Here is a 182008-nt window from a genome sequence, read left to right as displayed (position 1 = left end):
CCTCTTCTTTTTCGGCGTATTCCCCTTGATAGCCGTAGCGGTAGTTGCCTTCGATATTTCTATTGGGCATCGCCATCCCAAATGGATAGTAATCTGTTTTAGCTGTAATTGCCATTGCATTGGTTCCCTGCTTTGCAATTACAGCACGAACATTACCTAAATGGTCTGTAAGCTGATAGAGGTCTGTACCCGTTTCTCTATTATGTATCCCTATACGGGAAGCTCCATATATAGGTTGCTCTTTTAAAATCATTAAGCCATTAATAACTGGACTAGAAATTCTTTGATATATCCCCATAGGATTACCTGCTACATCCCTAACGTAGTAGGTAGTTGTAGTTGTAATATTTCCATTACTTTCTTGGTAAGTCTCTTTTTTTATGCGCTTACCCTTATCGTCGTAGAAAAAAGCAACTTTAGTTTCTGTAGTTGCCTGTAGATGGAGATTATCTAGATAAAGCTGAACATTGTTGGTACTGTTACTTAGTGGTGTAATTTCTAGGTACACTTTGTCATCATAGCGTCCTGTAACAAAATCCATAACTATATATTCATCATAGAAGTATGAACAACCACCAGCATTACCAGTATCTGGGTCATTAATCCAGCTTAAAGTTGGATTTACAGTTTCAATTGCTAGCTGTGCTCCAGATTTTGACAGGATGCGTATCCTATACCCAACTGGTATTTGGTCTGGATTACCAGAACCAAATGGAGATATTATACCGTTGCTTTGTAAAGCAATCATGTCTAGCTCTAATCTGTGATTTACATCTGGAATTGTTTGTAAGTATCTTTTAGCCTGAGAATTTGGCACAGCATTAATATTTAAAGACTTTCCGTAAGTGTCATTTAAATACGAACAGATATAGTTTAAATCTTGGGTTACTGAATAACGAGATTCTATGCTAGCACTAGAACCTCTAGCATTAAATTCCCAAAGCGCTACTTCTTCTTGTCCTGCATCTTCATAATCATGCAACATAAGTGTAGCATATTCTCCTGTATTCTCATTGGTGAAACCACTTATTTTTGTTGTTAATCCAGACGCGTTATAATTGTAAGTGATTTGGTCTTTAATATTAGTTGTTAATTGGCCTATACTGTTGTATACATAATTAACCATACCAGATTGAACGTCTGCTTGGGTCAATTGATTTTTTAAATCGTTATACCTATTAGAGTCTGAATTATCATTGGTATCACTTATACTATTTAATTGATTATTAATACCATTATAATTATAGATAAAATTGTCCATGTTATTATTACCTCCTCCCGTATAGCCATTTCTTTTCAAGGTTTCAATATTTCCGTTAGCGTCATAAGTGATATTATCTACCTTATAATCTGAATTTGAGTTAGGAGTAAAACTACCATTAGAAGCAGTACTCCCGCTAAGATATTCTCCATATGTTGCAGAAGATAACCAATTATTTTTATTATAAGTATAGTTATATGTGCTTTGTTTAGGTAAAGGCAGAGTACCGCTTGTATTCCATCGCATACTTTTTATATTTCCATTAAACTGGTCTACACCATTTTGCGAAGTGCTAATATTAACACGCTGGCTTCTTGCATAATCTGTGCTGTAATAGTCTAGCTGCATCCCAAATAAATCATTACTATCACCACCAGGATCCTTACTTGCTACAAGTTCAGGATGATTTATAGATTTTAACTGTCCATTAAGATTGTAAACATAATCTATACCTTGAAGACCATTTGCCAAATCCGTTCTTTTTAATGCGCCACTTTCATAATATGAGTAGTCTGCTTGCGTTATGTAATTACTTCCATTATCTGAAGTTTCTACTTTGGTAAGCTGTCCAGCCTCGTTGTAGGTGTATCTATGAATAAATAATTCTGAAGGCTCATATTGTTGATATATCACGTGAGTGACTTGTCCTGTAGCATAATCATATTCATAATCAATTGTTTTAGTCCCTAATCCCTCAATATTTTGGACAATCCATCTTACTCTTCCGTAGATGTCATAGCTATACCAAGTCGTATTAGTATCAGGATTTTTTGTGTAAGTTTTACTCACATTTCCTGCTAAAAAAGTGTGAGTGTATCTGCCAGGTGAAGCACTTCCTGAATTAAAAGTTGCATTGAACCCAGTAATATCTGGGACATCGTACTCAGTAAATTGCTGTTCTTTTCTAACTCCTGCTGGAAGGGTATTGTTATCTGGATCTAAAGTATCGAATGATGAGTTTTCTATAATGCCACTTTCTACAGGTCTACCTAAGTCGTCATAATTTGTATAGGAAAATTCGCCGGCTAACTCTTGCTTGCTATTCTGAGAAAACCTTATTTGTCCATCTTTTCTATATTTAAATTTTGCAGTTCCCTCGTCAGGACTAGAGGTTTCTAGAAGTTGACCAAGGCTATTATATTCAAAATCACTCTTTAGAAGGTTTCCATTTGGCTGAGTACTTGATAATAAACGTCCTGCTTTGTCAAAAACATTATTCGAAAAATCGTAATAATTATTTTGATGCTGTACTGTTATTTGTTGTGATGGATTATAAATAAAACTTGAAGCATTCACTACAGCTACTCTATAATATCCACTAGGTAAATTAGACCATTGAGAAGGAGGCACAATAGACTCCGTAATCAAATCATATACTTCAATAGTATTACCAGTCGTTGGGTTATTTACCGTTATACCATTACAACCTTTGGATATATGTATGTCTACAAAACCATTTTCTTTTATAGTACTAGTGACCGTATTTATTGGTTGAGCTTCTTCTTCATTACCGCTTCTTGCAGCTTTTATTGTGTTGCCTTCTGCATCTGTAAAAATAACAACTTCAATACCATGTACATCTCTGCTAACTGTTTTAGTGACCCCGCTAGCTTGTCCAGGAGCTGGCATAGTAAAACTATAAGTTTGTAACCATTGGTTGTTAATTTTATTTCCTCCAACCACTTTTTTTACGTTTCCAGGAAGTAGTTTACTATAAACGGTCCTTGAGTAAGGATAGGAGGTAATATCTTGATAAGGCTCGTTGGTATTTAAAGTACTGTAATAGTGTCCTAAAGTTTCATTCTGATTACCAACGGGTTGCGGATTTTCAGGATTGTTTTCAAAATCTGAGTTTGTATATGTAGTACCATTTGAACGTCTTATGAAGTCCTGTTTGTATCCAAAAGATGTACCAATAGGTGCGCTCAATGTTTGTAATGCTGGTCTTCCATGACTATCATAACGCGTTTCCGAATTCCATACTTTCCCTGTTAAAATATCCCAACTTTGGGATTGTGTACCGTTGCCAGTCTCGTCAAAGAAAGACATATTTTTACTTATAGGATGACCTAAGAAGTTATAGCTTATACCGCTTACCCAGTTAAGATTATCAGAGGTTGATGGCGCTTCTTCTATAAATAAATCATTAATCGCGTCATTGATATTATCAATTTCCTGAAATTTAGCACCATAAAAATACTGACGGACATTAGTATCTACTGCATAGTATAAATAGCTTCGCATTCTTGTTGAAGTATTGTCACTCCTCCATTTAAAATCATTAGCTCCAAGAATTTTATTACCGACAACATCATAAACTCCCCCTATATTACTATGACTACCTACATAGGTATGCGGGTGAATAATACCAACTAATAAATACCAGTTATCTAAAGTAGGTAAATCTCCTGACCAAAAATATGGATTTGTATGCGGTGTTCCATTCAAATTATTGACGTTTACAGTACCATGATAAGTTCTACCATCTTGGGAGCCTGTTCGCTTTACCCAAACAGAATACCGATAAGTTTTCGTGTTATCGATTTCAAAGTAATCAGTATTCCATCCGCCGTCGGCATGGTAATCTGGCTCGTTTCCACAACGCCATAATAATGATGTGTTTCCAAAAGGGTCTTCCCCATAGAGTCTTTCATTCTCTACAGTAGAGCCATTTTGGTTATAAAATTCTGTTCCTCCACTTCCAGGCGTCCAATCGTAAGGAAGTTCGTTAGCTTGTGCATTCAAATTATAACTATGAATACAAATTATAAGCAAGGATGTAAATAGGGTTATGTTATTGCGTAATGTCATAGTTATAAGTTTTTAAAATGTACAGCTACAATTGGCACTTGTAACGCTATTTTTATAATTATACTTGTTTTGAGATACAACTTTAAAACCACCACTGTTAAAACTACCATTACCAGAAACGGTGTCTACCACTTCAGTATATGTTGAGCAAAGTCTTCCTCCAGAATCATAACAGTAGAGTGTTGCTAAATTATTTGCATCTAGGATTGAAATTAACTCATCTGTACTTTGATTATATATATAGCTATTCATACTTGAGTGAATTGGATGCATTCTGAAATCGTCATAGAATAATGATTGAGCATTAGTATTAGCCGTTGTAAAGTATAGGTCAACAGTAGAATTAGAGCTTAAGTCTATATAATAATTCATGAGTATCCAATCCCCGGCTCGAACCACTTCTGTAGAGGTTATTTCATTTCCATTGAACATTAGTTTTAATTCACTATGACTTTTAGTATTTACATCTGCCCAGATAGAGATTTTGTATTTACCAGGTCTAAATGTTTTGGATATATCGCCGTGGTCACTACCAACATCTCCCTGAACCTTAAAAAACTGGGCACCTGGAGAGGTTATACTTAAAGAATAGTCTCCTGTATGTGCATTGCCAAGATGACGGTATTGAGCCCCTTGTACATTGTCAGTTAGAAAGTTACCTGAAGCTTGATATTCTGCTCCTGAAAAATAGAGCTCGCTTAGTCTTGCGTTGCCCGAAGCTTCAACTTTACTGAAGTTATCAGCCATTTTTGATGAAGCAAAATTATTATTGATATCTCGAGTTTCTATTGGACTCGACCAATGTGTATACTTTGTAATCTCAGAAATATTTTGCCATTTATTACTTGTAGGTGCTCCAATACCCCAATTAAAATAGTCATTGGTCGAATTGAGAGAAGTTGAATATACTCCAGTTGTAGGATTTATATCGTCTTTCCAAACAAATGATTTATGCTTTCTCCAAACCCCAGATTCTATATTTGTATTACCCGTGGCGTCTGTATATTCCCATTGGTCATTCCATGTTGTTAAAGAAGCACTTAGAGTACCACCAGCATATTCATTAATAGTCATAGCTTCTTGGGTCAACATGTTTTTGTTATTATGATTAATAATTCTAGACTGCATGTTTGGATATTTTTCATAGGCAGGGATTTTATAACTTTTAGTTACAAGTCCGTTAGGCAATGTTGTAATGCTCTTTTTATAGCTACCTAACCATCCATCTACGTCATCATATTCTACTGATGTTACGCTTCCTAGTGCATAAGTGTTAGTTTTTTTAAGCATATTATTATACTCTGTCCTTGATGATATACTCAGTAAACGCTTAACATTTTCTACTACTGTCCCCTCATTATTCGTTTGAAAAATGGTTTTCATAGAATTAAAGGTCTCTTTTGTATACCCTTTATTCGGTTCTGAATTAGGTCCAGAAATGAGATTATTTCCATTTATATATTCATTTTCAGTACGCATCATGACATGGTCATAACTGTTTAAATTTTCTATTGACTTTAATTGACCTAATAGAGCGGTATTAATATGTATATCAACTTTTTTAGCCTCAATGTTTTTTGAGTTATTACCGTTCATACCAGCGTAGTCTTCTGTTACATTTGCCCAAAATATTTTATCTTCTCCAGTAGCATTCGCATCAAGAGCCTCCATTTCTATTTCTGGATTAAAAATGTTGAAAACTGGCTTTAAGACATGATGTCGATATCGGGTTTTAGAATAATATTCATCATCGTTAGAAGTTTGAGTCATTGTAACATACTCGTACATAACACCAGGGCCTGGGACTTCTGTTTCATATGGTACAAATTTTAAACCATCGACGGGAGCATAAGATGTAATTCCTGAACTTCTATTTTCCGTTGGATGTGAATAGTCATACTTTATTTTGTATGTTTTTGCATCGCTTATTGTTCTTACTTCGCTGACTCTTAATCCACCACCTGTCTCAGATTCAGGAATTTTATTTGCCAAAAGTTTGAAACGGAAATGAGTAGAACCATTGCCAGGAGGATCACATGGGCTTCCTCCCATTGGTGCTATATAACCAACTTCATTGACATCAAGATTACTTGAACAGCAATAGTATGCAGTATAGCTCCAAGGATAACTTCCACAGAAATCACCTGTTCTATCATGATTATTCTGCTCTGTAGGTAGCTGTATCTTTATTTCCGAATTAGAGACACTTACCAAGTCGAATGACCCAGCAAAATCAGCTATACGTCTTCCATGACTTCCTGTGCTGGGGTTTCTATGATATTGAATGTCTAGAAATACATCCGAATTTAGATTAAAATAATTTGTAAAATCTATAACGTCACTAGATGTGCCTTGTTGTTGTCTAAAATAGACATATTTAATACCGTTTTCTTGAGTAAAATTAGCTTCAAGACCATCTTGCCAAAAACGCCTTGAAAAAGCTTCCATCCAATAATCATCCTCTTCATAGTTAATTTCAATTTTAGCCCCAGTTGGCATGGTAATTTCTTTTAAACTCCAAGCTTTAATCTCATTCTCATTAGATTGATAATTAGGATTATCTTGTATAAAACCCCATGAGTCTACTAAAGCTGCCTTAGCCTCAACAAAATCTTTTATTTGAGTTTTATTTGGATACATGCCACCAGCAAGTGACGGAAGCTGAATATTTTGCATATCTTCCATATAATATTCAAATGCAGTAGCAGGCATATATTCCGTACCACCCTTACCCTTAAACATTACAGAATCTAAGGTTAGTCTCCCATTTAGGCTATTATTACTAGTTACTACCTCTGATGAAGAAGGAGAATTTTTAGCCAAATCATAAGAGTGATTAAATTCAACAACTTTTAGAGCGTTATTCTGTATAAAACTTGAAGAAACGTCTCTACTATCCAGAATCTGAGCCTCGTTATGGATATAGTATCCATAGTTGCTACCATATTCTTGAGTAAAATAAGGCGATTCCCATCCAGGAGTACAATAATCATTTGGTATATATGTATTGTTAAAATTCCCAAGTGTTGAAGCTAAATTATTTGTTGTCGTCGAATTAGAATCTTTAGATAAACTTTTCCCAAAATCGCTATCAACCAGAATAATTTTAGAGAGCTTTAAACTATATTCTCTCTTATAACTAATCCCAGATTCTTTTACATACAGAGAAGGATTTGTATAATTCAAACTTTGAGGTACTGATCCATTACCCGTATTACCAATATTGGTTAACCCACCATTATTAGAGTTTGAAAATTTGAAATTAAGCGCTTTACCAAAATTATCTTCTCGAATATCTTTGATAAAAAGTGCCGTTCTATTTTTAGTATTTATTTTGTCTAAATAGTATAGCTGTTTTCTTCCAAAGCTATAACCTCCCTTGTCTTTATCTTCTATGTCTCCTTTAAGATTGGTATTGTAATTGTAAGTTCTGTCTTTATATGGGCTACGCCATACAAATCCGTCACTCCATTTTCCGTATTCAAGCTCAACCCAATACCCATAGTCTTCTTTGTTAAAGGTGTTCAATGTATTAGATAAATTTGGGTCTGGTTGATCTATATAATCGGAGCCTGTTATTGCTGTTAGTAACCAATGCGTTGCATATCTGGTAAATTGTCTTTTTTCATTCACATTTCCTATATCAAAAACACTATTTTCTTGGTTATTAATCTGACTTCTATGGATTTGTTCATAGTGATATACGGGAAGTGAAAAGTGATATGTTTTTCCATCAGGAGAAGTGATTTTATACGCTCCAATACCATCTGGATCGAATTTTGAAATATCACTTCTATCGGAATTAGGAATAGTTGAAGGTGTTATTAATCCTCTTGCTGTAGCATGCCCCGAAGCTATTTGGTTATTCGTGAATACTTCAACATAATTTGGAGATTTAGCTCTACCCTGATAGGCATTATTTGTTGATGTTCCAATATGGACACCTTCATTAATCAATGCATCAAATGTTGTCGCCGTGTCAACTAGACCAGTGAAAAAACCAGCAGAGCTATTTTTTTCGGTTCCAGTAAACTGTCCATTAAAATAAAAATGAAAATCATCTTTGGTGTAATTTCCAACAGTACTTCCATTGATTCGGTCTATTTTCTTATCAACTGCGGTATTCGAGGAACCATGATGCCAAAATGCATGTATAGGTTTACCTGCTTCGTTTTTAGTTACCTGTCCTTTTCCATAAATACTAGAATTCTGGAAAACATTTGGAGTCATACTACCCATTAACCCTTGAGCTGACACATTATAATCATCATATGCCATGTAAGTAAAATTGATGTTTTCTATTGTTTTAGAATAATCTGATATGAATTCTTCTTCTAATTGCGGTAGGCGAGAAGAATAGGTGTCCATGGATTTTGTTCTAACCATGTAATCTGTATAGTGTTCGTTGTAGTTACTTACTGAAGTAATTCTCGGCACTTCTGACGATATGTTAGAGTAATCACTTGAATATAAAACTCCCCATTCTTGGTTTAAATATCCTTTTTTAATATTTATTTTTACTTTTTGCTTTCTAAAACCTAGAGTGATTGGAATCCCCACAAAATGTAGTGGCACAGCAACTCCAGTGTTTTGAACGTCTATGCTTGCATCTCCTTGAGAAAAACTACTTGAGCTCATGCCTACACCACCTGAATTGCCACCTACTTTATCACCTTTAGCCTTATTGTTTCCTGCTCCTCCAATTGAAAATCCTCCACTAGTGGATATGGATGCTCCAACGTAAGCACCGCTCTCACCAATGGAACTGGATATACCACCTGATAGATTCCACTGATTTTTCAAGGAATAAGATAAACCAACACCCGCGCTTAGATTACCTCCCAAATCTATACCTATACCAGCACCAATGGTGGCATCACCGGTGGTAGATATTCCTGCGGAAACACCACCTTGAACCATGCCTCCAGTTCCAGCTCCAATTCCAACTGTAGCATTTACAGACCCAGAAAGCCCTTGTCCTCCGCCCCAATTCATACCTACACCAACACTGACTGCTCCTGGGAAACCAACTTCAACGCTTACACCATATGATGTAGTTTCCTGATAAAATGATGTAAAATTAATCCCAACACCGCTTTTCCAATCATCAGGAGTATTAGTGACAGATCGATTTATAGCACCAGGATTTATATACCAACCTAATCCAGCCCAAGAGGCATCCATGTCAGTTGTAATTCCTGCATGGTATGACAAGGTTACAGGAAAGTCTTCTACGCTCATTAAAGGTAAAACGTAAGATAGATTTCCATTGGTTAGATTTACCATATCTGTAGCATCTACTGGCTCAAATCCAGCAGCTTCAGGTGAACCGGGACCACCATTACTGGCATAAGCAAAATTTGATGGAAAGATTGAAGATAAAAAGCTTACTGTTAAAAAAACAGCAATCACTCTGTGCGAAAATTTAACTTTATTCATTTTAATAAATTAATGTTGGTTCTTTTTTTATAGTTTTCGTTGGTACTTTCAATCTAATCTCACCTGTATAGAGTCCTAAATCTTCAATTGTAAAATTTAGATAATCTTCTTCCAATAAATTTTCATCCCTAGGATATACAAACATTATGGTCGTAGATTTACTCATGCCATACATACGTGGGTATATAAAGTCTGCTAATTCTATAGTGTCTTTACTTTGGGTAAATAGGTGTACTTTTTTATTCATACCAAAAGCCAATTGATTAACCATTGCTCCAAATTCATTTCTGTCTTTTGGTGCTGTACTCAACAGCTCTTGGTTGTTTTTACTCATACTAAGATTAAAGTACAGGTGCTTATTATATTTATCTCTCAATTCCTTTATCCTTTTAGAGTCGGACTTTTCATCATCACTTAATTCTTGATGAACTAGTAAATCCGTTGGTCTGTATAATAAAGAAAAATCATACCCGTTGACTGATTTTTTTTGCACATACCCATTTGCTTCATCAGTGATGTAATCTAAAAGCTCCTTTTCTGTATCAAAGGTTTTAGTGCTACATGAGAGTGACAATGACAAAAGACATCCTAAAAACATGGCACCACACTTCTTAAACCACTTCGAGAACCTTAATGACCAAAAGTTTTTAGTCTCAAAGTGGCCGTTATTACTTTTTGCCTTCAAACTCTGCATTTAGTCCTTCTAAAACAATTTCTGTTAAATCCGAAGCATCACTGGCATACATAATATTACCACTTCCACTAGCGCCAAAAATGATGTCATAACCTTTTTCCTTGCCGTACTCTTGTACATAATCATTAATATCATTAATCACAGTCTGAGTAGCTTTTTTATCCTCGTCTTGAATTTGCTTTTGTATAGCTTGCTGGTAATTATTTATTTGCTGTTGCTTATTAGATAATAACTGTTGCTTGAGCTCTAATTCTTTTTTAGTCATTTTAGAACGCTCTTTTTCATAAGTCTTTAATTCGTTTTGCCAGTCGGTCATTAAACTATCTACATTGGCATTTAAGGTTTTTGCTTTTTCTTCGAAGTCTGCACGCACTACCTTTGTGCGTTTGTAGCCTTCTAGAAGTTTATTAACGTCTACGTATACCTGTTTGCTAGTTGATTGGAAATAAAAAAATGAGCCAATAGCGATTACAAGCGCTAATACAGCAATAGGGAAAGAAAGTTTATTCATTAAAAAAAGTTAAATTAATTTACTTGTTAAAAGTATCTAAAAATGATTTTTAAAGCTTTTCTAGAGCCTTTCTTTTAGTAATGTAAAACATTACTTTTTGTAATATTTTTCCTTTTTATTTTTAATTTTTAAGAAAAATTTTACTTTTAATACATCTAAACTAATATGATCAAACATTAATTTCCCCTAGAAATAATTTTAAACTAGATGCATAATAAGTTAGAGTTATTGATGGTAGACGACCATCACTTTGTCTTAGAAGCCTATAAAAACTATATAGAGCAGTCTGAAACAAACAAAAATTATGAGCTTAATTTTAAATTTGCGAACTCAATCGACGAAGCCTTAGAGCTATCCAAGAGAGCACAAAAACCATTAGATGTATTATTCTTAGACATTAGAATTCCTAAGAGAGCGGGATGTGAAATCGTGTCAGGAGAGACTTTAGGACAAGTATTATTGCAGCGCTTTCCAAAGTTAAAAATTATTGTGATTACGGGACATCACGATGAGCTAATGATTAGTAATATCCTTTATAATCTAAAGCCAGAAGCAATTTTGTTTAAAGGTGATGTAGATTTTTACGCAATCAATACCGCTTTGGAAAATATTTTAAAAGATATCCCATTTTACAGCAGTACTATTCTTAAATTAATACGTAAGAAATTTTCTAGTGACATTATACTAGACAAAACGGATAAGCAATTACTCTATGAGATTTCCAAAGGCGCTAAAACAAAGGATTTGAAAGAGGTTTTACCGCTCTCTGTTGGAGGCATTGAGAAACGAAAACGCTTATTAAAGGAGCTGTTTTCTCCTAAAGAAAACAATGACCAAAGCCTAATAGACTCGGCAGCAAAAAAAGGATACTTATAATTTACTAATAGTAAGGTTAAATCTTACTATTAGTAAGGCGAGTTTTATATATCATAATTTTCAGCTTTGTATATTTCAATTTAATTTTTTAAGATGAAAGTCGGCGGATATAATTTACAAGAAGTTTTAGTGGTTTTAGTAATCATAGGTATTCTGTTACTTTTGGCCTTGCCAAATTTAATGCCATTAATAAGTAAAGCAAAAAGTACAGAAGCCCAACTGCAACTTAAGGCTGTGTATAATGCACAAACTATGCATCGCTATATGTATTCCAAATATGCTTTAGATATTAATGAGATTGACTATGAGGCACCAAAAACTGTAAAAAACAATGGGCAGGCAAATTATATTTATGAGGTGTTAAGCGCTACAAATAATAGCTTTAAGGCAAGAGCCACAGCAATTACCGATTTTGACGGTGATGGGATATTTAACGTTTGGGAAATTGACCAAGATGGCGCACCAAAACAAATTGTAAAAGATTAAAGTGCTATTTCTAAAAGTAATTCTAATACTCACATTCTTGTTTATTTTTTATCAAGATATTAAAGACCGGAAGGTCTTTTGGTTTCTATTCCCGTTGGTTGGTGTATTATCTGGGTATTTAATGTTTAACAATATTTACGACGAGTTTTTATTAATGACTATCGCAATAAATCTATTAGTTGTGGTATTTATGCTTTCAATTGTATTTATGTATTCAAGATATAAGCTCAAGACTTCGTTTAATAAAACGCTTGGTTTAGGAGATGTGCTGCTATTTTTGGCTTTAGCCTTTAGCTTTGCTAGTGTTTCTTTTATCGTTTTGTTTGTTTTTGGATTGGTGTTTTCTTTAATACTACATTTAATTTTGAAACAAAAATCTAAATTACAAACTGTGCCTTTAGCGGGCTATTTAAGCTTGTTTTTTGCTATAAGTTACTTAGCTTATTGGACTGGGTTTTTACCAACACTTTATATTTTATAGACTATTTTGAATCTCGATTATCAAATAGACACCTCCTTAATACAACTCATTACTACTGAGCAAGCTTATCATTATCGTATAATTCCGTCGGCTGTTAATAACGGAACATTTGAATTTAAAACTGACAAAGCCTCAAAAACTTTAGAACAAGAATTACAAATTGTTTTAAATAAAAATATACAACTGGTTGAAGTTTCATCAGAAGACATCCAGAAATACTTAGCGATAAACTTTAGGCAACGGCAAAGTATAGCTTCAGAAGATTTACACTACAGCACCGATTTTTTAGAAAAGTTATTATTTACTGCTAAAGACATCGGTAGTAGCGACATCCATTTTGAACCTTATGAAACTAAATGCCGGGTGAGGTTTCGATTGGATGGAAAATTAAAAGAACAGTATGTCATTTCCCTTCAAGAATACCCCGTTATTGTAAATAAACTTAAAATACAGGCGGGTTTAGATATTTCTGAAAAGCGTCTGCCTCAAGATGGTCGTATTACCATTAAGACCAATAGTGACGAGTTTGATATACGGGTATCATCATTGCCTACACTTCATGGTGAAAAAATGGTGCTCCGTATTTTGAGTAAAGATGCAAACACCATTAATTTGAACGAACTTGGCTTTACTGAGGCAGAACTAAAATCTTATAAGGAAACCGTCAGAAAACCTAATGGTATTATTTTGATTTCTGGGCCAACAGGTTCAGGTAAGACCACAACACTTTATGCCACATTGAAGTTGCTCAATAATGACGATACAAATATTCTCACTATCGAAGACCCTATAGAATACACTTTAGAAGGCGTTAATCAGGTACAACTCAAAGAAAATATAGGCTTAGATTTCGCAAGTACGTTACGAACATTTTTAAGGCAAGATCCAGATGTAATTATGGTTGGAGAAATAAGGGATGCTAAAACTGCTAACATGGCTATTCGTGCTGCGTTAACTGGTCACTTAGTGTTATCAACCATACATACAAATTCGGCTTGGGCAACCATATCCCGATTAATAGATATGGGGATTCCGTCGTTTTTAATTGCCAGTACATTAAATGTTAGCGTGGCACAACGCTTAGTAAGGAAGCTTTGCCCTCACTGTAAAAAAGAAGAAGCGGTTTCAAAAGCAATATTTCCTTCAGGTTTTAGTAATCCCAAAGACATGACAAAACATTTTGTTCCAACAGGATGTCATAAGTGCTATCATACAGGCTATCAAGGTAGAAAAGCTATCTATGAAATTATTCCAATTACGAAAGAGTTGGTAAATCATATTAAACTAAACGATTTGGAAATAGACAATTATTTAAAGCATAATAATATTGCAACATTGAAGTCTAATGCTATAGAACTCGTAAAAGAAGGTGTAACTTCTATCGATGAAGTTTTTGCTCTGCTTTCTGATTAGACTAACTGGCTATGATAAATATTGACTAACTATTGATAAAAAGATTTCCGTTTATTGGAAAATACTATGAAAAAACTACTTTTAACCATACTGCTGGCAGTAAGTCTTTTTGGATTCACGCAAGAGAGTCAAACAGACCGCATAGCAAAACTTAAAACTCAGCTTGAAATATTATCTACTGAGGTAAACGGATTGACTGAAATATTTAAGACTGAAATAAAAGCCAATAACCTTACAATTTCTAATCTGCTCTTGGCAGTTGCAGATGTACACAAACTTAATATCAATCCATCACAAGAGTTAAATTCCATAACCATATCTCCAAGCTTTCCAGAAGTAATCGTTTCAGATTTACTCATTTTTTTGTGTAAAGAATATGATTTAACCATGGATTTTACAGGAACAATAATCTCTGTGAAACGTTATATAGCTGTCCCTGATGAACCAGAAATACGTGTAATACCCGTTGTATATAATCCGATTAACAACACAATATCCATTGATGCTAAAGGTGATAAGCTCTACGACGTCTTTAAACGTATCACAGACGAATCTGGTAAGAATTTAGTTTTTGCCCCTGGATTAAAAGACAAATCTATAACAGCATACATTCAAAAGACCCCTTTTAAAATGGCAATGGATAATCTAGCATTTGCAAATGATTTATTCGTAGACAAATCGAAAGAAGGCTTTTATTATTTTGAAAGTAACGAAACAAATTCAGTGGCTAACACGCAGAATGAAACCAATCTCAGTCAGACTAGACAAAGACCTGTAAGGCGAAGAAACTCAAATTTCTTTTTTGAAATTAAAAATCAGGAGTCGCAACTGCTAGATGTAGATTTTGTAAATACCCCGATTGCTGATATTATAAATGATATAGGAAATGAATTAAATATTGATGTGTTTACAGCTACACCGTTAGAGGAAGCGGGAAGTATAACATTTAAAGCTAAAAATATTTATTTTGATGACTTGTTAACTAAGCTTTTCGAAATACAAGGGGTAACTGCAAATACTCAAAATACATCTCAAAATACAAATAATAGTAATCGTCCTTCTGTGAGTAATACCAAACGTTTCACCTTCAAAAAAGAAAACAATATTTATTTCTTTGGTTTAGAAGGTCAACTAAGTGTTAGAGAAGTTGCAGTAATCACATTACAAAACCGTTCTGTGGAGCTGTTATCTGACCCTTCTGGAGGACAAAATAGGCGCAGTGTAGGCCGAAGTTTTAATTCGGGATTTGGAAATTCTAGAGGATTTAATAATCAGAATTTTAATCAAAACCTAGGCTTTAACAATACAAACCAAAACAGGAACCAGCTTAATACAAACACAACTGGAAATTTCAATTCTTATTCCAATCAAGTAGAAGCATTAGTAAATATTCTTCCAGATGAAGTGAAACAAGATTTAGATATTAAAGTTGATTATGAATTGAATAGTTTTTACGTCAATGGGCCTAGTACAAATGTAGACCGTTTCAGAACATTTATAGAGAAGATTGATAAACCAGTACCTGTTATATTAATTGAAGTAATGATTTTAGAAATTAATAGAAGCTCTACACTTGAAGCAGGAGTAAGCTGGGGTATTGGTGATGAGCCCTCTAAAACTCAAGGCGCTATTTTTCCTGAAGCTGATTTGACCTTAGGGGCAAATACTGTAAATCGAATTATTGGAGGATTGGACGGTTTTGGAGGATTTAACTTTGGTAGAGTCGTGCCCAATTTCTTCGCAAGAATTAAAGCCATGGAAAGTAATGGTGATTTAAAAATTCGCTCTACTCCGAGAATTTCCACCCTAAACGGTCATCGCGCTACATTCTCAAATGGACAGACTTCCTATTATACAATCACTGATCAATCAATAATTGGTTCTGATAATCCTGTTACACAAACGGCCATTAATTTTGTTCCTATAGATGCCGAATTAGGCCTAACGATTAAACCCACAGTATCTGGTAATGGACAAGTTACTTTAGATATTTTTGTAGTGCAGTCTAGTTTTGGAAATCGAATTTCAGATCAAGCACCGCCAGATATAAACTCAAGGGAGTTTAGTTCTTTGATTAGAATGAAAGATCAAGACATCGCCGTCTTAGGTGGACTTGAAGAGCAATCAACAAGTAATTCTGGCTCTGGTGTTCCTTTCTTAGCTAGAGTACCCATAATAAAATGGCTATTTAGCAAGCGCGTCAGAGAAGGACGAAAAGCCAAACTCACAGTTTTAATTAAACCAACTGTTATCTATTAGAATGTTTAATAGATTACTAAAATATCTGACCTATGGTAATACCTTTTGTGGTGTAGAGTATAACCACTTTCAAAGTCAGGATATTATTTATGCAACAGTTTTAAAGCGAAGTAAAAATGAACTTGTTGAGGATGCATTTATCTCATCAAGCTCGCTTAAAGATTTATCATCAAAACTACCGAATCAGAAACATATTTATTTAATTGTTAATTCTGAAAAAATATTAACCAAAACCATCTCAGGCGAAAAGCGTGATGCGCTAAAACTAGTTTACAAAGCCTTTCCAAATATTACTGTAGATGACTTTTATTTTGAAGTTTTATATCAAAATAATATGCACTTTGTGTCTTTATGCCGTAAAGATTATGTGGATGGTATTATTTCTGAATTTTCAGAATATAAGTTTAATATCATCGGTTTTTCTTTAGGACATAGTTCACTCGGTATTTTACAAGAGTATTTAAAGACCAATACCATTTACAGTTCTAATTCTAAAATTACTAGTGATAACAATGGTATATTATCAATTGAACCGAGTAGTGCTAATTCAGAACAATATAATATCAATGGCATAACCTTAGATAATAGTTATCTATTATCTTTTTCGGGAGCGTTGCAAAGTTATTTTGGCATTGAGGATGAGAATGGTAATATAAATTCCAAGATAGAAGAGCTTGTTGATGACTATAAGCAAACGCAATTCTATAATCAGTTTCTAAAGTTTGCGGGGTTATTTATATTGGCGGGTCTACTTATTAACTTTTTATTTTTTAACCATTATTTTAATAAAGCTAATGAGTTAGAACAATTATCTGAGTTAAATGAGGCAACAAAAACCAGAATCTTAAATCTTAATGCATCTGTGTCTAAGAAACAAAAGATGGTTGATGATATTTTAAAAAATAATTCATCCAAATCATCTTATTATACTGATCGCATCATCAAAGAACTTCCCAAAAGTATTTTGCTATTAGAATTTAATTATCAACCTATTCTAAAGCGAATAAGCAAAGAAAAACCTATTGAAATAGACACTGATGTTATCGAAGTCTCAGGTACTTCAAATGATAGTGCAGCTTTTTCTAATTGGATTAGTGAATTGGAAAAGTATGGATGGATTCAATCTGTGGATATCCTCCAATACGGCTCTCAAAGCTCAAGAACGCAAGATTTTGTAATTAAAATCAGTTTGAATAATGACTAAGAAGCAAAAAAATATAGCTCTTGTAGTTGGCTTTTTCTTGGCACTTATCATTTGTTACCAGTTTGCTTTATCAAATACCTTAGAACAGAGGAAGCGATACAATGCGTTACAATTAGAATCTAAAGTTTTTGAAAATAGCCCTAAGCAATTATCTATACTTAATCAAAAGGAAACCTATTACGACTCTCTTTTAGAAGAATACCAATTAGATGATTCGTCTTTGCAAAACAATCTTTTGAAAACCATCAATACCTTTGCAGAGGAAAATCATATTAAAGTCATTAACTTTTTAGAACCTCATATTTCCCAAAAGAATGAGCTCACGATTAAGACGTATCAGTTTGTTCTTGAAGGTGATTATAACTCCATTAATAAGCTCATCTTTAAATTAGAGCTAGACACTAAATTCGGAGAAATTATTAATCTACATTTTGAAAAAAAGAAAAACTTTAAAACGGGTAGATTTTATCTACAGGCTAAGGTTCTCTTAAGGAGTTTTGAATAAGGCTTGATTATTTATTCTTGTAATACTATTGCTTGTTATTCCAATAACAATCCATGAAATTATAATTATACAATAAAACAAATTTCGAAAATTCCTGAAAAATTGTTTATTTTTACGTCAAACTAACGTTTATTATACGATTATGGACACTAAATACTACATTTGTAATTATTGTTATCAAGAATATATTCCCAAAAGAAGGCATCATCAAAAGTATTGTTCGAACAGTTGTCGGTCTAAAGCTTATCATATTCGTCAACGAAATAATAATAATAATAATAATAATGAACCAGCAACAGCTACTGATGCCGGAGATGTAACAAAGGATTTAGTAAAGGCTCAGGAAAATTCAATTACTCAAAAAGACACTAAACCAAACAAAACTGAAGCGATTAGTGCCGCTGGTGTTGGTAATGCGGCTATAGGGGCCTTAACAGCAGATATTTTTAAGGCTATAGTAATCAATAAAGAGGATAGGCCTGTTACCTTAAAAGATATTAAAGCGTTACTTGGTGCTAAAAAACGTTATTACAAAGTCAATAACCTTCCCATGCGATTAGATAATACTCATCCCATATTTGACACTGAAACAGGCGAAGTTTTATACGTATCCTTATTCGAATCTCTTCAATTGTTAAATTCTTAGACAAGGCGTATTTGTTTTTCTAATTTTTGTTAATTAGATTTGTTACATTAAGTACATACTTTATGAATTTTGCGCTTTTTAGTAAACTATATCCCAACCTTCATCTGAATCTTATTCCATTGAAGAAGCTTGGTGTTCCGTCTCGCGTCTTTAATAACTGGCGAGAGAAAGGGCTAATAGACTATGAGCATACGTTTAGTTTACATGATAAGATACACAAGGTTAAGCGTAAAAACATACGACTCAACCTCCATCAGGCTATGTGGGTACTGATGATTAAAGAACTACGTGCACTCAATCTGGACTTAGGTACCATTAAGCAAATTAATAAACAACTATTTGCAACATTAGACCCTCAAGAAATGGTTAATCATTTTAAAGAGCAGGGTTTAAATACTATAAATGAACTATTTCCTGAGGGTGACCGTCACTATTTCAGTGAATTTTTTAATGATGCTTCGCTGTTCGAAAAAGAACTTTTAAGCCAGTTTAAGTTTAATCCGAATGATTTTACGCTCATGGCCTCTACCATTCAACAAATTTTACTTTTTGGTCATTCTCCGTTTTTAATATTGGTAAAAGCTCCAATGTCCGATACATTTATGATTGATATTTATAACCCTTCTTTTGAGTACAGCATTAGCTCTGAACATAAAAGTAATTATGCTGTTGAATTTGTGAAGGGTCTTAGTGAGAATAGTAGTCTTAGTATACCTCTTAGACCTCTTTTTAGTTCGTTTCTTAATGATGGTGAGCTTGATAAATATTCTGAAGATTTTGGGTTATTGACTAAAGAAGAAATTCAGCTTCTAGATATTATTAAAGATGGTGACTTTACAAAAATTATAATTCACAAAAGTCCTAACAACACATTGACTATTGAAAAAAATAATCAAGCAGACTTTAGAGGTCAAAAAGTGAGGGACTTAAAAAAGATGCTCGGTCTTAATGAATACAGTCGTGTAGAGGTTGTGCATCGTAACAATGACCACTTAGTAGTTAACAATAAAACAAAATATAAAATAGACCTAGGCAAACCCTAGCTCTTAACTTTCCAAAAGCCTCGAAACAGGTTGCGTAAATCTCTTTCTGGCACACTTTGGAACTCATGTCAATTCATGAACTAAAACAAATTTTAAATCAAGACAACCAACACCCGTTAAGGGAGACAGAATTAAAAGAACTAATGACAATCTTGGAGCTATTTGCAGAAATTGGCTTCCAATCCCTATTGAACTCAATGCGTAATGAATAATGTTGTATTATATGTAAGAGTGTCTACTGACGAACAAGCCGACAAAGGTTTTTCGCTGAGAGACCAAGAGCAAAAATTACTAAGTTATTGTGACAGTAAAAATCTAAACGTTCTTAAACTATTTAGGGAAGACCATTCTGCTAAATCTTTTAATCGTCCTGAGTTTAAGAAATTAATGAGCTTCTGCTCTACCAAAAGTAATAAAGTAGATGGTTTATTGTTCATCAAATGGGACCGATTCTCGCGCAATACAACTGAATCCTACAACAAGATTTCTCAATTTAATGCCCTTGGTATTACGGTTAATGCGATTGAGCAGCCTTTGGATTTAACCATACCTGAACAGGGACTTATGTTAGCGGTGTACTTATCCATGCCTGAAGTGGAAAATCATAGAAGGTCACTCAATATTAAATCGGGTATGCGTCGTGCCTTTAAAGAGGGTCGCTATGTAGCGTCTCCGCCTCGAGGTTACGATATGGGTCGTGACAGTGCTAAGAAACCTATTCTTGTGCCTAATGAAGATTCTCCTTTCATTAAACTTGCTTTCGAGCTTTTAGCAACTGGTAATTACACTCAAAAAGATGTGATTGATGAATTAAAACGTCGAGGATATAGTATAAGTAAATCTGCTTTAGGACGGGTTATTAGAAACCCGCTTTATCATGGGGAAATTCATCTGGAGGCTTACGGTGAAGAAAAAGCAATTGTTATTAAAGCTATTCATGAACCTTTAGTTGATAGCTACTTATTTCATAAGGTGCAACAGGTACTATTTGGGAATAAAAAGCAACTTGGCGTTAGTCACAAAAAATTGAATGTCAATTTCCCGCTTAAAGGTTTTGTTACTTGTCCTAAGTGCAATACTGCTCTTCTAGCAAGTTCGTCTAAGGGGCGTTCTAAATATTATTCGTATTACCACTGTAAATCCCCTTGTAATACACGATATAAAACAGAAGATGTTCATGCGTGGTTTGATATGTTTCTTGCGAGTATATCGCTTAAACCTCAAATGCAGGAAATAGTTCACCGTCTAATTGAGTCTAAACTCAAGTCTATAGAAAAGTCTAAAAGCTTGTCCCCTAAACATTATGAGAAACGTGAGGCTTTAAAAGCTAAAATCATTAAACTGCAAGATTTATACATTGATGGAAATCTTGATAAATCGGATTACTTACAGGCGAAAAGCAGATATGAATCTCAGCTTTTTGAGCTCAAATTGGTTGAGGAACAAAACAAGAAAAACTCTGAATTATCAAAGCTGTATAAAAATGGACTTAAGAAATTAGAAAGTTTCGATAATCAGTTCAAAAACAGTCCAATTGAGCTAAAAAGACAGCTCCTTGGTTCGATGTTTCCTAAAAAATTTCAATTTGAAGAAAATAGAGTTCGAACCGCTGATATAAATCCGCTTTTGAATACTATTATCAATGTTAACAAGGTGTCCAAAGGGTATAAAAAAAGGGACAAATCAAAAAAACAAGATTTGTCCCAGTTGGTACTCAAGGTGGGAATCGAACCCACACTTCCGAAGAAACTGGATTTTGAATCCAGCGCGTCTACCAATTCCGCCACTTGAGCATCTTTAAGGAATGCAAAAATAGAAAATAATTTCTCTCAATCAATTAAAAATACTATGTTTTATGTTTTCCGCTGGCCAAATATTTTTCTAAATTTGAAAACATTTTACAACGTCTTACAAACTAACACAACACCACCAGAAGATGCCTTACGATACCACAGAAGCTAAAATATTTACGTGTACCCAAAGTAGATATTTAGCAGAGCAAATAGCTAATGCCTATGGCGTAAAATTGGGAAACGTGATTACCTCGAGATATAGTGATGGGGAGTTTCAGCCATCATATGAAGAATCCATCAGGGGAAATCGGATTTTCATCATTGGATCTACACATCCAGGACCAGAAAATTTAATGGAAATGCTCTTAATGATTGATGCCGCCAAACGTGCCTCAGCAAGACATATTACAGCAGTGTTACCATATTTTGGTTGGGCTAGACAAGACAGAAAAGATAAACCAAGAGTACCAATTGCTGCCAAATTAGTTGCTAAAATGTTAGAGGCAGCCGGTGCAACTCGCATTATTACTATGGATCTACATGCGGATCAAATACAAGGTTTTTTTGAAAAACCAGTGGACCACCTGTTTGCTTCAACAATCTTTTTACCATATTTAAAATCATTAAATCTGGATAATCTAACTATTGCTTCGCCGGATATGGGAGGTTCTAAAAGAGCATATGCCTATTCAAAAGCTCTAGAAAGTGATGTAGTAATATGTTACAAACAACGCGCAAAGGCCAACGTTATATCCCACATGGAATTAATAGGAAATGTCACAGGGAAAAATGTAGTTTTAGTTGATGATATGGTAGATACAGCGGGAACTCTGACCAAGGCGGCTGATTTAATGATGGAAAGAGGTGCGTTAAGTGTTAGAGCAATTTGTACACATCCTATTCTATCTGGTGGAGCCTATGAAAAACTTAAAAATTCTAAATTAGAAGAGTTAATTGTAACAGATTCCATACCACTAACTCAAGAATCTCCGAAAATAAGAGTTCTGACTTGTGCTGATTTATTTGCAGAAGTAATGCAAAACGTCCATTACAACAAATCAATAAGTTCTAAGTTTATAATGTAGACTCTATTTAGTTTATTTTTTATCAGCAAAGACGGTAATCTCATAATATATTACTACATTTGCAGCCCTCAAAAAGGGGAAATTAAATAATATTAAACAATAAACTTTTAAAATGAAATCAATTACAATTAATGGACTTCAAAGAGAAAGCGTGGGTAAAACATCAACAAAAGCCTTACGTAATGCTGGTCAAGTTCCTTGCGTAGTATACGGAGGAGACAAGCCATTGCATTTCTCTGCACCAGAATTGGCATTCTCTAAACTTGTATACACACCAGACGCACATACAGTTGTGATTGCCCTAGATAATGGCGAAACTTACAATGCGGTAATGCAGGATATTCAGTTTCACCCAGTAACAGACAGAATCTTACACATTGACTTCTATCAAATTTTTGAAAACAAGGAAATTACGATGGAAATTCCTGTAAAAACTGTCGGTACCTCAAGAGGCGTTTTAAATGGTGGAAACTTAAGAGTTCCTTACAGAAAGTTAAGAGTTAAGGCTATTCCATCTAAATTACCGGAATTTATAGAAATAGATATTACACCTTTAAAAATTGGAAGTAAGTTTTATATTTCTCAATTAAAAAATGATGACTATAAGCTACTTCATCCAGACAACGTTGTTGTTTGTCAAGTAAGACGTAGTAGATTAGCAGTTGTAGATGTAGAAGACGAAGATGAAGAAGTAGATGCAGAAAATACTGAAGAAACAACTACGGATGCAGCAGCAACTGAAGCAAGTCAAGAATAAATAATACTTATATTTATGTCATAAAAAGCATTCTGTTAATCAGGATGCTTTTTTATTTTTGAATAAACAATAAGACTATGCTAAAATGGTTGACGACCCTTTTTAAATCTAAAGAAAAAATTGACCCAATGAAAAAATTCTTAATTGTTGGTTTAGGTAATATTGGTGAAAAGTACGCAAACACTAGGCACAATATTGGTTTTAAAATTGTAGATAATTACATTAATGATAAAGAAATTAGGTTTAAAACTGAAAAGCTAGGCGATGTCACCTATTATAAAATTAAGGGGAGAACATTAGTCTTTTTAAAGCCTAATACTTTTATGAATCTAAGTGGCAAAGCCATAAAATACTGGTTAACTAAAGAAAAAGTGCCAATAGAAAACTTATTAGTTATCACAGATGATTTAAACTTACCATTTGGAACTTTAAGACTAAAAACTAAGGGCAGCGACGGAGGGCATAATGGTCTAAAGGACACACAAGAAAAATTACAAACCACCAACTATAATCGGCTGCGTTTTGGAATTAGTGATGATTTCTCTAAAGGAAGACAAGTCGATTATGTGCTAGGCGATTGGACAGAAGAGGAGAATATTAAACTAAAAGAACGATTAACCATGTGTAATAAAATCATTGAGTCTTTTGTGTTATCAGGCCCAAACATTACAATGAGTACTTACAATGGGAAATAAAAAAAGCCGCTTTAAAAGCGGCTTTTTATTTAAAAATATTAGATAAAATCTTTTTTCCTAAAAGGTGAAGCGTACCATCACTTCATGAGTTCCATCATTCGAGTCATTTAATACCTGTCTAGAGGAACCCTCATAAGCATAGCCCAAATCCATCCAATCTGAAAGATTAAACATCATAGTGCCTGCCCAACCACCGTCTGTTCGATACATTGGAGCTAGTTCGAAACGCTCGTTGTATCTGAAAGCAGCCGTTAAGTCTGCCGACAGAGGAGAACCACTCACGGCTCTTACCATTGTAGAAGGTCTGAACTCCCAGTCGGAAGAGATATCAAAATTGTATCCTCCAGATAGGTAAAAATGAGTTTTTTCATTAACCGTCGTTACTACTCCATCACTGTTCAAATTCACCCTTTCATTCAGTAATATTGAAGGGATGGATAAGGAAATGAAATATTTGTCATGTACTAAATATGCTCCGGCTCCAATAATAGGTCTAAACCCATTATCAATATTTCCTTGAGCTGGATCAGGAGGAAAACCATTTATAGACAAATCACTACTTATAAAATTATAGACACTTCCACCACCCTTAAGGCCTAAGAATACATCTGTAGTTTCATTTAACTGTAACTTATACGAAAAGTCAATTACAAATGAAGTGTTTTCATTAGCAAAAACATCGTCATTTACAATACTTAGTCCTAAACCAACCTTATCATTTAAAGAGGTTTCAAAGAACAAGGTCTGAGTTTCAGGAGCATCTTCTATATTAATCCACTGACTTCTAAAATTAGCCGTTAATCTTGATACACCATCAGCCCCAGCATAGGCTGGGTTGATAGCGTTCATTGTATATCTGTAAAGGGCATAGTTGGGCTGTTGTTGAGCATATATTGCTCCAAAGAACAACAGCACACCGATTTTTATTGAGTTTTTTAGAAAATTCATTGTATTGATTTAATTTTAAAATTATACTTCTTAGAAAATGATAACAAGCCATCCATCGATGATTGTTTCTCCAGTTCCCCCTTGGTCTAGGACATAGTAGTAGGATCCAGCAGGTAGTAGTTTACCTCCAGGTCCAGTTCCAGCCCAGTTGTTACCATAATTATCAGAAGCAAAAACTTCGTTACCCCATCTACTGTAAACTTTGACTTTTGTGCCGGGGAATCTGTTTATCCCTATAATTGTCCAAGTATCGTTTACAGAATCTCCGTTTGGAGATATAATATCATTAGCATAAATGTTATCACAAACATCACCAATACCATTTAAATCGATATCTTCTTGCCCCGAGTTCGCTGTAAACTGGCAGTTATCATCTTCGTCTAATACACCATCATTATCATCATCTGGATCACAAACATCACCTTCTCCATCTCCGTCATTATCAGCTTGATCTGGATTGAATCCGAACTGGCAGTTGTCATTAACATCTAAGACACCGTCATTATCATCATCATCATCACACAGGTCACCTGCTCCATCTCCATCATTATCTGCCTGATCAGGATTATAGATAAGTACACAATTATCAACATCATTTAGTACACCATCTCCATCGTAATCTGTTAAATCTCTTAGGCCGCAAATTTCCATTGAAAAATTATTAATAGAACCACCGTCACCATCAAACATGTCAACTACGACCAAGGTCCATATACCTCTTGAAAAAGTACCATTAAACGTAGACAATGGCTCATCTGGTGCAAAAACACCTGAAAACGGCCCTGTACCAGCACCAATAGGGGTGTCAGAATCATCATCGAAAACAGTTCCTGTATAATTATCAGAAGTACCACCATTCTCAAAAGATAACCAAATAAAATCGGCTCCTGAAGGTTCAATAAGTGCAATTCTTAAATCACTATTCCAAGTATGTGAAATATCAACAGATACATTAATATCTTCAATTATAAAATTATCTTCTATGAATAATTCCGTGAAATATAATTGAGGTTCGTCTTGATCTTCTAATATTGTTATCGGTAAGTCGTCTGCTAATCCAAAATTACATATCTCATCACAAGCTTCTCCTATGCCATTATTATCTAAATCAGCTTGATCAGCATTGGCAGTTTCAGGACAGTTATCATCCGTATTTAAAACACCATCTCCATCGATATCATCATCACATAAATCTCCAATATCGTCACCGTCAATATCTGATTGATCAGTATTTACTATATCTGGACAATTATCAGTATCATCAGGAATACCATCTCCATCTGCGTCTGGTAATGGAACACCACATACTTCAATAGACCAGCTATTTATTGTACCCGTATCTCCAGTAAAATTATCAACAGCTGTTAATATCCATGTTCCTGTTGCAATTTGTCCATTAAGAGTAGACAAATCACCATCCGGAGCAAAAGTGCCAGTGAACGGTGGTGAAGCAGAGTTAATTGAATCAGGTGCATCACTATCAAAAACAGTATTTGTGTAGTCATCTCCAGAACCTCCAATATTATTCGCTAAAATAACATCAGTTCCATCTGGAGCCGTTAATACTAATCTTAAATCTGAAACCCAAGTATGAGAGATATCAACCGTAACGTTTACATCTGTTATAGACGTTGCTGCAATCACAAGCAATTCTGACTCTGCAGGAGGACCATCCGCAGGTCCAAAAAAACCAAAACCATCTGGAATAGCGACAGGTGTATCAGTAGAGTTAAAATTATCACACTGAATGTTTCCTGTTGTAAAGCTTGCTGTTAAGTACGAGCCTGTTCCGCAGTCATTCACAGATCTAACTCTCCAAAAATATTGAGTTGTAGACATTAAAACTGCTTCAAACTCTGGTCTGTCTGGAACACCTGAAGCTACAATATTTGTAAATCCAGCATCAGTAGCGATATCTACCTCATAAGCAGCAGCATTAGCATCTTCGCTCCACTCTAAAGTTGCTGTAGGATTAGCATCGATAGCTCCGTCCGCCGGTGTCACAGCAGTTAACGCTGCAAAATTTGTATCATATACACTTAAAGAAGCTCCAGAAGGAACAACATCATTACCATCAGTCGCTTCGATTAGAATTGAATAGGTATCAACGGTTGCACCGCCTAAATTACTTATTGTCAACGTTACTGCCGTTCCATCAGCTGTTACTGAATTAGGACTAAATGTTGCAGTTGCTCCTGAAGGTAAACCAGAGGCAGAAAATGTAACTGGCGACGTAAATGCTGGATCAACAAGCGTGTAAGTTAAATCAATAGTTGCTGAGTCAGTTGTACACACATCTTGTGCTTGACTACCAGCATCCACACTTACAATAAATGGGAAAGGAGGTTGCTGTAGTGTATCTCTTGGACCACCTGGTTCTAATGTGGCTCTCATTCTGTTTTTCTGACCTTCAGTAAATAATCCCATACAAGCATCGTCACTGTAGTCCATATAATTTTCAACCATATCTACTGAGCCACATGACACTGAACCTGTTTGACATCCACCATTAGATGCATCAGACTCTGGCGTATCATCTACAAAATCGTCTGCTCCACATGGACCATCACCCCAAATATGTCTTAAGTTGAAGAAATGTCCCATTTCATGAGTAGTAGTTCTTCCTTTATCAAAGGGAGCCGATAAAACGAAGCTTCCGTCATCATCATCAGAAGAACCAAAGAAATTATATCCCATTACGATACCATCTGTAGATGGGTCTCCTCCAGGGAATTGAGCAAATCCTAATAACCCTCCAGAAAAGTTCACTGTCCAGAAATTAAAATATAAAGACGTATCCCAAGGGTCTTTTCCACCAGCTGCCGTGCTCTTCATAGTGTCTTCAAAACCAAAAGAGGTAATATCCGTTTGCGTTCTAGTAATACCATTGGTAGGGTTTCCATCTGGATCTATTTGTGCCAAATAAAATTCGATTTCCATATCAGCAGCTTGAGGCCACTGATTTGCCTGAATATCCGCAAACTCAACATTGAGTCCTCTAAAATCCTTGTTTATCACATCTATCTGTGATTGGATTTGAGCATCACTAATGTTTTGTGCATCTGTATTGTAAACGACATGAACAACAACAGGTACATAAAGAATACCGTCCATACGCTGCACGCTAGGGTCGTTATTTGCTCTAAGTCTTGTACGCTCTTCTAGCCTTGCTAAATTCTCTGCGTGACTAGGATTGTTTTGCAACTGCTGTTCTAACAATTCGGCCGATGCACAAATTCTTTCCTGTGCAAACATCGACGTCGTTACTAAGAAAAAAGCAGCTACTAAATAGTAAAGATTTTTTTTCATTTGAAGTGAGTTTAATTAATGTAAAAAAGCCTCTCCGAAAATAAAGTATTTTATTTTCCGAAAGACGAAATCTATTTGGTTAAGTTAAAAAAGAGTTTAAATATGTTAGTTAAGTGGTTTAAATGTAGTTTTTTTGTCATAAGGATTCAATAATGGATTATTAAATTAGCATCAAATTTATACTTTTTTTTTACATTTCCTTAACAAATTCCGAATATTTCTACCAATGTCAATAAATAAGGGTCATTTCGCTAAAACTTTAACAATTGGAACCTTTGACGGTGTGCATATTGGCCATCAAAAAATCTTAAAAAAGGTAACTAAACTATCAAAAAGCAAAAATCTAATACCTAGCGTTTTAACTTTTTTCCCTCATCCTAGAATGGTACTTCACCAAGATAATACTATTAAATTATTGAATACCATTTCTGAACGTCGCTATCTTTTAGAAAAATTTGGGATTGATTTAATTTGTGTAAAAACCTTTACGAAAGAGTTTGCTAATCTTTCCGCAGAAGATTATGTGAAAAACATTTTAGTTGACGAGCTGAATACTAAAGTTGTTGTCATAGGTTACGACCACCATTTTGGTAAAAATCGGAGCGCCAACATAAACGATTTGAAAAAATTTGCCAAAATTTTAGATTTTGAAATTGAAGAAATCTCTGCAGAGGATATATCCCAAGTCACTGTAAGCTCTACCAAAATCAGAAAAGCCTTGCACGATGGCAATGTTTCTCTTGCCAATACGTATTTAGGATATAATTACTTTTTAACAGGAAAAATAGTTAGAGGTCATAGCATTGGTAGAACCATAGATTTTCCTACTGCTAATATTTATATTGAAGAAGACTATAAATTAATCCCAAAGGATGGCGTTTATGTTGTAAAAGCTAAAATTGAAGGAAAACAAGTATTTGGAATGATGAATATTGGATCTAATCCTACTATAAAAAATAAACCGCGCTCCATAGAGGTTCATTTTTTCGATTTTGAGAAAAACATTTACGGACATCAGGTAGTTATAGAAATGCTTACTAGATTAAGAGACGAGCATAAGTTTGAAAGTATAGAGGCGCTTAAATCGCAGCTAAAACAGGATAGAATTGAAGCCTTAAATTATGTCAATGCTTTAAATGACTAGTTTTCTCTTTAGACATATCGACAATTCTATGTTAATCGTATTTAGGATATGTTTCGGGCTACTGTGTTTTTTAGAATCTGTAGGTGCAATTCTTACAGGATGGGTTAAACGCACACTTATCGAACCACAATTTACGTTCAACTTTATAGGTTTTGATTGGTTGCAACCACTCCCTAGTACTTGGATGTATGTCTTCTACATAGTCATGGGTATTTTTGGCTTATTAATTATGATAGGTTACAAATACCGATTTAGCGCTTTACTGTTTGCTTTGATGTGGAGTGCTACCTATTTTATGCAAAAATCCTCCTACAACAACCACTACTATTTGTTGTTTTTACTCAGTTTTATTATGGTAATTCTACCTGCGCACCATTATGCTTCGGTAGATGCAAAGCTAAATCCAAAACTTAAACAAATATCAATGCCTAGTTGGTGTAGATGGGCAATTATATTCCAACTATTTATCGTCTACACGTATGCCTCCGTTGCAAAACTTTATCCCGATTGGCTCAATGCCTCGGTAATAAAGCTTTTAATGCAAGGAAAATCACATTTCCCGATTGTGGGTAGCATTTTACAAAATGAATTTGTTCATTATTTCATTGCCTATTCAGGAATTATATTCGATGGACTAATCATTCCGCTCCTACTGTTTAAGCCAACTCGGAAATATGCGTTTTTCGCCTCGATATTCTTTCATCTATTTAATTCATTTATTTTCCATATTGGTATATTCCCCTATTTATCACTAGCATTCTGTCTTTTCTTTTTCGAACCTAAAACGGTAAGAAATCTGTTCTTAAAGAAAAAAGAACTTTACATTCTTAATGAAATAAAAAAACCAAAGTATTCTAAAACTCTGGTAGCCGTACTCAGCATTTACTTTGTAATTCAAATTGCATTGCCTTTGCGGCACCATTTTATCGAAGACGATGTGCTTTGGACAGAAGAAGGACATAGGTTGTCATGGCGAATGATGCTAAGAGCTAAAAGTGGAAGCATTCACTTTAGAGTTGTTGACCAATCTAACAACACCATCATACCCATTAAGCTTAACGAGTACCTTACCAAAAAGCAGCAACGCAATTTAAAAACCAAGCCCGACTTTATTTGGCAATTTTCGCAACGTTTAAAGAAGAAGTTTGAAAATGAAGGAAAGTCCGTTGCCATATATGTAACGTCGTTTGTAAGCGTTAACGGAAAGTCATCCAAACGATTAATAAATCCAGAAGTTGATATGGCAAAAGCCCAATGGAATTATTTTGGACATAACGATTGGATTTTGCCTTCAAAATAGAGGTGCTTTTGTTTTACCTAGAACAAATTCTTTTTACTTTTGCTGCCTAAAAATTAATGCACTACGCTGTGCTAGAAAATAAGTAATATGCTACAAGTTTCGGATATTAGAGAAAATAGCGAAGACATTATTAAGCGTTTAGCCATTAGAAATATTAACGCTAAACCGATAATTAATGATGTTCTAGATTTTGACGAACAACGCCGCCAAATGCAAACGCAATTGGATGCTACAAAAGCCGAGATGAACGCCTTATCCAAGGAGATTGGAAACTTGTTTAAATCTGGCCAAGCTGATAAAGCTAACGCTCTAAAAGTAAAAACTTCGGAACTTAAAGACACTATTAAATCTGTCGAACAAGCTCTAAATGACAAAGCGTTAGCGCTTCAGGATATGTTGTACAAAATCCCAAACGTTCCTAACGTTCTTGTTCCTGAAGGAAATTCTGATGAAGACAATTTAGAAACGCTTCGTGATGGTGAAATACCTCAACTGCACGATGGGGCTTTACCACATTGGGACTTAGCAAAGAAATACGATATCATCGATTTTGAACTTGGAAACAAAATTGCTGGTGCTGGTTTCCCTGTCTATAAAGGTAAAGGTGCGCGATTACAACGCGCTTTAATTGCTTATTTCTTAGACAAAAACACAGATGCAGGATATACCGAATATCAATTACCGCATGTCGTAAATGAGGCTTCTGGAATTGGCACGGGTCAGTTACCAGATAAAGAAGGCCAAATGTATCATATTACCGCTGACGACTTATATCTAATCCCAACTGCAGAAGTTCCTGGAACAAATATTTTTAGAGATGTTATTTTAAACGAGAGCGATTTGCCCATTGGCATAACAGGCTACACGCCATGTTTTAGACGAGAAGCAGGCAGCTATGGCGCTCATGTTAGAGGTCTAAACCGATTGCACCAATTTGATAAGGTTGAAATCATTCGCGTAGAACATCCTTCAAAATCATATGAGGCTTTAGACGGAATGGTAGCGCATGTTCAAGATATCTTAAAAGAATTAGAGTTACCTTATCGTATTCTGCGCCTTTGTGGTGGTGACCTTACTTTTGCTTCTGCGTTGACCTATGATTTCGAAGTTTTTTCGGCGGCACAAGAACGTTGGTTAGAAGTGTCTTCGGTCTCCAATTTCGAGACGTTTCAATCCAACCGATTAAAACTACGATTTAAAAATGCCGATGGAAAGAACGAATTAGCGCATACGCTTAATGGAAGCTCCTTGGCGCTACCAAGAATTCTAGCTAGTATCCTTGAAAATTATCAGACGGAAGCTGGCATCAGGATTCCTGAAGTATTAAAACCATATACGGGTTTTGATATAATTAACTAATCGCATTACCTACATATAAATTAAAAACGCTTTAGATATCTAAGGCGTTTTTTTATGATAGCATTTACAATATCTATAACCACCATTTGTTATATTTACAACTTATGCTAGTAAAAAAACACATAGTCTCTTTTCTACTAATGGCGCTTTGTTCGTTATCCGTCTTTTCGCAGCGCGAAGACCAAAAACAACTAGAGTTAGGCGACAGTTACTTTGACAAAGGCGAATATAATAAGGCACTACTTACTTATAAAAGGCTTTATGATGCAAAGCCTTACTCTTACAATTACTTGTATAAAATGGTAGAAACCTACCAGCAACTCGAAAAGTATAACGAGGCTAACCTTATTTTACAAAAACGTATCGAACGCACTAGAATTCCTATACTTTTAGTAGAATTAGGCTACAACTATCAGTTAATGGATAGCATAAGTAAAGCTGAAGCCTTTTACAACGAAGCCATTGCTTCTATAGACCAAAAACCGACCTATGTTTATGGTGTTGGTCAACGTTTCGAATCGCATTCCTTGTTACCTCAGGCCATAGAAAGTTACAAAAAAGGGCAAGCGCTATTACCCGATAAAAATTTTAGTATACAACTGGCCCGCATTTATGGAGATATGGGAGATGTAAAGAATATGTTCGAAAACTATATCGATTATATCGCCTACAAACCCAATGTTTTAAACAACATTAAAAGAAATCTAAGCCAGTTTATTTCTGAAAATAAAGACACTCAAAATAACAAGGACCTTAGAATTTTACTACTTAAACGCATTCAAAATAATCCTGATGCGCACTGGTATGAGTTATTAAGTTGGCTCTACGTTCAAGAAAAACAATACAACAAGTCTTTTATTCAAGAAAAAGCACTTTACAGACGCAATCCAGAAAGTTTAGAACGCATCATTGACTTAGCCATAACTGCAAGAGATGATAATGATATTGAAACTGCAAAAGATATCTTTAATTACATCGTTGAGACCGCACAAGACCTAGATGTGTTGCTTCTAGCGCATCAATCCTTGTTAGAAATTGAAGCCGAAAATGCTAGAGACAAGGAACTAGAGTCTATAAATAATAAATACTTAAAACTTTTTGAAACTTTCGGAAAAACAGAACTTACGTTATCGTTGCAATTAGCTTACGGACAGTTTTTAGCTTTTAGCTATAATCAACCAGACCAAGCCTCCGAGTTTTTAAAAGCATCCTATAAATTAGACATTTCACCTTACCAAGAAGCTCTAGTAAAACTTAGGCTAGCAGACATTTTGGTGCTCCAAGAAAAATTTAATGAAGCTTTAATATATTATACCCAGATTAAAGCCAATCTTAAAAATAGTACCATTGCTCAAGAAGCAGCCTACAAAATTGCCAAAACAAGTTATTACAAAGGCGATTTTGACTGGGCAGAATCACAACTAAAAGTTCTTAAAGCATCTACATCGCAACTAATAGCAAACGATGCCTTAGATTTAAAACTTTTAATTTCGGATAATAAATACGATGATACCACGCAAACAGCACTAAAGTATTATGCAAAAGCAGATTTACTAGCATTTCAAAATAACACCTCCGAAGCAATAAAATTACTAGATAAGGTGCTCACAGAACACAAAGGAGAAAGTATAACTGACCAAACACTTTTTACCCAAGCTAAATTGTACGAAAAGCAAAATCAGTTTGAAAAAGCCGAAGTAAACTATCAAAAAATTATAGCAGATTATCGCGAAGATATTTTAATCGACGATGCCTATTATTATCTAGCCGAATTATACAACACCGTTTTAGGCAAACCAGAAGAGGCCAAAGCGCTTTACGAGAAAATTATCTTTAATCATGAAGACAGTATTTATTTCGTAGAAGCACGTAAAAAATTCCGAATGCTTCGTGGTGATACGATTAATTAAAGCGTCAAATCTGAAGCTTCAAATTTCAAAAAAAGTAATTTTGCAGGATTAATATTGACTTCTTATTTCCATTTTTGGAATTTAGCGTTTTGCAATTTTTTTAAATATGATAATATACAACGTTACCGTAAACATAGACGAATCCATACATGATGAATGGTTAATCTGGATAAAAGAACACATTCCGCAGGTTCTCGCCACAGGTAAATTTAAAGAAGCTAAGCTTACAAAAGTTTTAGTAGAAGAAGACATGGACGGCGTTACCTATTCTATTCAGTATAGAGCACATTCCCATGAAGCATTAGAAGACTATTACAAAGAAGACGCGGATAGATTAAGACTCGAAGGCTTAAAACGATTTGCAGATAAAATGCTAGCATTTAGAACTGAACTTGAAGTTATTGATGAATACACCGTAAACTTTACCTAAGAAAGTTTACATTGTACCTTTAACTATATCCTTGGCATCATCACTATGAGCGTAAAAGCAAAAAAACACCTAGGTCAGCACTTTTTAAAAGATGAAAACATTGCTAAAAAAATAGCTGATACGCTTTCTTTAAAAGGCTATGATGATGTTTTAGAGATTGGCCCTGGAATGGGCGTCCTTACAAAATATTTATTAGAAAAGTCGATAACCACACATGTTATTGAAATTGACACCGAATCTGTTGAGTATCTTAAAACCAACTATTTAAATTTAGCACCTAGAATTTACGAACAAGACTTTTTGAATTATGACCTAAACACCGTTTTTAGAGGTAAGTCCTTTGCAATAATTGGTAATTTTCCTTACAACATTTCATCACAAATCGTGTTTAAGACTTTAGAAATGCGTGACCAAATTCCAGAGTTTTCAGGAATGTTTCAAAAAGAAGTTGCACAGCGCATTTGTTCTAAAGAAGGTAACAAAGTCTATGGTATTCTTTCTGTTTTAACACAAGCGTTCTATAATGCAGACTATTTATTTACAGTTCCACCAAGTGTTTTCAATCCGCCTCCAAAAGTCGATTCAGGTGTACTGCTATTAACCCGAAAAGATAATTACACATTACCTTGTGACGAGAAGTTATTCTTCAGAGTGGTAAAAACAAGCTTTCAGCAACGCAGAAAAACACTTCGTAACAGTTTAAAAACCTTTAATCTTTCCGATAATTTAAAAGCAAATGCTATATTTGGGCAACGTCCAGAACAATTAAGTGTTTCTCAATTTATTGAATTGACGACTTTGATTGAAAAAGACGAAAATTAAACTAATTACTTTTAACTTCTCAGTGGAAGACACTCAAGAAAATATTCAATTTCAAGTAACTAACGAGCTTTTAGAGAACGTTCAACATCTTATTGCTAATAATGATGATAAACCGCTAAAAACGCTTCTTAGTGAGTTTCACTATGCAGATATCGCAGAGATTTTAGACGAGCTTAATTTTGAAGACGCCATATATATTATCAAACTTCTTGATAGTGAAACCACTTCAGATATTTTAACTGAGCTTGATGAGGATGTCCGCGAAAAAATTCTAGAAAATCTTTCTGCTAAGGAAATCGCTGAGGAAGTTGAAGAATTAGATTCTGACGACGCCGCAGATATCATTGGAGAACTTTCAGAGGAACGCCAAGAAGCCGTTATCTCACAGATAGAAGATGAAGAGCATAAGGCCGAAATCCAAGAGCTTTTAGCGTACGATGAAGACACGGCTGGTGGATTGATGGCCAAAGAACTCGTAAAAGTTTATGGTACGTGGACAGTGGCAGGATGCATACGCCGTATAAGAGGTCAAGCCAAAGATGTAACAAGAGTACATTCTATTTATGTTGTAAATAAAGAAGAAAAGCTTATTGGCAGATTGTCTTTAAAAGACCTTATCACAGCAAAAAGCGAAGAAAAAATAGCAGACATTGCAAAAGACAATGTAGACTATGTAAATGTTAAGGACGATGCGGAGGATGTGGCTAGAGTCATGGCAAAATACGATTTAGAAGCGATTCCAGTTGTGGATGACGACCTCACGTTACTTGGTAGAATTACTATTGATGATATTGTCGATGTCCTTAAAGAAGAAGCAGATAAAGACTATCAATTAGCAGCAGGTATTACACAAGATGTAGACTCGGATGATAGCATTATAGAATTGACTCGTGCACGCTTACCATGGTTATTTTTAGGATTAATTGGTGGAATTGGGGCATTTATCATCATGGAAGGTTTTCAAGAATCTTTTAATCAATATGCTGTCTTATTCTTTTTCACACCACTCATTGCTGCAATGGCAGGGAATGTAGGTGTACAATCTAGCGCAATTATTGTACAAGGTTTAGCTAATGACGATGTTAAAGGAAGTGTTAATAGCAGACTTATAAAAGAGATGTTACTTGCTGCTCTAAACGGTGTTATTTTGGCTATTTTTCTCTTTGTATTTGTGTGGGCTTATAACGGTGAAATGGATAAAGCCTTAGCAATTTCAGTTTCTCTAGTTGCCGTAATTATTATTGCTGGTCTTATTGGGACGTTTGTTCCTTTATTTTTAAACAAGCGCGGTATTGACCCAGCTATTGCCACTGGTCCATTTATAACCACAAGTAACGACATCTTAGGTATTTTACTCTATTTCTGGATTGCTAAATTAATTCTAGGCATTTAATTCTCTTGGCTTTTGTAACTTTATAGTATGAAAGCAATAAACATTAAAGATAAGCACGCTCTTTTTTCTAAACAATGGCATCCACATCGCATTGCCATGGTAGATAATATGCAGGTTATTTTAGCAAAGATTAAAGGCGAATTTGTTTGGCATAGCCATGAGAATGAAGACGAGTTATTTCAGGTTGTAAAAGGCACATTGTATATGCAATTTCGTGATCGCACAGAAGTCGTAAAAGAAGGCGAAATTATTGTGGTACCAAAAGGGGTAGAACATAATCCTTCGACAAAAAATGACGAAGAAGTGCATTTAGTTTTATTTGAAAAACTAGACACCGCACACACCGGAAATGTAAAACACGAAAAGACCCAAACCGAATATCCTAATATCTAAAAATCTGTCATGTCGAGCGGAGTCGAGACATCTCATGATAGGATTTCTAAACCATCACTTTGTTCCTCATGTAATTATGACAACCTATGAAGATTTTACACATAGACAGCAACCACGAACTCCTTATAAATCAACTCAACAATTTAGGGTTTACGAACCATGAAGATTATTCGTCTTCTAAGACAGAAATTGAAGCCAAAATTTCAGATTATGATGGCATTATCATTCGCAGTCGCTTTAGCATAGACCAACAATTTTTAGATGCTGCTAAAAACTTAAAATTCATTGGTCGTGTTGGAGCAGGATTAGAAAACATCGATTGTGAGTATGCAGAAAGTAAAGGAATTTCGCTTTTTAACGCCCCAGAAGGCAACCGAAATGCAGTTGGTGAGCATAGTTTAGCAATGCTGCTTTCATTATTCAATAAACTCAATAAAGCAGACAAAGAAGTACGACAAGGCAAATGGCTTAGAGAAGCAAATCGTGGCATTGAATTAGATGGAAAAACAGTAGGTTTAATTGGTTACGGAAACATGGGAAAAGCCTTTGCTAAAAAGCTCCGTGGTTTTGATGTAGAGGTGTTATGCTACGACATAAAAACTAACGTTGGCGATGCCAATTGTAGACAAGTTTCTCTTGATGAATTACAACAAAAGGTAGATATTTTGAGTCTTCACACGCCACAAACACCGTTAACAATCAACATGGTTGATTCAGCATTTATCAATGGTTTTGGAAAACCGTTTTGGCTCTTAAATACAGCACGTGGAAAAAGTGTAGTAACTTCAGATTTGGTCGAAGCCTTAAAGTCAGGAAAAATACTCGGCGCAGGTTTAGATGTATTGGAATATGAAAAATCTTCTTTTGAAAATCTATTTACCTCAGAACAAATGCCCGAAGCATTTGAATATTTAATTCAGGCAGAAAATGTAATTTTAAGTCCACATGTTGCAGGCTGGACCAAAGAAAGCAAAGAAAAATTAGCACAAACTATTGTAGATAAAATCAAAGAAAAATTTTGCTAATTTTAGAGAATGAAGAAAACCATTCTTGTTTTTGGAATGCTCATTCTTGCATTGCTTCTACTATTTCAATTTAGTAAGTATGCCATTATTTCTGGTGATTTAAAGGTTGAATTGATTGTTGCCGCAATTGCCATTGTGTTTTTCTTTGTTGGTATCTACATTAATAAAAAAAGTTTATCTAAATCGGATACAACTATTGCCAATATAAATAAGGAAAAAATAAAAGAACTAGATATTAGCAATCGTGAATATGAAGTGCTTCAAAAAATAGCTGAAGGTTTATCTAATAAAGAAATTGCAGAGCAATTATTTTTATCAGAAAGTACTATTAAAACTCACGTATCAAGTCTTTTGGTGAAATTAGATGCCAAGCGTCGTACTCAAGCTATTACAAAGGCAAAATCTTTCGAAATTCTTTGATTTAAGGTAGTTTTAGACTAAAGTATAAGAACTTTGGTACTTTAGTATGAGTTAAAAATCTCTGAACAAATATACTTTTGACATATTAAATCTTTAAATCAATTATTATGAAAAATACTGTATTGAAGTTTGGCTCTTATGGACTCATCACCGGATTCGTTATTTTCACTTTACACCTTACCTTAGGTATAAATAACCTTGATTACTCTACTAATGAAATACTAGGTTATATCTCTATTTTTCTATCGCTTTCTTTTATTTTTTTTGGACTAAAACACTATAGAGATAAAATAAATAATGGTGCATTATCTCTAGGAAAAGCATTAGCTATAGGAATCCTAATTTCTTTGATGGTGGGCTTAGGAATAGCTATTGCAGATTATGCTTATACAAAATTTATAGATCCTGATTTTTTTAGTAATTATGAGCAAATGATGAGAGACCAAGATAAAGCAGATGAGATAATAGAAATGACAAGTGCTACAGCTGCAGTTTTTATGTTGGTTTTGGTTACTATTATTGGCTTTATTATATCTTTAGTATCCGGACTCATCCTCCAACGTAAATAACAACTAAATCAAACATCATGCAATACAAAGCAGACTCACCAGAAGACTATATCAGTCAGCTTCCTGACGACCGAAAAGCTGCAGTTACAAAACTGCATAACCTTATTAAAGACAACATGCCGAAAGGTTTAGAAGCTGGTATAGGCTACGGTATGCTAGCTTATTTTGTCCCAAAGTCAATTTATCCAGCTGGCTATCATTGTAAACCTTTTCCGCCTTTACCGTTTATCAACGTAGCCTCACAGAAAAACTTTATTGCATTATACCACTCTGGGCTTTATGCAAAAAAAGAATTATACGATTGGTTTGTCGCAGAATACCCAAAACATGCTAAGAATAAACTAGACATGGGTAAAAGCTGTGTGCGTTTTAAAAAAGTTGAGGATATTCCATACGATTTAATTAAAGAATTGTTAGGAAAAATGACGGTTGAAGAATGGATAGACATCTATGAAGCTGCAATAAAAAAGTAATAGCAAAATGGTGCAGAAAATTCAAGAAAATAATGCTGATGTCCGGTCATTTTTAAGTGAATTTAAAAACGAAGAACGCTATCAAGACTTATTAGATATCATGGCTATTATGTCTGACGTTTCTGGTGAACCTGCTAAGCTTTGGGGTAAACAAATGATTGGTTTTGGTAGCTATAATTACAAAAACAAAACTACGGAAGGCACTTGGTTTTTAACAGGATTTTCTCCTAGAAAAAAAGACATATCACTTTACATTATTGCAGGTTTTGAAAACAACCCCGAATTATTAGAAAAACTGGGAAAACACAAAACAGGAAAATCGTGTTTGTACATTAATCGCTTATCAGATATCGATGTTGATGTTTTAAAAATCCTTATTTCAAAATCTATAACAACTACAAAACAAAAACACTCATGAAAAAGCGCGTTACAGGTATTGGCGGATTATTCTTTAAATCTAAAGACCCCGAAGCCTCTAAAGACTGGTACAGAACCCATTTAGGATTTAATACAGACGATTATGGCTGTACCTTTTGGTGGAAAGACAAACAAGGAAATGATGCATCAACACAATGGAGTCCTTTTAAAGATGATACCACTTATTTTGAGCCCTCAAAAAAAGACTTTATGTTTAACTATCGTGTTGAAGATTTAGAGGCTCTTATAAAAACTTTAAGAGAAGAAGGTGTAACAATTGTTGGTGATATGCAGACATATGAATACGGAAAGTTTGCTTGGATACTTGACAACGAAAACAATAAGATAGAATTATGGGAGCCTGTCGATAAGGCATTTAAATAATTTTACATTGTTTTTTAGTAACTTTAAGAGCTAACTAGTATTAACCAAAACACTAAGAGTTATGTCTGAAGACAATAAAAATTTAAGCGACGACCTTGATGATATGATAGGCGACGTTAAAGAAGGTGCTAAAAAAGCTGGAAAAAAGATTAGTCAAAAAGCTAGTGAATTGGCAGACGATGCTAAAGAATTAAGTAAAGAAGCTAAAGAAAAAGCCTCTGAGTTTGCAAATGAGGCTAAGGAGAAAGCTTCAGAATTTGCAGACGAAGCTAAAGAGGTATTTAGTGACGGTAAAAACGTTGGAATTATCTCTCACATCTACTGGATTGGTTGGATTATTGCTCTAATAATGAACTCCAATAACAAGAGTGAACTTGGATCCTTTTATTTGAGACAAAATTTAGGTTTATTTTTACTAAGCTTCTTGGCTTGGATACCTTTTTTAGGATGGCTGCTTGGTATTGCTATTTTTGTAGCTTGGATTATAAGTTTAATTGGCGCTTTAAGCGGACAAAAGAAACCTACATTTTTACTTGGTAATCAATTTCAAGAATGGTTTAAAGCCTTATAAAATCGATTAATGAAAATAGTTAAGCTCAAGGTAAATCTTGAGCTTTTTTAGTTCTGGGATAAACCATAATCTAGTGGCAATAAATCACCGATTCGCTGTTTACCCATTGCTCCGCCAAATAACACTTGCGGAATTGGCGCATAATTACCATACTTATCAATAAAGAATTCGAGATTCTCAGCGGTCTGTATAACCGACTCTGCTGTGTCTTTATAAAAAATATCTAGCTTTTGTTTAAGGACAACACGTCTTGTTTCATTTTCTAAAATATCGGATAAAACAAAATACTCGTATGGATTTACTTTTAATCCACGAACGCCAAAAACATAACCATCTTCTTCTAGTCTTTCGTAATAGATAGCTCTTATAAAATGCTGTATTGAACCCTCGTAAGCCTTTTTTCTATTCTTAAGGGTTTTCCGATTTTCTTCTTCATCCAAATTTCTGTAAAAAGACGTACCTGTGTATATGACGGATTGAGCATTCCAATTCCCAAGGATAATTTCAAAATCAATAATATCAAAGCTTATTTCGTACTGTAGGCTTCTATTCTTTACCACTACAGGTGTCTTGGACCAAGCACTTAGTGTTCTTGATGACTTGTCATATCTAAATCTTAAGTCTTTTTCGTTTAAAATTTTACACGATTTACCAAATTCAGAATTGCCCAGAAACTCTTTTCTAAACCATCTAAGCTTTTCGGCTCTAGACATACCATCGTCCGCATTAATCACAACCTCATCTAATTCTTCGGTGCTTTCGGCCAACGCAACAACGATGTTAGTTTTGCTCCTGTAATCGGACAGGTAGAACGTATTATATCCTAAAAAAGAAATGACCAAAGTAGATTGTACAGCATTGGTATAATCAATGGAGAATTTACCGTTTTCGTTTGTTGTAGTACCAATTGTTGTATTATCGAAATACACAGATACCATTTCTAGTGGCTCTTTTGTAACAGCATCAACAACTTGTCCTTTTAAGGTTTGGGCATAGGAAATTAAGCAAGAAAAAAACAGTAAAACAGTTGCAATTTTACGTGTCATTATTATCCATAAATTTACGTTCCAATTCTGCTTGAAACTCCTCCATAACAGGTCTTACAGTACTTTCTGGTAAGTCCGCAATTTTAATATACATTAAGCCATCTACGGCATTATTAAACAATGGATCAACGTTAAACGCTACTAATTTTGCATTCTGCTTAATGTATTTTTTTAGTAAAACTGGAAGTCTTAATGCACCTGGTTCTACCTCATCAATAATTTTATCGAATTTATTTAAATCAGCTTCAGTCGCATCAAAAACAAAATCTTTATCTGCATCCTTTAGCTTCACCTTAAATTCTTTTTTAGGATGAACATATTGTGCCACATATGGGTCGTAATAATGCGATTTCATAAACTCAATCATCAAACTTTTAGAAAAGTTAGAAAACTGATTACTAATACTTACGCCACCAATTAAATATTTATGCTCTGGATAGCGCAAAGTGGTATGAACAATACCTTTCCAGAGTAAAAATAAAGGCATTGGCTTTTGCTGATACTCTTTAATGATAAATGCACGACCCATCTCTATGGATTGACTCATCATTTTGTAAAGCTCTGGCTCAAACCTAAATAAATCTTGAAGATAAAACCCATCAATACCATAACGCTCAAAGATTTGTGAACCTAATCCCATTCTGTAAGCTCCAGCGACTAGTTTGGCATCATTGTCCCACAGAAACATGTGGTGATAATACTTATCAAAATTATCTAAATCTATAGATTCGTTAGTGCCTTCTCCTACTTCTCTAAACGTTATCTCCCGTAATCGTCCTAACTCCCGAAGAATATTAGGCATATTATCTGCTGTTGCCAAGAAAACTTCGTAGTTTTTACTTTGTAATAAACGACAATCTTTTTCTCTTAACGTCTCGACCTCTTCTATCATTAATTGTGAGTCTACTGGAGTAACAATCCTTTTGGCTGGTTTTGCCACTTTTAAAGTAGATTGAATATTGTCTAAAATCTTTGGTTTATCCTCAAAAGCACGTGATAACATATAAGTTTTCTGTCTTAAAAAATCTGAAAAATCTTTTAAGCTTTTATGCTCTTTTTGGTCGTTTACCGAAATGGACTTCCCAACTCTTACCTTTATAACACGCCGCTTTTGCGTCAAAAGTTCTGATGGTAATTTAGCAGTCCTCAACGTGTCACTAATCTTAGAAAGCCTATAAAATAATCGGCTGTTTTTTGCATGAAAATAAATGGGTACCACAGGAACTTCTGCTTTCTGAATTAGCTTCATGGCGGCATCCTCCCAAGGTTTATCCACTACAAGTTTACCATCGCGATAGGTTGAAACTTCTCCAGCAGGAAAAACACCCAAAGGATGCCCTTCTCTTAAATGTAAAATTGCATTTTTAAATCCTGTAATACTGCTAGCTGCATCCTTTCGGTCTTCAAAAGGATTTACAGGCATTATATAGGGTTTTAAGGGCTCTATTCGGTGTAATAAAAAGTTAGCAATGATTTTAAAATCGTTTCGCTGCTCTAGCATTAATTTTAAAAGTAAAATACCATCTATACCACCAAGCGGGTGATTAGAAACAGTAATGTATGGGCCTTCTTTTGGCAATCGCTTTAAATCTTCTTCTGGGATTTCAAATTTTATTTGAAAATCATCCAAGAGGCCATCTAAGAACTCCAGTTGATTGAGATGTTTATTTCGGTTATAAATCTTATTGAGCGAAGATATTTTAAGTACTTTCATCAAAATCCAGCCTGCAAATGTGCCTAAAAAACCATATTTATCTGCATTTATAGCTTTTGCAACTTCTTTGGCAGAGACTAATCCTGTATTTGATGATTTACTCATATTAACAAATGTAATATTATTTATTTAGTAACGATTTGCACAGTCTCTTGAGTTAACTGTTTTAATAAAACCGCTTTATCTTTTTCTAATTCAGTAATCGCGTCTTGTGTATAATGCCTAATAGTGTAAAGATTAACATTGTTGTGACATAAAACTTTGAATTTCGCTTTTAGATGTTGCAGTAATTTCTCTAGATTATTATAGGTATCTTCTAGGCATACTGAAAAACTAATTGCCGAATTTTGAATAACATCCACTTTCATTTTATAAAGATGAAGCAGACTAAAGATTTCGCTAATATTTTCTTCTACGATATAGGAAAAATCTAGTGATGATAACGAAATTAAAACTTGATTCTTTTTAACTATAAAGCAGGAAATCTCTGGTTCTAAATTTTTACCCTTACTAACGCACGTCCCTTTTTCTGTTGGGTTTAAAAACGATTTTACATACAACGGAATTTGCTTGCGTTGCAGAGGTTGAAGCGTTTTCGGGTGAATAACCGAAGCACCGTAAAAAGCCAACTCTATAGCTTCTCTATAAGAAATTTGTTTAAGCAACGTGGCATTTTTAAAATAACGCGGGTCTGCATTTAATACACCAGGCACGTCTTTCCAGATAGTAACATTGGTTGCGTTAAGACAATAGGCAAAAATCGCCGCGGTATAATCACTGCCTTCTCTACCTAGTGTGGTGGTAAAATTATTAGTATCACTCCCCAAAAATCCTTGAGTTATGTTTAAAACATTTTGGTTAAAATCTTTGCTAATCAGATATTGCGTTTTCTCCCAATCGACATTTGCTCTGCGATAGTAATTATCTGTTTTAATAAAATTACGAACGTCTAGCCAGTTGTTTTTTAGTCCAATATCATGAAGATAGAAACTAATTATAGTTGTAGATAGAAGCTCGCCATAGCCAACGACTTGGTCGTATATAAAATTGTAATCTGGAGATTTATTGATTTTAAAGAAACTACTTAACTCTGTAAAACACGCTTTCACAGCTCCGAAGACTGGATGCCTTTCGTTCTCAAATAAGTCTATTAAAATTTCGTTATGAAACTTTTTAACGTCTTGTAGAGCACCTTGAAATTCTGATGGATTTTCGAGATAGTTTTTTACAACAATTTCCATAGCATTTGTTGTTTTTCCCATAGCGGAAACCACAACGAGTGTATTGCTGTAACCTACCTCTTGTAGTACATTCGCCACATTTTTAATACCCTTGGAATCTTTAACCGATGCACCACCAAATTTGAATACTTTCATTAAAGTTTAGCTAAATAGTTATCAATAGCAGTCTCATCCATTTGTACAATATCCCAGTCACGCATCACATTAGCGCCCTTTTGTTCGTAGAATTTAATTGCTGGTTCATTCCAATCCAACACATCCCATGAAATACGTTTTACACCCTTTTGCTTGCCGTATTTCACTACTTCATCTAACAACAAGGTACCTAGACCTTTACCTCTAGAGGCTTGAGATACAATTAAATCTTCAAGGTGAATTACCTCTCCTTTCCAAGACGAATATCGTGGATAAATCATAGCAATCCCTTCAATAGTGCCGTCGATTTCCACTACGAAACATACAAATTTAGGCTGTTGTCCAAAACCATCTCTAACAAGCTGTTCTGTAGTTACGATAACAGCGTCGGGTTCTTTTTCAAAAATTGCCAACTCTTTAATAAGTTCTAAAACTCTTGGCATATCATCTTTGGTAGCGCGTCTTGGTTTATTCATTCTGAATACTTAATAGGTTTTCAAATATAACTTAAAAGCACATATTAGTTTAAATAATTTCAATTACGAAAACGTTATAGTTGTAAAAAAAAACGATATTTGTTTCAAATTATTAAAAATCTGCTTCATGTCCCATCGTAACCAAACTCTTGGTGAATTTATTATTGAAAATCAATCTGCTTTCAAATATACTTCAGGAGAACTGTCTCGGCTAATTAACTCCATAAGACTCGCCGCTAAAGTGGTGAATCACGAGGTAAATAAGGCTGGTTTAGTGGACATTATTGGCACTGTTGGAGATACAAATATACAGGGCGAAGATCAGCAAAAACTAGATGTTTACGCCAACGATACCTTTATAAAAACCTTGACCAAACGAAATATTGTATGTGGCATTGCCAGTGAAGAGGAAGACGATTTTATATCTATTAATAGCCAAGACGAAAATCACCAAAACAAATATGTGGTTTTAATAGATCCACTCGATGGTTCGTCTAACATAGATGTTAACGTCTCTGTTGGGACAATTTTTTCTGTATATCGAAGAGTAACTCCTGTAGGAACACCTGTTACTATTGAGGATTTTTTACAAAAAGGCAATCAGCAAGTGGCTGCTGGTTATGTGGTTTATGGGACCTCTACAATGTTAGTTTATACGACTGGACATGGTGTAAATGGCTTTACGTTAAACCCTGCTATTGGTTCTTTCTATTTATCGCATCCAAACATGCAATTTCCTGAAAACGGCAGAATATATTCTGTTAATGAAGGTAATTATATTCATTTTCCAAAGGGTATAAAAGATTATATAAAGTATTGCCAAATGGAAGAAGGCGACAGACCTTACACCTCAAGATATATTGGTTCTCTCGTTTCAGATTTTCATAGAAATATGATTAAAGGTGGTATTTATTTGTACCCTAAAAGTTCTATGAATGCTAAAGGAAAATTACGGTTATTATACGAATGTAATCCAATGGCATTTTTAGCTGAACAAGCAAACGGAAAAGCTAGTGATGGATTTACACGTATCATGGATATTCAACCTTCCGAACTTCATGAGCGTGTGCCTTTTATTTGTGGAAGTAAAAATATGGTAGAAAAAGCTGAAGAATTTATGCGAAACGCATAAAAAAGCGGTGCTTCAAAAATTTCGGCAACCGCTTATTATATTATAATCCGTACTTTATAATTACTGATTCATATTCTTCATTTTTTCAGTAAACTCGTCTAAGTCTACCTCGTAGTGTACCAAAGTTAAGGCCTTATCTGCAATGTACTTTACATTATCTTGGTTAAAACCTAAACCAATACATAACTTCTCTAATAAAGCAACTTGATTAGGTCCTTCGATATGATCAGCCCAAACCATACGTGCTAAATCGTACAAACGCTCTAATCTCTCGTTGTAGGAATGTGGTGCATTTATTGGATGAGATGCATAATCCTTAAGAATCTCTTTATAATCATGCTCGTTAATATCTAGTCGTGTAGCCAATCTGTCTAAAAATGCTTTTTCTGCATCATTGATAATTCCGTCGCTCATGGCAACTCTTACAATCGCTGCAAAATGGTCTTGGTTACGTTTTTGAAATCCGCTCTCGAATAAATCTGAAAATGACATATATCTTTTGTGTTTTTTTAGTCGTCACAAATATAATTCTATTAAAAGATTTTTAAATATATAAAGACTTAAAAATTTTATATTTGCACACTCAAAATAAGGCCATTGAGTAAAACTACAATTACCCAAACCTATGCACAGACTTTGCAAACGCAAAATCTGCAAACTTCTATTGCCCAAACCGAAGGAAAAACGCACTTAAAAGGTCTTGTTGGCTCATCACTTTCTATAGTGATATCTGAAGTTTTTAAAAGTGCTGACAAACCTTTTTTAATTGTTTTTGACGATAAGGAAGAAGCCGCTTATTACCTTAACGATTTAGAACAATTGATTAACGATAAGGATGTGCTTTTCTATCCTGGAAGCTACCGAAGACCCTATCAAATAGAAGAGACAAACAACGCTAATGTTCTACTTCGTGCTGAAGTGTTAAACCGCATAAACTCAAGAAAAAAACCAGCGATAATTGTTACCTATCCAGATGCACTTTTTGAAAAGGTAGTCACCAAAAAGGAGCTTGAAAAAAACACGCTTAAAATTTCAGTAGGCAACGAACTAAGTCCTGATTTTGTCAACGAAGTTTTGTTTGAATACAAATTTAAGCGTGTAGATTTTGTAACCGAACCAGGCGAATTTTCTGTTAGAGGTGGTATTATTGATGTATTCTCGTTTTCGCATGACGAGCCTTACCGTATCGAGTTTTTTGGTGATGAAGTGGACAGCATTAGAACTTTTGATGTAGAAACGCAACTCTCAACAGAGCGCATCAAAAAAGTGAGCATTATACCAAATGTGGGCAATAAGTTTATTGAGGAAAAACGCGAAAGTTTCTTAAAATATATCTCCTCAAAAACTGTGGTATTTTCTAAGAATCCATCTTTATTATTTTCAAGAATTGACAGTTTTTATGAAAAAGCGGTTGAGGCGTTTCATGAGCTTTCTGATGACATCAAGCATACTTCACCAAATGAGCTATTTTGCAACTCGGAATTATTGAAACGTCAGTTTTTAGAATACAATTTAGTTGAGTTTGGGACTTCTGCCATGCTAAGCAATCAGGGTAGTAATGTCATTGAATTCCACACAAAACCTCAACCTTCGTTTAATAAACAATTCAATTTATTAATTGATGATTTAAATGATAATCATAATGAGGGTATAACCAACTATATTGCCTGCGTTAGCGAGCAACAGGCCAAACGCTTTCATGATATTTTTGATGACTCGGATGAAGCCGTTCACTATAAAACGATAGTGCTTTCACTTTACCAAGGATTTCTTGATACAGAACATAACATTGCGGTCTACACAGACCATCAAATTTTTGACCGTTATCACAAATTTCATCTTAAAAATGGCTACGCTAAAAAGCAAGCTATTACGCTTAAAGAACTCACAAATCTCGAAATTGGAGACTATGTAACGCATATAGATCACGGTATCGGAAAGTTTGGCGGCTTGCAAAAAATAGATGTCGAAGGCAAAAAACAAGAAGCCATTAAACTGGTTTATGGCGAACGCGATGTGTTGTATTTAAGCATTCACTCGCTTCATAAAATCACCAAGTTTAATGGTAAAGATGGCAAGCCTCCAAAAGTCTATAAATTAGGAAGTAAAGCCTGGAAAACGCTTAAACAAAAGACCAAATCTCGTGTAAAGGAAATTGCTTTCAATCTTATAAAACTCTATGCAAAACGAAAACTGAGAAAAGGCTTTCAATATGCGCCAGACAGCCATATGCAGCACGAGCTTGAAGCCTCTTTCATATACGAGGACACACCAGACCAGATGAGCTCTACTGCAGATATTAAAGCCGATATGGAGAGCGAAAGGCCTATGGACCGACTCGTATGTGGTGATGTAGGTTTTGGTAAAACCGAAGTAGCCATCAGAGCTGCTTTTAAAGCGGTAGATAATGGCAAACAAGTCGCTGTTTTAGTCCCAACAACTATTTTAGCCTATCAACATTTTAGAACATTTAAAGAGCGTTTAAAAGACTTTCCTGTAACTGTAGATTATGTTAATCGGTTTAGAACGGCGAAACAAAAACGCGAAACTTTAGAAGGACTAGAAAATGGTGCTGTTGACATTATAATTGGCACACATCAACTTGCTAATAAAAATGTAAAGTTTAAAGATTTAGGCTTGCTTATTGTTGACGAAGAACAAAAATTTGGAGTTGCGGTAAAAGAGAAATTAAAGACCATAAAAGAGAATGTAGATGTGCTAACCTTAACGGCTACACCAATCCCAAGAACACTTCAGTTTAGTTTGATGGCCGCACGCGATTTATCCGTAATTACAACACCGCCACCAAATCGTTATCCGATAGAAAGCCATGTGATTCGGTTTAATGAAGAAACAATTCGAGATGCGGTTAGTTACGAAATACAACGTGGCGGACAAGTGTTTTTTATTCATAATCGTATTGAAAACATTAAGGAAGTTGCTGGGATGCTACAACGATTAGTGCCGGATGCAAAAATTGGAATTGGACACGGACAACTCGATGGCAAAAAACTAGAAGAGTTAATGCTTGCCTTTATGAATGGTGATTTTGATGTTCTTGTGAGTACAACCATTGTAGAAAGTGGTTTAGACGTCCCAAATGCCAATACTATTTTTATTAATAACGCCAATAATTTTGGATTAAGTGATTTGCACCAAATGCGCGGTCGTGTTGGTCGAAGTAACAAAAAAGCGTTCTGCTATTTTATTACACCAGAGTATTCTGCAATGACTACAGATGCTCGAAAACGTATTACAGCTTTAGAACAATTTACAGAGTTAGGCAGTGGATTTAATATTGCCATGAAAGATTTAGAAATCCGTGGCGCAGGAGATTTACTAGGTGGTGAACAAAGTGGTTTTATAAACGACATTGGTTTTGACACCTATCAGAAAATCTTAAATGAAGCCATAGAGGAGCTTAAAGAATCTGAATTTGCAGATTTGTATAAAGATGACGGTAAGCCAAAAACTTACGTTAAAGATGTCACCATAGATTCAGATTTTGAATTGCTTTTCCCAGACGACTACGTTAATAGCATTACTGAACGATTAAATCTTTACACCAAACTCAACGAGATAAAAACCGAAGAGGAGTTACAAAAGTTCGAGTCCGAAATTATTGACCGTTTTGGTGAAATGCCAACACCCGTTTTAGATTTATTTGATAGTGTAAGACTGAAGTGGATAGCTACTAAAATGGGCTTAGAAAAACTCATCATGAAAAAAGGGAAGCTAATTGGCTACTTTATCCAAGACCAACAAAGCAAGTTCTATCAGAGCGATAATTTTACCAAAGTGCTGCAATTTGTTCAACAACATCCACAATATTGTAAGATGAAAGAAAAACAAACCCGAAATGGTCTGCGTTTACTTTTAACTTTCGACAATATTAAATCAACATCGCAAGCTTTAGCAGTGCTTTCGAAAATAGAATGAAACAGAACGTCCATATTCAGAATTTACTATGGCTTACTATAGCTACCGTTTTTATTAGTTCTTCGGGAGCATTAGGTAAATTTATAGATATGCCAACACCCGTCATCATTTGGTGGCGTTCTGCTTTAGCGGGTGTTTTCCTATTCATCTTTTGCAAATACAAAGGCTTCTCTTTAAAAATTGAATCTGGTAAAGACCGACGTATTTTTATTATTGCTTCATTTTTTATGGCAGCACATTGGATTACCTATTTCTATGCTCTAAAACTATCTAATGTTGCTATTGGAATGCTAACCCTATTTACATTCCCCGTTATTATTGCACTATTAGAACCGCTATTTTCTAAGCTAAAGTTTGATAGTGTTCATTTATTTTTAGGCATTTTGGTTATTATTGGTGTATATATCCTGGCGCCAGAATTTAATCTTAAAAGTTCGCAACTTCAAGGTGTCTTTTTTGGACTGCTTTCAGCCGTCTGTTATGCTATCCGAATTTTATTGTTAAAAGGTCAGGTTGTAAAATATAATGGAACTGTGCTTATGTTTTATCAAGTGGCAATCATAAGCGTTATTTTAATTCCTGTAGTTTTAATTGGCGACTCCTCAAATATTTCTACTCAGTACCCTTTTGTTATTCTTTTAGCCTTATTAACTACTGCCATTGGACATACCATGTTTGTAAATAGTCTAAAGTATTTTAAGGCAAGTACAGCTAGTATTATTGGGAGTTCGCAGCCTATTTTTGGGATTATCATTGCCTATATTTTTCTAAACGAAATACCAACTTCTAATACCTTTATTGGTGGAAGTCTAATTTTAGCAACTGTAATTATTGAAAGTATTCGATCTAAGAAAAAATAAAATGTTTTAAATTGGCGCAATAGTTGTTGTTTTCTCAACACCTTCAAAATTTAATTTTCATGAAAAAGATATTTTTTGCGTTTTTAATACTGCCCACTTTACTTTTTGCTCAGCACACAGTTAGCGGCACATTTTCTCCCGCATCAGACTACACCTATGCGTTTTTATACGAAGCCACGCCAGAAGGTGCAAACTATGTAAATCGAGCACAACTCGATAGTTTAGGTAATTTTTCTCTAACGCTCGACGCAAATGCAAAACCTGGTATTTACAAAATAGTTTATGCTATTCCTCCAGAGGAAAATAATTTCGATTTGGTTTATAATGGTAAAGAGGATGTTGATTTTAGTTTTAGCCTTGAAGAAGGTGTAAATTTTAATGAGTCGTCCGAAAATAAGCTTTGGAATTCGTACCTCAACAGTATGGACGTCGTTAACCAAACCATAAGTAATTTTTACGCTAAAGGCGGAAAGGACAAAAATGCGTTCTCATCAATTTTTGAAACACTAAAGGACACGCAAAAGCAATACGAGGATTTAGCAGAAGGTAAATTGGTGCAGAAATTTATAAAAGCCAACACACCATACATGCCTTCTGAATATGAAGATTTGGTGACGTATTCTAAAAACTTAAAAGCCAACTTTTTTAGGCATATAGATTTTAATGACAACTTTTTAAGAAGTTCTAGCCTATTAACCGACCGTGTCAGCGGTTTCGTTTTTGGTCTTTCGCCTAATACAGATTTAGACACCTACAAAGCTCATGTAGATATTGTGGCTAATGCCGTAAAGAAAGGCGATAAGGACATACAAGTGCAGCTCTTAGAATTATTATGGCAAGAATTTAAACGTCGTGAAAACCATGATATGGCCAATTATATTTCGGACAACTACTTATTAAGCTTAGCCGCCGAAACCGGAAATCAGATTTTAGAACAGCAATTGGTAAGTTATAAAAACACATCATTGGGTGCTGTTGCGCCAGATTTTGAAATACAAACTGAGCCTTCTCTTAAATTATCCGAGCTAAAAGGAGATAAATACTACGTGCTTATTTTTTGGAGTAGCGGTTGTGGTCATTGTCTTAAAGAACTACCTAAAGTCAACGACTTTATGAAAACCGTCTCTAATACCAAAGTCATTGCCTACGGACTAGAAAACGATGCTGTTAGTTGGTCTGAAGAAATTAAAAAATACCCTGATTTTGTTCATGGTATTGGTTTAGGCAAATGGGAAAACCCTTTAGTACAAACCTTTGCAATTGCGGCAACTCCAACCTATTTTGTTTTAGATGCCAACAAAAAAATTATTGCAAAGCCATATGATATTGAAGGTTTGGAGAAGTTTTTTGGTGAAAAATAATTCAAATCTTCATTTTTATTCTATGAAAAGAATTTTAATATTATTTCTCTTAATAAATACAATTTGCTATTCCCAAACTAAAACTTCAGATGGAATAGAAATAGTTATAAAAAAAGCAAGACTTGTTGATAATATAAGTATTGTTGGAATCAGACAATTGAAAGTTAAAAGCAATGAACTAAGAAAAGTCATGATTAAGACTAAAATAAAATCAAAACCTGATAATAAAGTGAAGCTTAGTGCTTTCTCATTAGTTGATACTATTAACAAGATAAGGTATCGATTAGCAGATTACAAAGGTTATACAGGCTTCGTCGGATTACCAGAACTTATTCCATTCAGAAAAAGTAAGATATATAATAAAAAAGGCAAAGAAATTGATACTGGACCACCTTACGACAGATGGGAGAAAGACTATTTTGATAACTATAATAAAGAAGGATATACCAATTTTGAAGTACCTGTAAATTTTGGCACAAAGGATAATCCTCAATTAAGTATAGTCTATTTCGGCGAAACTGATTATAAAAAATTTACAGCTGAGTTATTCTTTACTGTTTTAGTGAAAAACACAGGCTTGAGTTATGAATTATATTACAAAGACGAAAAAATTTCTGATATAAAATTCTAAAGCTGTATTCAAAACTCTGGGAAAATAAAAACGCCCAGTCAACAGATGTCGACTGAGCGTTTTGAAACTAAATAACCAACCAAAATTTAGCTTCGTGTGTGTTGTTTATTGTCTTTTAAATGTCACACGGAACATCTAGATTAATTTTATTTTCGATTTATCTTTATTATTAGATGTTTCGTGTATTTGTTCTTGGGTTATCTTTCTTAACCGTTTTTTGTTTACGTTTTTTAAGCGTATTTTCTTGTTGTACCATTCGGCCTTGAGCATTTTCTGTTCTTAAGAACTCAATGTAACCACGACCTCTAAATTCGTAAACTGTACCCGATGCTGCATGTAGCAACTCTATAGTACCATCATCAATAACGCTAAGATTGAAGAATTCATTGCTGAAAAAGTCATAATCTAGTGTTAAAGTTTTATCGTACAATGTCCCTGGTACATCGTTAACGTTATACACACCTGTGTAATCCCAAAAAATGTTATTTGGGTTAGTGATATTTACATCTTGTGAGCTTCTAAATTCCGAATCGTTACCCGCAGCCAAAAACTGTAAGTAGTTCTCGTTATCAAACTCATTTAGAGCACCAAACTCGCTTGTAAATGTTTTTTCCCAAGCTTCATATTCTTGTAAGAAATAGTGAATGTTATCATAGAATACAAAATCATAATCGAAATTTGCTCTTTGGTAACCATCTAAAAAGTAAGAGGTATCTGTAAACGGATTGTATAATTCAATCGTGTTATTATCTATTTGAAATACATCGAAAGAGTCGTATCCGTCTAAATCATGGTCTACATCTAACTGCATCCCTATAGTATCGTAATACCCAATTGGTATGCCATAGCCGTTACCTTGACTTCCTATACCCACCAAATTATTATTTGCCCATAACACACCGTTTCTAAACGATACCGTAAAAGCTATTTGTAAAAAAGGAACTTCTCCAAAACCTTGCGTTGCATTTACATCTACATACCATAAATCGTATGAATTTAACAACTGATTTAAAGATATTGGTTGTGGATTATTATCAACAATAACCACATCATCCACAACACAAGATGTTAATAGTGTTGCACTTAGTACAAATCCGAAAAGTAGTTTTAATGTCTTCATAATTCCACGTTTTAAAAATTTATACTTAAAGAATTTCAAAACGCGTGCCAAACTCAGAATCCTAGTAATCACGTAGGTTTTAAAGCCGTTTTATTTTTGTATTTTTGGTAAACATTGAAGTAAAAACCCTTATGAACGAAACTACAAAATATGCCGTTTTTGGCTCTGGAAGTTGGGCAACTGCTATTGTAAAAATGCTTTGCGAAAACCTTGACCAAGTAGGATGGTACATGCGAAGCGTTTACACCAAAGAACATATTTTAAAAGAACAACACAACCCTAGTTATCTAAGTTCGGTTGAGTTTCATACCGAGCAATTAAAACTCAGTAACGATATTAACGAAATCGCTGATTGGGCAGATGTATTGATTTTTGTAATTCCGTCGGCGTTTATTCATGCCGAACTACAAAAACTTACGGTAGATATTACCGATAAAGTTGTAGTTTCTGCCGTAAAAGGTATTCTTCCAGAAAGCGGATTGTTAGTAGGCGAGCATTTTCATGACCATTACAACATTCCCTTTGAGCATATTGGCGTTATTGCTGGGCCATGCCATGCAGAAGAGGTTGCTCTAGAACGCTTGTCTTATCTCACAATTTCTTGTGCAGACCCTGTAAAAGCACAAGCTATTGCCAATGTTTTAGCTAGCGATTATATAAAAACAAAAATCAGCGACGACATTATTGGTACTGAATACGCCGTAATGCTAAAGAATATTTACGCCATTGCTGCTGGAATTGCACATGGTCTGGGTTATGGAGATAACTTTCAGAGTGTATTGATGAGTAACGCCATCCGCGAGATGAAACGCTTTATTAAAAAGATGCACAAAATGAAACGTAACATCAATAACTCAGCTTATTTGGGTGATTTATTAGTAACAGGCTACTCCGTTTTTTCGCGTAATCGTATGTTTGGTAACATGATTGGAAAAGGCTACACCGTAAAATCTGCACAGATGGAAATGAATATGGTAGCCGAAGGTTATTACGCTGCTAAAAGTGCCTATTTATTGAATGAGAAGAATATGAAAAAAACGCGTTTACCAATAATAAAAGCCGTTTACGAGATTCTTTATGAAAACAAAAATCCTAAGAAAGTATTTAATAAATTAACGGAGAAATTAGATTAGATTAGATTAGATTAGTCCTTAACTAATAGGTTCTATTTTACCAAAACGCCTTTCAGTTGCATTAAAGGTAATTTTTGAAGCGCCTTTGTATTAATAGTGTTTTTTCTAAAGGTATATGATTTGTCAAACATTTGATTGCCCTCAAAAAAAGTTACTTTAAATACATTGTTAAGCTCCAAAACTTTGTCTTGTAAATATTCAACCTTTGCAAAACTTCTTGCTGGCAATTTTGAAATTGTATGACGCATAGGTGGCGTCATTTTGTTATCATTATAACCTTGAGAAACAATAAGTACAGTTTCTAAATCTTTATCAGTATTATTTATGATATAGGCATTCCAATCTAGAGTTTTATATTCTAAATGTTGCTCTTGCACAACAGCAATGTATACATCTTTTACTTCTGGTATTTTGATGTCTTTTTTCAAAAGAATGTAGAGGTCGCTTCGAGTGCCTCAGCGACCAAATTAATTACTTATTGGTGTCTGAGGCTCCCGAAGACACCACTATTATTATTTATAAAGCTGACTTAAACTGCTCCAAGAAACGCACATCGTTTTCACTTAATAAACGAATATCACTAATTTGGTGTAGTAATAAGGCAATACGGTCTATTCCCATTCCAAAAGCAAATCCTGAATATTCTTTAGAATCAATTCCGCAATTATCCAAAACGTTTGGGTCTACCATTCCGCAGCCCATAATCTCTAACCAACCTGTACCTTTGGTCATTTTGTAATCGGTTTCGGTTTCTAAACCCCAATAGACATCTACCTCAGCACTTGGTTCAGTAAACGGAAAGTACGATGGACGTAATCTAATTTTAGATTTCCCAAACATCTCCGTTGTAAAGTATTGTAGCGTTTGTTTTAAATCAGCAAAGCTTACATCTTTATCTATATATAAACCTTCTACTTGGTGAAAAAAACAGTGCGAACGTGCCGAAATAGCTTCGTTACGATACACACGGCCTGGAGAAATTGTACGAATTGGCGGTTTGTTTTCTTCCATATAACGCACCTGCACAGAACTGGTGTGCGTACGCAATAAAATATCTGGATCTGTTTGTATAAAAAACGTATCCTGCATATCTCGCGCAGGATGATATTCTGGTAAGTTCAGTGCTGTAAAGTTATGCCAATCGTCCTCGATTTCAGGGCCTTCACTTACATTAAATCCAATACGCGAAAAGATATCTATAATCTGATTTTTTACAATAGAAATAGGGTGGCGTGCTCCCAATGCAATTGGCTCACCCGGACGTGATAAGTCACCATAAAGTCCGTTGTCTTCCTCTAGGCTTTCTAACGCTTCTTTTAAAGCATTTACCTTATCTTCAGCTGTTTTCTTAAGCTGGTTTATAGTTTGCCCAAACTCTTTCTTCTGCTCGTTTGCTACATTTTTAAACTCTGCAAAGTACTCTTTAAGTAAGCCTTTTGAGCCTAAATATTTAATACGAAACTGCTCAACCTCTTCTTTAGATTGTGCTGTAAATGCTTCGGCTTCTGCAATGAGTTCTTTTAACTTATCTATCATTTATGCTGAATTTAGTTCAGTATCTTTCTAATGAGACCGCAAATTTAATCAATTTATCGAGATTTGCGTTAGGGATTGAGCCATTGTTGGAGCTCTCCCGACGCTGCCGTCGGGAAGCGACTGGCGAATGCCCGACCGCGCAATAAGCGTGTAACGCCCAAAAATTAATTTATATACTCGGTTTCTACAAAATAGTTGACAATGGCTTCTTTCATCAACACACTTTGCTCTCCAGCCTTAAGATGAGGGAGTTGTGCTTTTACTTTATAATGTGGCCAACCATCATTATCTACAAAATCGAACTCATAGAATCCATAAGGCTCTAAAAGCTTACAAATGGCAATGTGCATTAAATCTAACTTGTGGTCTTTTTTATACTCGCGGTGTATTTGCCCAAGCTCTTGAACGCCTATTAGGTATATAATAGCGTCTAGGTCTAAAGTATCGCCATCGGCAAATTGATTGGATAGTTTTTCTACTACCAAATCCCATCGCTCTTTTAACTGTTCGTCTCTTGCCATACTTTACTTTACTATAATTACGTTATAGAATTGGCAAAGTTAATCTATATTTGAATTTTGGCATTCCTTTTTTAAAGAATAGCATCTAAAAAATTCTATTACATGTATATAAACCGCTAATATTATGAGCATAATTGATATTGTTTTGGGAGCCCTTTTATTATTTGGCTTAATTAGAGGCGCCATGAAAGGTCTCTTTGTTGAAGTTGCCTCGCTTGTGGCTTTAGTTTTGGGTGTTTGGGGCGCCATACACTTTAGCTATTTTGCTGCAGAGCTTTTAGAGTCTAAAGTAGATTGGAATGAAAAAACAATTAATATTGTTGCCTTTGCTGTTACATTTGTTGTTATAGTACTCACCATAAGTCTAGCGGGAAAAGCCCTTACTAAGTTGGCTGACTTTGCTGCTTTAGGTATGCTAAATAAATTGCTTGGTGGTGTGTTTGGCGCATTAAAAATAGGATTGATATTAAGTATCCTACTGATTGTATTTAGTAAATTGAATAACACGCTTCCTTTTATGGAGCAAGACGATTTAGAAGAAAGCATCCTTTATGAGCCTGTAAAATCCTTAGCTCCGATAATTTTTCCTAATCTTATAAAAAGTGAAATCGACGAAGCTGAGGTAGAAACAGTATAAAAAAAGTCGCGTAAAGCGACTTTTTTAGTTTATTTAAGTTATTATATAACTTATAGCATATTTACTTTTCCTGTGTGTAAACTGTAAACGCCTCCTACGATTTTAATTTCACCATTGTCTTCCATTTCTGCGAGAATTTGACTGTTTTTACGAATGCGTTCCATCGTTAATAACACATTGTTTTCTACAGTTTTGGCAACAAAAGCTTTGTTAGATGAGTTGGCTTCGCCATCAACCTCTACAGCCGATTTTTTAACTGCTGGCATTATCTTGCTTAGCATCTCTGTAATATTTCCTAGTTCTACGCCATCGCATGCTGCTTTTACAGCACCGCAACTCTCATGACCTAAGACTAAGATTAATTTGCTTCCTGCGACATTACAAGAATACTCTAGACTACCTAAGATATCTACGTTTTCGAAATTTCCTGCAACACGTGCCACAAAAATATCACCAATAGCTTGGTCTAAAACAGTTTCTACTGGCACACGAGAGTCTATACAAGATAAAACAACTGCTTTTGGATATTGCCCGCCCGTAGTTTGATTTACTAAAGCGGCATTGTCTGTAGCTTGAGAGTTGCCGTTAACAAATCTATTATTTCCGTCTAATAAGTCTTTTAAAACCGCATCTGGTGTTAACTGACTTTGTATGTCTTTTGTGATTGCTATGTTTTTCATCAATGATTATAATTTTAAGGATTGTTATGATATTTTTTCAAGTTTAAAAAACTCAATAAAACTCTCTGGGTTTACAACGACACCTCTTTGTGAGATTAGCTTTATGGTAATATTTCGTTCTCTCGCTTTATGGGCAAAATCTTGGAGAATTTCGATAACATCATAATCCAGATAGGTTGTATTTCTAACATCTAATTCTAAATACGTATCTTCTGGAAGTGCATCTAATTCTTTTAATATAGTGGCTTTATTAAAAAATGTTACTTCTTCTGCCAGAGTCATTTTAATCTTACCATCATCAACATCTTCACCTTCTTTGTGTAAAAAGTGAGAGTTTTTAAAACTGTGGTATAATGTAACAACAATACCAATGGCTAATCCTATTCCTATTCCCCATAACAAATCTTTAAACACAATAATTAATACCGTTGCAATAAAAGGTACAAATTGTTTCCAACCGGATGCCCACATGGCTTTAAAGGTGGATGGTTTTGCTAACTTGTAACCTACAATAAATAATACCGCTGCTAATACGGAAAGCGGAATCATGTTAAGTACTTTAGGAATTAAGATTATAGAAATGAGCAAAAAGAAACCATGAATAATGGCACTGAGTTTTGTTTTATTACCCGACTGTATATTTGCAGAACTCCTTACGATTACTTGAGTTATGGGTATGCCTCCAATTAGTCCAGACAAAATATTCCCTGTACCTTGTGCCAATAACTCTCTATTGGTTGGTGTTACTCTTTTTTCAGGGTCTAGCTTATCTGTAGCTTCTACACATAATAATGTTTCGAGACTCGCCACAAGTGCAATTGTAAAGGCCACTACCCAAACCTCGGAAGAACCAATGACACTAAAATCTGGCAAAATAAATTGTCCTAAAAAACTATCTACGCTATCTGGAACTGGTACCTTTACCAAATGAGAACCAGCAATATCCATGGATGTTCCTTGGGTCACGAGGAAGAAAATTACGCCAATAACAACTGCAACTAAAGGGCCTTGAATAAGTTTAAAAATACTGTGCTTATGCACCAAAACCTGAGACCATAAAATTAAAATACCCAGTGCGATTAGTGCTATAACTGTAGAGCCAATTCCCAAATTTTCTGGAACACTAATAATATCCATTAATATATTACTATCATTTCCAAAAAGCACAAAATTTCCTTCTGGATCTTTATCGATACCAAAAAAATGTGGGATTTGTTTAAGTATGATTATAATACCAATACCTGTAAGCATTCCTTTTATTACGGATGACGGAAAATAGTAACCTATAATACCTAATTTAAGTATACTAAATACAATTTGAATAACACCTCCAAGAACTACTGCTACTAAAAAGGCTTCGTATCCTAAGGAAGCTATTGCAGCTAGCACAATTGCGGCGAGACCTGCGGCCGGACCACTGACTCCAACTTGAGAGCCAGAAATTACGCCTACAACTATACCGCCAATTATTCCTGCAATTAGACCTGCAAAAGGTGGTGCGTCACTGGCTACGGCTATTCCTAAACATAAAGGTAGCGCGACGAAAAAAACGACAATACTCGCTGGCACGTCATATTTTAATGTTTTAAACATATGTAATGATAATTTTGTTTTGAAGTGTTTCCAAAACGTGATTGAAAAATTCCCTACTTATGGGGACTTAGTTAGTGAATCTAAAGAAAGTTATTTATACTCTGGAGGAGGAAAAATAATATTTACGTGAGGTTTTGGATAATTTTTTAAAGTATAACCATCAAAGTTATTTGCCACGTATGCTAAATTATTGCCAGCTGATTCAATAAAACATTCTTCAAAAAGAAGTTTGATGTTTTCTTTTTCTTCTTCTTCATTTTCACCAAAGAAAAACGTGACATCCACATCATCGTCCATAGACAAAATTACTGCTGGCGCTGCAACTATTGAAACAAACAATAACGCAAAAAACATGGCAATTCTATGGTTAGCTCTCTTAATCATAAGTAGCTAATATAACATTTTAGAACTTGTAATGTAATTATTTTTTTAAAATCCTTTTAATAATCTTACATCAGATAAAGGAATCCAGCCAGTAGTTTTATCGGCAATTTCGATTTTATACCAATTATTGTAAGTTTCTAAAACCTGTACTTTGGTACCTTCGTGTAATCTAAAAACTTCTTCGCTAGTTTTATTAGGGTTAGCTTTTACACGAGTTTCTTGGGCAAAAACAATCGCTGGATTATCTTTCTTTTGCAGACTGTTTTTTTGAAATGCCATAACCAAAGAAAAACCAGCTATAAAAATACCAGCAGCACTTACAATAAATGCCACTCGTTTTTGCGTTGTTGCTTCTGAAAAATGATACATTAAAAACAAAAACACAAATAGCAAAACACCTGAAATAGCAATCTTAGACCAAGTATCTGAAGAGAATGTATTAACAAGATTATTAAAAATTCTAGAAAAACCAACTTCAGGTACTTCGTCTATGGCATCTACCGTCATATTTTTAGCAAATCCTATATTATTTTGAATTTCTTTATCGTTAGGACTTAGCTGTTTTGCCTTTTCGTAATAAAAAATACTTGGTGCAATATTATTTAATTTGTAATGCGCGTTTGCCAAATTGTAATATAATGCAGCAGAATGTTCCTCAGTTTCTAATATAGCTTCGTACTTTTTAATTGCCTCGGCATATTTTCCTTGATTATAGAGTGCATTTCCTTCGTTAAAGCGTGCATCATTCTGAGCATTAACAAAAACACTTAAACACATTATAAATAAGATAAGAATATGCTTCATCTATTGTATTTGTTTATCTATTTGGCCAATGGTTTTAACCGATTTCTGATAATCATTTTCCATAGTAACCTGCGTTATCGGAGTATAACGCGCTAACTCGCAATTTTCTAGTATGGAAATAAATTCAGACACAGTGTCTTTATCGACATTGCGCTCTACAAGTAAGCTTTCTATTTTTTCTTTATTGAAATCGCTTGTCTCTATATGTAATTTCGCTTTTAAGTAATTATGAAACGCTTTTTCTAGTGCGACGTAGAATGCTTCTTTTTGACCTAAAGCTTTCTTGGCGGTGCTTAAATATTTTTTGGCTAATCGGTCTGCCTTACGTCTCTTATTGCCAATAACATCTGCGTTTCGTTTTTCTTGACCTCTTCTTACAAGAATTGCTATTGGTATAAAAACAAACGGTACTAATAGGAGTGACCAAAATAAGGTGGACTTAAAAAAGGGTAACTTGTTTTTAGCTATCCAATTAGACTTGGTCTTTATAAAAGCAAAAGTGTTAGAATTTGTAGTTACAGCTTGTTTAACTGTCGATGATGATGTATTAGCTTCTGAGCCAACTGAAGACGGTCCATTTACTACATCTATAATTATCTCTTTAGACGTTAAGGTACGGTATGCTTTAGCTTCGGGATTAAAATAAGAAAACGACACGGCAGGAATAGGATATTTTCCTTTGTATTGAGGCACAATGGTATAGGTGTCTTGGCTTCGACCTTGCATACCTCCTAAATTTGTCCGAATATTTTCTTGATGCTCTGGCTCATAGACTTCTAAGGAGCTCGGAAGCGTAAGTTTGGGTAACTCAAAAAGCTTTAAGTTTCCTTTACCAGAAACTTGCACTTTAGCCTCGAGTGACTCACCAGCATCTAGAGATACTTTATTAGTGGTTACATCGAGCTCAAAAAGCCCAACAGCGCCATTGAAATCTGCTGGTTTTCCTTCTTCAGGAAGTGGCAATACATTTATTGTTCGCTTACCTGCAGTAATCGTTTGTGGTACTTTTTTAACAATTCGGTTTCCAAAAATATCATAGCGGCTGGTAGGTACTTCTACCGTTAAATCTAACACGTAAGGTTCTAGCTTTAGTTGCCCTGTCTTCTGTGGATACAAAACATATTTTTTTAGAACAACGTACTGATATTCTTCGCCATTATATTGCCCTCTTAGTGGTCTAAAAGCTTTAACCTCTATATTCTGATTCCAAAAATCATTAAATCTTGGTGTTTCTTTGTCTCTCCATCCATTAACTCCAGTATCTAACGCTACATATAATTTATAAACAACGGTAATCGCTTCGTTGAGATAAGGATTTGTTTTGGATACCTCTGCGACGAGGTGTATGTTTTGCGAGGCTAGATAAGCTGGGTCATTAGGATCTTTAGGTTTTTCTATCGCTTCGGTTACCTTTATGGTAATTGGAAACGTTTTATAAACCTGACCTTCAATTTCTATTTGCGCTTGCTTTATGGTGAAGCTTCCTTGTTTTTTTGGCGATAAGAAATAGCTGTAAGTTTTGGTAAACGACCGCTTACCATTTGCCCAATAATTACTTACAGACGTATTTGGACCGCCAACAACAGTAAAATCTTTGAAGCTAGGTGGCACAAAATTATCGCCATCCTTATTCATCTCAAAATCTATACGTAGGCGTTCGTTAATACCTAATTTTGTTTTACTCGCTTTTGCCTCAAATTTTACTTGAGCAAAGCAAATACTTGATGCTAGAATTAAGTTTAGTAATAGTATGTACTTAGTTAATTTCATAAATTTCTAGACTGTGGCTCGAAATTTTAATAGTTTATTGATATAAATAGGCATAAGTAATTACCAATCTTTTTCGGTTTTTACTCGAGCGCCTTTTTGCTTTTTGGCATTAATTTTTTCTTGAACTTTTTGCTCTTGATTACTCATAGCTTCAAGAATGTTTTTTATTTGTTGCGGAGACATTTTTCCTGGCTGAGGTTTAGGTTGCTTTTGCTGATTCTCTTTATCGCCATTGCCATCATCTTTTTTATCGTCCTTAGGCTTTCCGTCTTCATCTTTCTCATCATCTCCTTTTTTCTTATCCTTATTACCTTCTTCTTCCTTTTTATCTTTATCCTTATCCTCTTGGTCTTTATTTTCTTTCTCTTTATCCTTGTCTTTCTGGTCTTCTTTTTTATCGTCTTTCTTTTCGTCTTCACCACCGCCATCTTGGTCTTGTTGCTGTTTAGCACATTCTTTGGCCAAAGCAAAATTATAACGGGTCTCTTCGTCGTTAGGATTATTACGCAATGCGTTTTTAAAGGCTTCGACCGCAGCTTTACATTCTTTGCTCTGCATTAAAATATTACCAATATTGTGGTATGCTTTATGTCTTGCTTCTTTAGTTGTTGCATTTTTAGCCGCTTCTTGATGACGAAATAATGCTTCATCATAGTTGCCTTTTTTATAATAGGAGTTTCCTAAATTGTATGCGCCTACGACATTGTCTTTTTGTACTGAAATGGCTTTTCTGTATTCCATCTCTGCCGAAATAAAATCGTCTTCTTGTAATAAAGAATTGGCTTCGTAGACTAAATTTTTGGCCTTGCGCTCCGCTTTTTTTTGTTCTTTTTCTAAATTCTGAGAAAAACTAAAAACCGATAGCATTAGCGCTAAAATTAGACTACTCGTTTTCATAGTATTTATCCTTTTCATCATCTCTAAATTACTAAAGCTCATTTTTGATTGCGTTAAAATAGTACTAAAACTCCTCGTTAAAGAGATTTAGCTTTTTCAGCCATTCTGTTTTTCGTTCTAAAAAGAAAATATCTATAAACAAAAAGAAAATACCAAATGCCAAAAACCATTGAAATTGGTCTTTAAAATCGGCAATTTGCTTAGACTCAAATTCTTTCTTATCCATTTGATCTAGTAAATTCTTAATAGTTTCTACAACTTCGTTTGTATTAGACCCATTGATGTAAACACCGTTTGCTTCAGCAGCTATTTCTTTTAACGTGTCTTCGTTAAGTTTTGTAATAACGGTCTCTCCGTTTTTGTCTTTTTTATAATTAAGAACCACACCATTGCGTTTTATAGGAATTGGTCCTCCTTTTGCATTTCCTACACCAATGGTAAATATGCGTATGCCTTGTTCATTGGCTTCTTCTGCAATTTCTGCTGCATCGCCTTCGTGATCTTCTCCATCGGAAATAATAACTAGAATTCGGTTAGTCTGTTCTTCATCATCATAATATGTCTTTGCCAATTCTATGGCTTCGCGAATTGCCGTGCCTTGAGAGGTCATCATGTCCGTATTCATATTCTGCAAAAACATTTTTGAGGCTGCATAATCTGTTGTAATTGGCAACTGTGGAAAGGCTTTACCTGCATATGCAATAATACCCACACGATCGCTTGCCAAATTGTTGATGATTTGCGTAACCAATTGCTTAGACTTCTCTATACGATTTGGTGCAATATCTTCTGCTAACATGCTTTTTGAAACGTCGACAGCAAAAACAATATCTACACCTTGACTACGTACAGTTTCTAGTTTGGTTCCTATTTTTGGATTCACCAGAGCTAAGGACAAACAAGCAAAAGCTAGGCACAGTACCCCTAATTTTAAAACACTTTTAAAGAGTGATTGGTTTGGACTTAGACGCTTTAATAATTGCGAATCTGCAAATTTTTTCTGCGCAGACTTTTTCCAAACTTGTACAAGTAAGAATGACAACGCTATTGCTGGTATTATCAGCAATGTCCAAAACCATATTTTTTCGTCTAATCTAAACAAAGCTTCTAAAAATTGTGTGTTTTAAAACCCATTCTAGCAATACTAAAAACAATGCTAATAGCACCAATGGTCTGAATTTCTCTTCGTAATTGTAATACTTACGTTCTTCTACTTCGGTAGTTTCTAGTTTATTTATTTCTGAATAGATTTCTGCTAATTTTCTGTTATTAGTGGCTCTAAAGTATTTTCCGCCTGTAGCATCTGCAATTTCTTTTAGTAAATCTTCGTCAATTTCTACAGGTGCTCTTCCATATTGAAAAGAACCATCTGCACGAATACCAATTGGGGATAATGCCATACCATTAGTACCTAAACCAATGGTATAGGTTTTAATGCCATACTCTACTGCCAATTCACTGGCTGTCTTAGGGTCAATAAATCCAGAGTTATTTACACCATCCGTTAGCAGAATAATAACCTTACTTTTTGCTTTACTATCTTTTAAACGATTTACCGAAGTCGCAAGACCCATACCTATTGCTGTTCCTTGCTCTATAATGGTATTGTATTTTATATCTCTTAAGGAACGTAGCACAATATTTTTGTCGCTTGTAATTGGTGTTTTGGTAAATGCTTCTCCGGCATATTCTACCAATCCTATGCGATCATTAGGCCTTCCGTTTATAAAATCTGCTGCTACTTTTTTTAATGCCTCTAATCTGTCTGGAACTAAATCTTTGGCAAGCATACTTGCAGATACATCGATAGCCATAACAATATCGATACCTCGTGTTGTTTTTGTCTTTGTGGATATATCGACCGTTCTTGGTCTTGCTAAAGCGGTAATTAATAACGCTAAAGCTAAGAGACGAAGTACAAATAACAGATGCTTTAATTTGGACCATAAAGAACTCGACGTCTTAAAACCCTGAACAGACGATATTTTTAATTCTGCTGTTTGCCTGTTTACTTTAAAAAAATACCAAACCAATGCCAACGGAAGTAGCAACAACAACCAAAAAAACTCTTTATTTAAAAATTCGATATTTTCTAACATTATTTGGTTTCTTCTTCGCGATTAACATTAGGATTTAACTCTACAGAGTCTATTATTCTATCAACAATTTCTTTCGCATATGGGTCATCACCTCGCCATACAATAACCACTTGTTGTATTACGCGCTCGGTTGTAAAGCTTAGCATTACGTATTCGCCTTCGTAAAATTCGCCTTCCTTTAACTTAGGAAACTCTGCTGTACCAAAGGTCTTAACACCTTGTGCTTCGTTAGGTGTTTTAAATTCTTCATTTTTAGTAATAATATTTCGAACGCCGTTTGCCTCCCAAGTTTTTAAATTTCCTTCTATCACAGAAGAAATATTAAGGATTTTTTGTTTCTCACCATCTTTTTCTTGTGGCTGTCCAACTATTGATGTAGATGTGAGCACATTAAAGTCATCAATTAAACTTCCATAACCAAAGATTGTTGTCTTTACCTTATCTTTCATTTCTTCAGGCAACTCGACATTTTGACGCTTTAAAACCTTAGGTGTTTCAATATAGATAGGTGGTACTCCATAGGCACTTTTTACCCATTCGCCTTCTAATAATTCTATACTGCTATGCCCTAAAATTTTGTCTTTTACGTAGCCAAAACCATACTTGGCACCAAATCCTACAAACGTTGCAATGATGATAAATAATGAAATCGCTGTTGTTAGAATAATTTTACGATTTCGTTGTTTTCGGTCTTGTGCTTCCTTGTATTGCTGATTAAGTAACTTTTCTTCTTCGCTAGGCTCAGGAAGTGTTAGCCTTACATTTTCTAATTCGTTTTCTATAGTTTGCTTATCCAGTTTGGCAAGCTCTATATCTGGTTTAGATTTAGCAAACTTTACCAAATCGGCACGTTTAAAAATAGTTTGGATATTAGAAATTGTATCTTTTTTAAAAGCGAATTGATTACCGTCTTTTAAAAGTTGAAGGCGCTCGATAAGCTCGTCTGTAGTGCTCTCCATTGCGCGGTCATAGACTTTTTCGTCTAAAAACTTTCTGATAATAAAGGTAAGTTCTGAATAGTATCCCTTAAAATCGTCACGTGCTAAGTAATTTTTCTCTTCAATTTTTGCGATTGCCAATTTTGCGCGCTCGTATGGCGGTAAAAGCGCTATCTCTTCTTCCTCGGTCAGTGGTTTTTTTCGCCAGATAAACCAATACAGTAAAAACGCAACTAATGCAATAGCGGCGATAGCGATTAAAAGATATAACCACCATTGGCTGCTGGTCTTTTCGACGTCTATGATTGGTTTAATATCGTATAAGCCTTGTTTTGTTGTATCAACTTCTATGGTATTGACCTCGACCTTTAAAGAATCTGTAAAAAATGAATTGTCTCCAATAATAACTTTTTGTCTTGGAATGTAGTAAGAACCAGAATCGAACTGCGTTAATTTATATTCACGAAGTAAATGAAATTTTGAGGCGCTTTTAGTGGTATCTATTTTTAATGCTTCTACAAGTTCTAAAGGCAAAAAGGTCTGTCCTTCTGGGAAAACCACAATTTTAGTAGAGTCTGTTTCAACTTTTATTTTGTACGATATCTGCTCTCCTATGCGAATATTTGTGGTGTCGATTTCGGTAGAGACTTGACTGTAAGAGAAAAGAGAAAAGAGACAAAAAACAAGAGGCAAGACAACTTGATTTTTTATTAAAATAATATGTGACTTAATACTTTTCACTTTACACTTTTAGCTTTTATCCTCTTCTTTTAAAATAGCCTAATAGTTTTTTTACGTAGCTCTCGTCTACACGACAATCTATAGTTCCTGCACCAGATTTTGTAAATGCGTCTTTAAAATACGCCACCTTATCTCTGTAAAACTTCGTGTAATCCTGACGTACTTTTTTTGATGCTGTATTAACTAAAAGTAATTCTCCGGTTTCTTCATCTTGCATTTGTACCATACCAATATTTGGAATAGCTTCTTCGTGTCTATCAAAAACCCGAATTCCTGTAATATCATGTTTGCCTGCCGCAATCTTTAAAGTTTGCTTGTAATCATCTGCAATAAAATCTGAAAGCATAAATACTATGGCTTTCTTTTTCATAACGTTAGACAAAAACTTTATAGCTTCTGATATGTTTGTCTTTTTACTTTTTGGCTGAAATTCTAACAACTCACGGATAATACGTAAAACGTGAGAGCGCCCTTTCTTTGGCGGAATAAATAATTCGATTTCATCTGAAAATAGAATCAGTCCAATTTTGTCATTGTTTTGAGTTGCTGAAAAAGCCAAAGTAGCAGCAATCTCTGTAACAATTTCGTCTTTAAATTGGTTTTGCGTTCCAAAAAACTTACTTCCAGAAACGTCTGCCATAAGCATCATTGTAAGCTCGCGCTCTTCTTCAAAAACTTTGACGTGTGGTTCGTTTGTGCGTGCAGTAACATTCCAATCTATATTACGAACATCGTCTCCAAATTGATACAGTCTTACTTCAGAAAACGTCATGCCGCGTCCTTTGAAGGTCGAATGGTATTCGCCACCAAAAATATGATCAGACAAACGCCGTGTCTTAATCTCTATTTTGCGTACTTTTTTAAGAAGTTCTTTGGTATCCATTTTTCAATTTACGATTGAAGATTGTTGATTTACGATTTTCTAAATCGTTGTTCGTAATTCTAAAATCTTAAATTCTATGGTACTTCTATTTGATTGACAATTTTATTGATGATGTCTTCGGAAGTGACATTTTCTGCCTCAGCTTCGTAGGTTATACCAATTCTGTGACGTAATACATCGTGTACGACCGCTCTTACATCTTCTGGTATAACATAACCACGACGCTTAATAAATGCATAACATTTTGCCGCTGTTGCTAAATTAATGCTTCCACGAGGCGATGCGCCAAAGGAAATAAGCGCCTTTAAATCTTCAAGATTGTATTTTTCTGGATAGCGCGTAGCAAAAATGATATCTAGAATATATTTTTCAATCTTCTCGTCCATATAAACATCTCTAACAGCATTTTGGGCAGTTAAAATCTGTTCTACAGAAACGACTGGATTTACCTTATCCCAACTACCTTTTAAGTTAGCACGCATTATTAATTGTTCCTCTGCTTGCTTTGGATAGTCTATCACAGTTTTTAGCATAAACCGGTCGACTTGAGCTTCAGGAAGTGGGTATGTTCCTTCTTGCTCTACCGGGTTTTGCGTAGCCATAACCAAAAATGGCTTATCTAAAACAAATGTTTCATCGCCAATAGTCACTTGCTTCTCTTGCATGGCTTCTAACAGTGCCGATTGCACTTTTGCAGGTGCTCTGTTAATCTCATCTGCCAAAACGAAGTTGGCAAAAATTGGCCCTTTTTTAATAGAGAAGTCGTTTTCTTTTATGTTATAAATTAGTGTACCTACAACGTCCGCAGGCAATAAATCTGGTGTAAACTGAATACGGCTAAAACTACCCGAAACTGCTTTAGACAGTGTATTAATTGCTAAGGTTTTTGCTAATCCTGGCACACCTTCTAATAAAATATGACCTTGACCTAATAAACCTATCAATAATCGTTCGACCATGTGTTTTTGACCCACAATGACCTTATTCATTTCCAAGGTTAATAAGTCTACAAAAGCACTTTCTTTTTCAATCTTTTCGTTGATTGCTTTGATGTCTATCGTTGCTGTTTCTTCCATTATCATTTCTTGTTTACAAGCCTAATTGGCTCTATCAATTCAGTTTCGCAAATTGTTAAAATTATTTGTCTAATGCTGTTAATGATTGGTTAAAAATAAAAAGCGCAATATTAAGTAAATATTGCGCTTAATTATTGATTTTTTGATGTATCTATTCTAGATTAATTGACTCTAAAGTTGTAATCTGCCCCACAGTAATTTCAACATTTTCCAATATAATATTACTTAATTCGGAATCTGCATCAGGTGTTATAGTCACAGTGTAAAAACCAGCTGGTAGTCCTAGAATTTGAAATTCTCCTAAGTCATTGGTCATTGTCGAAGCTGTGACATCACCATTGGAAACTGTTACGTCTATCGCAACGCCTAAAGGGAAAACTGAACCTACTAAAGTACCTGAATTAACTTCTAGACTTGCTCTTAGTACAGGCTTAAGATTTATATTTTCTGAATTCCCAGCTATGACTATAGATTTATCTACATCGAAATCTAAAATAAAATCGTAATTAAACCCAGCCTCGATGGCTTGATTGACCATAACCTTAAGACCCGATTGCTGAGCACTTGGTGTATTTAACGGTCGTGCTTCTGTTTCTTCTTCTAAAACAACAGAATTATTTTCTCCTAATACTAAACGAATTTGCTTAATAATCCCAGAAGATACTTCTGTGTTGTTTATTAAATCAAGACTAACACCTCCCGTAAGCTCCAATAAATCGTAAACTCCTGAGTTTATAATACCCAAAGATTCCCATTCACTATCATCATCGTCATTATCGCTTTCCTCATATTTAACCATGACATCAACAACTTCGACAAAAACATTTTGATAATCTCCAGGGGCATCAACAAGTTTTACCGATAGTGTTGCTGGCAAATCAGGATTAGAGTTATTGCAACTAACAACAGACAGCATTAAGGCTGTAACCGAAAAAAATAATTTTAAAAACTTCATAATCATATTCATTTTTTAATTTGTTCTATATACGACAAGAGCAGGCTGTCGGACTATTATCTGTTTGTCTTTAATGGTAATGGAATTATATTTTTAACCTAAATAACAGATAATCAACAAATTTAAGGCTTTTTTCTATACTCCAATGTACAGCTTTTTTTTAGCTTAATTAGTGCAAAGATTAAATGTTAGTTATAAATTGGATATTTTTACTGTAACTAAAAAACCAACCAATAATCGTGGCAAAATACTCGAAAATAATTAGTGGCACCATGACATGGGGTGCATGGGGAAAACAATTTTCTACTTCAGAGATGGAAGCAATGATACAGCATTGCATTTCTACAGGTATTACAACATTTGATCATGCCGATATTTATGGTGGTTATACCACCGAGGCAGAATTTGGAAAAGCGCTAACAGCGTCGCAGATAAAACGAGATGATATACAACTAATATCTAAAATGGGCATTCAGTATATGGCTGAAAGCCGAAAGAATAAAGTCAAACATTACGATTATAGCAAGGACTATATCATTTGGTCCGTAGAAGAATCGCTTAAAAATCTTCAAACTGAATATTTAGACTTGCTCTTACTTCACCGTCCAAGTCCATTAATGCATCCCGACGAAATTGCAGAGGCCATTTCGTTATTAAAACAACATGGGAAAATTAAAGATTTTGGCGTTTCCAATTTTACACCATCGCAAATGGAACTAATTGGACTGCGCATAGATATTGATTTTAACCAAATTGAATTTTCTTTAACTGCTCATGAGGCTATGCTTAATGGAACGTTAGATTTTATGTTAACTAATGGTATACAACCAATGGCATGGTCGCCACTTGGCAGTGTTTTTAAAGAAGATACTGAACAAACACGTCGTATCCATAAACAATTAGGCAAGCTAATGGAGAAGTATAATGCCACCGAAGACCAATTGCTATTGGCTTGGTTATTAAAGCATCCATCAGGCATTATACCTGTAGTTGGCACAACAAATAAAACACGATTACAACAAGCCATGAATGCCACCAAAATTAATTTAGAATTAGAAGACTGGTTCTTAATTCTGGTTGCTGCTCAAGGTCATAAAGTACCATAGTCAGTTAGCAGTATTCAGTCGCAGTACTCAGTTACTTAGTAATTATTATGTCAGACTGAGCGCAGTCGAAGTGAAACAAATAAATAAACAATATGAAAAAAACAGCGCTAATCACAGGGGCAACAAGTGGAATTGGAAGAGCAACTGCGCACGAATTTGCTAAACATGGCATTAATTTAGTGCTTTGTGGACGACGCCAAGAACGATTAGATATAGTACAAAAAGCCCTATCTCGTGAAACTGACGTACATACTTTAAACTTTGATGTACGCAATAAAGATAAAGTTTTTGAAGCTATTGAAAGTCTGCCCAAGAGTTTTAAAAACATAGATATTTTAATTAATAACGCAGGTAATGCGCACGGTCTTGACCCTATAGAAACAGGAGATACCGATGATTGGGATGCGATGATGGATATTAATGTCAAAGGGTTACTCTACGTGAGCAAAGCCATTATTCCCGGAATGACCGAGCGAAAATCAGGACATATTATTAATATAGGTTCTTCCGCAGGGAAAGAAGTCTATCCAAAAGGCAATGTGTATTGCGCTAGCAAACATGCTGTTTTGGCAATAACCGAAGGTATGCGCATAGACTTAAATCCTTATGGCATAAAAGTAAGCGCCATTAACCCTGGTTTGGTAGAAACTGAATTTTCTCAAGTACGTTTTAAAGGTGGAAGCCAAGCAGATAATGTTTACAAAGGGTATAAAGCCCTTCAACCAGAGGATGTTGCAGAGGTTATTCATTTTGCGATAAGTAGACCAGCACATGTTAACATTGCTGATATATTGATGTTTTGTACAGCACAGGCGAGTTCTACTATTGTAAAAAAAGATTTTTAAAAAGTCCCCTTTGGGGATTTAGGGGCTTATAACTTATGATCAACAAACGTCTTTTAATTAAAAACCTACTTGCTCACAATGATGAGAACAGTTTTTATGACAAAAAACGAAAGTTAAACCTCAGCTACAAAGAAGGAAAAGCCAAATTCCTAAAGCATATCTGTGCGCTATCTAATAGCAATCCAAAAAACAACTCGTACATCGTTATCGGTGTAGACGATGCAGACAATAATATTGTTGGAGTTGACTTCTATGACGACAGTAAAATTCAGAATCTCATAAACGCCTATCTCACCAATCCTCCAATTGTTCAATACGAGAACATCCCGTTTCCACATCTACCAGACGATAAGGTTGTAGGTCTAGTAACTATAAGGCCTAACAACAAGATTACATCGCTCAGAAAAAACATTTGGAAATATTACGGCGGTGCCGTTTTCTTTAGAGATGGTAGCATGAGCATGCCAAAGGTTTTCGACATAGAGCTAAAAGATGTAAATTCTGAAATTGTCTCAACCATAGAACATCACGCTCGTAATAACATTGAACTAACGCTGAATGGTGTTTTCGATTTTATGAAGAAACGAGAAGACTACAATCCGCAGTACAAAGTATTTAAAGAATATTTTGTATTGTGCTGGGCAGGCCAGAAAAAAGAAGTAAATGACGAGGTTTTTTATTCTCGGGTAGATATCGAATTAATTAACGAGCAACGACGCCTATTTTATTCGGCATTAGATGAAGTTTCTATTACGTATTCTGAAAATAATTTTACGATTGTTGAATATGTAAAACTTGGACTTCATAATAGCTACAAGTATTATAAGTTAGAAGAAACCGTTATAAAGTTTGAAAATAATGCCAGCTATTCGATTGAAACTAGGCTTTTGTTTGAGCCACCTCAATTCGATAAAAAAGTGCTGCATCATATCTATAATTCTAACAACGCGTTGTTAGAAAAACTAAAAAAAGGGCTGTCTTTAACGCCAAACGAATCTTTAGATTTAAAAAATTTACCAGCAACGTATTTAATCTGTTACCTCAACGATTTTGAAAATGCCATAGAAAAATTAGAAGAAGCTAAACCGTTGCTTAAATCTTACAGCCAATCTATCTACGAATCTTATAAATTAACACTAAGAATTCTTCGAAAAGTAAAGTATAATTAGTGCCATTAATCGAGGATTTATACCTAAAAAAACCAATACTCTATTTTTTTATGTCATTTGTCTATAATAATCTAATATTCAATTAATTGTATTTAATTTAGTTCTGCACTATAAAGCATATACCTTATTTCTCCCAGCAAAGACATGGCACTGAAATAAGGTTTTTTTATTTAAATAAAGTTCAGTGTTTTTTGAGGACTGCTTATAATTCCGTCTGTAGAAGTTTCCAACCAATTCTCTATAATTGTGGCATAAATCTGTCTAAAGTCTACAGTAAACTTTAAATCGCCATTATCATCTAAGTCAGACAAAGAGGATAATTGATTATAGACTCCAGCAGTTTTAAGGTTTTTACCAACAACAAACACGTTATTTGCAGAGCCGTGGTCTGTACCATTGGCCGCATTTTGTCTTACACGTCTTCCAAATTCCGAAAACGTGAGAATCAATGTGTCTTCGAAGGTGCCATTTCGTTTTAAGTCTTTTACAAAAGAAGAAAGTGCTTCTGCATAAATAGACAGTAAACGCTTCTGCTGGTTTTGCTGGTTTGCATGCGTATCAAAACCATCTAAGGCATTATAAAATACTTTTGTGTCTAATCCAGAATTAATAAACTGCGCTGTGCTTTTTAGCTGTTTACCAAATTTATTCTGAGGATAGTCTTCTTGTGATAATTTTACTTTAGTGGTCTCATAAATATAATTTGCCGAAGATTTGGCATCTATCATATTCTTATACAAATAACCTAAATTATGTTCTGATAAATGCTGGTCGTTGTAATAATTTAAAACATTCTGAAAATAAGGGTCTCGAGCCGTTTTGTATAATGCTCTGTAATCATTAGTCGCAATGCCATTAAAGGTTTTCCCTTTTAAAGCTAGACTTAAAGTTTCATCTAATTCTATGGCGTTGTAAGGATGTTTCCCATGTTTATCCAAAAATCGGCCTAGCCATCCACTTTGCAAATACTCGTCACTAGAACTTCCAGATTGCCAAATATCCATTGACCTAAAATGCGACCTTACTGGATTTGGATACCCTACATTATTAATAATGGAAAGCTCACCGCTATCGTAGAGATGCTGTAAAGGTTTTAAACTCGGATGCAGTGCCAACTCGTCATTTAGTTTTATAACATCATTCTTTATCCCAAGAGTTGGACGCGCGTTGTAGTACAAATCGTTATTGTAGGGAATAATAGTATTTAGCCCATCATTTCCTCCAGAGAGTTGAATGATAACTAAGCGCTTATAACCGATGGATTTAGCCTCAAAATCCTCAAAAGCCCTCACAAAATTTGGAACAAAAAACAGGCTACTTGCCAAAGCTGAATTTCTTAAAAAATCTCTTCTTTCCATAACTAACACATTTGATATTCTGGCAATGACATTAACTGAATACAGTACTTCTGCTTAGCATCTTTTTTCATAGTCTTTAAATAGCCCAAAGTCCCTTTGTTTATTGGCCCATTTATTAAAACTGAATCCAAATCTTCATTAGAAATCTTTTTATATTCCTTTTGAAACTTATCCCAGTTTGCTATCGCTTTTACAGGTAATTTTGATTTGTTTTTTTTGAAAAACTGAAGTCGCATTTCATCCTTTTCGTCGTCCAATGCAATCAATCCACCGTTTAATAATACAGAAGGCAATTTTAAGCGCACCATAATTGTATTAGCATCTATCCACGCCTTATGCCCTTTCCATCCCGCAACATTTGGTGGGTCTAGTAAGGTTTGCCCAAGTAATTTTTGAAGTTTAATTACACCTTTTTCATTCTTTAAACTAAAAGGAACTGTTCTAGATAACCCAACTAAATAATCAATTGGCGATTTTATTTTATTCCCAATATTTTTCTCGTCATAAAACCAATCTTGAGTAAAAACGTATCGCATTAGTCTAGAGATGTCGTAGTCTTCGAAAAAGACCTCTACCATAGATTCAACATGATTTTTATCTATAATTTCATTTACAAAGTATCTATAAACTTTCTCGCAAATAAATTTAGCGCATTGACGATGCTCTAAAATAACATCAATGATGTCGTCTCCGTTGAAATTACCAGATTTTCCTAAAAATATTTTTTGTCCATAATCGTGTTGAAATCTCCTAAATCTAAACGTGCCATCAAGCGTATTAAAATATCCTGTAAATGCTCTTGCGCTTTCTTTGATATCTTTTTCGGTGTAATGACCAGGTCCTAATGTGAAAAGCTCCATAAGCTCTCTGGCAAAATTCTCGTTAGGTTGGGCTTTTACATTTTGTCTAAGATTAAGATACTTTATCATCGCAGCTTCTTTAGACATTGCTTTTACAAAATCTCTAAAGTTCCCCAAGGCATATTCTCTAAGCATATTATTGTACTGCTGGGCGTAAACCACATTTTTTTCGCCACACACAAAATGGTTTGCCCAAAAAAGCGTCATACGTTCTCTTAAGACAGCGTCGGATGTATTTAATCTGTTAACCCATGCAATATTAAAATCCATTAAGCGCTTTCTGCTTTTTTGAGCCAATTCTTTAATTAGCTTCGGATTTTCTTTAAAAGAAAGTGTTTTAAAGCCCTTAAACTCGGATAGGTCAATTTTTAAAGGCTCAGTAGTCTCTGAGGCTTTGAACAAGTCTGAAACCACTTGACTTATAGTTGCATTTTTATAGCGCTCAAGAATACTTGGAGTGACTCCAAAACCTGCGCGCCAATACAAATGTTTAAGATGTTCTGCTTTCATGTTGTTAAGACCTAAGTTAGTTAAAAAGGTTTAATTCTCTAAAACAAAAAACCGCTTCAAAATTGAAACGGTTTTTATTAATATCTGTTGTGAAATATTATTACAAATCAAACTTAATGCCTTGCGCCAATGGCAATTCATCAGAGTAGTTTATTGTATTCGTTTGTCTTCTCATATAGATTTTCCAAGCGTCAGAACCAGATTCGCGTCCGCCACCCGTTTCTTTTTCGCCACCAAAAGCACCTCCGATTTCTGCACCAGAAGTTCCAATGTTTACATTGGCAATTCCACAATCGCTTCCTGCAAAAGACAAGAATTTTTCGGCTTCTTTCATTTCATTAGTCATTATTGCAGATGATAAACCCTGAGCTACGCCGTTTTGCATGTCGATAGCGTTTTCAACATCGCCAGAATATTTCATTAAGTATAAAATTGGTGCAAATGTTTCGTGCTGTACAATTTCAAAATGATTTTCTGCTTCAATAATTGCTGGTTTTACGTAACATCCGCTTTCGTAACCTTCACCTTCTAAAACACCGCCTTCAACTAATACATTTCCACCTTCAGCTTTTGCTTTTTCAATCGCAGCCAAGTATGTATTTACAGCGTCTTTATCGATTAATGGTCCAATATGATTGCTTTCATCTAAAGGATTACCAATAGTTAGTTGTTTGTACGCGCCAACAATTGCATCGCGTACTTTATCGTATACGCTTTCGTGAATAATTAAACGACGTGTCGATGTACAGCGCTGACCGCAAGTACCAACAGCACCAAAAACAGCACCAGGAACTACGACTTTTAAATCAGCAGTTGGTGTGATGATTATGGCATTATTTCCGCCTAATTCTAACAACGATTTCCCAAAACGTTCAGCTACTGTTTTACCAACAATGCGTCCCATTCGTGTAGAGCCTGTTGCAGAAACCAACGGAATTCTAGTATCAGTAGTGATGTATTCACCAACTTTATAATCTCCATTAACGATACAAGATATACCTTCTGGTAGGTTGTTTTCTTTTAAAACTCCTGCAATGATATTTTGGCAAGCCACAGCACAAACTGGCGCTTTTTCAGAACCTTTCCAAACGCAAGTATCGCCACAAACCCAAGCCAAAGCCGTGTTCCAAGCCCAAACCGCAACTGGGAAATTAAATGCCGAAATAATCCCGACTACACCTAAAGAATGCCATTGCTCACGCATAACGTGACCTGGTCTTTCTGATGGGATGACTTGTCCGTTTAACTGACGAGATAAACCTACCGCAAAGTCGCAGATATCTATCATCTCTTGTACCTCACCATAACCTTCTTGCAAAGATTTTCCCATTTCGTAAGAGACTAATTTACCAAGTGGTTCTTTTAACTCTCTTAATTTGTTTCCAAACTGACGTACAATTTCGCCACGTTGAGGCGCTGGCATGGCACGGAAAGTTTTAAAAGCAGAAGTGGCTGCGTCCATAACCTTATCGTAATCTTCTCGAGTTGTTGTAGATACTTTTGCTATTAATTGACCGTCAACAGGCGAATAGCTTTCAATTAAATCGCCATTTCCAAAATTATTAGAACCTGTTGAAGTTCCGTGATTTATATCTGAAACACCCAACTTTTGTAATGCTTCTTTTATTCCGAAATCAGTTGCCACTGTTCCCATAATATATTGATTTTTTTAGTAAAATTAATTTAGGCAAGATAACAATAAATTGTGGCTTACAGTAGTCTTTCTAATTGATTATGGCCCGCCAACTTTATGAACATTTTAACAACTATGCGTCATCTAAATCAAAAAAAAGCCACGTATTTATTTAACAAGAATAGGCCTACATCTTGATTTTAAGGCGTTCTCATAAAGAATGAGAAACCATTAATCATTAAAATCCACGTATAATGTTTTTAAGAATTTTAGTAGTGGCATGCTTCGCACTGAGCGTAGCACAAGCCCAAGACATCCAGTATGTTAACGCAGAAAATGGACTAGTAATAAGAGAACAACCAAATCAAGGTGCCGCCAAAATAGGCATATTAGATTATGGTACGGCAGTAGAAATTATTGAGCATACCAATTTGCACTTAGATGTTAAGGATAATGATAAAAAAGTGTCTGGTAAATGGGTTAAAATAAAAGGCCCTGCGGTAGGTGAATATTTCGAAGACGGCTATGTTTTTAATGGGTATTTAACCGAAGAAAAAATAGAGCAGCCACTAAAAATAGCTGGTGATACTTTTACCATTTATATTGATAAACTTCAGGCTAATGTACAAGAGCAAAAGCCTGTTGTAGAAGATGAAACGGCGGCATCTGTATTCAAATTAAACAATCCTGAAACTATTGAAAACAGATATCTTAAAGTGAAACACCATCAAAATTACAGAACTATTGAAGTGTTACAACGCCACAGGAATAGTATTGCTGTACAGCCAAAAGATGGCGAAGCTGCGTTTACAGATTTTCAGCATTACACCTCGAGTTGGAAACCTTTAAAACTGGAATTTCCTAAAGGAAATATCTATAAAACGGCGACATTATCTGCAAAAGATTCTAAGCGTTTTGGAAGTTTTGATAAAGCCGAATTATATTCAACTTTAAGCCTCGAAGACAGTGCAACTTACAGCATTGCACCGAGCCAAATTGAGCTTAAAGTTATCATGACGGATATTGACGGTTACAAAACCGAAAAAATTGTAATCTTTGAATTACCTTTAGGCAAAGCGTCGTAAGTTATATAATCTATTAATCCATTACATCATGCAAATCAACAAAGTCTTCGCCCTTTTTATCATCACATTTTTAGCTATCTCCTGCAAAGAGACATCAACAGACACTGATAATATCTTTAAGTTTAGGGATTACATAAGTTATACGACTTCAGGACGTGTTTCTGTGGCAGAACCTATAAAAATAATACTAGCAGACGAAGTTAGTGAATGGGAAATTGGGCAAGACTTAGATGTTGATTTGGTAAAAACAAAACCCTTCGTTCAAGGTAAATTGCAAGTGCTTAATAAAACAACTTTGCTTTTTACACCTGACGAGTATTTAGACTCGGATACAGAGTACACAGTAACCGTCAATATTGGAGACATTTACAAGAATATTCCTAAAGACTACAACTCCTATACATTTCAATTTAAAACTATAACTCCTGGGTTTACCGTTACGACTTCAGATTTGCAATCGTACAGTAAAGAATGGCAATACATTTCTGCACAATTACGCTCTGCTGATATCATAAAACTAGAAGACGCTAAGCAACTTATTTTTGCGAAACAGAAAACAAATGCACTAAACTTAGTTTGGAATGAAACTAATGAATTTTCAAAATATTTCGAATTTAAAATAGATAGTGTACAGCGCTTTGTCGAAGACAGCAACGTCGATGTTTCATGGAACGGCGATGCTATCGATGCCAAGAATAAAGGTAATAATTCTATCCTTATTCCGGGTAAAAATAACTTCACTATCGTCGATACAGAAGTATTTCAGTCACCAGAGCAATATTTATCAATTAATTTTTCAGACCCTTTAAAAAAACAGCAGAATTTTTCGGGTTTGGTTACCATTCAGAATGCAAAAAATCCAAAATATGTGGTCGATGGAAACGTTCTTAAAGTCTATCCAGATTCTAAATTAGTGGGTGATATTAGAGTCGATGTTTTCACTGGAATTAAAAACACGGACAACTTTAAGTTAAAAACCAATTTCTCTGAAAAAATAACATTCGAGGCTTTAAAACCACAGGTACGGTTAATAAGTAATGGAACTATTCTTCCAAATTCTCAAGAATTAAAATTCAATTTTGAAGCTGTAAACCTTAGTAAGGTCGATGTACGTATTATTAAGATTTTTGAAGATAATGTGCTTCAGTTTCTTCAAACAAATAATTTAAACAGCAACAATCAGTATGGTATTCGTAACGTAGGACGACGAATTGCTAAGCAAACGATAACCCTAATCGAAGACGAATCTCAAAACACAGGAAAATGGAAGGCTTACAGTATAGATTTATCTAAATATTTTACCTCCGATGTGGGTTCTATTTATCGTGTAGAATTAAGTTTTAAGCGTGACTATTCACTTTATGATTGTGACATAAATGCCAGTGAAGTCTCTAGTAACGAAGACGACTATTATGACGATTACTACGAAGAAGACAGCTACGCATCTAATGACATGTCCGAAGAAGAACTAAACCAATTAGAAGAAGACTATTGGGACAATATTACCTACAGTTACAGAAACCAAAATTACAGATGGCGTGATAGAGATAATCCTTGTACAGATTCGTATTATAATTATGCCAACAGAACTGTTGCGCAAAATCTTATAGCTTCTAATTTAGGTGTTGTAGCTAAAAAAGGAAGTACCAACTCATATCTCTTTGCGGTCACAGACCTTTTAACGACCAATCCAGAAAGTGGTGTTACCGTAGATTTATACAACTATCAGCAGCAATTACTTACAAAAGGCATTACAAACAAAGATGGTATTGTAGAAATTGATTCTGAAAAACGAGCAGCATTTGCCATTATCAACAAAGGCCAAAACACAAGTTATGTAAAGCTTTTAGATGGCAATTCGTTATCGCTTAGTAAGTTTGATGTTTCAGGACAAAAACTACAACGTGGACTTAAAGGTTACATCTATGCCGAGCGCGGCGTTTGGCGTCCTGGCGATAGTTTATTTCTCACCTTCGTATTAAATGACAATGCCAATAAATTACCAACACGTCATCCTGTAAAACTCGAAATTACAGACCCAGTTGGCAAGTTGGTGCATCGAAATGTTACAGTAGATAACGTCAATCATTTTTATAATTTCACAGTACCAACATCTACAGATTATAAAACAGGTAATTACTACGCGAAAGTTTCAGTCGGTGGGGCATCGTTCACCAAAACCTTAAAGATTGAAACGGTAAAACCTAACCGTTTAAAAATTAAAATCGATTTTGAAGATGAAATTCTAACCAACAACACACCATTAAAGGGCGATTTAAATGTTGCTTGGCTTCACGGCGCACCTGCAAAAAACATTAAAGCTGAAGTGAAAGCGAAATTCACCACAAAATCCGCAAGTTTTGAAGGTTATAAAGATTACATTTTTAATGACCCAACCCGAAATTTTACCACGGAAGAAGCTATTGTTTACGATGGAAGTCTGGACGAAAACGGCAACGCAAAAATAAATAGCCAACTAAATATTGGAAAAAATGCACCAGGAATGCTTAACGCTCAATTTTTAGTCAGAGCGTTTGAAAATGGCGGTGATTTTTCATTAGATTCCTTTACAATGCCTTACGCGCCTTACGAGAGTTTTGTGGGCTTAAAATCTCCTGAAGGCAATAATTATGGCTCCTATTTTACAGATGAAAACCACACGTTTGATGTGGCTACAGTTAATGCTGATGGCAAAGGCGTGCAGCGAAAAAATCTTGAAGTTAAAGTTTATAAAGTCGAATGGCGTTGGTGGTGGAATTCCTCTTACGACAATCTTTCAAGCTACGTTTCGAGCAGTTATCATAGACCAATTAAAGACTTTAAAATTAATACCGATGCCAATGGAAAAGCAACTTTTAAGCTCAATATTCCTGACGGAAATCGCGGTCGTTATTTAATCCGAATTTTAGACCCAGAAAGCGGTCATGCCACAGGACGTACGGCATACTTTTATAAAAACTGGTGGCAATCTGCACCGTCGTCAGATAAAGAAGCAGCAAAAATGTTGGTCTTTTCAACAGATAAAGACAATTACAATGTAGGCGAAACGGCGAGGTTGACGTTTCCTTCAGGAACAGAAGGTCGTGCGTTGATTAGTTTAGAAAATGGTTCCGAAATTATCGATTACCAATGGGTAGAAACGAAAAAAGGCGAAACGACTATAGATATTCCAATAACGGAAGATATGGCGCCAAATGCCTTTATCAATATTTCGTTATTGCAGCCGCATGATGTCACGTCTAACGATTTACCCATTAGATTGTATGGTGTGATTCCACTTCTCGTAGAGAATCCTGAAACACGATTATATCCTGAAATCTCGATGCCAAATAGCATCAGACCTAAGGAAAATTACGAGATAAAGGTTTCAGAAAAAAACAACAAATCCATGACCTATACTATTGCTGTTGTGGAAGAAGGTTTGCTCGATTTAACACGATTTAAAACACCAAATGTATGGGATAGTTTCTATGCGCGCGAAGCGCTTGGCGTTAAAACATGGGATATTTTCGATGATGTTATCGGTGCCTATTCTGGCAGTGTTGACCAAGTGTTCGCCATTGGTGGTGATGGCGAAGCGGCAAAAGGAAAAAATAAAAAAGCCAATCGGTTTAAACCAGTTGTTACTTATTTAGGTCCATTTATTTTAGAGGCCAATGAAACCGCAACGCACAAACTAAAAATGCCAAATTATGTTGGTGCTGTGCGTACAATGGTTGTCGCCGGCGATAATGCAGATGAAGCTTATGGTAATGCCGAAAAATCAGTACAAGTAAAACAACCTTTAATGGTGTTGGCAACGCTTCCACGAAAGTTAAGTCCAGGCGAAAAAGTGACTTTACCAGTTACTGTTTTTGCTATGGAAAAGAACGTGAAAAACGTAAAACTTGATTTAAAATTAAGCGACGGTATTACTGTAAAAGGAAATAAATCACAAACGCTTCAATTTGAAAATCCAGATGAAAAAATGGCGTATTTTGAATTGGATGTGACCAAAGCAAAAGGCATAAATACTATTGAGGTTGTTGCTTCAGGAAACGGTGAAACATCATCTTACAAGGTAGAAATTGATGTCGAAAACCCGAATCCAATTTCTTCAAAAGTGATAGATAAAGAACTTCAAGCTAAAGCAACGCAAGATGTGTCTTTTTCAACCTTTGGTGTTTCAGGAACAAATACAGCAACGGTTGAGTTTTCAACTTTACCACCGATGGATTTTAATAAGCGTTTGGCATATCTAATTCGCTATCCACACGGTTGTGTGGAGCAAACGACTTCGAGTGTTTTTCCACAATTGTTCTTGACAGATATTTTCGATTTAACTTCGACACGTAAAAAAGAAATTCAAGATAATATTAAAAGCGGCATTACTCGTTTGTCTAATTTCCAAAGACCTGATGGCGGATTGAGTTATTGGATTGGCGAAAACTCAGCTAACGATTGGGGTACAACCTATGCTGGACATTTCATGCTCGAAGCCGAGAAGAAAGGTTATGTTTTACCATTGGCATTTAAGAGTAATTGGCTGGCTTATCAAAAAAGAGCGGCACGAGATTGGCGTCCGAGCTACAGAAACTATCGTAGTGATTTAGCACAAGCTTACAGATTGTACACATTGGCACTTGCAGGAAGTCCGGATTTAGCGAGCATGAACCGTTTACGCGAGTTCACAGAACTGTCTAATGAGGCAAAATGGAGACTATCCGCAGCTTACGCATTAGCTGGACAAAAAGAGGCAAGTGACGCCATTACTAAAACAGCAAATATCGATTTTCAGCCGCCAAAAAGCAATTATTATACCTATGGCTCGTTGGATAGAAATCGCGCTATGGCATTGGAAACGATGCTCATTACTAATAATCCGAAAGCTTCGGATTTAGCCAAAATTATAGGAAAATCATTGTCTAGCGACGAATGGATGAGTACGCAGACCACGGCATATAGTTTATTAGCTATCGGAAAGTTAATCGCAAAAAATGGTGGAAAAGAATTAAATCTGAAATACTCCGTAAACGGAAAGACAGAAACCATTACCACTAAAAATGGTATTGCACAACGCGACATTCCTGTTATAGATGGCTTAAACACCATTAAGCTTGAAAATAATGACGATAATTTGGTTTACGTCCGTGTGTTGAACTCAGGAAAATTAAAGCTTGGTGAAGAATTACCAGTACAACGTGGCTTTTCAATTTCAACGATTTATAAAGATTTAAAAGGTAATACGCTTGATGTCACTAAACTTCAACAAGGTCAGGATTTTGTGGCAACCGTAAGCATAACCAATCTGAATAACGAAGTGGTAAAAGATGTGGCGCTGACTCAGATTTTTCCATCGGGTTGGGATATTGTAAACACGCGCTTTACCGATTTTGGAGACACAACAGTAAGTCAAGCGAGATATACAGATATTAGAGATGACCGTGTGAACTTTTATTTTGATATGGAACGACGTGGCAAAAACGGTACAAAAACATTCACCGTTTTACTAAACGCATCTTACTTAGGAACGTACTATTTACCTGGCGCACAAGCCGAAGCGATGTACGATAATGATTATTTGGTACGTAATAAAGGCCGTTGGATAACGGTTGAAAAGTAGATTATGAAAAACACTAAACCATACTACGCTATTATCTTCACCTCAACACAAACTGAAGACGTGAAAGGTTATTCGGAAATGGCAAACCAAATGGAAAATCTTGCCAAGCAACAAGACGGTTATTTAGGAATTGAAAGTGCCAGAAATTCTATTGGTATTACGGTGAGTTACTGGGAAAGTTTAGACGCTATAAAGCAATGGAAACAAAACGCAGAGCACCTATTTGCACAACAAAAAGGCCGTGAACAATGGTATAATTGGTACAAAGTCCGAATATGCAAAGTGGAACGCGAGTATGAGTTTGAAAAATAACTTACTACGTTTCTGTCATTTCGAGCGGAGTCGAGAAATCTCCTTTAAGACACTTTGACTGCGCTCAGTGTGACATTCACTAAAAAATGAAAATAATAAACTACATAAAACGCAATAAAATCAAGAGCGCAATCATCTGTATTGCGCTTATAGCCTATTACTTCTGCTTACCAAAGCAACTTTTTAAAGACCCAACAGCAACTGTAATTACAAGTGAATCTAATCAATTATTAGGTGCTTTAATAGCTGATGATGGACAATGGCGATTCCCAGAAACGGATAGTATTCCAGAGAAATTTAAAACCTGTATTCTTCAGTTTGAGGACGATTATTTTTACAAACATCCTGGGTTTAATCCTATTTCCATTTTTAAAGCGCTGAAGCAAAATATTAGTTCTGGCGAAGTAAAACGTGGTGGAAGTACCATTACACAGCAAGTCATTCGCTTATCACGTAAAGGACAAAAACGCACGTATTTTGAAAAACTGAAAGAGCTTATTTTGGCTACGCGATTAGAATTCAGACATTCGAAAGACGATATTTTAAATCTATACGTAAGTCACGCGCCATTCGGCGGAAATGTGGTAGGTATTGATGCTGCGGCTTGGCGTTATTTTAATAGGAATGCTTCAGATTTATCTTGGGCAGAAAGTGCAACCTTAGCAGTTTTACCGAATGCGCCAAGTTTAATTTATCCTGGAAAAAACCAAGAGCGATTACTCAAAAAACGCAATCGTTTATTGAAAAAAATCTATGATAATGGCACGATTGACAAATTGACTTACGAATTATCTATAGCTGAAGGTTTACCACAAAAACCATATCCGTTACCTCAGATTGCGCCACATTTACTTCAAAAAATTGCAAAAAAAGATAAAGGAAAACGCATTAAAACCACACTAAATGTTAGCTTACAAGAACAAGCCAATGGCATTGTAAAACAGCATTATAATCAATTAAAACAGAACGAAATTCATAATATTTCGGTGTTGGTTTTGGATGTAAAAACACGAAAAGTCTTGACCTATATCGGTAATTCTCCGACAGATAAAGCACATCAAAACAATGTAGATATTATAGATAAACCAAGAAGTACAGGTAGTATTTTAAAGCCGTTTTTATACGCTTCAATGCTTGACGCAGGCGATATTTTACCAAATACGTTGGTGGCAGATATTCCCACACAATTTGGAAGTTACCAACCCGAAAATTTCAACAAAGAATTTGATGGCGCCGTGCCTGCGGATATGGCTTTATCACGCTCGCTGAATGTTCCTGCGGTGCGAATGCTCCAAGATTTTGGTTTGGATAGATTTTATCAATATTTAAAACAATTAAACCTTAAGGATGTGAAGTACAACGCCAATCATTATGGTTTATCGTTAATTCTCGGTGGTGCAGAAAGTAATCTGTGGGATTTGTGTAAAAGTTATGCGGCAATGGCTTCGACATTAAATCATTTTAATGAAAATTCGAGTCAATATTATACGAAGGAATTTTGTGAGCCTACGTTTTCTAATTCAGCAGTAAACTTTGGAAAACTTTCTCAGGAAAAAACCATTTTTGACGCCGCCTCTATCTATCATACGTTTGAAAGTATGAAGCAAGTCAATCGCCCAGAAGAAGATGATAGTTGGGAATATTATGACTCATCTCAAGAGATTGCTTGGAAAACAGGGACGAGTTTTGGCTTTAGAGATGCTTGGGCCATTGGTACCACTAAAGATTATGTGGTTGGCGTTTGGGTTGGCAATGCCGATGGCGAAGGTCGACCAGGTTTGGTTGGTGTACAAACTGCTGCGCCAATTCTATTTGACGTGTTTGATTTACTCCCAAAAAGTACTTGGTTTGATAAACCATATGACGAAATGATTGAAGTACAAATTTGCGATAAAAGTGGTTATCGCGCATCTTCAATATGCGATGTGGTGTCTTCAAAATTTATTCAAATTAGTGGACAAAAAACGGAACCTTGTCCGTATCATAAACTGGTACATTTAGATGCTTCGAAGCAATTTCAGGTGAATTCGTCTTGCGAGGATATTTTAAATATAAAAAGTGAGTCTTGGTTTACGCTTCCGCCATTACAAGCGTTTTATTACAAAAGTAAAAATCCATTTTATAAAGACTTACCACCATTTCGAAGCGACTGCAAAGTGTCTACTTCTGTAACTATGGAGTTTATTTACCCAACGCAACAAAGCACCATTTTTTTACCGAAGGATTTTGATGGAAACACTAATGATTTAATCTTAAAAGTAGCTCACTCAAAACCAGAATTTGAGTTGTTTTGGTATATTGATGAAACTTATGTTGGTAAAACAAAAGATATTCATGAATTAGCCATTTTACCAAAAGCTGGAAATCATGTGATTACTGTTGTAGATGAAATAGGAAATGAGTTGAAGCATGAGATAACTATTTCAGAATAATTTATTCTAACCCTCAATTATGTATTTTTGCATCTCTAACTAACATATATTATGAGTACACTTCAGTTTATACATTCGTATTGGGCCTATTTAGTTTTATTGGTTTTAATATTGGCTACGCTTAATGCACTATTTAAATTCTTTGGCGATAAAGAATTTGATGCTAAAGATTTTAGAATTTCACTGTTTGCATTAATAACAATGCATATTCAGTTACTTATAGGCATCATTCTTTGGTTTACAAAAGGTTATTTTGATGAAATGAGCGTTGGCGAAGTTATGAAAAATGGTGCCATAAGAAAATTAGCTGTTGAGCATCCAACTACAATGCTAATCGCTGTAGCTTTAGTTACTATTGGTTACTCTAAACACAAAAAGAAACTGGTCTCTAAACCAAAATTTAAGATGCTAGCTATTTTTTACACCATAGCTTTAGCACTTGTTTTATATATGATTCCTTGGAATTTATGGTTTTAAAAAACGTAAAAAAGGCTTCAACATTAATTGAAGCCTTTTTAATTTGTTATCTCAGTGTAAACTAATCTTCTACTTCTTTGATGACATAAACATAAACAGGAAAGTGGTCACTAAACCCACCTGTATATCCACCATCTGTAAAACTTCTATATGGATAGCCTTCAAATCGTCCTCTAGGATTTGTTAAATATTGCTTATTGTAAATCCCTGCTTTGTAAAATCTAAAAGATGAATAATCGTCCTCTAACAACGGCTTAGTAATCATAATCTGATCAAATAAACTCCAAGCATCTCGGTAAGCTGTGGTACCCAGTCCCTTCTTTCTAAACATATTTTCGTAAGGGTTGTATATGCCTTTAAGTTTAACACGTTTTTTATTAGATTGTGCCTTAAGAACATCTTTTACACTTGCATTTGTAGGGTCGTCATTTAAATCTCCCATGATAAAAACTTTGGCGTACGGGTCTATAGATTGCAAAGAATCTACCAAACGTTTAGTTACTTTGGCTGCGGCCACACGCTTAGGTCTACTGCGGGCTTCACCTCCGCTTCGAGATGGCCAATGGTTTACAATTACATGGATGTCGTCTCCATCTAGTTTTCCACTAACTAATAACTGGTCTCTAGTATATTTACGTTCTCTCGTTTTATCGTCATAAATTTTTAACTCATGAGAGCTAGAATTAAGTGGTTGAAACAGCGCTTTTTGATATAATAAAGCAACATCAATACTACGTGCATCAGGCCCATCAAAATGAATAATTCCATAATCCTTTGGTAAAAGTAATGGGTCATTAACCAAATCCTCTAAAACCTTTCTGTTCTCAATCTCACATACGCCAATAATTGCAGGTGAGTTATTACTTTGGTCTCGCCCTATATCTGCGATGACACGAGCCATACCCTTTACTTTCTTCTCATAAACCTCCGCTCTATTTGCCGCAGCCATTTCCATAATTGGGCTAGCTTCGTCGTATTTAGTTGGGTCATTTATGGTATCAAAAAGATTTTCTAGGTTGTAGAACGCAACCGTATGGATTTTAAAGCGTTTTTCTTTCTGTGCATTTACTGCAAATGTTAAGAAAAGTGTAATAAATACTAGGGGGAATTTCAAAAATTTCATTTAGTAATGTTATATAATTGTAAAGCCATAAGCAAATTAGATGCCAAAAGTATGTATTTATTATAAATAATGTAAATTTGCATCCCCTTAAAATTTTTGTTAAGGGTTTCTTAAATTAATTCAATATAAAAACTAAGCATGAAAAAAAGTTTTTTACTTTTTCTGTTCGGAGTCGCCTTTTCACTTTTTAGTGTTGCTCAGCAAACTACGGTGAAAGGAAGTGTTCTGGACGGAACTACAGGAGAACCAATTCCTGATGTAACAGTAACCATCGAGGGTACGACATTAACCAAAGTCACTGACGCAAAGGGTGAATTTAGTTTTACAACTAACCTTCCTTTAGGCGAGCAGGTTCTTAAAATCGAAAAAGTGGGTTACGAGACTAAACGGTATCCAATAGTAATCAACGAAGGAAAAACTGTTGATATTTCTGGAATGACACTCGATTTTGACCCTACGGACAAAAAAGATTTGTACACTATTTCTATTTCCGACGACAACTTAAATAGTGAGGACGACGGTCTTACTGACAATATCTCTGGGCTACTACAAGCCTCTAGAGACGTTTTTTTAAGTGCTGCAGCGTTTGATTTTAGTGCGACATTCTTTAGACCTAGAGGTTTAGACAATGCCAATGGTAAAGTACTTATCAACGGTATTGAAATGAACAAACAATTTAACGGTCGCCCGCAATGGGGTAACTGGGGTGGACTAAACGATGTGCAGCGTAACCAAGAATTTACAATGGGTATGTCGGCTAACGACTATAATTTTGGTGATTTAGCTGGTACAAATAACATTGTAATGCGTGCTTCTAAATACCGAAAAGGTGGACGTATTTCTTACGCAGCTGCTAACAGAAGCTACCAAGGCCGTATTATGGGAAGCTATAGCTCTGGTCTTTTAGCAGACGGATGGTCTTACTCTGTGTTGTTATCAAGACGTTATGGAGAGCAAGGTTTTATAGATGGCACACTATACGATGCTAACTCTATATTTGGTGCAGTCGAAAAGAAAATTAACGACAAGCATAGCATTAACTTAACAAGTATTTATGCTCAGAACCGACGTGGACGTTCTACAGCAATTACTCAAGAGATTTTTGATTTAAAAGGGAGACAATATAATCCATTTTGGGGCGAATTAAATGGCGAGCAACGTAACTCTAGAATTAGAGAGATAGAAGAGCCTATAGTAATGCTTAATCATTATTGGGATATTTCTAAAAAAGTACGTTTAAACACAAATATAGCTTACCAATTTGGAGAGATAGCTAATACACGTATAGATAATGGTGGTACGCGTTTAGTTACTGTTGGAAACGAAAGTGTTTTTCTAGGTGGTGCACGTAACCCAAATCCAGATTATTACCAAAATCTTCCAAGTTTCTTCTTACAAGACCAAAATCCAACAGCTTTTGATTACCAACAAGCGTTTATAGCACAAGAAGCTTTTGTAAATGATGGCCAACTTAACTGGAATCAACTTTACGAAGCCAACGCAAGTTTAAGGGCACAAGGCGGCAACTCTCTTTACGCAATACAGGCTGATGTAATAGAAGATAAACAATGGAGCTTTAATTCTATTTTAGATGCAGATTTAGCTGAAAATATTCGTTTAAATGCTGCTGTAAATTATAGAATATTAAACAGCCAAAATTATGCTAGAGTCGAAGACTTGCTAGGCGGAACGGGTTACCTAGATGTAGATTTCTTTGCTGAAGAAGATAATACTACAGACTCAGACGATGTTGCTGCAGATTTGGCTCAGAGTGATTTAAGAAATCCTAATCGTATTGTAAGAGAAGGTGATCGTTATAAATATAACTATGAGATAGATGCCGAAGTTGCTAGTGCTTTTGCGCAAGCTCAGTTTAAATACAATAAAATAGATTTTTATTTAGGCGGAAATATTTCTAGAACGACATACCAAAGAAACGGAATCTTCGAAAATGGTTTTTTCTCTGGAGAAGGACCAACAGGTTCTTTTGGTAAAAGCGAAGAATTAGAATTTACAAACTATGGCGTAAAAGCAGGATTTACTTATAAAATTACTGGTAAGCACTTATTAGACGTTAATGCTAGTAAGTTTACAAAAGCGCCCGGCATTAGAAATTCGTTTAGCAATGCTAGACAGACCAATGCAACTGTTACTGGTTTAGAAAGCGAAGACATTCAATCCGTAGATGTAAGCTACATCTACCGCTCTCCAATAGTGAAAGCTAGAGTTACTGGTTTTTATTCTGGTTTTGAAAATGGTAGTGATATTGGCTTCTATTTTACAGAAGACTTAGCTGGATTAGGTGTTGATAATGGTGATGCATTCGTTCAAGAGATATTAACCAATATCGAAAGACGTCACGTTGGTTTAGAAGTTGGTATAGAAGCACAAGTTACGCCTACAATTAAACTTAAAGGTGCTGCATCTGTTGGTCAGTTTACGTTTCAAAATAATCCAGATTTATACCTAACTAGTGTAAACTTCCCAGGACAATTACGATTTGGAGATGGAACTACAAATCTTAAAGATGTACATGTCGCTGGCGGACCAGAGCGTGCATTTCAATTGGGCTTCGAGTATCGTGACCCAGACTTCTGGAACATCGGTGTTACAAGTAACTTCTTCTCTAATGCTTATATAGACGTTAGTAATCTAGCAAGATCTGCTAACTTTACTTCAGATTTTGATGGTAATACATTTAACGATTACGACCCTGTTTTAGCTAAAGAATTATTAAAACAAGAACAATTTGATGATTACATGCTTGTAAACGTAATCGGTGGAAAATCTTGGAAAGTTGATGATTATTTCATAGGTTTCTTTGCGACTATCAATAACGTATTTAATCAAGATTATAGAACTGGTGGTTTCGAACAGTCTAGGCTTGCTAATTTTAGAAGAATTAGAGAAGACCAATCTAGAGACAATGGACCAGTTTTTGGTTCTCGTTATTTCTTCGGAACCGGAACAACGTATTACTTAAATGTTTACGTAAGATTTTAATTGAAAAAGAAAAAATAAAACACATAGAAAATGAAAACTTTAAAAATTAATAAATTAATCCTTCTACTTATCGGTTTAGTAGCTTTTAATAGCTGTGTAGAAGACGACGATTTTAGCGTGCCAAATACCGCTGTAGTAGAGCCTGTATTTAATAACGGTGAGCAAATTATACCTATTAGCTCTGTTGCTGGCGATTTAGCCCAAGAACAAGGTGGCGGTCAATTAGATTACTCTGATGACGATACCTTATTTACGTTTCCAAGTGAAGGAAACGATATTTTAGTAGAAGGCTATGTAATTTCTTCTGATGAAGGTGGAAACTACTTTGAAGAATTAATCCTTCAAGATGCACCTGAAAATCCATCAATCGGAATTAGAGTTCTTGTAGATGTTAATCCATTATTTATCCGTTACGAAGTTGGTCGTAAAGTATTTGTTAAATTAAACGGATTAGTTGCAGGTATTTCTAACGGTGTTTTAACTGTTGGCCCAAGAGATGGTGAGCGTATTGGTAAAATCCCTGCTCCTGTTGAAAACGACTTTATTATTCGCTCTGCAGAAGTAGCTACTATGGTGCCTTTAGCATTAGGTATTGCAGACTTCTCAGATGACAAAACTAATTTATTAATAACCTTAGATAATGTACAATTTTTAAAATCTCAGGCTGTTACGCCAAACGCATTAAGCTATGCTTCTGAGCCTTTCGATCAGTTTGATGGTGAGCGTACATTAGAAGATTGTACTACCGGTGCTTCTACAGTTTTTGCTACAAGTACTTTTGCCGATTTTAAAGGCTTAACGCTACCTTCTGGTAGAGGAATGATGACTGCCGTATTGCAGAAAAACTTCTTTGGAGACGAATTTAATGTTGTTATCAACTCACCTGAAGATGTTGACATGACAGGAGAGCGTTGTGATCCAGTTTTTATAGCAGACTTCCAAGAAGCTACAGATAACACAGATTTTGATACACCAGGATGGATTAACTTTATCGAAGCTGGTTCTAGACCATGGAGAGAAGATGTGTTTAGCGGTAACGGTACTGCTAGATTCTCTGCATTTAGCTCTGGAGACGCCTCTAACATCGGTTGGTTAATTACACCATCTATTGATATGGATGCACAAAGCGGCGAAATTTTATCTTTTGATATGCAGCACGCCTTTCCAGATTCTGGTCATGACCCAATCGAGGTATTATGGTCTAACGATTTCGATGGTACTGAAGCAGGTGTAACAAGTGCTACTTGGACATCATTACCTTTCACTAAGAGTTACATCGTTGACCCAGGTAACTGGTTTAATTTTGTAAATTCTGGACCATTAGACTTATCGTCTGTTACTGGTACTGCATACATTGCCTTTAGATACACAGGTAGTGATACAGCCAATCAAAACATGACTATTGATATCGACAACGTGAAAATTACAGTTCTTTAATTAGACTAAATTTTATTTCAAATAAAACCGCACCGAGTTAGGTGCGGTTTTTTATTTTTACCAAATGCTTGATACGTTATATATTTCGTTTTTAAATTACTTAAAGCCAAAACTTGGTAGAAAGGTCATGCAAATAGCCTTGCACTATATTTGCTTCGTTGAAATATCGTTTTATGGTCTTTTAGCCTGTTTCTTTGCTGCTTTTGCCAGTCAGCTTAATGTTGGTAAAATAAGTTCAGAAAAAGCTATACTATTGTCTGTATTGTGTGTGCTTTTTATTTATTTAAAAAATTGGATGCGTTATAACGGAAAGCGTAGAACTATTTTAAATGCGAAGTCGAAACGTCAAAAGCTTCAACCGTGGAAACTTATAGTTTTACCTTTAGCTTGCATAGTGCTAGCCTTAGTATTTTTCCAAGCTATATAAAACAAAAAACGCCATTCAGAAGAATAGCGTTTTGTGGTATTAAATTTAAATATGCTTAAGCCTTATCTGCTTTACAGCATGGTTTGTCACAATCTTTAGCACAGGCCATTTTCGCCTTTTCGTCTTTAGATTTGTCTTTACAACAGTCCATCTTGCAGTCCGCTTTACATGGCTTCGCTTCTGTTTTCTTCTCTGTAGAAAACTCGTCTACGACTTTTAAATCTTTAACCTTGTAAACGTCTCCTACTTTTGCAACAGCTTCCGTAAGGCTATTTGGTGTTACTTTGGCTTCGTCGTATTCGACCATAGCTAACTGCTTATCAAAATCTACCTTAGCCATTTTTACGCCTTCCATCTTCGCCATTTTCTTTTCGATGGTTTTGGCACAACCCATAGCACAAGTCATACCATCTATACTAAACTCTACTTTAGCATATGTTGCATTAGGGTCTAGTTTTGGTGTCTCCGCTTTTTTTGAAGTTGCTGTTTCTACACTTACAATTTCTGGTTCAGCATTGTTCTTGCAACCAACAACAACCAATGTTATACAAAGTCCTGCGATTAGATTTTTAAATAGTTTCATAAAACTTTAATATTTAGAAAGTGAACAAATCTAATAAATAGGCGGTTTCTTGAAAAATAATTAACGAATTTTGTGACCGCTAATTATTTTTTATGAAAAATATTAACACGAAATGGCTGTATTTGGTCATTTTATCTATCATTTGGGGAAGTTCTTTTATCCTTATAAAAAAAGCCTTAAATGGATTAACACCTTTTCAGATTGGTGGACTTAGAAATGTTCTGACGGGAATTATTCTTTTAACATTTGGTTACACTAGCTTAAAAAATATTAAAAAACCACAATGGAAATGGATTGCGATTTCTGGCTTTTTAGGTTCTTTTTTTCCTGCTTTTTTATTTGCAATCGCCGAAACAGAGATTGATAGTGCGATTACCTCTATTTTAAATTCATTAGTACCCTTAAACACAGTTTTAATGGGTGCTGCAGTATTTAAAATTACTTCGACAAGAAGGCAACTTTTGGGTGTAATAATTGGTTTTATTGGAACAGCAGTTTTAATTTTTAGAGGTTCGGAAATAAATCCTAATCAAAACTATTTATATGCTGGTTTTATAATTCTTTCGACCTTGATGTATGCAGCTAATGTAAATATTATAAAAAAGCATCTACAAGATGTAAGACCTTTGACTATAGCAGCAGGTAATTATGTGTTTATTGTTGTGCCTGCACTAATTGTATTACTTTTTACAGATTTTTTCTCTGCTACTACATTTAATTCTGAAACCATATGGACAGCCATCCTTTGTGTTGTAATCTTATCTGTTTTTGGAACTGCCTTAGCAAAAGTGTTATTTAATAAGTTAATACAAATATCTACTCCCGTTTTTGCTACATCAGTTACCTATTTAATGCCTATCGTTGCCCTGATTTGGGGTCTATTAGATGGTGAAGCTTTTACACCTATGCAAGGACTAGCTACATTAGTAATATTGGCTGGTGTTTATATTGCGAACAACAGAAGAACATAAAAAAACCGAAGCCTTTCGACTTCGGTTTTAAGATTTAGTAGTATATATTTTAGTTAAAATCTTCGGCGCTTACACCTTCGTTAACTTTAACCTCCGTCATATTAAGTTCTAAAACTTGAGGTCCTGCAGTAATTGTCATTTTCTGCGGCATCATTACACCGTTTACTTCTTTATAATCTGAAAAATCTGTAATAGACGTAATAGATTGCCCACCTGCTTCTTGGGTTTCTTCAGTTCTAATTAGTAAACCTGTATCGGCAGCGTAATATCTAGCCGAAGTCTTTCCGTCTTTGGTTACAACAATTTTATAAGCATCAGTACCATCTACATCGGTTAAACTTTCTAGAGCAATATTTGCCGCTTCCATGTAGATTTCTGGAAAAAGTCCTTTTTCAGTTTTACGTGCATTAACATCGTCTTCTGACATCGGAATTTTACGCCCTTGCTGTTCTTGATATCCCGACTTACCATCAAACTTTTGCTTCATAATTGTACCCATACCTTCAATACTCATCTCCATAGAGAACATGTTCGGCGCCATTTGTTTTATAATTGCTTTTGGCTTAAAAGGTGCTCCAGCTATGGTTACATCGGCCATAGACAAGGTCGATTTTACATCTCTAAGTTTTGCCTCACCTCCAACAGCATTTACATAATTTTTAATCACATCAGAAGCTGTTAATCCTTCTGGTAATGGTTTCGAGAATACAGGCTTTTCCGTAGCGTTGGCGTACTTGTCATAATATTTAATAGGTAAACCTACTTTTTCTAAATTTGGTAAAACATCAGCACCTTTCCCCACAACAACAACTCTTGCGTTATCTGCTTTAAAATATTTATTTGCAACACGCTGAACGTCTTCTACAGAGACATTGTTTATGTTTTCTAAATACTTTGCATAGAAATCCTGTGGTAAATTGTTACGCTTAATATTTAAGGCATAGTTTGCTATAGTTTGTGGACGCTCTAATGCCATAACAAAGTTTCCTACATATTTTGCTTTAGCGTTTTGAAGCGTTGTTGGGTCTACAGGTTCTGTTCTAATGCGCTTTATCTCTTTTAAAAATTCTACGACAGCGCTATCTGTAACAGCGTTACGCACTTTTGCACTAGCATTGAAACGAGATACACCATATCGGTTTGCACCTAAACTAGAGTATGCACCATAGGTATAGCCTTTGTCCTCACGAAGGTTTTTAAATAAATAGCCTTCGCCTCCTCCTCCAAGGATATTGTTAGCCATTAAAGCTGCAAAATAATCCTCATCACTTTGCTTTAAATCTACATTATTGGTTATAGAAATATTAGACTGTGTTGCATTTGGCATATCCACAAAATTAATTTGTGTTTCTGAGACATTAGCCGTTAACTCTGGGTTAGGAAGATTAGGTAAATCTTCTACTTTTTTCCATTTACCGAAATGCTTTTTTAGTTGTTTCTTAACGGTTTTGGTATCGATATCGCCAACAACAACGATATACGCGTTGTTAGGTGCAAATCTAACCTTGTAAAAATCTAATACATCTTGAAATGTTACATTTTTAACCGTTTCTTCAGTAACAAACTCTCCGTACGCATGGTCCTTACCATATGCTAAAGCACCAACAACACGCCCTGCTGCTGCATCCACACTTTTTTCATCGGTTTTTAAGTTCTCGATTAATTTATCTTTTTCTTTTTTGAATTCCTCTTCGGTAAGTAAAGGATTAATAGCTGCATCTGCCATTAATTCTACAATACGGTCTGCATATTTTACAAGACCACTTGCAAATCCTCCACTGGATCCAAAATTGATATTTGCACCTAAGAAATCGACTTCGTCATTAAATTCGTCTTTAGAGATAGACGTTGTCCCGTTTCCTAACATTGCGGAGAGAATACTTGCCACACCAGCTTTATCGCCTTCAACATAAGGCTTGTTATCAATACTTAACTGGTACGATACGCGTGGTAGCTTATTATTTTCTACTACCATCACAGTTATGCCGTTTTTAAGCTGAAACTCATCTGGTTTTGATAAGTTAATTTCTGGTTCTGGTCCTGCCTCTGGCATTTGAGACCTATCTATTTGTGCATTTACGCCAAGTGTCATTAAAGCAGCACCAGCAAAAGCAGCTAATTTTAGTTTTAAATTCTTCATCTTATTCTTCGTCTTTTTTAGGTAAATACTGGATTTCAACACGTTGATTTGGGCTTAAATATTTTTTAGCCACATCTCTAATTTCTTCTCTTGTTATAGAACGGTATAAATCTAATTGTGTATTAATAAGGTTAACATCGCCGTATAGCATGTAATAGGTTGCTAAAGAACTTGCAATACCAGCAACACTAGAATTAGAATTTACAAATTGATTCTCGAATTGGTTAAGAAGCTTCTGATAATCGCGCTCCGAAATTAATTCTGTTTGCATTTTAGCAATCTCTTCATCCATTTCTGTTAAAAGCGTATCGAGTGTAGTTTCGCCTTGTGGTAGGGCAAATAAGGCAAAGATATTGTAATCAACCTGCCCTAAATTTACAGCAGCTACCTGCAACGCTTGTTTTTGCTCATCAACAATTTTTTTGTAAAGAACAGAACTTTTCCCACCACTTAAATATGAAGAAATCATATCTAATACATAAGCATCTCTACTTGCCTGCCCAGGTAAACGGTATGCTGCCAGAATTGCAGGAATTTGAATGTTTGCGTCGTATGCTGTTACCTTCTTTGTTTCGGTAATAGGTGTTTCTTTTGGAAAGTTTCTAACGACTTCTGCTCTTGGTTTAACCGCACCAAAATATTGTTTAACTAATTCTTTTGTTTTTTCTTTATCAATATCTCCAGCAACGATTAAAACAGCGTTATTTGGACCATAATATTTATCAAAATACGCATTAAACTCATCTAGAGTTGCCGCATCAAGGTCTTCCATGAAGCCAATATTTGGGTCTTTATACGGATGTACTTCGAAAAGATTCTCGCCGATTACTTCTAATAATTTTCCATAAGGTGCATCGTAGCGTTGGCGTTTTTCTTCTTTAACAACCTCGTTTTGCGTATCCACACCAACTTGGTCTATAACAGGATGAAGCATTCGCTCTGATTCTAGCCATAGTCCTAATTCTAATTTATTAGAAGGAAAGATTTCGTAATAATAGGTACGGTCTTGGGAAGTGTTAGCGTTAAATGTACCACCATTAGCAGGAATAATTTTCATAAACTCACCACGCTCAATATTTTCCGAGCCTTCGAACAATAAATGCTCGAAAAAGTGAGCAAATCCTGTACGGTTTTTTTCACGGTCTTTTCCACCAACGTCGTACATAACAGACGTAATAACAACTGGTGCTGTATTATCTTGATGAAGAATAACATGAAGACCATTTTCTAAATCAAATTCTTCAAATTCCACCTTTTGCGCTGAGGCTGAGTAACCTACAAACAATAAAAGGGCTAGACTTACTAAGCTTCTTTTCATTTTAAGTGTTTTATTTAATAAAAGTTTTGAGTGTTTGTCTTGCTAAATAACTTATTGTTACAGCAATTCGAACAAAAATAACTAAGAAAGTCCCTATTTCATCTAAATAAAATGTGAAATAATTTGGTGTTTCACCTATTAATAAAAGTAAATCACAAATACCATCTTAAAAATGTGGCATCGAACCCTTTAAAACGTTTGCAGATTAGGAATTTAAGCGTATATTTGCACCCGCTTTCTTAGAAGAAGGCTATTTTGATTTATAAACAAATTAATAAAAACGTTACGCTATGTACGCAATTGTAGAGATAGCAGGGCATCAATTTAAAGTTGAAAAAGACCAAAAAGTTTTTGTTAACCGTTTAGCAACAGAAGAAGGTAAGAAAGTTTCTTTCGATAACGTTCTTTTAATTGGTGATGGTGACAATGTAACTTTAGGCGCCCCAGCTATAGACGGAGCACAGGTAAGTGCTAAAGTCTTAAAGCACCTTAAAGGTGACAAGGTTATTGTTTTCAAAAAGAAAAGACGTAAAGGTTACCGAGTTAAGAATGGTCACCGTCAAGCGCTTTCTGAAATCGTAATCGAAGGTATTACAGCTTCAGGAGCCAAAAAAGCCGCTCCAAAAAAGGAAACTAAAAAAGCTGAACCAAAAGTAGAAGCAAAAGCTGCTGCTCCTAAAGCTGAAAAAGCTGCGCCAAAGGCTGCTGCTAAACCAGCTACTAAAAAGGCAACTGGTAAAGCTGATGATTTAAAGAAAATTGAAGGTATTGGACCAAAAATTGCATCTACTTTAGTAGAAGCTGGTATTGCTACTTTCGCTGATTTAGCAAAAGCTAAGCCAGAAGCAATTTCTGAAATTATCGCTGGAGTTCGTGGTAACCATGTTACTGACACTTGGCCAGAACAAGCTAAATTAGCTGCAGATGGTAAGTGGGACGAGCTTAAAAAATGGCAAGACGAATTAGATGGTGGTAAAGCATAATTGCTTAATCCATTAGAAGTATAACCTGTCTAGCCGACAAGGCTGGCAATATAAAACCTTAAGACAATGGCTCATAAAAAAGGAGTTGGTAGTTCGAAAAACGGTAGAGAATCAGAATCGAAACGCTTAGGTGTAAAGATATTTGGTGGTCAAGCTGCTGTTGCTGGGAATATTATCATTAGACAACGTGGTAACACGCATCACCCAGGTGAGAACGTATACCAAGGAAAAGACCACACTTTACATGCTAAAGTTGATGGTATCGTAAAATTTACTAAAAAGAAAGACAACAAGTCTTACGTTTCAATTGAGCCTTTTGAAGCTTAATTAAACAGTCTTTTATAAATTATTTAAAAAACCCTTTCTCCCGATGCTTCGGGATAGAGAGGGTTTTTTTGTTTTTGTCACTCTATTGATAATAAAGAACTCTTTTGAAATTTATGAGATGCTGAAACTCCCGAAGCTTCGGGACAGCATGACAAAACACTAAATCTTCATATTAAACAATCTCCATCTTCTTCAACAAAAAACTCGCATTCATGTTTTGGCAAATGCCTTGTTTTAGTTTGTAATCAAAAAAGAGCTCGTCATTGACTATCTGAGCATCAAAAAAGTAGTTTTTTACAGCTTTTAATTCGCTTTCGATTTCTGTAAGGCTTAAGTCATGTGTGGCAATGATTCCCGTGGCATTGAGTTTCACTAATTTTTCTACAAACTTTCGTGAACCAATGGCTTTGTCTGTACTATTTGTTCCTTTTAAGATTTCATCTAGTATGATGAAATAGTTATTATCCTTTTCTATAGTGTCAACCACAAATTTTAAACGTGTAAGCTCACTAAAGAAATAGCTACTATCATCTGTTAAAGAGTCTGTGGTGCGCATACTCGTAATGAGTTTAATAGGCTTGTATTTACTCTCTTTTGCACATACTGGCAAACCAACATTGGCCATAACAATATGCAAAGCTACGGTTCTTAAAAAGGTGCTTTTCCCAGCCATGTTTGCGCCAGTGACTATAAAAAACTGTTCTTGTTTTAATTCTAAATCACTATCTACTCGCTTTTCTGAATTTAATAAAGGATGACCTAAGTCTTTAGCAAAGATTGTATGCTCAGAATCTAAAATTTTAGGATATGTGAATTCCTGATGATTAAAAGCATAGTTTCCTAGGCTATTGTAAGCATCAAAAAAGGTGACAACTTCAAACCAATCTTCAACCTTATGAGCATAGGTGTTAATCCATTGTTCTATGTAGTAAGTTTGCCTTATATCCCATAGAAAATACCCGTTTCCGAAAATGGCAGAAATCAGATTATTCCTATTGTCTAAGGCATCAATGTACTTAGAAAATTTTGAAAATATTTCTGATGCCTTTTTTCCTTCAGATTCAATTTTGTATTGTTGCTCTCTTAAAAGTTCTGACTTAAAAGCAATATTCTCTATAGCGCTTAGAAGTTGGGCATATTGTCTAAAAGTTTCCTTTGCTTTCGATGTATAAAGAGAAACGTTATTTATTCGCTTTAGAAAACGACCCGTTAATCCTAAACCAAGTAATAGCCAATATCCAAAATAGGCTATTGGCATAATCTCCGCTACAGCCAAGACAAAAAATACTAGAGATAAAAGGCTGAAGAGTACAGTTATATAAAACCATATTTTATTTAAAAAAGGTGTATAGGATTTTAACCACTTAATAATACTTTCTGCCGAATGTTCTACCGTGACACCTTGCGCAATGGCAGAATAGTTTTGTCGCCATATGGGTTTTTCTGCTAACTCTTTAATCGCATTTTGTCGTTTTTTTATATCAGAGATATTATTAGCCAATAAACTGTGAACCAGCTTATGAGTACCTTCTTTAATCGTTGTTCTATTGATAAACTGAAAGAAAGACCCTTTACCAAACAAATCGATATCTAGACTATAAAAATGCTTTGGGTTTTGATATTCTGAACCATCTTCTCTATCATGAAAATTTCCTGAAGCTATCTGAAGTTCTTCATCATTAATTTTTACCAATCTTTTATAACGTGCGCGTTCTACCTTTAAATCTGTATATTTTGAAAGCAAAATTAAAAAGATAGTAGTGCCAATAATCGAAATAGCGAGGGCTATTTTCCAATGGTTAAAAGTAAAATATATCCCAACACCTGTTCCTACAAAAATACTTAAGCGTAATAGGCTATAAAGACTTAGGGTTTTAAAAAGTTTCCGAACCTTGGCATTATTGGTGTCTAGCTGATTGCTGTAAAACTCTAAAGGATTCTGCATATTTAGTCAATAAAAAGCGAAATATACTAAATCCTATATCCTTATCTCTAAATAAGGTTATAAACTTGAAGCATCTAAATCTCTAAAAACTTCAATAATTATCGTCACAGCATTTTTATAAAACTCTGGCGTAATATCTTTGAAATCGTCCGTTGGTTTATGATAAGCGGCGTGGTCTTCGTTACCAAAGTATAAAAATGGAATACTGGCTTTATGAAAAGGGCCATGATCAGATGAATAGGTCCAATCCATTTTACCATCCGTACCATCATGGCCCACTAAAAGCTTTGTATCGGTTGGGTTTTTAAAAGCTTTAATTATTGAATCTAATTTATCGGAATATCTACTGCCTACTACATACAATTCATTTTTAGAACTGCGGCTAATCATATCCATATTAATATTGGCCAAGATGTTCGCATCTTTCATTTTTTCGACAAAGTAATTTGCGCCTTGTAAGCCCATTTCCTCGGCATCGAACGCCGCTAAAATTACGGTATGTCTGGGTGGGTTTTTCTTTAAAACCTCCGCAAAAGCAAATAAAGCCGCTATACCAGAAGCATCATCATCTGCGCCATTGTATATCTTGCCATCTCTTTTGCCTAAATGATCGTAGTGTGCACTGATAACAATGTACTTTTCGGGATATGTTTTACCTTTTATTTTTGCTAATACATTAACCGCGTCTATAGTTTTATCTCTTCTACTAAACGAAAATTTATGCTCGAATGTTCCAAAAGGCTCAACATCCATAGACTTAAACTGTTCAATGATGTAAGCTCTTGCTTTTGCTGCACCTTCAGTACCAGTGCCACGACCTTCATAGACATCAGAACTTAATGTTTTTATATTCTTTAAAAGTTGCTTACTATCATAAGTAATATTAGATGCGCTAACGTCTTTGTTTAGTGATTGATTCTGAGCGCAACTTGATATTACTAAGACACTAATAAATAGGCAGAAATGTCTAATGAAGTTTACCATTTTGTATTATTAAAATTAAAACTGATAAAAAAAGTCCTAAGATTAAACTTAGGACTTTTTTTCAAGTTTATAATGGTTAAATCGTTAATTAACCTTTAAGCGTTGCTGAAAGGTATTCGCGATTCATTCGAGCAATGTTCTCTAAGGAAATACCTTTGGGACATTCAACTTCGCAAGCTCCTGTATTAGTGCAGTTACCAAAACCTTCTTCATCCATTTGCTTCACCATATTAAGCACACGGTCAGTAGCTTCTACTTGGCCTTGTGGTAATAAGGCAAATTGCGATACTTTAGCAGAAACAAATAACATTGCTGAAGAGTTTTTACAACTTGCTACACAAGCACCACAACCGATACATGTAGCTGCATCAAACGCTTTATCCGCGTTTTCTTTTTCGATAGGTATTGCGTTTGCGTCTTGCGTATTACCAGATGTATTTACCGAAATAAATCCTCCTGCCTGCTGAATTCTGTCAAAAGAAGAACGGTCTACAATTAAATCTTTTACAATTGGGAATGCTTCTGCTCTCCATGGCTCTATGTAGATGGTATCGCCGTCCTTGAAACTACGCATGTGCAATTGACAAGCAGTAATTTTTGTTTGTGGCCCATGAGCTCTACCATTGATGTACAATGAGCATGTGCCGCATATACCTTCTCTACAGTCATGATCAAAAGCTACTGGCTCTTCACCTTTTTCAATTAGCTCCTGATTTAAAACATCTAGCATCTCTAAAAAAGACATATCTGGAGAAATACCACTTACAGGATAATCTACAATCTTTCCTTTATCACTAGCGTTTTTTTGACGCCATATTTTTAACGTTAAATTCATCATAGCAATTTTTGTTTTTATTGTTCTATGCGACCCTGATTTGCTTGAGTAGCTTCAAAATCGAAACCAACTTTTTCAAAATCAACATCAAGTCCGCCTGTTTTCTTTAATATAAAGTTTAAAAGAGCTGTGGCAATTAATGTTATAACAAATACGATTGCACCATAGATTAAAGGCACAAAAATAATCATGAATATTCCGCTACCTACAATAGCTCCAGCCGCTCCAAAAGATTCTGTCGCTGCACCTAAACCGATAGCTGAAAATAATAACATAAATGGTACAAATACAATTAGCATTATTAACATAGTTAACAAAGACGCGATAATTGCATACTTTACTGGGTCAACTCTTTTTAATTTTAATTTTAAAATGTTAGAATTCATAATTGATTATTGATTGGTTAGTTATGTTGATTCTTATTTATACGAACGCTCTTTCACTTCAATATTTTCATACTGCAATTCTTCTTTATGATGAACTGCTTCACTAGGTTTTCCTTTGTATTCCCAAGCTGATACATACTGATATTCTGGACGTCTAAGCGCCTCACCACTTTCAGTTTGATACTCTTCTCTAAAGTGACCTCCAGCAGACTCCTCACGCTCAAGTGCATCCTTAGCAAACAATTCTCCTAATTCTAGGAAATCTGCGACACGTCCTGCTTTTGCTAATTCTTCGTTATACTCTGTGTCTGTTCCAGGTACAAAAACATCCTTATGGAATTCTTCGCGTAACTCAGCAATCTCTGTAATCGCTTCTTTAAGCTCTTTCTCATTACGTGCCATTCCGCATTTATTCCACATAATTTTACCTAATTTTTTGTGGAAATAATCTACAGACTTAGAGCCTTTATTAGTAATAAATTTATCAATGTCTGCTCTTACTTTCTCTTCAGCTTCATCAAACTCTTTGGTGTCTGTTGGAATTGGTCCAGTTCTAATGTCGTGAGCTAAATAATCTCCAATAGTGTATGGCAACACAAAATAACCGTCCGCTAAACCTTGCATTAATGCCGAAGCTCCTAAACGGTTAGCACCATGGTCAGAGAAATTAGCTTCTCCGATGGCATATAATCCAGGTACCGTAGTCATTAAGTTATAATCTACCCAAAGTCCACCCATAGTATAGTGAACGGCAGGATAAATCATCATAGGCGTTTCATACGGATTCTGGTCTACGATTTTTTCGTACATCTGGAATAAGTTTCCGTACTTGTTCTCAACCACTTTTTTGCCTAAATCCGTAACTAGTTTTTTATCGTTCACATCAAGACCTTTTACGTAGGCTTGTTCTTTTCCATAACGCTCAATCGCGGCCGCGAAATCTAGGTAAACTGCTTCTCCTGTTTGGTTAACACCATAGCCAGCATCGCAACGCTCTTTAGCTGCTCTTGAGGCTACATCACGTGGCACCAAGTTTCCAAAGGCAGGATAACGACGCTCTAAGTAATAATCTCTATCTTCTTCAGCTATTTCAGTAGGTTTTAAACTACCATTTCTTATAGCTTCTACATCTTTTTTATGTTTTGGTACCCAAATACGCCCATCATTACGTAACGACTCTGACATCAGCGTTAATTTAGACTGATGGTCTCCAGAAACCGGAATACATGTTGGGTGAATCTGAGTGTAACAAGGGTTTGCAAAGAATGCACCGCGTTTGTGCGCTTTCCAAGCAGCCGTTACATTACTACCCATAGCATAGGTTGAAAGATAAAATGCATTACCATATCCACCTGTTCCTAAAACAACAGCATGTGCTGAATGTCTTTCAATCTCACCGGTAACTAAATTGCGCGCAATTATTCCGCGGGCTTTACCATCTACTACAACAACGTCTAGCATTTCGTGACGCGTGTACATTTTAATTTTTCCACGACCAATCTGACGGTTCATAGCTGCATAAGCACCTAATAACAATTGTTGTCCCGTTTGCCCCTTTGCGTAGAATGTTCTTGACACTAATACACCACCAAAAGAACGGTTATCTAAAAGTCCACCGTATTCTCTCGCAAAAGGCACGCCTTGTGCAACACACTGATCAATAATGTTTGTAGACACTTCAGCTAATCGATAAACATTAGCCTCACGAGAACGGTAATCACCACCTTTTACCGTATCGTAAAATAATCGGTATGTAGAATCACCATCACCTTGATAGTTTTTTGCAGCATTAATTCCACCTTGTGCCGCAATAGAGTGTGCACGTCTTGGTGAATCTTGAAAACAAAATGCCTTTACGTTATAACCTAACTCTGCAAGTGTCGCAGCAGCAGAGCCACCTGCTAAACCCGTTCCTACAATGATAACGTCTATAAGCCTCTTGTTTGCTGGGTTAACAAGATTAATATCGTTTTTATGTTTTGTCCACTTGTCCGCTAAAGGACCTTCTGGTATTTTAGAATCTAATATTGACATCGTATACTGTTTTTAGTGGGTGAAGTGATGAAATAAAGCTATAAAAATAAATCCTGCTGGTATTCCGATAGCATATACTTTACTAAAGCCTTTTAATCCTTTAACGTATTTATTGTTAGCACCAACGGATTGAAACGCCGAATTAAAACCGTGCAATAAATGTAATGCTAACAGTACAAAAGAGACAGCATAGAAACCGACTCTTATTGGGTCAACAAACTTCTCACGTAGCTCTTCATAATATCTAAATCCTGACTCTGCATTATCTGGATTAATAAGACCAGACATATCGCCTTGGATATATTTTACTTGCATTTCGTGAACCCAAAAATCGTACATGTGCAAGGCTAAAAACGCTAGTACCACAAGACCTGTTAGTAACATATTTCTACTCATCCATGTAGAATTTGCAGCGCGACTTGTTTTTGCATAGCCAACTTTTCTGGCTTTCTTATTTTGGTATTCTAAAACAAAGCCCATTACAAAATGGAATACCACACCAAAAATTAATACAGGTTGCAATAAGTACTGAACTACCCAAAATGTTCCCATAAAATGAGACACTTCATTGAAGGTGTCTGGACTAAAAACCGATAAAATATTAATTGAAAAATGTTGAAGTAAAAAAACCATTAGGAAGAGTGCAGAAAGCGCCATCGCAAACTTTCTTCCAATCGAAGAATTTAAAATTCCGCTCATTGTAGATTTATTCTTATTTGTTAGTCGTACAAAGATACTGCTCAAAAGGCGTTTTGGCAACAACACAAAAGACTAATCACTTATTTAGAATCGTTTTAATTAAAAATCAAAACGTGGATTGACAATGGTGTTATAAATAGAGCCAAACGCATAACTAAAACCAACACTTACAAAGTAATCAAAACCAGATTGTAGTTGCTGTTGCTGTAATAGCAACTCTTCTACTGTTAAGTCACCTCCAGGAATATTTACTTGATTTCTTGTAATAGAATAACTACCACTTACATCGAAATTAAAGCCTTTAAAAAGTCTAACTCTTGTACCTAAAAAGAAATTGACGGAGTTTAATCTGGTATCTTGTAAAAACTGATTAAAAGACACCTCGGCATTCATGTTGCCCCATTCTTGATTGATACGACCTCCTAATTGCAATCCATGTTCCCAAAGATATTCTTCAGTTTCGTTAAAGACAGTTCTTTCGATATAATCGTTATATCGGATACCGTTTCTATAGGATATCGTTAATTGTTTTTTGGCAGAATCTTTATAATCGAAAAAGCTATATTCCAAGGCTGGTCTAAACGTCCAAAACAAATCAAAATTACTAAAGGTAGATGTCCCAACACTACCAAAAAAACCATAGGACCAATGGTCGTTGATGCTTAAAATATCACTTACATTAAGACGCTTATTGTTGTTAAAGACCTTGAAATCTTCTTCTTCTTCATTGTCATTTATAAACGTAAATGTAGACCTACTCTCTCCATAGCGCATAAACATGTTAAACTTATTGGCCTCTGTTACACGTCTGGCGGACATATTAAAATTAATATTACTTCGGCTGCTTTGCTCTTGGCCAGTGAAAAATCCGTTAGCTCCAACTCTGAATAACCAATAGTTCCATGGGTCTTTTTCTTCGACCTTTTCTTCTTCATTTTCTGGTGTAGGTACATTAACAACTACCTCATCAATAGTTCCTCGCGCTATCCAAAAACGCACTAACCCCAACTTTAAATATTCCATGGTACGCCTGCGCTCGTCATCACGCGTCATATTAGCATCGGTAGAAAACGTAAGTTTATAATTGATGGCTTCAAGGTCGTTTTTACCAATAAAATCCATCTCATAACTTCTGCCGCCCGCACCGTTACGTTGTGTGACCACGAAAATATGAACATCTCCTAAACCTTGGTCGCGCACAAACTGAACGTTACCTAAGTTTTGTCTAAGAAATTCTTGGTCGCAACGACCGCAGTCTAGAAATATTTTGACTTCGTCGGTTGATTCTTCTTGTGCGTAAGAAGAAATTGTAAAATACAGTAAAAAAAGGAATATTAAGCGGTTTGACATTTTAGTTTAGATTGATGATGATTATGATAAAACTAAACGTTATAAAACTCGAATACGTATACCGTTTAGTTGTTAGACTAACAATTCGGTGTCGAAACTACAGTTAATAAACTTAAATACTGTGAAAAAAATGCAAAAGTAATGTCAATTACTTGATTACTAAATCTGTTTTAGCGCCATTAATCTCTACAACGTATTTTCCTTTTGGTAAATAATATTTTCCGTTGCTGGCTTCGTTAATATCAATGCTTGTGTTTTCTTTTAATAAAGCTTTTCTCCCTTTTTTGGTTAATTCTAAATTGTAATCTACATAATTAAAGCCTTTATCCGCTTTAACGGTCATTCGATTTAATTCAGCACCGTTTTCTGATAGGATTTTAATTACTTTTTCTTCTTTTGAATTGCTAAAAAACTGAATTGTTGTTTCTGGCTCGTAAGCGTCTAACCATTTACTCCAAGAGCTTCCCCAACGTCCTGAATGACGAATTGGATTGATGTTAAAAAGCGTCACAGCTTCAGCATTCATTTTAGAATTCATCATCTGTAAAGGCGCTATGTTTGCTTTGTATATGCTTCGTCCATGCGTGCCTAATAGTAGGTCTTTTGCTTCAGGTTGAAGAACGATGTCATGCACAGCTACATTTGGAATTCCGTTTGAAAATGCCTGCCAAGTTTCACCTTGGTTAAAAGACACATAAGCGCCATTATCTGTCCCTAAATACAGAATATTTTCATTTTCAGAATCTTCACGAATCACATTTACTGGCGACGCTGGAATATTTCCAGAAATCTCTTTCCAAGTTTGCCCATAATTATCACTCATATAAACATACACCTTAAAATCGTCCCAACGGTATCCGTTAAGCGTTACATAAACACGCTCCTTTTTGTGCTGAGACGCCACAACACGACTCACCCACAAATCTTTTGGTAATCCGGTAGAAATGTTTGTCCAACTGCCACCTGCATCTTTAGTAACATGCACTAGTCCATCGTCACTACCGGTATAAATTACACCAAATTTAAACGGACTTTCACTAATGGTCGCCAACGTACCATAAGCTACGTTTCCTTTTTTACCGCCATTAGTTAAATCTGGACTAATCGCTTCCCAGTCATCGCCTTGATTCATGCTTCGCATTAATTTATTGCCACCAAAATATAAGATATCTTGATTGTGAGGCGACAGTAATATTGGGGTTTGCCAATTAAAACGATATGGATTCTCACCTAAGGTATGCTTTGGCTGAATGTACGTTCTATCTCCAGTTTCTAAGTTTAAACGATAATAATTACCAAACTGAAATCCTGTGTAAACAACATTAGAATTTCTGTTATCTATCTGAATTTGCATGCCATCACCACCCATAATAGATTTCCAAGGATATTGGCCTTGCTGATGCCAACTTTTATCTTCTCTGGCATTGTTAGCACCTTTCCAAACGCCGTTATCTTGCAACCCACCGTAAACGTTATAGGGTTTTTCGTTATCCACGTTAATCGCATAAAATTGCCCAACTGAAGGTGAATTGTTTTTAATCCAATTTTCGCCATCATCATACGTAATATTAACGCCACCGTCATTTCCATTTACCAAATGATTTGGATTTTTAGGATTAATCCAAAGCGCATGATGGTCGGCGTGAACATTCTCAGCACTAATAGATTTGAAGGTTTTACCGCCATCTTTAGATTTTAAAATCGGCACGCCATAAATATAAATATCATCAGCATCAGCTGGTGATACATGGATGTGTCCAAAATAATAACCGTAACTAAAGTAGATACCATCCAAATAATCGTCATGTGTTTTCTTCCACGTTTTTCCGCCATCGATACTTTTATACACTTCTGCGCCAACAACAGGTGTGTCAAATAACATAGAGTTGGCATCTTCTAAATACTTTGCTAAATCAATCGGTTTTACATTTCCGCTGCGTACCATTTGCTTTACATTCTCTGCGCGGTATTTTTCTTGGAAGCCATTGGTCTTTAAAAATGTATTTAGTTTTTTGTCATCAAGTGCCAAAAATTCAGCATTAGACATCGACTTAAAGTCGTCTTTTGTTAAACCACGCTTGGTTGCTGAGCCTGTCGAAGCATCAGGTCTACGAAATTGACTATCATGTATGGCATACACTGTATTGTCGTCAAAAACGGCAATACCAATACGTCCAACACCTTCGCCCGTTGGGAAACCACTTTCTTTTGTCGATACTTTTGTCCACGTTTCGCCAGCATCAGTACTTTTGTAAATGGCAGAGTTGCTTCCGTTACCTGTAAAATTCCATGCTTTACGGTCTTTTGTCCACGATGTGGCAAACATCACATTGTAATTATTTGGATTTTGCTGCAAATCAATAATACCACTCATATTATCTACAAAAAGGGTTTGTTTCCATGTTTTTCCGCCATCGGTAGTTTTGTAAATGCCACGTTCGTTATTTTCAGAATATAAATGTCCCGTTGCACCAACAACGACCACATCAGGGTTTTCTGGATGAATTAATATCGGCGCAAAATGGTGTGCGTCCATGAGACCCAAATTTTCCCAAGACTTACCGTTATCCGTAGATTTTAAAATACCTATACCTGCATAAGAGCTTCGCGACGCATTATTCTCACCTGTACCTACATAAATAGTTCGAGTTGGCCAATGCACAGCAATATCACCTACATTTTGAGTATCTGATGAATCCAAAATTGGCTCGAAAGTTGTCCCATTATTTGTTGTATGCCAAACACCTCCAGACGCGTAGCCTACGTAAAACTCTGAAGGCATTTCTGGATTCACATCGACATCGACTACACGACCACTCATTATGGTTGGCCCAATGTTTTTAAAAGGCACGTTTTTTACCAATGAGTTTTCGGTCATTTGGCGTTTTTGCTCTAAGGCCGTTTTTATAGTTTCGGCAGATGTTGCTGGTTGTTGCGCAAATCCTAAAACTGAAGAGATAAAAAGAAAAAATGAGAATATTTTAAAATAGTTCATGGTGGTGGTTTTTTAGTGGCATGAAATTAACCAATCTCTTTTCAGCTTCAAAATTGCTAATAAAAGTTTAACAGAATGTCTGCTTTGCTTTTGCTTATGGCTTTGTTTGTTTATTTTTGAAACGATTACGAATTACACACTACCGTTAGTTCAAACAGACAGAAAATCATTACTCATGAAATACGATTTAATCGACCACCAACTTTTTATAAAAAACCGTAAAAACTTTATGGCTGCAATGCAACCAAACAGTTTAGCCGTTTTTAATTCTAACGATATCTATCCTGTTAGTGCAGATAGCACATTGCCTTTTGCGCAACATCGTGATATTTTTTACCTCAGTGGTGTTGACCAAGAAGAAAGTATTTTGGTGCTATACCCAGATTGTCCAAAAGCGAAACATCGCGAAATCTTATTTCTTAAAGAAACAAATGACCATATTGCCGTTTGGGAAGGCGAAAAACTGACTAAAGAAAAGGCCTTTGAAACCTCTGGTATAAAAACGGTTTATTGGTTACAAGATTTAGAAAAAGTGCTATTTGAATTAATGACCCAAGCCGAAACGGTTTACATTAATACTAATGAGCATTACCGTGCCAATGTAGAAACCGAAACGCGCGAAGACCGTTTTACCAAATGGCTAAAAGACAAATATCCTGCGCATAATGTGGCCAAAAGTAATCCTATTTTACAACGTTTACGTTCTGTAAAAGACCAAATAGAATTAGACTTAATGCAAAAAGCCTGCGATATTACCGAGAAAGGGTTTAGACGTATTCTTAAGTTTACTAAACCTGGTGTTTGGGAATACAATCTGGAAGCCGAGTTTATGCACGAGTTTTTAAACAACCGTTCTAAAGGTTTTGCGTACACACCAATTATAGCTTCAGGAAACAATGCTAACGTATTGCATTACATTGAAAATAACCAACAATGTAAAGCTGGCGATTTAATTCTGCTTGATGTTGGTGCAGAATATGCTAATTACAGTAGCGATATGAGCCGTACTATTCCTGTTTCAGGGAAATTTACAGAGCGACAAAAGCAAGTCTACAATGCGGTAAATCGTGTTAAAAACGAAGCGACAAAGCTACTCGTTCCTGGTGCGTATTGGGAAGACTATCATATAGAAGTTGGTAAACTCATGACTTCAGAATTATTGGGTCTTGGTCTTTTGGATAAAGCCGATGTACAAAACGAAAACCCAGATTGGCCAGCCTACAAAAAATACTTTATGCATGGTACAAGTCATCATATAGGTTTAGACACCCACGATTATGGGTTGCTTCACGAACCAATGCAAGCCAATATGGTTTTTACTGTGGAACCAGGAATTTACATCCCAGACGAAGGTTTTGGTATTCGTTTAGAAGATGATGTTGTGGTTCAAGAATCTGGTGAGCCTTTTAACCTTATGAGAAATATCCCAATTGAAGCTGAAGAGATTGAAGATTTGATGAACTCATAATTTTTAAAATATGCCTTCAAAGTCTTGGTCTAAAGCTATAGTTGATATCATTAAGGTTATTCTCGAAGCTTTTGGTGCTTCGACAGGCTCTGCATCCAACAACCGCACATGGCACCAACATGTTGTGCCTTATGAAGATGGTTGGGCTGTAAGACGTGAAGGCAACACACGTATTACCTCTAAACACCGTAAACAATCTACGGCGATTAACAAAGCGAAAACTATTGCCAAAAGAAAGAAAGCTGATGTAATTATACATCGTGAAAGTGGCGGTATAAGAGACCGTATTAGTTTTAAGGATTGATTTTTTGTTCGTGTAGGATTTTTTATATAGCTTTATGTCAGCTATTTAATTTACAATCACTTACATTTTAATTCGTTGTTGGCACACAACACAAGCACTTCAATTTGGGTGTGTTGTTCTGTTGTGTTTGCTCTTAATATTATCAACCTAAAACCAACGAATTATGAAAACGCTTTTCGCAACGCTTTGTTTAGTCTTTTTTGTGTCGATTTCTTTTGCCCAGGAGGAGAAATATCAATATCTAGAATCGGTTAAAGTAGGTAATACCGTATACCAACTCAATTATCTGTCTAAAGACAACAGTTTTATCATTCAAATAAAGCTAGCGGATACCACTGGAAAAACTGATGAATACGGTTGGGATGTAGATAAAAGTGTTCTCGCACAAGGTATCGTACAAACTATGAATGCCACGTTTTCTGAGGATTATATTTATGATAATCTAGGAAACCAACAAAACGGTTTACTGGCGATAAAAGAAAAAGTCCTGCAGCGCAAGCGCGATGCACTACAAGAGGAACAAAGGATTTTAAATGATATCGATAATGCCGAAGACCAGTATTCAGGTCGATTAAGCCTGAATGAAACCGCAGTTATACGCAAAATAAATGCACATAAGAATTGTAAGGAAGGAAGTGATATTCAGGTAGTAAAATCCAGTTTAGATGGTTCACAAACCATCAAGCTCAATCGTGCATTAGTTCAATTTTTTAATAATAAAGCCTCATCCATTTATGTAGAAGCTACTTACAAGAATGAGCGATTAATCTTTGTGAACAACAGCTTTAGTGTTCCACTACGATGGTTTAATAATTACGGAATGCGAGTATCGGCCACAACTAGTAATTGTCAAGAAATATGGATCGATTACAATGATGTTTTTGACTTTCAATCGGATCAGTTTTTTAATTACTCCATTGCCAATGACCAAGTAGAATTATCTACCGAAACTAAAGAGAAGAGCTCCCAACCTGTCGTGCAACGTCGCTTTTTTGACTTTTTTACTGGTGTAATTTATTCTGATGTTCTAGGGTTAAACTCTAGCAATAGCAATTCGGTACTGAATGCACAGGCTACTCTATTAGTGCCTATGAACACAAGGAATTGGGGTGAATGGACAGCCACAAGGCAATTTATTGCCTCTGTATCTGTGGCGTTGAACAATAGCTTTGAAGATGATACGCGATTTATGGGCTTCCAAAACAATGAAAATGTTAATGAATTTGACTTATACACCAAACGTAATATCAATGCCGACATCTACCTTGACCTAATCAGCTATGAATCTAAAGGTTGGTTCTTAAACACGTCATTAGGCTACAAAGGAAGTTATTACCGCACTGGTTACCGATTTACTGATGTCACTGACAATTTAGACAATGTTACTGAAGGACAGGTTTTTACGACAGGTCACGGACCTTATTTAAATTTTGAATTTAGACCACAAAACAACTTTGGAGCTGATGTAAATTTCAATTACGAATTTTTTGAATTTAGCGATCAAATTCTTTTGGGAGAAACTGATTTCGAGGATATGGTGCTTAATCAAAAAGGTGACTTATTGCATGTAAAAGCCAATTTCTACTGGCTCACAAATCCTAAGAACTCCGATGGTGGTATTTACGCTAGTCTTGGAATGACCTATCATACAGGAACTGACGGTGTATTCCCACAACTTATGGTAGGCTATGCAACTAACTTGACTTCTTTCGTAAATAGATTTAGGAGTAATAACACGCCAAAAGAAGCCGCTGACTAAAGAATTCTAAACCAGAGTAGCATGCCACAAAAACCACCAATTATTAATTGCCACACGCATATTTTTACAGGAGACCACGTGCCACCTTATCTCGCGCGAACCTTTGTACCTAGACCTGTTGCCTGGTTTATTTCCATGACACGAGTTATACAATTGGTGCGTTGGTACAACAAGCAGATAAAACCTTTTAAGTACAGTTCGTGGTACAAAAATTGGCTGCAAGACTGGTATCGTATCGAGATATGGCTAAAGCGCATGTGGGTCATTGGCACGATTAAAGTCTTGCTAGACATTTACCTGTTTGTATTAATTACCTTTTATTTTGGGCGAGCACTCATGGACTTTGATACCACCTACAGCAACCTCTTTTTAGAAGGTCTGCGGAAGGTATTTAAATGGCTAGAAAATAGCGGAACAATGCTCGAAGTTAAATCTGTATGGGCACAAATTGGCCTCTTTATTCTTATCATTATTGTGTTTAAGTCGGTTAGAAATATGCTCAAAGGCCTATTGAAACAATTTAAAGTCTTACCAGGAAAAGACTTTGTGTCCCTTTTTAACCGCTATCTACAAATCGGTGAATTTGCAAAGTACAAAACCCAAAGTGGCATTTATCACAGACTTAAAAAACAATACCCTGAAAATACGCAGTTTGTTGTATTGCCTATGGATATGGAATACATGAAAGCAGGTGCGTTTGCAGGTGATTACTACACGCAAATGCAAGATTTAATAGACATCAAGGAAAAGGACAGCAATAACCATTTCTTCCCTTTTATGTTTGCGCATCCCGAACGGATGCAGGACAAAGCCTATTTTAACTATAGTTTAGACGCCAATGGCAAGGTTGTACTAGACGAAAACTGTAAAGTCGCACAGTATTTTAAAGCAGGTATTGCAGGTATAAAAATATATCCTGCCTTAGGCTATTATCCGTTTGACCATCGGCTTTTGGTCCTGTGGAAATACGCCGCAGACCATGGCATTCCTGTGATGACGCATTGTATTAGAGGTACAATTTTTTACCGAGGCACCAAAAAACCAAAATGGGACCAGCATCCCGTATTTACCGAAGGTAAAATAAACCGCGTAGAAAAAACCAAATGCGATGACAATACCGTAACTGCTTACGATATAGACTTGGACGCCGACTATGTCGAAGCACAAAAAGACACGCCACTATACTTAAACGAAGTAAAGAACATTGACTTTTGCAATAACTTCTCGCATCCCATGAACTATCTGTGCTTATTAGACAATACCTTATTGTACAAAGTGATTAATGAGCTTAATGATTTTGGACCCACCAAAACTAAAAAAGCACAACAAGAAAAAGAAGCCTACCGCCAAGAACTGCGAAAGGTGTTTCACTGTGATGACGACGCCAAAACTGTAAAAGACGGTAAAGGACTTAGCGACCTAAAATTATGTTTTGCCCATTTTGGAGGTGAAGACCAATGGAACAAATTTTTGGAAGCCGATAGAGATAATTACACCTCGCAATTGGTGCTTCTTCCTAATAACGGTATTCATTTTTTAACCGATAAAAACGGAAACCCAAAACCTGGTAAACCTGCTTTTATTTGGAATCATGTCGATTGGTATTCTATTATCTGTAGCCTGATGTTACAATACCCTAATGTATATGCCGATATCAGTTACATATTGCACGACGACTTTATTTTACCATTGCTTAAACAAACACTTACCAATCCCAAACTAAAAAAGCGGGTATTGTACGGCTCCGATTTTTACGTGGTGCGCAACCATAATAGCGATAAAGACCTTTTGGCAAACATGCGCGCTGGGCTTAGTGAAGAAGAATTTGACCAAATTGCCAGGGACAATCCACGCGATTATCTGAATCTCGGCGCCTATTCACCGCATGACTTTTATGGGATACCATCATAAAAATGAAACCAGAAAATTATCCCTTGCGCAAACAAGGGCTTTTTTTATCTTTAAACCATGTTCAACGAAGCTCACGCAAGAATAAAAATCAACCAATTGCTCGAAGAAGCGGGATGGAGATTTTTTGACAATGAGCAAGGTTCTGCGAATATCTTACTTGAAAATCACGTGAAAATCACCCAAACTGAAGTTGACGCTTGGGGAAATGATTTTGAAAAAGTAAAGTCTGGTTCTTTAGACTTTTTACTTGTTGACAGTAACAACAAACCAATTTGCGTTTTAGAAGCAAAAAAGGAAAGTCTTCATCCACTTGTTGCAAAAGAACAAGCTAGAAAATATGCAAAGACAGTTGGAGCACAATTTATAATTCTTTCAAACGGAATTGTACATTTCCTTTGGAACTTAGAAAAGGGAAATCCCAAACCGATTTACAAATTTCCTTCGCCAAGTGAAATTGGTGCAATCAAAGAATGGAATCCTGACAGAACATCATTAGCTAACGAAGAAATCAAAGATGATTTTATCGCAATTGTGCAAATGCCTGATTATGCAGAGAGACCTGAATGGAAAGGAAATCCAATTGACAGTAAAGACTTTGTTTGGAATAATGGTTTACGATTTTTAAGACATTACCAATTAAAGGCAATTCAAAAATTACAAAATGCAGTTGCGAACAAAAAAGACCGTTTTCTTTTTGAAATGGCGACTGGAACTGGAAAAACACTTACTGCTGCTGGAGTAATTCGACTTTTTCTAAGAACTCAAAACGCAAGAAGAGTTTTGTTTCTAGTAGACAGATTGGAATTGGAAGACCAAGCTTGGAAAGCATTTACCAATTATCTTAAACCAGATTACACAACATTTATCTACAAAGAACATAAAAGCGATTGGAGAAAAGCAGACATAGTTGTTACTACTATTCAATCTTTAATGTTCGACAACAAATACAGATACGAGTTTAAACCAACAGATTTTGACTTGCTTATTTCGGATGAATCTCACCGTTCAATTTCTGGTAACGCAAGAGCTGTTTTCGAATATTTTCACGGTTATAAATTGGGATTAACTGCAACACCAAAAGATTATTTAAAAAGTGTTGATATTGATAAAGTAAAAGAAAACGACCCAAGAGAAATCGAAAGGCGTTTGCTCAGAGATACCTATGCAACCTTCGGTTGCGAAGGTGGTGACCCAACTTTTCGATATTCTTTGTTAGATGGTGTTAAAGATGGTTTCTTAATCAATCCAAGAGTTTTAGATGCTAGAACAGAAATAACAACACAATTACTTTCTGACGAAGGTTATTCTGTTGCAATTACAACAGAAGAAGGAGAAGAAACCGAAACCTTTGTTTCAAGAGATTTTGAGAAAAAGTTTTTCTCAGAAAAAACAAATCGTGTTTTCTGTAAAACGTTTTTAGAAAATGCATTACGTGACCCAATTACAAAAGAAATTGGCAAAACAATCATTTTTGCAGTTAGTCAAAATCACGCAAGAAAAATCACTGAAATTCTTAACGAGTTCGCAGAACAATTATATCCGAACAAATACAATTCAGATTTTGCAGTTCAAGTGACTTCACAAGTTGGTGATGCTCAACAAATGACTATCAATTTTACAAACAATAACCTTAATGGAAAATCATCTTGGTTAGAAGGTTATAAAACTGGTAAAACTAGAATTTGTGTAACGGTTGGTATGATGACAACTGGTTACGATTGTCCTGATTTACTTAATTTATGTATGATGCGACCAATATTTAGTCCTGCTGATTTTGTACAAATAAAAGGTCGTGGTACTCGTAAACATACGTTTACACACAAGTTTAAAAACGAACTCAACGAAGTAGAAATAATAAAAGAAGAAAAAGAAGTATTTAAACTATTCGACTTCTTTGCTAATTGCGAATATTTCGAAGAAAAATTTGATTATGACGAAAAACTAAAACTACCAAAACCTAAAAGCGGAAAAGGTGAAAATTGTGGTGGCGGAATTGATATTGATAAATACAACAGTTTAAGACCAGACCCAATTTTAACGGTTAATGAAGAACAAATTGGGTATGAAGGAATGCGAATTGACAGAGAACTTTTCAAGAAGTTCGAAGACAGAATCGCAATGGATGATATCATAAAAAAGAACGTAGAACTTGGAAATTGGGAACACGTTGTGAGCCATATTCAAGCAGAAATATTTGATAAACCAGAAGAATATTTCAATTTAGAAAAACTGCGAAAAGCAGCCAAAATTGACAGAAAAGTTTCTATTCGTGAAGTTGTAGAAAAGGTATTTGGTATTATTCCAAAATTCAAATCAAAGGATGAATTATTAGAAGAAGAATTTGATAAATTCATTTCTATTTATCCACCAGAAGAAAATGACATTAATATTAGAGCTTTGAAATATTTTTTTAAAGCCTATATCGTTGACCAAGACATTAGAAAAATAATAGAAACGAAAGATTTTCAAGCATTACAAACCAATCCTACATTGACCATTTCACAATTTAAGGCAGTTGCAACAAAATATCGTGAAGTGATTCCAGTGTACATTAAAGATTATATAAAACTAGAGCAGTTTGCTGCTTAAAAGAAATTTATGTTAGATACTATAACAAAAAAAAGAATTGACGACTGCCGAGACATTTTAGTAGGTAAACTTCCTGACCCAAAAGCTCAAATAGAGCAAATCACCATAGGCTTAATTTACAAGTTTATGGCTGATATGGATAAAGAAGCAATTGATTTAGGTGGAAAAGCAAAATTCTTTTCGGACTATACAATTCCAGACCCAAAAGATGAAGAAAAAGAAATCACAATTCCTTTTTCAAATTATAGTTGGGATAGACTTTTTGATACTAAAGTAACCGCATCTGAAATGTTGCGTTTGTATTCGGAAGCTATTGAGAGTATGGAAAAGAATCCTAACATTCCTCAATTGTTTAGAGATATTTTCAATAATGCATATTTACCATATCGTGACCCAGAAACTTTAAAACTATTTTTAAAAACAATAGGTGAATTTGAATACACGCATAGTGAGAAATTAGGTGATGCGTTTGAATATTTGCTCTCAGTAATGGGTTCGCAAGGTGATGCAGGTCAATTTAGAACACCGAGACACATTATTGATTTCTTGGTAGCAATTGTTGACCCAAGTAAAACCGATACTGTTATGGACCCAGCTTGTGGAACTGCTGGTTTTTTAATTTCTGCTTTTAAGTATATAAAAGAGAAAAACAATAACGAATTAACACCCGACCAACGCAAAAAACTTATACAAAACTTTGTAGGTTATGATATTTCGCCAGATATGGTGCGATTGAGTTTGGTTAATTTATACTTACACGGTTTTTCTGAACCACACATTTTTGAATATGACACATTAAGCAGTGAAGAACGTTGGAATGAAAATTTTGATGTGATTTTAGCAAATCCACCTTTTATGAGTCCGAAAGGCGGTATAAGACCACATAAAAAATTCACAATCAATAGTAAACGTAGTGAAGTGCTTTTTGTAGATTATATCGCAGAGCATTTAAATCCAAAAGGAAGAGCTGGAATAATAGTTCCTGAAGGTATCATTTTTCAAGGTGGTACCGCTTATAAAGATTTAAGAAAAATGCTTGTTGAAAACTATTTGTATGCAGTTGTTAGTTTACCTGCTGGCGTTTTTAATCCATACAGTGGTGTAAAAACTTCAATCATTTTATTGGACAAAGAACTAGCTAAAAAAAGTAATGAGATTCTATTTATTAAAATTGACAATGATGGCTACAGTTTAGGTTCACAAAGAGGAGAAATAAAGGGTGGACAATTGGAGCAAGCTATTGAAACCGCAAAAGCATTTAAATATTCTATTACACAAGGAACGGAATTTGAAAATACCACAATTGCGCATTCAGTAGATAAAAAAGAAATTGGGAAGAATGGAGATTATAATTTGAGTGGTGAAAGATATAAATTAATTGAGGTTAGATTGTCTAGTTATCCTATTGTAGAATTAGGTGATTATATCAAAGTAGATAATGGTCGAGTATTAACAGAGTTTCAAGAGGATGGCGAAATTGCTTGTGTTAAGGTAAGTGATATGAACTTACCAGAAAATTTAAATGAAATTGTAACAACTTCACATTGGATAAAAGAAACGTCATATTCACTACTACCTATTAACTCTATTGTTTTCCCAAAAAGAGGAGCAGCAATAGCAACAAACAAAAAAAGGTTTACAAGAATACCTTGTCTTATTGACAATAATTGTATGGGTATTACCGTAAATGACGAAAAAATACTGAATCCAAGATATCTCTTTTCCTTTATGAGGCAATTTGACCTAAAGAGTATATCAAATTCAGCAGGAATTGCATTAATAAACAATCCAGATATTAAAGGTGTAAAAATACCGCTTCCACCCATATCTATTCAAGAAGAAATTGTTTCCGAAATAGAAGACTATCAAAAAATAATTGATGGAGCAAAAATGGTGGTAGACAATTATAAACCAAATATTGATATTGACCCTGATTGGGACAAAGCAGAATTAAATACTCTAGCAGAAGTTATAAGTGGTTATGGTTTTAGTAGTTCAGATTTCAAAGAAGAAAACCTTATAAAGTGCATAAAAATAACAAATGTAGGTGTTCGTGAATTTGTTGATAATGATTCAAGTCGCTTACCAGAAACTTACTTAAAAGAATATTCCAAATACCTAGTAAACACAGGTGACCTTGTTATATCACTTACTCGTACAATAATTTCTACTGGTCTTAAGGTTGCAGTAGTTCCGGAAGCTTGGAATAATACACTAGTGAACCAACGAGTTGCAGGTTTAAAACCTAAAGAGAATGCAAATTTAAATTTTATATATCATTACCTGTGTTCTGATGTAGTTTACAAATATGTGGAGGAGCAATCTCGTTCACTTATGCAACCAAATCTATCAATTACAGATTTGAAAAAAATTCCAATTCCGAATCCACCAATTGAAACGCAAAATGAAATTGTAGCAAGAATTGAAAATGAGCAGAAATTAGTAAATGCTAATAAAGAACTAATTGAAATTTTTGAACAAAAAATAAAAAATAGAATTGCAAAAGTTTGGGGAGAATAATGAAGTTACTACTAAAAATATTGTCCATTGCTTGTATTCTAGGAGGAATTTATGTGAGTTGGTATTTCTTCCATAAACTTTCATTAGAATATACTTATGAACTGAACAAACCAACCTTAATGGCAGAAACTGGTCAAGTTGGTGATTTTATTGGTGGTGTAGTTGGTACCTTTTTCTCTTTAGCAGGTTTCTTAATATTAATTCTAACCTTAAATGAGCAGACCAAATTTGCTACAAAAGAACGATTTGAAAGTAAGTTTTTTGATTTACTCAAACTGCATAGAGAAAATATTAAGGAAATGGAAACAGATTCTAGAAGTGGTCGAAAAGAATTGCACGATATATTTTCACAATTTCTAAAATGTAGACAAGAAATGATTCTCTTTTTCAAAAAGAAGAAGGAGTCGCATATTTATCAAGATGAGTATCTAATTAAACTAAAAGAGTCCTTAATTGCAACCAACTCAACAATTGATGCTGTAGCTCTGGCAAAACTTAACATTCCTTATTTAATAATATTTTATGGAGTGGGTGCTGAAGGAAAAGAAACCATAAAAGACCAATTTGCAAATAAATACAAACCTGAATTTTACGAGCCAATATTGGAGTTTCTTTCTATGAAACCAATTAAGCAAAGTAAATATTACAAAAACTGGAAATCACTTCATAAAATAGCTAACAAAAAAAATAGAATAAAGGCTTTTGAGATTGTAAGAGAACTGAGGAATAATCCAAATTTTCAAAGTGAAGAATATCCAAATGTAGTTGAGAAAGCAATAAAAAGTAAATACCCAAATAACTACATTAAATACTATGGAGGTCATCAATATAAATTAGGTCATTATTTCAGGCACTTATTTCAAACCTATACTTTTATTAACGAACATAAAAAACTGAATAAAGAAGAAAAATACTTTTATGCTAAAACTTTAAGGGCACAGTTGTCAACTGCTGAACAGTCTTTACTGTTTATTAACAGTATCTCTCATTTAGGTTTAGTTTGGGATTTATCACCTCAAATTAAGAAGTATAAAATTGACCCATTTTTCGATAAAAGATTAAAAAGCAAAAGACTGATAACCAATTATAATCTAATTACAAACCTTCCTTCTCAAAGTATTTTCGGGATAAAATATCGAGATTATTACCCAGAAGTAAACTACGAAATTGACTATAACTAATGGAGGAAGCTTACGAAATATTAAACTACTTACCTATTCGATTTAAAAACCGAACAGAGCAAGAATACATAGAGTTTTTGTGGGATTCTTTTGAAAGTAATTATTCAAATGAAAAGTATCAATTTTCATTTATGGCTTATCATATGCTGTTTATGAGTTTCGTGTATTTTAATGTTTGGCAAATCAAGAAAATACATCAAGAAGATTACGACAAGATAACTTTAGGCTTCAAAGATTGTTTTGTTGGTGCTTCATCACCTTTTACATTTAGTGAAGAAAATGAAAGCAGAGTTTTTCTACTTTTTACATTTTTCGGCCTTAGAAAAGACCAAATTGGTAAATACAAAAAAATTGTTTCTTTGAGAAATGATATTGCCCACAGTAACGGAAATATCTTTTTCAAAGCACAAGAAACCGTAGACGAAAAAATCACTGAAATATTAAAATTCGCTGACGAAATTCAAGAAAAAACAAAATCAGCAATTCAAGATGGTTTTGCGAAGTTTTTAATAGAAAGTCAAGACGAAGAAGAAAGACGTTACATTAACATTGAAGAGCAAATAAATGAGGAATTAATACACGAACACTATATGTCACAAAAGGACATTGAATTTTGTTTGGATTATGACATTACGCAACTATCTGGACAGCCGAATTATGTTGAGATTGAAAAAATATTTGAGGAATTGAAAACGGAATACGCTCAGGAAGAAACCAACGCTTAAAGCCATACACATTTGCAATTCGCACCAACCAACGCTAAATCCGAAAATTGCAAAAGAGTATGTCTTCTGCCAACACTGAATAACAATCTAAAAAAAAAGTGCCTTTCGGCGCTTTCTTCAACTAAAAACAACAACTTACACAGTTACAGTAGTTATCGTATATTTGAGTCTTATCAATAAATATAACACATGAAACTAATTTACAGCCTTATACTTACCGCTTGTTTTACCTTTGCAGGACTAGCGCAAACCGGGTTTTATGTTAAATACAACACAGACATCCAATCTAGTGATGAAGATGCAGAAATGGTAGCAGCCATGATGCAAGGTTCTACCATAGAGGTTGCTGCAAACGCGGATAAATCGTGGATACAAACCAATATGGGCACCATGATGACCATGACTCTAGAAATGGATGTAAAACAAAGCGAGGCCACTATATACCTAACAGGAATGGTAGGCAAACTGGCCTACAGAGGAGACCCCGAAACTCTAAAAGATAACGACGAAGACGAAGGCGCACCAGAAATACAATTTATCAACGAAACCAAAGATATCCTTGGTATAACCTGTAAAAAAGCCATTTCTAAAGACGATTCTGGAAATACATCTACCTTTTGGTATACAGAAAACTTTAAGCGTCCAGAAGGTATGGAGCAGATGCCAACCAACGTTCCTGGACTTTGCTTAGAATTTTCAGTTAAAGGTGAAGGCTTCTTAATGACTTATAAAGCTGTTGAGTTTAATGATAATGCGCAAATGGCTGATTATAAACTAGAAATCCCAGCAGATGTGAAGATCCAGAAATTGGAAGACATGAAAAATATGGGATTAGGTAATTAATACATCGCATCAATGAATTAAAAAAAAGCACCTTTTCGGTGCTTTTTTTAACTAAACTAATTAACTAAACTCCGACGGATATCGGAACTGAAGAATCTTCGAACACGTAGCGTTGTAGTTTTTGAAGCGTCTCTAACTTATCGCTCGTGTTTACGAGTAAGGAAATATTGTTGTTGCTGCCGCCATAGGCAATCATACGTACATTAACATCTTGCAACACTTGGAAGAGTTCTGGCGTATCAGGATGGTAAATAATTTGGTTACCTACCAAACACACAATACTCATATAATCTTGCACCTCGACCTCAGCAAATTTTTGAAGTTCTAAAACAATAGCATCTAAATGTCGTGCGTCGTCAATGGTTAGCGATACGGCAATTTCGGACGTGGTAATCATGTCTATTGGTGTTTCAAAAGTCTCGAAAATCTCAAAAACTTTCTTTAAAAAACCGTGCGCCAATAGCATCCTAACCGATTTTATTTTTATAGCCGTAATACCATCTTTGGCGGCAATGGCTTTAATGCCTTCGCCATGAATTTTATTGGTAATCAATGTGCCATGTGCATCTGGTGCCATGGTGTTTTTAAGACGTAACGGAATATCTAAACTACGTACAGGCATCACGGTTTGCGGATGCAGAATCTTTGCACCAAAGTAGGCCAACTCCGCCGCTTCGTCATAAGACAAATGCGACAAGGCTTTGGTATCGTTTACATAACGTGGGTCGTTGTTATGAAACCCATCGATATCTGTCCAGATTTGCACCTCATCCGCTTCAATAGCTGCACCGATAATGGTAGCCGTATAATCGCTACCGCCACGCTGTAAATTGGTAATAGCACCATCGGCGTCTAAACTTATAAACCCTTGAGTGATGTATATATCGGCCGATGGTTGACTATCAATTGCTCTAAAGATGTTTTGTTTAATATAAAAATTGTCAGGCTCGTTACTGCGATTTAAACGCATAAAGTCTAATGCTGGTAATAACTGTACATTAAAGCCTTCTTGTTGTAAAAATCGGCTGAACATAAACGTCGATAACAACTCGCCATTAGCCACAATACTATTATGTAATTGTATATTAAATTGACGTGTTGACGCTTGAACCAGATTTTTAAAAATACCGTTGACATAATCACTAACCTCTTGCCTTAACCTTTCGTCATGAAGTAAATTGTAAACGGTAGTGTTGTAGGTTTCGTTAAGTCTATTAATCTGTTCTTGCGCTTCATCAATTCGACCAGCTTGTATGTGTTCTGAAATTGTAACCAAAGCGTTTGTAGTTCCTGACATGGCAGAGAGCACCACTATTTTCTGGTCTTTGGTGTTAATAATGTCTTTTACGTGGTTCATATTTACTACAGAACCCACAGACGTTCCTCCAAATTTATATACTAACATATTCTTTTCTTTTTATAGTGCAAAAATAGATTTGTAAGATGCTGTGTTGCTAATTATTAGAAAAAATAGTTTATTTTTGCACATCATGTTAATTATATAACATAATGAAAATTGAAGATGAGCTTTGTTACTCCATCAAGTCAGATACATTAAACTGAATACAAAAACAATTAAAAATGAAAACGATAGCCTCATGCGTTGAAGATATTTTAATTAAACAGCCCTTTTTGGAAGAGGCGCTTTTTAGGGAAATCATAAACTTTTCAGCATTATCCGAAGAACTTCAAGACCCTGTAAGCAAAATGTTGGGTAAACCTGTAAAAACAGGTGCTATTATGATGGCGTTACGTCGTTATGCGCCACCTGTGCATTTACGACAATCACATCAATTAAAAGCGGTACTAAAACAGTTGGGTGACATTACCGTTAGGTCTAATTTAATTGATTATACATTTCAGAATTCGGACACCTTGATTAAAAGCCATACCAAGCTTATCGAAACTTTAGATATAAAATCTTTTTACGGGTTTTCTAGAGGTATTTACGAGAGTAACATCGTTGTTTCAGAATCTGAAAAACGTGTTGTTCTTGAAAGTTTTCAGGGTGAAAAAATGATTGATTCGCAAGATAACTTATCCGCCATAAGTATTCGTCTCCCCAAAAATAATTCTCGGATTTCGGGATTATACTATCAGATTTTTAAACGCTTTGCATGGGAAGGTATTTCGCTTTACGAAGTCATTTCTACCACTAACGAATTTACGGTTTTAGTGGAAAGCCATCTTGTAGACCAGGCCTTTTCGGCTATTAAGAATTTGAACGCGCAGTAGTCGTTTTCTGAAACAAATTTGTAAGAATAAAAGCTGCCAAAGCTGGCAATACCCAACCCAAACTATGTTTTGCTAATGGTATGCTATTTACAATGGATTCTAGTTGTTCAGGATTCACTAAAAACTTCAAAAAATCTGGAATACTAAATATAAACGTGGCTAAAACCACAATCTTAAATACCAAAGGCGACGCCCATTTTGAAGGTACCGTATTGAGCAAAATAAGAATAATAGTTATTGGGTAAATAAACATTAATGCTGGTAAAGCAATATCGATAATAAAGCCAACATTATAGCTTCCGACAATTACACCTATAACACAACCTATAACTCCTGTGATGATGTAAGCTTTTTGCGAATTGCCAAATAGGCCTTTAAAATAATCCGCTGTACCTGTAATAATCCCAACAGCCGTCGTAAAACATGCCAAGGCTACCAAAACACTTAAAAAAGTACGTCCGATACTTCCCAATGTCTCTAGACTAAGACCTGCTAATAATGCTGTACGGTCTATATCCGAAGGAAAATAACTGCTATACAAAGCGCCAACCACAATTAATCCAGCATAAATAACAAATAGACCTGTTCCTGCGATAAGTCCCGATTTTTTGATGAGCTCCTTTTTATCCTCAAAACCATGATGTCCTCTAAGGTTAAGAGATATTATAAGAACAGCACCAACCACAACACCACCAATGGCATCAAAGGTCTGATAGCCTTCTAAAATACCATCTACTAATGGTGCGGAAGACACACCAGAGTTAGCAATAGAAGCATCAGAAAATATACCAATACTAATAATTAGCAATAGAATAAGTACAATCAGTGGTGTTAGAAATTTACCAATGATACTTAGCACTTTAGAACGGTTGAGCACAAAGACCAACACCAATAAAAAATAAATAGCACTCGTGAGCAATGTTGGTGTTTCAAAAAAAGGTTGAATTGCCATTTCATGGGTCACCGATGCCGTACGTGGTGCTGGTAAAGCTATGGCTATAATGTATATCAATACACAATACACTGTACTAAAAATTGGCGATACTTTTTTACCAAAGTCGTACAGAGTCCCTTGAAGTTTAGCATGAGCGTAAATGGCCATTATGGGAATAACTACGGCCGTTATCGCAAAACCTAAAGCTACAATGAGCCATTGATCCAACGCATTAAAACCCAAAAGCGGTGGCAAAATAAGATTTCCAGCACCGAAAAACATTGAGAACAGCGCAAAGCCACTCATCCAAATTTCTTTAGTTCGATTCATTAGTCTATACGTTTAAGTTCTAAATCTTCAAAATCGAAGCTAAAATCGGTGATTGGTGCTACAAATTTCATTGTAGCTGACTGGGCTTTTCCGTCTTTATCAAAAGTGAAATTAACAAACACATCAGCATCGAAACTTCTGTTATTCCATTTGGCCACATAGGTTGTAGGACTATAAGGCAGTAATTCGCCTACAAGCTGAGAAGAACGTTCACTTTTAATGGTGTAGTTCTTACCGTCATGGCTAATACTAATATTTCCAAACCAAGCGTCTTTGTATGTCCCAACAATCTGCTTTGGCTGAGGCAGTAATTTACTGTCATTCATTCTATCTACTTGAGCAAAAACCGACGCTTTTATACTATCGTTATATTTCAAATTTCTGACATGGCTGCTTCCATAGTTTTTTAGCCAATCTCTATTCTCGTAACCTAGATATGCGTCTTTAATAGTATTTGTAATGGTATTAAAAGCGCGACCATTCATTTGATTGGTCAAAACGACTATTGCTAAATTTAAATCAGGAATCATAGTGAATTGAGTCACTGTTCCTAACAAACCTCCGGTATGATAAACTTGTTTGTGTCCACCTTTAACATCTGTAACAAACCAACCCAATCCGTAACCTCTAAAATTAGAATCGTACCAATCGCCTTTTCGGACTTTAAGAGGCGTTTGCAATTGCCATAGCTCATGAAATTGTTCTGAACTTAATAATCGCGTACCGTCTACCGTTACAGCATCATTCATTAAAAACTGAGCCCAAGTGAGCATATCTCTAACATTACTTACAATACCTCCAGCTGCATTGGCTGTTGGACTCCAATCATGAGGAATCTGAATCACCTTTCCTTCTGTTCTCGTGTGCGCTTCAATAATATTAGACTTGTCTGTAACTCTGTTATAAGATGCCTTACTGTTTACCATGCCAACAGGGCGCATAATTCGAGTTTCGATAAAGTCTTCCCAAGACATACCACTAACGCGCTTCAAAACTTCACCAGCTACGATGTACATGTTGTTATTGTATCTAAAATCTGTACGAAACTGACTTTGTGGTTTTATATATTTTTGGTTATCTATAATATCTTGAATCGTAAAATCACTTCCTTCTGGAAAAAACATTAAATCGCCAGACCCTAATCCTAATCCACTTCTGTGCGTCACCAAATCTCTAATGGTAAAAGCTTCGGTAATGTATGGGTCATACAATTGAAACTCTGGTATGTACTTTCTCACTTTATCATCCCAATTTAGTTTTCCTTCGTCTATAAGCATAGCTAAAGCAAAGCAGGTAAAGCCCTTACTATTAGAGGCTACACCGACTTTGGTTTCTGCATTCATTTTTCTTTTGGTTTCCAAAGAACGAACTCCAAATCCTCGAGAGTAAATAATCTGGTTATCTTTTAGAATACCCACAGAAATCCCTGGAACATCAAAAGTGGTTAATGTTTCTTGGATGAGTTTATCCAGTTTCTCTGCTTCAATTTGCGCCGAAAGTGATAGCGAAACAATACAAAGCAAAAGAGCTAAAAAGCGATTTAGTATCATAAGACATTGATTTTAGTCGTCAGTAAATATAATAAATGTGAAAACGATAGGAGCGACATCAGTTTTCAAAATTTATATTTGCAGTATGACACTGAATTACAAGAATATTTCGATTAATTATACCGTTAAAGGTCAAGGTAAAGTGCTTGTTTTACTACATGGTTTTTTGGAAACTATTGATATGTGGACCGATTTTGTGCCGGAGCTCTCCAAGACCCGAAAAGTTATTTGCATTGATCTTCTTGGGCATGGAAAGACCGAATGCTTAGGTTATATACATTCTATGGATGATATGGCAGAAGCCGTTTTTGCCGTTTTGAAGCATTTACAGATTGAAGAAATTAGCTGTGTAGGTCATTCTATGGGTGGTTATGTGGCATTAGCTTTAGCAGAGAAGCATCCTAATTTAGTTAATGACCTTTGTCTGATGAATTCTACTTTTGAGGCTGATGATAACGAACGAAAAATACTTAGAGCTCGCGCCGCACAAATGGCCACCACGAATTACGAAAGCTTAGTCCGCATGTCTTTTGTGAATCTTTTTGCTCCAGAAAGTAAAGTGCCTTTTGCTTCCGAAATAAAAAAAGCGCTCGATATTGGTTTAAAAACACCCGTGCAAGGCTTTATCGCTGGACACAAAGGAATGGCTATAAGACCTAATAGATATGATGTTTTTAAATCCATAAACGGAAAAAAAGTAATTATAATTGGCGAGAAGGATTGGATTGTCGATAAGGAATTAGTATTAAAAAAGACAAAAAACACAGACATTGAAACTGTAATTTTTTCAGAAGGACACATGAGTCATATTGAAAATAAAAAAGAATTATCTTACTTTTTAAAGCGTTTTGTCGAAAAATAATACGTTTTAGCGTTTCAGATAATTTTTTTGGCTATGTTAGTTGTCTCAAATCTAGCTAATTATGAAATCATCTACTCGACCTAATTTACCACAGCGCTTTTATTGCGATTTATTTGGCCACAATTACAAGGTGACAAAAGATGTTACAGAGCATGTAAAAGAGTACACCTGTGCATGTTGTAAGCGTGAGTTAACGACTAATGGCAATGGGAGATTAACAGAGCTTACACCAAAGTTCAGAGAAATTAATGCGACTTTAGCCAGAATATATTCGAACAAGCTAGCACGTATGAGAGCGCGACGCTTCGAAACTTCGGCAGCTTAATTACTGCTGCTCATTTTCATTAAAACTTTTCCAGCCTTTAGCAATAATCGGGATTTTTGTTTCGGCTCTTGTTACTAAATGCATACCTCGTTCTGCTTCTGTAATGTAGCCAATAACGGTTAAGTTTGGATTGCCCTTTATTTTAGGATAATCCTCTTGTGCTATTGTCATAAGCAACTCATAATCTTCGCCACCATTGAGAGCTATCGTAGTACTGTCTATATTAAATTCTTCGCAAGTACCAATAACTTGAGGGTCTAGCGGAATCTTATTTTCGTATAAATCTACGCCAACATTGCTTTGCTTACAGATATGGATAATTTCTGATGATAGTCCGTCACTGATATCTATCATGCTAGTTGGTTTCACCTCTAATTGTTTTAATAAATCTACGATGTCTTTCCGTGCCTCTGGTTTAAGTTGTCGTTCTACAATGTAAGTATACATCGATAAATCTGGTTGATTTTGAGGATTGACTTTAAAAACGGCCTTTTCACGTTCTAAAACCTGAAGCCCCATATAGGCACCTCCTAAATCTCCCGTAACAACAACCAAATCATTTGGTTTTGCGCCTGAACGTTTTACAACTTTATCTTCTTCAACCTCGCCAATAGCAGTAATAGATATAATGAGTCCGGAAGTCGAAGAAGTTGTATCGCCGCCAACGACATCTACATTATATAGTCGCGAGGCCGTTTCGATACCAGCATATAATTCTTCTAAAGCTTCCACAGGAAATCTATTAGAAACAGCAATAGACACTGTTATCTGAGTAGGATTAGCATTCATAGCACAAACATCAGAAACATTGACCATTACAGCTTTGTAACCTAGGTGTTTTAGTGGCACATAGCTTAAATCGAAATGCACACCTTCTACTAGTAAATCTGTAGTAACTACTATCTGTTTTTTTGATGGACTTAAAATGGCTGCGTCATCACCAATTCCTAAAACAGTTGACTTATGGTTTATCTTAAAATGCTCCGTTAAATGCTCAATTAGCTTAAACTCACCGAGTTCACTCAATGGCGTACGCTGTGGATTCTTATCTTCTATCATGCTGCAAAAATATTATGCTTTTCTCATATTACATGTAATTTATTCATCTAATTTTAGTTAAGTATTAAGATGAATGGTTAAATTGCAAAAAAATACCCAAATGAATTTTACCAAACTTACACTCAGACTACTCCTATGTCTATCTATTTTTTTGATTAATGGATGTAAAGATGAAGAAGCGCCTCCGCCTCCTGTGGTAAATGTAGATACAGATAATGACGGTATAAACGATGATGAGGACAACTGCCCAAACACATCTAATAGTAGTCAAGTCGATTCGAATAATGACGGCATAGGTGATGCTTGCGATACCGATGATGATGGCGATGGTGTTTTAGACGTAGAAGATAATTGTCCTACTATTCCTAATCCAGATCAAATAGATACAGATAGCGATGGAGATGGTGACGTTTGTGATACTGACGATGATGAAGATGGCATTGCAGACGTGGACGATAATTGTCCTTTAATTCCAAATCCTGACCAGCTAGATACAGACAATGATGGCATTGGTGATGTTTGTGATACTGATGATGATGGTGATGGCGTTGCCGATGTGGATGATAATTGTCCTTTAATACCAAATCCTAACCAAGAGGACTCAGATAGTGACGGTATAGGAGATGCGTGTGATAATTGCCCTAATAATGCTAATCCAACACAAGAAGATGTTGATAATGATGGCGTTGGTGATGCTTGCGACCCAAGTCCTTACACGGTAAATGCATCGTGCGTTGATGGTATGGCAGGGCCATATCCTTGTGATAAGATTGATGTTTTATCTGTTATTGATGTAAATACACTTGGAGGAAGCACCGCTTCTAATATAGAAGGTAGTGATATCTGGGGCTGGACAGATCCTTCAAATGGAAATGAAATTGCACTTATTGCTCTAACAAATTCTACTGCTTTTGTAGATATTTCAGACCCATTAAATCCCTTATTTTTAGGAAGGCTTAATACTAATGCTGGTACCAACTTTTGGCGTGATGTTAAAGTTTACAACAACTATGCCTTTATAGTAGCAGATGGTGTTGGAGCGCATGGTATGCAAGTTTTTGATTTAACGCGTCTGCGAAATGTAAGCAATGCTCCTGAAACTTTTACTGCGGATGCTATTTACACGGGTGTAGGTAGCTGTCACAACATAGTTATTAACGAAAGTGAAGCTGTGGCTTACCTCGTAGGCTGTTCTTCAACAAATGGTGGCGGACCAATTTTTGTCGATATTTCTAATCCACTTAATCCTACATTTATAAACGATTATACAGCTGGAGGCTATTCTCACGATGCACAAGTGATTACTTATAATGGACCTGATACCGATTATGCTAACAGAGAAATCTATGTGGGCAGTAATGGAAATACAGATAAAGTTGTTGTTTTAGACGTAACCGATAAAAATAATGTGGTGCCTATTAGCGAGTTTACATATCCACAAACGTCATATGCCCATCAAGGCTGGTTTACGGATGACCAACGTTATTTTATATTAGGAGATGAAACTGACGAACAAGCGTTTGGGTTTAATACCAAAACCTTAGTTTTCGATTTTTCGGATTTAGATAATCCTACGCTTTCATCTACCTATTTTGGTACAACCCCAGCTATAGATCATAATGGTTATGTTCTCGGCAACGAGTATTACTTGGCAAATTATCGAGCAGGAATGCGAATTTTGGATATTTCTAATATTAGCTCGTCAACAAACCCTATGACAGAAACACATTTTATAGATACCTTTATCCCTAGCGATAGTGCCGCGTTTAATGGTGTTTGGAGTGTTTATCCTTATTTCGCTAGCGGAAATATAGTGATTAGTGATATCGAAGGCGGTTTATTCGTTGTTAGAAAAAGTCAATAGATAATAGATGACAAATGCGACTAACACATCTTTTATTTATAAGTCTTGGTTTTTGTACTTTAAGTTGCTCCAAACTTGAAGACCTATCTACTGGCGGTGTTTCTATAATTGCACCTACAGAGACTACGTCAATTTCTACATTTGGAGGAAGTCTTAACGATAGTGCACAGTCTGTTGTTGCTACGTCTGATGGCGGCTACGCCATCTTAGGATTTACACAAAGTAATGACGGTGACATTACGGATAAGCAAGACTCTAGTTTTGATTATTGGGTGTTAAAATTTAATGCACAAGATACTTTAGAGTGGCAAAAAACCTATGGAGGCTCTGAAGACGATAGAGGGCGAAAAATTATTCAAACCCAAGACGGAGGATTTGCCATTTTAGGAACTAGTCAAAGTAATGATGGTGATGTTTCTGGGAACAACGGCGCACAAGATTACTGGATATCTAAACTGGATAGCCAAGGAAACATCTCATGGCAAAAATCATTTGGTTTTCAAGGAAACGATTCTGGTATTTCACTCATACAAACATCGGATTTAGGTTACTTGATGACTGGTGTTTTAGACGTAACAGCTTCCGGTGGGCAAGGTAATACCTCACGGTCTACCTTTCGACATGCAGGTGGTGACTACTGGGCCGTAAAAATTAATGAAACCGGAGATCTTCAGTGGAGTCGTTATTTTGGAGGAAATTTTACAGATACCGCAGAAGGCGTCGCAGAGACAGATGACGGCGGATTTATTATCGCTGGTGGATCAGATAGTGAAGATACAGATATATCCAACAATAAAGGAACTTACGATTTTTGGATTGTTAAGATTAACGCTAATGGCGATTTAATTTGGGAAAAATCTTTTGGAGGTAACGAGATTGATGAAGCTAGAGCCATTGTTAAAGCAACGGACGGCAATTTTGTAATTGTTGGAGATACCAGAAGTAGTGATGGCGATGTCTCTGGAAATAATGGTGCCGCGGACTTGTGGCTTATAAAAATTTCATCTGAGGGTAATCTTATTTGGGAAAAAACTTTAGGAGGCACCAGTTTTGATGTAGCAAGAGATATTAGCATCACAAGAGATAATAGCTTTTTATTAGCAGGAAGCTCACGCAGTAGTGATGGTGATGTCTCAGAAAATAAAGGTCAGAATGATGCTTGGGCACTTAAAGTTAATGCTAACGGAGATTTACTTTGGGAAGTATCGGTTGGCGGAAGCAATATTGACTTTGCTTATGGCGTTACTGAGTTAAACGACCAATCAGTTATTACCGTCGGTGACACTAGCAGTAATGAGGGTGATATCGAAGAAAACAAAGGATTTACAGACCTACTCATATTTAAAATCAATTAAAATGAAATCCAAATTTTTCGCTCCCATCTTTTTTATACTCTTTAGCTTTTATGCTTGTAGTGATGATGATGGTAATGCTCCACTAAATATAAATACTACCTTTAATTTTTCGCATACTTGGAATGGGACGCCTGTAACGAGTGCAGATTTTGGTACTATACAGTTTACAAATGCCTTAGGAGACCAATTAAGCATAGAGCGCTTACGCTATGTCATTTCCGATATTACCTTTACCGCATCTAATAACGAGATTTTTGAACTAGACATTTATAATCTTATAGATGTTACCAACAATGCTAATCTAAGTTTTAATATTGGTTCTCAGATTCCTCCTGGAGATTACCGAAACGTATCTTTTACCTTTGGTTTTGATAATGAAGACAATGCTGAAAATTATCTAGATTTAAATTCGGCATCTTTTAATGTTCCAGCAATGCTTGGTGGCGGTTACCACTACATGCAAATGGACGGTAAATATATCGATAATAACAATCAAGAGGCAAATTATAACTATCATGCAATAAGAGCCGTGGATAATCCAGGACCAAATCCAACGTTCCCACAGGACACTTTTTTTACTGTTAATTTAGGTTCTATAAATCTATCTGAAGACACTATATTTAATGTAGAAATGAATATCGCAGAGTGGTTTACAAATCCTATTGATTGGGACTTAAATCAATTAAATACTGATTTAATGCGTAATTCTGCGGCACAAATACAAATGTTTCGTAATGGCCAAAATGCTTTTCGTTTAAAATCTGTTTCGCAATAAAACTTTGAAAAAAACAGGAATCATACTATCACTAATTATTAGTTGCATTTCATGTTCAGGAAATGACGATACTCTTGTCCCTGTAGTCACAGAAGAAACGCCCAATCCTATTGCTTTAGAAATTCCTCAATTGTTTAGAGACAACATTCTTGCTCCTGTTATTCCTACAGACAACCCTTTAACCAAAGAAGGCGTAGCGCTTGGCAAACGACTATTTTTCGATAATATACTGTCTGAAGATGAAACGATTTCCTGCGCCAGTTGTCACGCGCCATCCAGTGCATTTACAAATAATACCCCAACGAGCGCTGGTGTTAGCGGAGTTCTGGGGAATAGAAACTCAATGCCTTTATTTAATCTAGCATGGAACTACGGCGAACGATTTGCTTGGGATGGTAAAGAATTAAGCCTAGAACGTCAAGCCCTAGAGCCTATAGAAAATCCTATAGAAATGAATAGCGATATAGAAATCGTTGTACAACGCTTGCAAAATCATCCAGATTATCCAGAGTTATTTAATGCTGCTTTCGAGACTAATATAATTACTAAGGAACTCCTCGCCAAGGCTATTGCACAATTCGAGCGCACGTTGATTTCCGCAGACTCTAAGTTCGATAGATATTCACTTGGTCAAGCTAATTTAACGCCACAAGAACTCAACGGACTAGATGTTTTTCTCAGAGAAGATAAAGGCGATTGTTTTCATTGCCATGGAAACCCCAATAATCCGCTTTGGACAAATAATGAATTCCATAATAATGGATTAGACGCAACATTTACGGATTTAGGACTAGGTGGTGTAACTGGCGACCCAAACGATAATGGCAGATTTAGAACACCTTCTTTAAGAAATTTAGCTTACACAGCGCCATACATGCACGATGGTAGATTCGAAACCTTAGAAGAGGTTATCGATTTCTACAGCGAAGGATTACAAAACTCTCCAACAATTGACCCATTGATGAAAAACGTCGCTCAAGGTGGCGTTCAGCTCTCTGACCAAGACAAAGCGGATTTAAAGGCTTTTCTATTGACCTTGTCTGACCCAACATTCGTTTCAAATCCTGATTTTCAGAACTGATTTTATTGACATAACTCAATAAATGATGTATTTCATCGAAAAAATATGTATTTCAACTTGTTTTAGATGGTAATTTATTTATATTGGTAGTCCCCCAAATCTTAACACATGAAATCGACAACGGATAACATGACCTGTCTTTTGCTTGGACACAACTTTTATAAAAAAGACCATTTAAACAAATTAACAGACGAAGTAATTTGCAAGAATTGCGGCACACAAATGTTAATAGATTCTAATGGCGACATTGACACTAGTGCTGCCAAAGACAAAAACTTCGAAACTACTCTCCGAAAATTTTTTCTATTAAAGCGAAAATTAGTTTAAACAAATAACTTTTTTTCACATTACCAAATTAATATCGTAATAGGCTTAACCTATTAAATCATATCTTAATATAATGTTAGTAAATGTTGTAAGAAGCTTGCTATATCGTATCTTTGCACTCTATTTAGAAAAAATCTATATAAGATATGATAAAGGTTTCTGAGACAGCAAAGCAAAAAGTCATTCAACTTATGCAAGAAGATGGCTTTAATGCAGCTACAGATTACATAAGAGTAGGCGTAAAAAGCGGCGGTTGCTCTGGTTTATCTTACGATTTAAAATTCGACAAAACACAACAAGAAGGTGACAAAGTATTTGAGGATAATGGCGTAAAAATTATTGTCGATAAAAAAAGCTTCCTATACCTTATCGGTACCACACTAGAATATTCTGGTGGTCTAAACGGTACTGGTTTTGTGTTTAACAATCCTAATGCCAATAGAACTTGTGGTTGTGGCGAATCATTTTCACTTTAAAGACAAAGAAAGATGTCAAAATATACCGAAGACGATTTAAGGGAAGAACTTAAAACCAAAGAATACGAATATGGTTTTTACACAGATATTGAGTCTGATACGTTTCCTGTTGGACTAAATGAAGATATTGTTAGAGCCATTTCCAAGAAAAAAGAAGAGCCAGAATGGATGACAGAATGGCGTTTAGAAGCCTTTAAATTTTGGAAAGAAATGACTGAACCAGAATGGGCGAATGTAAATTATGAAAAACCAGATTTTCAGGCCATATCATATTATTCTGCACCAAACAGCAAACCTAAGTACGATAGTATCGATGAGGTTGACCCAGAATTATTAGCCACTTTCGAAAAACTAGGAATTTCCCTAGATGAGCAGAAAAAACTCGCAGGAGTAGCTATGGATGTTGTTGTGGATTCTGTATCTGTTGCCACAACATTTAAAGAGACTTTAGCCGAGAAAGGCATCATTTTTATGAGTATTTCTGAAGCAATTAAAGAGCATCCTGAACTTGTTAAAAAATATATTGGTACCGTTGTGCCTCAAAAAGACAATTTTTACGCAGCCTTAAACTCCGCAGTGTTTAGCGACGGTAGTTTCTGTTACATTCCTAAAGGCGTTCGTTGCCCAATGGAATTGTCAACCTACTTCCGTATTAATCAAGCTGGAACAGGTCAATTTGAACGCACATTAGTCATTGCCGATGAAGGCAGTTATGTCTCTTATTTAGAAGGATGCACTGCACCTAGCCGCGACGAAAATCAACTACATGCTGCAGTTGTAGAACTAATTGCGCTTGATAATGCTGAGATTAAATACAGTACCGTACAAAACTGGTTCCCAGGAACTGCAGATGGTAAAGGTGGTGTTTACAATTTTGTTACCAAGCGTGGCCTTTGCGAAAAGAATGCAAAAATTTCTTGGACACAAGTAGAAACTGGTAGTGCAGTCACCTGGAAATACCCGTCATGCGTACTTAAAGGTGACAACTCCATCGGTGAGTTTTACTCTATTGCCGTAACCAACAACTATCAGCAGGCAGATACCGGAACAAAGATGATTCACCTTGGAAAAAATACCAAGTCAACCATCATTTCTAAAGGTATTTCTGCTGGTAAATCTCAGAATTCTTATCGAGGTTTAGTACAAATAAATTCGCGTGCCGAGAATGCACGTAACTTTTCGCAATGCGATAGCCTTTTAATGGGCAACGAGTGTGGTGCACATACGTTTCCGTACATCGAAGCAAAAAATAAATCTGCCCAGATAGAGCACGAAGCTACGACCAGTAAAATTGGTGAAGACCAAATTTTCTACTGTAATCAACGTGGTATCGATACCGAAAAAGCCATAGCACTAATCGTTAACGGATTTAGTAAAGACGTCTTAAATAAATTACCAATGGAATTTGCTGTAGAAGCTCAAAAACTTCTAGAAATTTCTCTAGAAGGCTCTGTTGGATAAAAACAATCAACCATGAAAAGAGTATTAACTATACTATCGCTTGCTTTATTATTTACATCCTGCAAAGACTTTAAAGAAGGGTATAAAGATGGCTATAACCAAGCCAAGGAAGAAGCTGAAGCTAAAAATGAAATTGAAACAGAAGCTGACACTAAATCAAAAGTAAAGTTATACGCCTTAGATGGCGGAACAGTAAAAGTAAATATGCTTGAGCTATTTTCTCAGGATACCACGTACATTGGGCAAACTAAAACCTTTGCAGATGCTTTTTATATCATAGAGCACCAAAAAGGTAGATTATTGTGGGATGCGGGTCTTGGCGAAGGTTTAGTAGGGCAAGAACCCTTTACAACACCAGATGGCGCATTTACGGTATCTCGAAAAGATTCTGTAGTTTCTCAACTAGCGCAATTAAAATTAACGCCAAGAGATTTCGATTTTATAGCCGTATCTCATACGCATTTTGACCATACAGGTTCCGCTTCAAAATTTAAGAATGCTATATGGTTGGTTCAAGAAACAGAATACAACTTTATCACAAGCGAAGAGCAGAAGGCAGGGGATAATTACAAAGCTATTGCTGATTTAACAAAAGTGGAAAAAATTAAAGGTGATTTTGATGTCTTTGGAGATGGTACAGTAATCATTAAATCCATGCCAGGACATACACCAGGACATCAAGTGTTATTTTTAAAGTTAGAAAACGCAGGAAATATTCTTCTTACAGGTGATTTATATCATTTTCAAGAAAATAGAGACAACAAAGGTGTTCCAATCTTTAACTACGATGTAGATATGACTTTAAAAAGCATGGACGCTTTCGAAAAGTTTGCTAAAGAAAACAATGCCGATGTATACATTCAGCATAGCCAGGACGACTTTAATAGATTACCAAAATACCCAAAGTACTTAGACTAATATGAAAAAAGTATTTGCCTTAATATTTTGTATAAGTCTTTTTGTTTCATGCAAAAATGACACTAAAACTAATTCCGTAGAAGAAGAACAAGCCGCATCAAAATCATACGACCAAAATGATGGTTTAATTACGCTTAAAGGCGATTTTATCTATGACGAAAGTCAAAATGCAGCTGTTATTCAGACTGCAAATAGCATTTACGGTGTTGTTATAGACGACAATATGAAAGCTTTAAATGAAAAAGTGAAAGCTTACAAAAAAGAGTCAACCGATATGGTGCCTGTAACCGTAAGAGCAAAACGCTTTGCCAAACCTGAAGGTGAAGAAGGTTGGCCATTTAGACTAGAAATTAAAGAAACGATTAAGGTCGAAGCACCTAATCCAGAGCAAAACGACGTTATAAAAATAGAAAACTAATGCCATGTTAAAGATAAATAACTTACACGCCAGTGTAGAAGATAAAGCTATTCTTAAGGGTATCAACCTTGAAGTAAAGCCAGGTGAAGTTCATGCAATCATGGGGCCTAATGGGTCGGGAAAAAGCACACTTGCTTCTGTAATTGCAGGAAAGGAAGAATACGAAGTAGAAGAAGGCGAAATAATTTTGAATGGTGAAGACATAGAAGAGTTAAGTGCCGAGGAACGTGCTCATAAGGGCGTGTTTTTATCATTTCAGTATCCTGTAGAGATACCAGGAGTGACCGTAACAAACTTTATGAAAACGGCCATAAACGAAACTCGTAAAGCAAAAGGCTTAGAGGATATGCCTGCTAACGAGATGTTGAAATTAATCCGAGAAAAGTCTGAACTTTTAGAGATTGACCGTAAGTTTTTATCACGTTCTTTAAACGAAGGCTTTTCTGGTGGTGAGAAAAAGCGTAATGAGATTTTTCAGATGGCCATGCTAGAACCAAAATTAGCTATCCTAGACGAAACAGATTCTGGTTTGGATATTGATGCGTTACGTATCGTAGCAAATGGAGTAAACAAATTAAAATCTAAAGACAATGCTACAATTGTAATTACGCACTATCAGCGTTTGTTAGATTACATCGTGCCAGATTATGTGCATGTTTTATACAATGGGCGTATTGTAAAGTCAGGAACTAAAGAATTAGCTCACGAATTAGAAGCTAAAGGTTACGATTGGATTAAAGAAGAAATTGGCGCATAAGACGTTATCGTCGTTAGATTGGTCATTGAGGCTCTCGAAATGACCTTGAAACTAAAGTTTAATGGCACTTCGAGTACCTCAGTGCCCAGAAACATAAAAATGGATTTAAAAGAAAAATTAGTATCATCGTTTATGGCTTTTGAAAATACGGTTAACGTAGATTCATCTGTTCATGATATACGAGTTGACGCTATAAAGAATTTTGAAGCTGTAGGTTTTCCTACTAAAAAACAAGAGGCGTGGAAATACACCTCACTGAATTCGGTTTTGAAAAATGATTTTAGCGTATTTCCTAAAGAAACAGGTGCTTTAGATTATAAAGATGTAAAGCAATACTTTATCCATGATATCGACTCTTATAAAATCATATTTATAGATGGAAAGTATTCGTCTCACCTATCTGCAACAACTCATGATGGTATCGATGTTTGCTTAATGTCTGCCGCATTAAACAAGCCTAAATATAAACTTGTAATTGATAATTACTTCAATAAAATAGCAACAAAAGACGGCTTATCCTCTTTAAATACGGCATTCTCAGCAGAAGGTGCTTACATTCATATTCCTAAGAATAAAGTTGTTGAAAAACCGATACAAATCATTCATTTTTCAACAGGTAATGAAGCGGCTTTAATGCTTCAACCAAGAAACCTAATTGTTGTAGGAGAAAATTCGCATGTGCAAATTATAGAACGTCACCAGAGTTTAACTGACAATCCAACGTTAACCAACTCTGTTACAGAGATTTTTGCAAATAAGCGTGCTATTGTCGATTACTATAAAATTCAGAATGACAAACAGTCCGCATCGTTAATAGACAATACATTTATTAACCAAAAGCAAGAGAGTATTGCCAAAGTGCACACTTTTTCTTTTGGTGGAAAATTAACGCGTAACAACCTTAATTTTTACCAGAACGGCGAGCGTATCGACTCCACCATGAAAGGCATTACCATCATTGGCGATAAACAGCATGTTGACCATAATACACTAGTACATCATATAGAGCCAAATTGTGAATCTCATCAAGATTACAAGGGTATTTTTGATGCGAATTCTACAGGCGTGTTTAATGGTAAAGTCGTAGTTGAGAAAGAAGCACAAAAAACAAACGCATTTCAGGCTAATAACAACATTTTAGTCAGTGATAAAGCGACTATAAACACGAAACCTCAGCTTGAAATTTTTGCAGATGATGTTAAGTGTTCTCACGGTTGTACAATTGGTCAGCTCGACGAAAGTGCCATGTTTTACTTACGCTCAAGAGGTATTCCTGAAAAAGAAGCACGTGGATTACTGATGTACGCCTTCAGTAATAACGTTTTAGATTCAGTAACCATCCCAGAAATTAAGAGTAGAATTACGAAGCTAATTGCTCAAAAACTAGGTGTTAATATTGGGTTCGATTTGTAATTTTAGGTTGTTGTAGCCAATAGAACAAAAAACCACTTAAAAAATAAAGAACAACATCGATTAAGTCTGCAGTGTATCTGGCATAAAATCTTGGTAGTATTACTTCAAAAAGAATACTATAAAAAGCGCATAAGTACAAAATAAGATAGAGCGGTATAACGTAGTTTTTATCGCTCTTCGTATGTCTTAAAATATAAAGACTTGCGGTTAAGCAGATAGGGACAATTATAAAATCGTTGATATAATTATTGACGAATATCGGGAGCGAAATACTACATTTTTGGGCAATATAAATTGAAGTCCCTATTACGGATGAAACTGTAATATAGATACTTAGTGTTCTATTCATATTATCCAGCTGCAATTGCAAAAACTAACCATGCTATAAAAGCTCCGATTGCACTCACCACCGCGAAACCAGAATATAAAATCCACCCCAGAATACGATAAGCTAAATTTTGATGAGCGCGTAATTTTTCGATGAAATTTGGCGGTTTTTTCTTTGCCTTTTCAAATCTTATTGTTTTTTCTTCCTCAATACGTTGTTCTCGCTTTTTCTTATAGGAAATTAGAGCACCGCAATTGTCGCAATAATCTTTATTTTTATTGTAAGTGCCACATTTACTACATTTTATAATTTTTGCCATTACCTTTTCTTAGTCGCTTCGTTTTCAACAAAAGAAATATTAACCCAAGGTTTGGGTGATTTACTTAAATTCATATTTGAAGTTAAAGCCACAAAGATATTAACGATGTAATGAACTTAGTCTTAAAGCCTTGTTATAAGTTTTACAATAACCGCAATGCTTCGTACCTTTGCATATGGAATTGAAAACTATGCTAGACGTACAAAAAATCAGAAAAGATTTTCCGATACTTAATCGTAAGGTTAATGGGAAACCACTTATATATTTGGATAACGCGGCAACATCACAAACACCAAAACAGGTCATTGATGTTATCGTTGATTATTACAGTAATTACAACGCAAATATTCATCGTGGTGTACATGCGTTGAGTCAAGAAGCTACTGATGCTTATGAGCAAGCGCGTATAAAAATTCAAAAGCATTTTAATGCAAAACACAGCTATGAGATAATTTATACATCTGGGACTACGCATGGAATTAATCTTGTTGCTAGTGGGTTTTCATCTTTATTGAAAAAAGATGATGAAATCATTGTTTCGGCACTAGAACACCATAGTAATATTGTGCCTTGGCAAATGTTATGCGAACGCACAGGCGCAACGCTTAAAGTTATTCCCATGAATACTAATGGGGAATTGATTTTAAGTGAATACGATACACTATTAAATACAAACACCAAACTGGTCTTTGTTAACCACATATCTAATGCTTTAGGAACTATAAACCCTATTGAAACCATAATAGAAAAAGCCCATGCTGTTGGTGCAGCGGTTCTAGTTGATGGTGCACAGTCTTGTCCTCACCTTAAACCAGATATGCAAGCCCTAGATGTAGATTTCTATGTCTGTTCTGCTCACAAAATATGTGGCCCAACAGGTGTTGGTATGCTTTATGGTAAGGAAGAATGGCTAAAAAAATTACCACCATATCAAGGTGGTGGCGAAATGATTTCTGAAGTGTCTTTCGAAAAAACATCGTATGCAGATTTACCTCATAAGTTTGAAGCAGGAACACCAAATGTTTGCGGCGGTATTGCTTTTGGAGCAGCTTTAGATTATATGAATGCCATAGGATTTGAAGCTATCGCTGCTTACGAAAATGAGCTTTTAGAATATGCCACGGCGCAAATGCTTCAAATAGAAGATTTAAAAATTTACGGTCCCGAAGCTTCGGGAGCAAAAAACAAAACTTCTGTAATTTCCTTTAACGTCGGTAATATTCACCCTTATGATATCGGAACAATTCTAGATAAAATGGGAATAGCTGTGCGTACTGGTCATCATTGCGCACAACCTATAATGGATTTTTATAAAATTCCGGGTACTGTTCGTGCTTCATTCATGTTTTACAATACAAAAGAAGAAATAGACACTTTTATTGCTGGATTAAAAAAAGCGGTATTGATGTTATCGTAATTTTTCTCATTAATTATCATAATTAAAAGCATCTCAAATGAGGTGCTTTTTTATTTCTAAAATGCATTTCATCGATTTGTGGGCAAATTTTTTCGGATTTTGTGAAATTTTTAACAAATTCTTTTATATTCGTCAAAATTTTAATTAAAAGCCTTAACAAAAATGAAAAAAACAATTTTAGGATTAGCTGCTATGGCTCTTCTTTTTACTGGTTGTAACGATGACAGTAACAATCTAGAGCAAGAGCAATCAAAAGTTGACATGAGTGATTTTTATCTTTACACAGATGCTACTGATAATGGCTCTACAAGCAGAGTTGCAAACGGCAAAACTTGTGCGTCTATGGAAGTACTTAATCGTCAACTCAATGAAAACCCTGGACTTTATCAGCGCATGTATGATATAGAATTAAACTCAAGACAATTTATGGCTAATGCTAGACCAAAAGGTGGTAATGGCGGCGGACCTGGCGGTGGCGGCGGTTCTGGTGATGGAGATGTCGATGTTTTACCTGTAAGCGATAATTTGGGAGTAATCAATATTCCAGTAAATGTTATTATTGTTGCGCCAAATTCTAGTTCTGTTTCTTCTCAGCAAGTAAATAGCCAAATAGCAACTTTAAATGCAGATTTCAGAAACACTAACGTTAACCAATTACCTTCTGGAACTACTTTTGCTAACGACGCTACAGATGCTGGGTTCTCTTTTACGCTAGCTAATGTTACTAGATTTGATGACTCTAGAACATCTTGGGGAACTAACAATGCTGTAAAATCTGCTTATCCATCAGACCCTGCAACCAGAGACACGCATCTAACAATGTGGGTGTGCCCTATTGGTGGTGGAATCTTAGGTTATGCGCAATTTCCAGGAGGAAACGCTTCTACAGATGGTGTAGTTGTTGACCCTGCATATTTTGGAAATACAAGCGGTCCTTTTGGTTTAGGAAGAACTATGACTCATGAAGTGGGACATTGGTTAAACTTACGTCATATTTGGGGAGATGGCAGATGTCGTCAAGATGATTTTGTGGCAGATACACCTTCATCTGATGGACCAAACTATGGTTGTCCAAGCTATCCTACTGTTAACTGTAAATCGGCAGATATGACAATGAATTACATGGATTACGTAAATGATGCTTGCATGTACATGTTTACAGATGGTCAGCGCAATAGAATGCGTGCTATATTTGCTCCAGGAGGACCAAGAGCTTCTTATGTAGGAAACTAAATTTTCAAGAATAAATTATAATTAAAGAGCATCCCAAGATGCTCTTTTTTTTGGCACTATAAGTGATATATTATATTGTATCTTTATTAAAAATTATTATTTATGAAGTTTTTATTCAGTTTAGTGACGTTAGTCTTTTTAACAGGCTCATGTAATTCGCAAAAACAAGCCTCAACAAATTCTAAAGCATCTGACGCAGAACCAATAGCCCAAAAACAAATGATGACAGATAAACAAAAAGCAATTGGTCAAAATTATGATGTTGCTGTAATATACGAAGCACGCTCTAGAGGTTTTGCGAAGTATGCATACATATCAGAAGCAAAAATTAAATTATCAAATGACCGTGGCTTACAAAACATGCAAGAATATAAATGCGATAAAAGCGATTGGGAGGAAATAGAGCAGTTACTGAATAGTATTGAAAGAAAGACCTTTCAAACTCTAAAAGCACCGACTGACAAAAGGTTGTACGACGGAGCTGCCCATGCGACATTATCCATTAAACAAGGTGATGTTGTTTATATGACACCTAGTTTTGATGATGGATTTCCACCTAAAGAGATAGAAAAACTCGTTAATAAAGTGTTAGCAATAGCAGAGAAAGTTAAAAAACAGTAGTAATTTTGTCTCAAAGAATTTACTATGACGATTGAAGAAATACAGAACGAAATTATTGACGAATTCTCTATGTTTGACGATTGGGAAGAGCGTTACCAATACATGATAGATTTAGGTAAAACCTTGCCATTAATTGACGAAGCTCACAAAACGGATGATAATATTATTAAAGGTTGCCAAAGTAAGGTGTGGGTTCATGCCAATATGAATGACGACAAGGTGGAATTTACCGCAGACAGTGACGCTATTATCACAAAAGGAATAATAGCCATCTTAATTAGAGCGTTCTCTAATCAACATCCAAAAGACATCATAGAGGCGAATACAGATTTTATTGATAAAATCGGGCTGAAAGAACACTTATCACCTACCAGAGCCAATGGCTTGGTAAGTATGATAAAACAGTTAAAAATGTATGCTATTGCATACCAAACACAATTAAACTAAAAAATACTTGGTCATTGAGGCACTCGAAATGACCTTCTAACCTTAATGCAAAGACACTTCGAGTGCCTCAGTGTCCGAAATAAGAGATGAGCGAAACCACAATAGATACAGCCGCACTTGGCGATAAAATCGTTAAAGTTGTAAAAACCATATACGACCCAGAAATTCCTGTAGACATCTACGAACTAGGGTTGATTTACGATGTGTTTGTTAATGAGGACTACGAAGTTAAAATACTTATGACATTAACATCACCTAACTGCCCAGTTGCCGAAACATTACCTCTTGAAGTAGAAGAAAAGGTAAAATCTATCAACGAAGTAAAAGATGCTGAGGTTGAAATTACCTTTGATCCACCTTGGTCTCAAGATTTAATGAGCGAAGAAGCCAAATTAGAATTAGGAATGTTATAACTCCACGATTATGAATACCACAGGAATAGATGCTATAGCCTTTTATGTACCACAACTTTATGTTTCAATGGATAATTTGGCTGAAGCCAGAGGTATTCCTGCCGAAAAATTAAAACGCGGACTTGGACTGCAAAAAATGGCGGTTCCAAATATTGGGGAAGATGCTGCCACGTTTGCAGCAAATGCTCTTCTCAACTTAATTACACAGAACAACATTAATCCAAAAGACATTGGACGTGTATATTTAGGTACCGAAAGTGCTGTTGATGGCTCAAAACCCACAGCGACCTATGCTGTTGAGATTGTAGAAAAGGAATTAGCTAAAACCTTTGGTGAGCGTAGTTTTAAGAACTGTGATATTCTAGACATGACCTTTGCTTGTGTTGGTGCGGTAGATGCGCTTCATAACAGTTTAGATTGGGTAAAACAAGATGCTAAAAGAAAGGCGGTTGTTATCGCTTCAGATTTATCTAAATACGATATTAACTCAACAGGAGAATATACGCAAGGTGCCGGAGCTGTAGCCGTTTTGGTAAGTCATAATCCATCTATTCTATCAATAAATGATACATGGGGTGTGGCATCAAAAAGTGAGGGCGATTTCTTTAAACCGCGTCGTACTTATAAAAAAGCAGAACTACTTAAATCTGTTTTAAAAGAGCTTAAAATCGATGCTTCTAAAGAAACAATCGACACTTTTATAAAGTCTACAAATTCAGAATTCTGGTCAGATAGTAATGAGATGGTTGAAGTGTTTAAAGAAGAACCTGTCTTTGATGGGCAGTTTTCTAATGCTTGCTACGAAGACAGAATTACAGAAGCTTTAGAGCATTTCAATAATCAGAAGCAAACAAATTTTGTAAATACTTGGAATCAGTTTGTGTTTCATTTGCCATACGCTTACCACGGACGCCGTATTATTTTTAATAATTGGCTCAACTGGATTAAAGACTCTGACGCATACAACACTTTAATTGAGGAAGTAGGCAAACCTGAAGACACTGACGCTAAAACTTGGCAAAAATCGGCTTACAAATCAAAATTATATAGTGATTTTATAACGCAAAATATAGCTGCTGGTGAATTAGCGTCTTCAGAAATCGGAAACATGTACACCGCTTCTATTTTTATGTCGCTTTTAAGTTATTTGTCAGATAGCTTCAACAATTCTAAAGACATCTCTGGAAAAACGATTGGTTTTATCGGTTACGGAAGTGGTTCTAAGTCTAAGGTTTTTGAAGGTACAGTTCAACCAAATTGGGCTTCAAAATTAAAAGACATAAAGCTTTTTGAATATCTAGAAACCCGGACATCGATTACCGTAGATACTTACGAAAAAATTCATACCTCTAAACTCGATAAGCCCGTTTTAGATGGTAGTAAGATTGCTTTAAATTTTGTTGAAAAAGAAGATACCAATTACGGGTTAAGACGTTACAAAGTCAATAAATAATGGCAGACGAAATCGTAAATAGGGTTGCCAACAGCAAACTTAAAGTTGTTGATTTAGAAGACTTCTATCCTGAAGGAAAACGTGTGTCTTTTGACATCAAAGATTGGCTTTGGGAAGGCTTAGTGTTGCGGGAAAAAGAGTTTAGAGCTTACGTAAATGAGCACGATTGGTCGCAATACAAAGATGCTTATGTTGCTCTTTATTGCTCAAAGGATGCTATTGTCCCAGATTGGGCGTACATGCTAATTTCAATCCAGCTTCAAGATGTAGCCAAACTTACTGTCATTGGTAACCTTAATCAATTAGAATCTATTCTTTACACTGATATTATTTCTGGATTAGACCTTTCAGAATATAAGAATGCACCTATAATCATTAAAGGCTGCTCTAATAAACCTGTACCTGCAAATGCCTTAGTTTTATTAGCACAGAAACTAAAGCCAATTGCAAAATCTATTATGTTTGGTGAGGCTTGCTCCTCTGTACCTCTTTACAAGAAAAAAGTAACAAAATAGTTGAATCATTAAACGGAAATAAATTAGTTTAAATTAAAATCGAAGAAGATTTCCTACAATCCCTATCTTTGTAATTCAATTTTAAATCTCTCAAAACATGAAAACTAGATTTATTTTATCACTATTACTCGTATTTGCAGTCGGTATAGGCTTCTCTCAGACCAAAGAAGAATTGCAAAAACAAAAAGCAGAAAAACAAGCTGAGGCTGATAAATATCAAGCAGAAGCTAATGAAATTCAGGCGCAAATTGACGCTTTACCAGGTTGGCGTGTAGGCGCTTTTGGAACGATTGGAGGTAGTTTCTCAGGATTTAATAACTGGTATGCACAAGGCACACCTAATAACTCTTCTGGTACAATAGGGTTTACCTTAAATGCTTTTGCCAATAAAATTGAAGACAAATATTTCTGGAGAAATTCATTAAACACTAATCTTAGCTGGGTTAAGTTTGATGATAAAGATGACCCTACGGATGATGACAGTTTCCGTGAGGCTACAGACGTGTTTAATATAAGTTCTTTATATGGTAGAAAACTGAGTGATAAATGGGCGGTATCTGGTCTTGCAGAATACAGAACGACTATATTAAATAACTTTAATGACCCAGGCTATTTAGATGTCGGTGTTGGTTTTACATGGACACCAATTACTAATTTGGTAGTGGTTATTCATCCGGCTAACTATAATTTTGTTTTTGCGGACAACGATGCGATATTTCAATCGTCGTTAGGTGCAAAAATCGTTGCAGATTATACTGGAAAATTATTCAGTGACATTCAGTTTAGAAGTAATTTGTCTGCGTTTCAAAGTTACGAAGATGGCGATTTATCTAACTGGACATGGATAAACTCTTTTAGTTATTCTCTATTTAAAAACATAGGTGTTGGTGCAGAATTTGGTTTACGTAGTAACCGTCAAGAAGCTGCTAATTTTCAAGGAACAACTCTTGAAGCTGCAGACAACGACTTACAAACCTATTCTACGCTTGGTATAAGCTATAAATTTTAATAAGAAATAGTCATAACTAAAAAAGGTCTCTAATTGAGACCTTTTTTTATTCTATATCCTCGACATCAGGATACAAAAAGTGATTGTATGGAAAACGTGTAACGTGTATGTCACGTACTTCTTTGTAAACACGTTTTCTAAATTCGTCTAAGTTATCTTTATTCAATGCCGAAATAAACAAGGCATTATCTCCTATTTTAGACATCCAAGTTTTCTTCCACTCATCTATAGAGTAATTGGCCTTAGTGCGTTCAACGACTAAATCGTCTTCGTCATAAGGTTCAGGTTCATAAGCATCAATCTTATTAAAAACCATTATGGTAGGTTTATCTTTACTCTCAATCTCGTCTAAAATTTGGTTAACAGAGTCTATATGCTCTTCAAAATTTGAGTGTGAAATATCTACAACGTGCAATAGTAAATCGGCTTCTCTAACCTCATCTAAAGTGCTCTTAAACGACTCTACCAATTGAGTCGGTAATTTTCTAATAAAACCTACCGTATCACTTACCAAAAAAGGCAAATTCCCAATAACTACTTTACGAACTGTAGTGTCTAGAGTTGCAAATAATTTGTTTTCGGCAAATACTTGAGATTTGCTAATCACATTCATCAATGTAGATTTACCAACATTGGTATATCCAACCAAAGCTACACGCACCATCTTTCCACGATTGCCTCGCTGAACCGCCATTTGCTTATCTATGGTTTTTATTTTCTCCTTTAAAAGGGCAATTTTATCACGGACAATACGTCTATCAGTTTCAATCTCTGTTTCACCTGGCCCGCGCATTCCTATACCACCTTTTTGGCGTTCAAGGTGTGTCCACATTCCTTTTAGCCGTGGTAATAAGTATTGACATTGTGCCAATTCGACTTGCGTTCGTGCATAACTGGTTTGTGCGCGTTGTGCAAAAATATCTAGAATGAGATTAGTTCTATCTAGAATTTTACAATTGAGTATTTTACTAATATTTCGCTCTTGCGCTGGCGATAACTCATCGTCAAAAATAACTGTACCTACCTCATGCTCTTTTACGTACTCTTGTACGTCATTCATCTTACCTGTACCAATAAAAGTTTTAGGATTAGGCATATCTAACTTTTGGGTAAACCGTTTTACCACTTCGCCTCCAGCTGTATAGGTTAAAAACTCTAGCTCATCTAAATATTCTTTAGACATGTCTTCGTCCTGCTCTCTTGTCACTACACCTATGAGTACAACTTTTTCTAGGCTTATATCTTTTTTCTCTAGCATATATTATCTAATGTCTCTGATTCGTTTCAGAATAACACGTTGCAAATTTAGGCATTTACGCTATATCCCATTATCTATATTAATTATATCTTTAGCGGTATGAGTAAGAAATACACTATAGCATTTTATAATATCGAAAATCTTTTTGACACAAAAGATGACGAGCACACTAATGATGATGATTTTTTGCCCTTTTCGGCTAAGCGTTGGACGACCAAGCGCTACGAAAATAAACTCCGGAAATTAGGTCAGGTTATTTCGCAAATTGGCGAAGACGATGTGGATATGCCTCCGTCTATTGTTGGTCTTGCGGAAGTGGAAAACAGGCACGTCGTTAAAGATTTAATAGAAAGTAAATATCTAAAGCATTACAACTACGACATTGTACATTACGACTCCTCTGATGAACGCGGAATCGATGTCGCTTTAATCTACGATAAAAACGTTTTTGAAGTTTCACATTCCGAACCTTTTTCAGTCTATCTCACCAAAGAAGATGGGAGCAGAGATTACACTCGTGATGTTTTACTAGTCACAGGACGATTAAATGGTGAACAAATACATGTTATTGTAAATCATTGGTCTTCACGCAGACAAGGTGAAAAAGAAACTGAGCATAAACGCTTAGCAGCGGCAGATACTGTAAACCGTATCATTGAAGTCTTACAAAAGAACTATGATGACCCAAAGGTTATAGTTATGGGTGATTTTAATGATACACCTCAAAATAACAGCCTACTTTCTTTAGAAGAAAAATCTAAGCTTTATAATCCATTTAAAAAAATAGCTACGTATGATAAAGGAAGTTTAAATCATGATTTTGAGTGGCATTTATTTGACCAGATTTTAATTTCTACTAACTTTTTTGATGCCAAATCCACACAATTTAACTTGTCTAAGGCCGATGTGTTTAATTCACAATTTCTTACGCAATACCATGGTAAGTATAAAGGGCAACCCTTTAGAACTTATGTGGGCAAGCGTTACAAAGGTGGATACAGTGACCACTTTCCCGTATATATAGAATTGAAGGAAGATTAAGTATGAAGATTTTTTATTGTACAATCTTAAGTTTGTTTTGTCTGTCTAGCTTTTCGCAACAAGACCCACAATACTCACTTTACATGTACAATTTACCTGTTATAAACCCTGCTTATGTTGGTGCTACAGAAAATGTAAATCTAGGACTACTTTACCGAGACCAATGGACAAAAATTGATGGTGCTCCACAAACCAGCACCTTTTTTGGAAATTTTAAACTTTCTGAAAATATGGGTACAGGTATTTCTGTAATTGCCGACCAACTCGGACCTGTAAGAGAAACAAATGTTTACGCTGATATTGCTTACAGCATTAATTTGAAAAACAATCACAAGCTCGCTTTCGGATTAAAGATTGGCGCAACCTTTCATGATATTGGACTTAATAATTTAACAGTTTTTGACCCAAACGACCCTTTTTTTAGTCAAAACATAAATAGCACTACACCCAATATTGGAGCTGGATTATTCTATTTTACAGACAACTATTATGCTGGGATTTCAGTTCCTAATATGTTAAACTCTGTTCACCTTAACGCAAATGGAAATAAATTAGGTTCTGAAACACAGCACTTTTTTGTCACTGGTGGTTATGTTTTCCAATTATCAAAAAACGTAAAATTGAAACCTTCATTTTTAGTGAAATCTGCATTTGAAGCACCGCTCTCTTTTGATTTAAATACCAATGTATTATTATATGATGTATTGGAATTAGGCGTATCTTATCGTTATGACGATTCGTTTTCTGGATTAGTGAATTTTGCAATAACACAACAATTAAATATTGGTTATGCTTATGATGCCATAACATCCGATATTAGAGAATTTTCAGCGTCTTCTCACGAGTTTATTATCAGATATAATTTCGCTGAAAAAGCCCGTCGAATAAAATCACCTCGGTTTTTTTAGTTCCCATTGTTTAAAGGGAAGTTTACTCAAATTTGAATTATAATATTTAACATCTCCCGTAACTTCTTCACCCAGCCAACGTGGTTTTTCAAAAGTTTCGGTTTCAGATTTTAACTCGATTTCGGCAATGATTAAACCCTCATTTTCACCGTAAAATTCATCAATTTCAAAAATATGGCTACCAGCTTTAACTTCGTATCTGGTTTTATTAATAATCCCTTTTTCACAAAGTTTTAAAAGAGATTCCGCTTCATCCAAAGTAATATCTTTTTCCCACTCAAAACGGCTTAAACCGTTAGAAGATGATTTTCCTTTTACGGTTAAAATCCCTTTATCTTTTTTAATTCTTATCCTAACCGTGCGTTCTGGATTGCTATTTAAAAACCCTTGTTTAATATGGTAAGAGTTGAATGTATCAGTTTTAAAAGCATCAGATGTTACTAAAAATTTACGTTCTATTTCTACAGCCATAATTTGGTCTTACAAAAGACATTTAATGTCTAAATTTACAGTATGTCTAACGATTTACCAATCCGAAAAATAATTCATGTAGATATGGATGCATTTTATGCGTCTGTTGAGCAGTTAGACAATCCTGAATTAAGAGGAAAACCCATAGCTGTTGGTGGTGGCGGAAAGCGCGGTGTAATCAGTGCTGCAAGTTACGAAGCACGTAAATTTGGTGTTAAAAGCGCTATGTCTGGTCGGCTAGCAGAAAAGCTGTGCCCAGATTTAATTTTTGTGAGAACCAATTTTGATCGATACAAAGAAGTATCTTCTCAAATTAGAAAAATTTTTCATGACTATACCGATTTGGTTGAGCCGCTTTCGCTAGATGAGGCATACCTTGATGTGACCGAAAATAAAATTGGGATGCCTAGTGCTTCAATAATTGCTCAACAAATTAGACAACGAATTTTTGATGAAACAGGATTAACGGCTTCAGCAGGAATTTCTATTAATAAATTTGTGGCCAAGGTGGCGAGTGATTACAATAAACCCAATGGCCAGAAAACAGTTAACCCAGAGGATGTTTTACAATTTTTAGAGGATTTAGACATCCGAAAATTCTATGGTGTTGGTAAAGTCACTGCCGAAAAGATGTACCAAAAAGGGATTTTTACTGGAAAGGATTTAAAATCGAAAAGCTTGGAATACCTGTCTGAACATTTCGGAAAATCCGGAAGCTATTATTACTATATTGTTCGGGGCATTCATAACAGTGAAGTGAAACCAAATCGCATTCGGAAATCCTTAGCCGCAGAACGCACCTTTAGCGAAAATCTATCTTCAGAAATATTTATGCTTGAAAAACTAGAGCATATTGCCGATGAAGTTTCGCGACGTTTATCTAAAAGTAATGTTGCTGGTAAAACAGTGACACTAAAGATAAAATATAGTGACTTTACGCTTCAGACACGTAGCAAAACATTGCCCTATTTTATTAGCGATAAAGCGATAATTCTAGAAACTGCAAAAAGCTTATTGTACCAAGAAAAGTTGAATAATTCTGTTCGGCTTCTGGGCATATCCATGTCTAACCTAAACACAGATACTTCAAAAAAAGCAGTATCTAAAATCTCAGTAGAGGATAAAAAGAAAACGGTTAGTGTACAATTAAAGTTTGAGTTCTAAACTATTTATATTCTAAAAACTACACGTCTCTATCTCTGTAACTCGCAACGTATTAACCATACCTTTATCTTGTATTGGCATCGCTGCTAAACTAATTAGCATATCACCAACATCTAGATAACCTTTTTTACAAGCTATAGCGTTTACGTCTTCAATCGTTTCATCAGTACTTACAAACTTATCGTAATGAAATGCGGTAACGCCCCAAAGCAAACTTAACTGCGTTAAAATACGCTTGTTAGATGTAAATACTAAAATATGTGCCGATGGTCGCCATGCAGATATCTGAAACGCCGTATATCCACTATTTGTTAGTGTAGAAATGGCTTTTGCATCAATTTCATTTGCCATTTTTGCCGCGTGATAACAAATAGACTTTGTAATGTATCTATTAGTGCGAATATGTGGTGGTAATTGCGGCACTTCTATTAAAGAAGAATCCTCAACACTACGAATGATATTTGCCATTTGTTTAATTACCTGAACAGGATATTTACCAACAGAGGTTTCTCCAGAAAGCATCACAGCATCTGCACCATCCATAACAGAGTTAGCAACGTCGTTAACCTCTGCACGTGTTGGTGTAAGGCTAGAAATCATAGTTTCCATCATCTGTGTAGCGATAATTACAGGAATACGCGCACGCTTTGCTCTATGCACTAATTGCTTTTGTACTAATGGCACTTCTTCCGCAGGAATCTCTACACCTAAGTCACCACGAGCTACCATAAGACCGTCGCAATAGGCAACAATCTTATCGATATTTGCTACCGCTTCAGGCTTTTCAATTTTTGCGATAATTGGAATTTTGTGTTCGCTGTGTTCACTAATTAAGTTTTGTAGTTGCATTAAATCCTCGGCATGACGCACAAACGATAAAGCAATCCAATCCACTTGCTGATTAATAGCAAAAATGGCATCTTCGATATCTTTTTCAGTTAATGCTGGCTGAGAAATATTCGTATTAGGAAGATTAACTCCTTTTTTAGATTTTAATGGTCCACCTTGAATAACCTTTGCTACAACTTCAGATTTGCCATCTGTAGAAACGACTTCAAAAATTAGTTTCCCGTCATCTAATAGAATACGCTCACCTGGTTTGGCATCTTGAGGAAAACGCTCATAAGTCATATAAACGCGCTCCTTTGTGCCTTCAAAACGTTCTCCTGTAGCGAAAACAATTTCATCTCCAGGATTTACAACGACCTCTTCTTTCATCGTGCCTACGCGCAATTTTGGACCTTGTAAATCTCCTAAAATTGCTGCATTGTAACCAAACTCTTCGTTGAGTTCGCGTATCATTTTTATTCGTTCTTTTACACCATCATAATCGGCATGAGAGAAATTTATTCTAAACACATTAGCACCCTCGTCTAACATTTGTTTTAACACCTCTTTATTGCTAGTTGCAGGACCTAATGTCGCTACTATCTTTGTTTTTTTATTGTTCATTAATTCTAAAAAATTAAATGTTCTTTGGATTTAATTTTTGATAAATCCACAGTATAGCTTGTTATAATTTGAGGAATACTCTGCAGAGTATCCATTATCATTTTTTCGTTTACAACGTATGTATCGGAAGTAATTTTTATAAAATAATCAACCTGTTTTAACTCTGGAATAAGATTATATGTTTTTGTTACTTTTCTGTCCTCGCTGAATAATACACCACTACTTGAAAGACCTTCCTCTTCCTTTTTACAAATATTTGTAATTAGATTCCACGTAACATCATTGGCCTTGTTATACCAATGGTAGATAGCATAGGATGATGCTGTGTAGTTTAAATCTAAATCCTTTTCTTTTCGCTCTAAGTTTATGCTTAAGAACTTGTTTATCATGTAGGCTAAACGGTAATCTTCTAGTCTACAATGAATAGCTATAAGCGTATAAGTTTCATCGTAAAAATCATCTACTAAAAGCTTATGTAATGCCATATAAAATCGCACAAATTTGAGGTAAATATAAGGTATAATCGTATGATTTTGATGAAGTTTATATCAAACTTAACCTTAAATTACTACGAAAACGTTTGCGAAAAACACCTCTTTTTAAGAGAAATTAAGAATGCTTTGCCATCTGAGTTTGAAATGCAAAAAAGGCACGCTTGGATGCTTTTTCTTCTGCTTTCTTTTTTGAAGTTGCTCTACCTTTTGAAACAACTTTACCGTCAATACTTAGTTTAACCGCAAAATGTTTTAGAGCATCGTTGCCTGTATCTTCGTAAATTTCGTAATCAAATGTCTTTTTCTCTTTCTGGCACCATTCTATAAGCAAACTTTTGTAGCTAATTACCTTTCCTTCTAGTTTCTCAATATCTACATGAGGATTAATCACTCTCTTATAAATAAACGACTCACAAAATTTATAGCCTTTGTCTAGATAAATTGCACCAACTAACGCTTCGAACAAATTTCCGTGAATGTTATCTCCAAAATTATCCTTTGGGATTCTACTAATCACTAAATCTATAAGGTTTAGCTCCTTACCTAGTTCGTTTAAGTGTTCTCTACTTACTACTTTAGAGCGCATTTTAGTTAAATAACCTTCGTCTCCATGAGGTACTTCTCCGTATAAATACGATGCTATAACCGAACCCAACATGGCATCTCCGACAAACTCTAAACGCTCGTAATTTATAGGATTACCTTTTTCGTCTTTAATATTCATTGACCTGTGGGTAAAAGCCTTTCTGTAGAGGTTTTTCTTTTTGGGCTTAAATCCTAAGGTTTGCTGAAGCTGTAAAAAAAAATTCCCGTCTTCTTGAGAACGGGAATTTTTTAATATGTTACGAATGAAGCTCATTCGGGATTTAATCTAATTTCTTGAATAATACACAAGCGTTGTGTCCGCCAAATCCAAATGTATTACTCATTGCTACTTTAATATCACGTTTCTGCGCTTTATTAAGCGTTAGGTTTAATTCTGGGTCTATGTTTTCGTCAACTGTTTCGTGATTAATTGTTGGCGGAATAATTCCGTGCTCTAATGCTAAGATTGAAGCGATAGCTTCTATGGCGCCAGCAGCGCCCAACAAATGACCAGTCATAGACTTGGTAGAATTAATACTTATAGTCTTTGCATGGTCTCCAAATACTTCAGATATAGCTTTTAGCTCTGCAACATCTCCTAATGGTGTTGATGTTCCGTGTGTGTTAATGTGATCTACATCTTCAGGACTTAAACCTGCATTTTCTAAACAATTTTTCATTACCGCGACAACGCCTATCCCGTCTGGGTGTGGTGCTGTCATATGATAAGCATCAGAAGACAATCCGCCACCAACAACCTCTGCATATATTTTTGCACCTCTTGCTTTGGCATGTTCGTACTCTTCTAAAACAATAGCACCAGCACCTTCACCTAATACAAAACCATCTCGATTTGCATCGAAAGGTCTAGAGGCTGTTTCAGGGCTTTCATTACGAGTACTCATAGCGTGCATGGCGTTAAAACCACCCATACCAGCAATGGTAACAGCAGCTTCACTACCTCCAGTAATTACAACATCACAATGCCCTAAACGTATATTGTTTAGTGCATCAATCATAGAATTGGCTGAAGAGGCACAAGCAGATACCGTAGTATAGTTAGGTCCCATAAATCCATATTTAATGGAAATGTTTCCTGGAGCTATATCGGCAATCATTTTGGGAATAAATCGTGGGCTAAATCTTGGAGTGCCATCGCCTTCGGCAAAGTTTAACACCTCTTCTTGAAATGTTTCTAAACCGCCTATTCCAGCTCCCCAGATTACACCTACACGGTATTTGTTTAGGGCATCTAAATCTAGTTTTGAGTCTGCAATCGCCTCATCAGAAGCAACCATAGCATACTGCGAAAACTTATCCATCTGCCTTGCTAACTTTCTGTCAATAAAGTCAGTAACGTTAAAGTTTTTTACTTCGCAAGCAAATTGTGTTTTAAATTTTGACGCATCAAAATGTGTAACTGGTGCAGCGCCACTTTTTCCGCTAACAAGACCGTCCCAATATTCATCTTTGGTATTGCCAATAGGGGTTAGTGCACCTAATCCGGTAACTACAACTCGCTTTAATTCCATAAATTAACTTCTTATTTTGCTTCTTCTATATAAGAGATAGCTTGACCAACTGTTGCAATGTTTTCAGCCTGATCGTCTGGGATTTGAATATCAAATTCTTTTTCAAACTCCATGATTAACTCCACAGTGTCTAATGAATCTGCTCCTAAGTCGTTAGTGAAGCTTGCTTCCGTTACTACTTCGTTTTCATCAACACCTAATTTGTCTACGATAATCGCTTTTACTCTTGATGCAATGTCTGACATAATCTTTTAGTTTTAAGTTTTAATTAGAGGGCAAAAATAAAAAACTTTATTTTAAAAAATAGTTTTACCTGCAAAATGTGCTACTTACAGATAAAAATAGAAATAAGTATTTAATTTTTGAGCCTAATTGTTAATTATTATTCTTTTTTTTGTTTGAATAAATTTAGACATTAATAACTGTTTATGAAACGAATTGTAATTTTTGCGTCCGGCTCGGGAAGTAATGCTGAAAATTTGATAAAGTTTTTTCAAAACAGTGACTCTGCGTCTGTTATTCAAGTACTGACTAACAATCCGCGTGCCAAAGTGCTAGAACGCGCCAAACGCTTAGGTGTCAGTGCGTTTTCTTTTAATAAAATTGCTTTTACGGAAACAAACGATGTGCTTAGTTTATTAAAATCTAATAAGCCAGACCTTATTGTTTTGGCAGGCTTTTTATGGAAATTTCCAGAACCTATTTTAGACCATTTTCCAGATAAAGTGATTAATGTGCATCCTGCTTTACTTCCAAAGTTTGGCGGAAAAGGCATGTATGGTATGCATGTGCATAAGGCAGTTGTAGAAAATAACGAAACCGAAACAGGTATAACCATCCATTATGTAAATGAACATTATGACGAAGGTGCTATAATATTTCAAGCCAAATGCGAGGTTTTAGAAACAGATACAGCAGAAGATGTAGCGAAGAAAATTCATGAGTTAGAGATGGAGCATTTTCCGAAGGTTGTAGCAAAACTTTTGGGCACTGAGGCTCTCGAAGTGTCCAAAAAGAAAAACTAAATGTGGCTTCGGTAGTTCGAGAACCTCACTAAACACCTCAGCCACCAATATCAATGAGCAAAAAGAAAAAGAAATATTACACCGTTTGGAAAGGTCATCATACTGGTGTTTTTGAAACTTGGGATGACTGCAAAGCGCAAATCAAAGATTTTAAAGGTGCGCAATATAAATCGTTTTTAACTTTTGAAGCTGCAAAAAAAGCACTTAAGGGTAATTACAAAGACTATGTAGGTAAATCCAAAACCTTTAAAAGCGAACTTTCAGAAGCACAACTTAAAAAAATTGGACAACCTAATTATAATTCTATTTCTGTAGATGCAGCTTCTAGCGGGAATCCAGGTAAAATGGAATACCGTGGCGTAGATACTAAAACAAAAAAACAAATCTTTATTCAAGGGCCTTTTGAAGAAGGCACTAATAATATCGGAGAGTTTTTAGCCATTGTTCATGGATTAGCATTTCTAAAACAACAGAATAGCAATCGAATTATCTACACAGACTCTAAAACTGCAATGAGTTGGGTACGGAAAAAAGCCTGTAATAGTAAACTTCAACGTAACGAAAAAAACAAACCTGTTTTTGAGCTTGTAGATCGTGCCGTAAAATGGCTAAAAGAAAACACTTACAGCACTACAATTGTGAAATGGGAAACCAAAGCTTGGGGAGAAATCCCAGCGGATTTTGGCAGAAAATAATCTAGCTCTCATAAGTTTTTATGTTGTTTTGTAAGGAATATATTTTACGTAAATTTGCTGCTTAATTTAAATTACTGTAATGAGTAAATTAGTAATTGTTGGTACGGTAGCTTTCGATGCTATTGAGACACCTTTCGGGAAAACCGATAAAATTCTTGGAGGTGCAGGTACTTTTATTGGTCTCGCCGCTTCTAATTTTCAGGTGGACTCTGCTATTGTATCGATTGTGGGAGGCGATTTTCCTCAAACTTACCTAGATTTATTAAAAGAAAGAAATATTGATGTTTCGGGTATTGAAATTGTAGAAGACGGTAAAACCTTTTTCTGGAGTGGCAAGTACCATAACGATATGAATTCTCGTGATACTTTAGCTACAGAACTTAATGTTTTAGAACACTTTAATCCAGTAGTTCCTGAAATTTATAAAGATGCCGAGGTTGTAATGTTAGGTAATTTACATCCATCGGTACAAATGAGCGTTTTAAAGCAAATGAATAAGAAACCAAAATTAGTGGTTCTAGACACTATGAACTTTTGGATGGATTGTGCTTTAGAAGAACTACACAAAACTATAAAACATATCGATGTTATTACCATCAATGATGAAGAAGCTCGACAACTTACTGGAGAGTATTCTTTAGTCGTGGCAGCGCGTAAGATTCATGAGATGGGTCCAAAATATGTAGTTATTAAAAAAGGAGAGCATGGTGCATTATTGTTTCATGACGACAATGTATTTTATGCTCCAGCTTTACCACTAGAAGAAGTATTTGACCCAACAGGAGCTGGGGATACATTTGCAGGAGGTTTTACTGGCTATTTAGCAAAAACCGAAGATTTTTCTTTTGAAAACATGAAAAATGCAGTCATTCACGGTTCTGCTTTAGCGTCGTTTTGTGTCGAAAAATTCGGTACGGAACGAATGTTAAACCTAGATTCTGAAGAGGTCCAGAGACGCTTGAGACAGTTTCAGCAACTAACACAATTCGACATAGAATTAACGTAAAATATAGCGCGCCTTTTTTGGCGCGTTTTTTAATTCAGTATTTTTGAATATAACACAACATAAACTACTTGTACAACAATAATGAGTGATGCTTTAAAACACGAATGCGGTATAGCATTGATTAGGCTTTTAAAACCTTTAGACTATTACAAAAAAAAGTATGGCAGTGCATTTTACGGGGTAAATAAAATGTACCTCATGATGGAGAAGCAGCACAATCGTGGACAGGATGGTGCAGGTTTTGCAAGTATAAAATTAGATACGCATCCAGGAGAGCGATACATTAGTCGCGTAAGGTCTATCGCACAACAGCCTATACAGGATATTTTCTCTCAAATTAACGAGCGTATTAACGAAGAGCTCACAAACCATCCAGAATATCAAAACGACGTGGATGCACAGAAAAAGCATATTCCTTACATTGGGGAGCTGCTTCTTGGACATGTCCGTTACGGTACATTTGGCAAAAATAGTGTAGAAAGTGTACATCCTTTTCTAAGACAAAATAATTGGATGCACAGAAATCTTATTGTTGCGGGTAATTTTAATATGACTAATGTAACCGAGCTATTCAACAACTTGGTACAGATAGGTCAGCATCCAAAAGAAAAAGCCGATACCATTACTATAATGGAAAAAATCGGTCATTTTTTAGATGATGCCGTTTCAAAAATTTACAAGAATTTAAAAAAAGAAGGCTATAGTAAAGCAGAATGTTCGCCTTTAATTGCAGAACGTCTTAATGTTGCTAAAATTCTTAAAAAAGCCGCAAAAAACTGGGATGGTGGTTATGCTATGGCCGGTTTATTAGGGCATGGTGACTCTTTTGTGCTAAGAGACCCTGCGGGAATTAGACCTGCTTATTATTATAAAGATGACGAAGTTGTCGTAGTGGCATCAGAACGTCCAGTTATACAGACCGTCTTTAATGTAGGTTTTGATGATGTTATCGAATTAGAACCAGGACACGCCATTATCACTAAAAAATCAGGTGAAACAGCAATAAAACAAATTCTAGAGCCACTAGAACGAAAGGCCTGTTCTTTTGAGCGCATCTACTTTTCTAGAGGAAGTGACGCTGAAATTTATAAAGAACGAAAAGAGCTTGGGCGCCTTTTAATGCCAAAAGTACTTGAAGCCATTAATTATGACACTAAAAACTCTGTATTCTCATTTATCCCAAATACTGCAGAAACGTCATTTTTTGGAATGATAGATACCGTTGAAGAACATCTAAATCAGCGTAAAACAAAAGCGATTTTGGATGGCGAAGGAAAACTTTCTGCCGAGAGAGTTACCGAAATATTATCGGAAAGACCTAGAATAGAAAAAATTGCAATTAAAGACGTTAAGCTTAGAACCTTTATAACCGAGGACAGTAGTCGCGACGACTTAGTGGCGCATGTTTATGATGTAACCTATGGCGTTATAAAACCCAACGATAACCTAGTAATTATAGACGATAGTATTGTACGTGGTACAACCTTAAAGAAAAGTATCATTAAAATGATGGATCGTCTTAATCCTAAAAAAATAGTCGTGGTCTCTTCTGCTCCGCAGATTAGGTATCCAGATTGTTACGGAATTGATATGGCCAATCTAGAAGGTTTAGTAGCCTTTAGAGCCGCCTTAGAATTATTAAAAGACACAAATAATTATCATATCGTCGAAGAAGTTTACAAAAAATGTAAGGCACAAGAGAATTTAAAAGACAAGGATGTAAAGAATTTTGTAAAAGAAATCTACGACAACTTTACAGACGAAGAAATATCTGATAAAATATCTGAACTATTAAGTGACGACGATGTAAATGCAGAGGTTAAAATTATATTTCAGCCAGTAGATAACTTACACAAGGCATGTCCGAAAAATCTAGGCGACTGGTATTTTACAGGAGACTATCCAACTGTTGGCGGAAATCGTGTGGTTAACCGAGCATTCATTAATTTTTATGAAGGTAACAACGAAAGAGCTTATTAAAATTAATAGCTCTTTTTATAATTTTCCCATAATGGTTTGATTTACAGCCACTTTGTGTATTACAAATCACTAATCAGATGATTTTAACAATCTTTTAACTACCTTGTTTTCAGAAAGATACAACCTCATAAAATCGTTTAGACCGATATTTAAGCGTTTCGTCTAAGTTTTGCTTCAAGTTTGTAAGTCTTAATATATATTTGTTTCTACCATAACATAAGTAGGTTAAGTTTATGGTAGATTTGGGGCAAAAAGGTGAACATCTCGTTCACCTTTTTCAATTTTATTCCTTTGAGTACGGAGAATCTCGAAAAACAAAAAACCCAAATCTTTCGACTTGGGCTTCATATTTCATGATTATAAAATTTTACTTCGCCTCAGCGTAGCGTCTTTCTACTTCATTCCAGTTAATTACTTTAAAGAAAGCATCTATATAATCTGGTCTTCTGTTTTGGTAGTTTAAGTAGTACGCATGCTCCCATACATCTAATCCTAAAATTGGTGTTCCTCCGCAACCTACACCTGGCATTAATGGATTATCCTGGTTTGGTGTAGAGCATACTTCTACTTTTCCGCCATCATGTACACACAACCAAGCCCAGCCAGAACCAAATTGTGTAGCTGCTGCTTTACTAAAAGCTTCTACAAATGCGTCTTTAGAACCAAATTTAGCTTCGATAGCATCTTTTAATTCTCCTGATAAATATCCTCTGTCTTCTGGATTCATGACATCCCAAAATAATGAGTGATTATAAAAACCACCACCGTTATTTCTCACAGCAGCGTTAGACATATCTAGATTAGTTAAAATATTCTCGATAGATTTTCCTTCTAAATCTGTTCCTTCGATTGCAGCATTAAGTTTTGTGGTATATCCATTGTGATGCTTAGAATGATGGATTTCCATTGTACGAGCATCGATGTGTGGTTCTAATGCGTCGTATGCGTATTTTAATTTTGGTAATTCAAAAGCCATAATATTTTTGTTTAAATGTTTATAATTATATTTTAACAAATTTACGATTTTGAGTTAAAGAAAATCTAAATAAAATATTAAGATTACCTATTTTGGTATAAAATTAATCTGTTGAACTCGACTTTTGAAATATATAGTGCATCCGCAGGAAGTGGTAAAACCTACACGCTAGCTAAGTCTTACATAAAGCTTCTAATCCGCTCTAAAAACTATGAGCATTTTAAGAATATTCTTGCTATTACGTTTACCAATAAGTCAGTCGGTGAAATGAAATCAAGAATTATTGATAAGCTTAAGGCCTTTTCTTCTGAAGACTACAAAAAACATCCCGACTCGATGTTTAGAGATATTTGTAGCGAACTTTTAATTTCAGCAGAGGAACTTCATCAAAAATCAAAGATTGTCTTAAAAAAGATTATACATAATTATGGTGCTTTTGATATTTCTACGATTGATGCCTTTACTCACCGAGTTATTAGAACTTTTGCCTTTGACCTTAAACTACCTGTAAATTTTGAAGTCGAATTAGACCAAGACTATTTTCTAACAAAAGCCGTAGATAACTTAATTGATAGAGCCGGAACAGACGAAAAACTAACAAAACTACTTGTTGATTTTGCCATCGAAAAAGCAGATGACGACAAAAGTTGGGATATAAGTAACGATTTTAGAAAAATAAGCAAACTCTTATTAAGCGAAAACGATAGCGAGTATATAGCATTATTAAAGGATAAAACGCTTGAAGATTTTAGAATTCTTAAAACGCAGATAACTAAAAAAGTTACTGTCTTAGAAAAAAGAATTAAAGAAAAAGCCGAGACAACACTCTCTTTAATTAGTGAAGCTAGGCTTGAATTCGATGATTTTAATCGAAAATCACTTCCTAATTATTTTCTAAGTCTTTCAGAAAAAAAGTATAATCTAAATTTAGATTCCGCATGGCAGACTACACTTGTGGAAGGCGGTTCACTATATCCTAAACGTGTCTCTGAAGATGTTGCACAAATTATAAATAGCATTCAGCAAGATTTGGCCGATGCTTTTTTACAAACCAAAGATTGGCTTATAGAGTTAAAATTTAACAAAGCCATTTATAAAAATATTACGCCGTTATCTGTTATTAATGCCCTTCAAAAAGAATTAGAGACGTTAAAAGAAACTGAAAACAAAGTACTAATTTCAGATTTCAATACTATTATAAGCAAAGAAATAAGAAACCAACCTACGCCCTTTATTTACGAACGTTTAGGCGAAAAATTTAAACATTATTTTATAGACGAATTTCAAGACACCTCCAAAATGCAGTGGGAAAACCTGATGCCCTTAATGGATAATGCACTTTCGTCTAACAACGGTTCTGCGATGCTTGTTGGCGACGCTAAACAATCTATCTATCGTTGGCGAGGTGGTGATGCCCAACAATTTGTAAATCTATATAAAGGTGTGGGTAATCCATTTCAGGCAGAGGCAAAAGTCAAAAAACTGGATACAAATTACAGAAGTTACAAAGCAATTATTGATTTTAATAATTCATTTTTCAGTTTTATATCAGATGCTTTCTTTACAAAAGAAGACTTTAAAATGCTCTATGAAGATGCGCATCAAAAGACTTTAAAAAAACAAGATGGTTATGTTAATCTTTCGTTCTTAGAGTTTGAAAATGCCGAAGAACGCACAGAAGCTTACATCCAAAAGACTCTAGAGATTATTAACTCGTGCATCGAATTAGGATACAGTCTGAAAGACATCTGTGTTTTGGTAAGAAAGAAAAAGGAAGGTATTGCCATTTCTAAACATCTAACGAGTAAGTCTATTAACATAGTTTCTTCTGAAACCTTATTATTAAACAACTCACCAAAAGTTAGGCTAATTAATTTGTTACTAACGCTATTAATTAAACCCGAAAATCAAAAACTAAAACTTGATGTTTTATGTGCTTTGTCAGAAGTGTTTACTATTGAAAATAAGCATGCTTTTTTTAGTACTTATTTAGAGTTTTCGACGCCAGAATTATTTGAAAACTTAAGCGCATTTGGTCTTAGTTTAAATCACAAAAGGTTGATTCAACTTCCACTCTACGAGGCGACCGAAGAATTAATTCGTGGTTTAAATTTATGCACCTCGACCTCGGATGCATACATTCAGTTTTACTTAGATACCGTGTTAGATTATTCTAATAAAGAAGCTTCGGATATTTTAGGGTTTTTGGATTATTTCGATTCAAAAAAAGAGAACTTAGGTATTGCCACACCAAGTAATCTAGATGCCGTTTCGGTAATGACCATACACAAGTCTAAAGGCCTTGAGTTCCCTATTGTAATTTTTCCGTTTGCAGATTTAGATATGTATCGCGAGATAGAACCTAAAGAATGGTTTACTTTAAAGCCTGAAGATTATAATGGCTTTAACCATACGTTAATTAATTACTCTAAAGACTTTACAGATTACGGAGAAACAGGCGAAGTTATTTATAACAATCACCAGTCGCAACTAGAGTTGGACAGCATAAATCTTTTGTACGTTAGTCTAACCAGAGCAGTTGAACAACTATATGTTGTTAGTAAAAAGGATATTAATTCTAAAGGTGAAGTCAATGAAAAAACCTATGCAGGTCTTTTTATTAAGTACTTAAAAGCAAAAGGTCAATGGGAAGACCAAAAACCCAATTACGCATTTGGGGAAAAATTTAGATTAACTGATAGGACAGTTTCAGACGATTTAATCGAAGATGTAGAATTTATTTCAACTCCTAAAGAATCTCATAATCTAAAAGTGATTACCAAAGCTGGATTACTATGGGAAACAGAACAAGAACAAGCTATTAATTATGGAAATCTTATCCATCTTGTCATGTCCAAAATTAAAACTATTGACGATGTGGAAGAAGCCATACGCTTAATGATTAGTGACGGCTATATAGAATCTTCGGAAAGTACGGATCTAAAACAACTTGTTTTGTCTGTCGTGACACACCAACAAATAAGCGCTTATTTCTCAAAAACATATGAAATTTTAAACGAAAAAGACATCATTACCAAGGAAGGGCAATTTTTAAGACCAGATAGAATAGCAATAAATGAAAATTCAGCAATACTCATAGATTATAAAACTGGCGCCATTGACAATACGCATCAAAATCAGCTAGAAACTTATGCTGATGCTTTGGAGGAAATGAATTATAAAATCGAAAAAAAATTATTAGTTTACGTTAATGAGGATATTAAAATTATAGAAGTTAAATAGTAACTTTGTAACACTCAAAAAAAACAAAGCATGTACGGAGCAATAAAAGAATATCTTAATCAAGAAATAGAAAACATAAAAGAGGCTGGACTTTTTAAAGAAGAACGCATTATAACTTCTGCACAAGGTCCAGAAATTACATTAAGTACTGGGCAAAAAGTTTTAAACTTTTGTGCTAATAATTATTTAGGTCTTTCTTCCCATCCAGAGGTCGTAAAAGCTGCTCAGGATACTATGGATACCCATGGTTTTGGAATGTCTTCGGTACGTTTTATTTGCGGAACACAGGACATCCATAAAAAATTAGAACAAAAAATAGCAGACTTCTACGGAACGGAAGACACCATACTTTATGCTGCAGCTTTTGATGCAAATGGAGGTGTTTTTGAGCCTTTATTAGGTAAGGAAGATGCAATTATTTCCGATTCTTTAAACCATGCATCAATAATAGACGGTGTTAGATTGTGTAAAGCAGCTCGCTATCGATATCAGAATAATGATATGGCAGACTTAGAGGTGCAACTCGTTGAAGCCAATAAAAATGGTGCACGCCACAAAATAATTGTTACGGATGGTGTATTCTCTATGGATGGCTTAGTTGCTCCATTAGATAAAATTTGTGATTTAGCAGATAAATATGATGCTATGGTAATGATTGACGAATGCCATGCCACTGGTTTTATTGGAGAAACTGGAATAGGAACGCTAGAAGAAAAAGGGGTTTTAGGTAGAATAGATATTATAACAGGAACACTTGGTAAAGCTCTCGGTGGTGCCATGGGTGGCTATACAACTGCAAAAAAAGAAATTATAGAAATCCTTAGACAACGCTCAAGACCATATTTATTTTCAAACTCTCTTGCTCCAGCTATAGTTGGAGCATCTATCAAAGTATTTGATATGCTTTCTGGTGATACATCTCTTAGAGATAAACTAGAATGGAATACGAATTACTTTAAAACTGGACTAAAAAACGCAGGTTTTGATATCATTGATGGTGACTCTGCTATAGTCCCTGTTATGCTATACGATGCAAAACTATCTCAGACAATGGCAAATATGCTTCTAGAGAAAGGCATTTACGTTATTGGCTTCTTTTATCCCGTCGTGCCAAAAGATAAAGCTAGAATACGAGTCCAGCTATCTGCAGCTCACGAAAAGGAACATCTAGACAAAGCTATTGAAGCCTTTATTGACGTAGGTCAAAGATTAGAAATCATATAAATTCTTTAGAATGGCTATATTTAAAGGCTTTGTATCAATATTTTTATATATTTGTCTTTGTTAATAATATTTAACAACTTACATTTGCTAACAATTAACACTTAAAATTAAATTATTTAGAATATGAAAAATCTTAGCAGATTATTATTTGTAGCTGTGCTTTTAGCGAGCTTTAGCACTGCTAACGCTCAGGATAAGAACAACCCTTGGGCTTTTACGCTTGGTGTAAATGCCGTAGATGTTTACCCTGTAGGTGAGCCAACTCCTCAAGGTGAATTTTTTGATGAATATTTCAACGTTGAGGATCATTGGAATATTTTACCATTCATATCTCGAGCAGCTGTTTCACGATATTTAGATGATGGTTTTACTTTTACGGCCGCAGGAAGTTTGAACAGAATTAGTAAGTTTGGATCAAATGTTAATTTAGTTACTGGTGCAGAAACAACAAATGAAGTAGATGATTTGACATATTTTGCTTTAGATGGTACGGTTTCTTACAGTTTTAAAGATTTAGTTAATTCAAAAGTATTTGACCCATACCTTGGAGTAGGTGGTGGATATACTTGGGTTGATGATGTAGGTGCTGGGACACTAAACGGTACTTTAGGTATAAAATTCTGGATAAATGAATTTGTTGCAATAGATGCTCAATCTGCATACAAGCACTCTTTTGAAGATGTTTTACCAAAGCACTTTCAGCATTCTCTAGGTGTAACCTTCAAATTTGGCGGAACTGATACAGACGGTGACGGAATTTACGATAACGAAGACGCTTGTCCAGAAGTTGCAGGTTTAGAAGCGTTCAACGGTTGTCCAGATTCTGATAACGATGGTATCGAGGATTCTAAAGACGATTGTCCTAACGAAGCTGGTTTAGCTGAGTTTAATGGTTGTCCTGATTCTGATGGTGACGGTGTTGTAGATGGTAGTGATAAATGTCCTACTGTTCCTGGTCTTAAAAATTTAGCTGGATGTCCAGATGCTGACGGTGATGGTATCGCTGACGGTGACGATGCATGTCCTAACGAAGCTGGTCCTGCTGCTAACAAAGGGTGCCCATACCAAGATAAAGACGGTGACGGTGTTTTAGATAAAGACGATGACTGTCCAGATGTTGTTGGTACTGTTGCTAACAAAGGGTGCCCAGAAGTAACTAAAGAAGTTCAAGATACTTTAAATGAATATGCTAAGACTATTTTGTTTGATACTGGTAAATCTTCAATCAAAAAAGAATCTGAGCAAGTATTAGCTGACATTATTGCTATACTTAATAAATATCCTTCTGCTAAATTTACAGTTGAAGGTCACACAGATAGTGTTGGTTCAGAAAAACTTAACTTAAGATTATCTGATGCTAGAGCTTTATCTGTAAAAGATTATTTAGTTGCTAACGGTGTTGATGAATTTAGATTGTCAGCTGAAGGTTTTGGTGAGTCTAAGCCAATTGCTTCTAACAAAACAAGAGAAGGAAGAAAACAAAATAGAAGAGTTGAGATTAACTTAGCTAACTAATTTGTAGAACATATAATTTTTTTAAAAGCCTCGGATATCCGAGGCTTTTTTTATTTTTAGGCATGCAAATATTTATTCAGGATGTTTTACAAGATTTAGAAAAAAATAGTGTAAACTTCGCTAATTGCGTTTTTATTCTACCTAGTAAAAGAGCTGGTGTATTTCTAAAAAGCAACCTGCATCATTATTTAAAAGAGACAAGCTTCGCCCCGGATATTATTAGTATCGAAGATTTTGTTCAAGAACTATCTGAGCTAAAACAGATTTCTGGAATTGAGCTTTTATTTCAATTTTACAGTACATATAAAAAAATAACTCCAGTAAATAGTACCGAACCTTTTGAGACTTTTTCGAAATGGGCGCAGATTCTAATACAAGATTTTAATGAAGTAGACAGATATTTGGTTCCTCCAAACGAAATATTTGATTATTTAAGTGCTATACAAGAAATTAATCATTGGTCTTTAGAAAACCAAAAGACTGAGCTTATTAACAATTACCTGAGGTTTTGGGGAAATCTAAAGGCCTATTATCATCAGCTCACCAATGATTTAATATCGCAAAATATAGCCTATCAAGGCTTAATATATAAAGAGGCTACTAAGCATATAGAATCCTACGCTCAAAATAATTTTAAAACTCATATTTTTCTTGGTTTTAATGCTCTAAACAGTTGCGAAAGTGAAATCATACAAACACTTCTAAAACATGATAAAGCCAAGATATATTGGGATTTAGATTCGCATTACTATAATGACACTATGCACAGTGCTGGTCGTTTTGCAAGAAAATATAAAGAGCATTGGAATCACTACCAAAAGCATCCTTTTAATTGGATTGGAAAAAATTATTCAAAACCAAAACAAATAAAAGCGATTGGATGCCCAAAATCCATTGGTCAAAGCAAGTATATAGGGCAATTATTAAAGAATATTTCAGACCATAATCCGGACTTAAATAACACCGCCGTAGTATTAGGAGACGAGACACTACTAACACCAGTTCTAAACTCGCTACCAGCAACTGTAGAATCAGTCAATGTTACTATGGGCCTACCTCTAAAGGATGTTCCCCTTAATGCACTTTTTATTCAATTATTTAATCTTCATCGTTTAAATAGCCATAAATTTTACTACAAGGAAGTAATCGCTATCCTCTCTGACCCCATGGTTAATTATCTTTTAAAGTCAAGTCAGCACATTATAAACACTATACAAGAAAATAATCACGTTTACTTAAGCGTTTCTGACATCCTTAAATTTGGAGATGCCAAAGACGAGGCTATTCTTAAGCTGTTGTTTGGTAACTGGGACGTTTCAATCTCGGAAATTATTAAAGTATGTAACAAACTAATTCAAAATTTAAGAGTTGCCCTAAGCGAGGATAAGCTTAAAAAACAGTTAGAGCTGGAATATCTTTATAGGTTTAATACACTCTTTAATGAGCTTTCTACGCTAAATTCTAAATATAATTATATCAAAGACGTCTCAACTTTATATGCAGTGTATAAAGAACTATTAAATACAGAAACACTAGATTTTAAAGGCGAACCTTTGGAGGGCTTACAAATTATGGGTATGCTAGAGTCACGCGTTTTAGATTTCGAAACAGTTATCATTAGCTCCGTAAACGAAGGTATTTTACCAGGTGGTAAAACAAATAATTCATTCATACCGTTTGATGTTAAAATAGATAATGGATTGCCTACATTTAAAGAGAAAGATGCGGTCTACACCTACCATTTTTACAATCTTATCCAACGCGCAAAACATATATACCTTATATATAATACAGAAGTGGACACTTTAAAAGGTGGTGAAAAAAGTCGTTTTATTACCCAATTAGAAGTTGACGGTGTGCATGATATAAAACATGTTGTCGCCTCGCCAAAAATCCCTCAAGTTGAAGAGAACTTAATCGAAATAAAAAAAGATGAATCTGTTATAACTCAGTTAAAGTTAGTTGCCGAAAAAGGATTTTCGCCGTCATCGCTAACAAATTACATAAGAAATCCCATAGATTTTTATTTGGAAAAAGTCTTAGGTGTTAAAGATTCTGAAGATGTAGAAGAAACTGTTGCAGCAAATACACTAGGAACGGTTATCCACAACACACTAGAAGATTTTTATAAAACTTTTGAAGGCCATTATCTAAGCGTTGAGGACTTAATTAAAATGAAGTCTTTAATTACTAAAACCGTATCCCTTCACTTTAAAGAAGAATATAAGGAAGGTGATATCGCTACAGGTAAAAATTTAATAATTTACGAGATTGCTAAGCGATATGTTACAAATTTTATTGATTCTGAAATCGAACTATTGCAAAGCGGAAACACATTAAAAATTATAGCTATAGAAGTCGATAATTTAATTCCTATATCTCTTCGAGAATTAGACTTTCCAATCAAGCTCAAAGGAAAAGTAGACCGTGTAGATGAGTTAAATGGCATCGTTCGAGTCATAGATTACAAATCTGGAAAGGTAGAGCAAAATCAGGTAGAAATTTTCGATTGGGGCCTTCTTACTACAGATTATAAGAAATATAGTAAATCCTTTCAAGTATTGTGTTACGTCTATATGATGCAAAAACAAGGCTTAATACACTTACCTGTAGAAGCGGGAATTATTTCCTTTAAGAATTTAAAACAAGGATTCTTAAAGTTTGGATTAAAACCATCTTTTAGTAGCCGAACCAAAGAGCAACTAATTACAGAGACTATTCTTCAAGATTTTGAAATGCAATTGAAAAAATTAATTCTAGAAATATGTAATCCAGAAATTCACTTTAAAGAAAAAGAAATCGATTAATGACCATTGAAAAAAATATAGTTTTAAAAAGAGAAAAGAATAAACCCATTCTTATTGATATTTATTGTAAAGAAGGATTAAAAATTAGTCCTATAGTAATATTTTGTCATGGCTATAAGGGCTATAAAGATTGGGGTGCATGGGATATTATGGCTAAACGTATAGCTAAAAATGGTTTCTGTTTTATAAAATTCAATTTTTCGCATAATGGAGGAACGGTTGAGCAACCCATAGATTTCCCAGATTTAGAAGCTTTTGGGAATAATAATTACTCTAAAGAACTTAATGACTTAGGTGATGTAATTGATTGGGCGATTACACATTTTAAGGATAATTCATTTGTTGATACTTCGAGAATCTACCTCATTGGTCACAGTCGCGGTGGCGGAATTGCAATCTTAAAAGCTGCCGAGGATAACAGAATTAAAAAACTAGTGACATTGGCTAGCGTTTGCGATTTTGGAAAACGCACCGCTACCGTTGGTAACTTAGACCAATGGAAAAAAGATGGTGTAAAATATGTAACTAACGGTCGGACAAAGCAGCAAATGCCGCATTATTATCAATTCTACGAAGATTACATTCAGAATAAAGAACGTTTGGATATTAAAAAAGCATGCCAAAAAATAAAAATACCTCAGCTAATCATCCATGGTAACTCTGACACATCAATTTCTATAAAAGAAGCTGAAAGCATCAATAATTGGAACCCAAAAAGTCAACTAGAAATAATTAAAAATGCTGACCATGTTTTTAACATTAGCCACCCATGGCCACATGACTATATTTCTAGTGAATTTGAAGAAGTTATCAAATCTACTTTAGATTTTCTTGTTTAAAAAAAACAAAAAAAAGCCTTCAAACAAAAATTGAAGACTTCTTAAATACTGTGGAGCATATCGGAGTCCCTTCGACCGTGCTCAGGGTAAACTTCTCCTCCGATAATAAACTTTATATATCAAAAACAAAAAAAGCCTTCAAACAAAAATTGAAGACTTCTTAAATACTGTGGAGCATATCGGAGTCGAACCGATGACCTTTTGGCTGCCAGCCAAACGCTCTAGCCAGCTGAGCTAATGCCCCTAACTTGTTTGATAAAAAACCAAACATATAAGCAAAGCAAATGTATAGAATTTTAAATAGATATTTTGAGATAAATTATCTAAATAAACATAAAACAAAACCAGCCATTATTAATGGCTGGTTGCTTTAATCAAACACTTGGGGGAAAATTATACTTAGCTATTTGATTAAATAGTCTCTCTGTTTTGGTTTAGTTTTTTTGGAAAGTCAGTAAATCCGTTCCTCCGTTTCCGCCACTGACGTCTATTAACTCTATTCTAGTATTTGATATTGAAACGATATCCCAATCGTCATTTAAATCTTCAAAATCATTGGTTTCTGGTACAGGAAAGAAAATATTAAAATCTATATCATCATTACTGCTACTATCGTCACTGCTATTACTATCATCTGTTACAGACCATGTTCCTGATACTGTATTAGTTCCGTTGGTAGCGACTAAAGATCCATCAGAATTAAAACTAAAATTGTAGCCGTTAAAATCCGAGGTTTCATCTTGTCCAGAGTCATTAAAATTTGTTATTCTCCATGTTCCTGACTCCGCTGTACTTACGATTTCAGCAATTTCTTGGCTGTTATCAAATGGCCCTGCGTCGTCATCGGAAGAACATTGTGTTGACATTAAGGTTAGACTTAACATAACTATTGCGCTATAATAAAATCCTTTTTTCATAATACTTGTGTTTAGATTAATTTAATTATTTATTTAAATTTTTTGAAGAGTTAACGTGTCTGTGCCACCGCCACCGCCGCTTACATCTTGAATTACAACTTGTGTGTCCGATACAGAAATTACATCCCAATCGTCATCGTTAAACTCATTAAACGGAATGTCTGTCCCAAAATTAAGAGCCATTTGATTCCCAGAACTAAATACAGACCAGGTACCATTATTCGTATTAGTGCCATTTGAAGCTGAAACTGTTCCGCCTGAATCAAAATTTAATTGATAACCTGAATAATTAGCCGTTTGGTCATCAGTGTCTTCTGTGTAGGATGCTACAACCCAAAGACCGTCAGACAAAATGGTAGTGAGATTATCATTACCGTTTCCGCCACTAAAAGGTGTTCTTTCAAAAGTTAAAAAATCTTCAGAGCCGTCGCCACCACTAATATCTTTTAGTCTAATTATATCGTTAGTAACTTCGAGCACATCCCAATCATCTGCTAATTCGTCAAGCGGAATTGTTGTGCCAAAATTTAAATTTAATCCAAGTACAGTCTCATCTCCAGATGTTGTTGACCATATACCATTAGTAGAACCGTTTGTGTCTGTTGCTGTGGCTGTATTATCAGAAGCAAAATTGAAAACATAATCCGAAAAGTCTGCGGTTTCGTCTGTGTCGTCAAAGAAATACGTAACATACCAATCTCCAGTGGTTAACGCATTTACCAGTGCTGTATCATCTACCGTTGTTCCTCCAGATGTGCAATCACTTTCAAAACGAAGTCTATCGTCGCCCAATCTTAAGTCAACTTTTACTTCTCCAGGTTCTTGTTCTATTTCGTGTAAATTCCAGTTATCATTAAAGTCCGATAAGCCTGTTACATTAATCATAACCGAAATGTTATTTCCTGAGCCCATTGCGCTCCACGTACCATTAAATGTATTGGTGCCTTGAGTTACTAGAATGGTTCCGTCGTTATTAAATTCAAACGTATAGCCCACATAATTGTCTTCTAAATCATTATCGTTACGTTCTAGTTTATCAACCGTCCATTCTGCGCAATCTGCAAAAACTGTTTCAAGGTCATTTGTTGTGCAATCGTTACAATCGTCATCATCAAAATCATTATCATCATCCTCGTCACAAGTATCATCTGCAGTTTCTATAGCATTTTCTAATTCTTGAATACTATTAACGGTTTGGGTATTTCCGTCAGCAAAAATTACTGTGATTGGGAAATTAATAGTAACCGCTACAAACTCGTCCAAATCATCTATAAAATCATACATTTCGTTATCGTTATTGATAACAATCGTGTCAATTAAATCGTTGTTTGCATTAAAAACTGAAGCTGTAATAGGGTATTGAAAATCAATACATTCTATATCATCATCGTTTTCGTTTTCACCAAGACAATTTTCTCCTAAAGCTTCTAATTCTGCATCCGAATTAACCACGACAGTAGAATAATCTGTAAGAATTACTGTTATAGGATACGAAACAACTACAGAATCCACGTCGTCATCAAATAAATCAATGATGTCTTCTATATCCTCGTAACCATCGTCGTCATTTATAACAAGCTCTATCCCGTTTACAGTCACTGTAACTGGTAATTGCACGCTTAAACAACTTGCGCTATCTATGATATTATCGCTAGAGCCATCGTTGGTTGCTGTTCTACTCATTAGATTTGCAACCATAGAACTGGCTTCGATGGTTTGTTCGACTGGTGGATCAATCGATAAGTCGTCTTCTGTTCTACAAGATGTCATTGTAAATACAACACCTAGAACTAATAGTAAGATTGGTTTTAATGTTTTCATAATTAGTGATTTTATATACTGTTCGTTTTTTGATTGGCTTTTAAATAGCCTTCTTTATTCTTATAACAACTTAATTATAGATTGTCCCAAGAATTTTTTAAAATTTTTAATTCTAATGTTTCTAAATCAGAGATTATAGCTTTCAAATTATATAGTCGGTCATTTACCTGGCGATATTTATAGAGGTTTATTGTTGTATACTCTTTTTCTAATATAGCTTCTAGAGTCTTTAACTTTTGCGCACAAAGCAATAACTCCTTTCGTTTCATTAATGAAATAGATTTAATAAATGTTGTTGTTCTATTTACAGAAAAAGGTTGCATTGAGTGTTTCAGTACTTTACAAATTAATAACCAGAAAATGGCCTTCTATATACTTAAGACAACTAAAACTTAAATCTTCCCAACAAATTTCTATTTAGATTTTTTTCTATCTTGGTAATCCATCAATACGATAATTTTTGTCAAAGTCATTACATAAGGATATTTGTGATAAAGTACGCTTCTCAAAGCTTTACGATAAGTATGCGCAATCCTTAAGTAATATTCTCTTTTATAAATATGGCGATTTATTAAACCCCTCAGATAAGGTCCAAGAGGCTTTTATCAAGTTATGGGAAAACTGTTCTAAAATAAAACCAGAGACCGCGAAATCGTATTTATACACAACGGCTAATAATATGATGTTAAATGCCGTAAAGCATCAAAAGGTGGTTTTAAAGTACCAAAACGTAAAACCAAAGGACTACACTAACGAGTCACCTGAATTTGTATTACGAAAAAAAGAATTTTTAAAGCGCTTTGAGCGTGCTTTAGCTGGGCTAAAAGAAGATGAACGCGTTGCCTTTTTACTAAATAAAGTAGATGGTAAGACCCAAAAAGAGGTGGCAGAACTATTAGGAATTACAAAAAAGGTAGCGGAACACAGAATTTACTCTGCTTTAAATAAACTTAAAAATGAGCTTGAAGAATTAAATTGAAAATAATTTTGGGATAATAGCATCTTGAGTTGTTTTAGTTATATAACAGCACGTTATGGATAAAGAATACTTAGTAAAAAAATGGTTAACTAATGACCTTACCAACGAAGAAGCAGAAGCTTTTTCAGCGTTGGAAGATGCTGCCCTATATAAAGAAATTATTGAAGAATCTAAGCGTTTTAGCGGGAACACTAATGCTAAAGTTGAGTCTTTTGCTGCATTAGACAAAAAGTTAGATTCTAAAAGCGGCAAATCTATTAATTGGGCAAAAGCAGTGTCTGCAATAGCAGCAATTTTCGTTGTTGGTTTTGCTTTATTTACGCTGGTTAATAGAGACAATATCAACACATTTAATACGGAGTTGGCCCAAAATGAGGTCATTGTCTTACCCGATAATTCAACTGTAAATCTTAATGAGCTATCCGAGTTAAAATACAATACATCTAAATGGCAAGAAACTAGGTCATTAGATTTAAAAGGAGAAGCCTTTTTTGATGTAGAAAAAGGAAAACGATTCGATGTGCGCACCGAATTTGGAACCGTAAGTGTGCTCGGTACAGAATTTAATGTCTTTTCTCGAGACAGCGTATTTAAAGTGGCTTGTTACGAAGGTCTTGTGCAGGTAAGCTATAACAATAACAGCATTAAACTACCAGCAGGAACAGCGTTTATGTTGTCTTCTGGAAAAGGTGTAAAATCGGATATTGCCATAACAGAACCGCACTGGCTTAAAAATATGAGTGTATTCGATAATGCCTCTTTCGATGCTGTGGTTAAAGAACTAGAAAAGCAATATAATATCAAGATTCAATATCCAGCTAATCTAAGTTTACGATTTACAGGTGCTTTTGAACATGATAATCTTGAAAATGCCCTAAAATCTATCTCAAAACCTCTTAATTTGACTTATATAATCGAACCGAATAATATGGTCATTATAGAGAATGGGGAAAACTAAATATTATATACTAATATGCCTGTCTGTCTGTCTTTTATCCAAACTACAAGGACAAAATTTAGAACAGAAGGTCTCCATTTCAAAGATTTTAGACGAAATCTCTAAAATTCACTCCATCAGCTTCAATTACGAGACTAGCCTATTAGAGAATTTAAAAATAAAACCACCTCCAGAAACATTAAGTTTGTCTGCCAAGATAAAGAATCTCGAAAATCAAACAGGTTTTGTTTTCGAGCAAATTAGTCCTATGGTTTATTCCATTTCCAAGCCTTTAAAACTTTGTGGTTACATAAAAGATTCAGAATTACAAACACCGCTTACTGGAGCCACAATAAAAAGCAAATATGCATACGCCATTACCGATGAAAACGGCTATTTTGAAATAGCTCTTAAATCTAAAAACGAACTCTTAACCATAAGACATCTAGGTTTTAAAACCATTGAGCGTCAAGTAAAGTTTTTTAATCTTAAGGAGTGCTTTACTATATCCATGTTTATTCAGCAAGAGCTTATAGCTCCTGTGCTTATTGAAACGTATATCGTAAAAGGTATCGATAAACGGAAGGATTGGACAACATCGATAGATTACAATAGATTTAGTCTTTTACCAGGACTCATAGAGTCAGACGTTTTGCAAACGGTACAAGCTTTACCGAGCATTTTAAGTGTGGACGAAACGGTTTCGAATATAAATATTCGTGGCGGCTCTAACGATCAAAATTTAATGCTATGGGACGATATTAAAATGTATCAAACAGGTCATTTTTTTGGTTTAATTTCAAGTTTCAATCCGCTTATGACCCAAACGGCGAGCGTCATCAATAATGGCTCGGATGTGTCATTAACAGATGGCGTTTCTGGTACAATTCATATGCAGACCAACAAACAAATCGATTCAAAATTCAGTACTACTGTAGGGCTTAATTTTTTAAATGCCGAACTGTTCTCTAATATTCCCATCGGAAACAAATCTTCGCTTCAAGTAGCATCTAGAAAATCTTTAGACGATATCGTAAGAACACCGACCTATAACGTATACTTTGATAGAGTAACGCAAGACACCGAGGCCGAAAGTAATATGCTAAACGTCACAAACTCTAATCAAGAGTTCGACTTTTACGATGCTTCACTTAGATGGCTTTATCAACCTACTGACAACGATTTAATTAGACTAAATTTTATAGTAATAAATAACAATTTAGGGTTTAACGAAACTGCAACTATTAATGGCGCTCCTCAATCTAGACGCAGTAACGTTTCACAAAATAGTCTCGCAGTTGGTCTTAATTATCAAAGACAGTGGAACAAAAGATTATCTACAACACTTAATGTTTACAACACTGAATATAAACTTGAGGCGCTTAATGCAGACGTTTTAAATAATCAATTACAATTACAAGAAAATATCGTTTCAGAATCAAGCATTCTGCTAAATAATATGTACAAAAGGAATCGATGGCAGTTTAATCTTGGTTATCAATTTACCGAAACCGAAGTTATAAACTTAAACGATATTGATTTGCCACGTTTTGTAAGACGCGACGAAGAAATACTAAGAGAGCACAGTGCTTTTGGCCAAGCGTGGTATAAAAACAGAAGTAATGATTTTTCTGTAAGAGGTGGCGTAAGAGCAAATTACTTATCCAAATTTCAAAAACTAATTATCGAACCAAGATTGAGCGTCAGACAATCCTTAGGAGACAACATTGAAATTGAAGCACAAGGCGAATTTAAACATCAAAGCACGTCGCAAATCGTGAATTTTCAAAACGACTTTTTAGGTGTTGAAAAAAGACGTTGGCAATTAACCGATAATGATAGTATTCCTGTCTTACAGAGCAAACAAGTTTCTCTTGGAATAACGTA

151 protein-coding genes, 2 tRNA genes and 1 pseudogene (1 of these 154 cut by a window edge) are annotated in these 182008 nt (G+C 35.3%); 95 read left to right on the top strand and 59 right to left on the bottom strand.

Going from position 1 to position 182008, the window contains the following annotated elements; translation table 11 throughout:
* The 4 genes from DFQ05_RS09195 to DFQ05_RS09180 form a co-directional block, all read right to left on the bottom strand.
* A partial coding sequence (locus DFQ05_RS09195) for an RHS repeat domain-containing protein (protein ID WP_199221977.1) occupies nucleotides 1-4072 on the bottom strand: 4072 nt, incomplete at its 3' end.
* Between the two features lie 12 nt (nucleotides 4073-4084).
* Nucleotides 4085-9511 (bottom strand): hypothetical protein, encoded by a 5427-nt coding sequence (locus DFQ05_RS09190; protein WP_158281904.1) that lies wholly within the window; start codon nucleotides 9509-9511, stop codon nucleotides 4085-4087.
* Nucleotide 9512: 1 nt separating this feature from the next.
* The gene (locus tag DFQ05_RS09185) at nucleotides 9513-10196 is read right to left on the bottom strand and encodes a hypothetical protein (RefSeq protein WP_241974242.1); all 684 of its coding nucleotides are present in this window, start codon (nucleotides 10194-10196) and stop codon (nucleotides 9513-9515) included.
* Nucleotides 10180-10716, bottom strand: a complete 537-nt coding sequence (locus DFQ05_RS09180) for an OmpH/Skp family outer membrane protein (protein WP_132705081.1) — start codon at nucleotides 10714-10716, stop codon at nucleotides 10180-10182. Before DFQ05_RS09180 ends, DFQ05_RS09185 begins: the two co-directional genes overlap by 17 nt.
* A 207-nt stretch (nucleotides 10717-10923) precedes the next feature.
* Between DFQ05_RS09180 and DFQ05_RS09175 the strand changes: the two genes are divergently transcribed.
* The 10 genes and pseudogenes from DFQ05_RS09175 to DFQ05_RS13830 all read left to right on the top strand — a co-directional run.
* Entirely contained in the window at nucleotides 10924-11592 is a 669-nt protein-coding gene (locus tag DFQ05_RS09175; RefSeq protein WP_132705080.1) for a response regulator, read from the top strand.
* Between the two features lie 93 nt (nucleotides 11593-11685).
* Complete coding sequence (locus tag DFQ05_RS09170; protein WP_132705079.1) at nucleotides 11686-12078, top strand: prepilin-type N-terminal cleavage/methylation domain-containing protein; 393 nt, start codon at nucleotides 11686-11688, stop codon at nucleotides 12076-12078.
* Nucleotides 12079-12199: 121 nt separating this feature from the next.
* A complete protein-coding gene (locus DFQ05_RS09165; RefSeq protein ID WP_241974241.1) occupies nucleotides 12200-12559 on the top strand; it encodes a hypothetical protein in 360 nt (119 codons plus the stop codon).
* 3 nt (nucleotides 12560-12562) lie between these two features.
* A complete protein-coding gene (locus tag DFQ05_RS09160) occupies nucleotides 12563-13972 on the top strand; it encodes a GspE/PulE family protein (protein ID WP_132705077.1) in 1410 nt (469 codons plus the stop codon).
* Nucleotides 13973-14038: 66 nt separating this feature from the next.
* Nucleotides 14039-16231: a type II secretion system protein GspD gene (locus tag DFQ05_RS09155; RefSeq protein ID WP_132705076.1), complete on the top strand. Its 2193-nt coding sequence runs from the start codon at nucleotides 14039-14041 to the stop codon at nucleotides 16229-16231.
* 1 nt (nucleotide 16232) lies between these two features.
* Nucleotides 16233-17435: a hypothetical protein gene (locus tag DFQ05_RS09150; RefSeq protein WP_132705075.1), complete on the top strand. Its 1203-nt coding sequence runs from the start codon at nucleotides 16233-16235 to the stop codon at nucleotides 17433-17435.
* The gene (locus tag DFQ05_RS09145; protein ID WP_132705074.1) at nucleotides 17428-17940 is read left to right on the top strand and encodes a hypothetical protein; all 513 of its coding nucleotides are present in this window, start codon (nucleotides 17428-17430) and stop codon (nucleotides 17938-17940) included. Before DFQ05_RS09150 ends, DFQ05_RS09145 begins: the two co-directional genes overlap by 8 nt.
* 142 nt (nucleotides 17941-18082) lie before the next feature.
* Nucleotides 18083-18586, top strand: a complete 504-nt coding sequence (locus tag DFQ05_RS09140) for a hypothetical protein (RefSeq protein ID WP_132705073.1) — start codon at nucleotides 18083-18085, stop codon at nucleotides 18584-18586.
* Between the two features lie 62 nt (nucleotides 18587-18648).
* The gene (locus DFQ05_RS09135; protein WP_132705072.1) at nucleotides 18649-19629 is read left to right on the top strand and encodes a hypothetical protein; all 981 of its coding nucleotides are present in this window, start codon (nucleotides 18649-18651) and stop codon (nucleotides 19627-19629) included.
* Nucleotides 19630-19833: 204 nt separating this feature from the next.
* Nucleotides 19834-20604, top strand: a pseudogene (locus tag DFQ05_RS13830) (recombinase family protein); the annotation flags it as partial.
* A 733-nt stretch (nucleotides 20605-21337) separates the two neighbouring features.
* On the opposite strand, the gene DFQ05_RS09125 reads toward DFQ05_RS13830, so the two are convergent.
* Nucleotides 21338-21422: transfer RNA gene (locus DFQ05_RS09125), tRNA-Leu, on the bottom strand.
* Nucleotides 21423-21565: 143 nt separating this feature from the next.
* On the opposite strand from DFQ05_RS09125, the gene DFQ05_RS09120 reads away from it, so the two are divergent.
* The 3 genes from DFQ05_RS09120 to pth all read left to right on the top strand — a co-directional run bounded on the left by DFQ05_RS09120 (nucleotide 21566) and on the right by pth (nucleotide 23959).
* A complete protein-coding gene (locus DFQ05_RS09120; protein ID WP_132705071.1) occupies nucleotides 21566-22507 on the top strand; it encodes a ribose-phosphate pyrophosphokinase in 942 nt (313 codons plus the stop codon).
* A 112-nt stretch (nucleotides 22508-22619) separates the two neighbouring features.
* Nucleotides 22620-23264 (top strand): 50S ribosomal protein L25/general stress protein Ctc, encoded by a 645-nt coding sequence (locus DFQ05_RS09115; RefSeq protein WP_132705070.1) that lies wholly within the window; start codon nucleotides 22620-22622, stop codon nucleotides 23262-23264.
* A 128-nt stretch (nucleotides 23265-23392) separates the two neighbouring features.
* Entirely contained in the window at nucleotides 23393-23959 is a 567-nt protein-coding gene (pth, locus tag DFQ05_RS09110; RefSeq protein WP_132705069.1) for an aminoacyl-tRNA hydrolase, read from the top strand.
* Nucleotides 23960-24016: 57 nt separating this feature from the next.
* On the opposite strand, the gene DFQ05_RS09105 is transcribed toward pth, so the two are convergent.
* A complete protein-coding gene (locus tag DFQ05_RS09105) occupies nucleotides 24017-24907 on the bottom strand; it encodes a PorP/SprF family type IX secretion system membrane protein (protein WP_132705068.1) in 891 nt (296 codons plus the stop codon).
* 30 nt (nucleotides 24908-24937) lie between these two features.
* A complete protein-coding gene (locus tag DFQ05_RS13765; protein ID WP_132705067.1) occupies nucleotides 24938-28216 on the bottom strand; it encodes a thrombospondin type 3 repeat-containing protein in 3279 nt (1092 codons plus the stop codon).
* 226 nt (nucleotides 28217-28442) lie between these two features.
* Between DFQ05_RS13765 and DFQ05_RS09095 the strand changes: the two genes are divergently transcribed.
* From DFQ05_RS09095 to DFQ05_RS09025, 15 genes are all read left to right on the top strand, one after another.
* Nucleotides 28443-29360: a bifunctional riboflavin kinase/FAD synthetase gene (locus DFQ05_RS09095; RefSeq protein ID WP_132705066.1), complete on the top strand. Its 918-nt coding sequence runs from the start codon at nucleotides 28443-28445 to the stop codon at nucleotides 29358-29360.
* Nucleotides 29353-30660, top strand: a complete 1308-nt coding sequence (locus DFQ05_RS09090) for an HTTM domain-containing protein (RefSeq protein WP_132705065.1) — start codon at nucleotides 29353-29355, stop codon at nucleotides 30658-30660. The genes DFQ05_RS09095 and DFQ05_RS09090 overlap by 8 nt, the downstream gene beginning before the upstream one ends.
* A gap of 87 nt (nucleotides 30661-30747) precedes the next feature.
* Nucleotides 30748-32019, top strand: coding sequence for a serine--tRNA ligase (serS, locus tag DFQ05_RS09085; protein ID WP_132705064.1), 1272 nt, complete (start codon nucleotides 30748-30750; stop codon nucleotides 32017-32019).
* 104 nt (nucleotides 32020-32123) lie between these two features.
* On the top strand, nucleotides 32124-33929 hold the full coding sequence (locus DFQ05_RS09080; protein WP_241974240.1) for a tetratricopeptide repeat protein: 1806 nt from the start codon (nucleotides 32124-32126) through the stop codon (nucleotides 33927-33929).
* A 106-nt stretch (nucleotides 33930-34035) separates the two neighbouring features.
* Nucleotides 34036-34359: a DUF4286 family protein gene (locus DFQ05_RS09075; protein WP_132705063.1), complete on the top strand. Its 324-nt coding sequence runs from the start codon at nucleotides 34036-34038 to the stop codon at nucleotides 34357-34359.
* A gap of 45 nt (nucleotides 34360-34404) precedes the next feature.
* Nucleotides 34405-35181, top strand: a complete 777-nt coding sequence (gene rsmA, locus DFQ05_RS09070; protein ID WP_132705062.1) for a 16S rRNA (adenine(1518)-N(6)/adenine(1519)-N(6))-dimethyltransferase RsmA — start codon at nucleotides 34405-34407, stop codon at nucleotides 35179-35181.
* A 43-nt stretch (nucleotides 35182-35224) separates the two neighbouring features.
* Complete coding sequence (gene mgtE, locus DFQ05_RS09065) at nucleotides 35225-36574, top strand: magnesium transporter (RefSeq protein ID WP_132705122.1); 1350 nt, start codon at nucleotides 35225-35227, stop codon at nucleotides 36572-36574.
* Between the two features lie 27 nt (nucleotides 36575-36601).
* Entirely contained in the window at nucleotides 36602-36967 is a 366-nt protein-coding gene (locus DFQ05_RS09060) for a cupin domain-containing protein (protein WP_132705061.1), read from the top strand.
* Nucleotides 36968-37053: 86 nt separating this feature from the next.
* Nucleotides 37054-37992 (top strand): 2-hydroxyacid dehydrogenase, encoded by a 939-nt coding sequence (locus DFQ05_RS09055; protein WP_132705060.1) that lies wholly within the window; start codon nucleotides 37054-37056, stop codon nucleotides 37990-37992.
* A 9-nt stretch (nucleotides 37993-38001) separates the two neighbouring features.
* Nucleotides 38002-38412, top strand: coding sequence for a response regulator transcription factor (locus DFQ05_RS09050; protein ID WP_132705059.1), 411 nt, complete (start codon nucleotides 38002-38004; stop codon nucleotides 38410-38412).
* Nucleotides 38413-38519: 107 nt separating this feature from the next.
* A complete protein-coding gene (locus DFQ05_RS09045) occupies nucleotides 38520-38981 on the top strand; it encodes a DUF4199 domain-containing protein (RefSeq protein ID WP_132705058.1) in 462 nt (153 codons plus the stop codon).
* A gap of 17 nt (nucleotides 38982-38998) precedes the next feature.
* A complete protein-coding gene (locus tag DFQ05_RS09040; protein WP_132705057.1) occupies nucleotides 38999-39454 on the top strand; it encodes a DUF1801 domain-containing protein in 456 nt (151 codons plus the stop codon).
* A gap of 7 nt (nucleotides 39455-39461) precedes the next feature.
* Nucleotides 39462-39872: a DUF1801 domain-containing protein gene (locus DFQ05_RS09035; RefSeq protein ID WP_132705056.1), complete on the top strand. Its 411-nt coding sequence runs from the start codon at nucleotides 39462-39464 to the stop codon at nucleotides 39870-39872.
* Nucleotides 39869-40255: a VOC family protein gene (locus DFQ05_RS09030; RefSeq protein ID WP_132705055.1), complete on the top strand. Its 387-nt coding sequence runs from the start codon at nucleotides 39869-39871 to the stop codon at nucleotides 40253-40255. Before DFQ05_RS09035 ends, DFQ05_RS09030 begins: the two co-directional genes overlap by 4 nt.
* Nucleotides 40256-40316: 61 nt before the next feature.
* On the top strand, nucleotides 40317-40826 hold the full coding sequence (locus DFQ05_RS09025) for a YtxH domain-containing protein (protein ID WP_132705054.1): 510 nt from the start codon (nucleotides 40317-40319) through the stop codon (nucleotides 40824-40826).
* A gap of 47 nt (nucleotides 40827-40873) precedes the next feature.
* Here DFQ05_RS09025 and DFQ05_RS09020 read toward each other — a convergent pair whose 3' ends face one another.
* From DFQ05_RS09020 to DFQ05_RS09005, 4 genes are read right to left on the bottom strand one after another with little or no spacing between them, the layout of a single operon-like run.
* Nucleotides 40874-41872, bottom strand: a complete 999-nt coding sequence (locus tag DFQ05_RS09020; RefSeq protein ID WP_132705053.1) for a carboxypeptidase-like regulatory domain-containing protein — start codon at nucleotides 41870-41872, stop codon at nucleotides 40874-40876.
* The gene (locus tag DFQ05_RS09015; protein WP_132705052.1) at nucleotides 41862-43691 is read right to left on the bottom strand and encodes a GNAT family N-acyltransferase; all 1830 of its coding nucleotides are present in this window, start codon (nucleotides 43689-43691) and stop codon (nucleotides 41862-41864) included. The genes DFQ05_RS09020 and DFQ05_RS09015 overlap by 11 nt, the downstream gene beginning before the upstream one ends.
* Nucleotides 43692-43711: 20 nt before the next feature.
* Nucleotides 43712-44962, bottom strand: coding sequence for an aspartate kinase (locus DFQ05_RS09010; RefSeq protein ID WP_132705051.1), 1251 nt, complete (start codon nucleotides 44960-44962; stop codon nucleotides 43712-43714).
* Nucleotides 44962-45438 carry a GNAT family N-acetyltransferase gene (locus DFQ05_RS09005; protein WP_132705050.1) on the bottom strand — a complete coding sequence of 159 codons (477 nt, stop codon included), beginning with the start codon at nucleotides 45436-45438 and terminating at the stop codon, nucleotides 44962-44964. The genes DFQ05_RS09010 and DFQ05_RS09005 overlap by 1 nt, the downstream gene beginning before the upstream one ends.
* Before the next feature lie 127 nt (nucleotides 45439-45565).
* On the opposite strand from DFQ05_RS09005, the gene fbp reads away from it, so the two are divergent.
* The gene (gene fbp, locus DFQ05_RS09000; protein ID WP_132705049.1) at nucleotides 45566-46570 is read left to right on the top strand and encodes a class 1 fructose-bisphosphatase; all 1005 of its coding nucleotides are present in this window, start codon (nucleotides 45566-45568) and stop codon (nucleotides 46568-46570) included.
* Between the two features lie 60 nt (nucleotides 46571-46630).
* On the opposite strand, the gene DFQ05_RS08995 is transcribed toward fbp, so the two are convergent.
* Nucleotides 46631-47062, bottom strand: coding sequence for a tellurite resistance TerB family protein (locus tag DFQ05_RS08995; RefSeq protein ID WP_073085116.1), 432 nt, complete (start codon nucleotides 47060-47062; stop codon nucleotides 46631-46633).
* 105 nt (nucleotides 47063-47167) lie between these two features.
* Here DFQ05_RS08995 and mfd point away from each other — a divergent pair, with 105 nt between their 5' ends.
* The 4 genes from mfd to DFQ05_RS08975 are packed head-to-tail and all read left to right on the top strand — an operon-like array spanning nucleotide 47168 to nucleotide 53361.
* On the top strand, nucleotides 47168-50509 hold the full coding sequence (gene mfd, locus DFQ05_RS08990) for a transcription-repair coupling factor (protein WP_132705048.1): 3342 nt from the start codon (nucleotides 47168-47170) through the stop codon (nucleotides 50507-50509).
* Nucleotides 50506-51369, top strand: coding sequence for a DMT family transporter (locus tag DFQ05_RS08985; RefSeq protein WP_132705047.1), 864 nt, complete (start codon nucleotides 50506-50508; stop codon nucleotides 51367-51369). The genes mfd and DFQ05_RS08985 overlap by 4 nt, the downstream gene beginning before the upstream one ends.
* Nucleotides 51370-51428: 59 nt before the next feature.
* Nucleotides 51429-52730, top strand: a complete 1302-nt coding sequence (locus tag DFQ05_RS08980; protein WP_132705046.1) for a TlpA family protein disulfide reductase — start codon at nucleotides 51429-51431, stop codon at nucleotides 52728-52730.
* Nucleotides 52731-52752: 22 nt separating this feature from the next.
* The gene (locus DFQ05_RS08975) at nucleotides 52753-53361 is read left to right on the top strand and encodes a hypothetical protein (protein WP_158281902.1); all 609 of its coding nucleotides are present in this window, start codon (nucleotides 52753-52755) and stop codon (nucleotides 53359-53361) included.
* Nucleotides 53362-53530: 169 nt separating this feature from the next.
* Here the strand turns inward: DFQ05_RS08975 and DFQ05_RS08970 are convergent, their stop codons facing one another.
* Complete coding sequence (locus DFQ05_RS08970) at nucleotides 53531-54481, bottom strand: nicotinic acid mononucleotide adenyltransferase (protein ID WP_132705044.1); 951 nt, start codon at nucleotides 54479-54481, stop codon at nucleotides 53531-53533.
* A 131-nt stretch (nucleotides 54482-54612) separates the two neighbouring features.
* On the opposite strand from DFQ05_RS08970, the gene DFQ05_RS08965 reads away from it, so the two are divergent.
* Nucleotides 54613-55614, top strand: a complete 1002-nt coding sequence (locus DFQ05_RS08965; RefSeq protein WP_132705043.1) for an NAD(P)H-dependent glycerol-3-phosphate dehydrogenase — start codon at nucleotides 54613-54615, stop codon at nucleotides 55612-55614.
* A 32-nt stretch (nucleotides 55615-55646) separates the two neighbouring features.
* Here the strand turns inward: DFQ05_RS08965 and DFQ05_RS08960 are convergent, their stop codons facing one another.
* The 3 genes from DFQ05_RS08960 to DFQ05_RS08950 form a co-directional block, all read right to left on the bottom strand.
* Complete coding sequence (locus DFQ05_RS08960; protein ID WP_132705042.1) at nucleotides 55647-56042, bottom strand: hypothetical protein; 396 nt, start codon at nucleotides 56040-56042, stop codon at nucleotides 55647-55649.
* Between the two features lie 88 nt (nucleotides 56043-56130).
* Nucleotides 56131-57150 (bottom strand): phenylalanine--tRNA ligase subunit alpha, encoded by a 1020-nt coding sequence (gene pheS / locus DFQ05_RS08955; RefSeq protein WP_132705041.1) that lies wholly within the window; start codon nucleotides 57148-57150, stop codon nucleotides 56131-56133.
* Nucleotides 57151-57314: 164 nt separating this feature from the next.
* The gene (locus tag DFQ05_RS08950) at nucleotides 57315-57671 is read right to left on the bottom strand and encodes a hypothetical protein (RefSeq protein WP_132705040.1); all 357 of its coding nucleotides are present in this window, start codon (nucleotides 57669-57671) and stop codon (nucleotides 57315-57317) included.
* A 124-nt stretch (nucleotides 57672-57795) separates the two neighbouring features.
* Between DFQ05_RS08950 and DFQ05_RS08945 the strand changes: the two genes are divergently transcribed.
* The gene (locus DFQ05_RS08945) at nucleotides 57796-58308 is read left to right on the top strand and encodes a CvpA family protein (protein ID WP_132705039.1); all 513 of its coding nucleotides are present in this window, start codon (nucleotides 57796-57798) and stop codon (nucleotides 58306-58308) included.
* Nucleotides 58309-58358: 50 nt separating this feature from the next.
* Here DFQ05_RS08945 and DFQ05_RS08940 read toward each other — a convergent pair whose 3' ends face one another.
* The 12 genes from DFQ05_RS08940 to DFQ05_RS08885 all read right to left on the bottom strand — a co-directional run bounded on the left by DFQ05_RS08940 (nucleotide 58359) and on the right by DFQ05_RS08885 (nucleotide 71128).
* The gene (locus DFQ05_RS08940) at nucleotides 58359-58988 is read right to left on the bottom strand and encodes a carbonic anhydrase family protein (RefSeq protein WP_132705038.1); all 630 of its coding nucleotides are present in this window, start codon (nucleotides 58986-58988) and stop codon (nucleotides 58359-58361) included.
* A gap of 24 nt (nucleotides 58989-59012) precedes the next feature.
* The gene (locus tag DFQ05_RS08935; protein WP_132705037.1) at nucleotides 59013-60581 is read right to left on the bottom strand and encodes a SulP family inorganic anion transporter; all 1569 of its coding nucleotides are present in this window, start codon (nucleotides 60579-60581) and stop codon (nucleotides 59013-59015) included.
* A 90-nt stretch (nucleotides 60582-60671) separates the two neighbouring features.
* Nucleotides 60672-60965, bottom strand: a complete 294-nt coding sequence (locus DFQ05_RS08930; protein ID WP_132705036.1) for a hypothetical protein — start codon at nucleotides 60963-60965, stop codon at nucleotides 60672-60674.
* A gap of 45 nt (nucleotides 60966-61010) precedes the next feature.
* Nucleotides 61011-61769, bottom strand: a complete 759-nt coding sequence (locus DFQ05_RS08925) for a tetratricopeptide repeat protein (protein ID WP_132705035.1) — start codon at nucleotides 61767-61769, stop codon at nucleotides 61011-61013.
* Nucleotides 61770-63539 carry a BatD family protein gene (locus DFQ05_RS08920; RefSeq protein ID WP_132705034.1) on the bottom strand — a complete coding sequence of 590 codons (1770 nt, stop codon included), beginning with the start codon at nucleotides 63537-63539 and terminating at the stop codon, nucleotides 61770-61772.
* A gap of 60 nt (nucleotides 63540-63599) precedes the next feature.
* A complete protein-coding gene (locus DFQ05_RS08915; protein WP_132705033.1) occupies nucleotides 63600-64436 on the bottom strand; it encodes a tetratricopeptide repeat protein in 837 nt (278 codons plus the stop codon).
* A gap of 64 nt (nucleotides 64437-64500) precedes the next feature.
* Nucleotides 64501-65538 (bottom strand): VWA domain-containing protein, encoded by a 1038-nt coding sequence (locus DFQ05_RS08910; protein ID WP_132705032.1) that lies wholly within the window; start codon nucleotides 65536-65538, stop codon nucleotides 64501-64503.
* Nucleotides 65531-66535: a vWA domain-containing protein gene (locus DFQ05_RS08905; RefSeq protein WP_132705031.1), complete on the bottom strand. Its 1005-nt coding sequence runs from the start codon at nucleotides 66533-66535 to the stop codon at nucleotides 65531-65533. Before DFQ05_RS08905 ends, DFQ05_RS08910 begins: the two co-directional genes overlap by 8 nt.
* On the bottom strand, nucleotides 66535-68214 hold the full coding sequence (locus tag DFQ05_RS08900; RefSeq protein ID WP_132705030.1) for a hypothetical protein: 1680 nt from the start codon (nucleotides 68212-68214) through the stop codon (nucleotides 66535-66537). The genes DFQ05_RS08905 and DFQ05_RS08900 overlap by 1 nt, the downstream gene beginning before the upstream one ends.
* A gap of 16 nt (nucleotides 68215-68230) precedes the next feature.
* Nucleotides 68231-69097, bottom strand: a complete 867-nt coding sequence (locus tag DFQ05_RS08895) for a DUF58 domain-containing protein (RefSeq protein ID WP_132705029.1) — start codon at nucleotides 69095-69097, stop codon at nucleotides 68231-68233.
* A gap of 74 nt (nucleotides 69098-69171) precedes the next feature.
* Nucleotides 69172-70173 carry an AAA family ATPase gene (locus DFQ05_RS08890; RefSeq protein WP_132705028.1) on the bottom strand — a complete coding sequence of 334 codons (1002 nt, stop codon included), beginning with the start codon at nucleotides 70171-70173 and terminating at the stop codon, nucleotides 69172-69174.
* A 151-nt stretch (nucleotides 70174-70324) separates the two neighbouring features.
* The gene (locus DFQ05_RS08885; RefSeq protein ID WP_241974239.1) at nucleotides 70325-71128 is read right to left on the bottom strand and encodes a DUF4382 domain-containing protein; all 804 of its coding nucleotides are present in this window, start codon (nucleotides 71126-71128) and stop codon (nucleotides 70325-70327) included.
* A 236-nt stretch (nucleotides 71129-71364) separates the two neighbouring features.
* Here DFQ05_RS08885 and DFQ05_RS08880 point away from each other — a divergent pair, with 236 nt between their 5' ends.
* The 3 genes from DFQ05_RS08880 to DFQ05_RS08870 all read left to right on the top strand — a co-directional run bounded on the left by DFQ05_RS08880 (nucleotide 71365) and on the right by DFQ05_RS08870 (nucleotide 74248).
* Nucleotides 71365-72234, top strand: a complete 870-nt coding sequence (locus DFQ05_RS08880) for an aldo/keto reductase (protein ID WP_132705027.1) — start codon at nucleotides 71365-71367, stop codon at nucleotides 72232-72234.
* A gap of 92 nt (nucleotides 72235-72326) precedes the next feature.
* Nucleotides 72327-73079, top strand: a complete 753-nt coding sequence (locus tag DFQ05_RS08875) for an SDR family NAD(P)-dependent oxidoreductase (protein WP_132705026.1) — start codon at nucleotides 72327-72329, stop codon at nucleotides 73077-73079.
* A gap of 35 nt (nucleotides 73080-73114) precedes the next feature.
* The gene (locus tag DFQ05_RS08870; protein WP_132705025.1) at nucleotides 73115-74248 is read left to right on the top strand and encodes an ATP-binding protein; all 1134 of its coding nucleotides are present in this window, start codon (nucleotides 73115-73117) and stop codon (nucleotides 74246-74248) included.
* 170 nt (nucleotides 74249-74418) lie between these two features.
* Here DFQ05_RS08870 and DFQ05_RS08865 read toward each other — a convergent pair whose 3' ends face one another.
* From DFQ05_RS08865 to amaB, 3 genes are all read right to left on the bottom strand, one after another.
* The gene (locus DFQ05_RS08865; protein ID WP_132705024.1) at nucleotides 74419-75606 is read right to left on the bottom strand and encodes a DUF1501 domain-containing protein; all 1188 of its coding nucleotides are present in this window, start codon (nucleotides 75604-75606) and stop codon (nucleotides 74419-74421) included.
* Between the two features lie 2 nt (nucleotides 75607-75608).
* A complete protein-coding gene (locus DFQ05_RS08860) occupies nucleotides 75609-76976 on the bottom strand; it encodes a DUF1800 domain-containing protein (protein WP_132705023.1) in 1368 nt (455 codons plus the stop codon).
* A 100-nt stretch (nucleotides 76977-77076) separates the two neighbouring features.
* A complete protein-coding gene (gene amaB / locus DFQ05_RS08855) occupies nucleotides 77077-78630 on the bottom strand; it encodes an L-piperidine-6-carboxylate dehydrogenase (RefSeq protein ID WP_132705022.1) in 1554 nt (517 codons plus the stop codon).
* A gap of 233 nt (nucleotides 78631-78863) precedes the next feature.
* Here amaB and DFQ05_RS08850 point away from each other — a divergent pair, with 233 nt between their 5' ends.
* From DFQ05_RS08850 to DFQ05_RS08830, 5 genes are all read left to right on the top strand, one after another.
* Entirely contained in the window at nucleotides 78864-79694 is an 831-nt protein-coding gene (locus tag DFQ05_RS08850; protein ID WP_132705021.1) for an SH3 domain-containing protein, read from the top strand.
* A 28-nt stretch (nucleotides 79695-79722) separates the two neighbouring features.
* Complete coding sequence (locus DFQ05_RS08845) at nucleotides 79723-85296, top strand: alpha-2-macroglobulin family protein (RefSeq protein WP_132705020.1); 5574 nt, start codon at nucleotides 79723-79725, stop codon at nucleotides 85294-85296.
* 3 nt (nucleotides 85297-85299) lie between these two features.
* Complete coding sequence (locus tag DFQ05_RS08840; RefSeq protein ID WP_132705019.1) at nucleotides 85300-85608, top strand: antibiotic biosynthesis monooxygenase family protein; 309 nt, start codon at nucleotides 85300-85302, stop codon at nucleotides 85606-85608.
* Between the two features lie 86 nt (nucleotides 85609-85694).
* Nucleotides 85695-88040 (top strand): penicillin-binding protein 1C, encoded by a 2346-nt coding sequence (gene pbpC / locus DFQ05_RS08835; RefSeq protein ID WP_132705018.1) that lies wholly within the window; start codon nucleotides 85695-85697, stop codon nucleotides 88038-88040.
* Nucleotides 88041-88088: 48 nt separating this feature from the next.
* On the top strand, nucleotides 88089-88517 hold the full coding sequence (locus DFQ05_RS08830; protein WP_132705017.1) for a hypothetical protein: 429 nt from the start codon (nucleotides 88089-88091) through the stop codon (nucleotides 88515-88517).
* Nucleotides 88518-88578: 61 nt separating this feature from the next.
* Here the strand turns inward: DFQ05_RS08830 and DFQ05_RS08825 are convergent, their stop codons facing one another.
* Entirely contained in the window at nucleotides 88579-89640 is a 1062-nt protein-coding gene (locus DFQ05_RS08825) for an endonuclease/exonuclease/phosphatase family protein (protein ID WP_132705016.1), read from the bottom strand.
* Between the two features lie 138 nt (nucleotides 89641-89778).
* Here DFQ05_RS08825 and DFQ05_RS08820 point away from each other — a divergent pair, with 138 nt between their 5' ends.
* The 3 genes from DFQ05_RS08820 (at nucleotide 89779) to DFQ05_RS08810 (ending at nucleotide 94507) form a co-directional block, all read left to right on the top strand.
* The gene (locus DFQ05_RS08820) at nucleotides 89779-92643 is read left to right on the top strand and encodes a carboxypeptidase-like regulatory domain-containing protein (RefSeq protein WP_132705015.1); all 2865 of its coding nucleotides are present in this window, start codon (nucleotides 89779-89781) and stop codon (nucleotides 92641-92643) included.
* A 30-nt stretch (nucleotides 92644-92673) separates the two neighbouring features.
* Nucleotides 92674-94080, top strand: a complete 1407-nt coding sequence (locus DFQ05_RS08815; protein WP_132705014.1) for a DUF5689 domain-containing protein — start codon at nucleotides 92674-92676, stop codon at nucleotides 94078-94080.
* Between the two features lie 127 nt (nucleotides 94081-94207).
* Nucleotides 94208-94507, top strand: a complete 300-nt coding sequence (locus tag DFQ05_RS08810; protein ID WP_241974238.1) for a hypothetical protein — start codon at nucleotides 94208-94210, stop codon at nucleotides 94505-94507.
* A 55-nt stretch (nucleotides 94508-94562) separates the two neighbouring features.
* Here DFQ05_RS08810 and DFQ05_RS08805 read toward each other — a convergent pair whose 3' ends face one another.
* Nucleotides 94563-95090, bottom strand: coding sequence for a heavy-metal-associated domain-containing protein (locus DFQ05_RS08805; RefSeq protein WP_132705012.1), 528 nt, complete (start codon nucleotides 95088-95090; stop codon nucleotides 94563-94565).
* A 92-nt stretch (nucleotides 95091-95182) separates the two neighbouring features.
* Here DFQ05_RS08805 and DFQ05_RS08800 point away from each other — a divergent pair, with 92 nt between their 5' ends.
* Nucleotides 95183-96061: a DMT family transporter gene (locus tag DFQ05_RS08800; RefSeq protein ID WP_132705011.1), complete on the top strand. Its 879-nt coding sequence runs from the start codon at nucleotides 95183-95185 to the stop codon at nucleotides 96059-96061.
* 49 nt (nucleotides 96062-96110) lie between these two features.
* Here the strand turns inward: DFQ05_RS08800 and DFQ05_RS08795 are convergent, their stop codons facing one another.
* Complete coding sequence (locus DFQ05_RS08795; protein WP_241974237.1) at nucleotides 96111-98201, bottom strand: insulinase family protein; 2091 nt, start codon at nucleotides 98199-98201, stop codon at nucleotides 96111-96113.
* A gap of 1 nt (nucleotide 98202) precedes the next feature.
* Nucleotides 98203-99519, bottom strand: a complete 1317-nt coding sequence (locus tag DFQ05_RS08790) for a M16 family metallopeptidase (protein ID WP_132705010.1) — start codon at nucleotides 99517-99519, stop codon at nucleotides 98203-98205.
* A gap of 290 nt (nucleotides 99520-99809) precedes the next feature.
* Here DFQ05_RS08790 and rplU point away from each other — a divergent pair, with 290 nt between their 5' ends.
* Together rplU and rpmA are read left to right on the top strand one after the other, a co-directional pair.
* Nucleotides 99810-100502 (top strand): 50S ribosomal protein L21, encoded by a 693-nt coding sequence (gene rplU / locus DFQ05_RS08785; RefSeq protein WP_132705009.1) that lies wholly within the window; start codon nucleotides 99810-99812, stop codon nucleotides 100500-100502.
* Between the two features lie 66 nt (nucleotides 100503-100568).
* Nucleotides 100569-100829: a 50S ribosomal protein L27 gene (gene rpmA / locus DFQ05_RS08780; RefSeq protein WP_132705008.1), complete on the top strand. Its 261-nt coding sequence runs from the start codon at nucleotides 100569-100571 to the stop codon at nucleotides 100827-100829.
* A 172-nt stretch (nucleotides 100830-101001) separates the two neighbouring features.
* On the opposite strand, the gene DFQ05_RS08775 is transcribed toward rpmA, so the two are convergent.
* The 8 genes from DFQ05_RS08775 to DFQ05_RS08740 form a co-directional block, all read right to left on the bottom strand.
* Entirely contained in the window at nucleotides 101002-102774 is a 1773-nt protein-coding gene (locus DFQ05_RS08775; RefSeq protein ID WP_132705007.1) for a MutS-related protein, read from the bottom strand.
* A 57-nt stretch (nucleotides 102775-102831) separates the two neighbouring features.
* On the bottom strand, nucleotides 102832-103758 hold the full coding sequence (locus DFQ05_RS08770) for a M20/M25/M40 family metallo-hydrolase (RefSeq protein ID WP_132705006.1): 927 nt from the start codon (nucleotides 103756-103758) through the stop codon (nucleotides 102832-102834).
* 88 nt (nucleotides 103759-103846) lie between these two features.
* Nucleotides 103847-104593: a succinate dehydrogenase/fumarate reductase iron-sulfur subunit gene (locus tag DFQ05_RS08765; RefSeq protein WP_132705119.1), complete on the bottom strand. Its 747-nt coding sequence runs from the start codon at nucleotides 104591-104593 to the stop codon at nucleotides 103847-103849.
* Nucleotides 104594-104610: 17 nt separating this feature from the next.
* A complete protein-coding gene (locus tag DFQ05_RS08760) occupies nucleotides 104611-104979 on the bottom strand; it encodes a hypothetical protein (RefSeq protein ID WP_132705005.1) in 369 nt (122 codons plus the stop codon).
* Nucleotides 104980-105012: 33 nt separating this feature from the next.
* Nucleotides 105013-107013 (bottom strand): fumarate reductase/succinate dehydrogenase flavoprotein subunit, encoded by a 2001-nt coding sequence (locus DFQ05_RS08755; protein ID WP_132705004.1) that lies wholly within the window; start codon nucleotides 107011-107013, stop codon nucleotides 105013-105015.
* 12 nt (nucleotides 107014-107025) lie between these two features.
* Nucleotides 107026-107712 (bottom strand): succinate dehydrogenase cytochrome b subunit, encoded by a 687-nt coding sequence (locus DFQ05_RS08750; protein ID WP_132705003.1) that lies wholly within the window; start codon nucleotides 107710-107712, stop codon nucleotides 107026-107028.
* 99 nt (nucleotides 107713-107811) lie between these two features.
* A complete protein-coding gene (locus DFQ05_RS08745; RefSeq protein ID WP_132705002.1) occupies nucleotides 107812-109062 on the bottom strand; it encodes a DUF481 domain-containing protein in 1251 nt (416 codons plus the stop codon).
* 148 nt (nucleotides 109063-109210) lie between these two features.
* Nucleotides 109211-112057, bottom strand: a complete 2847-nt coding sequence (locus DFQ05_RS08740; RefSeq protein WP_132705001.1) for a WD40/YVTN/BNR-like repeat-containing protein — start codon at nucleotides 112055-112057, stop codon at nucleotides 109211-109213.
* 175 nt (nucleotides 112058-112232) lie between these two features.
* On the opposite strand from DFQ05_RS08740, the gene DFQ05_RS08735 reads away from it, so the two are divergent.
* The 9 genes from DFQ05_RS08735 (at nucleotide 112233) to DFQ05_RS08695 (ending at nucleotide 125357) form a co-directional block, all read left to right on the top strand.
* On the top strand, nucleotides 112233-113525 hold the full coding sequence (locus tag DFQ05_RS08735) for an aminopeptidase P family protein (RefSeq protein WP_132705000.1): 1293 nt from the start codon (nucleotides 112233-112235) through the stop codon (nucleotides 113523-113525).
* A gap of 10 nt (nucleotides 113526-113535) precedes the next feature.
* The gene (locus DFQ05_RS08730) at nucleotides 113536-113829 is read left to right on the top strand and encodes a DUF2188 domain-containing protein (protein ID WP_132704999.1); all 294 of its coding nucleotides are present in this window, start codon (nucleotides 113536-113538) and stop codon (nucleotides 113827-113829) included.
* A 163-nt stretch (nucleotides 113830-113992) separates the two neighbouring features.
* Nucleotides 113993-115588 (top strand): hypothetical protein, encoded by a 1596-nt coding sequence (locus DFQ05_RS08725; RefSeq protein WP_132704998.1) that lies wholly within the window; start codon nucleotides 113993-113995, stop codon nucleotides 115586-115588.
* Between the two features lie 21 nt (nucleotides 115589-115609).
* Complete coding sequence (locus DFQ05_RS08720) at nucleotides 115610-117499, top strand: amidohydrolase family protein (RefSeq protein ID WP_132704997.1); 1890 nt, start codon at nucleotides 115610-115612, stop codon at nucleotides 117497-117499.
* A gap of 57 nt (nucleotides 117500-117556) precedes the next feature.
* A complete protein-coding gene (locus DFQ05_RS08715; RefSeq protein ID WP_132704996.1) occupies nucleotides 117557-120088 on the top strand; it encodes a DEAD/DEAH box helicase family protein in 2532 nt (843 codons plus the stop codon).
* 9 nt (nucleotides 120089-120097) lie between these two features.
* On the top strand, nucleotides 120098-122608 hold the full coding sequence (locus tag DFQ05_RS08710; RefSeq protein ID WP_132704995.1) for an N-6 DNA methylase: 2511 nt from the start codon (nucleotides 120098-120100) through the stop codon (nucleotides 122606-122608).
* Nucleotides 122608-123789 carry a putative phage abortive infection protein gene (locus DFQ05_RS08705; protein WP_132704994.1) on the top strand — a complete coding sequence of 394 codons (1182 nt, stop codon included), beginning with the start codon at nucleotides 122608-122610 and terminating at the stop codon, nucleotides 123787-123789. The genes DFQ05_RS08710 and DFQ05_RS08705 overlap by 1 nt, the downstream gene beginning before the upstream one ends.
* Nucleotides 123789-124514 (top strand): hypothetical protein, encoded by a 726-nt coding sequence (locus DFQ05_RS08700; RefSeq protein ID WP_132704993.1) that lies wholly within the window; start codon nucleotides 123789-123791, stop codon nucleotides 124512-124514. The genes DFQ05_RS08705 and DFQ05_RS08700 overlap by 1 nt, the downstream gene beginning before the upstream one ends.
* A gap of 189 nt (nucleotides 124515-124703) precedes the next feature.
* The gene (locus tag DFQ05_RS08695; protein WP_132704992.1) at nucleotides 124704-125357 is read left to right on the top strand and encodes a hypothetical protein; all 654 of its coding nucleotides are present in this window, start codon (nucleotides 124704-124706) and stop codon (nucleotides 125355-125357) included.
* A 64-nt stretch (nucleotides 125358-125421) separates the two neighbouring features.
* Here DFQ05_RS08695 and DFQ05_RS08690 read toward each other — a convergent pair whose 3' ends face one another.
* On the bottom strand, nucleotides 125422-126762 hold the full coding sequence (locus tag DFQ05_RS08690) for an aspartate kinase (protein WP_132704991.1): 1341 nt from the start codon (nucleotides 126760-126762) through the stop codon (nucleotides 125422-125424).
* A gap of 176 nt (nucleotides 126763-126938) precedes the next feature.
* On the opposite strand from DFQ05_RS08690, the gene DFQ05_RS08685 reads away from it, so the two are divergent.
* Complete coding sequence (locus tag DFQ05_RS08685) at nucleotides 126939-127592, top strand: hypothetical protein (RefSeq protein ID WP_132704990.1); 654 nt, start codon at nucleotides 126939-126941, stop codon at nucleotides 127590-127592.
* Here the strand turns inward: DFQ05_RS08685 and brnQ are convergent.
* Together brnQ and DFQ05_RS08675 are read right to left on the bottom strand one after the other, a co-directional pair.
* Complete coding sequence (brnQ, locus tag DFQ05_RS08680; RefSeq protein ID WP_132704989.1) at nucleotides 127570-128856, bottom strand: branched-chain amino acid transport system II carrier protein; 1287 nt, start codon at nucleotides 128854-128856, stop codon at nucleotides 127570-127572. The genes DFQ05_RS08685 and brnQ overlap by 23 nt on opposite strands.
* Nucleotides 128856-130406 carry a serine hydrolase gene (locus tag DFQ05_RS08675; RefSeq protein ID WP_132704988.1) on the bottom strand — a complete coding sequence of 517 codons (1551 nt, stop codon included), beginning with the start codon at nucleotides 130404-130406 and terminating at the stop codon, nucleotides 128856-128858. The genes brnQ and DFQ05_RS08675 overlap by 1 nt, the downstream gene beginning before the upstream one ends.
* Before the next feature lie 85 nt (nucleotides 130407-130491).
* Here DFQ05_RS08675 and DFQ05_RS08670 point away from each other — a divergent pair, with 85 nt between their 5' ends.
* Both DFQ05_RS08670 and DFQ05_RS08665 read left to right on the top strand, forming a co-directional pair.
* Nucleotides 130492-131268, top strand: coding sequence for an alpha/beta fold hydrolase (locus tag DFQ05_RS08670; protein ID WP_132704987.1), 777 nt, complete (start codon nucleotides 130492-130494; stop codon nucleotides 131266-131268).
* Between the two features lie 61 nt (nucleotides 131269-131329).
* Nucleotides 131330-131593, top strand: a complete 264-nt coding sequence (locus DFQ05_RS08665) for a hypothetical protein (protein WP_132704986.1) — start codon at nucleotides 131330-131332, stop codon at nucleotides 131591-131593.
* Here the strand turns inward: DFQ05_RS08665 and thiL are convergent, their stop codons facing one another.
* Nucleotides 131594-132652 (bottom strand): thiamine-phosphate kinase, encoded by a 1059-nt coding sequence (gene thiL / locus DFQ05_RS08660; protein WP_132704985.1) that lies wholly within the window; start codon nucleotides 132650-132652, stop codon nucleotides 131594-131596. It lies immediately after the preceding gene.
* 100 nt (nucleotides 132653-132752) lie between these two features.
* Here thiL and DFQ05_RS08655 point away from each other — a divergent pair, with 100 nt between their 5' ends.
* From DFQ05_RS08655 to sufD, 11 genes are all read left to right on the top strand, one after another.
* The gene (locus tag DFQ05_RS08655) at nucleotides 132753-134516 is read left to right on the top strand and encodes a choice-of-anchor B family protein (protein ID WP_132704984.1); all 1764 of its coding nucleotides are present in this window, start codon (nucleotides 132753-132755) and stop codon (nucleotides 134514-134516) included.
* A 14-nt stretch (nucleotides 134517-134530) separates the two neighbouring features.
* A complete protein-coding gene (locus DFQ05_RS08650) occupies nucleotides 134531-135871 on the top strand; it encodes a hypothetical protein (RefSeq protein WP_132704983.1) in 1341 nt (446 codons plus the stop codon).
* A 1-nt stretch (nucleotide 135872) separates the two neighbouring features.
* Nucleotides 135873-136646 carry an MbnP family protein gene (locus tag DFQ05_RS08645; RefSeq protein WP_132704982.1) on the top strand — a complete coding sequence of 258 codons (774 nt, stop codon included), beginning with the start codon at nucleotides 135873-135875 and terminating at the stop codon, nucleotides 136644-136646.
* 4 nt (nucleotides 136647-136650) lie between these two features.
* Nucleotides 136651-137727 (top strand): cytochrome-c peroxidase, encoded by a 1077-nt coding sequence (locus tag DFQ05_RS08640; RefSeq protein WP_241974236.1) that lies wholly within the window; start codon nucleotides 136651-136653, stop codon nucleotides 137725-137727.
* A 108-nt stretch (nucleotides 137728-137835) separates the two neighbouring features.
* Nucleotides 137836-138054, top strand: a complete 219-nt coding sequence (locus tag DFQ05_RS08635; RefSeq protein WP_132704981.1) for a hypothetical protein — start codon at nucleotides 137836-137838, stop codon at nucleotides 138052-138054.
* 146 nt (nucleotides 138055-138200) lie between these two features.
* Nucleotides 138201-138530 (top strand): HesB/IscA family protein, encoded by a 330-nt coding sequence (locus DFQ05_RS08630; RefSeq protein WP_132704980.1) that lies wholly within the window; start codon nucleotides 138201-138203, stop codon nucleotides 138528-138530.
* Between the two features lie 12 nt (nucleotides 138531-138542).
* Entirely contained in the window at nucleotides 138543-139991 is a 1449-nt protein-coding gene (gene sufB / locus DFQ05_RS08625; protein WP_132704979.1) for a Fe-S cluster assembly protein SufB, read from the top strand.
* Between the two features lie 12 nt (nucleotides 139992-140003).
* Nucleotides 140004-140909 carry an N-acyl homoserine lactonase family protein gene (locus DFQ05_RS08620; RefSeq protein ID WP_132704978.1) on the top strand — a complete coding sequence of 302 codons (906 nt, stop codon included), beginning with the start codon at nucleotides 140004-140006 and terminating at the stop codon, nucleotides 140907-140909.
* A gap of 1 nt (nucleotide 140910) precedes the next feature.
* Nucleotides 140911-141327, top strand: coding sequence for a hypothetical protein (locus tag DFQ05_RS08615; protein WP_132704977.1), 417 nt, complete (start codon nucleotides 140911-140913; stop codon nucleotides 141325-141327).
* Nucleotides 141328-141331: 4 nt separating this feature from the next.
* A complete protein-coding gene (gene sufC / locus DFQ05_RS08610) occupies nucleotides 141332-142084 on the top strand; it encodes a Fe-S cluster assembly ATPase SufC (protein WP_073084101.1) in 753 nt (250 codons plus the stop codon).
* Between the two features lie 99 nt (nucleotides 142085-142183).
* Nucleotides 142184-143497, top strand: coding sequence for a Fe-S cluster assembly protein SufD (sufD, locus tag DFQ05_RS08605; protein ID WP_132704976.1), 1314 nt, complete (start codon nucleotides 142184-142186; stop codon nucleotides 143495-143497).
* A 350-nt stretch (nucleotides 143498-143847) separates the two neighbouring features.
* Here sufD and DFQ05_RS08600 read toward each other — a convergent pair whose 3' ends face one another.
* Nucleotides 143848-144144: a hypothetical protein gene (locus DFQ05_RS08600; protein WP_132704975.1), complete on the bottom strand. Its 297-nt coding sequence runs from the start codon at nucleotides 144142-144144 to the stop codon at nucleotides 143848-143850.
* A 190-nt stretch (nucleotides 144145-144334) separates the two neighbouring features.
* Here DFQ05_RS08600 and DFQ05_RS08595 point away from each other — a divergent pair, with 190 nt between their 5' ends.
* From DFQ05_RS08595 to DFQ05_RS08560, 8 genes are all read left to right on the top strand, one after another.
* Nucleotides 144335-145561, top strand: coding sequence for an aminotransferase class V-fold PLP-dependent enzyme (locus DFQ05_RS08595; protein ID WP_132704974.1), 1227 nt, complete (start codon nucleotides 144335-144337; stop codon nucleotides 145559-145561).
* Nucleotides 145562-145723: 162 nt separating this feature from the next.
* On the top strand, nucleotides 145724-146794 hold the full coding sequence (locus tag DFQ05_RS08590) for a zinc metalloprotease (protein WP_132704973.1): 1071 nt from the start codon (nucleotides 145724-145726) through the stop codon (nucleotides 146792-146794).
* A gap of 102 nt (nucleotides 146795-146896) precedes the next feature.
* A complete protein-coding gene (locus tag DFQ05_RS08585; RefSeq protein WP_132704972.1) occupies nucleotides 146897-147415 on the top strand; it encodes a hypothetical protein in 519 nt (172 codons plus the stop codon).
* A gap of 24 nt (nucleotides 147416-147439) precedes the next feature.
* Nucleotides 147440-147862, top strand: a complete 423-nt coding sequence (locus tag DFQ05_RS08580) for a SufE family protein (protein ID WP_132704971.1) — start codon at nucleotides 147440-147442, stop codon at nucleotides 147860-147862.
* 86 nt (nucleotides 147863-147948) lie between these two features.
* On the top strand, nucleotides 147949-148275 hold the full coding sequence (locus DFQ05_RS08575) for an iron-sulfur cluster assembly protein (protein WP_073084091.1): 327 nt from the start codon (nucleotides 147949-147951) through the stop codon (nucleotides 148273-148275).
* Between the two features lie 10 nt (nucleotides 148276-148285).
* Nucleotides 148286-149728, top strand: coding sequence for a hydroxymethylglutaryl-CoA synthase family protein (locus DFQ05_RS08570; protein WP_132704970.1), 1443 nt, complete (start codon nucleotides 148286-148288; stop codon nucleotides 149726-149728).
* Entirely contained in the window at nucleotides 149728-150243 is a 516-nt protein-coding gene (locus tag DFQ05_RS08565) for a DUF2480 family protein (RefSeq protein ID WP_132704969.1), read from the top strand. Before DFQ05_RS08570 ends, DFQ05_RS08565 begins: the two co-directional genes overlap by 1 nt.
* Before the next feature lie 97 nt (nucleotides 150244-150340).
* Nucleotides 150341-151252 (top strand): DUF3078 domain-containing protein, encoded by a 912-nt coding sequence (locus DFQ05_RS08560; RefSeq protein ID WP_132704968.1) that lies wholly within the window; start codon nucleotides 150341-150343, stop codon nucleotides 151250-151252.
* 46 nt (nucleotides 151253-151298) lie between these two features.
* On the opposite strand, the gene hflX is transcribed toward DFQ05_RS08560, so the two are convergent.
* On the bottom strand, nucleotides 151299-152510 hold the full coding sequence (gene hflX, locus DFQ05_RS08555; RefSeq protein ID WP_132704967.1) for a GTPase HflX: 1212 nt from the start codon (nucleotides 152508-152510) through the stop codon (nucleotides 151299-151301).
* A 99-nt stretch (nucleotides 152511-152609) separates the two neighbouring features.
* Between hflX and DFQ05_RS08550 the strand changes: the two genes are divergently transcribed.
* Nucleotides 152610-153551 (top strand): endonuclease/exonuclease/phosphatase family protein, encoded by a 942-nt coding sequence (locus DFQ05_RS08550; protein ID WP_132704966.1) that lies wholly within the window; start codon nucleotides 152610-152612, stop codon nucleotides 153549-153551.
* A gap of 2 nt (nucleotides 153552-153553) precedes the next feature.
* A complete protein-coding gene (locus tag DFQ05_RS08545; RefSeq protein ID WP_132704965.1) occupies nucleotides 153554-154459 on the top strand; it encodes a PorP/SprF family type IX secretion system membrane protein in 906 nt (301 codons plus the stop codon).
* Here the strand turns inward: DFQ05_RS08545 and DFQ05_RS08540 are convergent.
* Complete coding sequence (locus DFQ05_RS08540; RefSeq protein WP_132704964.1) at nucleotides 154442-154930, bottom strand: CYTH domain-containing protein; 489 nt, start codon at nucleotides 154928-154930, stop codon at nucleotides 154442-154444. The two genes, DFQ05_RS08545 and DFQ05_RS08540, sit on opposite strands and share 18 nt — an antisense overlap.
* Nucleotides 154931-154972: 42 nt before the next feature.
* Here DFQ05_RS08540 and dinB point away from each other — a divergent pair, with 42 nt between their 5' ends.
* Nucleotides 154973-156094, top strand: coding sequence for a DNA polymerase IV (dinB, locus tag DFQ05_RS08535; RefSeq protein ID WP_132704963.1), 1122 nt, complete (start codon nucleotides 154973-154975; stop codon nucleotides 156092-156094).
* A gap of 12 nt (nucleotides 156095-156106) precedes the next feature.
* Here the strand turns inward: dinB and pyk are convergent, their stop codons facing one another.
* The 5 genes from pyk to DFQ05_RS08510 all read right to left on the bottom strand — a co-directional run bounded on the left by pyk (nucleotide 156107) and on the right by DFQ05_RS08510 (nucleotide 160402).
* Nucleotides 156107-157546 carry a pyruvate kinase gene (gene pyk / locus DFQ05_RS08530; RefSeq protein ID WP_132704962.1) on the bottom strand — a complete coding sequence of 480 codons (1440 nt, stop codon included), beginning with the start codon at nucleotides 157544-157546 and terminating at the stop codon, nucleotides 156107-156109.
* A 5-nt stretch (nucleotides 157547-157551) separates the two neighbouring features.
* Entirely contained in the window at nucleotides 157552-158031 is a 480-nt protein-coding gene (locus tag DFQ05_RS08525) for an IPExxxVDY family protein (RefSeq protein ID WP_132704961.1), read from the bottom strand.
* 124 nt (nucleotides 158032-158155) lie between these two features.
* Nucleotides 158156-158899 (bottom strand): ribonuclease III, encoded by a 744-nt coding sequence (rnc, locus tag DFQ05_RS08520; protein WP_132704960.1) that lies wholly within the window; start codon nucleotides 158897-158899, stop codon nucleotides 158156-158158.
* A gap of 7 nt (nucleotides 158900-158906) precedes the next feature.
* Nucleotides 158907-160157 (bottom strand): beta-ketoacyl-ACP synthase II, encoded by a 1251-nt coding sequence (gene fabF / locus DFQ05_RS08515; protein WP_132704959.1) that lies wholly within the window; start codon nucleotides 160155-160157, stop codon nucleotides 158907-158909.
* Between the two features lie 11 nt (nucleotides 160158-160168).
* Nucleotides 160169-160402 carry an acyl carrier protein gene (locus DFQ05_RS08510; protein WP_008269813.1) on the bottom strand — a complete coding sequence of 78 codons (234 nt, stop codon included), beginning with the start codon at nucleotides 160400-160402 and terminating at the stop codon, nucleotides 160169-160171.
* A 183-nt stretch (nucleotides 160403-160585) separates the two neighbouring features.
* Between DFQ05_RS08510 and purN the strand changes: the two genes are divergently transcribed.
* From purN to DFQ05_RS08490, 4 genes are all read left to right on the top strand, one after another.
* On the top strand, nucleotides 160586-161182 hold the full coding sequence (gene purN / locus DFQ05_RS08505) for a phosphoribosylglycinamide formyltransferase (protein WP_132704958.1): 597 nt from the start codon (nucleotides 160586-160588) through the stop codon (nucleotides 161180-161182).
* A 53-nt stretch (nucleotides 161183-161235) separates the two neighbouring features.
* The gene (locus DFQ05_RS08500; RefSeq protein WP_132704957.1) at nucleotides 161236-161877 is read left to right on the top strand and encodes a ribonuclease H1 domain-containing protein; all 642 of its coding nucleotides are present in this window, start codon (nucleotides 161236-161238) and stop codon (nucleotides 161875-161877) included.
* A 79-nt stretch (nucleotides 161878-161956) separates the two neighbouring features.
* Complete coding sequence (locus DFQ05_RS08495) at nucleotides 161957-162883, top strand: PfkB family carbohydrate kinase (protein WP_132704956.1); 927 nt, start codon at nucleotides 161957-161959, stop codon at nucleotides 162881-162883.
* Nucleotides 162884-162964: 81 nt separating this feature from the next.
* Entirely contained in the window at nucleotides 162965-164863 is a 1899-nt protein-coding gene (locus tag DFQ05_RS08490) for an amidophosphoribosyltransferase (protein WP_132704955.1), read from the top strand.
* Nucleotides 164864-165230: 367 nt separating this feature from the next.
* Here the strand turns inward: DFQ05_RS08490 and DFQ05_RS08485 are convergent, their stop codons facing one another.
* The gene (locus DFQ05_RS08485; RefSeq protein WP_132704954.1) at nucleotides 165231-165839 is read right to left on the bottom strand and encodes a superoxide dismutase; all 609 of its coding nucleotides are present in this window, start codon (nucleotides 165837-165839) and stop codon (nucleotides 165231-165233) included.
* Nucleotides 165840-165950: 111 nt separating this feature from the next.
* On the opposite strand from DFQ05_RS08485, the gene DFQ05_RS08480 reads away from it, so the two are divergent.
* From DFQ05_RS08480 to DFQ05_RS08460, 5 genes are all read left to right on the top strand, one after another.
* Complete coding sequence (locus tag DFQ05_RS08480) at nucleotides 165951-169082, top strand: UvrD-helicase domain-containing protein (protein WP_241974235.1); 3132 nt, start codon at nucleotides 165951-165953, stop codon at nucleotides 169080-169082.
* 30 nt (nucleotides 169083-169112) lie between these two features.
* A complete protein-coding gene (gene kbl / locus DFQ05_RS08475; RefSeq protein WP_132704952.1) occupies nucleotides 169113-170306 on the top strand; it encodes a glycine C-acetyltransferase in 1194 nt (397 codons plus the stop codon).
* A gap of 123 nt (nucleotides 170307-170429) precedes the next feature.
* Nucleotides 170430-171821: an OmpA family protein gene (locus DFQ05_RS08470; protein WP_132704951.1), complete on the top strand. Its 1392-nt coding sequence runs from the start codon at nucleotides 170430-170432 to the stop codon at nucleotides 171819-171821.
* 62 nt (nucleotides 171822-171883) lie between these two features.
* Nucleotides 171884-174628: a PD-(D/E)XK nuclease family protein gene (locus tag DFQ05_RS08465; RefSeq protein ID WP_132704950.1), complete on the top strand. Its 2745-nt coding sequence runs from the start codon at nucleotides 171884-171886 to the stop codon at nucleotides 174626-174628.
* Nucleotides 174628-175467: an alpha/beta hydrolase family protein gene (locus DFQ05_RS08460; RefSeq protein WP_132704949.1), complete on the top strand. Its 840-nt coding sequence runs from the start codon at nucleotides 174628-174630 to the stop codon at nucleotides 175465-175467. The genes DFQ05_RS08465 and DFQ05_RS08460 overlap by 1 nt, the downstream gene beginning before the upstream one ends.
* 170 nt (nucleotides 175468-175637) lie before the next feature.
* On the opposite strand, the gene DFQ05_RS08455 is transcribed toward DFQ05_RS08460, so the two are convergent.
* From DFQ05_RS08455 to DFQ05_RS13675, 3 genes are all read right to left on the bottom strand, one after another.
* Nucleotides 175638-175711: transfer RNA gene (locus tag DFQ05_RS08455), tRNA-Ala, on the bottom strand.
* A 190-nt stretch (nucleotides 175712-175901) separates the two neighbouring features.
* Nucleotides 175902-176384, bottom strand: a complete 483-nt coding sequence (locus tag DFQ05_RS08450) for a hypothetical protein (RefSeq protein WP_241974234.1) — start codon at nucleotides 176382-176384, stop codon at nucleotides 175902-175904.
* Between the two features lie 33 nt (nucleotides 176385-176417).
* Nucleotides 176418-178205, bottom strand: coding sequence for a hypothetical protein (locus DFQ05_RS13675; protein ID WP_199221976.1), 1788 nt, complete (start codon nucleotides 178203-178205; stop codon nucleotides 176418-176420).
* Nucleotides 178206-178665: 460 nt separating this feature from the next.
* On the opposite strand from DFQ05_RS13675, the gene DFQ05_RS08440 reads away from it, so the two are divergent.
* The 3 genes in view from DFQ05_RS08440 to DFQ05_RS08430 are tightly spaced (at most 55 nt apart) and all read left to right on the top strand, a layout consistent with a single transcriptional unit that may run on beyond the window.
* On the top strand, nucleotides 178666-179184 hold the full coding sequence (locus tag DFQ05_RS08440) for an RNA polymerase sigma factor (protein WP_132704948.1): 519 nt from the start codon (nucleotides 178666-178668) through the stop codon (nucleotides 179182-179184).
* A gap of 55 nt (nucleotides 179185-179239) precedes the next feature.
* Nucleotides 179240-180142 (top strand): FecR family protein, encoded by a 903-nt coding sequence (locus DFQ05_RS08435; protein ID WP_132704947.1) that lies wholly within the window; start codon nucleotides 179240-179242, stop codon nucleotides 180140-180142.
* Nucleotides 180129-182008, top strand: the 5' portion of a protein-coding gene (locus DFQ05_RS08430) for a TonB-dependent receptor (protein ID WP_132704946.1). The gene runs 625 nt beyond the window's last position; 1880 of the gene's 2505 nt are visible here — the first part of the coding sequence; its start codon is at nucleotides 180129-180131; the stop codon falls past the right edge of the window. Before DFQ05_RS08435 ends, DFQ05_RS08430 begins: the two co-directional genes overlap by 14 nt.

This window comes from Winogradskyella wandonensis, assembly GCF_004346845.1.
GTDB lineage: Bacteria > Bacteroidota > Bacteroidia > Flavobacteriales > Flavobacteriaceae > Winogradskyella > Winogradskyella wandonensis.
Note: the sequence above shows the minus strand (reverse complement) of the source record. Positions and strands in the feature narration are given on the sequence as shown.

What these genes read in the sequence shown, in the direction of transcription:
- DFQ05_RS09190 (WP_158281904.1), bottom strand. Translation starts at nt 9,511, where the DNA reads ATGAATAAAGTTAAATTTTCGCACAGAGTGATTGCTGTTTTTTTAACA.
- DFQ05_RS09180 (WP_132705081.1), bottom strand. Translation starts at nt 10,716, where the DNA reads ATGAATAAACTTTCTTTCCCTATTGCTGTATTAGCGCTTGTAATCGCT.
- DFQ05_RS09175 (WP_132705080.1), top strand. Translation starts at nt 10,924, where the DNA reads ATGCATAATAAGTTAGAGTTATTGATGGTAGACGACCATCACTTTGTC.
- DFQ05_RS09170 (WP_132705079.1), top strand. Translation starts at nt 11,686, where the DNA reads ATGAAAGTCGGCGGATATAATTTACAAGAAGTTTTAGTGGTTTTAGTA.
- DFQ05_RS09165 (WP_241974241.1), top strand. Translation starts at nt 12,200, where the DNA reads ATGTTTAACAATATTTACGACGAGTTTTTATTAATGACTATCGCAATA.
- DFQ05_RS09155 (WP_132705076.1), top strand. Translation starts at nt 14,039, where the DNA reads ATGAAAAAACTACTTTTAACCATACTGCTGGCAGTAAGTCTTTTTGGA.
- DFQ05_RS09150 (WP_132705075.1), top strand. Translation starts at nt 16,233, where the DNA reads ATGTTTAATAGATTACTAAAATATCTGACCTATGGTAATACCTTTTGT.
- DFQ05_RS09145 (WP_132705074.1), top strand. Translation starts at nt 17,428, where the DNA reads ATGACTAAGAAGCAAAAAAATATAGCTCTTGTAGTTGGCTTTTTCTTG.
- DFQ05_RS09140 (WP_132705073.1), top strand. Translation starts at nt 18,083, where the DNA reads ATGGACACTAAATACTACATTTGTAATTATTGTTATCAAGAATATATT.
- DFQ05_RS09135 (WP_132705072.1), top strand. Translation starts at nt 18,649, where the DNA reads ATGAATTTTGCGCTTTTTAGTAAACTATATCCCAACCTTCATCTGAAT.
- DFQ05_RS09120 (WP_132705071.1), top strand. Translation starts at nt 21,566, where the DNA reads ATGCCTTACGATACCACAGAAGCTAAAATATTTACGTGTACCCAAAGT.
- DFQ05_RS09115 (WP_132705070.1), top strand. Translation starts at nt 22,620, where the DNA reads ATGAAATCAATTACAATTAATGGACTTCAAAGAGAAAGCGTGGGTAAA.
- pth (WP_132705069.1), top strand. Translation starts at nt 23,393, where the DNA reads ATGAAAAAATTCTTAATTGTTGGTTTAGGTAATATTGGTGAAAAGTAC.
- DFQ05_RS09105 (WP_132705068.1), bottom strand. Translation starts at nt 24,907, where the DNA reads ATGAATTTTCTAAAAAACTCAATAAAAATCGGTGTGCTGTTGTTCTTT.
- DFQ05_RS13765 (WP_132705067.1), bottom strand. Translation starts at nt 28,216, where the DNA reads ATGAAAAAAAATCTTTACTATTTAGTAGCTGCTTTTTTCTTAGTAACG.
- DFQ05_RS09095 (WP_132705066.1), top strand. Translation starts at nt 28,443, where the DNA reads ATGTCAATAAATAAGGGTCATTTCGCTAAAACTTTAACAATTGGAACC.
- DFQ05_RS09090 (WP_132705065.1), top strand. Translation starts at nt 29,353, where the DNA reads ATGACTAGTTTTCTCTTTAGACATATCGACAATTCTATGTTAATCGTA.
- serS (WP_132705064.1), top strand. Translation starts at nt 30,748, where the DNA reads ATGCTACAAGTTTCGGATATTAGAGAAAATAGCGAAGACATTATTAAG.
- DFQ05_RS09080 (WP_241974240.1), top strand. Translation starts at nt 32,124, where the DNA reads ATGCTAGTAAAAAAACACATAGTCTCTTTTCTACTAATGGCGCTTTGT.
- DFQ05_RS09075 (WP_132705063.1), top strand. Translation starts at nt 34,036, where the DNA reads ATGATAATATACAACGTTACCGTAAACATAGACGAATCCATACATGAT.
- rsmA (WP_132705062.1), top strand. Translation starts at nt 34,405, where the DNA reads ATGAGCGTAAAAGCAAAAAAACACCTAGGTCAGCACTTTTTAAAAGAT.
- DFQ05_RS09060 (WP_132705061.1), top strand. Translation starts at nt 36,602, where the DNA reads ATGAAAGCAATAAACATTAAAGATAAGCACGCTCTTTTTTCTAAACAA.
- DFQ05_RS09055 (WP_132705060.1), top strand. Translation starts at nt 37,054, where the DNA reads ATGAAGATTTTACACATAGACAGCAACCACGAACTCCTTATAAATCAA.
- DFQ05_RS09050 (WP_132705059.1), top strand. Translation starts at nt 38,002, where the DNA reads ATGAAGAAAACCATTCTTGTTTTTGGAATGCTCATTCTTGCATTGCTT.
- DFQ05_RS09045 (WP_132705058.1), top strand. Translation starts at nt 38,520, where the DNA reads ATGAAAAATACTGTATTGAAGTTTGGCTCTTATGGACTCATCACCGGA.
- DFQ05_RS09040 (WP_132705057.1), top strand. Translation starts at nt 38,999, where the DNA reads ATGCAATACAAAGCAGACTCACCAGAAGACTATATCAGTCAGCTTCCT.
- DFQ05_RS09035 (WP_132705056.1), top strand. Translation starts at nt 39,462, where the DNA reads ATGGTGCAGAAAATTCAAGAAAATAATGCTGATGTCCGGTCATTTTTA.
- DFQ05_RS09030 (WP_132705055.1), top strand. Translation starts at nt 39,869, where the DNA reads ATGAAAAAGCGCGTTACAGGTATTGGCGGATTATTCTTTAAATCTAAA.
- DFQ05_RS09025 (WP_132705054.1), top strand. Translation starts at nt 40,317, where the DNA reads ATGTCTGAAGACAATAAAAATTTAAGCGACGACCTTGATGATATGATA.
- DFQ05_RS09020 (WP_132705053.1), bottom strand. Translation starts at nt 41,872, where the DNA reads ATGACACGTAAAATTGCAACTGTTTTACTGTTTTTTTCTTGCTTAATT.
- DFQ05_RS09015 (WP_132705052.1), bottom strand. Translation starts at nt 43,691, where the DNA reads ATGAGTAAATCATCAAATACAGGATTAGTCTCTGCCAAAGAAGTTGCA.
- DFQ05_RS09010 (WP_132705051.1), bottom strand. Translation starts at nt 44,962, where the DNA reads ATGAAAGTATTCAAATTTGGTGGTGCATCGGTTAAAGATTCCAAGGGT.
- DFQ05_RS09005 (WP_132705050.1), bottom strand. Translation starts at nt 45,438, where the DNA reads ATGAATAAACCAAGACGCGCTACCAAAGATGATATGCCAAGAGTTTTA.
- fbp (WP_132705049.1), top strand. Translation starts at nt 45,566, where the DNA reads ATGTCCCATCGTAACCAAACTCTTGGTGAATTTATTATTGAAAATCAA.
- DFQ05_RS08995 (WP_073085116.1), bottom strand. Translation starts at nt 47,062, where the DNA reads ATGTCATTTTCAGATTTATTCGAGAGCGGATTTCAAAAACGTAACCAA.
- DFQ05_RS08985 (WP_132705047.1), top strand. Translation starts at nt 50,506, where the DNA reads ATGAAACAGAACGTCCATATTCAGAATTTACTATGGCTTACTATAGCT.
- DFQ05_RS08980 (WP_132705046.1), top strand. Translation starts at nt 51,429, where the DNA reads ATGAAAAAGATATTTTTTGCGTTTTTAATACTGCCCACTTTACTTTTT.
- DFQ05_RS08975 (WP_158281902.1), top strand. Translation starts at nt 52,753, where the DNA reads ATGAAAAGAATTTTAATATTATTTCTCTTAATAAATACAATTTGCTAT.
- DFQ05_RS08970 (WP_132705044.1), bottom strand. Translation starts at nt 54,481, where the DNA reads ATGAAGACATTAAAACTACTTTTCGGATTTGTACTAAGTGCAACACTA.
- DFQ05_RS08965 (WP_132705043.1), top strand. Translation starts at nt 54,613, where the DNA reads ATGAACGAAACTACAAAATATGCCGTTTTTGGCTCTGGAAGTTGGGCA.
- pheS (WP_132705041.1), bottom strand. Translation starts at nt 57,150, where the DNA reads ATGATAGATAAGTTAAAAGAACTCATTGCAGAAGCCGAAGCATTTACA.
- DFQ05_RS08950 (WP_132705040.1), bottom strand. Translation starts at nt 57,671, where the DNA reads ATGGCAAGAGACGAACAGTTAAAAGAGCGATGGGATTTGGTAGTAGAA.
- DFQ05_RS08945 (WP_132705039.1), top strand. Translation starts at nt 57,796, where the DNA reads ATGAGCATAATTGATATTGTTTTGGGAGCCCTTTTATTATTTGGCTTA.
- DFQ05_RS08940 (WP_132705038.1), bottom strand. Translation starts at nt 58,988, where the DNA reads ATGAAAAACATAGCAATCACAAAAGACATACAAAGTCAGTTAACACCA.
- DFQ05_RS08935 (WP_132705037.1), bottom strand. Translation starts at nt 60,581, where the DNA reads ATGTTTAAAACATTAAAATATGACGTGCCAGCGAGTATTGTCGTTTTT.
- DFQ05_RS08930 (WP_132705036.1), bottom strand. Translation starts at nt 60,965, where the DNA reads ATGATTAAGAGAGCTAACCATAGAATTGCCATGTTTTTTGCGTTATTG.
- DFQ05_RS08925 (WP_132705035.1), bottom strand. Translation starts at nt 61,769, where the DNA reads ATGAAGCATATTCTTATCTTATTTATAATGTGTTTAAGTGTTTTTGTT.
- DFQ05_RS08920 (WP_132705034.1), bottom strand. Translation starts at nt 63,539, where the DNA reads ATGAAATTAACTAAGTACATACTATTACTAAACTTAATTCTAGCATCA.
- DFQ05_RS08915 (WP_132705033.1), bottom strand. Translation starts at nt 64,436, where the DNA reads ATGAAAACGAGTAGTCTAATTTTAGCGCTAATGCTATCGGTTTTTAGT.
- DFQ05_RS08905 (WP_132705031.1), bottom strand. Translation starts at nt 66,535, where the DNA reads ATGTTAGAAAATATCGAATTTTTAAATAAAGAGTTTTTTTGGTTGTTG.
- DFQ05_RS08895 (WP_132705029.1), bottom strand. Translation starts at nt 69,097, where the DNA reads ATGGATACCAAAGAACTTCTTAAAAAAGTACGCAAAATAGAGATTAAG.
- DFQ05_RS08890 (WP_132705028.1), bottom strand. Translation starts at nt 70,173, where the DNA reads ATGGAAGAAACAGCAACGATAGACATCAAAGCAATCAACGAAAAGATT.
- DFQ05_RS08885 (WP_241974239.1), bottom strand. Translation starts at nt 71,128, where the DNA reads ATGAAGTTTTTAAAATTATTTTTTTCGGTTACAGCCTTAATGCTGTCT.
- DFQ05_RS08875 (WP_132705026.1), top strand. Translation starts at nt 72,327, where the DNA reads ATGAAAAAAACAGCGCTAATCACAGGGGCAACAAGTGGAATTGGAAGA.
- DFQ05_RS08870 (WP_132705025.1), top strand. Translation starts at nt 73,115, where the DNA reads ATGATCAACAAACGTCTTTTAATTAAAAACCTACTTGCTCACAATGAT.
- DFQ05_RS08865 (WP_132705024.1), bottom strand. Translation starts at nt 75,606, where the DNA reads ATGGAAAGAAGAGATTTTTTAAGAAATTCAGCTTTGGCAAGTAGCCTG.
- DFQ05_RS08860 (WP_132705023.1), bottom strand. Translation starts at nt 76,976, where the DNA reads ATGAAAGCAGAACATCTTAAACATTTGTATTGGCGCGCAGGTTTTGGA.
- amaB (WP_132705022.1), bottom strand. Translation starts at nt 78,630, where the DNA reads ATGGGAACAGTGGCAACTGATTTCGGAATAAAAGAAGCATTACAAAAG.
- DFQ05_RS08850 (WP_132705021.1), top strand. Translation starts at nt 78,864, where the DNA reads ATGTTTTTAAGAATTTTAGTAGTGGCATGCTTCGCACTGAGCGTAGCA.
- DFQ05_RS08845 (WP_132705020.1), top strand. Translation starts at nt 79,723, where the DNA reads ATGCAAATCAACAAAGTCTTCGCCCTTTTTATCATCACATTTTTAGCT.
- DFQ05_RS08840 (WP_132705019.1), top strand. Translation starts at nt 85,300, where the DNA reads ATGAAAAACACTAAACCATACTACGCTATTATCTTCACCTCAACACAA.
- pbpC (WP_132705018.1), top strand. Translation starts at nt 85,695, where the DNA reads ATGAAAATAATAAACTACATAAAACGCAATAAAATCAAGAGCGCAATC.
- DFQ05_RS08825 (WP_132705016.1), bottom strand. Translation starts at nt 89,640, where the DNA reads ATGAAATTTTTGAAATTCCCCCTAGTATTTATTACACTTTTCTTAACA.
- DFQ05_RS08820 (WP_132705015.1), top strand. Translation starts at nt 89,779, where the DNA reads ATGAAAAAAAGTTTTTTACTTTTTCTGTTCGGAGTCGCCTTTTCACTT.
- DFQ05_RS08815 (WP_132705014.1), top strand. Translation starts at nt 92,674, where the DNA reads ATGAAAACTTTAAAAATTAATAAATTAATCCTTCTACTTATCGGTTTA.
- DFQ05_RS08810 (WP_241974238.1), top strand. Translation starts at nt 94,208, where the DNA reads ATGCAAATAGCCTTGCACTATATTTGCTTCGTTGAAATATCGTTTTAT.
- DFQ05_RS08805 (WP_132705012.1), bottom strand. Translation starts at nt 95,090, where the DNA reads ATGAAACTATTTAAAAATCTAATCGCAGGACTTTGTATAACATTGGTT.
- DFQ05_RS08800 (WP_132705011.1), top strand. Translation starts at nt 95,183, where the DNA reads ATGAAAAATATTAACACGAAATGGCTGTATTTGGTCATTTTATCTATC.
- DFQ05_RS08795 (WP_241974237.1), bottom strand. Translation starts at nt 98,201, where the DNA reads ATGAAGAATTTAAAACTAAAATTAGCTGCTTTTGCTGGTGCTGCTTTA.
- DFQ05_RS08790 (WP_132705010.1), bottom strand. Translation starts at nt 99,519, where the DNA reads ATGAAAAGAAGCTTAGTAAGTCTAGCCCTTTTATTGTTTGTAGGTTAC.
- rplU (WP_132705009.1), top strand. Translation starts at nt 99,810, where the DNA reads ATGTACGCAATTGTAGAGATAGCAGGGCATCAATTTAAAGTTGAAAAA.
- rpmA (WP_132705008.1), top strand. Translation starts at nt 100,569, where the DNA reads ATGGCTCATAAAAAAGGAGTTGGTAGTTCGAAAAACGGTAGAGAATCA.
- DFQ05_RS08775 (WP_132705007.1), bottom strand. Translation starts at nt 102,774, where the DNA reads ATGCAGAATCCTTTAGAGTTTTACAGCAATCAGCTAGACACCAATAAT.
- DFQ05_RS08770 (WP_132705006.1), bottom strand. Translation starts at nt 103,758, where the DNA reads ATGGTAAACTTCATTAGACATTTCTGCCTATTTATTAGTGTCTTAGTA.
- DFQ05_RS08765 (WP_132705119.1), bottom strand. Translation starts at nt 104,593, where the DNA reads ATGAATTTAACGTTAAAAATATGGCGTCAAAAAAACGCTAGTGATAAA.
- DFQ05_RS08760 (WP_132705005.1), bottom strand. Translation starts at nt 104,979, where the DNA reads ATGAATTCTAACATTTTAAAATTAAAATTAAAAAGAGTTGACCCAGTA.
- DFQ05_RS08755 (WP_132705004.1), bottom strand. Translation starts at nt 107,013, where the DNA reads ATGTCAATATTAGATTCTAAAATACCAGAAGGTCCTTTAGCGGACAAG.
- DFQ05_RS08750 (WP_132705003.1), bottom strand. Translation starts at nt 107,712, where the DNA reads ATGAGCGGAATTTTAAATTCTTCGATTGGAAGAAAGTTTGCGATGGCG.
- DFQ05_RS08745 (WP_132705002.1), bottom strand. Translation starts at nt 109,062, where the DNA reads ATGTCAAACCGCTTAATATTCCTTTTTTTACTGTATTTTACAATTTCT.
- DFQ05_RS08740 (WP_132705001.1), bottom strand. Translation starts at nt 112,057, where the DNA reads ATGAACTATTTTAAAATATTCTCATTTTTTCTTTTTATCTCTTCAGTT.
- DFQ05_RS08735 (WP_132705000.1), top strand. Translation starts at nt 112,233, where the DNA reads ATGAAATACGATTTAATCGACCACCAACTTTTTATAAAAAACCGTAAA.
- DFQ05_RS08730 (WP_132704999.1), top strand. Translation starts at nt 113,536, where the DNA reads ATGCCTTCAAAGTCTTGGTCTAAAGCTATAGTTGATATCATTAAGGTT.
- DFQ05_RS08725 (WP_132704998.1), top strand. Translation starts at nt 113,993, where the DNA reads ATGAAAACGCTTTTCGCAACGCTTTGTTTAGTCTTTTTTGTGTCGATT.
- DFQ05_RS08720 (WP_132704997.1), top strand. Translation starts at nt 115,610, where the DNA reads ATGCCACAAAAACCACCAATTATTAATTGCCACACGCATATTTTTACA.
- DFQ05_RS08715 (WP_132704996.1), top strand. Translation starts at nt 117,557, where the DNA reads ATGTTCAACGAAGCTCACGCAAGAATAAAAATCAACCAATTGCTCGAA.
- DFQ05_RS08710 (WP_132704995.1), top strand. Translation starts at nt 120,098, where the DNA reads ATGTTAGATACTATAACAAAAAAAAGAATTGACGACTGCCGAGACATT.
- DFQ05_RS08705 (WP_132704994.1), top strand. Translation starts at nt 122,608, where the DNA reads ATGAAGTTACTACTAAAAATATTGTCCATTGCTTGTATTCTAGGAGGA.
- DFQ05_RS08700 (WP_132704993.1), top strand. Translation starts at nt 123,789, where the DNA reads ATGGAGGAAGCTTACGAAATATTAAACTACTTACCTATTCGATTTAAA.
- DFQ05_RS08695 (WP_132704992.1), top strand. Translation starts at nt 124,704, where the DNA reads ATGAAACTAATTTACAGCCTTATACTTACCGCTTGTTTTACCTTTGCA.
- DFQ05_RS08690 (WP_132704991.1), bottom strand. Translation starts at nt 126,762, where the DNA reads ATGTTAGTATATAAATTTGGAGGAACGTCTGTGGGTTCTGTAGTAAAT.
- DFQ05_RS08685 (WP_132704990.1), top strand. Translation starts at nt 126,939, where the DNA reads ATGAAAACGATAGCCTCATGCGTTGAAGATATTTTAATTAAACAGCCC.
- brnQ (WP_132704989.1), bottom strand. Translation starts at nt 128,856, where the DNA reads ATGAATCGAACTAAAGAAATTTGGATGAGTGGCTTTGCGCTGTTCTCA.
- DFQ05_RS08675 (WP_132704988.1), bottom strand. Translation starts at nt 130,406, where the DNA reads ATGATACTAAATCGCTTTTTAGCTCTTTTGCTTTGTATTGTTTCGCTA.
- DFQ05_RS08670 (WP_132704987.1), top strand. Translation starts at nt 130,492, where the DNA reads ATGACACTGAATTACAAGAATATTTCGATTAATTATACCGTTAAAGGT.
- DFQ05_RS08665 (WP_132704986.1), top strand. Translation starts at nt 131,330, where the DNA reads ATGAAATCATCTACTCGACCTAATTTACCACAGCGCTTTTATTGCGAT.
- thiL (WP_132704985.1), bottom strand. Translation starts at nt 132,652, where the DNA reads ATGATAGAAGATAAGAATCCACAGCGTACGCCATTGAGTGAACTCGGT.
- DFQ05_RS08655 (WP_132704984.1), top strand. Translation starts at nt 132,753, where the DNA reads ATGAATTTTACCAAACTTACACTCAGACTACTCCTATGTCTATCTATT.
- DFQ05_RS08650 (WP_132704983.1), top strand. Translation starts at nt 134,531, where the DNA reads ATGCGACTAACACATCTTTTATTTATAAGTCTTGGTTTTTGTACTTTA.
- DFQ05_RS08645 (WP_132704982.1), top strand. Translation starts at nt 135,873, where the DNA reads ATGAAATCCAAATTTTTCGCTCCCATCTTTTTTATACTCTTTAGCTTT.
- DFQ05_RS08635 (WP_132704981.1), top strand. Translation starts at nt 137,836, where the DNA reads ATGAAATCGACAACGGATAACATGACCTGTCTTTTGCTTGGACACAAC.
- DFQ05_RS08630 (WP_132704980.1), top strand. Translation starts at nt 138,201, where the DNA reads ATGATAAAGGTTTCTGAGACAGCAAAGCAAAAAGTCATTCAACTTATG.
- sufB (WP_132704979.1), top strand. Translation starts at nt 138,543, where the DNA reads ATGTCAAAATATACCGAAGACGATTTAAGGGAAGAACTTAAAACCAAA.
- DFQ05_RS08620 (WP_132704978.1), top strand. Translation starts at nt 140,004, where the DNA reads ATGAAAAGAGTATTAACTATACTATCGCTTGCTTTATTATTTACATCC.
- DFQ05_RS08615 (WP_132704977.1), top strand. Translation starts at nt 140,911, where the DNA reads ATGAAAAAAGTATTTGCCTTAATATTTTGTATAAGTCTTTTTGTTTCA.
- sufC (WP_073084101.1), top strand. Translation starts at nt 141,332, where the DNA reads ATGTTAAAGATAAATAACTTACACGCCAGTGTAGAAGATAAAGCTATT.
- sufD (WP_132704976.1), top strand. Translation starts at nt 142,184, where the DNA reads ATGGATTTAAAAGAAAAATTAGTATCATCGTTTATGGCTTTTGAAAAT.
- DFQ05_RS08600 (WP_132704975.1), bottom strand. Translation starts at nt 144,144, where the DNA reads ATGGCAAAAATTATAAAATGTAGTAAATGTGGCACTTACAATAAAAAT.
- DFQ05_RS08595 (WP_132704974.1), top strand. Translation starts at nt 144,335, where the DNA reads ATGCTAGACGTACAAAAAATCAGAAAAGATTTTCCGATACTTAATCGT.
- DFQ05_RS08590 (WP_132704973.1), top strand. Translation starts at nt 145,724, where the DNA reads ATGAAAAAAACAATTTTAGGATTAGCTGCTATGGCTCTTCTTTTTACT.
- DFQ05_RS08585 (WP_132704972.1), top strand. Translation starts at nt 146,897, where the DNA reads ATGAAGTTTTTATTCAGTTTAGTGACGTTAGTCTTTTTAACAGGCTCA.
- DFQ05_RS08580 (WP_132704971.1), top strand. Translation starts at nt 147,440, where the DNA reads ATGACGATTGAAGAAATACAGAACGAAATTATTGACGAATTCTCTATG.
- DFQ05_RS08575 (WP_073084091.1), top strand. Translation starts at nt 147,949, where the DNA reads ATGAGCGAAACCACAATAGATACAGCCGCACTTGGCGATAAAATCGTT.
- DFQ05_RS08570 (WP_132704970.1), top strand. Translation starts at nt 148,286, where the DNA reads ATGAATACCACAGGAATAGATGCTATAGCCTTTTATGTACCACAACTT.
- DFQ05_RS08565 (WP_132704969.1), top strand. Translation starts at nt 149,728, where the DNA reads ATGGCAGACGAAATCGTAAATAGGGTTGCCAACAGCAAACTTAAAGTT.
- DFQ05_RS08560 (WP_132704968.1), top strand. Translation starts at nt 150,341, where the DNA reads ATGAAAACTAGATTTATTTTATCACTATTACTCGTATTTGCAGTCGGT.
- hflX (WP_132704967.1), bottom strand. Translation starts at nt 152,510, where the DNA reads ATGCTAGAGAAAAAAGATATAAGCCTAGAAAAAGTTGTACTCATAGGT.
- DFQ05_RS08550 (WP_132704966.1), top strand. Translation starts at nt 152,610, where the DNA reads ATGAGTAAGAAATACACTATAGCATTTTATAATATCGAAAATCTTTTT.
- DFQ05_RS08545 (WP_132704965.1), top strand. Translation starts at nt 153,554, where the DNA reads ATGAAGATTTTTTATTGTACAATCTTAAGTTTGTTTTGTCTGTCTAGC.
- DFQ05_RS08540 (WP_132704964.1), bottom strand. Translation starts at nt 154,930, where the DNA reads ATGGCTGTAGAAATAGAACGTAAATTTTTAGTAACATCTGATGCTTTT.
- dinB (WP_132704963.1), top strand. Translation starts at nt 154,973, where the DNA reads ATGTCTAACGATTTACCAATCCGAAAAATAATTCATGTAGATATGGAT.
- pyk (WP_132704962.1), bottom strand. Translation starts at nt 157,546, where the DNA reads ATGAACAATAAAAAAACAAAGATAGTAGCGACATTAGGTCCTGCAACT.
- DFQ05_RS08525 (WP_132704961.1), bottom strand. Translation starts at nt 158,031, where the DNA reads ATGGCATTACATAAGCTTTTAGTAGATGATTTTTACGATGAAACTTAT.
- rnc (WP_132704960.1), bottom strand. Translation starts at nt 158,899, where the DNA reads ATGAGCTTCATTCGTAACATATTAAAAAATTCCCGTTCTCAAGAAGAC.
- fabF (WP_132704959.1), bottom strand. Translation starts at nt 160,157, where the DNA reads ATGGAATTAAAGCGAGTTGTAGTTACCGGATTAGGTGCACTAACCCCT.
- DFQ05_RS08510 (WP_008269813.1), bottom strand. Translation starts at nt 160,402, where the DNA reads ATGTCAGACATTGCATCAAGAGTAAAAGCGATTATCGTAGACAAATTA.
- purN (WP_132704958.1), top strand. Translation starts at nt 160,586, where the DNA reads ATGAAACGAATTGTAATTTTTGCGTCCGGCTCGGGAAGTAATGCTGAA.
- DFQ05_RS08500 (WP_132704957.1), top strand. Translation starts at nt 161,236, where the DNA reads ATGAGCAAAAAGAAAAAGAAATATTACACCGTTTGGAAAGGTCATCAT.
- DFQ05_RS08495 (WP_132704956.1), top strand. Translation starts at nt 161,957, where the DNA reads ATGAGTAAATTAGTAATTGTTGGTACGGTAGCTTTCGATGCTATTGAG.
- DFQ05_RS08490 (WP_132704955.1), top strand. Translation starts at nt 162,965, where the DNA reads ATGAGTGATGCTTTAAAACACGAATGCGGTATAGCATTGATTAGGCTT.
- DFQ05_RS08485 (WP_132704954.1), bottom strand. Translation starts at nt 165,839, where the DNA reads ATGGCTTTTGAATTACCAAAATTAAAATACGCATACGACGCATTAGAA.
- kbl (WP_132704952.1), top strand. Translation starts at nt 169,113, where the DNA reads ATGTACGGAGCAATAAAAGAATATCTTAATCAAGAAATAGAAAACATA.
- DFQ05_RS08470 (WP_132704951.1), top strand. Translation starts at nt 170,430, where the DNA reads ATGAAAAATCTTAGCAGATTATTATTTGTAGCTGTGCTTTTAGCGAGC.
- DFQ05_RS08465 (WP_132704950.1), top strand. Translation starts at nt 171,884, where the DNA reads ATGCAAATATTTATTCAGGATGTTTTACAAGATTTAGAAAAAAATAGT.
- DFQ05_RS08460 (WP_132704949.1), top strand. Translation starts at nt 174,628, where the DNA reads ATGACCATTGAAAAAAATATAGTTTTAAAAAGAGAAAAGAATAAACCC.
- DFQ05_RS08450 (WP_241974234.1), bottom strand. Translation starts at nt 176,384, where the DNA reads ATGAAAAAAGGATTTTATTATAGCGCAATAGTTATGTTAAGTCTAACC.
- DFQ05_RS13675 (WP_199221976.1), bottom strand. Translation starts at nt 178,205, where the DNA reads ATGAAAACATTAAAACCAATCTTACTATTAGTTCTAGGTGTTGTATTT.
- DFQ05_RS08435 (WP_132704947.1), top strand. Translation starts at nt 179,240, where the DNA reads ATGGATAAAGAATACTTAGTAAAAAAATGGTTAACTAATGACCTTACC.